Origin of the sequence: Rhodovulum iodosum (assembly GCF_041020385.1) — a bacterium.
GTDB lineage: Bacteria > Pseudomonadota > Alphaproteobacteria > Rhodobacterales > Rhodobacteraceae > Rhodovulum > Rhodovulum iodosum.
The window spans coordinates 57,392-277,264 of record NZ_JBEHHI010000001.1 but is presented as its reverse complement, the minus strand read 5'-3'; the positions used below and the strand labels follow the sequence as shown (position 1 = coordinate 277,264).

Here is a 219,873-nt window from a genome sequence, read left to right as displayed (position 1 = left end):
CCAGCCATGGTGCATCCGCCCGGTTGAATAGGCATCCAGGAACGCTGCCTCGGCGGCCGCCTGACCGATCAGGCGCGGCGTCTCGCGCGGGTGCGGGGCGCCTGCGACGCGGTCGGGTTCGGGCACATCGTCGGTCATGCCAGTTCGGCCTCGGCAAGGCGGGCGATCTCGGCGGCCACGGCGGCGGGCGCGCGGTCGGCCTCGACCACCCGGCAGCGGTCGGGAAACTCGGCAGCGAGGTCGAGAAAGCCCGCGCGCATCCGCGCCTGCATCCCCTCGCCGAAATCCTCGAACCGCTCTTCGGCGCCGCCGCGGCCCTTGGCGCGCGCCAGCCCGGTGCCGGGGGGCATGTCCAGCACGAAGGTCAGGTCGGGTTCGCGCCCGATCATCAGGGCGTGCAGCGCGTCCACCACCCGGCGCAGATCGCCCCGCGTAATGCCCTGATAGACCCGCGTGGAATCGGCGAACCGGTCGCAGACCACAACCTTGCCGGCCGCCAGCGCCGGGCGGATGGTCTTTTCCAGATGGTCGCGCCGCGCGGCGGTAAAGAGCAAGATCTCGGTCTCGGCCGACCAGCGGTCGGGGTCGCCCTCCAGCACCAGCCGGCGGATTTCCTCGGCGCCCGGGCTGCCGCCGGGCTCGCGCGTCAGCACGACCTCGCGGCCCGCCCCTGTCAGGCGCTCGGCCAGGGCCCGCGCCTGGGTGGATTTGCCCGACCCGTCGATGCCTTCGAAGGTGATGAAACGCCCGGTTTCGCCCATGCCCTCAGAGGCCCCGGGCCAGCCCGATGGCGCGGTCGAACAGCACCTGGGCCGCGGTGCGCAGATGGGGCACGAACCCGCCGCGCGCGACGTCCTCGGCGGCGACCAGCGGCAGGCGCTTTTCCTGCATGTCGGGCAGGCGGAACACGATCTCGCCCAGTTGGTCGCCCTTGACCACCGGCGCCTCCACCGGGCTGTCATAGACAAGCTCGGCCTCGATCGTGTCGCGCAACAGCGCGGGCACCAGAAGCTCGATCTCGTTGGCCACCTGCAAGGGGACGCTGAGCTTGGCCCCCATCCAGACATCGGCCCTGGCGACCTCGGTGCCGGCCTCCACCACGGTTTTCTGTATGAACTGGCGGAAGCCCCAATTGATCAGGCGCTCGGCCTCCTGGGCCCGCTCGGTTGCCGAGGAGAGCCCGCTGATGACGACCACCAGGCGGCGGTTGCCCTGCATTGCAGAGCCAACCAGTCCATAGCCCGCCTCTTGCGTGTGGCCGGTCTTCAGCCCGTCCGCCCCGATCCCGAGATCGAGCAGCGGGTTGCGGTTGAACCGATTCTGCGGCGCGCGCCCGTCGAACGGGAATTCACGCTGGCCGAAATAGCCGTAATACTCTGGAAATTCGGTGATCAGCCGGCTGGCCAACAGTGCCAGGTCATGCATGCTCATCCGGTGGTTGGGGCTGGGCCAGCCCGACGCGTTGGAAAAGGTCGACTGCTCCATCCCCAGTGCCTCGGCGCGCTGGTTCATCAGCCGTGCAAAGGCGTCCTCGGTGCCGGCCAGCCCCTCGGCCACCACCACGCAGGCATCGTTGCCCGATTGCACGATGATGCCCCGGATCAAATCCTCGACCGTGGGCCGGTCGGTCTCGTTGAGGAACATGGTCGAGCCGCCCATCGCCTTGGCGCGGCTGGAGACGGAAAACCGTGTGTCGAGCGTTACGCGCCCGTCGCGCAGCGCCTCGAACAGCATGTTCAGCGTCATCAGCTTGGACATCGAGGCCGGCGGCAGGGGCACGTCGGCGTTTTTCGACAACAGCACGGTATCGGTGGTCAGGTCGACCACGTAGGCGGCATTGGCACGGGTTTCGAACATGGCGCGGGCGGGCGCGGCGAGACCCAGCGCCAGAACCAGCACGGCAAAAAGGGAAAACAGGCGGCGGTGCATCGCGTTTTTCTCCGGCGGTCAGTTGGTCACGAGATAGGCGTCGGAAAAGCCCCTCTCGTTGACCTTTTTCAACAACTCGCCCCGTTCGGCGGCATTCGCAGCGGGGCCGACCAGCACGCGCCAGAACGTGTTGCCACGGCTTTCCTGGGTGCGGATGGTCGGCACGATCCCGGCCTCGCGCAGCACCTCGCCGACCTGTTCGGCGTTATCCTCGACGCTGTAAAGGCCGATCTGGATATAGGGACGGTTCAGGCGCGAGGCCTGCACCGGGGGCGGCCCGGGGCGCGCGTCGGCCTCGCCGGCGTCGGCCCGGTCGATTGCCGCGGCTGCGACGGGGGCCAGCGCGGTGCTGTCGATCTGCTCGGGCGCGTCGGGCGCGGTGCCGGCCGTTTCGGTTTCGGGCCGTGGCTCCGGTCGCGCGTCGGGCGTGGCGTCGGGCTCGGTGTCGGGCTCGGCCTCCGGATCGGGCAGTTCTTCGCGGCGCAGCGCGGTCACGCTCAATTCGGTCGGCTGGCCGGCCAGCATTCCAAGCGCCGAGGCAGCGTCGGACGAGACCATCAGCTTTGGCCCCGGTGTCTCGATCTCGCGCCGGAACAGGGCGCCGATAACGAACTTTCCGTTGCTTTCGTTGCGGATAAGCACCCGCTCGGGGTCGGTCACGCCGGGATAGGCCACCCAGACGCCGCCGAGCGACGGACGCCCGTCCCAAAGCCCCGGTTCGTTGGCCTGAAAAACCTCGGGCGCCTCGACATCGCGTTCGACCAGACGCGTGGTGGCTGCGGATGCTGCGGTGTCGTCCCCGGCCGAGGCCCCGAGAAAGCCCGGCGCCTCGAAATCCTCGCAGGCGGAAAGCGCAAGCGCTGCCAAAAGGCCCAGCGCCGTTAGTCTACTCGCCCGTGTAAGCATCCCTTGCCCCCATGGTGCCGCGCGAACTCCGCCGCGCTTGTGCTCCGCGCCGCGATGCGGCGTCACTGCCGATGTTGCCCCGCGCCGCGCCGGCGGACGCGTGGCGATCATAGCGACAGGCCCGGCGCAAGGAAAGTGGACAGGCCGCCCCGCGGCAAGATTCGGCTTGCCCCCGCTTTCAGAATCGCGCCCGCTGGTCTAAGCGTGCCAGTCGGCCGGAGGAGTGGCAGAGTGGTCGATTGCACCGGTCTTGAAAACCGGCGTGCGTGAAAGCGTACCGTGGGTTCGAATCCCACCTCCTCCGCCAGCCATTTAAGTCATTTCTATCAATTCAAGAAAGACCGGATTTGCCGCTGAGAGTTCCGTGGTTTGCCGTGCTTTCGCTCCTGCAGAGACGATATACTAGACGCTGTGGTGGGGGGCGGCATGTGTCTCTGCCCGGCCCATCACGGGGTTCGGTTTTGCCGGAAAAAGGCTCTGTCAAGGGAACCTGGCTTGAGGCGGGACAGGGCGATCGGTAGCATCCTGAGATGACGACACCGAGCCCTTTCAAGTGATTCAAAACGAGCCCTGAGACCATCCGCCTGGCGGTGATGTTGTACGTCCGGTTGCGGCTGTCGCTTTGTAACGTCGAAGACATGCTGCATGGGCGCGGCATCGGCATGTGCCACGAGACGGTGCGCTTGTGGTGGCACCGGTTCGGGGCGCCCTACACGCCTCTGTCTCGAACCACATCAACCAGGATCGCAGCCTCTACAGCCGACCGGATTTCAAGCTGAACCGAACCGCCGCCCTTGCCGAGTGGCGCGGTCATTTCGCTGAACAATGGGCAGCCATCCTGCCCTTGCAGAGACTGGTTCGGCTTTGTCTGGCAGCAGCGTTGAGACTGCTGCGGTCTCTGCGCTGCCGCTCAACACTCAATCCCAACCGGAAGATTCGGGATCCCTCCGGCCCTGATCGCGGGGGAGGTCACACCGGCTCAGTCTCTGACGCGCCCGAAGGTCGACAGCCTGTTGATTTCGTCCAGCCTCTCCAGATTGACCACGGTGGAGAGCATGAGACGGTCTTGGCTCCAGTCTCCCGGTCGCTGAATTGCCACCGCCGTCAGCAGGATCGCCGCGATCAGCGGCAGCACGGCGGCCGCGAACACCAGCCTGGGCTGCGCCAGCCTCTGCCTGTCCAGGAGCGAGTTGATGCGGCGTTCGAGAAAGCTTTGCTTGCCGAGGCCGATCACCGAGCGGTCCGCCGTGACAAGTGTGACCTTCGGCACTGCAATCACGAAGGCCCGGTCGCGCCGCAAGGTCTTTTGGCACACCGACAGCAACGTCTCGCAATAGGTTCTTATGCCGATCCGACCGCGCGTCAGAACCTCGCTGTCGCAGTTCAATTCACGCAGGTTCTCCACCTGCCTTTTCCAGGCGTGGTAGGCGGGATTGAGAAAGAAGAGCGGCTTGAGCGCCTCGAGCAGGATTTCCCATTCCAGGTCGCCTTGCCGGAGGTGCTGGAATTCGTGGGCCAGCGAGACCCTCATCTCATCGCTCCGGCCCAGCATGTGCGAGGGCAGGACCACGTAATAGGTCCGCAGGCCGCGTGTCGAAAACGGAACCAGCGTTCGGTCGGAAAGGCGGATGCGCACCCGTCCGAAAGACCGCCAGGCATAGCTGTCCGCAACGATCCGGTGCAGGCAGAACATCGAACAGACCAGCCGGAGACCCCCGATCACGGTGCCTGCAAGGAAAGCGGCGATCGCCGCCCAGGCGACCCAGCCGGCGCCGCTGAGAACGTTCAGCGTGAACGTGTCGCGCATCAGGATCAGGTTCTCGAACTCGGTGGCCTTCATGCCGATCCCGCCGTTCAGATAATGCGAGACGATCATGTCCGACAGGTTCAGCTGCACCCCGCCCGCGATGCCGGAGCGCTGCAGAGTCGTGTAGAGCAGCACGACGAACGGCGCGAAGGCGACGGTCAGGAAAACGCTGTTGAGCAGTCTCAGCTGAGTTCCGTAGGCGTGTTTCAGACCCAAACGGCCCAGCAGGATACGCGTGACGAGCCAAAGCGCATAGGCCACGCAAACGAGGATATTGGCGTCGATGAAAGCATCGAGAAGTGCATCACCCGGTATCATTTTTCAACCTCCGATCCACGAGTGCCCGGATCTGCCCCAATGCTTCCTCGGTCAGGTCCTCGTCGTTCATCAGCGTCGCCACAAGCGAGGCGGGCGTGTCGTCGAAGAGCTTGGCCGACAGGTCTTTCAGTGAGCGGTATTGATACGCGTCTTTTGCCAACGTGGGCTTGTAGATGTGTCTCTTGCCGGATTTGCGGCTGGTGACGAACTCTTTCTGTTCGAGGATGCGCAGGATCGTCGCGCCCGACGTGTAGGCCAGGTTCCGGTCTTCCGGCAGTCGCGCCAGTACGTCCCGCACGGTCCCCTCCCCCAAAGCCCAAAGCTCGTTCATGAACTCCAGTTCGACTTCGGTCAGCAGCTCGCGTTTCTTCTTCTTCATTGCTGTCCCATCCCGGGCAATCGCTCACTCGGTACAGGTGTCGAGTAAAGCGCATGTGTTTCGTTTTCCAAAGCGGACTCTCAGACTTTCCTGAACACGAAGATGCCCCAGGCGACAGCGATCGCCAGCGGCCACCAGAGCGGCTGGCCCACGAGGCCGAGCCAGGCGAGGAAAATATAGGCGGTTCCAAGCAGAGAGATGAAAAGGCGGTCGCCCAGTGTCGTGGTCAGGCCAAGGATGCCCTTGCGTTCCAGCCCGTCGCGGTATCGGACGCCTTCGAGGATGCCGATCACCGCGATGGCACCGAAGAGACCGCAGAAAAGCGCGAAGGTCGCGGGCGTCCATGCCATCCAGAAGGACGGCCAAAGCGGGTCCGTCCACGAAAAACCCTTGTCCTCTTGTTGTTTGGCGACGTTGCCCCAGCCCTGTGCAAGCGCCGCATTCGTATGCAGCAGCGCGAAGATCAGGATCAGCGGCCGCATCACACCCTCCCCAGGGCAAAACCCTTGGCGATGTAGTTGCGGACGAAATAGATCACGATGGCCCCCGGAATGATCGTCAATGTGCCTGCCGCCGCAAGCAGCCCCAACTCGTAGCCGGCCGAAGACGCCGTGCGCGTCATCGTCGCCGCGATCGGCTTGGCTTCAACCGCGGTCAGCGTCTGGGCCAGCAAAAGCTCCACCCACGAGAACATGAAGCAGAAGAAGGCCGCCACACCGACGCCTGCCTTGATCGTCGGCAGGAAGATGGTGACGAAGAAGCGCGGGAAGGAATAGCCATCGACATAGGCCGTCTCGTCCAGTTCCTTCGGCACCCCGCCCATGAACCCTTCGAGGATCCAGACCGCGAGGGGGATGTTGAACAGGCAATGCGCCAGGGCGACGGCAAGATGCGTGTCGAAAAGCCCGATCGAGGAATAAAGCTGAAAGAACGGCAGCGCAAAGACCGCCGCGGGGGCCATCCGGTTGGTCAGCAGCCAGAAAAAGAGCTGCTTGTCGCCAAGGAACCGGTAGCGCGAAAAGGCATAGGCCGCGGGCAGGGCGACGCTGACCGAGATGACCATGTTGAGCGAGACGTAGATGATCGAGTTGATATAGCCCCAGTACCATGTCGGGTCGGTGAAGATGACGCGGTAGTTCTCCAGCGTGAAGGTCTGGGGGAACAGGCTGAAGCCCGACAGTATCTCGCCCGTGGTCTTGAAGCTCATCGCCACCAGCCAATAGATCGGCAACATCAGGAAGGCGATGTAGAGGATCGGAACGAGGGATCGTTTTCTCATTTCGCGTCATCCTTCGTCATCAGTGTGTAGAACAGCCACGAGACCAGAAGCGTGATTGCGAAGTAGATCAGGCTCATGGCCGCCGCCGGGCCAAGGTCGAACTGGCCTAGGGCGATCTTCACGAGGTCGATGGACAACAGTGTCGTCGAGTTGCCCGGGCCGCCGCCGGTCAACACGAAGGGTTCGGTGTAGATGTTGAAGCTGTCCATGAACCGCAAGAGCACGGCGATGGTCAGGACCGTCTTCATCTTGGGTAGCTGGATGTAGCGGAAGACCTTCCAGGGGCTGGCGCCGTCGATCTTGGCGGCCTGGTAATAGGCATCCGGGATCGAGACCAGGCCGGCATAGCTGAGCAGGACGACCAGCGAGGTCCAGTGCCAGACATCCATGACGACGATCGTCACCCATGCGGAAAACGGCTGCTGCGTCATGTCGTAGTTGATGCCGAGGACATCGTTCATGAAATAGCCGAGAAGCCCGATATTCGGCAGGGTGAAGATGTTCCACATCGAGCCGACCACGTTCCAGGGGATCAGCATCGGCAGCGCCATTGTGACAAGGCAGATGGGCACCCAAAAGCCTTTTCGCGGCATCGACAGGGCTACGACAATGCCCAGCGGAACCTCGATGATGAGGATCAGGAACGTGAACAGGAACTGCCGGCCAAGCGCGGCATGAAACCGGTCCGACCGCAGGATTTGCTCGAACCAGTCCAGCCCCTGCCAGAAGAAGACGTTGTTGCCGAAGGTTTCCTGCACCGAGTAGTTGACCACCGTGATGATCGGGACAAGCGCGTTGAAGGCGACCAGCAACAGGACCGGCAGGACGAAGAACCAGGCGCGTTGGTTTTCGGTTCTCATTGCATGGCCTCCGTCGTGATCCAGCCGTCGCGGTAAAGCCGGGTCTGGTCGGGCCGGAAGGCCAGGTGCACCTGGGCGCCCTGTTCCACTTCCGCATGCCCGATGACCGCCTTGACCGGCGTGTCGCCCACCATCGCTTCGATCACCGCGTGCCGGCCCACGTCCGAGACCTTGCTGACCCGCGCGGGCAGGCCGGTTTCGGACAGCGACACGAATTCGGGGCGCACGCCCAGTTCGGTCCGGCCGCCTTCGCCCTTTACGGCACCTTCGACGGCGACCGGCTGACCCTCGAAAGTGACACGGCCGTCTGTCACCGTCGCGGGCAGAATGTTCATTCCCGGCGAGCCGATGAAATGGCCGACGAAGGTGTGCTGCGGGCGATCGAAGAGTTCGACCGGCGTTCCGATCTGCACGATTTCACCGTCCTGCATGACAACCACCTGATCGGCGAAGGTCAGCGCCTCGGTCTGGTCGTGAGTGACGTAGATCATCGTCGCCTTCACCCTCTGGTGGAGCTCTTTCAGTTTCGAACGAAGCTTCCATTTCAGGTGCGGGTCGATCACGGTCAGCGGCTCGTCGAACATCACGACGTTCACGTCATCGCGGACAAGGCCCCTGCCCATCGAGATTTTCTGCTTGTTGTCGGGCGAAAGATGCGCGGCGCGGGTGTCCAGCATATCTTCCACTTCCAGCATGGTCGCGATCTCGGCCACGCGCTGGGCGATCTTGGCGCTTTCCACCCTGCGATTGCGCAAGGGAAACTCAAGGTTCTCGCGCACCGTCATCGTGTCGTAGATCACTGGGAACTGGAACACCTGGGCGATGTTGCGCTGGGCGGGTGGCAGGTCGGTCACGTCCTGGCCATCGAACAGGATCCGGCCCTCGGACGGGGTGAGCAGCCCGGAAATGATGTTGAGCAAGGTCGACTTGCCGCAGCCCGACGGGCCGAGCAGCGCATAGGCCCCCCCATCCTGCCAGTCGAGATCGATCTCTTTCAGCGCGTAGTCCGACGGGCCGGCCGGGGCCGGCAGGTACGAATGGCGAAGGTTCGAGAGGGTGATCTTGGCCATCAGGCGACGAGCCTCCCGTCGGGTGTGAAATAGAACGCCTGGCTTGCGTCCATGTAAAAGCGATGATCTTCGCCCACCCGATAGGGGTGAACGCCATGCGAGAGCGAGACCCAACTCTCATCGCCCATCTGGAAATGCGCGCTGGATTCAGAGCCCGAAAGCTCCGTCACCTGCACGATGCCGTTCAATGCCACGTCGCCCGGATCGGATTGTATCGGCACCACGTGATGCGGCCGTATAGCGATCGTATATTCGCCGTCGGGCAGGGATGCCGCCGCCCCCTGCATCGTCCATGTGACGCCGGTCCGAAGCCGTGCCTCGGAGCCTGTCTTGACGATCCCGGCGGCATTGATGGGCGGGTCGGAGAAGACGCGCGCCGCGGTCAGCGTGGCAGGTTTTCGGTAGATCTCGGCCGTGCGCCCGAATTGCGTGACGACGCCGCCATCCATCAGCGCAGTGTAGCCGCCGAGGAGAAGCGCTTCTTCCGGTTCGGAGGTGGCATAGACGACCACCGCCCCGCGCCCGGCAAAAAGCTCGGGCAGTTGCTCGCGCAGTTCCTCGCGCAGTTTGTAATCGAGGTTGGCGAGCGGTTCGTCGAGAAAGACCGCGCGGCTTTCCTTGGCGATTGCGCGGGCCAGGGCACAGCGCTGCTGCTGCCCGCCCGAAAGCTCCTGCGGGCGCCGTTTAAGCATCGGGCCGAGTTGCAGGATATCGGCGGCCTCCTGCACACGGTCTTCGATCTCGGACTTCGCCATGCCTGCGACCCTAAGCGGGGAGGCGATGTTATCGAAGACGCTCATGTGCGGGTAGTTCACGAAGAACTGGTGGACCAGGCTGATGTTCCGCCTCTGCGTCGACAGCTTCGAGACGTCCTGGCCTTCCATCAGGATCTGACCGGAGGCCAGCGGGTCGAGACCGGCCATCAGCTTGATAAGGGAAGTCTTTCCGGCACCTGTCTGGCCAAGAAGGACATTGAAATGCCCCGTCTCCATCACCAGCGACGTGGGCTTGATGTATGTGATGCCGCGCACCACCTTGCTGGCGTCTCTCAATTCGAGCGTCATGCCGTTACCCCGCAGCCCGGGCCCACGCCCGGCATCCCCGATGCTGCCGGGCGTGGGCCCGGCCTACGGTCGTTCGAAGCCCGGCCCCGGGCAGATGCCGGGGCCGGGTGTTCGCCTACTGGTTCCAGCGCGCGACCAGGTCGTCGTAGTTGACGGTCTCGCCCTGCGGCTTCTCGTTCTCGAGCTTCGCTTTCGCGCCACCCTTGCCCAGCCATTCCGAGGGGTCCTTTTCCTCGTTCAGGCGCGGGCCGCAGCCGCCGTAGACGTTCTGCGCCTCGTCGGCGGCCTGCATGCGGGCCATGGTGATGTCCATCTCTTGGGCGAGACGGTCCATCGCTTCCTGCGGCGTGAAGGCGCCCGAGTTCACGTCACCGATCTGCTGCCACCAGATCTGGGCCAGCTTCGGATAGTCCGGCACGTTGATGCCCGTGGGCGACCACGCCACGCGGTCGGGCGAGCGGTAGAACTCGACGAGACCGCCAAGCTTCGGCGCGCGCTCGGTGAAGCTCTCGTGGTTGACCGAGCTGTCGCGGATGAAGGTCAGACCCACGTGGGATTTCTTCACGTCGACCGTCTTGGACGTGACGAACTGCGCGTAAAGCCACGCGGCCTGCGCCCTGTCGGACGGTGTGGACTTGAGGAAGGTCCACGACCCGACGTCCTGGTAGCCGACTTTCTGGCCTTCTTCCCAGTACGGGCCGTGGGGCGAGGGGGCCATCCGCCAGAGCGGGTTGCCATCTTCATCGACCGTGTTGTTGCCTTCCGACTGCGGTTTCACCATGTCCGCGGTGAAAGCCGTGTACCAGAAGATCTGCTGCGCCACGTTGCCCTGTGCCAGAGCGGGCAGCGACTGGTAAAAGTCGTAAGACGCCGCGCCCGGAGGGGCGTAGTTTCTCAGCCACTCGTCCCACTTGCGGATCGCATAGACCGCCGCGGGGCCGTTGGCGGCGCCACCGCGCGAGACCGAGGCCCCGACCGGGTTGCACGAACCGGCCTCCATCCGGATGCCCCATTCGTCGATCGGAACGCCGTTGGGCTCGCCCGGGGATCCGGCACCGGCCATCGAAAGCCAGGCATCCGTCATTCGCCAGCCGAGGTCGGGCGCGCGCTTGCCGTAATCCATGTGGCCGTAGATCCGGACGCCGTCGATTTCCTGCACGTCGTTCGAGAAGAACTCGGCGATGTCCTCGTAGGCCGACCAATTGACCGGAACGCCAAGCTCGTAGCCGTATTTCTCTTCGAACTGTGCCTTCAGCTCGGGATCGTCGAACCAGTCCTTGCGGAACCAGTAGAGGTTGGCGAACTGCTGGTCGGGCAACTGGTAGAGGTTGCCGTCGGGGCCCGTGGTGAACTGAAGCCCCATGAAATCGTCGAGATCGAGCGTGGGCGAAGTCGTCTCTGACCACTCGCCGGCCATCTGCTCGGTCAGGTTATAGGCCTGCTGCAGGCGGGAATGGGTGCCGATCAGGTCGCTGTCGTTGACGTAGCCGTCATAGAGGTTCCGGTTCGTCTGCATTTGCGTCTGGACGGCCTGAACGACCTGGCCTTCGCCGAGGATCTGGTGGTTGACCTTGATGCCGGTGATTTCCTCGAACGCCTCGGTCAGCACCTCGGACTCGTAGCCGTGCGTCGGGATGCCCTCGGACAGCACGTTGATTTCCATGCCCGCGAACGGTTCGGCGGCCTCGATGAACCACTCCATCTCGGCCATCTGCTCTTCTTTCGTAAGCGTCGATGGCTGGAATTCCTGGTCAATCCATTTCTGGGCCGCCGCTGCATCGGCAAAAGCGCTCCCAGACCCCGCGATGACGGCCATGGCCGCAGTCGCGGAGAGCAGATACTTCCGCATCTTATCTCCTCCCAAAGATATATTTGAGCTGATCATCGCCAGCTTCCAAAGGGGTATGCCTTGCTGCGACCATCTGTCAACTAATTTGTTAGTAGTTCGTTCATGACCGTGCTGGCCGGCAATCGAGTTCGCCAATCACACAGGCGCGGCTCTGGTTCCGCCAGCCCGCAGCATTGGCCGTCCCGGTGGCTGCTCGCCTTCGCCCGCGCCGCCGGCCCACCCTCTGGCGGGGCACGGGCGACGGGGTTGCAGGGGCAGGCGTGTCAGATCGTCAGGTCGAGCCTGGGTTTCCAGAAGGGCCGGAAAAGCTCGATCTTGGGGCAGCGGTTCATGACGACCTTCAACCCGGCCTTCTCGGCGAGTTCGGCGGCCTTGTCGTCGTAAACGCCGATCTGCCCCCAGAGCACCTTGGCCCCTATTTCGATGGCCTCTTCGGCGATGCCGTAGAGCTCTTCCTTTGGGCGGAAGACCTCGACCATGTCGACGGGGCGCTCGATGTCTTTCAGGGACCGATAGACCTTGAGGCCGCGGATTTCCCGGACTTCGGGGTTCGGGTTGACGGGCAGGATTTCGTAGCCGGTTTCATGCAGAACACGCAGAACGCCATAGCTGAACTTGGTCTTGTCCGCGCTCGCCCCGACCATCGCGATCGTCCTGGTGTTTTTGAGAATGTCGGCGAGGTAATCCGGCGGATAGTCGTAGATGCGATCGATATGGGCCTCGGGCATGTCTCATGACTCCCTTGGTGTGGCAATGTCAGGCTTCAGCTCATGTGGCTCAAGCGGGTCGAGGAACGGGTTGCGGTAAAGCCGGTCGTGGCTTTCTACCCCGATTTCGAGCGTGATATCCGTCAAGGGCCGCGCCACGCAGAGGATCACATATCCCCGGTCGATCTGCCGGTTGTTCAGCGCGACCTGACGGCGCTGATCGACCTCGCCCGAGGTCAATTTGGCCGCGCAGGTGATGCAGCCGCCGTATTTGCAGCCGTAGGGCAGGTCCACGCCCTGCTCGCGCAGGCTGTCGAGCAGGGGGCGTCTCGCATCGACGCTATGGGTCGCGCCGCCGCGATTGGCCAGGGTGACCGTGCGTGTCGTCATACCCAGATATCGCTTGTGCAGTCGCCGCCCGGATAGCGGGTTTCGTGGCAGCGTGACGGGCCATTCGGCTCTTTGCCGAAGTCGACGACGAAATCGGGATCGATCTCCATCCCGCCCGTCTCGGTATCGCAGTTGACCATCAGCATGCAGCCGCCATTGGTGCGGATTTCCGGGTAGAACTGGTTGTCCCAGGTGCTGAAAAGGCTTGTTGTGACGTAAAGACGTTTCCCGTCGAGGCTGAGTTGGATCATCTGCGGCCCGCCGGTCACCTTGACGCCGTTGACCTGCGGCGCCCGGCCAAGCAGCCCGCCCATCCAGACCTGTCCGGTCAGAACCGGGTTGTGCGGGTCTTCGATGTTGTATTGCCGGATGTCGCCGTGCAGCCAGTTGCAGAAATAGAGAAACCGGTCGTCCATGCTGAGCAGGATGACCGAGATGACCCCGGGCACCGGTATCGGCCATTCCGGGTGCGGCTCGTTCTCGACGTCGACGATCTTTTCCCATTTCCAGTCGTCGCCGTCCTTCCACCAGTGGATGATGTTGGCCGATAGTGCCGCCCCGCAAAAGCCGTGGGTCGAGTCCGGGTCGTGATGAAATCGCACTTCCAGCGGGATCAGGCCGTCCTCGCCCAGGTAAAAGGTCTGCTTGGGCTCTTTCTTTTCGAAGTCCCACAGGTGGATGCGGCGCCCGTATTTCAGGTGGCCGACCTCTTCGAGGTCGAAGCCCGGCATGAACGTGTTCGGCGCGGCCCATTCGGACGAGGCCATCACGTTGTGGCGCGGCTGATACCAGAAGTCATAGCCGAACGGGATATCGCCCATCGTGGTTTCCCACCGACCCATGATGTCGAAGTTCTTGTCCAGATGAAGGTAGCCGCCCGGCGCCTCGCCCTTGGCGTCACCAAGCATCGAGATGATGATCTCGCTGCCCAGGCAATGCACCGTGTGCGGCGCGCTGAGGTTCGTCTTGGCCTTGATCTCGGTCCCCTCGACGACCTTGTGCAGGACCGGCGCTCGCGGGTCGATGGTATCGACGATATGCAGGTTCGACGAGCGCACGCCCGGCACGATCAGGTAGCGCCGGCTCATCGAGGCATCGTCGTGACAGGACGAGCAGGCATTCCAGCCCATGTGGTGCAACTCGTCCCCGATCCCGGGCATCTCCAGCCGGTGAATCACCTGTGAATAGGTCTCGCTCTCCGGGTCGGCGTCGATGGTACAAAGGTAATCCGGCTTCTGGATGCCGGTCCCGGTGTAGATCGCAATTGTATAGAGCAGCTTTTCTCGCGGGGCTTTCATCGCCTCGGACGGCGACGCATACCCGGGTCCGCAACATTCCATCCGTTGTCCTCCCTGCCGGCAGGGCATCGCTGCGAACAGCGATGTCCCCGGGGCATCGTACCTTATTTGGGCCTGACTAAGATACGGGCGGAATCAAGTTGATGTCGTCGAACGGGGCAGGGGAGCGGCATGACGTTCGGCGACGAGAAGTCCGAACCGCTTTCCCGGCGTCGGAGGTTGGCCCGGCCGGCCCGACAGCCGCGTCACCGGACTTCTCCAAATGCTGTCGAACGCGCCTGCCAGCACCCCAAGTGACGGGCCCGCCTTACTGCTTACGATCGAGGCGAGGGGTCGTTTTCGGGGCCTCGTTCGGCCAGATCGTGTCAATCGTGGCGTCGCTGACGCCCGCATCCCGCAGTTGGGCGATGCTCAGCAAGGCGCTGATCCCGGCCTTGGGCTGTTGCGACAGCCAACTGGCGGAAAACACGCCGGCGCGTGCGAACGCGTTTGAAACCGACCTGCGGTCGAAGGTGGTATACCCGCGGCCCGCACTTTGATCACTGTTCAGCAGGCCAATAAGGTGCGCTTCGACTTTGTCGATGAACGCGCCGAGCGACGTGCGCTCTGGCCTCTCGCACCAGCAATTCGGGTCTCCATCGAATCCTGCCGCGTCGATGAGGGGGCCGTCTTTCGTCAGGTCGTGGCCAAGGCCCAGCAAGAACGCCCTTTGTATGTCTACCAGAGAAATCTTGCCGGGCATGGCCAGCCCGAAGCGGGTCCAGGCCTCCGTTTCAGCGGGTTCTTCCGGTTTAAGGCGTTCTTCAGGTTTCGGGGGCTCCTGGGACGGGCCGCTCTGCGCAGGCGCCAGTGTCACCAAAGCCGAGGATACGGCCTCGAAACCATGGGCCGCAACCAGGTTCTCGACCGCACGGTTCAGGGGCAATTCATTGGGGGTCGCGTCCTCGGCACCGGGCACCGAGGAAAGAAACCGTGCCACGCTCGATTTCGAAACACCGATTGCGTTGGCTATGGCACGGACGGACTTGCCCTCACTACGCAGCGCAAGCGCCTTTTGGGCAAGCTCGTTGTCGGCGAAGACGGGCGGACGGCCAAGTCTGGAAAGGCTCTGATTCATCATGTGGGATTCAATACCGGCAGTCCATAAATGGCAAGCGACAGTCCCCAAAAAAGGCACGAAACGTCCCAAAAAGAAAGTGAACTGTTGCCGCGCCCACTGTGATCCGTCTGTTGGGACCTGTCAAAAGAACTCGGGCCGCGGCCAGGCAGGGCGGCGGGTAGCGTTCGGAAAAGCGGCGTCTGCAACCCGTTTCGCCATTTCAGGACCGGCCCGAGATCGTCGGCCGTGATGATGGATGTTTGTGTCCCGCGGCTCCTGCGGCAGGCCGAGGACGTCTGGAAAGAGCGGGCGACGCTCCGGTTTCCGCAAATGCGAAACCTGCAGAGATTCGCCTCGCGGTCCCGCGTCCGTTTCAAACCACGTAGACCAGGGCCGCGGCTTTACCATCGGGTCAACCTGCACGACCAACCGCGCCGCCCCCGCCGGGCGGCGTGGTCTCGGTCCGGCACAAGGGTCAGTGCCGTTGTCCCGGCGCAAGCGCGCATGCAGACATGTGCCAGCACCCGAATGAGCGGTCTTGGGAACATGCAAGCGTAGGGCGGGCGCCACGCCTGCGCCCTATGACAGGCAAGGCCGGCCGCAAGCGACGGGCCGTTTGCATGCGTCGCGCAATGCGGTAAACCATCGACATGACCCGCAGCCCTGCCCGTTTCCTGCTTGCCGCCGCTCTGCCGATCCTTGCGGCCTGCGCCCCTGCCCATGACGGGCCGCCGCGGGCCGTGACCACGTATTACGGTGCCCGCGTGGTGCCCGATGCCGACACGCCCGGCCAATTCCGCGTCTTCGGCCTGCCCGGCTACGGGCCGGGAGAGTTCTGGTGCGCCGCCGGCGAATACGCGCAGGACGAGCTGGGCCTCGGCCCGGGCGACCGGGTGTATCTCGCCGCGCCGCGCGGTCGGGCGGGGGAGGGGGTTCTCTATACCGTCGCGCCCTCGCCAACGCTGGCCGGCTACGAGCGGCCGGCGGGGCGGTACGGGTTCAGCCTGACCGAGCCCGGCTACAACCTGCGCACGGCCCATGCCCGGCTGCGCTGCCGGCAGATCATGCCGCTCAATTTCGAGGCCGACGCGCCCTGAGTGGCGAAAATCGGCCTTTCCTGCCAGACCTGTGACAATTCGTGCCGCCGACAGCCGGTCCGATTTTGACGTATGTCAAGCCAGCTTGACACAGAGTTGGGTATCCACCTGTCATGACATCCCACATCACCCCCCCGCGTCCCTCGCGCGGCGTCGGTGCGCTGCCTTTCACGCCGCCGCTTCCGCTGTTTCTGCTGCAACCGGTCCTGAACCGGATCGTCCGCAAGATCGCCGCCGAGAATCCCGACATGTTCGCCCGTCTGGGCCCGCACCGGCACGAGCACTTTCTGATCGACCCGACGAACATGCCGTTCATGCTGTATCTGCGCCCCGACCCGGACGCGCTGGATTTCCGGGCGATCAACCGCTGCACGACGCCGCCGCCGCATGTGGCGCGGATCTCGGGCAGCTTTCTCGACCTGCTCACGCTGATGGATGCCGAGCAGGACGGCGACGCGCTGTTTTTCTCGCGCGACCTGATCGTCACCGGCGATACCGAGGCGGTGGTCTGCCTTCGAAACGCGCTCGACGATGTCGACGAACCGATCGCCGAAAGCGTGGCCGACATGTTCGGCCCGCCGGGGCGCGCGGCGCTCAACGCGCTGCGCCGCGCCGCCGAGAACGCCACCAAACGAAAAGAGGCCCAGTCATGATCAAACCCGAACTGATCTGTCCGGCCGGCACCCCCGCCGCGCTGCGCAGCGCCGTCGATGCAGGTGCCGATGCCGTCTATTGCGGGTTTCAGAACGAAACCAACGCGCGCAATTTCGTCGGGTTGAACTTCACCGATGCCGAGCTTGAGAAATCCATCCAATACGCCCATGACGGCGGCACCAAGGTCTTGATCACGCTCAACACCTTCCCGCCCGCGGGCAAGTTCGATCTTTGGCGGCAGGCCGCAGATACCGCCGCGCGGCTGGGCGCCGATGCCTGCATCGTGGCCGATATCGCGGTGGCCGAATACATCCAGCGCAAGCATCCCGACATGCGCATTCACCTGTCGGTGCAGGCCGCGGCCTCGTCGCCCGAGGCGATCGAGTATTACGTGCGCGAGTTCGGGGTAAAGCGCGTGGTGCTGCCGCGGATCATGACCGTGGGCGAGATCAAGGGCCTGGTCGAGGAGATCCCCTGCGAGGTCGAGACCTTCATCTTCGGCAACCACGGGCTGATGGTCGAGGGGCGCTGCTCGCTGACCAACTATGTCACGGGGCAGTCGACCAACATGGATGGCGCCTGTTCGCCGGCGGCCTGCGTGAAATACGAACGCGCCGATGATGGCAGCATGTCCACCAAGCTGGGCGGCTACATGATCGACCGGTTCGGCCCGAACGAAACGGCCGGCTATCCCACGATCTGCAAGGGCCGCTACCGGGCCGACCCGCGCGAGGACGGCTATTACGCCTTTGAAGAGCCGATCAGCCTGAACGCCTCGACCATGCTGCCCGAGCTGATCAATGCCGGCGTGCATGCCTTCAAGATCGAGGGTCGCCAACGCTCGCGCGCCTATGTCAAAAAGGTCGTGGGCGCCTTTCGCGAGGCGGTCGACGCGATCATGGCCGGGCAAGAGCCCAAGCTCGCCGATCTGGTGGCCCTTACCGAGGGCCAGAAACAGACCGAAGGCGCGCTGAAAACCAAGAAATGGAGGTAAGCGGGATGAGTGTTGAACTGACCCTGGGTCCCAATCTCTTTCACTGGTCGGCCGAGAAAAAACGCGACTTCTACTATCGCATCGCCGACGAAAGCCCCGTATCCACCGTCTATCTGGGCGAGGTGATCTGCTCGAAGCGGACGCCGTTCTTCGAAGACGACATGGAGGCCGTCGCCGAACGGCTGGAGCGCGCCGGCAAGAAGGTCGTGTTCTGCTCGCTGTCGGAGGTGGTCATCAAGCGCGAGCGCAACCTGCTGCGCGACTGGTCCCAGCAAGAGGGGCGCGACCTGGAACTGAACAATACCGCCGCTCTGCTTTACCTCAAGGGCAAGCCGCACCGGGTCGGCGCGCTGCTGAACGTCTACAACGAAGAGACGATGGCCTATCTCGCCCGCCAGGGCGCGACCCATTTCGCGCTGTTGCCCGAACTGCCGCGCAACGTCATCGCCGTGCTGGGCGAACGGGCGAAAGAGCTGGGCGTGGGGCTGGAGGCGCAGGTGTTCGGCCGCGCGTCGCTGGCGCTGTCGGCGCGCTGCTATCACGCAAGGGCGCATGAGCGCACCAAGGACAACTGCCAGTTCGTCTGCGAGAACGACACCGACGGGATGACGCTGAGAACGATGGACGATCGGCCCTTCCTGACGATCAACGGCATCCAGACGCTGACCTACGGCTATCTCGACCTGCTGGCCGACATGGCCGACATGGCTGCGCTGGGCGTCACCCATTTCCGCGTCATGCCCCATACCTGCGACATGGTCGCGGTCACGCGCATCTTCGACGACGTGCTGAAGGGCCGGATGGAAGTGGCCGAGGGCGAGGCGCGGCTGCGCGACCTCGGTATCGACGCGCCGTTCATCAACGGGTTCTACCGCGGCAAGGCGGGCGATAACTGGGTCGACGGCACCGAGGCGATGTCGGCCTGAGCGCGCCGCGCAACGGCAAGGCCGTGCCTGAAGAGGGCCGTTGCCCGAATGATGCCGGTCCGCTTTGTTGCCGGTGAGGACATCGACCATAGGCGGACCGGAAACCGGGCCGGCGCCTTTTTTGGCCCGCGGCCGGGCCGGAGGCCATGGCGGGCGGCAGCGTCGTGCCGTCAAGCGGCGCCAAGGTCGCCGGGGCTTCGGCCGACATACAACGTACCCAGCGTTTCCCGCGGACGCGCCGCTCGATAGCGTGGCGGCGCGGGCCTGACAGCGGGCGGCTGGGGCCAGCGCCCGCGTAGACCCCCCGCGCAGCCTTCAGCGCAAATGCTCTCCGAAGAACGCGATCGTCCGGTCCCAGGCGAGATTGGCGGCCTCTTCATCGTAGCGCGGGGTCGAATCGTTGTGAAACCCGTGGTTCACGCCCGGGTAGATATGCGCGGTGTAGGTCTTGCCGTGCTCTTGCAGCGCCGCTTCGTAGGCGGGCCAGCCGGCATTGATCCGTTCGTCCAGCTCGGCATAGTGCAACAGCAGCGGCGCCTCGATGCGCGGCACGTCTTCGGCGCTGGCCTGGCGCCCGTAGAACGGCACCGAGGCGCCGAGTTCGGGATAGGCCACGGCCAGCGCGTTGCAGACCCCGCCACCATAGCAAAAGCCGACGCAGCCGACCCTGCCGGTGCTGTCGTCGCGCGCCTTGAGATGCTCGAACCCGGCGAAGAAATCGTTCATCAGCTTGACCGGGTCGACCGATTTTTGCAGCGCGCGGCCCTCGTCGTCGTTGCCGGGGTAGCCACCCACGCTGGTCAGACCGTCGGGCGCCAGCGCCATGTAGCCGGCCTTTGCGACCCGCCGCGCCACGTCCTCGATATAGGGGTTGAGGCCGCGGTTCTCGTGCACCACCAGCACGGCGGGCAGCGGGCCCTCGGCATTGGCGGGCTTCACCAGATAGCCGCGCACCTCGCCATGGCCCTCGGGCGAGGGGTAGGTGATGTATTCCGGCACGATCTCGGGGTCGTTGAACGACACCTGCTGGGCCAGCGCGTAATCGGGTTTCATCATGTTCAGAAGCGCCGCGGCGGTCAGCCCGCCCACGGCGTATTTCGCCGCGCGGTCGAGAAACTCGCGCTTGGTGATGCGTCCGTGCGCGTAATAGTCGTAAAGTTCCAGAAGCTCTTGGTCGAAATCCTTTGCGGTCAGTCGTGTCATGGCGCCCTCCCTGGCCGCACGGGCGCATTGCCCGCGCTTGCTCGGTAAAATAGCGTGGCCTGAGCCAAGGAAAATACCGATGCAGACCTGTTTCACCATCGCCACCTCGGGCCCCGGCCTCTACGAGTTCACCCGTGACGTGCTGGCCTGGACGGCGGGGCAGGGCGACGGGCTGCTCACGCTCTTCGTGCGCCACACCTCCTGCTCTTTGCTGATCCAGGAAAACGCCGACCCCGACGTCAAGCGCGACCTCGACGCCTGGCTCGCCCGGCTGGTGCCGCCGGCAAGCGACCCGTCGATGGCCTGGCTGCGCCACACGGCCGAGGGCCCCGACGACATGCCGGCCCATATCAAGGCCGCGCTGTTGCCGGTGTCGCTGTCGATTCCCGTGGCGGGCGGGCGGCCCGTTCTGGGTACATGGCAGGGGCTTTACCTCTACGAACACCGCACCGCGCCGCACCGGCGCGAGGTCGCCGCGCACCTGGCCTGACCGCAAGATATAGCGGGCCATTTCGCCTCTACCCAAATTCTGGCGGCTCCCCTATAGTGCCTGTGGAAAACAGCCCCAGCCCACCGAGGGAGAGGTCATGCGCTGCCCCTTTTGCGGAAATGTCGACACGCAGGTAAAGGATTCGCGGCCCGCCGAGGACCATGTCGCGATCCGGCGGCGGCGCTTTTGCCCGGCCTGCGGCGGCCGCTTTACCACCTATGAGCGTGTGCAACTGCGCGACCTCGTGGTGATCAAGTCGAACGGCCGGCGCGAGGATTTCGACCGCGACAAGCTGGAACGCTCGATCCGCATCGCGCTGCAGAAACGCCCCGTCGATCCCGAGCGGATCGACCAGATGATTTCCGGCATCGTCCGGCGGCTGGAAAGCATGGGCGAGACCGACATCCCCTCCAAGGTGATCGGCGAGATCGTGATGGAGGCGCTGGCGCGGATCGACACCGTGGCCTATGTGCGCTTCGCCAGCGTCTACAAGAATTTCCAGGAAGCCGGCGATTTCGACAAGTTCGTCAGCGAGCTGCGCCCGCAGGGCCCGCCGGAGGAGTGAGCGGGGCCGGTGACGCGCGCTTCATGGCGCTTGCGCTGGGCCTGGGCGCGCGCGGTCAGGGCGCGGTCTGGCCGAACCCCGCCGTCGGCTGCGTCATCGTCAACGCGGGCCGTGTCGTGGGGCGCGGCTGGACGGCGCCGGGCGGCCGACCTCATGCCGAGCCGCAGGCGCTGGCCCGCGCGGGGGCGGCGGCGCGCGGCGCCACCGCCTATGTCAGCCTCGAACCCTGCGCCCATCACGGCGCCACGCCGCCCTGCGCCGAGGCGCTGATCGCGGCCGGCGTGGCCCGCGTCGTGACCGCGCTGGAAGACCCCGACGCCCGCGTGGCCGGGCGCGGCCACGCGATGCTGCGCGCGGCCGGGGTGGCGGTGACCACCGGCGTTCTGGCGGCCGAGGCCGCGCGCGCGCACCGGGGGTTCTTGCTGGCCCGCACCGAGGGGCGCCCGGCGCTGACGCTCAAGCTCGCCTCCTCCTTCGACGGGCGCATCGCCACCGCCACCGGCGACAGCCAGTGGATCACCGGCCCCGAGGCCCGGCGCATGGTCCATGCGCTGCGCGCGCGCCATGACGCGGTGATGGTGGGGGGCGGCACCGCCCGAGCCGACGACCCGATGCTGACCGTGCGCGGGCTGGGCGTGGCGCGCCAGCCGCTGCGCGTGGTCTGTTCGCGCCGGCTGGATCTGCCGCTGGGCGGACAGCTCGCGCAAAGCGCCGCCGCGCCGCCGCTCTGGCTCTGCCACGGCCCCGACGCCGCCACCGGCCGGCGCGAGGCCTGGGCCGCGGCGGGCGCTCGGCTGATCGAGGTCAGGCCCGGCCCCGATCGCCAGCTCGATCCCCGCGCGATCCTCGCCGCGCTCGGGGCGGCCGGGCTGACGCGCGTCTTCTGCGAGGGCGGCGGGGCATTTGCCGCCTCGCTGCTGAACGCCGGTTTGGTGGACGAGCTGGTGGGCTTCACCGCCGGTCTGGCACTGGGGGCCGAGGGCCGCCCCAGCCTCGGCGCGATGGGAATCGACGCGCTGTCCGAGGCGCCGCGCTTTCGCCTGATCGAGACGCGCGATGCGGGCGGTGACGTGCTGCACCGCTGGGAGCGCGCCGGACCATAAGCGCGCGTTGCCAACTTCTTCTGGCCGAAAATATCCCCGCCGGAGGCACCGGCCCGCGAGGGCCGGCCGCGTCACCGCCACAGATGCGCACGGCTCGCCAGCAGCCCCTGCAGCTTCGACAAGACCCGGTTGCCCGGCCCGGGGCCGGGCACCTCTCCGGCCGCCAGGCGGTCTGCCACCACTTCGGCCGGGCAGGGGCGGCCCGTGACCGGATCGCGGTAGCGCGGATAGGCGATCAGCACCGCATGGGCCAGCGCCAGGATGTCGGGCCGGGCGGCGCGGCGGGCGGGCACCGGCCCCAGATCGGCCGTCAGCCCCCAGCCCGCGTAGAACGGCGTGCCAAGGCAGGTGACCGGCACGCCCCGCAGCAGCGCCTCGAAGCCCAGCGTCGAGGTCAGCGTCCAGACCGCATCGACCCGCGCCAGCAGCGCCGCGGGATCGGCCCCGGCAAGCACCGTGTCGGCATGGGTCCGCGCCTCGGCCTCGGTCAGCGCGCCGGGGCGCAGCCCGGCCTCGACATCCGGGTGCGGCTTGTAAAGCAGCACCGCGTCGGGGTTCTCGGCCCGGCACCGCTCCAGCAGGGCGCGGTTGGTCCGCTCCGCCCCGCAGCCCAGCCGGATCGAGGCATCGTCCTCGACCTGGCCGGGCACCAGGATGCGCCGGCCCTCGGGCAGTTCGGGCAGCGGCGCCGAAGCGGGGGTGTATTTGCTGAGCCCGGCCCGGATCACGGTCGCGATCAGTCGCTCGGCCCGGCGGCGCTCGGTCTCGGGCAGGCTGCATGCCTCGGCCACCAGCCGTTCCAGCCGGCTTTCGCGGGTCGGGTCGTAGTAGATGCCCAGATCGTCGCAGACCAGCGACAGCGGCGGCACCAGCGCCGCGCCGAGGCCGGCCGAGCGCAATATGCCGTCCTCGACGCGCACCGTGTCCGGGCGCGCCCCGCCGCCCTTGCCGGCCCAGACCATCGCGCGGCGGCCCTCGGCTTGGGCGCGGGCCTCGGCGGTGGCCAGGTCGGGGGCAAAGCGCACCGGGCGCTCCTGGCCGAACACCCGTTGTATGGTGGGCCGTTTCCAAAGCCGCATCCCGGCCGCGACCCAGCCTCGCCGGTCGTCGCGCCAGGCGCGGGTTTCGGCCTCCAGCGTGGCCAGCGCGTCTTCCAGCGTGCAGAGCCGGTCCCGATAGGGGTCGTACCATGTCGGCGCCAGGATCATCGCCGCGGCGAAGAGCTGGGCGCGTGTCAGTCGGCGCGTGCGGCGGGGTACCGGCGCCTCGTCCTGGGTCAGCCCCCAGCCAGAATAGAACGGCTGGCCGAAGACGCGGGGACGATGGCCTGCGAGGATCGCCTCGAACCCCATCTGCGACGACACCGTGTAGACCGCGACGGCGCCCTCCAGCAGCGCCCAGGGCGAGACCGGGTCGCTCAGGTGCGTGACCCTGGGGTCGGTGTCGCCGCGTTGGTAATACCCCGCCCGCGCGCCCGCGGCGGTTTCGGGATGGGCCTTCACGATGATCGGCGCGCCGGGGTTCTCGATCTGCGCGACGGCCAGCATCTCGCGGAAGGTCGCCCGGTTGGCGCCGCTGGCGCGCACCGCCGCGTCGCCCGCCGTCTGGTCGATCACCAGCACGTAGCCGGGCGCCGGCGCCGGCAGGTCTGGGTCGAACCCGGTATATTTGCTCAGATGGCCGCGCCGCATCCGGACGATGGCGTCACGAGCGCGGTTCAATAGGGCCGTGTCGTCGAGCGGATGCTCGGCCAGCAGCGTTTCCAGGGCCGAGGGGCGGGCCGGGTCGAAATGCACGCCGCCGGTGTCGAGCATCAGGCCCAGCGGCGCCCCGCCGCCGCGCCGCCCCGGCCGGACCGAGCGCAGGAACGCATCCTCGACACAGAGCAACCCGGCGCCGCGTCGCGCCGCCACTGCGCGGCCGCGGGCGGCGACCGGCGTGGCGCCCCAGACGGCCACCCAGTCGTCGGGACCGGGCAGGCCCAGCCGCAGGCGGTAGCCGGCCAGGGCCAGGATCCGCCGCAGCCGCGGCTGGGCCAACATGCCCCCGTTATAAAAGAAGAGACGCCGGGACGCGGGCGCCCCGGCGGTCAGGTGACTTGGGGGGGCGGGCCGGTCCACCGCGCCGCTTAATTCGCGAGGTTGCTGACGGAACTCGCCGAGGCGGCGGTGCCGGTGAGCACCCGGAGGCTTTTCTGCCACTGCACGTAGGGCGCTTCGGTAACGTAAACCGTGTCATCGTCGCGGATGGCAAAGTCGCGCGCCATGAACATGCCGTTGGTCTCGGTCAGATCGAGCACGTAGACCATGCGCTGCGCGCCAACCAGGTCGGACCGGCCGAGCACCACATTGGCGATCTCGCCCGGTTCGTTGCGGAACACGAAAACGCCGGTCGGGTCGGCGAGGTTCGAGTTCAGGCCGCCCACCTGGGCGATCGCCTCGATAGCCGACAATGTCTGGGTCTCGAACGGGACGCGGCTTTGCGCGCCGGTGGCGCCCAGCGCGGTGAAGGCGCGGGTATCCTGTTCCACCAGGATACGGTCGCCGCCCCTCAGCGCGATGTCCATCTCGGGGCTGTCGTAGAGGTCCTGAAACCAGATATGGCCGCGGTGAGGGCCGCGGACCACGGTGATCTGGGCCACTTCCGGGGGGATCGAGACGCCGCCGGCCGCGGCCAGCATCCCCGACAGCGTGCGCGTCGGCCGTTCGATCGGGTAGACGCCTTGCCCGCCCACGCCGCCCACCACCGACACGGTGGCGCCGTCGCCGGCCAGCCGGCGCACCACGACCTGCGGGTCGGGCGTCTGCGCGTCGAGCTTTTCGGTTATGATCTGGCGCAGCCGCTCGGGGGTGTTTCCCGCGGCGCGGATACGCCCGGCATAGGGAATGAAGATGAAACCCGCACCGTCGACCTGCACCTCGTCAAGCACGCTTCCATTGGTGCCCTCGGTGGTCAGAAGCCCGTCATCGACGTTTTCGTAGATCGTCAGGCCCAGCGTGTCGCCCGGCCGGATCGTGTCAGAGCCCAGCAGCCCGGCATTGCGAAAGGCGGTCGTGAAACCCAGCACCGGCGTGACGGCGGTGGCGCGGGTCACGCGGTCGTTGACCGATACCACGAAGGCGTCGCCCTGCTTTTGCACCGACCCTTCGAAGATTTCGCGCTTGTTGGGGCCGGACCGCGGCAATCCGCAGGCCGCAACCATCGAAACCAGGGCCAGAAGGGCCACGGCCCTCGCCCCACGGGATGCCATCATGTTCACTGCTCGAGCTCCTCGAGATTTTTATTCTGCCTGCCTGTATTTTTACGCGGATGGTAACCAAAAAACTGCCTGCTGGCCAGCGCGGCGAATCACGCGCCGCATTCGACCGCGTATAACTGTTGCCGGTGCGCCGCGCCCGGTGCGTCGAGCGCGGCATAGGGTCCGGCCTCGGCCAGCATCAGGTCGACGACCCGGCGCATTGCCTGCCGCCGCCCGTCGGTGGAGTAGAACCCGCCCGGGATCTGCGAGCTTTCCAGCAGGAAGCGCCGGAAATCGGCATAGGCGGCCCGGTCGGGGCGGCGGGGCGCGGCGAAAAAGGCGTCAAGCGGCTGGTCGGAGACGAATTCGGGCTTGCTGTAGACCGCGCGTCCGAACGCCCTGAGCGGCAGGCCGCGCCACAGCACCTGTTGGCCGGCCGTGGAATTGACCGTCACTGCGCTGGTCGCCTGGTCGAGAAGCGTGGCGAGCTTGCCGCCGCGCACGAAATGCACCCGGTCCGCCAAACCGTGCGCGCGGGCCAGCCGCGCGACCTCGGCCCGGACCGGGCTGCGCCCGTCTTCCAGGGGGTGGGCCTTGAGGACCAGATGGTGATGCGGCGGCGCACCGGCGGCAAACCCCTCCATGCACAGCGCGAGGAAATCAGCCATCGAGGAAAACGGGCTGTGGCAGCGAAAGCTGGCATCGTGTTCGAGCTGCAACAGCACCAGATGATAGGGAAATCCGCTGCGGGTGATGCGGGCCGTGGCGGCCAGGCGCCCGACCGCGTGGGCCGGCATCAGCAGCAGCCGCCTGAGGTGAAGCCGGAACTCGCGCCCGATGCTGACGCCGCGGTGAGGCCGGAACCGGCGGTAGCGCCGGGTCGGCAGCATGACCAACCCGTGATAGAGCGCGCCGTAGAACATGTGCGCGCGCATATCGCCCCAATGGGCCGGGGCGGCGATGGCGGGCCCGCCGGGGGCGTAGAGCGCGGCGCGCATCTCGTCCACGCTCAGTTCCATCAGGCGGGAATGGCCGTTCGCGCCGTCGCGTTCATAGGTGACCCAGTAGGGGCGCAGGTAACCCTCTTCGAAGACATGGACCCTCAGGCCGCGCGCGCGGGCGATGGCAATGGCCGCGGCGTGGACGGGCCGCGTGTCGCCGTAAAGCACAAGGTCGGTGATGGCGCGCGCATCCATGATCTCCGCGCAGGTCGCGGGCCAGTCCTGGACGGTGCCGGTAAAGGGGATGTAGCGCCGGCGGTCGCCCCAAAGCACCTGGTCGCCGAGGTTGAAACCCACGCGCCAGGCCTCGGCGCCAGCGCGGCCCAGCATGCGTGCGAGCCGGCCGAAGAAGGGGCCGTGGGGGCCTTGCAGGAACAAGAACCGGCGCGGGGCGTGCGGACGGGGCAGGGCGGGTCCTCCGTAAGGGTGTGCCGGCCAGTGTGTATCAGCACGGCACGGTTGTGATGTGAAAAATTCGCGGCATTTTCACACCGCTGCGGCGGGTTGGCGGGCTGGGGCGGCTTGCCGGTCGCCGGGGCAGGGGCTAGACGGAACACCAAAAGGAGGCTGCCCCATGTTCACCGGCATCATCACCGACATCGGCACAATCCGCGGGCTGGAGCAGCGCGGCGACACGGTTGCCACCATTGCCACCGCCTACCCGCCCGACCGCATCGATATCGGCGCCTCCATCGCCTGTGACGGCGTGTGCCTGACGGTGATCGACCGCGGCACCGACGATCAGGGTGCATGGTTCCAGGTGTCGATGTCGGGCGAGACGCTGTCCAAGACCAACCTGGGCAGCTGGGCGCCGGGGGCGCGGATCAACTTGGAACGCGCGCTGAAGGTGGGCGACGAGCTGGGCGGGCATATCGTGTCGGGCCATGTGGACGGCCTGGCCGAGATCGTGGGAATGGAAGACGAGGGCGACAGCACCCGCATCCAGTTCCGCGCGCCCGAGGCGCTGGCGAAATTCATCGCGCCCAAGGGCTCGGTCGCGCTGAACGGCACGTCACTGACGGTCAACGAGGTGCAGGGCGCCGTGTTCGGGGTGAATTTCATTCCTCACACCAAGGAGTCGACCACCTGGGGCCTGGCCAAGACCGGCGACAGGGTGAACCTCGAAATCGACACGCTGGCGCGCTATGTGGCGCGGCTGGCCGAGGCTGGCTGAGCCGCCCCTTCACCGCGCAGTCTGCCATATCGATGCGCTGATGCCCGGCATTCCCGCTCCGGCACCGCGGCATCCCGCGCCGTATCGGGCTCTGGCAACCGTCGGGCTTATGGTCTATCTGCCTCGCGACGACGACGACGCGCAAAGGCACAGCATGACCCCCGACAGCCCCGATCCCGAAACCTGGCGCGACGCGATGTCCTCGATCGAGGACATCCTCGAGGATGCGCGCAACGGGCGGATGTTCATCCTCGTCGACCACGAGGACCGCGAGAACGAGGGCGATCTTGTGATCCCGGCACAGATGGCCACGCCCGAGGCGATCAACTTCATGGCGATGCATGGGCGCGGGCTGATCTGCCTGTCGCTGACCGGAGAGCGGGTCGATGCGCTGGGCCTGCCGCTGATGGCCTCGCAGAACTCGTCGCGCCACGAGACGGCATTTACCATCTCGATCGAGGCGCGCGAGGGTGTGACCACGGGCATTTCCGCCCATGACCGGGCGCGCACCGTCGCGGTGGCAATCGATGCCAGCAAGGGCGCGACCGACATCGCCACGCCGGGCCACATCTTTCCGCTGCGCGCCCGCGACGGCGGCGTACTGGTCCGTGCGGGCCATACCGAGGCGGCGGTCGACGTGGCGCGGCTGGCAGGCCTCAACCCCTCGGGCGTGATCTGCGAGATCATGAACGAGGACGGCACCATGGCGCGGCTGCCCGACCTGGTGGCCTTTGCCCAGCGCCACGGGCTGAAGATCGGCACGATCTCCGATCTGATCGGCTATCGCCGGCGCCACGACAACCTGGTCAACGAAAGCGCCGTGCGCGCCGTGACCTCGGCCTATGGCGGCGACTGGATGATGCGCATCTTTACCGACGAGACCCAGGGCGCCGAGCATGTGGTGCTGACCAAGGGCGACATTACCACGCCCGAGCCGGTGCTGGTGCGGATGCACGCGCTCGACCCGTTGCAGGACGTTCTCGGCCTCGGGCCGCACCCGGCGGGCGAGATCGGCCGCGCGATGGAGATCATCGCCGAGGAGGGCCGCGGCGTCGTCGTGCTGTTGCGCGACACGACGATGAAGCTGACCTCCGACGGTGCCGTCTCGCCCCAGACGCTGCGCCAATACGGGCTTGGCGCGCAGATTCTGGCGGTGCTGGGCTTGCACCGGCTTGTCCTGCTCACCAACTCCCCCTTGCCCAAGGTGATCGGGCTTGAGGCCTACGGGCTGAGCATTGAGGGCACCTGCAAGATCGACGGAAAGGGCTGATCCATGGCCGACCAGGACCCTCACCACATCCTGCCGCTGCCGGCATTCGACAAGCCGGTGAAGCTGTTGATCGCGGTCGCACCGTTCTACCGCGACATCGCCGACAATCTGATCGCCGGGGCGCGGGCGACGCTGGACGAGGCCGGCGCGGCCCACGACCTGGTCGAGGTGCCCGGCGCGCTGGAGCTGCCCTCGGCGATTTCACTGGCCCACCGGATGTCGAATTTCGACGGCTATGTCGCGCTGGGCTGCGTGATCCGCGGCGAGACCAGCCATTACGAGACCGTGTGCAACGACAGCTCGCGCGGGCTGATGCTGCTGGGGCTTCAGGGTGCGCTGATCGGCAACGGCATCCTGACGGTGGAAACCCACGAACAGGCCATGCGCCGCGCCGATCCAGAGGACATGAACAAGGGCGGCGGCGCGGCGGCGGCCGCGCTGCACCTGATCGCGCTGGGCCGCAAATGGGGCGGTGCGACCAAGGGTGTCGGCTTTCGACCCTCGGAAAACCTCCAGATCGCCGAAGGGACCGACCGCGCATGACCACCGCCCGCAAGACCGACAAGCGCCAGATGCGCTCGGCAGCGCGGCTTTATGCCGTGCAGGCGCTGTTTCAGATGGAGCAATCGGGCCAGGGCGTGGACGCGGTCGGGCGCGAATTCGAGGACTGGCGCTTTGGCGTGGGCTACGAGGACGGCGAGGAACTGGCCGAGGGCGATGTCGACCTCTTTCGCGCCACGCTGGAAGGCGCGGTCACCCGGCAGGCGAAGATCGACCAGATGACCGACCGGGCGCTGGTGGCGAAATGGCCGATCGCCCGGATCGACCCGACCCTCAGGGCGCTGTTTCGCGCCGCCGGCGCCGAACTGGTGGCGGGCGAGGCACCGCCCAAGGTGGTGATCACCGAATACGTGGACGTCGCCAAGGCATTCTTCCCCGAGGGGCGCGAGGCGAAATTCGTCAACGCCGTGTTGGACCACATGGCGCGCGAGGCCAGGCCCGAGGCGTTCTAGGCGGCCCGCCCGCCTGCCTGCGGCGCGGCACGCGTCTCGCCCGTGTCGATCGGTGCCGTCAACGTGCCCTCGGGCGCCTTGCCGGGATGGCCGGCGGCAGCGGCGCAGACGTGTCGAGCGTGGATGAGCCGGGACGCCGCCGGGGGCGGCGCGCGATTCTTTCCTTGGATTTCGTCCAGGAATGACTAAGTTTCAGGGTAAGGTAACGGAGGCACCCATGCCCAAGCTTGTCAGACTTTATATCCTGCAATCGCTGATCGGTTTCGCCCTGGCTGGGGTGTTTACCGCGCTGCTTCTTTATTTCAACGTCGCCAATCTGTGGCACCTCGTGACCCACGTTTCGATGGGCTGGCTTGCCGCGCTGCTTTTGTTCACGCTGAACGGCATCGTTTTTTCCGGCGTCCAGTTCGGCATCGCTGTCATGCGCATGGCCGAGGACCGCGACGACGACACCGGCGGCCGCCGGGCGCCCGAACCGGTGCTGTCCGAGGTGCTGGTGCCTGTGCCTGTGCGCAACGACCGGCGCCCGCCGCGCTGAAGCTGACGCATCTTTGAAAGCCAACGGGCGGCCAAGCGGCCGCCCGTTTTTGTGTCTGGCGTGTGGAGCAGCGGGACCGCCGACAACCGTTGAGGCAACTAATTCCCGAGGACCTGTTCATACAGGTGGGCACCAGGTAACCGGGCCAGGACCCGGACAGAGCCAGCTCCCTCGGATTTGCTTAAGGCCACCGGAATTCGACCTCGTCACGAGAAGGGCAGAACCCGCCACCCGCCAGAGATAGGGGCTTTGCCCGCCCGCGGCAAGACTTGTCATATGTTCACGTAACGTTCATGCTGTGGCCATGTCCGAGACCGACAGGTTTCTGCCCGGCCAGTTGCTGGCGCGCGGTGTCTGCCGCCACCTGCGCAGCCTCGATTTCGCTTGCGTAGAAGAGTTGGTGCCGGCGCCGGGGCTGCGCGTCGACGTGATGGCGCTGGGCCCCAAGGACGAGATCTGGGTGGTGGAGTGCAAGTCGGGCCTGGCCGATTTCCGCGCCGACCAGAAGTGGCAAGGCTACCTCGACTGGTGCGACCGGTTCTTCTGGGCGGTGGACGGCGATTTCCCGACCGAGATCCTGCCCGCCGAGACCGGGCTGATGGTGGCCGACGGCTATGATGCCGAGATCCTGCGTATGGGCGCGCAGGCGCGGCTGGCGCCCGCCCGGCGCAAGGTGATGATGCGCAAATTCGCCCGCCACGCCGCGCTGCGGCTGCAGGCGCTGCGCGACCCGGGGATCAGTCCTTTTTCGGCGCCGTAGGGGCCATCTTGCGGGCGCGCGCGGCGGCGGCGCGGATTTCCTCGGCGATCTCTTCGGCCTCGTCCGGGTCGAAATCGAGCGGAAGCTCGACCCCGTCGCCCTCGATATAGAGGCGGACCATGCCCAGACTGGTCGGCCCGATCTGGAGATTGGCGGCTATATCGCTTTGCTTGTCGATGCCCATGGCTGGTCTTCCTTGCGCTTGGGGCATTTGCGATAGCGCGCCGTCCGGTCCGGGGCAAGGGCCGGCGGCGCTGCGCCATTGGGTATTTTCGCCAAGAAGAAGCCGCGGGGTTGACGGAAGACCGGCGCGGGCGGCTTTTAAGGCTATGGAGGAGATCGGATTCCGCGACCTCGGCATCGGCGACATGGGCTGGCTGATCCAGCGCCATGCCGAGCTTTATGCACAGGCGGAGGGGTTCGATGCCAGCTTCGAGCCGCTGGTGGCGCAAATCCTGCTGGACCACGTGGCGGGCCGCGACCCGGCGTGCGAGCGGGCCTGGATCGCCCATGCCGGCGAGCGGCGGCTGGGCTCGATCTTTTGCGTCAAGGGCGCGGCGCCGGGGGAGGCGAAGCTGAGGCTGTTTTTCGTGGAGCCCGAGGCCCGGGGGCGGGGGCTGGGCGCGCGCCTGTTGCGGCTTTGCCTCGATTATGCGCGCGCGCGCGGCTATGCCCGGATGACGCTCTGGACCCATGAAAGCCATCGGGCCGCTTGCGCGCTTTATGCCGGTTACGGGTTCCGGATGGTGAGCACGACGCCGGTGCGGAATTTCGGCTGCGATCTTGTCGAGCAGGGCTGGGAGATCGACCTTGCGCGCTGAAACCGGGCTTGCAATCGGGCCTTGCTGGCGCTAAATCGCCCGAACAGTGCCGCCTTAGCTCAGTTGGTTAGAGCGCTGGATTGTGGATCCAGAGGTCCCCCGTTCAAGCCGGGGAGGCGGTACCATCCCTTCACATCCCTCTCACGTTTGCGCCGGGCCCCTTGCCAGCGGGGCCGTTTCGCGCTGGAAGTTGTCGTGAGCAACCGGGAGGATTGCGATGCTGGACGCTGCGATGCGCAAGGTGATCGACCCGCCGCTGGCCCGTGCCGGCCGGCTGCTGGCAGGGCGCGGCGTCGGGGCCGATGCGGTGACGCTGGCGGGCCTGGCGCTGGGGCTGGTCGCGGCGTTGACGATCGCGCTGGGGGCGCCGGGGCTGGCGCTGGTGCCGCTGCTGGCGAGCCGGCTGGCCGACGGTCTGGACGGGGCGGTGGCGCGGGCGAGCGCCAAGACGGATTTCGGCGGATTTCTCGATATCACCAGCGATTTCCTGGTCTACGGCGCGGTGCCGCTGGGGTTTGTGCTGTTGGACCCCGCGGCGAACGGGGCGGCGGGGGCGTTTCTGCTGACCAGTTTCTATTTCAACGGGGCAACCTTTCTGGCCTTTGCCATCCTGGCCGAGCGGCGCAAGATGGAGACGCGGGCGCGGGGGGTGAAGTCGCTCTACTTCACCGGGGGGCTGCTGGAGGGGACCGAGACCATCGCGTTTTTCGTGGCGCTTTGCCTCTGGCCCGGCTGGTTCGCGCCGCTGGCCTGGGCCTTCGGCACGCTGTGCTTTGTTACCGCGGGGGCGCGGGTGCTGTTGGCGCGGCGGGTGTTTCCGGCCGTGCGCTAGGGTGTGTCGCCTGCGGTGATCTCGACCGTCTGGGTCAGCGCGCCGGTTTCGGCGTCATAGATCAAAATGCGCTGGTCTTCGGTCACCACCGCGTACCAGCCCGGCCCGTAAGTGACCGCGCTGGCCCGGGTGCCCTCGGGCAGGGCGACGGTGTCGGGCAGGGCGGTCGGCGCACCCCCCGGCATACGGATGACAAAGAGCACGACGATCACTAGAAACCCGGCAATCATCGTCACCATCAGTACGGTGACGAGCACGCGCAAGATTTTCAGATTCGGGGGCAGGTCCTCCGTCTGCGGAGTTTCGTCCATGTCCACGCCTCGCCGGTTCACGGTCACCATCGGGCCCAATCCGCCCGCGCGTCTTGATAAGGCGCTGGCGCGCGATGTGCCAGAGGCGGCGGGGCTGTCGCGCTCACGCCTGGCCAAGGCGATCGCGTCGGGCGAGGTGCGGCGCGGGGGCGCGGTGCTGCGCGATGCCAAGGCCAAGGTGGCCGAGGGCGAGGTGATCGAGATCGCGCTGGCCGCGCCGGCCGAGGTCGCGGCGCTGGCCGAAAACATTCCGCTGGCGGTGGTCTACGAGGATGCGGCGCTTATCGTGATCGACAAGCCGGCGGGCATGGTGGTGCATCCCGCGCCCGGGGCGGGCTCGGGGACGCTGGTCAACGCGCTGCTGGCCCATTGCGGCGAGAGCCTGTCGGGGATCGGCGGGGAAAAGCGGCCGGGCATCGTGCACCGGATCGACAAGGACACGAGCGGATTGCTGGTCGTCGCCAAGACCGACCGCGCACATGCGGGGCTGGCCGCGCAATTCGCGGCGCATTCGGTGGAGCGCGAATACATGGCCTTCGTACATGGTCTGCCCGACGCGGCCGACGCACGGCTGAGGGGCGTGCCGGGGCTGAGCGTTGAGGCGGGCGGCGTCTTTCGCATCGCCACGCAGATCGGGCGGCACCGCACCGACCGGCAGCGCCAGGCGGTGCTGGCCGCGGGCGGGCGCCATGCCGTGACCCGGTTTCGGGTGGAGGAAGCGTTCGGCCGGCCCGGCGCGGCGGCACGGATTGCCTGTTGGCTGGAGACCGGGCGCACCCATCAGATACGCGTGCACATGGCCCATGCGGGGCACGGACTGATCGGGGACCCGGTTTATGGCGGGCGGCGGCGCCTGCCGGCGCGCGCCCTGGGCGAGGCCGCGGTCGAGGCCGCGGCGAAATTCCCCCGTCAGGCGCTTCACGCGGCGACTTTGGGCTTCGTTCACCCTGAAGACGGGAAAAGGTTGATTTTCTCCAGTGCCTTGCCCTTGGATATGCAGGTGTTGCAGGCGGCGCTCGGGGGTGAAACAGAGGCGCAAAGCTCTGTGATCGAGTGACATATTCGGCCGATTTCGACGGAAATCCGCACAGGCTTCGTGCAATGATGTGAATCGGCGTAACTTGAACTGAGCGGTTCAGTTTCTAGATTCAGACCCAACTACAGGGAGTTCAAAGGGACAGACATGAGCACATATGCCAACCTTCCCGCCCCGTCCCCGGAGCAGGGGCTGAACAGGTACCTGCAGGAGATCCGCAAGTTTCCCCTGCTGGAGCCCGAACAGGAATACATGCTGGCCAAGCGCTGGGTGGACCATCAGGACACCGAGGCGGCGCACCAGCTGGTCACGTCGCACCTGCGGCTCGCGGCCAAGATCGCCATGGGCTATCGCGGCTACGGCCTGCCGCAGGCCGAGGTGATTTCCGAGGCGAATGTCGGCCTGATGCAGGCGGTCAAGCGGTTCGACCCCGAAAAGGGGTTCCGCCTGGCGACCTATGCGATGTGGTGGATCCGCGCCAGCATCCAGGAATACATCCTGCGCTCTTGGAGCCTGGTCAAGCTTGGCACCACCTCGGCGCAGAAGAAGCTGTTTTTCAACCTCCGCAAGGCCAAAAGCCGGATCGGCGCGCTGGAAGACGGCGACCTGCGGCCCGAGAACGTGAAACGGATCGCCCATGACCTCAACGTGACCGAGGAGGAAGTGATCTCGATGAACCGGCGGCTGTCGGGGGGCGATGCCTCGCTGAACGCCACCATCGGCAGCGACGACGACGGCGCGACCCAGTGGCTGGACTGGCTGGAGGACGAGGGCGCCGACCAGGCCAACGATTATGCCGAAAAGGACGAGCTGGACAGCCGGCGCGAATTGCTGGTCAAGGCGATGGACGTTCTGAACGACCGCGAGAAGGACATCCTGATGCAGCGCCGGCTGAAAGAGACCCCGGTCACGCTGGAAGAGCTGTCGGGCGTCTACGACGTCAGCCGCGAACGCATCCGCCAGATCGAGGTGCGCGCCTTTGAAAAGCTGCAGAAGCGGATGACCGAGCTGGCCCGCGACAAGGGGATGCTGCCGGCGGCATAGGGGCGCGGAACCGGCGCCGAGACCCAACGGGCAGATGACGCGAAATCGGACCGGTTCGCCTGGATCCCTTTGTGACCATTTGGTTTCGCTGCGCTGCGCGTGGCGACCAAGTGGTGGGCACGCCCCGCCGCAACGGTCTTTCGGACCAATGGCGCGACACTGGCGATCCCAAGATTTTTTAGCCGGAAGACCCCGCTGCCTGCTTCTTCTGGCCCCAAATATCCCGGGGGGAGTCCGAAGGACGGGGGGCAGCGCCCCCCTTGCCCGGTCGCATCGCTCGCTCTGCTTCGTCCGGCACATGGCCAGCAAGAAGGGCTGTGAGTGCCACCAGCGGAGCGGCCGATCGAGTGCGCTGCGGGCTCAGGCCTTGTCGGCCAGCGCCTTGCACCAGGCTTCCATTTCCTTGGTGGCCACTTCCATCGGCGGCTCCATGAAGGAGATGTGGAAATAGCTGCCCATGTCGGCCACGCCGATCGAGCGCGGGCGAACCGACAGCACATGGGGGTTGGGCAACGCCACGCCGAAGCAGAAGACGATGTTGCGCGCGTCCTCGATGCCCTCGGCGATGGTGCCGTCGATCGACTTGGTGTGGCTGAAATGGTCGAAGGTGGCGATGTAGGCGACCTTGGGGTGGGCGTCGATCTTTCCCTTCAGCTTGGCCAGGATGTCGTCGACCGTTGCGCAGCTTGTCTCCGATTTCGGGATGTCGATGTCGAAGAAGGGATATTTTTCCATAAGGAGGGAATGTTTCATGGCGCGATCTCGAATCTTTTCTGTGAGGGGACTGAGGCGAGGAACCCCATTGGGGAATAGATGCATGTTGGATGCAGGAAAAGCGATGGGATAGCTTGGTGCATCACGCGGATGTGAGGCCGTGGCGCGGCCCATGACGGGCCGGGACAGCCCGACGACGCTCCGAGACCATTAGGGGCATTGGGTGTCGCCTCGCTTTGGCAAGGCGTCGCGCCGGCGGCGCTAGCCTGGCGCGACTGTCACTCGGATCAATTGCGCGGTACTGGCGGCCCGCGGGCGTATTTTCGCCAAGAAGAAGCAGACAGGTCTTACTTCTGGCTCCAAATATCCCGGGGAAGGCCGAAGGACGGCGGGCAGCGCCCCCCTTGCCGGGTTGCCATCCCGAGGTTTGCTTCGCCCCCGGAAAACAGGCAGTTGGAGGATTTTGCGACTGCGGTCGGGCTCTAGCGCCGCCAGAGCCGCAGAAGGCCGATCCCCGACACCCCCAAAATCAGCGCAGTGGCATAGCCCCAGATATCCCAGACCAGCAGCAACAGCGTGAAGACCACCACATAGGCCATCACCAGAAACGGCTTGGTGTAGTTCTCGACTGGCCTGACCGGGCGCTCGCGCATGGCATGCCTCGCGTTTTCGCAGACATGCTAGCGCAGCCCCGGCCGGGCTGTCAGTCAAAATCCCGTCGGCCTCAGCCGGTCAGGCGGAAATAGGAGGCCTCGAAATTGTCCTCCATGCCGCTGCCGCAAAAGCCCATGGTCATGTTGGAGGTGCCCGAGATGGTGCCGCCCGAGATGAAGGATGCGCCTTCGATCCCGTTGGCCTCTGCCGAGAACTCGATATCGTCCATGGCCAGCATCTGGCCGCCATAGACGCGCATCTGCGAGGGGAACGAGATGCCGCCGAGGGTCACGAGCTGCGCGCCGCCGTCGGGGGCGCAGTTGTCGTCGCGGCCGATCTGAACCTGCGCCGGCGCGCTGATCGAATCGACGGTGGTGTTGCTGGTGGCGATGATCGCGTTGTCGAGGATGGTGCCCTGGCCCAGCTCGACCGGGCAGTTGGTGTCGATCACGATCTCGTTGAGGAAGCTGCCATTGGCGACCTTCAGCTTGTGCGGGCCGCTGCAGGTATAGGTGTGGATGCGGCCTGGGGTGAAATCGGCGTCGCTGACGTTGCGCGAGGGCAGTTCGATGGGCACCGACGAGACGATATAGTCGGGCATGTAGCCCGAGCTCGGGTCATCGAGCCCCTCCATGATTTCGGCGAGCCGGTCGAGAATGCGCAGCCGGTAGGCCCCGTCGCGCAGCGCCTCGGCAAGGCCATCGTTCGATTCGAATCCCGATTCCGGCAGCACCAGATCGGACCGGTCGGGCATCGACACGATGGTGTTCTCGGCGAAGTAGTTGCTCTGGTTCACCTCGACATGGGTGTTCGAGTGGATGCAGAAGCCGTTGGTGTAGGCGTTGTTCGACTGCACATCGACGATCTCTTCGGCGACGAAGCCTTCGCGCAGGCAGGTCGGCATGTAGGTCTGAAAGATCGAATCGCGCCGCACGTCCCAGGAATCGAGCCCGGCCAGGCCCAACAGAAAGGTGCCGACCGAGTTGTTCCGCTGGCTGCTGCGCTCGGCCAGCACGCGCACGGCCTGCTTGGAATAGGGGCTGGGGGTAAAGACGCGGGTGGCTTCGTCCCAAGTGCCGAACTCGATGTCGTCAACCGTCAGGATCGTGCCGTACTGCTCTGGCGGCAGGGCGACCTCGAAGACCTCGAGGGCGCGTTGCTTGGCGACGTCCTCGCTTTGCAATTCGCGGGTGTAGATGGCGGCATGGGCCGCCGAGTCGGCGGCGATCGCCAGGTGGGTGCGCACGGCATAGGCATTGCCGACATCCACGGCGAGGCCGCCAAAGATCAGCATACCCAGCAAGGCGGTCAGCCCGTAGGCCAGCATCCCGCCCTCTTCGTCGCGGACAAATCGCTCGGGTCCGCGAAGCGTGGCTTTCTTCGCGTTCATTGACCTATCCTCAATACTCGATCAGGTGCTCGGACTGGACGGTCACGTCCAGGTTCGTGAAGGCGTTGAACCAGTTGGTCGCCACGAGGTCGGAGGCCGGCACCGACACGCGCGAGATCACCGCGCCCGACACGATGGCGGATTCGGCGCGGGCGTTGGGGGCAAAGCCGGCGACACCGCTTTCGATAAAGGCGGTCACCTCTTCGGTGGTGCGCAGCCGCCCGATCGACATGTTGCGGTTGGCGTCCTGCACGGTGCGCAGCACCATCGTCTGGCCGTTGAAGATCATCGACACGTCGACGACCAGCACGAAGGCGGCCAAAAAGATCGGCATCCACATCAGCGACTCGATCGTCGCGTTGCCACGGTCTTCGCGCGCGAAGCGGGCGAGCCACCGCGGAGCCGGCATGGACTTGGGAGACAGATGTTTCAGAAACATGGTTTTGCCTCGGATTGATGCGAATTGGAGCAAATCCGGGCCAACATCCAGCCAACTGGCGGCAGAATTATGGCGGGAATTGGGAATTGACGGAAAAAGGCGGAGTTTGCGGCTGCAACAGGGCCGGATTGCGGTGGCCGACCTACAGCCCCTTGGCGCGATAGCTGGCGGCGACGCGGTCGATGGCGACCACGTATGCCGCCATTCTCAGATCGCCCACATCGCTGCGCGCATGCCAGACTTCGCGCATCGACTGATAGGCGGCGCGCATCGTGTCATCGAGGCCCGAGCGAACCAGCTCCAGCTCGTCGGCACCGCGCAGGTAGCGTTCCTTGAAATCGGGCGACAGGCTCCAGCTATTGCCCAGCATCTGCGACAGCCTTTCCATCTCGTTCACCACCAACTGGTGGCGGGCCTCTTCCTGCCGGCGCTGCATCCGGCCGAATCGGATATGGCTGAGGTTCTTGACCCACTCGAAATAAGAGACGGTCACGCCGCCGGCATTGGCGAAAAGGTCGGGAATGATGACGGTGCCCCGGTCGCGCAGGATCTCGTCGGCCGCGGCGGTGATCGGGCCGTTCGCGGCCTCGATGATCAGCGGCGCCTTGATGCGGGCGGCGTTCTCGCGGCTGATGACACCCTCCAGCGCCGCGGGGATCAGGATGTCGCAATCCTCTTCCAGCAGGGCCGCGCCGTTGCCCACGTATTGACCTTCGGGGCAGCCCTGCACGCCGCTCATGGCGCCGATCCAGTCGCGCACGGCGTCCACGTTCAGCCCGTCGGCGTTGTAAAGCCCGCCGTCGCGCTCGATGATGCCGACGATCCTGGCGCCGTCCTCGCCCGACAGGAACCTGGCCGCGTGGTAGCCCACGTTGCCCAGCCCCTGCACGATCACCCGCTTTCCGTCGAGCGTGCCGTCAAGCCCGGCATGGGCCAGGTCTGCGGGGTGGCGGAAGAACTCGCGCAGGGCGTATTGCACGCCGCGCCCGGTGGCCTCGATACGGCCGGCGATGCCGCCGGCATGGGGCGGCTTGCCGGTGACGCAGGCGCGCGCGTTGATGTCGGTGGTGTGCATCCGCTGGTACTGGTCGGCGATCCAGGCCATCTCGCGGGCGCCGGTGCCCATGTCGGGGGCGGGCACGTTCTGGCTGGGGTGGATCAGGTCGCGCTTGACCAGCTCGTAGGCGAAGCGGCGGGTGATCTGTTCCAGCTCGTGCTCGTCCCACTCGCGCGGGTCGATGCACAGCCCGCCCTTCGAGCCGCCGAAGGGCGCCTCGACCAGCGCGCATTTGTAGGTCATCAGCGCGGCCAGCGCCTCGACCTCGTCCTGGTCCACGGCCAAGGCGTAGCGAATGCCGCCCTTGACCGGCTCCATGTGCTCGGAATGGACGGCGCGGTAGCCGGTGAAGGTCTCGATCTTGCCGCGCAGGCGTACCCCGAAGCGCACGGTGTAGGTGGCGTTGCACACGCGGATCTTTTCTTCCAGCCCGGGCGGCAGATCCATCAGGGCGACCGCGCGGCTGAACATCAGATCGACCGAGTCGCGAAAGCTCGGCTCGGCGCCGTCGGCCATCTCTTCCTCCCTGCCGTAACCGCGGTTGCGGGGCGAATCGATCTTGCCGAAAGCCTACGCCGGATGCCCTTTCAAGACACCCCCGATCCGTGACCATCGGACGCGGGGGGCTGAGTTGTCTCAGCGCGACCGACAATGCGGCGCGATCTCAGGAATTGGCCCGAATCAAAGCGCTGTAAGCGAAAACTCTCCCTGCCGACGCCCTATTCGGGTCATATATGAAGAGGAAATTCGGAATTGGGGGCGGAATGTATGCGGCGGGCCGGTGACACGGTTTGTCGACCCAAAGTTGTTTTGAGAAAGGATTGGGACGATGCGGAGCGAATGCGCGAGAGACGCCGGAATGGCCTCGAGGTTGCGCGGTTTCGGCCGCAACGAGGACGGGTCGCTGATCATCTTTTCGCTGATCATGTTCATCATGATGCTTGTGTTCGCCGGCATGGCGATCGACATCATGCGGTTCGAGACCCAGCGCACCACCCTTCAAAACACCGTCGACCGGGCCGTGCTGGCCGCCGCCGACCTCGACAACTCTGCGGATGCCACCGAAGTGGTTCTCGACTATTTCGACAAGGCGGGCCTGGGCGAATATCTCGACGCGGACGATGTGACCGTGCTGAACTCCGTGGCTGCCGGCAGCCTCAGCTACCGCCGCGTCTCGGCGCTGGCGCGGGCCAATGTCGACACGATGTTCCTGAACATGACCGGGATCGACTCGATCGAGGCCGCCGCCTTCGGCGCCGCCGAAGAGGGCATCACCAACCTCGAGGTGTCTCTCATTCTCGACGTGTCGGGCTCGATGGGCAATTCGTCCTCTACCGGGCGCAGCAAGATCTACGAGTTGCGCGAGGCGGCCAAGGATTTCGTCTACTTCATCCAGTGCCACCCCGACCGTTCCCGCGGCACCTACGACGCGAGCAGCGGCGAGGAAGAATGCTCGGTCGATCCGGGCAAGGTGTCGGTTTCGCTGATCCCGTATTCCGAGCAGGTCGTGGGCAGCGAGCGGCTGCTGGATGCGCTCAACGTCTCGACAGAGCATAACTATTCGCACTGCCTGATCTTCCGCGGCGACGATTTCACCGAGCTGGCCATGTCCGACATCACGCCGCTCGACCGCGCGGGTCATTTCGACCGCTATTCGTCGAACCGCAGCCGCGTGCAGGATAACGACCCCGACCTGATCTGCCAGACCGATGACGATTGGCGCACCGTGCGGCCCTTCGTCGAGGACCACGAAGAGGCGATCGGCTATATCGACCAGCTCAGCGCCGGCGGCTGGACGTCGATCGACCTCGCCGCGAAATGGGGCACGCTGCTGCTGGATCCCTCGGTCCAAAGCGCAGTCGACGAGCTGACCGCGTCGATCGACGACGAGGGAAGCCCGGTCACGCCCCTGATCGATCCGGCCTTCCGCGGCCGCCCCTACGACTATGGCACCGAGAACGGCATGAAGGTGCTGGTGCTTATGACCGACGGTCAGAACACCAAGCTGCACCTGCTCAAGGACGCCTACCGCGACGGCCCCTCGGGCGTGTACGAAAACACCAGCACCGACGAGATCTACTCGGTCTACCATCCCGGCCGCGATGCCGACGGCGACCCGGCATACGTTTACGTCGACGATGACGGCGACAATATCAACTACAACGGCTCGACATGGCACGAGACGCCCTTTGGCGACGGCACGGACATCACCGAGACGCGGGTCTGCGTCAGATGGTACAACCCGTGGTGGAGCTGGCGCCGGTACTGCTCCGAATACGAGACCACCGTCGAGACGGTCGAGCAGCCCGGCGATGCGCGCGAGCTGTCCTTCCCCGAGCTTTTCGCCCGCTTCCCGACCGAATGGTACGACCGTTACTCGTGGCATGACACGCCCTGGACGGTGGACCAATACGAAACCAAGGACGCCCAGCTTCGCAATATCTGCGACGAGGCCAAGGACGAAGACGTGGTGATCTATTCCATCGGCTTCGAGACCGACGGCATCGACGCCGCCGAGGCCGTGCTGTCCTACTGCGCTACGACGCCCAACCACTTCTTCAGCGCCGACGGCACCAACCTGGCCGAGGTGTTCGGCACCATCGCCACCTCGATCAACCAGCTGAGGCTGACGCAATGACACGGCCTGGCAAATTTCGGCCCCTGTCGCGCCTGTTCCGATGGTTCGGGCGCGACGACGGCAACGCCACGATCGAGTTCGTGATCCTGTTTCCGGTGTTTATCACGCTGATGCTGTCCTGCTTCGAGTCGGCGCTCTTGATGACCCGCCAGGTGATGCTGGAGCGTGCGCTGGATATGGCCGTGCGTGGCCTGCGCCTGGGGCGCTGGCCGAATATCGAGCATGACGAGTTCAAGCAGATCGTCTGCGACCGCGCCGGCATCATCCCGCAGTGCAACGAGGTACTGATGGTCGAACTGCGCGCGATCCCCAAGACCACCTGGGATCTGCCCAGCCCCGCCGCCACCTGCGTGAACCGCGACGAGCCGATCCAGCCGATGACGAGCTTTCTTCAGGGGCCGGAAAACGAGCTGATGCTGGTGCGCGCCTGCGTCAAGGCCGATCCGTTCTTTCCGGGCACGGGGCTGGGCCTGCAGCTGTCGCAGACCGACGATGGCGGCTACGCGCTGATCTCGACCTCGACCTTCGTCAACGAACCCGCCGCAGGGAGCTGAGAAATGCCCAGGCACATGCTGTCCCGTTTTTCCCGCGACACCAAGGGCTCGGTCACTGTCGAGGCGGTGATCATCCTGCCGCTGCTGGTCTGGTGGTTCGTGGCGAGCTACGCCTATTTCGACGCGTTCAACGAGCGGAACGTGAACCTCAAGGCGGCCTACGCGCTCAGCGATCTTCTCAGCCGCGAGATGGGCACGGTGGATGCGGACTATATGGAAGGGCTCGACGACGTCTTTCAATACATGACCGGCTCGTCCGACGGCGACAGCTATATCCGCGTCTCGCTGCTGAGATGCAGCGCGAACTGCGGCGCCGACGACACCGGCCGGGTGCTCTTTGCCGACTGGTCCTACGCCACCGGCGCGATCGAGGGCTATTCGACCGATACCAATGACAGCGACAACCTCGAATCGCGCGTCGGCGACCAGATTCCGATCATGCCGGCGGGCGACCGCGTGATCGTGGTCGAAACCTTCATGGACTACGAGTCGCCCTTTACGGGCGGCCTGTCCGACCGGGTCTACGACAATTTCATTGTCACGCGGCCCCGATTCGTGCCCAAGCTCGACTGGGACGATGGCGGCACCAGCTAGGGCGCGCGGCGTTCTGACAGGGCCAGCATCAGGATTTCGGACATCGCCTTGCCCTGTCCCGCCGCGGTGACGCCGCCGACGCCCACGTGCCGGCCCAGCCGCCACCAGACGCCCGGCGCCCAGGCCCGCGTGCCGGGGGTCTTGAGGCGCAGAACGAAGCCATTCGAAGGCTTCATTGCGAACATGCCCCGTTCCACCGCCTCGATATCGTCGAGCAGGGCCAGAACCCGGCCCTCGCTGTCGAAGAGGCCCTCATCGGTCAGCCGCAGATCGCGCGCGGTGGCGCGGTGCATCGCCACGCTCAGCCACAGCGCGCCGCCGCCCACCGCCAGCAGGAAGAGCTGGAGGCCGATGGCCGCCGACGGCGTGGAAAAGGCGACGTAAAGCGCGACGCCCGCCAACGCCAAGAGCATGGCCAGCCCGAAATAGCGCCGCGGGGCGGCCACGTTGAGCCGCGCCAGAACTTCCGACAAGGCGGGTCTCCTTCTGCCAGTCGCCCGCTTGACGGGCGCACGGACAATGCCCAAGCCGGGGCCCGGACGCAAGCCGCGCCGTGGCTCAGCCCCGCGCCGCGGCCAGCGCGGCGGGCAGCTCCTCGGCCAGCACCGCCAGCGCCTGCGCATCGCCCACCGAGACGCGGACACACCGGTCGAGAGGGGCCACGCCCGGCATGCGCACGAACACGTCGCGCGCGGTCAGCTCTTCCAGCACCCGGCGGGCCAGCGCGCCGTCGCCTCCGCAGTCGATGGTGACGAAATTGGTGGCCGAGGGCAGGGGGGTTAGCCCGTTGGCGCGGGCGATGCGGGCGATCTCCTGCCGCCCGCGCGCGACCTCGCCCTGCACATGGGCCAGCCATTCCTTGTCGCCCCACGCGGCCAGCGCCCCTGCCTGGCTGACGCGGCACATGCCGAAATGGTTGCGGATCTTGTGAAACGCCTCGATCAGCGGCGCCGCGCCGATGGCATAGCCCACCCGCGCGCCCGCCAGCCCCTGCGCCTTGGAAAAGGTGCGCATCCGGATGACCCGCGGGTCGGCGGGGTCGAGCGGCGGCGCGGTGCCCTCGGGCGCGAACTCGATATAGGCCTCGTCCAGCATCAACAGCGTGCCCGGCGGCACTGCATCGATCATCGCCTGCACGCGGCCTGCATCGTGCCATGTGCCCATCGGGTTGTCGGGGTTCGACAGGTAGACGATCTTGGCACCGGTCTCCGCCGCTTTCGCGATCAGAGCCTCGGGGTCCTCGTGGTCGCCCGCAAACGGCACCTTGTGCAGCACCCCGCCGAAGCCGGCCACGTGGTAGTTGAAGGTCGGATAGGCCCCCTCGGAGGTGACCACCGCATCGCCCGGCGCGACCAGGAGACGCACGAGATAACCCAGCAACCCGTCGATCCCTTCGCCGACCATGATCGTTTCGGGCGGCACGCCCAAATCGGCGGCCAGCACCGCGCGCAGGTCGTGGTTTTGCGCGTCGCCGTATTTCCACGCCTCGGCAGCGGCCTGCTGCATGGCGGCGATTGCCTTGGGCGAGGGGCCGAACAGGCTTTCATTGGCGCCAAGGCGGGCACGGAAAGGCCGCCCGCGGGCGCGTTCCTGGGTTTCCGGCCCCACGAAGGGCACCGAGGCGGGCAGGCTTTGGGCGAGGGGGGTCAGGCGCGGTCCGGTCATGGACGGAGCAAAACGCAAAAGCCCGGCCCCGGCAAGGGCGGGGCTTGCGGGCGCCGCCGCGCGCGATAGGGTCGGGCGACACCGCGAAAGGGGGCGAGATGCACACACCGAGCTATCTGACCACCGACACCGGCCGCAAGCTGGCCTATCACAAGACCGTCGGCGCCGGTCCCGGCGTGGTGTTTCTCGGCGGGTTCGCTTCCGACATGGAGGGAACCAAGGCACTGCACCTCGAGGGCTGGTCGCGGGCCGAAGGCCGGGCCTTTCTGCGCTTCGACTATTCGGGGCATGGCCAGTCCTCGGGCGGCTTCACCGAGGGCTGCATCGGCGACTGGGCGGCGGACGCGCAGGCCGCGCTGACGCAGCTGACCGAGGGGCCGCAGGTGCTGGTGGGCTCGTCCATGGGGGGCTGGATCGCGCTATTGCTGGCCCGCGCCATGCCGGAAAAGGTGGCGGGGCTCGTCGGTATCGCCGCGGCCCCCGATTTTACCGAGGATTCGATGTGGGCCGGGTTCGATGCGGACCAGCGCGCGGCGCTGGAGGCCGAGGGCCATGTCGCGCTGCCCTCGGACTACTCCGACGCGCCCTACATCATCACGCGGCGCCTGATCGAGGATGGGCGCGGGCACCTGGTGCTGCGCGCGCCGCTGCCGCTGCAAATGCCCGTGCGGCTCTTGCAGGGCACGGCCGATGCAGATGTCGATGTGTCGGTGGCGCTGCGCCTGCTCGATCATGCCGAGGGCGAGGATATCCGGCTGACCCTGGTCAAGGGCGCGGATCACCGGTTCTCGGCGCCGGAAAACCTGGACCTGGTCACGCAAACGCTTGCCTCAATAGTGCCGGCAACGGCCTGAGCGGCGCGGTGCAGGTTTGTCTCTTTTCGCACTGGCGCCAATGTGCGCGCCGCCTGCGTCATTTTAAAACAACGCCTTGCGATGCATCCTTCATGCTACGCCGGGGCGCTGCTTGCACGAATCGAATGTTCAGCGGATCGGGGCGCAATCGCCGCGCGGCCGTTGTAAAAATACGCGATCCGGCGCCGTCCGCCCGGCGCTGCGGCCGGGCGCGGGCGATCAGACGCTCCTCAGTCGCGGGGTGCGGCGCGGCCGGCCGGCATTGGCGTCGATGAAATCGAGCACGAGCGGGCGGATGTTGTTGCGCCAGCTCCGGCCGGCGAAGATGCCGTAGTGGCCCGCGCCGGGCTCGACATGGCTGGCTTTCTTTTCATCCGGCAGACCGGTCAGCAGGTCGAGCGCGGCGACGCACTGGCCGGGGGCCGAAATGTCGTCATCGGCGCCCTCTACGGTCTTGACCGCGACATCGGTAATCGCGGCGATATCCACCTTGTTGCCGTCCACGACAAAGGCGTTCTGCGCGATCTCGCGATTCTTGAATACCCGCTCGACGGTCGAGAGGTAGAACTCGGCCGTCATGTCCATCACCGCGAGATATTCGTCGTAAAAGCGGTTGTGCCTGTCGTGGTCGCCCGCCTCGCCCTTGGCGGCCTTGAGGATCTGCTCGGTAAAGGCCTGGCTGTGGCGCTCGCTGTTCATCGACATGAAAGAGGCGAGCTGCAAAAGCCCCGGATAGACCAGCCGGCCGACGCCCGCGTATTTGAACCCCACCCGCTGGATCACGAACTGTTCCAGCTGGCCCATGGTCACGCGCCGGCCGAAATCGGTCACGTCGGTGGCCGCGGCGTCGGGGTCGATGGGCCCGCCGATCAGCGTCAGCGACCGGGGCTGGGCCGAGGGGTCCTCTTCGGCCAGGTAGGCGGTTGCGGCCAGCGCCAGCGGCGCGGGCTGGCAGACCGCGATGACATGGGTATCGGGGCCCAGGTGGCGCAGGAAATCGACGAGGTAGAGCGTGTAATCCTCGACGTCGAACTTGCCGGCCGATACGGGGATGTCGCGCGCGTTGTGCCAGTCGGTGATGAACACCTCGCAATCGGGCAACAGGCTTGCCACGGTCGAGCGCAGAAGCGTGGCGTAGTGGCCCGACATCGGCGCCACCAGCAGCACGCGCCGTGCCTTTTCCGGCCGGCCATGCACCTTGAACTGGATCAGGTCTCCGAAGGGCCGTTTGACCAGATGCTCCACCGACACGATGTGATCACGGCCATCGGCGCCCACCACCGTCTGGATGTTCCAATCGGGCTTGGCCACCATCCGCGAAAAGGTGCGCTCGGTGATCTCGCCCCAGGCGGCAATGATCTGGAAAAAGGGGTTGGGCACAAGCCCGGTGATGGGATATGAGCCCAGCGCGAGGGCAGATGCGCCCAGCCACTGATTGGTGTTGCGGGCGCTTTCCATGAGATCATAGGTCGCCATGTACTTCATTCGCCACTCCTTTTTCACGCAGCGGGGCTGCGGCCCGGCGCTTTCGCCACTATACTCGAGAACATGGCGACTTCATGCTGCGCATGCGAAACTAGGGGGGATTTTCGGCCGTGACAACTGAGGAAGATGTGCCGGGCACCAATCTGGAACGCCTGAACGAGAATTTGTCCAAGATCGAAGAGCTATCCGAGAGGCTGGTCAACGCGCTTTCGAAGAAGCGCCAGATCGACCCCAACCTGCAGGGGCCTGGGCAGGATTTGTTCATGAAGGCGGCCGCCGCCTACGTCGCCGAAATGATGCAGAACCCCTCCAAGCTGATCGAACATCAGGTCTCTTACTGGGGCAAGGCGCTGAAGCACTACGTCGAGGCACAGCAGGCGCTGGCCAGCGGCAAGCTGCAGGCCCCGCCCGACAACACGCCGTCGGACCGGCGGTTTTCCAGCCCGCTTTGGCAGACCCATCCTTATTTCAATTATATCAAGCAACAATACATTATGAGCGCCGAGGCGGTCACCAAGGCGGCCGCCGAAATCGAGGGGCTGGAGCCGGCCGAACGCAGGCGCGTGGAATATTTCACGCGCCAGATCGTCGATATGTTTTCGCCGACCAATTTCCTGGGCACCAACCCCGAGGCGCTGTCGCGCGCGGTCGAGACCGATGGCCAGTCGCTGGTGCGCGGGCTGGAGAACCTGGTGCGCGACATCGAGGCCAACGAAGGCGAGATCCTGGTATCGCTCGCCGACAAGAAAGCCTTTCGCGTGGGCGAGAATCTGGCGACCAGCGAGGGTGCGGTGATCTACCGCAACCGGATGTTCGAACTGATCCAGTATGCGCCCACCACCGAGACCGTGCATGCCCAGCCGCTGATCATCTTCCCGCCCTGGATCAACAAGTTCTACATTCTCGACCTGAAAGAGAAGAATTCGCTGATCAAGTGGATCGTCGACCAGGGCTTCACGCTATTCGTGGTCTCCTGGGTCAACCCCGGCCCCGATTATGCCGATGTGGGCATGGATACCTATATCGAAGAGGGCTACTTCGAGGCGATCCGCGAGGTGAAGGCGATCACCGGGCAGGACAAGGTCAACGTGGTGGGCTATTGCATCGCCGGCACCACGCTGGCGCTGGCGCTGGGCCTGATGGCCAAGCGGGGCGATTCCTCGGTGCGATCGGCCACCTTCTTCACCACGCTCACCGATTTTTCCGACCAGGGCGAAGTCGGGGTGTTTCTCAACGACGATTTCATCGACGGGATCGAGCGCGAGGTCAAGCAGGAGGGCTATCTCAGCAGCTTCTTCATGTCGCGCACGTTTTCCTTCCTGCGCTCGAACGATCTGATCTATGGCCCCGCGATCCGCAGCTACATGATGGGCGAGTCGCCGCCGGCCTTCGACCTGCTCTTCTGGAACGGCGATTCGACCAACCTGCCGGCGCGCATGGTGGTGGAATACCTGCGCGGGCTTTGCCAGGAGGACCGTCTCGCGCGCGGCTGTTTCGAGATCTGCGGTGACACCCCCACGCTGAAGGACATCAAGATCCCGCTCTGCGCGGTCGCCTGCGAGAGCGACCATATCGCCGCCTGGCGGTCGAGCTTTAACGGGATCAAGCAGATGGGCAGCCGGGACAAGACCTTCATCCTGTCGGAATCGGGCCATATCGCGGGCATCGTGAACCCGCCCTGGAAGAAGAAATACGGCCATTACACGTCGGACGGCCCGCTGGACGAGCCCGGCGCGTGGAAAGAGGGCGCGACCTATAACGAGGGCTCGTGGTGGCCGCGCTGGGGCGCGTGGCTGAAACGGCGCTCGGGCAAGCAGGTGCCGGCGCGCGTTCCGGGCGATGCGGGACATCGGGTGCTGGCCCCCGCGCCGGGCACGTACGTTCTGCCTTCCGATCAAAGCTGACCGCCTCCAGCGCAAATTTTTATGCTGCGACGCAGCAAAAGGGGTTGAAATGCTGCGCTGCAGCATGTATTTCTCTTGCGTAATGAACAACGCGCGACGACACAGAGCGGTCGCGCCAGTCAGGAGAAATGAAAATGGCCAACCCGCAAGATTTCACCAAGATGATGCAAGACATGATGTCCTCGCTCCCGATGGACATGCACGCCATGCAGGACGCCTTCAAAACCTCGGCGGCCCTGGGTGAGAAGATGTCGAAAGTGGCGCTCGAAGCCGCTGAGAAGTCGACCGAGATCTCCTCGAAGTGGACCAAGGAAACCATCACCAAGATGGGCGCCCTGACCACCGTCAAGGAAGAGCCGACCGACTATTCCAAGGCGATGACCGACTTCGCCTCGGCCAGTGCCGAGATGACCGCCGAGAACATGGCCGCCTTCGCCGAGGTCGCCAAGAAGGTCCAGATGGAAACCGTCGAGCTGATGCTGGCCGCCGGCAAGGACTTCTCGGAAGACGCGACCGCCGCGATGAAGAAGGCCACCGACGAGGCCACCGCTGTTGCCAAGAAAGCCAGCGCCGCGGCGAAGTAAGCGACCCGATGAAATACTGCCGGCGTCCTCCCCGCCGGCGGGATTTCTGGGGCGGGCATCTTTTGCCCGCCCTTTCTTTTTGCGTCCGCAGCGCCTAAGCTCTGCTGCGCTGCAATATGCATGCTTATGCCGAGGGAGGCCCGCCCTGTGTCCGACGATCGACCGCCGCTGCTGATCAAGCGCTATGCCAGCCGCCGGCTTTATAACACCGAGACCAGCGACTACGTCACGCTCGAGGATATCGCGCGGTTCATCCGCGACGGGCGCGAGGTGCAGATCATCGACCTGAAAAGCGGCGACGACCTCACGCGCCAGTACCTGTTGCAGATCATCGCCGAGCACGAGAGCAAGGGCGAAAGCGTGCTGCCGATCGCGGTTCTGACCGACCTGGTGCGCAGCTACACGACCTCGGCCAATTCCATCGTTCCGCAATTCCTGGCCGCCAGCTTCGAGATGCTCCGCGACGGGCAGTCGAAGATGATGCAGAACATGGGCAAGATGAACCCGATGGCGGCGGTGCCGGGCTTCGAGGCGATGCAGGCCCAGCAAGAAGCGTTCCTCAAGGCGATGACCGGGGGCTGGGCACCTAGCTCGACTCCCGAGAAAGAGTCCGAAGAGGATCTCGCGGAGATCAAGCAGCAGCTTGCCGAGTTGCAGGACAAGCTTTCCAAAATTAACGAATAGGACGCCGCCCGGCTGGCGAGGCGCTCAGGCGACCTCGGCGAAGACCCGTTCGAGCGACGCCTCCAGCTTTTCGAACATCTCGTCCATCTGGGCTTCGGTCATGATGAAGGGCGGGCAAAGCACGATCGACTGGCCCAGCGGGCGGCAGATCAGACCGTGATCGGTACAGGCATTGGCGACGCGCTCGCTGACCGACAGCTCGGCGGGGAAGGGGGTCTTGGTCGCCTTGTCCGCCACGGCCTCAAGCGCGCCCATCAGCCCGCGTCCCCGCCATTCGCCGATATTGCGGTGCTCGGCCAGCCGCGCGAGCCCGGCCTCGAATTGCGGCGTCAGGGCGCGGACATTGTCGAGCAGCCCCTCGTTAAGGATCACGTCGATGGCTTTCAGCGCGATGGCGCAGCCCACCGGGTGGCCCGAGGCGGTAAAGCCGTGGGGGAATTCCTCGACCGCCTCCGAGGCCGCCTGCATCCGGTCGGCCAGGTCGGGCCCCAGGATCACCGCGCCCATCGGGAAGTAGCCCGCCGTCAGCGCCTTGGAGGCGACGATGGCGTCGGGCGTGAAATCGTAGCTCTCGCAGCCCCAGACCTCGCCGGTGCGCCCGAATCCGCAGATCACCTCGTCCGAGATCAGCGGGATGCCGTGGCGTTTCAGGATCGGCCCGATGGCCTGGAAATAGCCCTCCGGCGGCGGGATCACGCCGCCCGCGCCGATCACCGGCTCGGCGAAGAAGCCGGCGATGGTCTCGGCGCCTTCGCGTGCGATCACCTCTTCCAGTTCGTCCGCCAGCCGCGCGGTAAACGCCGCCTCGCTTTCGCCGGGTCCGCCCTCGCGCCAGTAATGCGGGCAGGTGAGATGCAGGAAGCCTGGCAGCGGCAGGCCGAAAAGCGCGTTGTAGGGCTTGCCGGTCATCGAGGCCGCAGCGACCGTCACCCCGTGATAGCCGTTCACCCGCGTCAGGATCTTGCGCCGCTCGGGGGCGCCCTCGGCGCGGCCCAGGAACCACAGCATCTTGACCAGCGTGTCGTTCGCCTCGGACCCGGAATTGGTGTAGAAGACGCGGCCGCGCGGAAACGGCGAGACCTCGACCAGTTTTTCGCTGAGCATCACGGTCTGGTCTGACATCCGCCCGAAAAAGGAATGATAGCCCGGAAAACGGTCGTATTGCGCCTTTGCGGCTTGGGCGAGGCCGGCGTGGTCGAACCCCGCGACCATGTTCCAAAGCCCCGAATTGGCGTCGAGATAGCGCCGGCCCTCGCTGTCGATCACGTAAGGCCCCTCGCCGCGGGTCAGAACCACGGTGCCGCGCTCGCGCACCGAGGGCAGGTCGGTGAAGCCGAAGAAACTGCTGGCTTCGGCGCGGGCGGGCCAACTCGTCGGGGCGGTGTCGGGCATCGCCGGTCCTTTCGCAATCGCGCGCGGGCCATGCCGGAGACGCGGTTTTGTGGGGGGCCAGCACAAAGAGGCGCGGCTGGTCGCTTGCGGCGGAGTGTGGCCGAGCGCGGCCTGCCCCGTCAATGCGATGCGGCGCCCACGGTCAGGTCGTCCAGAAGGTCGTGGCGTATCGGCTGCCCTTCTTTTCCCGCCCCTTCCAATGCTCGAACCGCTGGAAGGCCGGGCGCGCGTCGATCACATCCGCGTGGACCGGGTTCTCATAGACGATCCGCAGCCGGCGCGGATGCGCGGTGAGGCTTTCTTCGAGGTTTTCCAGCACCTGTTGCAGCGTTGCGGGTCCGAAGGCGTGAAATATGTAAACGACATTGGCCGTTTCGGGGCTGTATTCCTCGGCCGGCGCGTTGTGGAACCGGATGCGGTCGTCGCGGCGGCGGTAGCCGTCGAGGTTTTTCAGCGTGTCGCGGAACAGCGTCTCGTTGATCTCGACCCCCACGGCTTCGGCGGCACCGGACCAATGGGCGGCGAACACCGCCCGCCCGAGGCCGCTGCCGAGGTCGAGGAACCGGCAGGACTCATCCAGTTCTAGCCGCTTGAAAATCTCGAAGATCCGCCTGTAGCCGGTCGGGTTGTAATGGACCCGCCGGGTGGGGGACTCGCGGTCGCCCTCGCCGGGCATGTACCCGAACGTCCCGACCCCCAGCCGCTGGTCCCAGAATTCGTCGTAGGGGTGCATCACGCGGGTCTTCAGCCCGGTTCCCTTGAGTTTATCGATCCAAAGCATGGGGTGTCTTCAATACGCGCTGCGAAATGGCGGACCCGCGATGACCGCGCGTCCCATCGCAAGGTTAGGGCCGATTGCCCTCTGGCGCCAATCCCGAATGCGGGAGCGCGGGCACGCGCCGTGCGAAAGCCTGCGGTTTCCGTTGCCCCGGGGGGCTCAAGGCCGTAGCGTCGGTGCGGTCCCACATCGAAGGGCTTTATTGCCATGGTCCAGTCTGCCGGCCGTATCAGCCTTTGGGGGATCGAGGCGTTTCTCGCCGCCGCCGAGGAAGGCACGGTATCGGCCGCGGCCCGGCGGCTTCAGGCCAGCCCCTCGGCGATCAGCCAGCAGATCAGCGCGCTCGAGGCCGCCCTCGGCGCCACGCTGATGGACCGCGCCACCCGCCCGGTGATGCTGACGCCCGCGGGCGAGATGTTTCGCCAGCGCGCACGGGTGATCCTGACCGAGGCCCATCAGGCCCGCGCCGAGCTGGCCGCCGAGGACATGGCCGGGCTCACCCGGTTTCGCCTGGGCATGATCGAGGATTTCGAGGCCGACGTGACGCCGCGCCTGTTGGCGGGGATGGCCGAAGACCTGCGGCAATGCCAGTTCCAGCTTGTCACCGGGCCCAGCCACAGGCTGTTCGATCTGCTCGACACCCGCGCGCTCGACATGGTCGTGGCCGCCGACATGGGCGCCACGGCCGACTGGATGGAGGTGCATCCGCTGCTCAGCGAGCCCTTCGTCGCGGCGGTGCCGCGGGGCGCGGTCGACCCCGGGGGCGACGTGCTGGCCCAACTCAAGACGCTGCCGCTGATCCAGTACACCCTGCGCCACCTGATGGGCCGGCAAATCGCCGAGCACCTGGCGCGCCAGAACCTCACCCTTGCCCACCGGTTCGAGCTCGACAGCTATCCCGCGATCATGGCGATGGTGGCCGGTGGCGCCGGCTGGACCATCCTGACACCGCTGGGCTATCTGCACGCCCAGCGTTTCGGCGACGAGGTCGCGCTGATGCCGCTGCCCTTTGAGCCGTTGTCGCGCACGATCTCGCTCAGCGCGCGGCGGGGCGTGTTGCGCGACATGCCCGAGCGGGTGGCCGACCGGCTGCGCGGGCTGGTGCGCGCGGTCGTTGTCGATCCGTCGCTGGCGAGGCTGCCCTGGCTGGAAGGGCGGCTGAAGGTGCACGAACGGCCCTGAGGGTTTGCTGCGCCGCCGCGCGCCATCTGTTCGCACGTGCCGCGATGTGTTAGCCTTGAGTTCAATTGAACGTTCTGGGGGGGCGTCATGCGAAAGCTCATTCATTCTACCATTCTGGCCGGCGCGACCGTTCTTGGCCTTGGCGTTCCGGCCTCGGCCGTCACCATTTCCGTCATCGACTGGTCGACCAACCTGACGGGCAACACGGCGGATGTTTTCGCCGAGGGCTATGGCGCCCATATGCCCGGCGGCGCCAGTTGGAGCGGCCCCGACCCGCAGGTCGATGTGCCGCCCTCGACCGTGCCGCGCAGCTATCGGTCGCCCTTTGCCAATACCGGGATCGCCGACAGCAGGGATTTCTTCGCGGTCGGTGGCGTCAACGGCTCGAACGGCGCGCCGTCGCCCCAGACGCTGACCCTGGCCGGCAGCGGTGTCGGCTCCATCAGGCTGCTCTGGGGCTCGATCGACGTTTTCAATGAGATCATCTTCAACGGCACCGAGTCGGTGACCGGCGACGACGTGATGGAGGTCATCAACGCCGATCTCGAAGATCCCATCACGCCGGTCGGCGCGGGAACCTACAACACCGTCGCGCTGATCGAGTTCTCTCTGGACGAGGCCATCACCAGCCTGACCTTCCTGTCCGAGCGGGACCTGGACGTGCCCGGCGGACCCGACATGCCGGCGATGGAATTCGCCCTTGCCCCGGTGCCGCTGCCCGCCGCCGGGCTGATGCTGTTGGCCGGGCTCGGCGCGCTCGCCGCGTTGCGCCGAACGCGCAGCTGACACGGGCAAGAGCGATCGTGATGGCGGCGGCCCGAGGGGTCGCCGTTTGTCTTTCCGCCGCATCCGCGCAGGGGCCGGTTCGGGCTTGTACCGGTCTTCCGCGCTCGGATCTTTCCCGCCGTCCCGCGCCGCGCCTTACGCCACGGTTGCCGGATAGGCCCGAACTTGGCACGATGCGTTGTATGTCTTTGGTGCCATTCGTAAAGGTCCGTTCGGCCATGAGGTTTCAGGCAAGAATTCTCCGTATTTTCCGGCTCTTCCTTTTCGCGCTATGCGTCGGCTCTGCAGCTCCGTCGGTTGCGCAAGATCGTACGCCCTATCGGCTGAGCGTATCCGACGTGGTCGAGGTGCAGATCGTCGAGTTCAATGCCGAAGAGACGGTCAACCGCACATGGACGGCGCTGTCGCGCGAATACGTCATCGACACCGACGGCAATATCAGCATTGCCTTGCTGGGCTTCATCCCGGCGGCGGGCCGGACGCTGCCCGAGCTGACCGATGACGTGGCCCGCGCGCTGCAGGATCGCATCGGCCTGATCGAGGCGCCGGGCCTGTCGGTCAGCATCGTGCGCCACGGCCCGGTCTTCGTGCTGGGCGATGTCGCCGCGCCCGGCGCCTACGCCCTGACACCGGGCGCCCCGGCGGTACAGGCGCTCAGCCTCGCCGGCGGTCTGCTTGGCACGACCGATGCGCGCTACACGCTGACGCGCGACCATATCTCGTCGGCCTCGACCATCGCGTCGGCCCGTGACGAGCGTGCACGGCTGATCGCCCGCGAAGCGCGGCTGGCCGCCGAGTCGCAGGATGCCGAGGCGATGGCGCCGGTCGGTGCGCTCGACCACCCCGACGGACCCGAGGCCGAGGCCGCCATCCTCGCGGACGAGCGGCGTGCCTTCGAACTCGCGCAATCGCAGTTCCGCGAGGAAATGGCCGCCTTCGACCGGCTGGAAGAGCTGTTGAACGCCGAGGTCGCGGCCATCGAACGCAAGATCGCCACCCAGCGCGAGCGGATCGCCAGCGTCGATGCTGCGGCCGAGCGGCTCAACCGTCTCGACGAGCGCGGATTGGTGCGCTCCGACCAGATGCTGGCGATCCAGGCGACCCAGGCCAGCCTGGAAAACGGCCTGATCGACCTCGAACAGGCGCTGTTCGAAACCCGCACACGTATCGCCGAGGTCGAGCGCGACCGCCGCCAGACCCTCGCCGAACGGGAACGCCGGGCCATCGTGGCGCTGTCAGAGGTGCGCCAGCGGCTGCCGGTGCTTGAGGTCGCAATCGAAGAGGCCCGCGACAAGCGGCGCCTCGCCGGGCGCGAACTGGGCCAGTTGACCGGGCCGGAGCGTGAGGTGACGGTAACCTACCGGCTGATGCGCCGCAACGCGGATGGAGAGCTTATCGAGCGCGAGGCCGACGCGACAACCGAGATGATGCCGTCGGACGTTCTGACCGTCACGGTCGAGACCGACTAGCCCCCGCCGGGTCGGGGCCCTGCGTGCCTCAGCCCAGCCGTTTCGCCACGATCTCGTTCACCGCCTTGGGGTTGGCCTTGCCGCCGGTGGCCTTCATCACCTGGCCCACGAACCATCCGGCAAGCTTGGGGTTCTGCTTGGCCTTTTCCACCTGCGCGGGGTTTGCGGCGATGATCTCGTCGACCACCTTTTCGATTTCGCCGGTATCGGTCACCTGCTTCATACCGCGCGCCTCGACGATCTCGGCCGGGTCGCCGCCCTCGGTATAGACGATCTCGAACAGGTCCTTGGCGATCTTGCCGGAAATGTCGCCCTTGGCGATCAGATCGATGATGCCGCCCAGCTGCGCGGGGCTCACCGGGCTCTCGGTGATATCGTGCTCTTCCTTCTTGAGCCGGCCGAACAGTTCGTTGATCACCCAGTTGGCGGCCATCTTGCCGTCGCGGCCCGCGGCCACGGCCTCGAAATAGGCCGCCGAGTCGACATCGGCGGTCAGCACGCCCGCATCGTATTCGGTCAGCCCGAACTCGGTGACGAAACGTGCCTTCTTCTCATCGGGCAGTTCAGGCAGGCTGGCGGCGATGTCGTCCACCCATGCCTGTTCGATCTCCAGCGGCAAGAGGTCGGGGCAGGGGAAGTAGCGGTAATCATGCGCCTCTTCCTTCGAGCGCATCGACCGCGTTTCGCCCTTGTCCGGATCGTAGAGGCGGGTTTCCTGCACGACCTTTCCGCCATCCTCGACGATCGCGATCTGGCGCCGCGCCTCGTGCTCGATCGCGGCCTGGATAAAGCGCATCGAGTTCATGTTCTTGATCTCGCAGCGCGTGCCGAGATGCGAGAAATCGCCGGTCTCGCGGTATGTCTCGTAGGCGCCCGGCTTGCAGATGCTGACATTCACGTCCGCGCGCAGGTTGCCGTTCTGCATGTTGCCGTCGCAGGTGCCGAGATAACGCATGATCTGGCGCAGTTTGCCGACATAGGCCGCCGCCTCTTCGGGGCCGCGGATGTCGGGGCGGCTGACGATTTCCATCAGTGCCACGCCGGTGCGGTTGAGATCGACGAAGGACATATGCGGGTCCATGTCGTGGATCGACTTGCCGGCGTCCTGCTCGATATGGATGCGCTCGATCCGCACACGCCGCGCCACGCCCGGGCCCATGTCGACCAGCACCTCGCCCTCGCCCACGATCGGATGATAAAGCTGGCTGATCTGGTAGCCCTGCGGCAGGTCGGGGTAGAAATAATTCTTGCGGTCGAAGGCCGAGACCAGGTTGATCGCGGCCTTCAGCCCCAGCCCGGTGCGCACCGCCTGGGCCACGCAAAACTCGTTGATCACCGGCAACATGCCCGGCATCGCCGCATCGACGAAGGACACGTTGGAATTGGGCTCGGCGCCGAAGACGGTGGAGGCCCCGGAAAACAGCTTGGCCTTGCTGGCCACCTGGGCATGTACCTCCAGCCCGATCACAAGTTCCCAATCGGCCTTGGCGCCGGCGATCACCTTGGGTTTCGGGGTCTCAAAGGCAAGGTCGAGCATGGGGCAAACTCCGGTCCGGAACGAAGGGCGTTCTAGGCCAAGCCCGGCAGGGGGGCAAGGGCCGCGCGGCTTTCCGCCGACGCGCGCATCCCCGTGTTGCCCGCCGCGCCCGTTACCGACAGACTGCCCGCGAAAATCGAGGCTGCGCCGGAGAGACAGATGCGGGCGATGGTTCTGGCAGGGCTGGTGGCCCTCTTGGCGGGCTGTTCGGGCGGCAAAGATGCCGTGATGCGGGCCGATACCGCCGGTTTTTCCACCAGCAACGTGCGCCCGCCGATGCGCTGGGATCACCGCCCCGAGGCCGCGCGCTGGACCGAGGCCTCGCTCGCCGCGCTGCAGGGCCCCGGCGCGCCGCTCGTCGATCTGGTGCCCGCCGATATCACCGCGTGGTGCCCGGCCTACCCCGAGGCCGGTCCGGCCCAGCGCCGCGCCTTCTGGGCGGGCCTCTTCTCCGCGCTCGCCAAGCACGAAAGCACCTGGAATCCGGGTGCCGTGGGCGGCGGCGGGCGCTGGTTCGGACTGGTGCAGATCGCGCCTGCCACCGCGCGCGGCTATGGCTGCCAGGCGCGCTCGGGCGAAGACCTCAAGAACGGCACCCTCAACCTGTCCTGCGCCATCCGTATCGCCGCCCACACGGTGCCGCGCGACGGGGTGGTGGCGAAGGGTGGGCGCGGCATTGCCGCCGATTGGGGGCCGTTCCACAGCGCTGCCAAACGCACCGACATTGCCACCTGGACAGCCCAGCAAAGCTATTGCCGCCCGCGCTGACCCGCCCCGGTTCTTCTGGCTGAAAATATCCCCGCCGGAGGCCGGCCGCGCGCCCGCGCGCGGCAAAAAAAGGCGTCGCGCGTCAGCGCGTCCTTGTAACAGCCGGCCCGGGTCCGCTCAGGACATGCCCGCCAACGAACGTGCCCAGCTCGGCCGGCGCGTGCTCGCCACCAGGCTGACATCGGGGGCGTAGCGCCCGCCCAGCGCCAGCGTCGCCTGGCGCAGCATCTCGATGCCGTCTTCCGATTTCGAGGGCAGCGCGGCGGGCGAGATCGGTGCGCCCACGGTCATGCGGTAGGGCTGGCTGCCTTTGTTCAGGGTTTCGTGGAACAGCGTGATGTCGCGCAGCGTCGGGTGGATCAGGTCGAAGAAATAGAACAGCACCGAGTTGCGCGCGCGGATATTCACCGGGATCACCGGCAGGTCGAACTTGCGCGCGATCATCGCCGCCGAGGCCATCCAGGGCCGTTCGTGCAGCCGCAGCCCGCGCCGCTTGGCCAACCGCCCCGAGGGGAAGATCACACCCAGCCGCCCGGCGTCGATCGCCTTGCGGGTATAGGCCATGGTCTCGCGGGTCTTGCCGTGGCTGCGCTTGTCCTCGCGCCATTCGACGGGGGCGATCATCGCGTCCATCTGCGGCATCACGCGCAGGATGTCGCGGTTGGCGTAGAAAAAGAGATCGGGGCGCAGCTGGCCCAGAAGGCTCCACATCATGATGCCGTCGGCGATGCCGGTGGGGTGGTTGGACACAACCAGCGCCGGGCCCGAGCGGGGGATGTTGTCCAGCCCCGTCACCTCGACATCCTGCGCCAGCAGGCGGGCCATTTCGTCCATGATGGTGGAGGCGGGGTGGTCTTTCAGCACCTCGCCCAGCGCAATGGTGCGTGGATAGCCCAGCAAACCGGTCAAAACCCGGCGCGAGATATCGCTGACCGGGTTCTGGGCGAAAAGCCAGGGCGCACGCTCTTCGATGAGGGGGTCGATTCGATCCTGCATGCGCCTTGTCACCATTTCTTCATGACGATTCATTGACAGGAGACCCGATTCGCAGCGCTCTGGTCAAAGCAAATACCGTTTCATGCGGATCTTCGCCACTCTAACTCCCGCTGCCCAGGATGCGTCCGACCATCTCGCCCATGTCGCGGCTGAGCCCCGGCTTGGCGGCGATTCGCTCCAGCGCCGCGCGCATCCGGGCCTGCCGGCTGGCGTCGTACCGGCCCAGCGTTTCAAAGGCCGTCGACATCCGCGCCGCGGTCTGCGGGTTCACGTCGTCGAGCCGGATCAGCCAGTCCGCTACCAGCTCGTAAGACGCGCCCGAGGGGTCGTGAAAGCCCGCCGCGTTGGCTGAAAGCCCGCCGATCACCGCGCGAAAGCGGTTGGGCGTTTTCCAGTCGAAATCGGGGTGTTCGGTCAGCGCGCGCGCGGTGGCCGCGGCCCGCTGGGGCGGGGCGAGGCTCGTTTGCAAGGCAAACCACTTGTCCATCACCAGTCGGTCGGCCGACCAGCGGGCATAGAACGCTTCGATCTCCTCCTCGCCGCGCCCGATCTCCAGCAGCGTCGACAGCGCGCCGATGGTTTCGGTCATGTTGCCGGCCTCGGCATAGAGCCGCCGGGCCTCGTCGCCCGTGTCGAGCCGGGACAGATAGCCAAGCGCGGTCAGCCTGAGCGCCCGCCGCCCGGCATCCGACGCGCTGGGGGTGTAGGGGCCGGGGCAGGCCATCTCGCGGTAAAGCGCCGGCCATTGCTCGGCCAGGTGCCGGGCCACCGCCGCCTTCAGCTTTTCGCGCGCGGCGTGGATCTCCCAGGGGTCGGGCGTGATGCCCGAATTCGCCAGCGCCTGGGCCAGGTCGTCTTCGCTGGGCAGGCGCAGGGCAAGCGCCCGGAAGGCCGGGTCGAGCGTGTCGTCGCGCGCGACTGCGGCCAGCGCGTCCAGATAGGCAGGCCCCGGCGCCGCGTCCTCGGTCGTCATCTTCGCCAGCACCTCGCGGGCGAGCTGTCGGCCGGCCTCCCACTTGTTGAAGGCGTCGGTGTCGTGGGCCAGCAGAAAGGCGCGTTCCTCGGCGCTGGTTTCGCGCTCCAGGATCACCGGGGCGGAAAAACCGCGCAACAGCGAAGGCACGGGTTTGGCCGCCAGCCCTTCGAAGCTGAAGCTCTGTTTCGCCTCGGTCATCTCCAGCAGCGTGGTCGGCACCACCTCGTCGCCATTCGGGTTGAGCAGGCCCACGGCCACTGGGATCACCTGCGGCGCCTTCTCGGGCTGGCCAGGCGTGGGCGGCGTATGCTGTTCCAGGTGCAGGGTATAGCGGCCGTCCGCGTAGTCCTCGGCCACCTTCAGCCGGGGGGTTCCGGCCTGGGAATACCAGCGCCGGAACTGGGTCAGGTCGCGCCCGGTGACATCCTCGAAGACCTTCAGCCAGTCCTCGATGGTCGCCGCGTCCCCGTCGTGCCGGTCGAAATAGAGGTCAAGCGCCTTTCGATACCCCTCCGGCCCCACCAGCCGGCGCAGCATCCCGATCACCTCGGCGCCCTTCTCGTAGACGGTCGCGGTGTAGAAATTGTTGATCTCGACATAGCTTTCGGGCCGGACCGGATGGGCCAGCGGCCCGTTATCCTCGCGGAACTGGCGGGCGCGCAGTTGCAGCACGTCCTCGATGCGTTTTACCGCGTGGCTGCGCATGTCGCCCGAAAACTGCTGGTCGCGGAACACGGTCAGCCCCTCTTTCAGGCAGAGCTGGAACCAGTCGCGGCAGGTGATGCGGTTGCCCGTCCAGTTGTGGAAATACTCGTGCGCCACGATCCCCTCGATCAGGTCGAAGTCGCGGTCGGTCGCGGTCTCGGGGCTGGCAAGAACGTATTTGGAGTTGAAAATGTTCAACCCCTTGTTCTCCATCGCGCCCATGTTGAAGTCGTCGACGGCCACGATGTTGAAGACGTCCAGATCGTACTCTCGGCCATACGCGCTTTCGTCCCACCGCATCGACCGTTTCAGGGCGTCGAGCGCATAGCCCGCGCGCCCCTCGTCACCCGGACGAACCCAGACGTTGAGTTCGACCGGCCGCCCGGAGGCCGTGGTGAACCCTTCCGATACCGCGCGCAGATCGCCGGCCACCAGGGCGAACAGGTAGGCCGGTTTCGGCCAGGGGTCGTGCCATTCCGCCCAGCCCGCACCGCTGTCAGCCGGGTTGCCGTTCGACAGCAGCGCCGGCGCGTCGCCCTCGATGCGCACGGTGAAGGGGGCCATCACGTCGGGCCGGTCGGGGTAATAGCTGATCTTGCGAAACCCCTCGGCCTCGCATTGGGTGCAATACATGCCGTTGGAGATATAAAGCCCCTCCAGCGCGGTATTGGCCTCGGGCGAGATGTCCACCTCGGCCTCCCAGGTGAAGGGCGCGTCTGGCACGGCGCAGGTCAGGCCCTGGGGGGTGATTTTCGGCGTCACGTCCTGCCCGTCGATCCGTGCCGAGACCAGCGTCAACTCTTCGCCGTGCAGGAAAAAAGTCCGGTCCTGTGCCGCCGGGTTCGGGCGAAACGCGATGCGTGCGCTGACCCTTGTGGCCTTGGGGTCAAGGCGGAATGTCAGGTGCACGTCATCGACCAGATAGGCGGGCGGCGCGTATTCCTGCAGGTGGACCGGCTGGGGGGCGGCGTCTTTCATCGGCGGACTCCTCTGCTCGCCCGACAGGTCTATCTGATCCGTGGCGGGCTGCAACCGGCCCGCCCTTGCCGAAGATGCCGTTCCCTGTATGTTCCCGCCCATGGACGTCACGATCCTCTGGTTCAAGCGCGATCTGCGCATCCACGACAACCCCGCGCTGGCGTTGGCCGCGGCGGGCGAGGGCGCGGTTCTGCCGCTTTACATCGTCGAGCCCGGCCTCTGGGCGCAGCCCGACGCCTCGGCCCGGCAGTGGCGCTTCGTGGCGGAATGCCTGGAGGGGCTGTCGGGCGCGCTGGCCCGTCTCGGCGCGCCCTTGCTGGTGGAGATGGGCGAGGCGGTCGAGGTGTTGGCGGCGCTGTGCGCCCGGCACGGCGCGCGGCGTATCGTCAGCCACGAGGAAACCGGCAATGGCTGGACCTATGCCCGTGACCGGGCGGTGGCGGCCTGGGCCGGCGCCAACGGGATCGACTGGGTGGAACTGCCCCAGGGCGGCGTTGTGCGCCGCCTGGCCAGCCGGGATGGCTGGGCGCGGACGCGCGACGCCTTCGTGCGCGCGCCCGTCGCGGCGCCGCCCGAGGGGCTGCGCGGGCTGCCGGGTCTCGCCGCCTGCGCGCTGCCCTCGGCGCTGGACCTCGGCCTTGGCTTCGACCCCTGCCCGGGGCGGCAACGGGGCGGACGGGACGCGGCGCAGGAGCGGCTGGACAGCTTCCTCACCCTGCGCGGGCGGGACTATCGCCGCGCCATGTCCTCGCCGCTGTCGGGCGCGGCGGCCTGTTCGCGGCTCTCGCCGCACCTGGCCTTCGGCACGCTGTCGTCCCGCGAGGTGGAGCAGGCGACGGCACGTCGCCGGGCCGAGGTGGGGACAGGCGGCGGCGACGGCTGGCCGGGCAGCCTGAAGAGCTTTTCCGCGCGGTTGGCCTGGCGCGACCATTTCATGCAAAAGCTGGAAAGCGAGCCGGCGCTGGAACAGCGCTGCCTGCACCGCGCCTACGAAGGGCTGCGGCCGCGCACGCCCGACGCCGGCCGGCTGGCGGCGTGGCAGGCCGGCGAGACGGGCCTGCCCTTCGTCGATGCCTGCATGCGCGCGCTGGTCCATACCGGCTGGCTCAATTTCCGGATGCGCTCGATGCTGGTGGCGGTCGCCTCGTATCATTTTTGGCTCGACTGGCGGGCCACCGGCGCCCATCTGGCCCGTCAGTTCACCGATTACGAGCCCGGCATCCACTGGAGCCAGTGCCAGATGCAGTCGGGCACCACGGGCATGAACACCATCCGCATCTACAACCCGCTGAAACAGGGCCACGACCAGGATCCGACGGGCGAATTCACCCGCCGCTGGGTGCCCGAACTGGCCGAGGTGCCCGATGCCTGCCTGCAAGAGCCCTGGCGCTGGTCCGGGGCGGGGCGGCTGCTCGGGCGGGGCTATCCCGCGCCCATCGTCGATGTGGCCAAGGCGGCGAAGGCCGCGCGCGAGGCCGTCTGGGCGGTGCGCGGCCGCGCGGGCTTTGCCGAAGAGGCCGCGCGGGTGGTGGCGAAACATGCGTCGCGCAGGGACAGGGCGGGGCGCTTCGTCAACGACCGGGCGCCCCGGAGGCGCGCGGCCAAATCGCCGCCCGCGCAGCTGAGCCTCGATCTCTGATGGCCCGCATGCGCCGCAAGTGCGACCTGCCCACGAAGGTGTGCGCCGCCTGCGGCCGCCCCTTCGCCTGGCGGCGCAAATGGGCGGCGGACTGGGACGCGGTGTGCTATTGTTCCGACCGCTGCCGGGCCACGGCCCGGCGCCCGAAAAAGCGGCAGGGGCCCGATACGTGAGCCATTGCAGAGGGGTCGTGCGCCCGTTGGGCCTTCATTCCGCCGCATCGTCGCTATATCGTAAAGAGAAATCAGCATGAGGACCCCATGACGCGCCCCAAGGTCGGTATCATCGGCAACCAGTACCTGATCAACGACCAGTACCCCGCCCATGCGGGCGGCACGATGAATGCCGAGGCCGTGGCCGAAGTGTCCGGCGCCCTGCCGCTCTTGATCCCGGCCGATCCGCGCTTCGTCTCGGTGCAGGACCTGTTGGAAAGCTTCGACGGGTTCCTGTTCACCGGGGGGCGGCCCAACGTCCACCCCGAGGAGTACGGCGAACAGGCGACCGACGCCCACGGTGCCTTCGACCGGGCACGCGACGCGATCGCGCTGCCGCTGATCCGGGCGCTGGTCGACCGCGGCCAGCCGTTCTTCGGCATCTGCCGGGGGTTCCAGGAGGTGAACGTGGCGATGGGCGGTTCGCTCTACCCCGAGATCCGCGAGCTTCCGGGGCGGATGAACCACCGCATGCCCCCCGACGGCACGCTGGAGGAAAAATTCGCGCTGCGCCACACCGTGCGCTTTACCGAGGGCGGGCCGTTTCACCGTCTCTTCGGCGCGAGCGAGGTGATGACCAACACGCTGCACGGGCAGGGGATCAAGACGCCGGGCCCGCGGATCGTGATCGACGGCCTGGCCCCGGACGGCACGCCCGAGGCGCTTTACGTAAAGGATGCACCGGGCTTTACCCTCTCGGTGCAGTGGCACCCCGAATACAACGCCGCCTGCGACCCGGTTTCGCGCCCGCTGTTCGAGGCGTTCGGCAAAGCGGTGCGCGCCTGGGCGGCGGGCGCGCGGACCGTGGCGCTGAAAACCGCCTGACGGGGTGCCCGGCGGGGGCCGGGTTTGGGTATTTTCGCCAAGAAGAAACGGGCGCGGTTCAGGCCGCCATCAGCGCGCGCGCCTCGAACCGGCGCAGGCTGGGCCGGACGGCGGGGCCGTAGGTGCCGATATCGCTGCGCAGGTCGGGGAAGAGCGCCAGGAGCTCTTGCCGGGCGGCCGGGGCGATCGCATCGAGCCCGAGCTGGCCGGGATGGAAGCTTTCGCTGCGCGCGCCGTTGGCGAAAACGATCTGGTGGCGGTCGAACAGCAGGTGGACATAGGTGACCTCGCCGCCCGGTTCGGGGCAGACGGCGTGATAGTCGACCAGGTGCTTGGCGGGCACCAGCACCTGGTGGCTGTTGAAGAGAAGCTGCGCCTGGTAGCCCTCGAAGAGCATCCGGTGCTGGGGCGAGACCATCAGGTCGGCATGGTTGTCCATCAGCCCCCTGGCGATGCGGATCGGCGCGAGCTTGCCCTCGGCGGCCACGGTGCGCGCGCCCACCCAGCGGATCGGCTGGGGGCCGGCATCGGCGGTGATCACCAGATCGCCCGGCCGCAGGGTTTCCACCGGGCGCTCGCCCCGCGGGGTGAGGATGCCGGTTCCGGCGGTGAAGCAGATGATCGACTCGATTTCCGAGAAATTGACCAATGTGCCGTCGGTCAGCGTGGCGCTGCCCGACAGCCCCCCCGCCGCGTCGTCGGTATTGGTGTAGGTGACGCTGCCCAGCACCAACAGGCCCTGGAAGTCGAGCGTGTCGCCCAGCGTTTCGTCGTCCTCGCCGCCGACGATGTCGATGGTGCCGGCGCCGGCCTCGCCGTAATCGGCGATGAGGAACATGTCGTCGCCGCCGCCGCCGGTGGCGCTGTCGCCCTGGCCCAGGGTGATCGTGTCGTCGCCCGCGCCGCCGCTCAGCGTGTCGGCCCCGGCGCCGCCGTCGAGCGTGTCGTCGCCCGCGCCGCCGTCGATCAGGTCGTCTCCCGACCCGCCGGTAATCGTGTCGGCCCCGCCGCCTGCGGTGATGTCGAGCCCGACAGTGTCGAGGCTGGCATCGACCGTGTCGTCCTGGTCGGTCAGGATCAGCGCCTCGATTTCCGAGAAGGTGACGCTGTTGGTGCCGTCCGACAGGCTGCCGGCCTCGTCGCCCGTGTAGGCGCCCGTCAGCCCCGTGCCCAGCGCCGAGGCGTCGAGCGTGTCCGCGTCATCGCCCGTCTCGCCGCCCTGTACCGTGTCGGTGCCAAAGCCGTCGGAGACGGTGAAGGTGTCGGCGCCGGCCCCGCCGTAAAGCGTGTCGTCGCCCGCGCCGCCGTCGATGGTGTCGTCGTCGCCGGCGATCGGCACGGTGTCGAACTCGACATCCGTCACCCAGACGCCGGCCGCGCCGGTACCGACGTTTTCGTAATAGACCTCGATGCGCGCCACCGGCCCGGCGATCTCGACCAGCACCGAGCCGCCCACCGCGTCGGTGGCGTCCGCGTTGTCGTCGGCGGTGACGGTGTTGCCCGACAGCGTGTCGGTGCCGCCCAGCGTGAGCGTGACCGGCACCACGTTGCCCTCGGCGTCGTAGGCGTTGACGGTGACGGCATCGCGGTGGTCGTTGGGCTGCCAGTCGACGTCGTTGACGCGGAAGCGGACGTTTTCCACCTCGTCGGCCAGGCCCGAGCCGGTATCGGCCGAGAAGTCGAGGTTGAGCGTGGCGATGCCGCCCGAACCGGTGCCGCTGCCGCTGGCGATCAGGATACTGGAATTGGTGCCGAAACTCTCGCCCGCGCCGACATACATGTTGGCGCTGTCGATCTCGACGAAATCGAGCGACGGCTCGGGGGTGAAGGACACGTCGACCCGGATGTCGCCGGTATCGGCGGTGAAGCCGCCGCTGACATCGCTGCCGTCGGCGCCGTATGCGGTCCAGTTAAGCGTTTCGGTGGTCGATGTCGCGGCGGGCCCGTCGCCGTAGATGGTGTCGGCCCCGGCACCGCCCGAGAGCGTGTCCTGCCCCTCGCCGCCGAAAATCGTGTCGTCGCCTTCGCCGGCTGAAACGGTGTCGTCGCCGCCGCGCCCGTCGATGATGTCGTCAAAGCCCGCACCGCCGCCAGACCCGTCATCGACCTGGTCGCCCTCGGGGTCGCCGGCATAGCTGGCGTCGATCGTGTCAGCGGCCGCGGAGCCGTCGACCACCCGGTCGTATTCGGCGGCCTCGGCGGCGAAATCGGTGTAGTCGAAGCTGGCATCGCCGCCTGCGGCGTCGGGGTTCGAGTTGAAGCTGACCACCTCGTAGGTGCGGCCCTGCACCAACGCCTGTTCCGACAGAAGGTAATCGCCCGCCGCCGCGCCGCCCTCGACATCGAACTGGACGATCTGGAACACCTCGCCGCTGACCGTGTCGCGCACGGACCAGACAAGCTCGGCATCGACTGTGGTGCCTGTGGAGGTGTTGCCGCCCAGGGTGACGTTGGCGGTGGCGGTCTCGCCACCGTTGGAATCGTCGTCGAGCGTGAGGCCCTCGATACCGCTTTCGTTGTCGGTGACGGTGGCGCTGCCATCGAAGGTTGAAGGGCGGGTCCATGTGAAGGTGCCGCCACTGCCGGTGGGGATCAGCGCGGCCGGATTGACCGCATAGAATTCAAGATCGTACGTCGCCACCGCTCACCTGTTCCACACGGGTCCCGACACGTGCGAGACCGGGCACGGGTGCCGGCGCGCATCGCCGGCGTGCCGTGCTTTCCGTCTCCTGCGACCAATTGACTACATGCCAACTGCGGCCAGAGATGGGGGGCAAAGCGGTGACACTGGGGCAAATTCGCGGTCTGCGGCGGCCTGATCCGGCCGCTCAACAGGTCGGGTCGCGGTCGGCAGTCAATTGAAATTCCATGCGGAAATTCATCAGCGCCACGCCCCTGCGGATGACGGTCTGCCGGGCGGTCTCACGCCAGCCGCGCCGCAGGAAGAAGCTGCGCGCGAGGTGGCTGGCCTCGGTCGTCAGAAGGCTCAGCCCGGCGGCGCGCGCACGGGATTCCAGCGCGCCGCACAGCGCGTCGGACACGCCCCGGCCCATGAAGCGCGGGGCGACATAGGCGAAGTCGATATGCCCGTCCGCGCCCATGGTCATGAAACCCGCAATCCGGCCGCGGCGTTCGGCGATCAGCGTCAGGCCCGACAGGAGCTGTGCCTCCCAGTCCGGCGGGGCGTCTGCCGTGGGCGCCCAGGCAGCGCGCTCTTCGGCGGAGTAAAACGCGGCGGCGCCCTGGTGCACGGCGGCATGAAACACGGCATGGCAGGCCGGCCCGTCGCCGGGCCGGGCCGCGCGCAGGCGAACGCCGATCAGGTGACCGCGGCGCGCTGGCGATAGGCTGGATCGTCCCATAGCCGCCCCTCCATCACCTCTTGCAGGATACCCGCGGCATGGCGGATGTCGTCCTCGCCGATGTAAAGCGGCGCGATGCCGAAGCGCATGATGTCGGGCGCCCGGAAATCGCCGATCACGCCGCGGGCGATCAGCGCCTGCATCGCGGCAAAGCCCTCGGCAAAGCGGAACGACACCTGGCTGCCGCGATCGCGATGGACGCGGGGCGTGACCAGCGCCAGCGCCGGGCAGCGCGCCTCGACCTCGGCGATGAAGAGGTCGCCCAACGCCAGTGACCGGGCGCGCAGGGCGGCCATGTCGACCCCGTCCCAGATGTCGAGCGCGGCCTCCAGCGCGGCCATCTGTATCACCGGTGGCGTACCCACCCGCATCCGGTCGATTCCCCGGCCGGCGCGGTAGGCGGGCTCGAAATCGAAGGGCGCGGCATGGCCCAGCCAGCCCGAAAGCGCCGGGCGCGCGGTCTCGGCGTGGCGGGGCGCGACATAGATGAAGGCCGGCGCGCCGGGGCCCGCGTTGAGATACTTGTAGGTGCAGCCTGCGGCGAAATCGGCACCGGTGGCCGCGACGTCCACGGGCAGGGCGCCCGCGGAATGGGCCAGATCCCAGATCGTCAGCGCGCCGGCCGCGTGGGCCGCGCGGGTCAGCCGGGCCATGTCGTGGCGCCGCCCGGTGCGATAGTCGACCTCTGTCAGCATCACCACGGCGACCTCGCCGTCGATGTGATCCTCGACCGTTTCGGGGGCGACGCATTTCAGCTCATGGCCCCGGCCCAATGTCGAAATCAGTCCTTCGGCCATGTAAAGATCGGTCGGAAAGTTGCCGGTATCGCTGAGAACTACCCGCCTGTCGGGCCGCATCTCCAGCGCAGCGGCCAGCGCCTGATAGACCTTGACCGACAGCGTATCGCCCACCACCACCGTGCCCGGTGCCGCGCCGATCAACCGGCCGATCCGGTCGCCCAGGGCGCGCGGCTGGGCCATCCACCCGGCGCGGTTCCAGCCGGTGATGACCATCTCGCCCCATTCCCGTGTCACGGTGCGCGCGACGCGCGCGGCCGCGGCGCGCGGCAGGGGGCCCAACGAATTGCCGTCGAGGTAGATCACTCCCTCGGGCAGGTCGAAGAGCGGGCGTGTGGCGGCGAAATCGGTCATCGGCACATCCTCTGTCCTGCATGGAGTGCCCTTGGCCCGCGCGATCCGCAAGCCCCTGCTGCGATCTCGCCCCTTGCCAAGCGGCGGAGTGCCGCCGATACAGGCGCCCAAGCCGGAGGAGAGACATGCAACGCATTCTGCGCGCCGCGTTCGCGGCCCTTGCCCTTGCCGCCCATCCCGCCCAGGCCCAGGACGACCCGGTCGCCGAGGCGGTGCAGGATTACATGGCTTTCGCACCCTGCGAGGCCGGCCTCGCCCTGCCCGCGCAGCGGGGCGCCGAGATGCTGGCCCGGGCTACATTCGCCGCCCGCCTGTCGGGGCGCGGGCACGTGCCGGTGCTAAAGAACGGGTTTAGCGGCCGGCAGGCGCGAGGGGCCGCGTGAAGGGGCCGCTTCAGACGCTCGTCCACTACCTAGAACTGCCGCCGGTCTGGCTGGCGGTGTTCGCGGCACTTGCGTGGGGGCAGGCGCAGATTTGGCCGATGCAGGTGCTGGGGCTGGCGGGCGACGTGATCGGAACGGCGCTGGTCGCCGCGGGGCTGGGCGTGTCCGGCTTTGCCGCGCTGCAATTTCTTCTGAGCCGCACGTCGCTGATCCCGCGCGAGACGCCGGGCAAGCTGATGACGGGCGGTCTCTATCGCTTTTCGCGTAATCCGATCTATCTGGCCGATGCGGCGATCCTTGTGGGTCTCATCCTGATCTGGGACGCGTTGCCGAGCCTGATCCTGGTGCCGGTCTTCGTGAAGCTGATCGAATGGCGCTTCATACGGGTGGAAGAGGCCTTCATCGCCGAACGTTTCGGCGCCGAGTACGAGGCCTATCGCGCCCGGGTGCGGCGCTGGATTTGACAATGCCGCACCTGCGGCGAGGAAACCGGGAAGATCGGGTTGTGAAACAATATTACGCGGTGGTACTACACAGCGGCCTGAACCGGCGTATCAGTCGTCCGTCGAACGACGCGCGCGCTATAGGGGGAGTAAGTACGTGAAGATCGGGACTCCGAAAGAGATTTTTCCGGGGGAGGCGCGCGTCGCCATGACCCCCGACAGCGCCCTCCAGCTGCAGAAGCTGGGGTATGATTGCGCGATCCAGGCCGGCGCCGGCGCGGCCGCCGGCTTTGCCGATGACGCCTACAGGAAGGCCGGGGTCGAGGTGGTCGACAGTGCCGAGGCGTTGTGGTCCGGCGCCGACATCGTGGCCAAGGTCCGCGAACCCTCCGAAGACGAGGCCAAGCGGCTGAAAAAGGGCCAGACGCTGATCAGCTTTTTCTGGCCGGCGCAGAACGAGGCGATGCTGGAGCTGTGCAAGGCGCAGGGCGCCAACGTGCTGGCCATCGACATGGTGCCGCGCATCTCGCGCGCGCAGAAGATGGACGCGCTGAGCTCCATGGCCAATATCGCCGGCTATCGCGCGGTGATCGAGGCGGGCAACAATTTCGGCCGCTTCTTCACCGGGCAGGTGACCGCCGCCGGCAAGGTGCCGCCCGCCAAGGTGCTGGTCGTGGGCGCCGGCGTGGCCGGGCTTGCCGCCATCGGCACCTCGACCTCGCTGGGCGCGATCACCTACGCCTTCGACGTGCGCCCCGAAGTGGCCGAACAGATCGAATCGATGGGCGCCGAATTCGTCTATCTGGATTTCGAGGAAGAGACCGCCGACGGCTCCGAGACGGGCGGCTACGCCAAACCCTCGAGCCCCGAGTTCCGCGAAAAGCAGCTGGAAAAGTTCCGCGAACTCGCGCCGGACATGGACATCGTGATCACCACCGCGCTGATCCCCGGCCGCCCCGCACCCAAACTGTGGACCGAGGACATGGTCGCAGCGATGAAGCCCGGCTCGGTCGTGATCGACCTCGCGGCCGAAAAGGGCGGCAACTGCGATCTGACCAAGCCCGATGAAAAGGTCGTGTCGGACAACGGCGTGACGATCGTCGGCTACACCGACTTCCCCAGCCGGATGGCCACGCAATCCTCCACGCTCTATTCCACGAACGTCCGCCACATGATGACCGATCTGACGCCCGAGAAGGACGGCAAGATCGTGCACAACATGGAAGACGACGTGATCCGCGGCGCGACGGTCACCTACGAGGGCGAGATCACCTTCCCGCCGCCGCCGCCCAAGGTGAAGGCCATCGCAGCCGCGCCGGCCAAGGAAAAACCCAAGGAGCTGACGCCGGAAGAGCGCAAGGCGCAGGAAATCGCCGCGTTCCGCAAACAGACGCTGACGCAGGTCGGGCTTCTGGCCGTGGGCGGCCTGTCGCTTCTGGGCGTCGGCCTGGTGGCGCCGGCCAGTTTCATGCAGCACTTCATCGTGTTCGTGCTGGCGGTCTTCGTCGGCTTCCAGGTGATCTGGAACGTCAGCCACAGCCTGCACACGCCGCTGATGGCGATCACCAACGCGATCTCGTCGATCATCATCCTGGGTGCCCTGATGCAGATCGGGTCGGGGTCGATCCTGGTGATCGTGCTGGCCGCCGCCGCGGTCTTCATGGCCTCGATCAACATCTTCGGCGGCTTCCTCGTGACACGGCGCATGCTCGCCATGTTCCAGAAATCGTAAAGAGGGGTGGAGACAATGGATTTCGGCTTTACCACAGCGGCCTACGTGGTCGCGGCTGTTCTCTTCATCCTCGCTCTCGGCGGGCTCAGCGGGCAGGAGAAAGCCAAGCGTGCGATCTGGTACGGCATCGTGGGCATGGCGCTGGCGGTGATCGCCACCCTGATCGGGCCGGGGCTGGGGCTGTGGCCGCTGTCGCTGGTGCTGATCGCGGGCGGCGCGGCCATCGGCTACCAGCTGGCCACGCGGGTGCAGATGACCCAGATGCCCGAGCTTGTGGCGATCATGCATTCGCTGGTCGGCCTGGCCGCGGTCTTCGTCGGCTTCAACGCCGATTTCGAACTGGCCCGCGTGATGGCGATGGACGATGCGGCGCGCGAAAGCCTAAAGGGCTTTGCCGCGATCCTCGCCCACAAGACGCCGGTCGAGGTCGGCATCCTGCGGGTCGAGCTGGTGCTGGGCATCTGGATCGGGGCGGTGACCTTCACCGGCTCGGTGATCGCCTACGGCAAGCTCGCGGGCAAGGTGAACAGCGCGGCGAAAAAGCTGCCCGGCGGGCACATTCTGAACGCGACGGCAGCGGCGTTGTCGTTGGCTCTGGCGGTCTGGTACTTCCAGGGCGGCGGCTTCATCGCGCTCTTCCTGCTGACGCTCTGCGCGCTTTTCATCGGGTATCACCTGATCATGGGCATCGGCGGCGCCGACATGCCGGTGGTGGTCTCGATGCTGAACTCGTACTCGGGCTGGGCCGCCGCGGCGATCGGCTTTTCGCTGGGCAATGACCTGCTCATCGTGGTCGGTGCGCTCGTGGGCTCGTCCGGTGCGATCCTCAGCTACATCATGTGCAAGGCGATGAACCGGCATTTCGTCAGCGTGATCCTGGGCGGCTTCGGCGGCACCGGGGGGCCGGCGGCCGATGTCGAGGGCGAGATGGTCTCCGCCGATGCGGAAACCGTGGCCGACGCGCTGGAAGAGGCCGACAGCGTCATCATCGTGCCGGGCTACGGCATGGCGGTGGCGCAGGCGCAGAACTCGGTCTCGGTGCTGACCGAGCATCTGCGCAAGGAAGGCAAGAGCGTGCGCTTTGCCATCCACCCGGTCGCCGGTCGCCTGCCGGGGCACATGAACGTGCTGCTGGCCGAGGCCAAGGTGCCCTATGACATCGTTCTGGAAATGGACGAGATCAACGACGACTTCCCCGACACCGACGTCGTCATCGTCATCGGCTCGAACGACATCGTGAACCCCGCCGCGCAGGACGACCCCAACAGCCCCATCGCCGGCATGCCGGTGCTGGAGGTGTGGAAGGCCAAGCAGGTCTTCGTGTGCAAGCGCGGCCAGGGGACGGGCTATTCGGGCATCGAGAACCCGCTGTTCTTCAAGGACAACACGCGGATGTTCTACGGCGACGCGAAGGCGAGCCTCGACAAGCTGCTGGCGCTGATCCGCTAAGGCCCGCCCGATACCGAAAAGACGCGCCGCCGGTCGCCCCGGCGGCGCGCCTGTTTTGGCGCCCCTCCGCCCCGCCCCGAGCGGCCACTGGACCTCGGCCCGCGCATGGTCCATATGGAAACGAAGCTGAGCGGAGGGCGCCATGGGCATCGTCGACACCATCAAGAAATACGCCACCTGGTGGAACGGCCAGACGGTGGGCACGCGGATCTTCACGTCGCGCCATGGCGTGCAGGTCGGCGAGGACGAGCAGGGCAATGTCTTTTACCAGAACCGCGACGGCAAGCGCCGCTGGGTCATCTACAATGGCGAGGTCGAGGCCAGCCGCGTCTCGCCCGCCTGGCACGGCTGGCTGCACCACACCTTCGACGCCCCGCCGACCGAACAGCCCTTGCCCCGCAAGAGCTGGGAAAAACCCCACGTGCCGAACCTGACCGGCACACCCGAAGCCTATGCGCCCCCGGGTTCGATCCGCCGGCCGCACCCGGTCGAACGGCGCGATTACGAGGCCTGGCAGCCCGAATAAGGTCCGCACATGTCGGAGAACACCACTACCGAGGTCCTGGTCGGGGGCGCCGTTCTGGCGCTTGCGCTGGGCTTTCTCGTCTACGCGTCGAACGCCACAGGCATGCAGAAGAGCAGCGCGGGCAGCTACGAGCTGACCGCGAGCTTCCGGTCGGTCGAGGGCATATCGGTGGGCACGGATGTGCGGCTCGCCGGGGTCAAGATCGGCACGATCACCGATCTGGAACTCAACTCCGCCACCTTCCGCGCCGATGCGCGCTTTACCGTCCGCGAGGGGATCGAGCTGCCCGACGACAGCGCCATCCTGATCTCGTCCGAGGGGCTTCTGGGCGGCAACTACGTTGAAATCCTGCCCGGTGGCTCGCCGTTCAATTTCGAACCCGGCGACGAGATCGAGGATACACAGGGCTCGGTCTCGCTGATCTCGCTGCTGATGAAATTCGTCTCGGGCAGCAGCGAGGGGGACGCGCCGTGATCCGCGCGGGGCTGGCGGCGCTGGCGCTTGCGCTGGCCGGCGGCACGGCGGCGGCGCAGGAGGTGGCCCGCGCGCCGGGCGCGATGCTGCGCGGGCTGGACAAGCTGACCGGCACGCTGACCGACATGCAGCTTTCCACCGGGCAATCGGCCGAGTTGGGCTATCTCACCGTCACGCTGGGCGAATGCCGCTACCCGGTTTCCAACCCCGCCTCGGACGCCTTCGCCTATGTCACGGTGATCGACGACCGCGACGACCGCCCGGTCTTTTCGGGCTGGATGCTGGCCTCCAGCCCGGCGCTGAACGCCCTCGATCACCCGCGCTACGATGTCTGGGTGCTGCGCTGCAACAATTCCTGAGGGGTTGGCACTGCCCCCGGCGCGTTGAAATCGGCGCGCCGCTTCAGGGCGTCCGCGAGGCGGGCGTGATAGGCGTCTCGGCTGATCTCGACCGCGCCCAGGCTTTGCAGGTGGGGCGTCAGGAACTGGGTGTCGAACAGCGTGAACCCCGCCAGCCGCAGCCGGTCGACCAGATAGGCCAGCGCGATCTTCGACGCGTCCCTGCGGCGCGAGAACATGCTTTCCCCGAAGAACGCGGCGCCCAGCGTCACCCCGTAGACACCGCCCACCATCCGCGGCCCGTCCCAGACCTCCATCGAATGGGCATGGCCCATGGAGTGCAGCCGCGTGTAGAGGCGAAAGATCGTGCCGTTGATCCAGGTCTCTTCCCGCGCCGCGCAGCCGGCCACGGTGCCGGCGAAATCGGCGTTGACCCGCATCGTGTAATCGCCCCGGCGGATGCTGCGCCGCAGGCTGCGCGAGATGTGGAACGCGTCCAGCGGGAACACCCCGCGGCGTTCCGGGTGGACCCAGAACAGGGCGTCGTCGTCGCGCGCTTCGGCCATCGGAAAGATGCCGGCGGCATAGGCGTCGAGCAACAGGTCTGGTGTCAGCGCGTCGCGTTCCATCGCTTTCGTCCGGGCGGGCCGGGGCGGCGGCGCGTCAACCGTTCAGCGCGTCTTCCAGCCAGCGTTCCAGCCAGTGAATGTTGTAATTGCCGCTCAGGATGTCGGGCTCTTCCAGCAGCGCCCGGAACAGTGGCACGGTGGTGTCCACCCCGTCGACGATCAGCTCGCCCAGGGCGCGGTTGAGCCGGGCCAGCGCCTCGCCCCGGTCGCGCCCATGGACGATCAGCTTGCCGATCAGGCTGTCGTAATAGGGCGGGATCGTATAGCCCTCATAAAGTGCCGAATCCATCCGCACGCCGAGCCCCCCTGGGGCGTGATAGGCGGTGATGGTGCCGGGGCAGGGGGTGAACTGGGGCACCCGCTCGGCATTGATCCGCACTTCGATGGCGTGGCCGTTCAACACCAGCTCTTCCTGGGTGAAGGACAGCTGATGGCCCTCGGCCACCCGGATCTGCTCGCGCACGAGGTCGACGCCGAAGATCGCCTCGGTCACCGGGTGCTCGACCTGCAGCCGCGTGTTCATCTCGATGAAGTAGAACTCGCCATCCTCGAAAAGGAATTCGATCGTGCCGGCGCCGACATAGTTGATGCGCGCGACCGCGTCGGCGCAGACTTGGCCGATGCGGGCGCGGGTTTCGGCGTCGATCACCGGGCCGGGGGCCTCTTCCAGCACCTTCTGGTGGCGGCGCTGAAGCGAACAGTCGCGCTCGCCCAGATGCACCGCGCGGCCCTTGCCGTCGCCGAAGACCTGGATCTCGATATGCCGCGGGCGGCCGAGATATTTCTCGATATAGACCTCGTCGTTGCCGAAGGCGGCCTTGGCCTCGCCGCGCGCCGTCTGGAAGGCGTGGTCCAGATCGTCGGCGGTTTTCGCCAGCTTCATGCCGCGCCCGCCGCCGCCGGCGGTGGCCTTGATGATGACCGGATAGCCGATATCGGCGGCTACCTTCCGCGCGGTCTGGAGGTCGGGCACGCCGCCGTCCGAGCCGGGCACGCAAGGCACGCCCAGCGCCTTCATCGTCTCCTTGGCGGTGATCTTGTCGCCCATCATGCGGATATGCTCGGCGGTCGGGCCGATGAAGGTCAGGCCGTGATCCTCGACGATCTGCACGAAGCGGGCGTTTTCCGACAGGAACCCGTAGCCGGGGTGGATCGCCTGGGCGCCGGTCACCTCGCAGGCCGAGATGATGGCCGGGATCGACAGGTAGCTCTGCGTTCCGGGGGGCGGGCCGATGCAGACGCTTTCGTCGGCCATGCGCACGTGCATCGCGTCGACATCCGCGGTGGAATGCACCGCGACCGAGCGAATGCCCATCTCGCGGCAGGCACGGACGACGCGCAGCGCGATTTCTCCGCGGTTCGCGATAAGGATTTTGTCGAACATCGCGTGCGCCCTATTCGATGATCATCAGGGGCGCGCCGTATTCCACCGGGGCGCCGTCCTCGACCAGGATACGCTTGACAGTGCCGGCCCGCGGCGCGGGGATGTGGTTCATCGTCTTCATCGCCTCGACGATCAGCAGCGTCTGGCCCTCGGTCACGGTGCTGCCCACCGAAACGAAGGCTTCGGATCCGGGCTCTGGCTGCAGATAGGCGGTGCCGACCATGGGCGAGGTCACCGCGCCGGGGTGCTGGGCGGGATCCTCGACCGGGGCGGCGGGCGCCGGCGCGGCGGGGGTCGGCGCCGCTGCCGGCAGGGGCGCGGCGACCGGCGCGGCCGCGACCGGTGCGGCCCGCGACACCCGCACATCCAGGCTGTCATCTTCGCCGTACTCGCGCTTGACCGACAACTCGGTGAGCTCGTTCACGTTCAGCAGTTCGGCCAGGGCCTGGATGAAGGCAACGTCGTCATCGCGGGAATTCTTGCTCATGCCGTCCTCTCGGTCTGCGGGGCCGCCGTCGGCTGCGGCGAAGTCCCGACCTTATACGTCAGCGCAAAAGGGGAGAAAAGCGGCCATTGCGCGCGGTGCGTGGGGTGGGCAGGCAGCGGGCATCGCTGTGTGCGCGGCTGCGGCGAATCTGCCTAATGCGTCGGAAAAGCGGCAATAACGCGGTATTTTCGAGATGCGGCGAATCAGGTACCGTTGCACGACATTTGGTTAAAGCTGGAGATGCTCTGAAATGAAGAAAATTTCCCTTTCGGTGCTGATTGCACCAATCGCTTTCGCTGCGGTGCCGGCACTTGCGGTGCCGGTCGTGGATGTCGTCGAGGCTCCCACCGGGTTTTTCGCTCCGGGCGAAGCTGAAACATTTGACAGCCCTTATTACCGCAACGCGGATCAGGACTGGGGCTGGACCCATGGTCCGATCGCCGCCGGGTTCACCTCGGCATCGCTGCTGATCAGCGCCTTCGATGTCGACTTCGAAAGCACGTCTTTCCCGCCGGGTGAGCGGGATGAGATCTTCGTCAGGAATGACGGCGTGTTGGAATCGCTTGGCTTCCTCGTGGGCGAAAACGATACCTACGCGTTCACCGAGTTTACCCTCGGCGCCGACCTGTTCGACGACATCGCGGCGGGCCTCGAGGTGTTCATGGACATCGACACCGGCAATGACGGCTGGTTGGTGACCCTCGGCAAGTCGGTCATCACCACCGATGGAGCCAGCCCGCCGCCGCCCACCCCGGGCGAGGTTCCGGTGCCGGCCGCGCTGCCACTTCTGGCCTCTGGCTTCGCGCTGATGTCCGGTCTTGGTTTCGCGCGTCGCCGTCGTAAGGCTTGATTGGCACTCAGTGCCCGGTGCAACAGGTTTGCGGCATCGCCCTTGCGGGTGGTGCCGCGTTCTTTTGGGGCGGCCCATGGGGACCGCGCCATGACGCGGAGCGGAAACGTTTATGGGTTTGATTAAGCCTGCTTCCTATGGCAGCGTTTCGTGAAACGCCCAAGCCAGGGAGCTCAGGCCTTGACCAACACCCAGTTGACGCCCGGCGTCGCGCCCGCGCGTCTGCGTGACGAGGACTACCAGGACAATTTCGCCGACAAGGCGCCGCCGCTCGACACCCACGCCGCGGCGGTGGCGGCCGACCGCTGCTATTTCTGCCACGATGCGCCCTGCATCACGGCTTGTCCCACGGCGATCGACATCCCGCTTTTCATCCGTGAAATCGCCACGGGCGCGCCCGTGGCGGCAGCCCGGACGATTTTCACCCAGAACGTTCTGGGCGGCATGTGCGCCCGGGTCTGCCCGACCGAGATGCTGTGTGAAGAGGCCTGTGTGCGCGAGGTGGCCGAGGGCCGGCCGGTCGAGATCGGGCGGCTGCAACGCTATGCCACCGACACGCTGATGATGCGCGGCGACCATCCGTTCACCCGCGCGCCCGAAACCGGCCGGCGGGTCGCCGTGGTGGGTGCGGGGCCGGCCGGGCTGGCCTGTGCCCATCGCCTGGCGATGAAGGGTCACGAGGTACGGCTTTTCGACGCAAGGCCAAAGCCCGGCGGGCTTAACGAATACGGCATCGCCGCCTACAAGACGGTCAACGATTTCGCCCAGGCCGAGGTCGCCTGGCTGATGGGGATCGGCGGCATCACGGTGGAAAACGGCAAGGCGCTGGGCCGCGACATCTCGCTCGACGCGCTGCGCGAGGGGTATGACGCGGTGTTCCTGGCCATTGGCCTCGGCGGGGTCAACGCGCTGCGGACCGAGGGCGAGGAAAAATCCCACGTCCAGGACGCGGTCGATTTCATCGCCCATCTGCGCCAGGCCGAGGATCTGTCGAAGATCCCCGTCGGCCGCGACGTGGTGGTGATCGGCGGCGGCATGACCGCGGTGGACGCGGCGGTGCAGTCAAAGCTGCTGGGCGCCGAGACGGTGACCATGGTCTACCGCCGCGGCCGCGCCAACATGAGCGCGAGCGGGCGCGAACAGCAGCACGCGGCCTCGAAAGGGGTGCGCATCATCACCGGCGCGGCGCCGTTGCGCATCTTCGGCGAGGGCGCGGTCGAGGCGGTGGAATTCGCCTATACCAACGAAACCGAGGCGGGGCTGGAACTGACCGACAAGACGTTCAAGCTGAAGGCCGACCAGGTGTTCAAGGCCATCGGCCAGGTGCTGGACGGCGCGCCGCAGGGGCTGACGCTCTCGGGCCGCAAGATCGCGGTCACCGGCCCGGGCCGGACCAGTCTCGACGGCGTCTGGGCCGGCGGCGACTGCGCGGCGGGTGGCGATGACCTGACGGTGACGGCGGTGGCCGAGGGGCGCGATGCAGCCGAGGATATCGATGCAATGTTGACGGGCACGGAGGAGAGGGCGCATGGCTGATCTGAGCTGCGATTTCGTCGGGATCAAGTCCCCCAACCCGTTCTGGCTGGCCTCGGCGCCCCCGACCGACAAGGAATACAACGTTCGCCGCGCATTCGAGGCCGGCTGGGGCGGCGTGGTGTGGAAGACGCTGGGCGAGGACGGCCCGCCGGTGGTCAATGTCAACGGCCCGCGCTATGGCGCGATCTGGGGCGCCGACCGGCGGCTCCTGGGGCTCAACAACATCGAATTGATCACCGACCGCCCGCTGGAGGTGAACCTGCGCGAGATCAAGACGGTCAAGCGCGACTACCCCGACCGGGCGATGGTGGTCAGCCTGATGGTGCCCTGCGAGGAAGAGGCGTGGAAGGCGATCCTCGCGCGGGTGGAGGAAACCGGCGCCGACGGGGTCGAGCTGAATTTCGGCTGTCCGCACGGGATGAGCGAGCGCGGTATGGGCTCGGCCGTGGGGCAGGTGCCCGACTATGTCGAGATGGTCACCCGCTGGTGCAAGGCCAACACGCGGATGCCGGTGATCGTCAAGCTGACGCCCAACATCACCGATATCCGGCTGGCCAGCCGCGCGGCCCACAAGGGCGGCGCCGACGCGGTGAGCCTGATCAACACGATCAACTCGATCACCGGGGTCGATCTGGACCAGATGGCGCCCGAGCCGACGATCGACGGCAAGGGCACGCATGGCGGCTATTGCGGCCCGGCGGTCAAACCCATCGCGCTGAACATGGTGGCCGAGATCGCCCGCGACCCCGAAACCGCGGGCCTGCCGATTTCCGGCATCGGCGGCGTGACGACGTGGAAGGATGCGGCCGAGTTCATGGCGCTGGGCGCGGGCAACGTGCAGGTCTGCACCGCGGTGATGACCTATGGCTTCAAGATCGTGCAGGAGATGATCTCGGGGCTCTCGCAATGGATGGACGACAAGGGCCATGCCCAGGTCTCCGACCTTGTCGGGCGCGCGGTGCCCAATGTCACCGACTGGCAATATCTCAACCTCAACTACGTCACCAAGGCGCGCATCGACCAGGCGGCCTGCATCAAGTGCGGGCGCTGCTTTGCGGCCTGCGAGGATACCAGCCACCAGGCGATCACCATGTCGCCCGAGCGCGTGTTCGAGGTGCAGGACGACGAATGCGTGGCCTGCAACCTGTGCGTCAACGTCTGCCCTGTCGAAGACTGCATCACGATGGAGCGCCTGGCCGCCGGCCAGACCGACCCGCGCACCGGCCAGACGGTCAGCGACGATTACGCCAACTGGACGACCCACCCCAACAACCCGGGAACCTGCGCGGCAGAATAGGCGCGATAATCGGCGCGAGGGTGAGCTTTGCACGGCAAGACGCTGAGGCCCTTTGTTTTTACGGCGCTGAATTTCGCGGCGCTCGCGCGCCGTTCCGATGCAGCGCCTTGTCCGCCTGGCGCCGGGCCGGAGGGTATCGGTTGACTGGGCCTTGCCCTCTGCTAGCGTGACCGCGTCCGAAGGGACATTTCTCCTGTTGCTGCGCGCCGCAGTGGCCGCGCTAAAACCCTTGGAGTGCTGCCATGGCGCTTGATCGCAATCCCGTTCCCAATGACCTCTCGGCCTTCTGGATGCCGTTCACCGCGAACCGCCAGTTCAAGAAGGCGCCGCGCATGTTCGTGGGGGCCTCGGGCATGTACTACAAGACCGCCGACGGGCGCGAGGTGCTGGACGGCACCGCCGGTCTGTGGTGCTGCAACGCGGGCCATTGCCGCCCGAAGATCACCGAAGCCATCCAGAAACAGGCGGCCGAGCTCGATTATGCGCCGGCCTTCCAGATGGGCCATCCCAAAGCGTTCGAACTGGCCAGCGCGGTGCGCGACATGGCGCCGGAGGGGATGGAGCATGTCTTTTTCACCAATTCCGGGTCCGAGTCGGTTGAAACCGCTTTGAAGATCGCCATCGCCTATCACCGCGCCCGCGGCGAGGGCAGCCGCACCCGCCTGATCGGGCGCGAGCGGGGCTATCACGGGGTCAATTTCGGCGGCATCTCGGTGGGCGGCATCGTCAATAACCGCAAGATGTTCGGCACGCTGCTGGCCGGCGTCGACCACCTGCCGCACACGCACCTGCCCGAAAACGCCTTTACCCGCGGCCAGCCCGAACATGGCGCGCACCTGGCCGAAGATCTGGAGCGCATCGTCGCGCTGCACGGGGCCGAGACCGTCGCGGCGGTGATCGTGGAACCCATGGCCGGCTCGACCGGCGTCCTGATGCCGCCGAAGGGCTATCTGGAGCGGCTGCGCGAGATCTGCACGAAGCACGGGATCCTCTTGATCTTCGACGAGGTGATCACCGGGTTCGGGCGGCTGGGCTCGGCCTTTGCGGCGGACCATTTCGACGTGATGCCCGACATGATGACCACCGCAAAGGGGCTGACAAACGGGGTGATCCCGATGGGCGCGGTGCTGACCACGCCGGCGATCCACGACGCCTTCATGCAGGGACCCGAGCACCTGATCGAGCTGTTTCACGGCTACACCTATTCGGGAAATCCCATCGCGTCGGCGGCCGGTCTGGCGACGCTGGAAACCTACCGCGAAGAAGGGCTGTTCGAGAACGCCGCATCGCTGGCGCCCTACTGGGAAGACGCGCTGCACAGCCTCAAGGACCTGCCCCACGTCATCGACATCCGCAACATGGGCCTGATCGGCGCGGTCGAGCTGGAGCCCATCGCGGGCGAGCCCACCAAGCGCGCGTTCACCGCCTTCCTGAACGCCTATGACAAGAACCTGCTGATCCGCACCACCGGGGATATCATCGCGCTGAGCCCGCCCTTGATGATCGACAAGGCGCAGATCGACGAGCTGTTCGGAAAGCTGTCGGACGTTCTTAAGGCCCTGGATTAACTTCCCTACGCAAGGCACAGATAACCAAAGGAGAAGGCCATGCCCGCCCCAGGAGAAAACCTGAAGATCAATGGCGAGCGGCTGTGGGACAGCCTGATGGAGATGGCCAAGATCGGCCCGGGCATCGCAGGCGGCAACAACCGCCAGACCCTGACCGACGACGACGCCACAGGCCGCGCGCTGTTCCAGAAATGGTGCGAAGACGCGGGATGCACCATGGGCCTGGACGAGATGGGCACCATGTTCGCCCGGCGCGAGGGCACCGACCCCGACGCCCTGCCGGTCTATGTCGGCAGCCATCTCGACACCCAGCCCACGGGGGGCAAGTATGACGGGGTGCTGGGCGTGCTCGGCGGGCTGGAAATCGTGCGCAGCCTCAACGACCTCGGGATCAAGACCAAACACCCCATCGTGGTCACCAACTGGACCAACGAGGAGGGCACGCGCTTTGCCCCCGCGATGCTGGCCTCGGGCGTTTTCGCGGGCAAGCACGCGCTCGACTGGGCCTATGACCGCGAGGATGCCGAGGGAAAGCGCTTTGGCGACGAGCTGGAGCGCATCGGCTGGAAGGGCGACGAGAAGGTCGGCGACCGCAAGATGCACGCCTTTTTCGAGCTGCATATCGAACAGGGCCCGATCCTGGAGGTCGAGGGCAAGGATATCGGCGTCGTCACGCACGGCCAGGGCCTGCGCTGGGTCGAATGCACGGTCACGGGCAAGGAAAGCCACACGGGCTCGACCCCGATGCACATGCGCAAGAACGCGGGCCGCGGGCTGGCGCTCATCACCGAGCTCGTCCACGAGATCGCGATGAAGAACCAGCCCAATGCGGTGGGCGCCATCGGCCATATCGACGTCTACCCCAACTCGCGCAACATCATCCCCGGCAAGACGGTCTTCACCGTCGACATGCGCACCCACCTCCTGGACAAGCTGAACGGCATGGTGGACGAGTTCATGGCGCGCGCGCCGAAGCTGTGCGAAGGCATCGGCGTCACGTTCGAAAGCCAGATCGTCGGCCAGTTCGACCCGCCGGCCTTCGACAAGGACTGCGTCAAGGCGATCCGCGACGCGGCCGAGCGGTTGGGCTATTCCCACATGGATATCGTCTCGGGCGCCGGGCACGACGCCTGCTGGATCAACGACGTGGCGCCCACGGCCATGGTGATGTGCCCCTGCGTGGACGGCCTCAGCCACAACGAGGCCGAGGAAATCTCACCGGAATGGGCCAACGCCGGGGCGAACGTGCTGTTCCACGCGGTGGTGGAAACGGCGGAGATCGTGGAGTGACGAAGGCCGGGGGGCCAGCCCCCCGGACCCCCCGGGATATTTTTGGCCAGAAGAAGATGAGGGGCCGGTGCAGAGCCCCGCAGGGAGCGTAAACATGACCACAGTGATCAAGAACGGCACAATCGTCACCGCCGATCTGACCTACAAGGCCGATGTCGCCATCGACGGCGGCAAGATCGTCGAGATCGGACCCGACCTGAAGGGTGACGAAACCCTGGACGCCACCGGCTGCTACGTGATGCCCGGGGGCATCGACCCGCATACCCACCTGGAGATGCCCTTCATGGGCACCTATTCCAGCGACGATTTCGAGAGCGGCACGCGCGCGGCGCTCTCGGGCGGCACCACGATGGTGGTCGATTTCGCGCTGCCCGCGCCGGGGCAGGGGCTGCTCGACGCGCTGCAGATGTGGGACAACAAGTCGACCCGCGCCCATTGCGACTATTCTTTCCACATGGCGATCACCTGGTGGGAGGAGCAGGTGTTCAACGAGATGGAAACGGTCGTGCGCGACCGCGGCATCACCACGTTCAAGCATTTCATGGCCTACAAGGGCGCGCTGATGGTCAACGACGACGAGATGTACGCGTCGTTCAAGCGCTGTGCCGAGCTGGGGGCGATTCCGCTGGTCCATGCCGAGAATGGCGATGTGGTGGCCGAGCTTCAGCGCAAGCTGATGGAAGAGGGCAATACCGGCCCCGAGGCGCATGCCTATTCGCGGCCCCCCGAGGTCGAGGGCGAGGCCACCAACCGCGCGATCATGATCGCCGACATGGCCGGCGTGCCGCTTTACGTGGTGCATACCTCTTGCGAGGAGAGCCACGAGGCGATCCGCCGGGCGCGGATGCTGGGCAAGCGGGTCTGGGGCGAGCCGCTGATCCAGCACCTGACGCTGGACGAAAGTGAATATTTCGACAAGGACTGGGACCACGCGGCGCGCCGCGTGATGTCGCCGCCCTTCCGCAACCAGCGCCACCAGGACAGCCTCTGGGCGGGGCTTCAATCGGGCTCGCTCTCGGTCGTGGCCACCGACCATTGCGCGTTCACCACCGACCAGAAGCGCTATGGCGTGGGCGATTTCACCAAGATCCCCAACGGCACCGGGGGGCTGGAGGACCGGCTGCCGATGCTGTGGACCTATGGGGTGGGCACCGGGCGGCTGACACCCAACGAGTTCGTCGCCGTCACCTCGACCAACATCGCAAAGATCCTGAACTGCTATCCGAAAAAGGGTGCGGTGCTGGTCGGTGCCGATGCCGACCTGGTGGTCTGGGACCCCGAGAAGGAAAAGACCATCGCGGCCGCCAACCAGCAATCGGCCATCGATTACAACGTCTTCGAGGGCAAGCACGTCAAGGGCCTGCCGCGGTTCACGCTGACGCGCGGGCGCGTGGCCGTGCATGACGGCGAGGTGCGCGGCGAGGAAGGCCACGGCCAGTTCGTCAAGCGCGACCCGAACGGTGCGGTCAACCGGGCGCTGTCGAGCTGGAAGGAACTGACCGCGCCGCGCCCGGTGGAGCGGACGGGCATCCCGGCGAGCGGCGTGTGAGGCTGCGCGCATCGTGAAAACCCCTGTCATCAAGGCGGATCACCTCGACCTGGTGTTCGAGACGAATGACGGCCCCGTCCACGCGCTGAGCGACGTGTCGCTGGAAGTGGTGCGCGGGGATTTCGTCAGCTTCATCGGCCCGTCGGGCTGCGGCAAGACCACCTTCCTGCGCTGCGTGGCGGCGCTGGAGCACCCCACGGGCGGCAGCCTGACCGTGAACGGGATGACGCCCGACAACGCCCGGCAGGAGCGCGCCTATGGCTACGTCTTCCAGGCCGCGGGGCTTTATCCGTGGCGGACCATCGCAGGCAATATCCGGCTGCCGCTCGAGATCATGGGGTTCGCCCGGGCCGAGCAGGCGAAGCGGGTCGAGAAGGTGCTGGAGCTGGTCGATCTCGCCGGGTTCGGCAAGAAGTACCCGTGGCAGCTGTCGGGCGGGATGCAGCAGCGGGCCTCGATCGCGCGTGCGCTGGCCTTCGACGCCGACATATTGTTGATGGACGAGCCCTTCGGCGCGCTGGACGAGATCGTGCGCGACCACCTGAACGAGCAGTTGCTGGAGCTGTGGGCGCGAACCAAAAAGACCTGTCTCTTCGTCACCCATTCGATCCCCGAGGCGGTGTATCTCTCGACCCGGATCGTGGTGATGTCGCCGCGGCCGGGCCGCATCGCGGACGTGATCGAAAGCCCGCTGCCGAAGGAACGCCCGCTCGATATCCGCGACACGCCGGAGTTTCTGGAGGTCGCTCACCGGGTGCGCGAGGGGCTGAGGGCGGGGCATGCCTATGAGGAGTGACCGCGACACCCGGAAAGGGGCGGGCGATGCGTAGCGTCCTGCCCATCCTGACCGTCGTGATGGTCATCGTGGCGCTCTGGTATGCCGGTGCCGTGGCGATGAACAAGCGCTGGACGCTGGACCAGGCGGCGCGCGCGGACCAGGAGCTGACCGTCGCCGAGATCGTTGCCGACACGCTGCAGCAGGAGCGGCCCAAGCTGCCCGCGCCGCACCAGGTGGGCGCCGAGCTGTGGAAGACCACGGGCGCGATGGTGCTGAAGGGGCGCGCCTTTTCCAAGCGCAGCCTGATCTATCATGGCTGGATAACGCTCTCGGCGACATTGATGGGCTTTGCCATCGGCGCGGGGCTGGGCATCCTGCTGGCGGTGGGGATCGTGCATAACCGGGCGATGGACATGAGCGTGATGCCCTGGGCCATCGCCAGCCAGACCATCCCGATCCTGGCGATCGCGCCGATGATCATCGTGGTGCTGAACTCGGTGGGGGTGACGGGGCTGTTGCCCAAGGCGGTCATCTCGGCCTATCTCAGCTTCTTTCCCGTCGTGGTGGGCATGGTCAAGGGCCTCCGAAGCCCCGACGCGATGCAGCTGGACCTGCTCAAGACCTATTCGGCCAGCCCCGGCCAGACTTTCCGCAAGCTGCGCTGGCCCTCGGCGACGCCGTATCTGTTTACCTCGCTCAAGATCGCCATGGCGGCCAGCCTGGTGGGCGCCATCGTCGGCGAGTTGCCCACCGGCGCGGTGCGGGGCCTGGGCGCGCGGCTGCTGGCGGGCAGCTATTACGGCCAGACGGTGCAGATCTGGAGTGCGCTTTTCGGCGCGGCGATCCTGGCGGCGCTGCTGGTGGGGCTGATCGGGATCGCACAGCGGCTGACGCTCAAGCGGATGGGGTTGGCGCGGTGAGCGCGGCGGTTGGGATAGGTGGCGTGCTGGCGGGTGCGTGCCCGCCGCGCTTGGCGCTGGCACCGAAGGCGCGCCCGATTGCGGCCGCTGGGGTAGTTTTCAGTCGGCACAATGGGGGGGCGGCATGATCTGGCTGGTCGGTGCACTTCTCTTCTGGGCAGCGGCGTGGATGCTGAACGTCTGGATCGCGCGGCAGCCCTGGCGGCAGAGCATGGCGGCGCGGCTGGCGGTGCCGGCGATTTTCGGGCTGACCGTGCTGGTGGTCTGGGAGGGGCTGGTGCGCGGGCTGTCGGTGCCCGGCGTGATCCTGCCGCCGCCGACGGCCATCGGTGCGCGCATCGCGGCGAGCGTGCCGATACTCTGGACCGATTTCGTGCAGACCTTCCTGAAGGGCGCGCTGACGGGGTATGTTATCGGCTGCGCCGCGGGGGTGGCGACGGCCATCGCGGTGGACCGCTCGCCCTTCCTGCAGCGGGGGCTGTTGCCGGTGGGCAATTTCGTGGCGGCGCTGCCGATCATCGGCACCGCGCCGATCCTGGTGATGTGGTTCGGCTTCGACTGGCAGTCGAAGGCGGCCGTGGTGGTGGCGATGGTGTTCTTTCCCATGCTGGTGAACACCGTGCAGGGGCTGGCCGCGGCGGGCGCGATGCAGAAGGACCTGATGAAGACCTATTCCGCCAGCTACGTCCAGACCTTGATGAAGCTGCGCCTGCCCGCGGCGATGCCGTTCATTTTCAACGGGCTGAAAATCTCGACGACGCTGGCCCTGATCGGGGCTATCGTTGCCGAATTCTTCGGCAGCCCGATCAAGGGCATGGGGTTTCGCATCTCGACCGAGGTCGGGCGGCTTGCGCTCGACATGGTCTGGGCGGAAATTGCCGTAGCGGCGCTGGCGGGCTCGGCCTTTTACGGGCTGGTCGCCGTCATCGAGCGGGGGGTCACCTTCTGGCACCCCTCGCAGCGGGGCTGAGGCGCCAGAAAGAAAACGACTGATGACAACAAGGAGGTACACCATGAAAGCCAAATTCATCACCACGCTGGCCGCGGTTTCGCTGGGGGCGGGTGCGGCGCAGGCCGCCGACGATCTGACCCTGCAGCTCAAGTGGGTCACCCAGGCCCAGTTCGCGGGCTATTACGTGGCGCTCGAACAGGGGTTCTACGAGGAAGAGGACCTCGACGTCACGATCAAGCCCGGCGGGCCCGACATCGCCCCCACCCAGGTGATCGCCGGCGGCGGTGCCGACGTGACGGTGGAATGGATGCCCGCCGCGCTGGCCGCGCGGGAAAAGGGCCTGCCGCTTGTCAACATCGCCCAGCCCTTCAAGAGCTCGGGCATGATGCTGACCTGCCTGAAAGAGACCGGCATCACCGGCCCCGATGACTTTCCCGGCCGCACGCTGGGTGTCTGGTTCTTCGGAAACGAGTACCCGTTCCTGAGCTGGATGAGCCAGCTGGGCATTCCGACCGACGGCTCGGACGGGGGTGTGACCGTGCTCAAGCAGGGGTTCAACGTCGACCCGCTCTTGCAAAAGCAGGCCGACTGCATCTCGACCATGACCTACAACGAGTATTGGCAGGTGATCGACGCCGGCATCTCGGCCGACGAGCTGATCACCTTCAAATACGAGGATCAGGGCGTGGCGACGCTGGAAGACGGGCTTTATGTGCTGGAGGAAAAGCTCAACGACCCGACCGAGGTGGACAAGCTGGTGCGTTTCGTCCGGGCCTCGATGAAGGGCTGGAAATGGGCCGAGGAAAACCCCGAGGACGCGGCGATGATCGTGCTCGAGTATGACGAGACCGGCGCGCAGACCGAAAAGCACCAGATCCGCATGATGGGCGAGGTGGCCAAGCTGACCGCCGGCTCGAACGGGGCGCTGGACCCGGCCGATTACGAGCGCACTGTCGACTCGCTGCTGTCGGGCGGCTCGGATCCGGTGATCACCAAGGCGCCCGAGGGCGCGTGGACCCACGCGATCACCGACGAGGCGCTGCAGTAAACGCCCCGCATCGCGGACAGGCCGCCCCGCGGGAGACCCGCGGGGCGGTTTTCTTATTGCAGGTATCGGTGCAGAGAGCCGGGTGCGCACCGGGCCATAGCCTGTGGGCAGCGGCACGTCTGGGCGAAGGGCGGTGCGGCCCTATTCCCGTACGCCCCGCTTGATCCGCTCACGCGCGAGTGCTTTCTTTCCGCATCGACGGGCCGCAGACCCTACGGGAGGACAGAGGATGAACCTGGCGCTTTGGCTGGCGCGCACGGCGTCCATTCGCGGTGCTGCGCCCGCGCTTTTTCACGGCACCGATTGCGCGGCCGATTACGCCGCCTTCGATGCCGCCGCCGCGCGGCTGGGCGGGGCGCTGACGGCGCGGGGCGTGGCGCCGGGCGACCGGGTGGCGATCTTCATGGCCAACGTGCCCGATTACCTGATCGTGCAATACGGCGCCTGGTATGCCGGGGCCGCGGTGGTGCCGATCAACGCCAAGCTTCACGGGCGCGAGGCGGCCTGGATCGTCGAAAACGCCGGTGCCGGGCTGGCCTTCGCCACGCCCGGCCATGCCGCGGCGCTGCGCGAGGCCGGCGCCCAATGCGAGATCGTCGAGGTGCCGTCGGGTGCCTATGCCGCCCTGCAACAGGCCGCCCCGCTCGCCGCGCCGCACCCGCGCGGCCCCGAAGACCTGGCCTGGCTCTTCTACACCTCGGGCACCACCGGCAAGCCCAAGGGCGTGGTGATGACCCACCGCATGCTGATGGCAATGTCGCTGAGCTATTTCGCCGATGCCGACGAGGTGCGCCAGGACGATGCCGCGCTTTACGCCGCGCCGCTCAGCCACGGGGCGGGGCTTTATAACATGATGCATGTGCTGAAGGGGGCGCGGCATGTCTTTCCGCCCTCGGGCGGCTTCGACCCGGCCGAGATCTTCAGCCTGGCGCGGCATCACGGCAGCATCCACATGTTTGCCGCGCCGACCATGGTCAAGCGAATGACGCGCCACGCGAAAGAGACCGGCGAGACCGGCGAGGGGCTGAGGACCGTCGTCTATGCCGGCGGGCCGATGTACCTGGCCGACATCATCGAGGCGGTCGACCATTTCGGGCCGGTCTTCGTGCAGATCTACGGGCAGGGCGAATGCCCGATGTCGATCACCGCGCTGTCGCGCCATGACGTGGCCGACCGCGGCCACCCGCGTTGGCGCGACCGCCTGTCCTCGGTGGGGCGGGCGCAATCCGTGGTGGAGGTCAGGATCGGCGATGCCGAGGGCCGCCCGTTGCCGGCGGGAGAGGCCGGCGAGATCATGGTGCGGGGCGAGTCTGTGATGCCGGGCTACTGGCAGGCTCCGGCGGCGACGGCCAAGACGCTGGTGAACGGCTGGCTGATGACGGGCGACATGGGCCATATGGATGCCGACGGCTATGTCACCTTGGTCGACCGCTCGAAAGACATGATCATCTCGGGCGGGTCCAACGTCTATCCCCGCGAGGTGGAGGAGGTGCTGCTGAGCCACCCCGACGTGGAAGAGGCCGCCGTGGTGGGCCGGCCCCACCCGGACTGGGGCGAAGAGGTGGTGGCCTTCGTCGTGCCGCGCGCGGGCAGGGGGCTGGACCCCACGGCGCTGGACGCGCTGTGCCTGGACAGCATCGCCCGGTTCAAACGGCCTAAGGCCTACCTGGCCATCGCTGAACTGCCGAAGAACAATTACGGCAAGGTGTTGAAAACCGACTTGCGCGCCCAGCTGGCCGAAGGCCGGGATTGATCCCGATCAAGTCGGGCACAACCTGAACGGCATAGTTTCGTTTTGCGAGCGCGGGTGTGCCCGCCGCAAAGGGAGACCGAAGATGCGCAAATTCAGGCATTGGGGTTTGGCCCCGCTGGTGCTGGCGGCCTTCGTCGCGGCCTGTGCCGACGAGATCGAGGAAGAGATCGGCGAATGCGAGCCCGGCCTTGGCGATATCAGCCAATGCGCCGACGTCACGCCGCCCGCGATCTGAGGCGGAAACGGGCGGCCCGCCGGGGCCGCCCGCAGATCGGCCGTCAGGCCTTGTTCATGCGGTTGTCGATCAGGTCGTCGACCACCGAGGGGTCGGCGAGCGTCGAGGTGTCGCCCAGGCTGCCGTAATCGTTCTCGGCGATCTTGCGCAGGATACGGCGCATGATCTTGCCCGAGCGCGTCTTGGGCAGGCCCGGCGCCCACTGGATCAGGTCGGGCTTGGCGATCGGGCCGATCTCGGTGCGGACCCACTTTTCCAGCTCCTTCTTCAGCTCGGCGGTGGGTTCGACGTCGTTCATCAGCGTGACATAGGCGTAGATGCCCTGGCCCTTGATCTCGTGCGGGTAGCCGACCACGGCGGCCTCGGCCACGGCGGCATGCGCGACCAGCGCGCTTTCCACCTCGGCGGTGCCCATCCGGTGGCCCGAGACGTTGATCACGTCGTCGACCCGGCCTGTGACCCAGTAATAGCCGTCCTTGTCGCGGCGGCAGCCGTCGCCGGAGAAGTAGTAGCCCTTGTACTGCGAGAAATAGGTGTCCTGGAAGCGGTCGTGGTCGCCCCAGACGGTGCGCATCTGGCCCGGCCAGCTGTCTTTCAGGCACAGCACGCCCTCGGCCTCGGTCTCGGTGATCTCCTTGCCGCTTTCGGGCTCGAGGATGACCGGCTGCACGCCGAAGAACGGCTTGGTGGCCGAGCCGGGCTTGGCCGGGGTCGCGCCGGGCAGGGGGGTGATCAGGTGGCCGCCGGTCTCGGTCTGCCACCAGGTGTCGACGATGGGGCATTTGCCCTTGCCGACGTGGTCGTTGTACCAGTTCCACGCCTCGGGGTTGATCGGCTCGCCCACGGTGCCGAGCACCTTGAGGCTGGAGAGGTCGTACTTGTCCACCCATTCCGGGCCCTGGCCCATCAGCGCGCGGATCGCGGTCGGCGCGGTGTAGAACTGGTTGACCTTCAGATCCTGGCAGACCTGCCAGAAGCGGCCCGCATCGGGGTAGGTCGGCACGCCCTCGAACATCACCGTGGTCGCCCCGTTGGCGAGCGGCCCGTAGACGATGTAGCTATGGCCGGTGACCCAGCCCACATCGGCGGTGCACCAGAAGATGTCGCCCTCGTGATAGTCGAAGGTGTATTCCATCGTCATCGCGGCAAAGACGAGGTAACCGCCCGAGGAATGCACCACGCCCTTGGGCTTGCCGGTGCTTCCGCTGGTGTAAAGGATGAAGAGCGGATGCTCGGCGGCCAGTTCGCGCGGCGGGCAGTCGGGGCTGGCATGCTCCATCAGCGCCAGCACGTCCACGTCGCGCCCGTCGATCCAGGTGGTCTGGTCGCCGGTGTGTTTCACCACCATGCAGCGCACCTTGTCGGAACAGTGCAGCAGCGCGGCGTCGGTGTTCGACTTGAGGTTGGTCTTGCGCCCGCCGCGCGGCGCGGTGTCGGCGGTGATCACGACCTTGGCGCCGCAATCGTTGATGCGGTTGGCCAGACCGTCCGAGGAGAAGCCCGCGAAGACGATCGAATGGATCGCGCCGATCCGCGCGCAGGCCAGCATCGCATAGGCCGCCTCGGGGATCATCGGCAGGTAGAGCACCACCCGGTCGCCGCGCATCACGCCCTGGCTTAGCAGGACGTTGGCCATGCGATTGACCTTTTCGTGCAGCTCTCGATAGGTGATGTGCTTGACCGGGTCGCCCGGCTCGTCGGGGACGAAGATGATCGCGGTCTGGTCGCCGCGCTTGGCCAGGTGCCGGTCGATGCAGTTGGCCGCCACGTTGAGGGTGCCGTCGCGGAACCAGTGGATCTCGACCTCGCCCATCTTGAAGTTGGTGTTCTTGACTTCGGTGTAGGGCTTGATCCAGTCGATCCGACGCCCATGCTCGCGCCAGAAGCCTTCCGGGTCTTCGATCGAGGCCTTGTACATGTCCTCGTACTTTGCCGCGTCGATATGGGCGGCCTTTGCGAAGTCGTCGCTCGGCGGGTAAATCTGGTCAGTCATCTCCGTGATCCCTTTGACTGGGTGGACCTATTCGTGAAAACGCCCCGCCGGGGCGGGGCGTGCCCGGCTCAGATGGCCAGGTACTCGGCGCGCAAGGCTTCGTCTTTCAAAACCTCCGAAGCGGTGCCGTCATAGACGATCTGCCCCGTGTCGAGGATCACCGCTCGGTCGGCGAGTTCGAGCGCGCGAATGGCGTTCTGTTCGACGATGATGGTCGTGATGCCTTGTTCCTTGATGTGCACGAGCGTCTTTTCGATCTCGTCCACGATCACCGGGGCCAGCCCCTCGTAGGGCTCGTCCAGCAGCAGCACCTTGATGTCGCGGGCGAGTGCGCGCGCGATGGCCAGCATCTGCTGCTCGCCGCCCGACAGTGTCACGCCCTCTTGCTTGCGCCGCTCGCCCAGGCGCGGGAAGAGGGTGTAAAGGCGCTCGATCGTCCAGCCCACGGGCTCCACGATCTGCGCCAGCTGCAGGTTCTCCTCGACCGTCAGGCCGGGGATGATGCGCCGGTCCTCGGGCACCAGCGACATGCCGGCGACGCTGGCCTCGTGCGAGCTCATCGTGTGCAGGTGCTGGTGGTCGAGCCAGATCTCGCCATGGGTGACGCTGGGGCTGCCCAGCCGCGCGATGGCGCGCAGCGTGGATGTCTTGCCGGCGCCGTTGCGGCCCAGAAGCGCGAGGATCTCGCCCTCGTGTACGTTGAAGCTGACGCCCTGCACGATGTAGCTCTCGCCGTAATAGGCGTGCAGGTCGTAGACCGACAAGAAGGCCGGCGCGGTTGCCGCCTGGTTGGCGTTCTTGTTGAAGTCGGGTTTGACGTTCATGTCCGCTCCTCCTTAACCGTGGGATTGGCCGAGATAGGCTTCCTGCACCTTGGGATGCCCCTTGATCTTCTCCGGCACGTCCTCGACCAGCGGTGTTCCCTGGGCCAGCACGGTGATGCGGTCGGCGAGGCTGAACACGACGTGCATGTCGTGCTCGATGATGGCCATGGTAATGGCGCGTTTCTTGTTGATCTCCTTCAAGAGGGCGATCGTGTTGTTGGTGTCGGCGCGCGCCATGCCGGCGGTCGGCTCGTCGAGCAGCAACAGCTTGGGCTCCTGCACCAGGCACATTGCCATTTCGAGACGCCGCTTGTCGCCGCGCGACAGCGACGCGGCGTGCATGTCCTTTTTGTCGGCCATGCTCACGTCGTCCAGCATGTGCATGGCCTTGTCCACCATGTCCTTCTCGGCGGCCACGGTTTCGAATGCATGCATCCGGAACGACCCGTCGCGCTTGGCAAAGCAGGGGATCAGCACGTTCTCCAGCACCGTCAGATCGCCGAAGATCTCGGGCGTCTGGAACACGCGGGAAATGCCCATCTGGTTGATCTCGTGCGGCTTGCGCCCCAGCACCGACTGGCCGTCGAACATGACCGACCCGGTGTCGGGGATCAGCTTGCCCACCAAACAGTTCAGCAGGGTCGACTTGCCCGCACCGTTCGGCCCGATGATCGCATGGACCGTGTTCTCGACGACCGAGAGGTTCACATCGCCTAGTGCCTGAAGCCCGCCGAAGCGCTTGTTGACGCCTTTGACTTCGAGAATACCCATCTCTCAGCCCTCCTTATTCGGCCACGTGCGGCGCGGGTTTCGGGTGATGCTCGTGGTCCGGTCCGCCGGGCTTGGTCGCCTTCTTGCGGCGGAACAGACGGCTGATGCGCTGCATCCCCTCGACAAGGCCGCCAGGCAGGAAGATGACCACCATCATGAACAGGATGCCGAGCGTCAGGTGCCAGCCCTTGCCCACGAAGGGATGGACCAGCGCGACCAGGAAGTCTTCCATCCCGTCGGGCATGAACGCGAACCAGCTATGCAGGACGTTGTCGTTGATCTTCGAGAAGATGTTCTCGAAATACTTGATGAAGCCTGCGCCCAGAACCGGGCCCATCAGCGTGCCGGCCCCGCCGAGGATCGTCATCAGAACGACCTCGCCCGACGCGGTCCACTGCATCCGCTCGGCCCCGGCCAATGGGTCCATCGCCGCCAGCAGGCCGCCGGCAAGCCCGGCATACATGCCCGAGATCACGAACGCCGCCAGAGTGTAGGGGCGCGGGTTCAGGCCGGTGTAGTTGAGCCGGGTCTGGTTGGTCTTGATCGCACGCAGCATCATGCCGAAGGGCGAGCGGAAGATCCGCATCGAGAGGTAGAAGGCGAGGATCGCGATGATGGCGCAGAAGTAATAGCCGTTGTTGAAGGTGAACACCCAGCCGCCCACGGCGAACTCGCTCGACTCGCGCATCACGATGCCGAACAGGTGCGGGCTGGTCGGTGCGTTGGCGCCCGCCAGCATCTGCGGGTCGTTGCTGTAGACCTGCAGGCCGGTTTCGCCGTTGGTGATCGGCGTCAGCACCGAGTAGGCCAGGTTGTAGGACATCTGCGCGAAGGCCAGCGTGAGGATCGAGAAGTAGATCCCCGACCGGCGCAGCGAGATGAAGCCGATCAGCAGCGCGAAGAGCCCCGAGATGATGATCGACAGGATCAGCCCCGGCAGGATGTTGTAGCTGAGAAGCTTGTACATCCAGACCACCGTGTAGGACCCGACCCCCAGGAAGGCCGCGTGGCCGAACGAGAGATAGCCGGTCAGCCCGAACAGGATGTTGAAGCCGATCGCGAAGATGCCGAAGATGGCGAATTTCTGCATCAGGTCCGGGTAGCCCGCGTTGAACTGCGCCATCGCCGAGTTTTCCGGGAAGGGTTGCAGCAAGATCGGCGTCGCCAGCGTCAGGAACATGACGATCAGGAGGAACCGGGTGTCTTTTGCGCTCAGTCCAAACATAGGATTAGTCCTCCATCACGCCCTTGCGGCCCATCAGGCCACGGGGACGCGTCAGCAAGATAAGGATGGCGATGAGGTAGATGATCACCTGGTCGATGCCGGGGATCACGCTCTTGATCTCATTCATCGAGGCAAAGCTCTGCAGGATGCCCAGCAGGAAACCCGCCAGCACGGCGCCGGGCAGCGAGCCCATGCCGCCGACCACGACCACCACGAAGCTGAGCACGAGGAATTCCATGCCCATGTGATAGTTTGGCGACAGGATCGGCGTGTACATCACGCCCGCCAGGCCCGCCACGGCGGCGGCCAGCCCGAACATGATGGTAAAGCGGCGGTCGATGTTGATGCCCAGCAGGCCCACGGTTTCCCGGTCGGCCATGCCCGCGCGCACCACCATGCCGAAAGTGGTGAATTGCAGGAAGGCGAAGACCCCGCCGATGATGAGCGCGGCGAAGAGGAAATAGACCATCCGCCAGTAGGGGTAGATGATGACGTTCGGGTCAAAGCCCAGCAGCACGCCGAAGTCGAACGAGCCGGCAAACGCCTCGGGCGATGCGGACTGGATCGGGTTGGCGCCGAAGAAATACTTGATGATCTCCTGCAGCACGATGGCCAGGCCGAAGGTCACGAGGATCTGGTCGGCATGGGGGCGCTTGTAGAAGTGCTTGATCAGACCGCGCTCCATTGCGAAGCCGAGCGCGATCATCACCGGGATCGCCAGAAAGATCGCCAGCGGCACCGACCAGTCGATGATCGCGGCGCCGATCTCGGGGCCGAACCATTTTTCCACATAGGGCATCTGCACCACCAGCGGGTTGCCCAGGAAGTCGGTCTTGGAGGGGTCGACCTGATCGAATGACAGGCCCAGCAGCCGCTGCATGACCACGGCGCAGAACGCCCCGATCATGAACAGCGCGCCATGCGCGAAGTTGACGACACCGAGGGTGCCGAAGATCAGCGTAAGTCCCAGCGCGATCAGCGCATAGGCAGAGCCCTTGTCGAGCCCGTTCAGGATTTGCAGAAGAATGGCTTCCATTTTCCCACCCGATTTTTTTGAGGGGTCCGACGGCTTGGCGTGCCCGGGAACGCGCCGGTCGCGCCGTGCAGGCGCGACCGGCAATGGTTTTCAGCTCAACGGCTTAGGCGCCGTTGTTGCACTCGCCGAGAGAGGCCTCGCCGCCGCCAAACATCTCGTGGTCCGGGGCGTACTCGACCTGGGCGCGCGGGGTGACTTCGACCACTTCGAGGATGTCGAACTCGGTCGAGGGGTTGTCCTTGCCCTTCATGACCAGCACGTCCTTGAAGCACTGGTGGTCGTCGGCGCGGTAGAGCGTCGGACCGTTGCCCATGCCGTCGAACTCGAAGCCTTCCAGGGCTTCGGCCACGGCGCAGGGGGCGAACGAACCCGCACGGGTCACCGCGTCGGCATAGAGCAGGGTCTGCACGTAGCAGGTGTGCGCCGAGTTCGACGGCGGACGGCCGTACTTCTCGCCGAACGACTTGACGAAGGCCTTGGTGCCCGCGTCCTGCAACTGCCAGTTCCAGTTCATCGAGCCGTAGACGCCCTTGATGTTCTCGCCGGCACCTTCGGCCATCAGCTCGGAGTAGAGCGGCACGACGATCTCGAAGTTCTTGCCGTTCACCTGCTTGTCGCGCAGGCCGAACTGAACCGCCTGGGTGATCGAGTTGATCATGTCGCCGCCGTAGTGGTTCAGGATCAGCACGTCGGCGCCCGACTGCAGGACCGGCGTGATGTAGGACGAGAAGTCGCCGGCGCCGACCGGGGTCTTGACCTTGTTGACGGTTTCCCAGCCCAGCGCCTCGGTCGAGGCCTGGATCGACGCCTCCTGGGTGTAGCCCCAGGTGTAGTCGGCGGTCAGGTGGTAGGCGCGGCGGTCGGTGCCGTAGGCTTTCTCAAGCACCGGGCCCAGCGCGGCGCCGGACATGTAGGCGTTAAAGAAGTGACGGAAGCCGTTGGCCTTGCGGTCCTTGCCGGTGGTGTCGTTCGAGTGGGTCAGGCCGGCCATGAAGATGATGCCCGCCTCCTGGCAGAGGCCCTGCACCGCGATGGCAACGCCCGAGGACGAGCCGCCGTTGATCATGACCACGCCGTCCTTCTCGATCATCGACTTGGCGCTGGCGCGCGCGGCGTCCGACTTGGTCTGGGTGTCGCCGGTCACGAACTCGACCTTCTTGCCCATGATGCCGGTGCCGTCCAGCACCTTGGAGCTGAAGGTGTTCAGCATGCCGCCGTCGCCCATGCCGTTGATGTGCTCGACGGCCAGTTCCTGGGCGCGAAGCTCGTCGAGGCCTTCGTCGGCGTAGGGGCCGGTCTGCGGAACGTTGAAGCCCAGCGTCACGGTGCTGCCGGTGGGCTCGTTGGTGAACGCCGAAGCGGCCGACGTGAAGATCGTCGGCAGCGCGAGGCCGGCACCGGTCACGGCCCCGGTCTTGATCACGCCGCGGCGCGTCAGTTTCGAAATGGTCATGAACATCCTCCCAAGATGCTTGAATGTCGGCCCGCTGCGTCCTCTCGCGCGGGCCAGGTGCCTTTACAAAGCGCCGCCATTATCGCGGGAGAGGCGAAAATTTGGCAACAACTGCTTTGACTATAACGATTTTTTTGTAAATATTTACACAATCTGACCGGCGGTCTTGTAAACAACTTATCTCGCCGATGCAGAAAGTGCTTGGAAAAGAAGGGAGATTTCGCTTTGCCGCGCAGTGCGCTTACCGGCACGCGGATACGCGAGAGGCGGGCCTTTCTGGGGCTGCGCCAGGCCGAACTTGCCCGCCGGGTGGGTATTTCGCCCTCCTATCTCAACCTCATCGAACATAACCGCCGCAGAATCGGCGGCAAGCTGCTGGTCGAGATCGCGCGCGAGCTGGAGGTCGAGGCGAGCCAGCTCACCCAGGGCGCCGGCGCGGCGCTGATCGAGACGCTCCGGCTGGCCGCCGCCGACCACCAGGCCGCCGCCGAAGAGCTCGACCGGGTCGAGGAGTTCGCCGGCCGTTTTCCGGGCTGGGCGCAGCTGCTGGCCGACGGCCAGCGGCGCATCTCGGACATGGAGCGCACCGTCGAGATGCTGACCGACCGGATGACCCACGACCCGTTCCTGTCGGCGTCGCTGCACGAGGTCCTCTCGACCGTGACGGCGATCCGGTCGACGGCCGCGATTCTGGCCGAGACCGACGATATCGACCCCGACTGGCAGCGCCGGTTCCACCGCAATATCGGCGACGACAGCCAGCGGCTGGCCGAAGGGGCACAGGCGTTGGTGGCCTATCTCGACGACAGCAGCGACGATGCCCAGATCCGCAGTTCGCCGCAGGAAGAGGTCGAGGCCTGGCTCAGGGCGCAGGACTATCACGTCGCCGCGCTGGAACGCGGCCTGCCGCCGTCGCTGGACAGCATCATCGCCGCGGCCCCCGACCTGACCTCGGCGCCCGCGCGCGACATCGCGCGGGCCTACCTCACCCGCTACCGCCAGGATGCCGAGCACATGCCGCTGGCCGCCTTTGCCGAGGAGGTGCGCGCGGTGGGGGCCGAACCGGGGCATCTGGCGCGCCGCTTCGGGGTCGATGCCGCGGCGGTCTTTCGCCGGCTCGCGGCGCTGCCCTCGGACATGGCGCCGGGGCCGGTGGGGCTGGCCGTCTGCGACGGCTCGGGGACGCTGACATTCCGCAAGCCGGTCGAGGGGTTCGCGCTGCCGCGCTTCGGCGCGGCCTGTCCGCTCTGGCCGCTCTACCAGGCGCTGTCGCGGCCTATGGCGCCGCTGCGCGCCGTGGTCGAAACCGCCGGGCGCGTCTCGCAGCGCTTCGTCACCTATGCGCTGTGCCAGCCGTCGGGCGCGGCTGGGTTCGACGGCCCGCCGGTGCTGGAGGCCGCGATGCTGATCCTGCCGGACGACCCCGATGCGGCCCCCGGCGTGCCGGTGCAGCCGGTGGGCACCTCCTGCCGCATCTGCCCCCGGCGCGACTGCATCGCGCGGCGCGAACCCTCGATCCTGTCCGATGGTTTTTGACAGTGCTGGGGATTGCGACGATAGTCGTGTAAACAAGCGCGAAAAGGCGCATCGACCCGGGGGGAGACGGATGGGCAAGCATGTCCTTCTGATTGAGGATGAGCCGAATATCATCGAGGCGATCCGCTTTATCCTGGCCCGCGACGGCTGGCGCGTGGACACCCATTCCGACGGTCGCACCGCGCTGCAGGCCGTGCAGGCGCGCGCGCCCGACGTCGTGATCCTCGACGTCATGCTGCCGGGCCGATCGGGCTTTGACATTCTAAAGGATATCAGGGCCTTGCCCGGTCTTTCGGGGCTGCCCGTGCTGATGCTGACCGCCAAGGGACAGAGCAAGGACCGCGAAATGGCCGAGCGGCTGGGGGCCAGCCGCTTCATGACCAAACCGTTCTCGAATACCGAGGTGCTGGCCTCGGTGCGCGAGCTTGTCGAGCCGTGAGGGGGCCGCGCGCTCCACTCTTTTTGGCCCGTCAGGGCTATCGCCGGCGGCGCCTGGTCGACATGGCGCTGCTGCTGCCGCTCCTGGGCGTGGTGTTGTTCCAGCTGCCGCTGCTGGCCGGTGGCGCCGAAACCGGGCCACGAGCGTCCACGATCGCCTATCTGTTTGCCGCCTGGGCGCTCTTGATCGTCATGTCGGCGCTGCTGGCCCGGCGCCTGTGCCAGGCAGGCGACCCCTACGAAGAGGAGGCCGGCACCGGACCCGGTGACGGCGCGCCATGATCGCTTTCAACCTGCTGGTCGCGATCTGCCTCGTCTACGTGGTGTTTCTGTTTCTTGTCGCCTTCTGGGCCGAACGCCGGGCGATGGCGGGGCAGGGCGGCTGGCTGCGGTCGCCGCTGGTCTACACGCTGTCGCTGTCGGTCTACTGCACCGCCTGGACGTTTTACGGCGCGGTCGGCTACGCCGTGCGCTCGGGGCTGGAATTCGTCACGATCTACCTTGGCCCCACGCTGGTGCTGATCGGCTGGTGGTGGACGCTGAGAAAGCTGGTGCGCATCGGCAAGACCCAGCGCATCACCTCGATCGCCGACCTGATTTCGTCGCGCTACGGCAAGTCGAACGTGCTGGGGGTGATTGTCACGCTGATGGCGGTGGTGGGCACCACGCCGTACATCGCGCTGCAGCTTCAATCGGTGACGCTGTCCTTCGCGGTCTTCGCACCCAAGGACGTCGGGCAGTGGGCGATGGCCGACCTGAACGCCACCGCGCTGACCGTGGCCGCGGGGCTGGCCGTCTTTACGGTGCTCTTCGGCACCCGCAACCTCGACGCGAACGAGCGCCACCACGGCGTGGTCACCGCCATCGCCGTCGAGGCGGTGGTCAAACTGGTGGCGCTGCTGGCGGTCGGCGTCTTCGTCGTATGGGGGCTGGCGGGCGGGCCGGCGGACATGATGGCGCGGATCGAGGCATCGCCGATCACCGATACGCCGATCTCCACCGGACGCTGGATCGGGCTGACCTTTCTGTCGGCGGCGGCGATCCTGACCCTGCCGCGGATGTTCCAGGTGCTGGTCGTCGAAAACGCCGACGAGCGGCACCTGGCCACCGCGTCCTGGGCGTTTCCGCTGTATCTGCTGCTGATGAGCCTTTTCGTGGTGCCCATCGCCGTGGTGGGCCTGGCCGAGATGCCGGCGGGCACAAACCCCGACCTTTTCGTGCTGAGCCTGCCGTTGGCCCACAGCCGCGAGGGGTTGGCGACGCTGGCCTTTCTGGGCGGCTTTTCCTCGGCCACGTCGATGGTGATCGTGGCGGCCATCGCGCTGTCGACGATGGTGTCGAACCACATCGTGATGCCGCTCTTCCTGAGCTGGAAGACCCAGGGCGCGACCATGTCGGGCGACGTGCGCAAGCTGGTGCTGCGCGCGCGGCGGGTCTCGATCGCGGCCGTCCTGTTTCTGGGCTATCTCTATTTCCGTCTCTCCGGCGGGTCCGAGGCGCTGGCCGCGATCGGTCTGATCTCGTTCGCCGGCGTGGCGCAAGTGCTGCCGGCGCTGGTCGGCGGCATCTTCTGGCGCGGGGCGACGCGGCGCGGCGCGGTGGCGGGGCTGGTGACGGGCTTTGCCATCTGGGCCTACACGCTGTTTCTGCCCAGCTTCGGCGAAGGCGCGGTGATGGGCGCGCGGCTGATTGCAGAGGGGCCCTTTGGCCTGGGCTGGCTGCGTCCGCAGGCGCTGTTCGGCACCGGCGGGCTCGACCCGGTGGTGCATGCGGTGTTCTGGTCGATGGCGCTGAACGCGGGCGCCTTCATCGCCGTTTCGCTGTCGGGGTTCCCCTCGCCGATGGAGCGGTTGCAGGGCGCGCAATTCGTCAATGTGTTCGAGCATTCCAGCGCCGGGCGCGGCTGGAGCCAGGGCCGCGCCGAGGCCGAGGACCTGCTGTTGATGGCCCAGCGAATCCTCGGCGCCGAGCAGGCGCAGGGGCTGTTTCAGCGCACCGCCGCCGAGCAGGGCAAGCTGGGCTACCTGCCCGAGATCACGCCGGACTTCCTGCAGCGTCTGGAACGCGAACTGGCAGGCTCGGTCGGCGCGGCCACGGCCCATGCGATGGTGGGCCAGATCGTCGGGCGCTCGTCCGTCTCGGTCGAAGACCTGATGGCGGTGGCCGACGAGACCGCGCAGATGATGGAATATTCCAGCCAGCTCGAGGCCAAGTCCGAGGAACTGGCGCTCACCGCGCGGCAGCTGCGCGAGGCCAACGAAAAGCTGACCGAGCTTTCGATCCAGAAAGATGCCTTTCTGAGCCAGATCAGCCACGAGCTGCGCACGCCGATGACCTCGATCCGGTCGTTTTCCGAGATCCTGCTGGACGGCCAGGGGCTGGGCGACGAAGACCGGCGCCGCTATTGCCGGGTGATCCACGAAGAGGCGCTGCGGCTCACCCGTCTGCTGGACGACTTGCTGGACCTCAGCGTTCTGGAAAACGGCCAGGTGACGCTGAACCGGCAGGAGGGCGAACTGGCCGAGCTGATCGACCGGGCGGTGGCCGCGGCGGGGGTGACGGGGGCGCGTGCGCGCATCGCGATCCGCCGCGACCCCGCGCGCGAAAGGGTGAAGCTGGTCACCGATACCGACAGGCTGAGCCAGGTCTTCATCAACCTCATCGCCAACGCGCAGAAATACTGCGATGCCGAGGCCCCCGAGCTGCGCATCGAGGTGCAGGCCGGCGGCGGCAGCGTGGCGGTGGATTTCATCGACAACGGCAGCGGCATACCGCGCAAGAGCCAGAGCATCATCTTCGAGAAATTCGCGCGCCTCTCCGACCCGCGCTCGGCGGGTGGCGCGGGGCTGGGCCTGGCGATCTGCCGCGAGATCATGGCCAAGCTGGGCGGGTCGATCATCTACCTGCCCGGCGGCGGCGGCGCGGCCTTCCGGGTGACGCTGCCGCTCGCGCGCGCCGCCGAGGCCGCCTGAGCCGGGCCGCGTCAACGTTTTGACAACCCTCTGCCGGCTAGACCTCGGGAAACCGAAAACCAAGGGGCATGGCATGACGGGCGAGGCGCATCGCGCGCTGATCAGGCGAATGGCAGGCGGCGCGGGGCCGGTGCCGGGCGGCGACGCGCCGGCGCTGGCGCCTGCGCTGATCCGTGCCGCACAGGACGAGTTCGGCCTCGCGCTGCGTGTGACGGCGACCGAGACCATTGACCTGCCGATTGCCGATCTGGCCGAGGCGATCCCTTGCGAGGGGCTGATCCTGCGGCTGGCGGGCGCGGACGGCGTCACCGGCGCGGCGGCGTTTGACGGCGCCCTCGCCGCGGCGTTGCTGGAACAGCGGCTCACCGGGCAGCTTGGCGCCACGCCGCCCGCGCCGCGTCGGTTCACCCGGACCGACGCCGCGCTCCTGCACGACTTTGCGGCCCGCGCGTTGGCCGCCCTCGCATCCCCTGCACTGGCGCCGGCCGGCCGGATCGAGGCGGCGCGGCTGGTGCCGCTTGCCCTGACCGCACGGTGCTACCGGATGGATGTCTTCGACCTGTCGCTCGGCGGGGGGGCGCGCGAGGGGCGGTTTCGCCTTGCGCTGCCGCTGGCCGAAGCAGCCCCCGCGGCGGCGCGCGGCACTGCGCGCCCGGCCGCGGCGGCATGGGCGGCCGCGCTGCGGGCCAGCGTCGGCGCGGCGCATGCCCCCTGCAACGCGGTGATGGCGCGCGAGAGCATACCGCTTGGCCGGCTCCGCGCGCTGAAACCGGGCGACCTGCTGCCGCTGGCGGCGGACGCGCTGAACGGGGTGCGGCTGGAAGGGGCGGGCGGCGCGGTGCTGGCCACGGGGCGGCTGGGCCAGTCGCAGGGCCACCGCGCGGTGCGCATCGCCGCCGGCCCGCCCGGCGCGCCCCCCTTGCCCGCGCCGGGTGACTAGCCGCCGACGGGGGCGAGAGCGCCACTGGTTTTCGGAAATCCATAGCAAAAAAACCCGACCGAAGGTTTCTTTTTTCGGCCGCCTTATTGCTACGAGCTATCGTCCGCGCCGTGCTCTGCTCGGTCTCTCGATATCATTCGAATTGGCGGCAGGGCGGGCTATGGCTGATACGCATACGGGGCAGTGCTACTGCGGTGCCGTGGAAATAGAGGTGACGGGCGCGCCTGCGGGCATGGGCTATTGCCACTGCGAAAGCTGCCGCCATCATTCCGCCGGCCCGGTCAATGCCTTCACGCTTTGGGACCCGGGCGCGGTGCGTGTCACCAAGGGCGAAGAGCATATCCGGCAGTACAACAAGACCGTCAACAGCGACCGGAAATCGTGCGCGCTCTGCGGCGGCCACGTCATGGCAGGCCATCCCGGCCCCGGCCTTATCGACGTCTATGCCGCGGTGATCCCGAGCGCCGCATTCACGCCGGGCCTGCATGTCAACTATGCCGAGACCGTTCTGCCGATAAAGGATGGTTTGCCGACAATGGGGAACTTCCCGTCCGAGTTCGGCGGATCGGGCGAATTGGTGCCCGAATAGGTTCGGCGGCGGGCGCGGGCGCGTATCAGTCCGTCCCGGCCTCCTTCTGCCTGGCATAGGCGGTGAGCTGGTCCTCGATACCGGCAAAGCCAAAGCCGCCCTCGGCGAGGGCGGCGGCGATCGCCTCGGGTGTCATCGGCCCGACCATGGCAAAGGCCCACATCAGCGCCGATCGGGTGCCCGAGGTGCAATAGGCCAGGTGCGGCCCCGGCGTCTCGGCCAGGAGGCGCGCCTCTTGCGCGACCACCTCGCCGGTCAGCCCGAACGGCGGCATTTCCACCTTGTGAAAGCCCAGCCCGGCGGCGCGCGCGTGCTCTGCCAGCGCCTCGGCACGTAGCTCTATCGGGACCTCGTCTTCGGGGCGGTTGCACAGCACGGTGCGGATGCCTGCCTCGGCCAGCTCGGCCATGTCGGCGGGGCCGAGTTGCTCGGCGGTGGCGAAATCGGGGGTCAGCCAGCGATACTGGGCCATCGGCGCGCTCAGGCCGGCTCGGGCATCAGGCGGGCGCGCGGCGGCACGGCCGCCCACATGCCCGCCAGCATCGCCACCAGAAACAGCCAATGCCCCCACCCGCCATAGCTGAGCGAGGCCAGCGCCGGGCGCGGGCAGAGCCCCGCCAGCCCCCAGCCCATGCCGAAGAACATCGACCCAACAATCAGGTCGCGCCCCGGTTCGGGCAGGCGCGGGGCGGGAAACGCGCCGCCCGAAAGCGGGCGCCGGTCGCGGGCAACAGCCCAGGCGATCGCCATGGGGATGATCGCGCCGCCCATCACGAAGGCCAGCGTCGGGTCCCAGTCGCCGAACACGTCGAGCGAGCCCTGTACCTTGGCGGTGTCGGTCATGCCCGAGATGAACAGCCCGCCACCGAATAGCGCCCCGGCGACAAAGGCAGAAACGTTGCGGCGCATCAGATCACCCCCCAGACTTCACGAAACATCGCAACCGTAAGGCCGCCGGCGAGAATGTAAAACACCGTCGCACCGAAGCCCCTGAGCGACAGCCGCGAGATGCCGCAGACCCCGTGGCCCGAGGTGCACCCGTTGCCAAAGCGCATACCGTCCCCCACCAGCAGCCCGGCGGCGATGATGATCACGATGTTATGGGTGTTTGGGTGTCGACCGAGCGGTAGAGCGCGCAAAGCGGGCTCGGCGCCAGCACGCAGCCCGCGACAAAGGCGCCGCGTTGCCACAGCATGCGTATGCCCGACCCGTCGATCAGCCCGCCGAGGATGCCCGAGGCACCCATGATGCGCCCGTTCACCAGCAGGAAGACGGTGCCTGCCATGCCGATCAGGACGCCGCCGACAAAGCCCCGGACCCAATCGGTCTGAGTCATGTCCCAGAGCATGGTGGATTTGTCCCTTGTCCCAATTGGGGGCGGTTGCCGAAACGTCACCGGCCCGGATCCGGCCGGTGACCGAGCCGAGCTATGGGCCCGGTTGCGCGGTGCGGTCTCCCAATCGCCCCGCGCCGCCCCGCCCGCTCAGAGCTTGTTGACCGGCACCTTGAGATAGACGGTGCCGTTATCCTCGGCCGGCGGCATCTGGCCGGCGCGCATGTTGACCTGCAGCGAGGGCAGGATCAGCCGGGGCATGGCCAGCGTCGCGTCGCGCTCGGTGCGCATCTTGACGAACTCGTCCTTGTCGTTGCCGCCGCCGATATGGATGTTCCTGGCTTTCTGCTCTCCCACGGTGGTTTCCCAGGCATACTGGTCGCGGCCCGGCGCCTTGTAGTCGTGGCCGACGAAGATGCGGGTCTCGTCGGGCAACGCGAGGATCTTCTGCACCGACTCGTACAGCGTCTCGGCCGAGCCGCCGGGAAAGTCGCAGCGGGCGGTGCCGAAATCGGGCATGAACAGCGTGTCGCCCACGAAGGCCGCGTCGCCGATGACATAGGTCAGGCAGGCCGGGGTGTGGCCGGGCGTGTGCAGCACGTCGCCGCGCATCTGGCCGATATGAAAGCTGTCGCCCTGGCTGAACAGCCGGTCGAACTGGCTGCCGTCGCGCTGGAACTCGGTGCCTTCGTTGAACACCTTGCCGAAGGTGTCCTGCACGACCTTGATCTTTTCGCCGATACCGATCTTGCCGCCCAGGTGCTTTTGCAGGTAGGGCGCCGCCGACAGGTGGTCGGCATGGACATGGGTCTCCAGCAGCCACTCGACCTCGAACGCCTGATCCTTGACCCAGGCGATGATCTCGTCGGCCGAACTGGTATCGGTGTGCCCCGAGGCGTAGTCGAAATCCAGAACGCTGTCGATGATCGCGGCCTTTTTGCTCATCGGGTCGCGCACCACGTAAGAGACGGTATTGGTCGCCTCGTCGAAGAACGCTTTCACTTCGGGTGACATCGATCTCCCTCCTTTAGAAGCTCTGTAAACATATGCGATTGTTTTAATTTGTTGCAATGGCAACGTTGGCAAATTTGACGTGCATCAAGGAAGCCCACCGCCGCCCGTGCCACCGTCGCCGGAACAGTCTGGGAGGGGCGCATGAAAGCGCTGAAAGAACGCGAAAAGCAACTGGTCGATCGCCTGGGCGAACTCGACCACCGTCTCAAGGATATCGAGACCGAGCTTGATGCCCACCAGTCGCGCGATTGGTCCGAGTTGGCGGTCGAGCGCGAAGAGGACGAGGTACTCGAAGGGATCGGCAGCCAGGGGCTGGCCGAGATCGAGCAGATTCGCGCGGCGCTGCGCCGCATTGAAGATGAAAGCTATGGATTCTGTGTTCGTTGCGGCGAATCGATCGCTGAAGAGCGGTTGGATCTTTTGCCTGCGACGCCGTTTTGCCGCAGCTGTGCGACGTAAGCGAATAGTGACGTAGGCGGCAAAAAAATGCTGCAAACGCGTGAACTGACGGGATGTGATATGGTGAATGGCTACGAAAGACGGGCCCGCAGCGGCGGGCAACCGGAAGGGATGGTGAACGAAGCGGCCGCCCGGCAATTGCTTCGGGCGCAGATCGAGGCCGTCCTGCGGTCGGGGCTGGTGGCCCAACGGGTGCACCAGCGGCTGACGTCGGAGCGCGGCAGCGCGCACCGCCGCCCGGGCGACCCGTCGCCCTGGGCGCAGGGGGAGGATGCCCTCGACTGAGCCGCCGGCGGCCGGGCGCAATGCGGTAACAGGGAGGACCACATGGCCTTTGAACAGCTCAAGAGCGGCATCGCGCTGCTTCTCGAAGAGATCGAGAAGCGGCCCGAGGACCGGCACATCCTGCAGGAAGAACTGCGCGAAAAGATTTCAGAGTTGCGCGCGATGGGCCTGCCCGTGCCCGAGGATATCCTGCGCCTCGAAAAGGAACTCGAGGACGACGACTCCGACGACATGTACGACAACATGCCCGTCTAGCCCCGGGCGGGGCTGCTCGGGCATTGCCTTACCCCCCGTTCTCAAAGATTAATGCTTTGAGGCACGACGTGTTTCGGCGGTCGTGTGCGATGCAGGGGAACGGCAATGGGGCAGGCGGCCAGGTTCGAGCTATCCGACGGCGGGGTGGGGCGGATCGTGCTGTCCGCGCCCCCCTTCAACATGCTGACCGAGGCGATGCGCGCCGGGCTGGACGAGGCCTTGGCCAAGGCGCATGCCGCGCCAGGGCTGAAAGCACTGCTGATCGGCGGCGAGGGCAGGGGCTTTTCCGCCGGGGTCGAGCCCGCCACCCATGACGCGCCGCCGCATGGGCCCGCGCTGCACGATCTGTGCGCGAGGCTCGAAGCGCTCGATTGCCCGGTCATCGCACTGCTGCATGGCTCGGTCTCCGGCGCGGGGCTGGAGTTGGCGCTCGCGGCCCATTACCGCGTCGCCGCCGCCGGCACTCACATGGCGCTGCCGGACATCACCCTTGGCCTGCCGCCCTCGGCCGGTGCCACCCAGCGCCTGCCGCGGCTGATCGGGGCCGAACCTGCGCTCGAGATGATGCTGGTGGGCAAACCCGTCGCCGCGCCCGAGGCGGCCCGGCTGGGCCTCGTCGACCGTGTGTTTGAAAACGACCTGGGCGGCAGCGCGATGCGCTTTGCCGAAGAGCTGATCGCCGAGGGCCGACCACCGCGCCGGTTGAGCGAGGTCGCGCACCTGCCCGGCGATTCGGCCGCAGCCCTGCAGGCCCTCAAGCGCCGGCGCGCGCAGGTTTTGGCCAGCCCGATGCCGGCACCCGGCAAGATCGTCGATTGTGTCGAGGCCGCGCTTCTGCTGCCCTTCGAGGCAGGGCTCGCCTTCGAGCGCGCCGCCTACGAGGATTGCCGCAGCTCCGACGCCTCCAGGGCCCAGCGCCATGCATTTCTGGCCGAACGGCGCGCCGCGCGCCCGGCCCGCGCCGCCAGGCCGCGCCCGCTGCGCCATGTGGCCATTGCAGGGGCCGACGCCACCGGTGTGGCGTTGACCGCCGCCTGCCTCGATGCCGGGCTGGACGTGGCGCTTTACGAAGAGAACGATGCGGCCCTGGCCGGCGGGGTCGAACGGCTGGATGCACTCTATTCCGACGCCGTGTCCGCGGGGCGGCTCGACCATGCCGCCCGCGCCAAAAGCTGGGCGCGGCTCGCCGGGGCGACCCGGCTGGAGGCGCTCGGCGGGGCGGATATGCTGATCGAGACCGGGCTCAGGCGCGACCCGGCGTTTTATCGCCGGCTCGGCCGGGTGCTGCGCGCCGATGCCTGCCTCGCCTCGGCGACGGAAGCGCCCGATCTCGACCGGCTGGCCGCCGGCAGCGGCCGGCCGGCCGATGCCGTTGGGCTCCATCCCGCTCTGCCGATCTCGCCGATACGGCTGGTCGAGGTGGTGCCGGGCGCGCGCACCGGGCCCGAGGCCGTGGCCACGGCCTTTGCGCTGGCGCAAAAGCTGGGCGCGATCCCGCTGAGCAGCGGCATAGCCGAGGGTTTCGTCGCGCGCGCGGTGCTCAGCGCCGCGCTCGATGTCGCCGACGCGCTGTTGGAAGAGGGCGCCACCCCGTATCAGGTGGATTCCGCGCTCGTGGGCTACGGCTTTGCCCGCGGGCTCTACCGGCTGGTCGACACCGTCGGCCTCGACCATTTCTGGGAGGCCCGCCGCCGTCAGGATGCGACGCGGCCCGCGGGCGCGCGCTATGTCGAGATCGCCGACCGGCTGTGCGAGGCCGGGCGCCTGGGCGTGTCCACGGGGCGCGGCTATTACCTCTATCCCGAAGGCGCGGGCCCCGCCGAAGACCCGGACATGGCCGCGCGCCTGGCCGAAGAACGCGCCGCCAAGGGCATCCGGCCGCGCACCGTGCCCGAGGGCGAGATCGTGCAGAGGGTGCTGGCGGCCATGGCCAATACGGGTGCCAGGCTGGTCGAGGGCAAGATCGCCAGGCGCCCGTCCGACGTCGATGTCGCGGCGATCCACGGGTTCGGTTTTCCGCGCTGGCGGGGCGGGCCGATGGAGGCCGCCGATCTGGCCGGGCTGCTGCGCATGCGCAGCACGCTCAGGGTGCTGGCCGAGGACGACCCGGTGCTCTGGACACCCGCGCCGCTATTTGACGATTTGATCAAGAACGGCCGGCATTTCGCCGACCTCAACGGCTGAGGCGCCCTTCAGGCCAGGGCGATCCCGACGATCACCGCCATCAGCCCCAGCCCCGACAGCCCCATCGCGGCAAGGTTGTAGGCGACAAGCTGTTGCAGACGGGCGCGCAGCGCGTCCTCGGCCAGCCCGGCGCGGCGGGCCTTCATCGCCTGCAAGATGCACCAGACGAGGCCGACCAGCCCCAAAACGGAAATCGCCGCTCCCAGCCAGATCAGCCAGTCCATGCCCCGTGCCCCCATCCTTGCTTTACCGCCGCCCCGGGGCCTAGTCCAAGCGCCGCCCTCGCGCAAGGGCGGGGCTTGCGGCGGGCCGGGCCGGGCGCTACTCACCCCAGCGGAGATCCCCCGAAAAACGAGGCAGCACATGGAAGAAACCGACCAACAGGCCAGCTACCGCGTCACCGCCGACGAGCTGCGCCAGTTCATCGAACGGTTCGAGCGGCTGGAGGCCGAGAAAAAGGACATCGCCGAGCAGCAGAAAGAGGTGATGGCCGAGGCCAAGGCCCGCGGCTACGACACCAAGGTGATGCGCAAGGTGATCGCGCTGAGAAAGCGCGACAAGGACGACATCGCCGAGGAGGAGGCGGTGCTGGAGATGTACAAAGAGGCGCTGGGCATGGCCTGAGGCCGGCATCCCCATCGAATCGGCCATTTTTCGATTCCGCAAGTCAGGAATACCGTAGTTTTTCCGTTTCAAGGAGTGTGCGACAGTTCGCCCCATGCGAGTGGCGCCTTGCGCGGGCGGGGCGCCTATTTTCTTGAGTTATTGACTTGTGGGGGCAAGTGACATGGCAACGGTGACCTTGAGCGGCGGCTCGACGACGGAGCTATCGGGCAGCGGGGATCGCAATTACCTCAACTGGACGATCACGCTGAGCGGGACGACCTCGGGCGATACGGTGGTGTACTATCGCTTCCTGTCCGGCACGGCGGAGAAAGAGCGGGACGCCTACGCCTATTTCAGCGGAACAGAGGTCACCTTCGCGCCCGGCGAGACCTCGAAGACGATCCAATACCGGATCGACTCGGACAGCGTGGACGAGACCGACGAAAGCATCGTGCTGGAGGTCTACGGGGTCGAGAACGGGACATTGTCGGGCGGCGCGCCGGTGCTGCGCTCGACCGCGTGGATCCTCGACGATGACGGCAGTTCGCAGGATCTTGCGCTCTTCGTGTCGAACCCGGTTCTGGTCGAGCGTGACAGCGGCGAGCGGGACGCGGTGTTCGAGCTGTCGCTCTCCGAGCCCGCGCCGTCGAACTTCGAGGTGGCCTATACAACCGTCGATGGATCGGCCAAGGCCGGCGAGGACTATGACCAAACCGAAGGCACCGCAACCTTCGTCGCCGGGCAGAGCCGCGCCTTCGTCCGGGTGCCGGTCTCGGGCGACAACACGCTCGAAGGCACCGAGACCTTCAGCCTCGCCGTCGATGCCGGCGGCCCGGTGGATGCCGAGGCCAATGGCGAGGCGACCATCCTGGACGACGACGCGGGGGCCGCGCTGGGTGGCCAGCCGACCGTCTCGGTCGAGGGGAGCTGGGCCAGCGAACTCTCGGGCAGTGGCGACCGCAATTACCTGAACTGGACGATAACGCTGGATGAGCCCGGCTCGGGCGATACGGTGGTTTACTATCGTTTCCTGTCCGGCACGGCGGAGAAAGAGCGCGACGCCTACGCCTATTTCAGCGGCACTTCGGTCACCTTTGCACCTGGCGAGACCTCGAAGACGGTGCAATACCGGATCGATTCCGACAGCGTGGACGAGACCGACGAAAGCATCGTCCTTGAGGTCTACGATGCCGAGAACGCCGCGCTGGCGGGCGGTGCCCCGGTATTGCGCTCGACGGCGTGGATCCTCGACGATGACGGCAGCGCGCAGGACCTGGCGCTCTTCGTCTCCAGCCCGGTGCTGGTCGAGGGTGACGACGGCAGTCAAGAGGCGGTGTTCGAACTGTCGCTCTCCGAACCCGCCCCGTCGGAATTCGAGGTGAGCTATTCGACCGTCGACGGATCGGCCGTGGCCGGCGAGGATTACACCCAAACCGACGGCAGCTTGACCTTCGTCGAGGGCCAGAGCCGGGCCTATGTCCGGGTGCCGGTCTCGGGCGACGAGACCCTGGAAGGCACCGAGATGTTCACCCTCGCCGTCGATGCCGGCGGCCCGGTGGATGCCGAGGCCAATGGCGAGGCCACGATTTTGGACGACGACGCGGGGGCCGCGTTGGGTGGCCAGCCGACCGTCTCGGTCGAGGGGAGCTGGGCCAGCGAACTCTCGGGCAGTGGCGACCGCAATTACCTGAACTGGACGATAACTCTGGACGAGCCCGGCTCGGGCGATACGGTGGTCTACTATCGTTTCCTGTCCGGCACTGGCGAGGCGGAAAGCGACGCCTACGCCTATTTCAGCGGGACGGAGGTGACCTTCGAGCCGGGCGAGACCTCGAAGACGGTGCAATACCGGATCGACTCCGACAGCGTGGACGAGACCGACGAAAGCATCGTCCTTGAGGTCTACGATGCCGAGAACGCCGCGCTGGCGGGCGGCGCCCCGGTATTGCGCTCGACCGCGTGGATCCTCGACGATGACGGCAGCGCGCAGGACCTGGCGCTCTTCGTCTCCAGCCCGGTTCTGGACGAGGGCGACGGCGAGGATGCCGAGGCGGTGTTCGAAATCTCGCTTTCCGCCCCGGCTCCGTCCGCGTTCGAACTGAGCTATGCCACCATCGACGGCACGGCAGAGGCGGGTGAGGATTACACCCAGACCGACGGCACGATCAGCTTCGTCGAAGGCCAGCGGCTGGCCTATGTCCGGGTGCCGGTGACCGGCGACAACTCGGTGGAAGTGGCCGAGACATTCTCGCTGGTCGTGTCATCGGCCACGATCACCGTCGATCTTTCGCCGGCGGGCGAGGCGACCATCCTCGACGATGACCAGTACCGGCCCGAGGCCAACCGCGACACCTACGAGACCGACGAGGATGTCACGCTCTCCGTCGATGCCGCGGAAGGTGTGCTGTCCAACGATACCGACGAGGAAGGCGACGACCTGACCGCCGAACTGGTCAGCGACGTTTCCGACGGCCGGCTGGTGCTCAGCTCCGACGGCAGCTTTTCCTATACGCCCGATGACGGCTTCTTCGGCACCGACAGCTTTATCTACCGCGCCTTCGACGGCACCGACCCGAGCGACGACACGCGGGTCGATATCGATGTGATCGAGGATGCCGGCCCTGTGGGCCTCACGCTGATCGGCACGCCCGGCGACGACGAGCTGGAGGGCGGCGCGGGCGACGACACGATCCGCGGCCTCGGCGGGGCCGACACGCTGATCGGCAATGGCGGCGACGACACCATCGAGGGTGGCGACGGCACCGACACGATCAATGGCGGCGACGGCGACGACACGATCCTCGGCGGCGACACCTCGGCCGACCGGCGCGACGTGATCCTCGGGGGCGACGGCAACGATGACATCGACGCGGGCTACGGCAACGACCAGGTGTTCGGTGGCGGCGGCAACGACACCATCGCCGGCGGCTTCGGCGCCGACGACCTGCGCGGGCAGGCCGGCAACGACGTGATCACCGGCTCGGCGCTGTCCGACCTCGTCTTCGGCGGGGATGGCGACGATTTCGTCAACGGCGGGTTCGGCTTTGACCGGATCAACGGGGGCGCAGGGGCGGACAGCTTTTACCACCTCGGCATCGCCAACCACGGCTCGGACTGGGTGCAGGATTACAGCGCCGCCGAAGGCGACGTGCTGCTCTTCGGCGACGCCACGGCCTCGGCCGACGATTTCACGGTGCGGTTCACCCACACCTCGTCGCCCGAAACCGGGCGGTCGGGCGAGGACGATGTGCAGGAGGCGTTCGTCGTCTACCGGCCCGCGGGCCTGATCGTCTGGGCGCTGGTCGACGGCGGCGGCGAGGACAGCCTGAACATCGAGATCGGCGGCGAGGTGTTCGACCTGCTGTCATGAGGTCGGCGCGGCGCCCCGGCTGGTGCCGGCGCCCGTCGCGCGCAGCACATGCGTGCAGCGGGTGCGCTGCAACAGTTCGGCCAGCGCGACGCCCGGCGCGGTGAGTTCGGCAAACAGCACGCTGCCGGGCCCCAGCCGGTCGAGCAGGCGCAACAGCGCCGCCGGGTCGGTGGGGCGCGCGGTGGGATCGTCGGGCGTCGGGGCCGCGCCCGGCGGCAGGATAGCGCGCATCGGGCGCTCCAGTCGCGCGGCGGTGGCGCGCGCGGCGGCGGCGAGGTACGGGTCGTCCGCGGCGCTGCCAAGCAACACGATCTCGCGCACCCGCGCGCGCACCGGACCCGTGGGCACGACCATCAGGTCGCCGGGTGCCGCGCTGTCGGTCAGCAGCGCTGCCACGCGGCCGCGCCTTCGGGAAAACGACCAGGCCAGCGCGGCGGGCCCCGCCGCCGCCCGCAGCACCCGTTCGAACCGCGCCGCATCGCGCTCGAAGGCCGCGCGCATACGTGCCCCGCTGTCGGGTGCGACCGTCCGGCCGGCGAGGTCGACCAGGCTCGCCCCCGGCGCGGCGCCGATTGCCAGCAGCGTCTCGTCCTCGATCAACAGCCCCTGCAATTCTGCCCCGGACGCGGCGGCCAGCCCCGCGGCCAGCGCCAGCGTCGCCTCGGCATCGGCAAAGCTCGTGGTGCCGAGGATCACCCGCCGCGCGGTCATGGCTGCCCCTCCCGGTCGCCCGGCCTTTGCGTGAAACGCCTGCGCGCCTCTGCGAACCCGGCCAGCCGCGCCTCGACCCGGCCGTTCACGCTGTCGGGCGGGAAGGCGCCGTCCGCGCCGCGCGCCCCGGCCTCTATGCCGGTCAGCAGCGCGATGCCCTCGTCGATGCGGGCCATCGGGATGACGCGGAAGCTGTCTGCCGCCATCGCGTCCAGCACCCGTGCGCGCAGCACCAGGTGCTTGACGTTGGCCGCCGGGATCAGCACCCCCTGCCGCCCGCTCAGCCCGCGCGCGGCGCAGATGTCGAAGAACCCCTCAATCTTCTCGTTTACCCCGCCGATGGCCTGCACGTCGCCGAACTGGTTGACCGACCCGGTGACGGCAAAGCTCTGGTCGATGGGCAGCTCTGCCAGCGCCGACAGGAGCGCGAAAAGCTCTGCCGCCGAGGCGCTGTCGCCCTCGACCCCGCCATAGCTCTGCTCAAAGACGAGGCTGGCCCAGAGCGACATCGGCAGGTCGGGCGCGTATCGCCCGGCCAGGTAGCCCGAGAGGATCATCACCCCCTTGGAATGGATCGGTCCGCCCAGCTCGGCCTCGCGCTCGATATCCACCACCTTGCCCGTGCCCATCCGCACCCTTGCGCTGACGCGGGTGGGCCGGCCGAAACGCGTCTTGCCGATCTGCATGACCGACAGCGCGTTGATCTGGCCGACCCGCGCGCCCTCGGTGTCGATCAAGAGCGTGGCGCGGGTGATCGCCTCGTGGCTCAATTCGCGCAAACGGCCCGCGCGCCGGTCGGCGGCGTCGATGGCGGCCTCCACCGCCGCGGGCCCGATCGCGTCTTCGCCGGCTTGCCCGGCCCGGTGATCGGCCTCGCGCAGGATGTCGCCCAGCGCGGCGAGGTTGAGGGTAAACCGCTCCACGTCGTCCGACAGGCGCAGGCTTTCGGTCAGCAGCCGCGCCACCCCGTCGGCGGTCACCGGTCTCAGCCCGGCCTCGCGCGCCACCGTGCCCAGCAGACGGGCAAAGAGCATCGCGCTGTCTTCCGAGCGCGGCATCCGGTCGTCGAAATCGGCCTCCAGCTTGAAGAGCTGGGCAAAATCGCGGTCGAGCGCCACCAGCACGTAATAGAGCAGCCGGTCGCCCACCAGCACCACCCGCAGCTTCAGCGGGATCGGGTCCGGTTCCAGCGTTTCGGTCGAGATCAGGCTGAACCGCTCGCCCGCGGAATAGATCGTGATCTCGCCGCTCTTCAGGCAGCGTTTCAGCGCGTCCCATGCCAGCGGCTCGGTCAGCACATGGGCGGCGTCGAGGATCAGCACGCCGCCATTGGCGCGGTGCAGCGCGCCGGAGCGAATCATGGAGAAATTGGTCACCAGCGCGCCGCGTTCCGACTGGTACTCGATCCGGCCGATCAGGTTGGCGAGCGTCGGCAGCGCCTCTTGCACCACCGGGGCGCCCTCGGCCCCATCGCCGTGCGAGACAATCACGTTGACCGTGTAGCGCTGGAATTGAGGCTTGAGATAGTGCCGGGTGGTGGCCACCGGAAAGGCGCCCGCCTGTGGCCCGTCGGCGCGGATCAGGAACAGCTCTGCATTGTCGATCAGATCGCGGCGCATCGCGGCGAGGTAGGCGGCGACCTTTTCCTGACCTGAAAACCGCGCGGTGACCTCGGCCATCGCGTCGTCCACGCCCTGGCGGGCCATCGAGATGTTCAGCTCTTCCACCTCGCGGCGCTGGGCCTTCATGGCCTTGGGCACCTCCTTGAGGATCGTCTCCAGTTCGGCGCGCACCTGTGCGATGGCCGCGTCGATCGCGTCGCGTTCGTCCTTGGGCAGCTTTTCGTAATCTTCGGGCGGCATGACCTCGTTGCCCTGCCGGGCGGCCACGCCGAACCCCATGGGCGTGCGCACGATCGCCACGCCCTTTTCCCGCGCGGTGTCGGCCAGCGCGCTCATCGCCTTTTCGTGGCGCTCTTCGTAGATGTCCTCGATGGCGCGGCGACGGGTCTGGTAATCCTCGGATTCGAAGATCGCGGGGATGTCGCTGGCCAGGTCGTTGATCACCTTGCGCGCCGCGTCGCGCAGGGCCACGGCCTCGCCCGGCGGCAGCGACAGGGCGACCGGGCGGCGCGGGTCGTCGAAATTGGCGACATAGGCCCAGTCGCGCGGCACCGGGCGGGTCTTGGCGGTCTCGCGCATCAGGGCGCGCGCGGCCGAGTGCCGGCCGCTGCCCGGCGGGCCGAGAACGAAGAGGTTGAAATCGGCATGCGGAATCTCGGCGGCCAGCCGCATCGCCTCTAGCGCGCGGTCCTGGCCCGGCCAGTCTTTCAGCGGGTCCAGTTCGGCCGTGCTGGCGAAGCCGAAGCCGAAGGTCCGCGCGTCGTTCAGTGCTGCCGGGGTGAGCGGGGTGCCGGTTGCGGGATCGCCCATCTGCCTGCCCTCCTGCGAGGCGTGGGGGCCGTGCGGCACTCCCACCACCCCAGCGAACACGGCTTGACGCCGCGGCGCAAGGGGATTGGCGGTCTCGGACCCTTTGCCTGTCAGGATATCGGTTGCGCGCCGCGCGTCCCGCTTTGACCCGCGCCTTGCGTCAGCCTCACCAAAGCGTCCGCCCGCCGGGACGGGCTGGCGCCTTCGGTTTGAGTCCGGGCCAGGGGCGCAGGGTGAACACTCGCCTCGCACTGCCCGAGCGGCCTCGGCGACGGAAGCGAACCTGATCGCTCTCCCCCAACGAACCCAAAGGGCGCGCGAGCGCCGTTGGTGCGAGTGCGACTTGGTCAAACCCGCCGGATCAACGCCTTGTCAATTCCGGGTCGCAAACGCTGGCCGCCCGGCCCGCTCAGGCGGCCTCTTTCTCGGCCACCGCCTCTGCGAAGGCGGCGAAGAACTTGCCGGCCAGCTTGTGCGCCGTGCCGTGGATCAGGCGGCTGCCCAGTTGCGCGATCTTGCCGCCGACCTCGGCCTTGGCGGTGTAGCTCAGAAGCGTCTCGTCGCCCCGGTCCTCCAGCAGCACGTCCGCGCCGCCCTTGGCAAAGCCCGCCGCGCCGCCGCTGCCCTGGCCCGTCAGGCTGAACGCGCCCGGCGCGCCCGAGGGGTCGAGCGTGACCTCGCCGGCGAAGCGCGCCTTTACCGGGCCGACCTTGAGCACCACCTTGGCGGTCAGTTCGGAGTCGGAGACCTTTTCCAGCTCTTCGCAGCCGGGGATCGAGGCGCGCAGGATGTCGGGGTCGTTCAGCGCGGCGAAGACCACGTCGCGCGAGGCGGGGATCAGGATTTCGTCTTTCAGTTCCATGGGGGTCCTTTCTCAGCAGCAGGGGAATTTGATCCGGGCGACAGGCTGGGCCTGGGCGGCGGGCAGAGGTCGGGGGCCGAACAGCCGTTTCAATGCGGTCCACATGGTTCAGTCTCCTTGTGTGCCGCGTTGTCCCGCGCGGCGTGTGGCAACCATTTCCGCGAGGATCGACAGCGCGATCTCTTCGGGCGTGATCGCGCCGAGGTTCAGGCCGGCGGGCGCGTGCAGCGGCTCGAACGCGGCCTCTGGTACGCCCGTGGCGCAGAGCCTGTGCTTCAGCGAGGCGACCTTGGCCCGGCTGCCGACGAAGCCCAGGTAGGCCGCCGGGGCGGCGAGCGCGGCGCGCAGCGCCGCCTCGTCGCCCTTTCCCTGCGTGGCGACCACAACGTAGCGTTCGGCCGTCGGGGCGACTTCGAACGCGTAGCCCTCGACACGCCGGTCCGGTGCGGCGAAGGCCGGCTGGTCCTCGGCCGGCGCGCAGGCGGTGACGGCAAAGCCGAAGCGCGGCGCCAGCTCGGCCAGCGCCAGGGCCACGGGGCTGGTGCCGCAGATCACGCAATCGGGTGCGGGCATGACGGCCTCTATGAAAATGTCCATCGTGCCCTGGCTGGGGCACATGTTGCGGGCAAAGCGGATGCCGTCGCGGGTATCGCCGGGCGCCACCCCGTGTTCGGCCAGCGCCGTCTCGGGCTGTACCGAGATCAGCCGCGGCGCCCCGTCCTCGAGCGCCTCGCGCGCAGCCTTGAGCACCGCGCCCCGCGCGCAGCCGCCGCCGATCCAGCCGGCCTCCAGCGTGCCGTCGGGCAGGATCACCGCCTTGGCGCCGGCCTTGGCGGCAGTGGCCGCGACGGTGCGCACCACGGTGGCCAGCGCAAAGGGTTGCCCGGCCCGTTTCAGCGCGGCGATACGCGAAATCAGGTCGGTGTCGTGCGAGGAGGGCGCGGTCATCGTCATAGCCTTGCAAGCTCCGGTTCGAGGGCGGCCAGCGCGTCGAGCGTGCCTGCCGCGGCGAAATGGTCGAGATGGGGCAGGGCGGCGGCCATGCCGCGGGCGACCGGCGCGTAGCCCTGCCACCCCATGAGCGGGTTGAGCCAGACGATGCGGCAGCCGCGCCGCTTCAGCCGGGCAAGCTCGGCGGCCAGCCGGTCCGGCGGGTCGGTGTCGTAGCCGTCGGACAGCACGATCACGACCGAGCGCCCGCCGACGCGGGCGCGGGCGTAGAAACGATTGAAATCGGCCAGCGCGCCGCCGATCTTGGTGCCCCCGCCAAAGCCCTGGGCCATCAGCGTCAGCCGGTTCACCGCGCGCAGCGGGTCGGGGTCGCGCAGCGCGTCGGTGATGCGCACGAGCCGGGTGTGGAAAAGGTAGGCGTCGGCCTTGAGGTCAGCGCCGACCAGCCCCTTGAGAAAGGCAAGGAAGACCCGCGCGTAAACGGTCATCGAGCCCGAGACATCGAGCAGCGCCACGATATGGGCCGGCCGCTCGGGACGGGCGCGGCGGTATAGCCTGATCGGCTCGCCCCCGGTGGCGACCGCGCCGCGGGCGATCCGGCGCAGGTCCAGCCGGCGGCCGTGCGGGTCGGCGCGCCAGCGGCGCGAGCGGCGGTCGCGGATGGCGCGCGCAATCCGCTCGGCGGTGGCCTCGGCTTCGGCGATGTCCTCGGGCGAGACCATCTCGCGCAGGTCGGTGCGCTTGAGCTGCGCGATGCGCGCGGCGACCAGCCGGCCCTCGCCCTGCTGCTCTGCGGCCCCCTCGCCCCCCTCGGGCTGGTCGGGGGTGCCCTTGCCCTGGCCCGATGCCGACAGCGCCTCGGTGACGAAGGGTGTTCGCTGGTGCCGCGTCGGGGCGCTGTCGCCGCCCGCCGGTTGGGCCCGTTCGCGCCCGCGGTTCAGCCAATAAGCGGCGAAGAGGTCATCGAAACGGGCGGCCTCGTCGGCGTTGCCGGTGCAGACCGCGCGCAGGGCGTGGCGCACCTCGCCCGCGTCGGTCGGGTCGACCGTGGCCAGCGCCTCGAGCGCCGTGGCGGTTTCCTGCACCCCAAGCCGCAGCCCGTTCATCCGCAGATGCGCCATGAATCCCGCGACCCGCTCGGCCGGGCCCGCGGCGCGGGCGGGAAAGCGGGTGACGCCGGCCATCACGCGGCCTTCCCGGCCAGGCGCTGGGCCAGCTCGGTCGGTACCCGTGCGCGGTCGGCCTGGGTTTTCAGCAGCGTCACAAGCGTGGCCTGCAACGCGACGGGATCTTCGGTCAGATCGCTCATCCCCAGCCCGGCCACGGCAGCGGCGAAATCCAGCGTCTCGGCCACGCCCGGCGTCTTGTCGAGGTCCTCTTTGCGCAGCGCCTGCACAAAGCCCACGATCTGCCCGGACAGGTGCGGCTCGAGCCCGGGGTGGCGCTTTTGCAGGATCGCCAGTTCCATCGCCCGGTCGGGATAGCCCAGATGGGCGTAAAGGCAGCGCCGTCGCAGCGCGTCGGACAGATCGCGTGTGCCGTTCGCGGTCAGGATGACATGGGGCCGCGCGGTGGCGTGGACGGTGCCCAGTTCGGGGATCGAGATGGTGAAATCCGACAGGATTTCCAGAAGATAGGCCTCGAATTCCTCGTCGGCGCGGTCGATCTCGTCGATCAGCAGCACCGGCGGGCGGTCCTGCCGGATGGCCTGCAGCAGCGGACGCTCCAGCAGGTAGTCCTCGGAAAAGATGCGCGCCTCGATGTCGGCGCCGGCCTCGCCGCGCTCGCCGGCGGCGCGGATCGCCAGCAATTGCCGCTGGTAGTTCCATTCGTAGATGGCGTGGCCGGCATCCAGCCCCTCGTAGCATTGCAGCCGGATCAGCGTGGCGTTTTGCAGGTCGGCCAGCACCTTGGCGACCTCGGTCTTGCCCACGCCCGCCGCGCCCTCCAGCAGCAGCGGCCGGCCGAGGCGCAGAGACAGGTGAAGTGCCATCGCCAGGTCGTCGCCCGCGACATAGCCGTGTTCGGCCAGATCGTGTTGCAGATCGCGCCACGCCGCCATCGGTATCCTCCCGGTGTGGGCCCGCCCCCGCGGGGGCGGGCAGGGGCCTTATCCGTGCAGGCCGAGATCGCGCGCCGTCTTCCAGATGCGCCAGTGGTCGTGGGGCATGTGCGTCTGGGTCAGGCCGAAGGCGCGAAAGGCATCGTGCACCGCGTTGGAAAACGCCGGCACGCCGCCCACGTTGGGGCTTTCGCCCACGCCCTTGGCGCCGATCGGGTGATGCGGGCTGGGCGTCTCCGTGTGGTCGGTGGTGTAGTGCGGCGTCTCCCATGCCGTGGGCAGGAAGAAATCCATCAAGGTGCCGGTCTTGACGTTGCCGATGTCGTCATAGGCGATTTCCTGGCCCATCGCGATGGCCAGCGCCTCGGTCAGCCCGCCATGCACCTGCCCCTCGATGATCATCGGGTTGATCCGCGTGCCGCAATCGTCAAGCGCGTAGAACTGCCGGATCTCGTGCTCGCCGGTGTCCACGTCGATTTCCATCACGCAGATATAGGCGCCGAACGGGTAGGTCATGTTGGGCGGGTCGTAATAGCTGACCGCCTCCAGCCCCGGCTCGACCCCCGGGATCGCCTGGTTGTAAGAGGCATAGGCGATCTCGGCCATGGTCTTGAACCGCTCCGGCGCGCCCTTGACCACGAACCGGTCGATATCCCATTCCAGATCGTCGTCATGAACCTCCAGCAGGTAGGCCGCGATCATCTGCGCCTTGGCGCGGATTTTCCGCCCCGCCATCGCGGTGGCAGCCCCCGCCACCGGGGTCGAGCGCGACCCGTAGGTGCCCAGGCCATAGGGCGCGGTGTCGGTGTCGCCTTCCTCCACCGTGATCTTGTCGGCGGAAATGCCGATCTCGCTGGCGAGGATCTGCGCAAAGGTCGTCGCATGCCCCTGGCCCTGGCTGATCGTGCCCAGCCGCGCGATGGCGCTGCCGGTGGGGTGGATGCGGATCTCGCAGCTATCGAACATCCCCATCCCGAGGATGTCGCAATTCTTGACCGGACCCGCGCCCACGATCTCGGTGAAATGGGTCAGCCCGATACCCAACAGCTTGCGCGTCTCGCCGCGCTTGAACGCTTCGACCCGCTCGGCCTGCTCCTTGCGCAGGGCCTCGTAGCCGACGGCCTTCAGGGCCTTGTCCCAGGCAGTGTGGTAATCGCCCGAGTCGTATTCCCAGCCCAGCGCCGAGGTATAGGGGAACTGCTCTTTCCGGATGAAGTTCTTGGCGCGCAGTTCGGCCGCGTCCATGCCCAGCTTGATCGCCAGCACCTCGATCATCCGCTCGATGAAATAGGCCGCCTCGGTCACCCGGAACGAACAGCGATAGGCCACGCCGCCGGGTGCCTTGTTGGTGTAGATGCCATCGACCGCGCAATAGGCGGCGGGGATGTCGTAGCTGCCGGTGCAGATATGGAAAAAGCCTGCCGGAAACTTGGTGGGGTCGGCGCAGGCGTCGAACGCGCCGTGGTCGGCGGTGACATGGGCGTGCAGCCCGGTGATGCGGCCGTCCTTCGTCGCCCCGATCCGGCCCGTCATCCAGTAGTCGCGGGCAAAGGCGGTGGCCATCAGGTTTTCCATCCGGTCCTCGACCCATTTCACCGGCTTGCCGGTAACGATAGTGGCCACGATCGAACAGACATAGCCGGGGTAGACCCCCACCTTGTTGCCGAAACCGCCGCCGATATCGGGCGAAACGACGCGGATATTGTGCTCGTCGATCCCTGAGAGCAGCGAGGCCACCGTGCGCACCACATGCGGCGCCTGGAAGGTGCCGTAGAGGGTCAGCTTGCCGTTGACCTTGTCCATCGAGGCGACGCAGCCGCAGGTTTCCAGCGGGCAGGGGTGGGTCCGGTGGTAGTAGATGGTTTCCTCGGCCACCACCTCGGCGCCGTCGATGGCCGCGTTCGCGCCGGCCTCATCACCCGCTTCCCAGGTGAAGATGTGGTTGTGGTGGCGGCGGGGCCCGTGGGCGCCCTCGGTCACGCCCTCGAGGTCTTCGCGCAGCACGGGCGCGTCGGGGTCCTGCGCCTTGAACGGGTCGACGACCACGGGCAGGTCTTCGTAATCGACCTCGACCAGGTCTACCGCGTCGGCCGCGATATACCGGTCGGTCGCCACCACGAAGGCGACCTCCTGGCCCTGAAACAGCACCTTGCCGTCGGCCAGCACCATCTGCTTGTCGCCCGCAAGGGTGGGCATCCAGTGCAGGCCCAAAGGCTCCAGATCCTTCGCGGTCAGCACGGCGATCACGCCGGGCAGCGCCAGCGCGGCCTCGGCATTGATCGACTTGACGCGGGCATGCGCGTAAGGAGACCGCACGAAATCGCCGTGCAGCATGCCTGCCATCTTGATGTCGTCGACATAGTTGCCCTTGCCCTGGGTGAAGCGGGCATCCTCGACGCGCTTTCGGCTGCATCCCAGCCCCTTGAGGCCGGCCTTGCGCTCTTCGGTATCGGGAAGATCTTTCATTCCGCGGCCTCCTTCATGGCGTTCATCTGGTCGGCGGCCGCAAGGATCGCCTTGACGATGTTCTGGTATCCGGTGCAGCGGCAGAGGTTTCCGGACATGCCGAAACGCACCTCTTCCTCGGTCGGGCTCGGGTTGTCCTGCAGCAGCCGCCAGGCACGGGTGATCATCCCCGGCGTGCAGAAGCCGCATTGCAGCCCGTGATGTTCGCGGAACATCTCTTGCAGAACGTGCAGGCCGTCGGGCGCGCCCAGCCCCTCGACGGTGGTGATTTCGGCACCTTGCGCCTGGGCGGCGAACACGGTGCAGGCCTTGACCGACTTGCCGCCCATGTCGACGGTGCAGGCCCCGCAATGCGAGGTTTCACAGCCGATATGGGGGCCGGTGATTCCAAGCTGCTCGCGCAGCACATGGATCAGCAGTTCGCGCGGCTCGGCCAGCGTCTCGTGCGCCTCGCCGTTGACCGTCAGTTTCAGATGCATCTTGTCGGACATCGTGCCCTCCCTCAAGCGCGCGACCAGGCGCGCACGATGGCGCGGGCCAGGATCACGCCGGCGACGTGTTTCTTGAATTCGACGGGGCCGCGGTTGTCCTCCATGGGGTCGATATCGCCCAGCATGGCGGCAACCGCGGCCTGCACCGCCTCCTCCCCACAGGCGGTGCCTTCCAGCGCCGCGCCGGCGGCGGCACTGAAAACGGGGACGTCGGAAAGGTTGGTCATCGCGACCGAAGCGGCGCTCACGCGGCCGCCCTCGGCCACGATCTGCACCGCCGCGGCGGCGGTGGCGTAGTCGCCGATCTTGCGCTTCTGCTTTTCGTAGGCATAGCCGCCGCGGGGCCGGTCAAAGCTGACCGCGGTGAGGACTTCCTCTTCCTCGCGGGTGGTCACATAGGCGGCCTCGTAGAAATCGCGCGCGGCCACCTCGCGGGTGCCGTCGGGGCCCACCAGCGTGAACCGTGCGTCGAGGCACTGCATCAGCCCCGGCATGTCGTTGCCCGGGTCGCCATTGGCGATGTTGCCGCCAACGGTGCCGAGGTTGCGCACCTGCGGGTCGGCGATCTGCCGGGCCGCCTCGGCCATGATCGGCGCGGCCTCGGCCAGCCCGTCATGGTCGATGATCTCGGCCTGGGTGGTCATCGCGCCGATGCGGATCACGTCGCCGATCTCGATACCCTTGAGATCGCTCAGGCCCTGAAGGTCGATCAGGTGCGCAGGATCGGCCATCCTCAGCTTCATCATCGGGATCAGGCTGTGACCGCCGGCGACGACGCGCGCCTCGTCGCCATGTTCCTGCAGCAGCGCTATCACCGCGGCCAGATCGTCCGGCCGGTGATACTCGAACGTCGATGGGATCATGTCCCGCTCCTCCCTATGGTGCTGTGCCCGCTCTTTCGGCGGCGGGCGACTGCGTGGAGGAAAGCTAGCTGTCAGGCGGTGAGCTGCGACATATTGCTGCACGGTGTGCCGGGCGGATTTCACGAACTGCGAAATGGCTGCACGAACTGCGAATGGCGAGTTTTGCCGGGTAGCAAGGGGCCGCTGGGCGACGGCCCGCCGCGCGCGGGCAGGCGCCGCGGCCCGTGCTCACAGGCCCAGCCGGTCGCGCAGCGCCGCGACGCGCGCGCGGCTGACGGGCACCTTGTCGAGATGGGCGTGGCCATCGAACAGGCACAGGCCGTTATCCTTGCGCCGCTCGAAGGCGCTGACCTGCGCGGTGTTCACCAGATAGCTGCGATGGGTGCGAAAAAACCCGGCCTCGCCCAGCCGCCGCTCGGCCTCGCTGATCGACCAGGGGCAAAACACCCGCCCCTCGGGCGTGTAGGCGATGGTGTAATGCCCCTCGGCCCGGATCGCGGCAACCTGGCCCGCGGGCAGGAAATAGGTCACGCCCTCGCGTTCGTAGGGCAGGCGCGGCTCGGTTTCGGGGGCGGGTGGCGGCAGCGGGGCGTGCGGCGCCTCGGTCAGCGCCGGTGCCCCGGCAGGCTGCGGTGCGGAAAGAAAGCTCGCCCCCGACAACAGGAACGCCCCCGAGATCACGAAGGCGGCCAGCATCACCACCAGCGCCAGTTGCGCGTTGCCCAGTGCCGGGCTGGGCCCTGGCGCCCCGGCGGCGGCCATGAAATCGGTCCAGTACATCGCGGTGAAATGGACGATGGCGACCGAAAGCCCGAAAATCGCCGTGGCGCCCAGGATGTTGGCCGCGCTGCGCCGGCCATAGGCGGTGCGGATCGCCAGCATTCCCATCAGCACGGCCAGCCCCCCCGCTGCGGCAAAGCCCGCGGGGTGGTAGACGGCGCGGCAGCCCTCGATGCCCGCCAGCCCGGTGTAATGCATGATGACGATGCCCAGGCCCAGCACGAGGCCGGCCAGCGCCATGCGCAACCGCGTGCGGGGCCCGAAATGCATGAGGATAAGCGCCAGCCCCGCCAGCAGGATCGCGATCAGCACCGAGGCCACCGTGGGCAGCGCCCGGTAATAGACCGCCACGTCAAAGCGCATCGCCAGCATCGCCACGAAATGCATCGTCCAGATGCCGCCGCCCAGCGCGATGGCGGCCATGGCGATGCGCAGATGCCGCACGCCGTCGGACACCCCCGACAGCCCCCGCGTCAGCGCCAGCCCGGTAAAGGCGGCCATCATCGAGATGACGATCGAGGCCAGGATCAGCCTGTAATCGTAAACGTAAATCAGCATGTTTGCGCGGCGCCGCATGGCACGGCCCGGCGTCCTCCCTTGCCGGGTTTCCCGGCGTTTCGGGCAGTATCCTGCCCGGCCGGGCCGGGTGTCAATATCGCCGGAGGCTCCGGCGGTTCATACCGCGCGCGACAGCCGCCGCGCCACGGGTGCAATCAGGAAATGGGTGACCGGGATCAAGAGCAGCCCCAGGCCCAGCCCGATCACACCGTCGATCAGCGCGGTCACGCTCCATTCCATCGCCCCGTTGCCCCAGGGCAGGGCATCGGCGGCCACAACGGCGATGTGGTGGATCGTCTCGTAAGGCGCGTGCCAGCCCAGCTCGTGCGCGCCGTGGACCAGGATCGAGCCGCCGACCCAGATCATCGCGGCGGTGCCCACGATCACCAAAAGCCGCATGAAATGCGGCATCCCCCGCACGATCCAGCAGCCCAGCCGCCGGGTGAGCGCCAGCCGCCCGCCCGCGGCCATGGCCAGCCCCGCGTCGTCGGCCTTCACGATCAGCCCGACGGCGCCGTAGACGGCCACCGTGATCAGCACCCCGGCCACGGCCAGCGCCAGCGCCGTCGTCCAGAACGGCACGTCGGTCGGCAGGCCCGAGAGGATGATGGTCATGATCTCGGCCGAGAGGATGAAATCGGTCTTGATCGCGCCCTTGACCTTTTTCTCCTCCAGATGCGCGTCGGAGAGTTTTTCCTTGTAGAGGTCTTCCTCGTGGTGGTCGGCCGGGTTCAGCACGTGCCAGACCTTCTCGGCCCCTTCGAAGCACAGGTACGCCCCGCCCAGCATCAACAGCGGCGCGATGGCCCAGCTGGCGAAGGCCGACAACAGCAGCGCGACGGGCAAAAGGATCACCAGCTTGTTGAAGAGCGATCCCTTGGCGATGTTCCAGACGATGGGGATTTCCCGGTCGGCGGAAAAGCCGTGCACGTATTTCGGCGTCACGGCGGCGTCGTCGATCACCGCGCCGGCGGCCTTGGAGGACGCCTTGACCGCCTGGCCCACCACGTCGTCCACCGAGGCCGCGGCCACCTTGGCGATCGCCGCCACGTCGTCGAGAAGCGCGAGAAGGCCGCTCATGCCCGTTCCTTTTGATAGCTTGCCATGGGCCGAAGGATAGCGGATCGGGGCGCGGGGGCAACGGCGGGGTCGCCTCCGGCTGCGGGTCGGGCGCTGCACGGGCTGACACCCGGGCGGCACGTTTGTGCGGATGCGGTTTTCTCTACCCGCCGGTGTGGCTCATGTGCCGGCTGACCTGCCCGTCGGCGCGCTGGCGGGAATAGTCGAAATCGTGGCCCTTGGGTTTCAGCGCGATCGCCGCGCGCACCGCCTCTGCCAGCGGCGCGTCGGTCTCGGGATGTGCCCGCAGCGGCGCGCGCAAATCGGCGCGGTTTTCCTGCCCGAGGCACATGTAAAGCTCGCCCGTGCAGGTCAGCCGCACCCGGTTGCAGCTTTCGCAGAAATTGTGGCTGAGCGGCGTGATAAAGCCGATCTTCTGGCCGGTCTCGGTCAGCCGCACATAGCGCGCGGGCCCGCCGCTGCGTTCGGCGAGATCCATCAGGGTAAAGCGTTCGGCCAGCCGGTCGCGCACATCGGTAAGCGACCAGTATTGCCCCACGCGGTTTTCGTTGCCCAGATCTCCCATCGGCATGACCTCGATAAAGGTCAGGTCGATGTCGCGCGCCGCGCACCAGTCCACAAGGTCGAACAATTCGTCCTCGTTGAAGCCTTTCAGCGCGACCGCGTTGATCTTGACCCGCATGCCCGCGTTCTGGGCGGCGTCGATGCCGCGCATCACCTGGGCCAGGCGGCCCCAGCGGGTGACGCGGGCGAATTTCTCTTCGTCCAGCGTGTCGAGGCTGACATTGACCCGCCGCACCCCGGCCGCGAAAAGCGCGTCGGCGAATCTCTCCAGCTGCGAGCCGTTGGTGGTCAGCGTCAGCTCGTCCAGCGCGCCGGTCTCCAGGTGCCGGCCCATGGCGTTGAAGAACGTCATGATGTCGCGGCGCACCAGCGGCTCGCCCCCGGTGATGCGCAGCTTGCGCACCCCCAGCCCGATAAAGGCCGAACAGACCCGGTCGAGCTCTTCGAGGGTCAGCAGCTCCTTCTTGGGCAGGAATGTCATGTTCTCGGCCATGCAATACACGCAGCGGAAATCGCAGCGGTCGGTGACCGACACGCGCAGATAGGTGATCGCGCGGGCGAACGGATCGATCAGGGGCGCTTGGTTTGTCATGATCGAAAGGTAAGCGCGACGGGCTGTCGCAGCAAGGTCTTTGCGCCGCTTGACAGGCCGCGCCCGGCGCGCGTTCATGAACATGCGTTCAATTCAAGCCCGGGGGAGGAAGGCATGGAGGATCGCAGGCTTTTGCCCGATCAGCGCGACTGGGACGCCATGCGGGACAGCTTCCGTTGGGACGTCCCATCGCGGTTCAACATCGCGGCGGCCTGTTGCGACAGCTGGGCCGCTGAGGCGCCAAACCGTGTCGCGGTGATCGACGCCAGCGACGCTGACCGAGGCTGGACCTATGGCGAGATCAAGGACGCCTCAGACCGGCTGGCCACGGTCTTTGCGCGGGCGGGGCTCGGGCAGGGCGACCGGGTGGCGGTGCTGCTGCCCCAGGCGCCGGCGGTGCTGATCGCCCATTTCGCGGCGATGAAGCTGGGGGCGGTGGGCCTGCCGCTCTTTGCGCTGTTCGGGCCGGATGCGCTGGACTACCGCCTCGCCGACAGCGGGGCCAGGCTGGTCGTCACCGATGCCGAGGGCGCGGCGAAACTGGCCGGGCTGCGCGACGGGCTTGCGGCTCTTGCCGATGTATTCTCGGTCGATGGCGGCCCGGCGCGCGATCTCTGGGCCGAGATCGACGACGCGCCGCCGCTGGACACCCCGGTGGACACCTCTGCCGAAGACCCCGCGGTGCTGATCTACACCTCGGGCACCACCGGCCCGCCCAAGGGCGCGCTCCATGCCCACCGCTTTCTGCTCGGGCATCTGCCGTCGATCGAGCTGCACCACCGGGGCTTTCCGGAACCGGGCGATTGCGGCTGGACCCCGGCCGACTGGGCCTGGATCGGCGGGCTTATGGATATGGCCTTGCCCTGCCTTTACTACGGCGTGCCCGTGGTCGCCTGCCGGATGCGCAAGTTCGACGCCGCCGAGGCCTGGCGCCTGATCGACCGGCTGCGGGTGAAAAACCTCTTCCTGCCGCCCACGGCGCTGAAGCTGATGCGCGAGGTGCCGGTGCCGCCCGGCGTCAGCCTGCGCAGCGTCGGCTCGGGCGGCGAGAGCCTCGGGGCCGACCTGCTGGCCTGGGGGCGCGAGGCACTGGGGCTGGAGATCTGCGAATTCTACGGCCAGACCGAGTGCAACCTCATGCTCACCTGCGTGCCCGAGTTGATGGACGCGCCGCCGGGCAGCATGGGCCGCGCGGTGCCGGGCTTCGACGTAGGCCTGATCGGGGCCGACGGGGCGCCCGTGGCACCGGGCGAGGTCGGCGAGATCGCGGTGCGCCGCGGGGCGGCCTCGATGTTTCTCCAATACTGGGGCCTGCCCGACAAGACGGCAGAGAAATTCGCCGGCGACTGGATGCGCACGGGCGATCTGGGCACCTGCGACGCGGCGGGCCATTTCACCTATGTCTCGCGCGACGACGACATCATCACCTCGGCGGGGTACCGTATCGGGCCGACCGAGATCGAGAATTGCCTTGTGGGACACCCCGACGTGGTGATGGCCGCCGTGGTGGGCGAACCCGACCCGGTGCGCACGCAGGCGGTGGTGGCCCATGTCGTGCTGCGCGACGGCGCCGACCGCGCGGGGCTGGAACAGGCGCTGATACGCCGCGTGCGCGACAAGATCAGCCCCCATGTCGCGCCGCGCCGCATCCATTGGGCCGACAGCCTGCCGATGACGGCGACGGGCAAGATCATGCGCCGGGCGCTGCGGGACGGGTAGGGCGCTTTTGCGGTTGTGGCCCGCGGGCGAAGGCGCTTTACCTCGCCGCAGACCATCGAAAAGGGGGCGGCGATGCCGGACCTTGCGCAATTCCTGCCCTTTCTGGCGCTCTTGCTGGCCGTCGGGGCGCTCGCGGGCCTTCTGGCCGGCCTTCTCGGCGTGGGCGGCGGGATCATCATCGTCCTGGCGCTGTTCCACGCGTTCTCCGCGCTGGGCTATGACAGCCCCTACCTGATGCAGATCTGCCTGGCGACGTCGCTGGCCACGATCATCTTCACCTCGCTGCGCTCGGTCGCCAGCCACCATGCGAAGGGGGCCGTCGACTGGTCGATCCTGCGCAAATGGGCGCCGGGGATCGCGCTGGGGGCGCTGGTGGGCGTGCTGGCGGCCGCGTCGCTGCGGTCGGTGGTGTTGCAGGGCATCTTCGGCGGGCTCGGGCTGGTCCTGGGGCTCTACCTGGCCTTCGGGCGGCGCGACTGGCGGCTGGGCGCGGCGATGCCCGGCGGGGCGCTGCGTGCCATGATGTCGGCGGTGGTGGGGTTTCTCTCGGTGCTGATGGGCATCGGCGGGGGCGTGATGGGCGTGCCGCTGATGACGCTTTACGGCCTGCCGATCCACCGGGCGGTGGGCACGGCGGCGGGATTCGGTGCGCTGATTGCGGTGCCCTCGGTCGCGGGGTTCCTGATGATCGCCATCCCCGAGGCGATGCGCCCGCCGCTGACCTTCGGCGCGGTCAACCTGCCGGGATTCCTGGTGGTGGTGTCGATGACGATGATCACCGCGCCGCTGGGCGCCAGGCTGGCGCACCGGACAAACCCGGTGCTATTGCGCAAGATCTTCGCCATCTTCGTGGTCGTTGTCGCGGCGAACATGCTGCGAAAGGCGCTGGGGGTCTGAGCGCGCCTAGGGCCTTTGCCCGATCCGGTGTGCGCGCGCGGGCAGCTCGGCCATCACCTCCTGGCGCGCGGCGTCGCTCATTCGCGTCCAGAGGGTGATCTCGTCGATCGTGCGCAGACAGCCGGTGCACAGCCGCGAGGCCCGGTCGACGGTGCAGACCCGGTTGCAGGGGCTGGCGATGCCCGCGGCCGGGCGGGCCGGCGTTTCGTCACTCATGGCGTGGCTCCGATATTGCGCAGGCGGTCGAGCACGCCTTGCAGGATATAGGCGGCGGCCACGTGGTCAATCACTTCGGCGCGGCGGCGCCGCGAGGTGTCGGCCTCCAGCAGCGCGCGCTCGGCGGCCATGGTGGACAGCCGTTCGTCCCAGAAACCGATGGGCAGCTCGGTCAGCCGCGACAGGTTGCGCGCGAACGCGCGGGTCGACTGGCAGCGCGGCCCCTCGCTGCCGTCCATGTTGCGCGGCAGGCCCAGCACGATGCCGCCCGCCGCGCGGTGGCCGGCGATCTCCATCACGCGGGCCGCGTCGAGGGTGAATTTCTTGCGCCGTATGGTTTCCAGCGGAGAGGCCACCGACCACGACGTGTCCGAGACCGCCACGCCGATGGTCTTGTCGCCCAGGTCCAGCCCGATCAGCGCCCGTCCGCGGGGCAGGGCGGTGGCGAGTTCCTCGACCGTGTCGACGACGCTCACTCGGCCACGCCCGCGCGCACGGCCGCCTGCCGCACGGTTTCCAGCGCCTCCGGCTGCCCGGCAAAGACCTGCTGCGCCTCGGCCCAGATCGCGCCGGCCTGGTCGGTGTCGCCAAGCACGCCCAGCGCGTTGAGAAGCTGCGCCCATTCCTGCGGCCTGCCGCCTTGGCTGGCCAGCCGGTCGGAAAGCCGCGCGACCATGCCGCGGATCATCTCTTGCTGCTGTTCCGGCGTCATCTCCTGCGCCGCCTCGACATCCTCGGCGCTGGGGCCGCGCAGGGGCGGCGCGGCGTCCGGCTCGGGCGGCAGGGTGTAGCGCACGCCCGCCATCTGGGCGAGGTTCTCGATCTGCTCGCGGATCGGGCGGTACCACGGGTCGCCGGGGGCGGATTGCTGCAACAGCCCGCGCCAGGTGCGGAAGGCGAGGTCGGGCCGGTCGGTCTGAAGCCGCATCAGCCCCCAGTAATAAAGCGCGGTGCCGTTGGACTGGTCGCGCCCCAGCGCCTGCATCAGCACCGCCTCGGCCTCGGGCGAGACATAGCCGCCGGCGGCCAGCACCATCATGTCGGCTAAAGTGGCGTAGTCCTCGGCGGTGGCGCCGCCGTCTTTCAGCTCGATCGCCCTTTGCTGCGCGGTGTAGGCGGCGTTGAAATTGCCCAGTGCCGCCTCGTTGCGCGCCAGCAGGACCTGCCCGCGCACGTCGTTGGGCCGCTCAGCGACCGCGCTGCGCAGCTTTTCGACCAGCTCTACATGCTCGGGGTCGGGCTCGGACAGGCCGGGCAGTGGCGGGGCCTCGTCCTCGGCCCGGGCTTGCGAGGGTCGGTTTTCGCGCAGCGCGTCGGCGGCGGCGATGCGCTTGGCCATCGGCAGGTCGGGATAGCCCGGCGCGCCGATCCGCGAATAAAGCGCGAAGGCGCCCGCCGTCAGTACCGTCAGCGCCAGCACGCCCGCCACGATGCTGGCCCCCTGCGGTGCCCGGCCCGCGCTCTCTTGTGCCTTGAGCTTTCGGTCGGCCTCCAGCACCCGCCGCGACACCTCGGTGCGGATGCGGCTTGCCTCGTCCTCGGTGATGACGCCGCGGGCGAGGTCGCGTTCGACCTCCTGCAACTGCTCGCGGTAGACCTGCAGATCGTAGGCCGCGGCCGGTGCCGCACCAGCCCGCCCGCGCAACAGCGTGACGACCAGAATGAGCGCGATCATCCCACCCGCCCCGAGGGCGGCCAACCAGAACGTCATGGACAAGTCCTCTTCCCTTATCTGACGCTCATCTATTACGCATGGGGGCCGTCCGAAAGGGGCAATCCGGGTTGCCGGGTCTTGCACCCGGGGCGATGTCGCGTTCTTCTCACGGCATGCCGCTGCCCGTCGCGGTCCCTGGGCGCCGATGGCGCATGTAAGGGCCCGAAGGGCTTGCCGTTCAAGGCTTCACTAGGAGAGTCGCCCGTGGGGATGAGACGTTATTCCGCCTTCGCCGTGGCCCGCGAGGCCGCGCGCTACCACCAGGGTTGGGCGCGTGCGTGGGACTCGCCCGCGCCGAAGGCTCACTACGATGTGATCGTGATCGGCGCCGGTGGGCACGGGCTGGCCACCGCCTATTATCTGGGCAAGACCCACGGGGTGAAGAACGTGGCGGTAATCGAGAAGGGGTGGCTGGGCGGCGGCAACACCGGCCGCAACACCACCATCATCCGCTCGAACTACCTGCAGGACCCCTCCGCCGCGCTCTATGAAAAGGCGCGCAGCCTTTACGAGACGCTCAGCCAGGACCTGAACTACAACATCATGTTCAGCCCCCGTGGCGTGATCATGCTGGCCCAGACCGAGCACGAGGTGCGCGGCTGGAAACGCACTGCGCAGGCCAACGCGTTGCAGGGCATCCCGACCGAGTTCATCGGGCCCAGGCGCGTCAAGGAACTGGTGCCGATCATGAACATCCACGGCCCGCGCTACCCGGTGCTGGGCGGGCTCTGGCAGGCGCGCGGCGGCACCGCCCGGCACGACGCTGTGGCCTGGGGCCTGGCGCGGGCCTGTTCGGCGATGGGGATGGACATCATCCAGAATTGCGAGGTCACGGCGATCCGGTCGGAGGGCGGGCAGGTCAAGGGCATCGAGACCACCAAGGGCGCGATCTCTTGCGGCAAGCTCGCCATAGTGGTGGCGGGACATTCGGGCGTTCTGGCCGAGATGGCCGGGTTCCGCCTGCCGATCGAAAGCGTGGCGTTGCAGGCGCTGGTCAGCGAACCCATCAAGCCCTGCATGGACGTCGTCGTGATGGCCAACACCGTGCACGGCTACATGAGCCAGTCGGACAAGGGCGAGATGGTGATCGGCGGCGGCGCCGACGGGTTCAACAACTACACCCAGCGCGGCAGCTTTCAGCATGTCGAGGAAACCGTGCGCGCGCTGTGCGAGACCTTCCCGATCATCTCGCGGCTGAAAATGCTCCGGCAATGGGGCGGCATCGTCGACATGACCGGCGACCGCTCGCCGATCCTGTCGAAAACGCCGCTGGGCAACTGCTTCATCAATTGCGGCTGGGGCACCGGGGGCTTCAAGGCGATCCCGGGCTCGGGCTGGGCGATGGCGCAACTGGTGGCCAAGGGCGAGCCGGGGCCGCTGGCCGCGGCCTTCGGGCTGGAACGCTTCCGCGAGGGCCGCTTCATCGACGAAAGCGTGGCCGCGGGGGTGGCGCATTGATGCGGCGCGCCACGAGATCCGTAACCGAACGGGCCGCTGCCGTCGGCGCGTGGGCCGGGCGCCGGACGCGGGGGAATTTCGCCGTTGCCGTCGCGCGGGCCGTTTGCGAAACTCTCCGCGGCACAGGGCCTTACGCGATAGCGGCGCCTGTGCCCTATGACGTCGCGCCGCACCCCGTGGCACATCAGGTCGCCTTGACCCGCCCGGCCCATCGCCTAAGTTGGCGCGAGCCTATTCGGGAGAGTTGCACATGTCTGACGAGAACGAGGTTTACCTCCTTCCCAAGAGTTCGCCGATCTGGTTGGGGCTTGCCTTCGGGCTGTTGCTCCCGCTTCTGCTCGGGCTTGCTGCCGGCACGATCTATACCAAGAACACCGGCGGCAACGATGTGGCGGTCTACCCGCTGCCCGCAGACTAAGGGGACGCTCCGCAGCGCCCCCGCCCGTCTGACCCAATTCCAGACAAGGGGGGCGCAATGCTGTCTCTGAGATGCCCGTATTGCGGCGTCGAGGCCGAGGAAACCGAACTCGCCCCCGGGGGCGAGGCCCATCTGGTCCGGCAGGGGCCGGGATCCTCGGATGAGGATTTCGAGACCTACCTCTTCCTCCGCGAGAATCCCAAGGGCGTTCATTTCGAACGCTGGCGCCATGCCCATGGCTGTGGCAAGTGGTTCCACGCCGCGCGCTGCACCGTCACGCTTGAGGTATTCGGCACCTACTCCGCTCAGGTGAGCGCCCCGCCCGAGGACATCCTCGCGGCGATCGACGCGCGCCGGCCCGGCTGGCGCAGGGAGGGCCCGCGATGAGCCTGCGCCTCGAGACCGGCGGCCGCCTGATCGACCGCAGCCAGCCCCGCCGCTTCACCTTCGATGGCTACCCGTTCAAGGGCTATGCCGGCGACACGCTGGCCAGCGCCCTTCTGGCCAACGACAAGATGCTCATGGGACGGTCGTTCAAGTATCACCGCCCGCGCGGCCCCGTGACCTCGGGCGTCGAAGAGCCCAACGCGCTGATGGGCGTGGGGCAGGGCGGCCGGTTCGAGCCGAACCAGCGCGCCACGGTCACCGAACTTTACGAGGGGCTGACCGCGGACAGCCAGAACCACTGGCCCAGCCTGGAACTGGATGTCGGGGCGGTCAACGCGCGGCTCGCCCGGTTCCTGCCGGCGGGGTTTTACTACAAGACCTTCCTCGCCCCGCGCGCCTTTTGGAAACATGTCTACGAGCCTTTCATCCGCCAGTCGGCAGGGCTGGGCCGCGTCCCGGCCGAGCGCGATGCCGACCGCTACGAATATTTCTACGCGTTCGTGGATGTGCTGGTGGTGGGCGGCGGCGTGGCCGGGCTGCAGGCGGCACTGGCCGCCGGGCAGGCGGGGCTCAGGGTGCTGCTTATCGAGCAGATGCCGCATTGGGGCGGGCGCGCGCCGGTCGACGGGGTGAGCCTGGCGGGCAAGCCCGCCGGCGACTGGGTGGCCGAAACCCTTGCCAAGCTGGAGGCGATGGAAAACGTCACGCTGCGCAGCCGCTGCATGGGGGCGGGCGTCTACGACCACGGCTATGTGCTGGCCGACGAGCGGCTTTGTGACCATGCGCCCGGCGCGCCGGGTCCGCGCCACCGGGTCTGGCGTATCCGCGCGCGGCAGGTCGTCACCGCGACCGGCGCGCTGGAGCGTCCGCTCGCCTTTGCAGGCAATGACGTGCCCGGCGTGATGCTGGCCTCGGCGATGCGCGACTACGCGGTCAACTGGGCCGTGGCGTCCGGTGCGCGCACGGTGATCGTGACCAATAACGACGATGCCTACCGCACCGCGCTGGCGCTGGCCGATGCCGGGCTCGCGGTGCCCGCCATCCTCGATGCGCGGGCCGAGGCCGACGGCCCGCTGCCCCGCGCCGCGCGCGACCGCGGGCTCAGGGTCGAGACCGGCACCGGCGTTGCCAGGGTCAAGGGCGGCAAGCGCGTCACGGGCGTGGCCATTTGCGCCCAGAACGGCAAGGGCCAGGTGCTGGAGACCATCGCCTGCGACGCGGTGGCGATGTCGGGCGGCTGGTCGCCCGTTGTGCATCTGTGGTCCCATTGCGGGGGCAAGCTGAACTGGGACGCGGGACAGGCGATGTTCCGCCCCGACCCGGCCCGCGCGCCCATCGGGGCCGACGGCATCCCCATCGTCCGGGCCGCCGGCGCGGCCAATGGCGCGCTGGCCGCCGGGCCGTGCATGGAAGACGCCGCCGCGGCGGGCAAGGCGGCGGCAATGGCGCTGGGCGCCGAGGCCGAGATCGCGCCCGCCCCGGCCGAGGCCCCCGTCGAGTCGGCCCTGCTGCCGGTCTGGATGATGCCCGCCGGCGCAGGCCCCGAACTGCGCATGAAGATGTGGCTCGACTACCAGAACGACGTGAAGGTGTCGGACATCCAGCTCGCCGCCCGCGAGGGCTATGAAAGCGTCGAGCACGCCAAGCGCTACACCACGCTCGGCATGGCGACGGATCAGGGCAAGCTCAGCAATATCAATGGATTGGCTATTCTGGCCGATGCGCTGGGCGCGGATATTCCGGCGGTGGGTACCACCACCTTCCGCCCGCCCTACAGCCCGGTGCCGCTGGGCGCGCTGGCCGGCGAGGCGCAGGGCGATCTTTTTCAGCCGCTGCGCCGCACGCCGATCCAGGACTGGCACGAAGACAACGACGCCCGGTTCGAGCCCGTGGGCCATTGGCGCCGCCCCTATTGCTACCCGGCCAAGGGGGAGGGCATCGCCCGCGCGGTGCGCCGCGAGGTGACGAACACACGGCAGAATGTCGGCCTGCTCGACGCCTCGACGCTGGGCAAGATCCTCGTCTCGGGGCCTGACGCGCCCGAATTCCTCGACCGCATCTACACCAACATGATGTCGACCCTGAAACAGGGCCGCTGCCGCTATGGGCTGATGTGCAGCGAGAACGGCTTTCTCATGGACGACGGCGTGGTTGTGCGCCTCGATGAGCAGACCTTCCTTTGCCACACCACTTCGGGCGGGGCCGAGCATGTGCACCAGCACATGGAGGAATGGCTCCAGACCGAATGGTGGGACCTCAAGGCCTACACCGCCAACGTGACCGAGCACTACGCCCAGGTCGCCGTGGTCGGCCCCAAGGCGCGGCAATTGCTCGACCGTCTGGGCGGCATGGACCTTGCCAAGGAGGCACTGCCTTTCATGGGCTGGGCCGAGGGCGAAGTTGCCGGCATCCCGGCGCGGGTCTACCGCATTTCCTTTTCGGGCGAGCTCAGTTTCGAGGTGGCGGTGCCGGCAAACCGGGGCCGGCAGTTCTGGGATGCCTGTCTTGAAGCCGGGGCCGATCTGGGCGTTGCGCCCTACGGCACCGAGGCGCTGCATGTCATGCGGGCCGAGAAGGGCTTTATCATGATCGGCGACGAGACCGACGGCACCGTGATCCCGCAGGATCTCGGGCTCGACTGGGCGGTGTCGAAGAAAAAACCCGATTTCATCGGCAAGCGCGCGCAGGAGCGCAGCCACATGACCGACCCCGAGCGGTGGAAGCTGGTGGGGCTGGAAACGCTGGACGGCTCGGTCCTGCCCGATGGGGCCTATGCGCTGGACAAGGGGGTGAACGCCAATCGCCAGCGCAACACCCAAGGGCGCGTGACCTCGACCTATTTCTCGCCCACGCTGGGGCGGGGCATCGCCATGGGGCTGGTCCGCCATGGCCCCGACCGGTTGGGCGAGGTGATCGAATTCGGCGATGTGGGCGGCAAGGCCATCGCGGCCCGCATCGTCAGCCCGGTCTTCTACGACCCGGATGGGGAGAAGCAGAATGTCTGAGCCGCAAACGCCCCTCGGGCCCGCCCGGTTCGACGGCATCGCCCGTATCGAGGCGCTGCCCGCGCGCGGCATGATCACGCTGCGCGGCGATCTCGGGCAGAGCCCCCTGCGCGGGGCCGTGCACCGGGCATTGGGCGTCGAGCCCGGCGGCCCCGGCACCATTGTCGAGGCCGGGGGCGGCGGCGCGGTGGCCTGGATGGCGCCCGACGAGGTGCTGCTTTTCCTGCCCGGCGCCGAGGCCGCGCCGGTGCTGGCCGAAATGCGCGATGTGCTGGCCGATGCGCCGCACCTCCTGGCCGATGTATCGGACGCGCGTGCGCTTTTCCGCGTGTCGGGGCCCGGCGCGCGCGATGTGCTGGCCAAGCTCGCCCCGGTCGATTTCGCCCCCGATGTATTCCCGACCGGCAGCTTCCGCCGCACCCGGCTGGCCCAGGTGCCCGCCGCCATCTGGCTGGGCGGCGACGGGGCCTTCGGCGTCATGTGCTTCCGCTCGGTCGCGCGCTACGCGTTCGATCTGCTCGGCACCGCCGCCGCGCCCGGGGGCGAAGTGGGCTATTACTGACCGCCGCAGGCCGCGAGGGAACAACCCGCCCGCTGAAGGGTTGACCCATGAGACGTTTAGACACACGTATGCCGCATGCATACGCCGCAACAACAGAGGGGCACGAGATATGGCTTTTGAACTTCCCGATCTTCCCTACGCTCACGATGCGCTCGCCGACAACGGCATGTCGAAAGAGACGCTCGAATATCACCACGACCTGCACCACAAGGCCTATGTCGACAACGGCAACAAGCTGATCTCGGGCTCCGAGTGGGAGGGCAAGCCGGTCGAAGAGATCATCAAGGGTACCTATCAGGCTGGCGCGGTCGCCCAGAATGGCATCTTCAACAACGCCTCCCAGCACTGGAACCACTGCCAGTTCTGGGAAATGATGGGCCCCGGCAAGGGGGCGATGCCGTCCGAGCTGGAATCCCGCATCGCCGACGCCTTCGGCTCGGTCGACAAGTTCAAGGAAGATTTCGCCGCCGCGGGCGCGGGCCAGTTCGGCTCGGGCTGGTGCTGGCTGGTGGTCGACACCGACGGCACGCTGAAGGTGACCAAGACCGAGAACGGGGTGAACCCGCTCTGCTTCGGCCAGACCGCGCTTCTGGGCTGCGACGTGTGGGAGCATTCCTACTACATCGACTTCCGCAACAAGCGCCCGGCCTACCTGACCAACTTCCTCGACAACCTGGTCAACTGGGAAAACGTGGCCGAGCGCCTGTCCAAGGCCTGATCGCCCCGACCCTGACTGCGCAAGAGACGGCCGCCCGGCAGGGGCGGCCGTTTCGGTTTCGGCGGTCTCGATCTGCCTGTGGCGCCGGCCTTTCACGATCAGCGCGTAAAGCTCGGCCACGGGCAACACACCATTGGCCTTTTGCAGCCCGGTCCGGTCCGGCGCGCCCTGGTCCAGGAATTGCTCTGCGTGAAAGCCGCATGACTTGCCCTTGGGCCGATGGCGTTGCGCGCAACCGGTCGACCGCGCGCGCTCGGCGATGCGCATGCCCTGCGTCACGGCCAGTGCCGGCATCGCGGCGAGGGCCGCGCCCGCCGGAGTGTTCCTTAGGCTCCCTGCCAGTTCGACCCCTGGCAAGGACCGGGAACGGGCGAGGTTTACGCGACGACCTGGGCCAGGCCATGGCACATACCCGCCACGCCCCCGTGGCGCAGCCCTCGCGGATGGGGTAAGCCCGAGCGTCGGTGGCGGAGCGGGCGATGGACGAGGCGAAAAAAGGCGTTCTGGCGATGGTTGCGGCCTGCTGCATCTGGGGGCTGTCGTCGCTCTATTACAAGCTTCTGTCCCATGTGCCGCCGCTGGAGGTGCTCAGCCACCGCACGCTTTGGTCGCTGGTCTTTTTCTCGGCGGTCCTGCTGGTGCAGGGCCGGCTGGGGCTGGTGGGCGCGCTGTTTTCCCGGCCGCGGGCGCTGGGGCTGGTGGCGATGGCCGCGCTCTTCATCTCGACCAACTGGTTCTTTTTCATCTACTCGATCCAGATCGGCCGCGCCGTCGAGGCGAGCCTGGGGTATTACATCTTTCCGCTGGTGGCGGTGATGCTGGGCTTCGTCTTTCTGGGCGAGCGGCATTCGGCGGCGAAATGGGTGGCCGTGGTGCTGGCCGCGCTGGCCGTGGCCGGGCTGACATGGGGGCTGGGGGCGGCGCCCTGGGTGTCGCTGGTGCTGGCCGCCACCTTCGGGCTTTACGGGCTGATCAAGCGGGGCGTGGACGCCGGGCCGGTGGTGTCGGTCACCACCGAGGTGCTGCTCCTGGCGCCGCTCGCGCTGATCTGGCTCTGGGGTGTCCATGTGCAGGGCTGGACGGGGCTGACGGGCCGCAGTCTCGGCGCGTTCGGGGCCGATTGGGGCGACAGCCTGCTGCTGATGGCGTCGGGCCCGCTGACGGCGACGCCGCTGATCCTGTTCTCCTTTGCCTCCAAGCGGGTCAGCTTTGCCACGGTGGGGCTGGTGCAATACCTCAACCCGACGCTGCAATTCCTGGTGGCGACGCTGGCCTTTCGAGAGCCGTTCACGCCGTGGCACGCGATGGCCTTCGGGCTGATCTGGACGGCGCTGCTGCTCTATTCGGGCGAAAGCCTGCGTCAGGACAGGGCGGCGCGCAGGGCCTCGGTCAGCTCGGTCACCGAGGCGACGACCCGGACGTAATCGCGCAACGAGGGTTCGGCAAAGCCCTCGGCGATGAAATGGTCGATCAGCGCGGTCAGCGGCTGCCAGAAGCCGGCGGTATCGAGCAGGATGATGGGCTTTTCGTGCAGGCCCAGCTGGCGCCAGGTCAGCACCTCGAAAAATTCGTCCAGCGACCCGCCGCCGCCGGGCAGCACCACGATCGCGTCGGAATTCATGAACATGACCTTCTTGCGCTCGTGCATGTTCTCGGTGACGATGAAGGTCGACAGGTCCCGCTTGCCCACCTCGCGGTCGAAAAGGTGCACCGGGATCACCCCGAATGTCGTGCCGCCGGCGGCCTGCGCGCTGCGCGCGATACGCCCCATCAGCCCGACGTCGCCGGCCCCGTAGACCAGCCGCCAGCCCTCGGCCGCCAGCGCCCTTCCGGCCTCTTCGGCGGCGGCGGCGTAGCCGGGGTTGCGGCCATCGCGGGAGCCGCAGAAAACGCAGACGGATCGGGTAGGGGCGGGCATGGGACTCGGAGCCGTGGAATATGGACCCCTGATAGCGGGGTTGCTATGGTCTCGCAAGCGCGCCTGAAAGGCTTTGGCGCGCCGGGGGTTGGACCATGCAAAAGGACCGCGCGATAGGAGGGCGCCGCGCCGCAATCGCAATCGCGCTGCTGTTGTTCGCGGCGGGGGCCGTCGCATTGGCGGTCTGGCGCGGCGGCTTGATGCCGGGCGCTGAGCGGCCAATGGACACGTCCGCGCCGCAGACCGCCATGGGGCCCGGCCCCGAGACCGAGGGTGCGGCGCCGCCCGAGGCCGGCCCGGCCGGCCGCGACACCGCCGCGCAGACGCCCGCCCCCCGTACCGCCCCGCAAATGCCGCTGCCCGAGGTCGCGCCGGTCGCGACCCCGCCCGATCCGGCCGCCGACCCCGAGCCCGCGCCGCCGGGCTTTGACGTGGTCCGCGTGGCCGCCGACGGCAACGCGCTGGTCGCAGGCCGGGCCGCGCCCGGCTCGACCGTCACCGTGCTGGTGGCCACGCACGAGGTGGCGCGCGCCCAGACCGACCGGACTGGCCGCTTCGTCGCGCTGTTCGACCTTGCCCCCAGCGCCGAGCCGCGCGTGGTCGAGCTGGAGATGCAGCTTGCGGACGGGCGTCGCGTGCGGTCGTCCTCGCGCGTGATCCTGGCGCCGGCGGCCCCGGCGGCGACCGTCGCCACTGCCGGCGCCGACACGCCCGATGCCGCAGGCCCGGCGCCCGCTGCGGTTGCGCCGCCGGCAGGCCCCGAGGCCGACAGGCTCGCCGCCGCCGCCCCGCAGGAGACAGGCCCGGCGCCCGCGCCCGGCATGGCCCCCGACCCCGAGAGCGCGGGCCCGCCCGCCCAATCCCCCGCACCGGACGCCGCGCCCGACACCGCCGCCGCCCCCGCCCCCGGACCCGTGCCGCCCGCAACGCCGCCCGCGACCGCCCCCGGCGCCACGCCGCCTGCCCCGGGCGGCCCCGGCACAGCGCCGCAAACCGCCGGGGTCCCCGCGCCGGTGCCCGACCCCGTGCCTGAAGAGGCCACGCCCGCGGCGCCCGCGCGCGCGCCGGCGGTGCTGCTGGCCGAGGGCGGCGCGGTGCGCCTGTTGCAGCCCGCCAGCCCCGCAGACGCCCCCGATGCCCCGCCGGGCCTGATGATCGACGCGATTTCCTACGGGGCGGCGGGCGACCTGACCGTCTCGGGCCGGGGCGTCAAGGGCGAGACCGTGCGCCTGTACCTCGACAATACCCGCCTGGCCGAACGCACGGTCGGCGCGAACGGGCGCTGGCGGGTCAGCCTCTCGGGGGTCGCGCCCGGCCGCTACCGGCTGCGGGCCGACCAGGTCGGGGCCGGGGGCGAGGTGACCGCCCGCTTCGAGACGCCGTTCCAGCGCGAGGCGCCCGACGCGCTGGCCCGCGCGGCAGAGGCCCAGGGCGACGAGGATGTCTCGCTCATCACCGTCCAGCCGGGCAACACGCTTTGGGGCATTTCGCGCGGGCGTTATGGCGAGGGCATTCTCTACGTGCGCATTTTCGAGGCGAACCGCGACCAGATCCGCGACCCCGACCTGATCTATCCGGGGCAGGTCTTCGAACTGCCCGAAGCGGCCGATTAGGCCGCTGGCCTTTCCCGGCCCCGCGCCATAGTCTGGCGGGCGCCCGTCCGCCAGGAGCCCGTCGATGTCGCCTAGCCAGATTTCCCCCGATTTCGCCAAGTTGGACCGCCAGAAGGGCTGGCGGACGATCCGCCGGGTCGGGCCCTATCTGTGGCCCGAGGGGCAGGCCTGGGCCAAGCGGCGCGTCGTGCTGGCGCTGACGGCGCTGATCCTGGCCAAGCTGGTGTCGGTGGGCACGCCGTTTCTCTACAAGGCGGCGGTGGACATGCTGACCGGCGAGGGCGGCAGCGACGCGATGATGCTGGCCGTGGGCGCGGTCGGGCTGACCGTGGCCTATGGCATGGCCCGGCTGATGAACGTGGGCTTTCAGCAATTGCGCGACGCGCTTTTCGCCCGGGTCGCCCAGCGGGCGTTGCGCCGGCTGGCGCTGGAGACCTTCACCCATATCCACGCGCTGTCCTTGCGCTACCACATCACCCGCAAGACCGGGGGCCTCAGCCGGATCATCGAGCGCGGCGTGAAGGGGGTCGAGTTCCTGCTGCGCTTCATGCTGTTCAGCGTGGGGCCGCTGGTGCTGGAGCTCACCATGGTCGCGGTGATCTTCTTCGTCGTGTTCGACGTCTGGTACCTGGCGATCGTGGTTCTGACCATCGCGCTCTACGTCCAGTTCACCTTCAAGGTGACCGAGTGGCGGGTGCAGATCCGGCGCAAGATGAACGAGCAGGATACCGACGCCAACCAGAAGGCCATCGACAGCCTGCTGAACTTCGAGACGGTGAAGTATTTCGGCGCCGAGGCGCGCGAGGCCGAGCGTTACGACAGCGCTATGGCCGGCTACGAAGAGGCGGCGATCAAGACCTCGCTGTCGCTGGCCTTCCTCAATTTCGGCCAGTCCTTCCTGATCACCTCGGGGCTGGTGGGGGTGATGGTGCTGGCCGCCATGGGGGTGCAGGCGGGGCAGCTGACCGTGGGCGATTTCGTCATGGTCAACGCCTACATGATCCAGATCACCATGCCGCTGAACTTTCTGGGCACGGTCTACCGCGAAATCCGGCAAAGTCTGGTCGATATGGCCGAAATGTTCGATTTGTTAGAGCAACCGGCAGAAGTGACCGATAAACCCGGCGCGGATGTTCTGAAAGTGCAAGGCGGCGCGGTGGAGCTCCGCGACGTGCATTTCGGCTACGACCCGGAACGGCCGATCCTCAAGGGCGTGTCGCTGAGCGTGCCGCCGGGGCGCAAGGTGGCCATCGTGGGGCCCTCGGGGGCCGGCAAGTCGACCATCGGGCGGCTGTTGTTCCGGTTCTACGACGTGACCGGCGGGGCGCTGATGATCGACGGGCAGGACCTGCGCGACGTCACGCAGGACAGCCTGCACGCGCATATCGGCGTGGTGCCCCAGGACACGGTGCTGTTCAACGACACGATCTATTACAACATCGCCTATGGCCGCCCCGAGGCGCCCCGGTCCGAGATCGAGGCCGCGGCGAAGGCGGCCAAGATCCACGATTTCATCGAGTCCCTGCCCAATGGCTACGAGACGACGGTGGGCGAGCGGGGGCTCAAGCTGTCGGGCGGCGAGAAGCAGCGGGTGGGGATCGCCCGGACGCTGCTCAAGAACCCGCCGATCCTGCTGCTGGACGAGGCCACCTCGGCGCTGGACAGCGAGACCGAGGCGGGCATTCAGGCGCAACTCAAGGCGATGGGCGAGGGGCGCACGGTGATCGCCATCGCGCACCGGCTGTCGACCATCGTCGACGCCGACGAGATCGTGGTGCTGGAGGCGGGCCAGGTGGTCGAACGCGGCACCCACGAGGGGCTGGTGGCGCGCGGCGGGCGCTATGCCGCGATGTGGCAGCGCCAGCAGGCCGGCGAAGACAGCGACGAGGAAGCCGCCTGAGCCCTCGCCAGGGCCTCGGGCCGCGATGCCACGACCCTATCCATCGCGGACGGACAGCCGGCGCGCTATTCGGCGGCGCGCAGCGGCGGCTTGCCCCGCGGCGGGGCGTCCTTGTCCTCGGCTTCGGGGTCGCGGGCGTCCAGCACACGGCGCAGATCGTCGGCCGAGGGGCCCTCGGCCGCGTCGTCGTAGACCTGCGGCCAGTCGCCCAGCGGCCAGATGAGTTCGGGCGACTTGATCCGGCGCGCGGCGCGGTTGAGCGCGAGGTCGCGCGCGGGCACGCTTTCGCGGCCCATCGCCAGCGCCTGGAGCCGGCGCCACGACCCGTAGGCGCCCGCCTTGAACCAGACCCGCAGCGCCAGCAGCGCCGGGGTGAAGACCAGCGTCAGCACCGTGGCGATGCCCAGGCCGAAGACCACCGCGGTGGCGAGCTGTTTCCACCACAGCGCAGTCGGGCTGTCGATGGAATAGCCGCCGTTGAGGAAATCGAAGCTGAGGCCGAACATCATCGAGGAAAGGCCCGCCATGGTGGTGACGGTGGTCAACAGCACGGGCCTGATGCGCGCCTCGGCGGTGCGCGCGATGGCCTCGAGCGGGGGCATGTAGCGTTCGTATTCCTGGTAGGTGTCGATCAGCACGATGTTGTTGTTCACCACGATCCCGGCCAGCGCCACGATGCCGGTGCCGGTCATGATGATCGAGAAGGGCTGACCCATGACCATCATCCCGATCAGCACGCCGGTAACCGACAGCACCACGGCCAGCAGCACCATCGTCGCGTTGTAGAAGCTGTTGAATTGCGCCAGCAGGATGATGAACATCAAGGCCAGCGCCGCGCCGAAGGCCTTGGACAGGAACGCCTGCGATTCGGCCTGGTCTTCCTGGTCGCCGGTCCATTCCCAGTCGATGCCGGCCGGCAGCGGGCCGGATTCCAGCCATTCGGTGAGAGTGGCGATGCGGTCGTTGGCGTTGATCGGCGTGCCGTCGGGGTTGGTCAGCCCGTCGGCGACGCCGGCCTTTATGTCGAAATAGCGCTCGCCATCGACCCGGTTGATGCGGCCCAGCTTTTCCACCGGGGTCCGGGTGACGAAGTTCGACAGCGGCACCAGCCCCGCCTCGGTGCGCACCTTGAGCGTGTCCAGCGTCGACAGCAGCCGGTCCTTTTCGGGCAGGCGGACCCGGATATCGATCTCCTCGTCCGAGGAGGGCACGCGCATCGTGTCCAGCAGGATGCCGCGCGTCACCAGTTGCACCATCGCGCCCACCGCCGACACGTTGGCGCCGTAGCGCCCGGCCTGTTCCACGTCGACGTCGATCTGCCAGTCGATGCCGGGCAGGGGCAGCGTGTCCTCGACATCGGTCAGCCCCTCGGTCTCTTCGAACCGGGTGCGCACGATCTCGGTGGCTTGCGTCAGCGCCTCCCAGTTGTCGCCGCTGACCTGCAGGTGCACGGGCTTGGCCGAGGCCGGGCCGCGCGACTGGGCCAGGATTTCGGTCTTGATACCCGGGATCTTGGCGAGGCTGGCCTCGATCTCGTCGAGGACGCGGTCGCCGTCGAGGCTGGGGTCGCTCTCGCGGTCCTCCCAGGGGATGAGTTCGAGCTGCACCTGCCCGACCGTGTCGAGGGGCGGCGAGGCGCCGCCGGTATTGGTGTCGAGCCCGCCCTCGCCGGAGAAGGCAAAGACCGACTTGACCGCGCGGTGGCCCAGCGCCACCGCCTCGGCCTCGCGCACCAGCGCGTCCTTTTCCGCCAGCGAGAGGTTGCCGCGGGCGCGGACATAGATGATCGCCTGTTCGGGCTCGGATTCGACGAAGAATTCCACGCCCCTGTTGTTTTGCCCGTAGGCCATGAAGATCGAGACCACGAAGGCGATCACCGCGGCGATGGCAACCAGCGGCATCACCGGGTTGGCGGTGATGAAGCGGATCGCCCAGCCGAACAGCGTGCGCCGCCTGGCGGTCTCGATGGGGCGTTGGCGCCGGGGCAGCTTGGCCGCGTTGACCGCGATGGAACTCAGCATGAGCCCGGCCAGAAACAGCGCCGCGCCGGGCAGGATGGCCAGCGCCGCCGGGACCCGGGCCAGCCCCGGGGCCAGGTAGCCCGGGTTGATGAGCTGCATCGCGCCGAGAAACACGATGTAGAGCGCCACCGGCACCATCGCGGCGCGGACGATCCACGGCAGGTGGCGCACCATGTCGGTCGTCCGCCACAGGATGCGCGAAAAGCGCCCCGCCACACCGCCCACCACAGGCAGGTAGATCAGCGCGACGATCAGGCTGGCCGAGAGAACGAAGATCAGCGTGACCGGCAGCATCCCCATGAACTCGCCCGGCACGCCGGGCCAGAACAGCATGGGCAGAAACGCGCAGAGCGTGGTGGCGGTGGAGCTGACGATGGGCCAGAACATCCGCTTGGCGGCCTCGGTGAAGGCGTGCATCGGACCCACGCCTTCGGAAATGCGTTTGTCGGCGTATTCCACCACCACGATAGCGCCGTCGACCAGCATCCCCACGGCGAGGATCAGGCCGAACATGACGATGTTCGACACCGACACGTCCATCAGGCCCAGCAGCACGAAACACAAAAGGAAAGAGGTGGGAATGGCAAAGCCGACCAAGAGCGCCGAGCGGGTGCCGAGAAAGGCCAGAACGACGATCATCACCAGCGCGATGGCGGTCAGCACCGAGCCTTCGAGCTGGCGGACCATCGAGGCGACGGTGGTCGACTGGTCCAGCGAGGTCGACATCTCGACCGCGCGGCGAAGGTCCTCGGGCCACAGATCACGGGCAGTGTCCAACTCGTCGCGCACCAGCTGGGCGGTGTCGATGATGTTGAAGCCCTTGCGCTTGACGATTTGCAGTGCGACGGCGGGCTGGCCGTTGAACCGTGCGGTCGATTGGCGGTCTTCGAAGGTCAGGCGGATATCGGCAAGCTCTCCGAGCGTTACCACCCGGTCGCCGTTGGTCTTGACCGGCAGCGCGTAGACGTCGCGCGCGGCATCGAACGACGAGGGGATCTTGACCGAGAACGTGCCGGTGGGCGTTTCCACCTCGCCGGCGGCAATCAGCTGGTTGTTGTTTTGCACAACCGAGATCAGCTCTCCGGCGGTGACGTTGTAGGCCTCGAGCCTGAGCGGGTCGATCACCACCTCCAGCATCTCGTCGCGATGGCCGGCCAAGGCGACCTCGAGCACCGGCTCGAGCTTTTCGAGCCGGTCCTGCAAGTCCTTGGCGAGGCGCAGCAAGGTGCGCTCTGGCACCGGGCCCGACAGGGTGGCGACGATGATCGGAAATTCCGAGAAATTGATTTCGTTGATCGAGTATTTCTCGGCGCCGTCCGGGAAATTCGCCTCGGCGGTGTTCATCCGGTCGCGCACATCGGCGATGATCTTGGTCTTGTCCCAGCCGAATTCGAACTCCAGCGCGACGCCGGCATAGCCCTCGCGGGCGGTGGCGGTCATGGTCTTGAGCCCGTCGAGATCGGACAGCTCGGTTTCCATGGTCTTGATCAGCAGCTTCTCGGAATCCTCGGCCGAGATGCCCGGGAACGGGACCGACACGAAAAGCGCCGGGATCTCGATATCGGGCTCGCCTTCCTTGGGCAGGCTTACATAGGCGGTGGCGCCCGCGAGGATCGAGAGCACCACGAAGGCGATCACCATCCGCGCCCGGGCAGCGGCCCAGTCGATGAGGCCGGTCATTGCCCGGCCCCGCGATAGGCAGCATCCACCGGTACGTCGTCGGTCACGAATTCCTGGCCGACGACGATGACGTCGGCGGCCTCGGGCAGGCCGGTCACCCAGATCCCGTCGCGCGTGTCGCGCAGAACCTCGATCCGGGCAAAATGCGCGCGTCCGTCATCGCCCACCAGCCGCACGCCGATATGGCCGTCGTCGTTGAGCGTCAGCGCCGATTGCGGCAGCAGGTGCGCCGAGCGGCCGGGCGCGGCGATCACGATTTCCACCGTCTGGCCGTCGCGTATGGCAAGGTCGGGGTTTTCGATGGCGACCTCCACGCGAAAGGTGCGCGTGGCCTCGTCGGCCGAACGGCTGAGGAACGTGACCTTGCCGCTCACCTCGCGCCCGGTGGCGAGCCTCGCCCCGGCCGTGGCGCCAAGCTGCACCTTGTCGACCTCGGTCTCGGGGATGAAGCCCACCAGCTTTATCGGGTCGAGCTGGATCACCGTGGCGCAGTGCGATCCCTGCTGCAGCAATGCGCCCAGCTCGGCGGTGTCGGATTCCAAAAGGCCGTCGAAAGGCGCGTCGATGGTCAGCCGCTCGATGTCCTTGCGGGACGAGGCGACGGCGGACTCGGCGGTGCGGATCGCGGTCTGGGCGGATTCGAGCCCCGCCTCGGCCTGCACAAGCCCGGCCCGCGCGGTGGAGAGCGCCGAGGCCGCCGCGGCGAGCTGGGTTTCGGAGGCATAGCCTTTTTCCGACAGCTTCTCGGCGGCGTTGTAGTTGATCTCGGCCTCGTGCACCTGCGCCTCGGCCTGGGCGACGGCGGCGCGGGCCTGCGGCAGGCTGGTCTGCGCCTCGTCATAGGCCGCCTCGGCCTGGGCGAGCGTCGAGGCGCGTGTGCCCGGATCGAGCCGGCACAGCGTGTCGCCCGCGGCCACCTCGGCCCCCTTGCGCAGCGGTTCCGACAGCACCAGCCCCGAGGTTTCGGCGCGGACGTCGACTTCGCGCGCGGCCTCGGTCCGGCCGCGCACGCGCACGGTGCCGCGCACCGTCTGGGCCTGGCTCTTCATCGCCACAACGCCGATGCGGGGTTTTTCACTGGCGGCTTGCTGTGCGGCCTGCGCCGACTGCGCGCCTTGTGAGGTGTCGGCGGACGGCGGCTCGGCCCCGGCAAAGGCGCGCACCCGTTCGCGTTCCATCACCATCAGGTAAAGCGTGACGGAGACCAGAATGGCGGTCAGGATCGAAATCAGTCGCATGAACCGCGGGGCCTCATGTTCGCAGCGGGGCGCCTCTTCGGGCGGAAATGGGGCATTGCGCCGTGCCGTGCAAGCTTCGCCGGCCGTATTGGGGAAAAATTTATGAACCGACGAGTTCAGATTAGACTTTTCCACCGGTGTGCGCAAGCCGCGCCAGCGGTCGCGTGGCGCGGCTGCGACAGTGGGGCTTGGCAATATGGCGGGGTCTGCGTTAGATGGGGCGCAATCCGCTAGGTGAGGCCCGCATGAGCAATCCCGACAGCTTTATCGAGGAGGTGACCGAAGAGGTCCGCCGGGACCGGCTGTTCGCGCTGATCCGCCGCTATGGCTGGATCGCGGTTCTGCTGGTGCTGCTGCTGGTGGGCGGTGCCGCCTATAACGAGTGGCGCAAGTCCCGTGAGACGGCCGAGGCCCGCGCGCTGGGCGACGCGCTTTACACCGCGCTCGACAAGGGCGATGCCGAGGCGCGCATCGCCGCGCTCGACGCGGTCGAGGCACCGGGGCGGGCGGCTGCGCTCAAGGCGCTGCTGACCGCGGCCGAAGAGACCGCAGCGGGCGAACGCGCGGCCGCGGCCGAGCGCCTCGCGGCGCTGTCGGTCAATACCGAGGTGCCCGAGCTCTACCGACAGCTTGCCGCGATCAAGGAAGTGTCCCTGCGAGGCGATGCCCAGCCCGCCGAGACGCGGCGCTACGTGCTGGAGCCGCTGGCCGCGCCGGGCCAGCCCTTCCGCCTGCTGGCGATGGAACAACTGGCCCTGATCGATGTCGAGACCGGCGAGCGCGAGCAGGCCATCGCCCGTCTGAACGAGATCCTGCAGGCATCAGAATTGTCGGCGGGCTTGCGTCAGCGGGCAACGCAGTTGATGGTGGCGCTGGGCGGCACGCCCGACGGCGCCTGAACGGGCGCGGGCTGAGCAGGGGAGACGCCGAGTGAAACGAAGCGGGCTTGTCGCGGCGATGGCGGCGCTGGCGGTGCTGAGCGCCTGCGGCCAACGCGAAACGATCCTGCCGGGCGAGCGCCTGGGTGTGCGCGAGGCGCTGCCAGGCGTTGTCGCAGAGGACGCCACGGCGCCGCTCGACGCCGCCGCCCGCGATACCGCGATCGCCCTGCCGCCCGTCGAGGCGCGGGCCGACTGGCCGCAGGTCGGCGGCGGCCCCGAACACCGCGCGCGCCATTCCGCGCTGGGCGCCGGGCTGAGCGATGTATGGCGGGCCAGCATCGGCGCGGGCGACAGCCGGCGCTACCGTATCACCGCCGATCCGGTGGTCGCGGGGGGGCGTGTTTTCACGCTGGACGCCCGCAGCCGGGCGAGCGCCGTCTCGACCGCTGGCCAGGTGTTGTGGTCGCAGGACCTCACCCCCGTCTCCGAGCGTAACTCCGATGCCACCGGCGGCGGGCTGGCCTATGGCGACGGGCGGCTTTTCGCTACCACGGGGTTCGGCGCGCTGGTGGCGCTCGATCCGCAAACCGGGGCCGAGCTGTGGCGCCAACGCACCGACGCCGCGGTGACCGGCGCGCCGGCCTACCGCGACGGGCTGGTCTACGTGGTCAGCCGCGACAACCGCGCCTGGGCGATCAAGGCCGAAAACGGGCGCGTCCAATGGCAATTGCCCGGAACGCCCTCGCCCTCGGGCATGGTGGGCGGCGCGGCCCCCGCGGTGGGCGACCGGCTGGCGGTCTTCCCCTTCGCCTCGTCCGAACTGGTGGCGACGCTGAGGCAAAGCGGCGTGCGGGTCTGGTCGGCCGCGGTCTCGGGCCAGCGGCGGGGCCGGGTCTATGCCACGGTGACCGACATTACCGCCGACCCGGTGATCGATGGCGACACGATCTATACCGGCAACCAGAGCGGCCGGGCCGTGGCGCTGAAGGCCAGCTCGGGCGAACGCATCTGGACGGCCGAACACGGCGCCTACGGCGCGGTACTGCCGGTGGCCGGCGCCGTTTTCCTGATTTCCGATCAGGGCAAGCTGGTGCGCCTCGACGCGGGCAGCGGCGAGACCGTCTGGGATGTCGATCTGCCCTATTACACGCGCGAGAGGGTGCGCCGGCGCAAGGCGATCTTTGCCCATTACGGGCCCGTGCTGGCCGGCGGGCGGCTGATCGTGGCCTCCGATGACGGGCTGATCCGGTCGTTCAGCCCGAACAGCGGTGCGCTTTTGTCCACCGTCGAGATCCCGGGCGGGGCCAGCACGCGGCCGGTGGTGGCCGGCGGCACGCTCTACGTCGTCTCGGCCAAGGGCCAACTCCACGCTTTCCGCTAGGCGCGCGATGGTGTAGGGCAGGCGCCTTGAGCGACACCCGGAGCCTGAGATGAGTTTCACCCTGGCCATCGTCGGCCGGCCCAACGTGGGCAAGTCCACGCTGTTCAACCGCCTGGTCGGCAAGCGCCTGGCGCTGGTCGACGACCAGCCGGGCGTGACCCGCGACCTGCGCGAGGGGCAGGCGCGGCTGGGCGATCTGCGATTCACCGTGATCGACACCGCGGGCCTGGAAGAGGCCACCGACGAAAGCCTTCAGGGCCGGATGCGCAAGCTGACCGAGCGCGCCGTCGACATGGCCGATGCCTGCCTTTTCGTGATCGACGCGCGTGCCGGGGTCTTGCCCGCCGACGAGGTCTTTGCCGACATCCTGCGCCGCCGCTCGGCCCATGTGATCCTGGGGGCGAACAAGGCCGAGGGGACGGCGGCCGAGGCCGGCGTGCTGGAGGGATACGCGCTGGGCCTGGGCGAGCCGCTGCGCCTGTCGGCCGAGCATGGCGAGGGCATGGGCGAGCTGCACGCCATCCTCATGCCGCTGATCGAGGCGGCCGAGGCGCAGGCCGCCGAGGAAGAGGCGCCCCCGACCGATATCGACGTCGATGAAGAGGGCGAGACCGGCCTCTCGCACACGCCCACCGCCGCGCGCCCCCTTCAGGTGGCCGTGGTCGGCCGGCCCAACGCGGGCAAGTCGACATTGATAAACGCCATCCTCGGCGAGGACCGCCTCTTGACCGGCCCCGAGGCCGGCATCACCCGCGACGCGATCTCGCTGACGCTCGACTGGCAGGGCACGCCCACCCGGATTTTCGACACCGCCGGCATGCGCAAGAAGGCCAAGGTGCAGGACAAGGTGGAAAAGCTGTCGGTCGCCGACGGGCTGCGCGCAGTGAAATTCGCCGAGGTCGTCGTGATTTTGCTGGACGCGCAGATCCCGTTCGAGCAGCAGGACCTGCGCCTTGCCGACCTGGCCGAGCGCGAGGGGCGCGCGGTGGTGGTCGCCGTCAACAAGTGGGATCTGGAAACCGACCGGCAGGGAAAGCTGCGCGAGCTGAAAGAGGAATTCGCCCGCCTCCTGCCGCAGTTGCGCGGCGCGCCGCTGGTCACGGTCTCGGCCAAGACCGGCCGCGGGCTCGACCGGCTCCACGAGGCGGTTCTTCGGGCGCACGACGTTTGGAACCGCCGGGTGCCGACGGCCAAGCTCAACCGCTGGCTGGCCGGCATGGTCGAGATGCATCCGCCCCCGGCGCCCGGCGGCCGCCGCATCCGGCTGCGCTACATGACCCAGGTCAAGACGCGTCCGCCGGGTTTCGTGGTGATGTGCTCGGCCCCAGAAAAGCTGGCCGAAAGCTACCGGCGCTACCTGGTCGGCGGGCTGCGCGAGGATTTCGACATGCCGGGCACGCCGATCCGGCTGACCTTCCGCTCGCAGTCCGACAAGAACCCGTTCAAGGGGCGGAAGAAATCGACGCCCTCCCGGCTGCGAAAGCATTTGGGCAAGCCGCCGCTCGACGGATAGTGCCGGCCGTAGCCTTCTGTTTTCAGAAGTTTTTCGGGACTTCGCCGCGTGCAAGCGCGCTTTTCCGCCGATCCATGCCCGGCCGGCCCGCGCAGCCCGTGAAACACCTCTTGCAAAGCGCCGGCGCAATGATCAGATGCCGAGTTGGAGGCGACAGAGCCTTCGCTGCGGCGGCCCGAGGGGCCGCCCCTGGAGTGAGCAAAAAACAAATGAAAACGTTCGTTCCGACCCTTGCCGCGACGGTCCTTCTGGCCGCCGGCGCCGCCTTTGCCCAGACCGAGGTGGCCGATACCGACGGCGATGGCGTCTACTCGATGGAAGAGATCGCCGAGAGCTATCCTGACCTGACAGACGACATGTTCGCCGAGATCGACGCCAACGCCGATGGCGTGGTCGATGCCGAAGAACTGGCCGCGGCGATGGACGCGGGCCTTCTGGGCGACGCGTAAGCGCACGCCGGGCCGCCGGCCGGCCCATGCCATGACCAGGCCCCCGGGACGCCCCGGGGGCTTTTGCATTACTGCCTGGCGCTCAGGTCGCCGCGCGGAAGGCCAGCACCGCCATCAGCATCGCGCCGCCGAGCGCGGCGAAGGCCACCAGCGGCGCCGCGGTGGCGTTGGCCACGATCAGCCCCACCAGCGCCCATATCAGGGTGATGCCGTATTCGGGCGCCCGGTCCAGCGCGATCTGCACCGCCGCCCCGGTGACCAGCGCGCCAACAAGCGCGATCACCGCCCATGCGGTTTCGCCCGGCCCGATGCCGTAGCCCGCGCCCAAGAGCCCCACCGACACCCAGCCCGCCGCGGTCAGCCAGCCGGCATAGACGGCAACCGGGGCCTGGTAGGTCCAGCGGTCGACCAGCGGCGTGCGCAAGAGCGCCCAAATCGCGGTGGCGAGCATCCACCACAGCAGAATCGAGGCCCAGATCGGCGAGGTATAGGCCACCCCGATCCAGGCCGCGCCGGGGCCGAGCGACAGGATCAGCGGCAGGCGGGCGGGCTCCCACGCCGGTTCGGTGCCGCGGGCGAACATGCCGACCCCGGCCGAGATCAGCAGCCAGAGATAGATCAGCCCCCAGATCGCGAAGGCATAGCCGGCGGGCTGCACCGGCGGGTCGTCCTGGGGCACCGGAAATTGCGTGGCGTCGTACCCACCGAAGCCGCCCGTCAGCGCCGGGGACAGAACGAAGAAAACCGTGGCGCAGAAGACCAAGACCGCCTTGATCGGGTCCATCACAAAAGCTCCCCTTCGGCGGAAAGCCGGGTCTTGCCGCCAAGCCAGGGGGCCAGCGCCTGCGGAAGCGTGACCGATCCGTCCTCCTGCTGCCCGTTCTCCAGCACCGCGATCAGGCAGCGGCCCACGGCCAGCCCAGAGCCATTGAGCGTGTGCACGTAGTCCGGCTTGCCGCCGCCCTCGGGCCGAAAGCGGGCGTTCATCCGCCTTGCCTGGAAATCGCCGCAGAGGGAAACCGAGGAAATCTCGCGATAGCTGTCCTGCCCCGGCAGCCAGACCTCGATGTCATGGGTGCGCCGCGCGCCGAAGCCCATGTCGCCGGTGCACAGCACCACGGTGCGGTAGGGCAGGCCCAGCCGTTCGAGGATGCCCTCGGCGCATTTCGTCATGCGGTCCAGTTCATTGCGCCCCTCGTCGGGCGCGACGATCGACACCATCTCGACCTTTTCGAACTGGTGCTGGCGCAGCATGCCGGCGGTGTCGCGCCCCGCGCTGCCCGCCTCGGAGCGGAAGCACAGCGAATGGGCGGTCATCCGGCGGGGCAGGTCCGCCGCGTCGAGGATCGTCTCGGAGACCGTGTTGGTCAGCGTCACCTCGGAGGTCGGGATCAGCCACCAGCCCTCGCGGGTCTGGTAGCTGTCTTCGCCGAATTTCGGCAATTGCCCGGTGCCGAACATCATCTCTTCCCGCACCAGCACGGGGGCGTTGACCTCGGTCAGCCCGTTTTCCGTGGTGTGGGTATCGAGCATGAACTGCGCCAGCGCCCGGTGCAGCCGCGCGACCGCGCCCTTCAGCACCACGAAGCGAGAGCCGGCCAGTTTGGCGGCGGTTTCGAAATCCATGCCGGGCTGAACGCCGGCGAGGTCGTAATGCTCTTTCGGCGTGAAGGCGAAGTCGCAGGGGGTGCCCCAGCGGTGCATCTCGACATTGTCGTCTTCGTCTTCGCCCTCGGGCACATCGTCCAGCGGCAGGTTGGGCAGGCCCATCAGCAGATCGCGCAGGCGGGCGTCCTCGGCCTTGGCGGCGTCGTTGAGCGCCGCGATCTCGGCCTTCTTGTCGGCCACCAGCGCGCGCAGGCGGTCGAATTCGGCCTCGTCGCCCGCGGCCTTGGCCTTGCCGATTTCCTTGGAGGCCTTGTTCTGCTCGGCCTGTGCGGTCTCGGCGGCGAGGATCTTTTCCCGCCGCGCGGCGTCGATGGCGAGGATATCCGAGGCGACGGGCGCGGCCCCCCGGCGGGCCAGGGCGGCGTCGAAGGCGTCCGGGGCTTCTCGGATGGCGCGGATGTCGTGCATGGGGCGTTTCTCTCGCGTGGGGTTCGGTCTTGGGCCTCCTATGCCCCAGAGGGCGGGGGGATGTGAACCGGGAAAAGCAACAGGCCGGCAAAGTGGCCTGCGCGCCGCCGGACGATGTCGCGCCCGGGCGTCAGCCCGGACAGCGCCCGACCCGCCCCCCGACGGGTGCTGCCCTACTCTCTGGGGTGCGGCCGAATGGGCCCTCACTCCACCGTCTTGCAGCAGCGAAAGCCCAGGTGGTAATTCGCGTGGCTGCCCGTGCTCATCACACGGCTGCCGTGCCAGTAGGGCGCGCGCCAGCGGCACCAGTCCTGGTGGGCGTAGTAGCGGTCGAAGATGAACCAGCTTCCCTTCATCTCGGTCACGCCCAGCTCGGTGCTGCCGCGGCTGGCCATCTGGCCGGGGGCCATCGGCAGGTTCATGTGCTCGGCAGCGTTGCCGTGGATGTCGTAGATGCCAAGCGGGCTGACGCAGCCCGGAAAGCTGCCCGCGGGGTAGGTGTTCGAGCCGCAGCTGTTGAAGCCGCCGCCGCCGCAACTGCTGCTTTTCACGCTGTTCGCGGCGCAGACGCCCTTCTTGTAGGCCGGTCCATAGGCCCAGCTCTTGGTGGCCGCGTATTTGCGGTTGTGCCAGCTGCGCATCGCCGCGACCGAGCCGAGGTCGAAGCGGTAATCGGGCGGCTCCAGCGCGCCGGCGCAGGCGCCTTCCCATTCGTGGGCGTCGCAGATCCGCTTGCCCATCGCGGCGCAGATCTGGGCGGCCTCGCGGGCCTTGACCCAGACCACGGGGTAGGCACAGGGGATGTTGGGGAATTCGAACTGGTCGATACAGGCGGTGGCGTCCTCGGGCCGCTGGGTTGCCGGGTCGTAAAGCGGCACCATGAAACGGTCGCCACAGATGCGGGTGGCGCGCCGGTCCTCGTACGCCTCGGGGCCGCCGGGGATGCGCTGGCGGCACTCGGCCGGGGTCATCGGGTGGCGCGTGATCGCCGGGTTGCCCTGGCCGACAAAGCCCGAGCGCGCGAAGATCTCGCGCAGGCGGGCCATTTCCGCGGGCCTGGGCGCGTGGACCGCCTCGATCTGGCGAAACAGGCGCTCGTTTTGCTGTTTCAGGGTCTCGGCCGGGGCCGGCCCGGCGAGAAGGGCGGCGACGAGGGCAAGCGCGCGGATCATTCCACTCCCTCCTTCAGGGTCAGGTAAAACAGGTCCCGGTTGTCGGCATACCCCAGAAAGCGCGGGATCACCGTGCCGTCGCGTGCCTTCTTGTCGATCAGCGCCATGCCGGGGACCATGTGCTGAACATGCAGCTTGCCGCCCCGCGCCACGTAAAGCGCCAGGTAGGTGTGTTCGAGCGCGTTCATGTCCAGCAGCATCGCATAGTCACAGCCATAGGCCTGAAAGGTGCGCGCCATGGCCGAGGGCGTGGCGGTCGAGAAATAGGCGTAGATCAGGTAGCGCCGGCCTTCGTTTTCCTTCATGCAGGCGCCCGCGCGCAGCGTGCGCAGCTCGGCCTTGGCCGAACCCGACCAGTTGCCCGGCCCCCAGCGGGTGACCAGCGGCGCGGGCACGCTCTCCCCGGTTTCGGGGTCGGGCGCGACCAGCGGCACGCCGTTTTGCCGGGCAAAGCGGAGGCGCGGCAGCAGCGCGTTGTCGGCCTCTTCCCAGGTCTTCATGCCGATGGTGCCGTCATCCAGCACGTAAAGCGTCGCCAGATGCGGCTGGAGCTTGGAAAAGATCGTCCCCTGCTCGACGAACCCGTAATGCGTGCCGAAATTGAGGGTGATGTAATCGCCCCATTTGAACGCGCCGTGCTGGCGCTTGAACCCGCCGGTAAAGACCGCGACGGTGCGGTCCGCCAGCGCCGGGTTGACCATGCCCAGCCGCACCAGCGGCGCGGCAGACTTTACCCCGTCGGGCCCGGGCATCCCCCGCGGCCGGACCGAGGCGGGCGGGCGGGGCGACCAGCCGAGCCCGGGATGGTCGGTGCCCAGCGCAAAGCCGAGATCGAACCGGCCGAGGTCGAACCCCACGAGGTAGACATCGGCCCGCCCCTCGATGCCGTCGAGCGCGTTGGCCGTTCCCGGCCCCCGCAGCACCGACCGCGCGATCGACCGGGGCTGGATGGCGCTGGCAAAGACGCCGGGCAGGTCGCTGACGGGGTACCACAGCCCCATGGTCATGCGCGCCGTTTCGGCCCCGTCGAGGCCGATATCCATCAGCGTGGCGATCACCGGGCGGTCCTCGACCGCGGCGTCCATCGCCGCGCCGCCGGGGCCCAGCGCCAGCCGGCCCGCGCCCCTGGCCTCCAGCGCCGGGCCCGAGGCGAGTTCGCTGTCCTTGAAGAACGTCTGCCTCACGAAGCGCACGATGCTTTCGCCGCCGGCCACGTTTTCGCGCAGGAATTCGGCGGCGGCCTCCAGGCTGGTGCGTGCGCCGGTGACCTTGTTGCGCAGGTAGAGCTTGCCGTCGCAGAGCGGCGCGAAGGGTTGGTCGCTGGCCCGCGCCGCGGCCAGGTCGCGCCCGTCCTCGGCCCAGGGGGTGCAGCGGCTGGTGCCGGTTTCATCGGCGATCACCAGCGCGGGGGCCGGCGCGGGCTCCAGCGTGATCTTGCGCCGCGCCGGGGCCGGGTTTTCCAGATGATAGCTCTCTTGCCGCCCGCCCTCGGGGCCGATCTGCAACACGAACCATGCATTGATCCGTGGGTTGACCGACACGAGGCTCAGTGGCGTCTCGTCGTTCAGCGCGACGACGGCGGTGTCTCGAAAGGGCTGTAGCTCAAGGATGGTCTTGGCGCGCACGGCGTCATAGGCGTCGCGCTGGGCGGCCAGGACCTCTGGCGATTGCGCGGGCGCGGCGCTGGCCAGCCCGGCGGCGATGACCAGAACGGCACCGGCGGCCTTCAGATCAGAAAACAAGGTTCATCAGCCCGAGGGCCCCCCTTTTCCAGGGCACGCGGTGGGTGACGCCGGCGGCCCGGGCAATCCGGTCGCGATGGGCCACGTACCAGTCGTAATTGCGGATCAGCGCCTCGTCATTGGAATAGCGCGGCGCGAGGCCGAGGCGCGCCTTGATCTTGTCGATTCCGACATAACTGTCCTTTCCGGCGGTCTCGTAGATCCACGCGTAAAGCGGCGAGAGCTTCAGCGCCTCCAGCCCGCGCAGCGTCCATATGGCGGGGGCCGCGGGCAGGCCGATCACGCGACGGCCGTGCCCGGCCCGGTCGAGGACCGCCTGAAACCCCTCGCGGAGCGTTCCGAACCGTTCTGCGCCGACATTGAACACGTCGTTCACCGCTGCCCGATCTCCGGTTGCGCATGCCTCAATAGCCTCGCACAGGTCGGCGACGTCGAGCAACTGGTAGAGGTTGTCTCCGCGCCCGATAACCGGGAAATTGTGACCGCGATAGGCGAAATCGTAGAGCAGTTCGAACGCGCCCAGCCGCTCGGGCCCGACGAAGGATTTGGGGCGCAGGACCGGCACGCACTGGCCCTGGGCGCGGGCCTCGGCGCAGGCGGCCTCGGCGGCGATCTTGGCCGCGCCGTAGGGGCCCACGCCGATCAGCGGGTCGTCCTCGATCAGCGGGTGGTGGTCGGGCACGCCGTAGACGGCGGTGGACGAGATGTGGATCACGCGGTCCACCCCGGCGATGCGGGCGGCGGCCAGCAGGGCGCGGGTGCCCTCGACCTCGGTCGAGAAGATCTCGTCGCGCGGGCAGAGCGGCAGCGCGGCGGCGCAATGGACCACGATGTCGATATCGCCAAGCGCCCGGCGCAGCAGGGCGGCATCGCGGATGTCGCCGGTCATCGCCTCGATCCGGTCGGCCTCGGGATAGGAAAACGGCGCGCGGTCGAGGCTGCGCAGCGACGCGCCCCTGCCCAGGAAATGGCGGATCAGGTTGACCCCCAGAAACCCCGCGCCGCCGGTCACAAGGATGCGCATCCCGCGCCTCAGGCCGGCGCGCTGGGCGTGGCCGGGGCAAAGACGTAGCGGCGGTCGAGCTGGTATTTGACCACATAGCCCACGGCCAGCCCCAGCACCGCGCCCAGCTCTCGCATCGGGTCGGTTTTCCAGATCAGCCAGAATGCCGTCTCGGTGCCCCAGAAGATCAGCGTCGTGGCGACGCCCATCAGGGTGTAGAGCGTGAACTTGCGCGCATGCATCGCCGCGCCGCGCGACCGGTCGGCGAAGATCCAGCGTTTATCCAGCAGGTATTTCAGCACCAGCCCGGCCAGCGTGCCGGTGCCGATCGCCAGCGGCAGCGCCAGCGCGCCCTCCCACAGCGCCAGCACCCCGCGCTGCGCCGCAAGATTGGCGAGCGTGGCGAGCACGGCAAAGCCGGCATAGCGCAGGATCAGGTCTGTTCGGCTCATCGTTCGGTCAGGGCATCATGAAACTTGGGCCAACTCAAGCCGGAACCGGGGCATTGCCGGGGTCGCCGGCGCCGCGATAGGGCGCGCGAAAGGCGCGTGGCGAGCGCCCCGTGTGCCGCTTGAACAGGCGCGAGAAATAGGACGGGTCCTCGATGCCCAGCCGATAGCCGATCTCGGCCACGTCGAGCGCGGTATAGGCCAGCAGGCGCTTGGCCTCCTGCACCAGCAGCCCCTGCAGAAAGGCGCGCGGCGGCTGGCCCGTCACCTGCCGGCACAGCCGGGTGAGGTGGGTGGGCGATATGTCCAGCACCTGGGCGTAGTCGGCGACGCTCCAGCCCTCGGACAGGTTTTCCTGCGCCAGCGCCTCGAAGGCGGCGATGCGGGCACGGGCGGGGTCGGTCCCGCGCCGGGCGCTGTCGGCCGCGCGCCCGATCAGGCACAGCGCCTGAAGCGTCAGCGCGCGCAGCATCGGCGCGCGCGCCCAGCCCGTGCCCAGCCGCTCGGCATGGATCGCCGCCATCGCCGCGGCCAGCGCGGGCGTGGCGGCCACGAAGGCCGGCGCCTGGGCGAGCGCCGCGAGTTCGGGCGCGTCGCGGGTGAGGGCGGCGATCTCGGTCACCGGTACCGTCAGCACCAGCCCCTCGGTGCCCCGCGCGAAGCGAAAGCCATGCACCACCTGCCGCGGCACCGAGACCGCGCAGGGCAGCGACAGGGTGCGGGCCTGGCCGTCGACCTCCATCTCGGCCTCGCCCGATTGCAGCACAAAGACCTGGTGCAGATCCGGGTGCCGGTGCGGCGCGATGCGCCAGCCATGAACGCGCGCCCGCTCCCACACGCGTTCGCAATGGAGCAGGTCGGGAAAGGCGCCACGCTCGCCATAGAGCGCATAGGCGGGAATGGGGCCGGGGCCGGAAGCGCGGGTCATGGTCGAAAAGTACCAGTATCGGTGCCTTTCGTCCATTCGTGCCAAACTGGAGCAGTTCTAGTCTTCGCCTCGGGAGAACAGGGAGGAGACACGATGCGAACCCAGGTCTGCATCGTGGGGGGTGGCCCTTCGGGGCTGCTCCTGGCCCAGCTTTTGCACAAGCACGGCATCGACACGGTGATCCTCGAACGGCGCAGCCGCGCCTATGTGCTGGCGCGCATCCGCGCGGGCGTCCTGGAGCGGGGCCTTGTCGATTTGATGCACGAGGCCGGCGTGGCCGGGCGGCTGGAGCGCGAGGGGCTGGTCCACGAGGGCGCGGCAATTGCCGCGGGCGAGGCGCTGTTCCGCATAGATTTCAAGGCGCTGACCGGCCACACGGTCGTTGTATACGGCCAGACCGAAGTGACGCGCGACCTTTACGATGCACGCGACGCGACGGGCGGCGAGACCCGCTTCGAGGTCGAGGATGTGGCGATCTGCGATGCCGATACGGATGCGCCGTATGTCACATTTCGTCAGGAGGGCACGGATCACCGGATCGACTGCGATTTCGTTGCCGGCTGCGACGGGTTCCACGGGGTGTCGCGCCAGACGATCCCGGACAGGGTGCGGCAGGAATTCGAAAAGGTCTATCCGTTCGGCTGGCTCGGGGTGCTCTCGCAAACGCCGCCGGTGGAAGACGAGATCATCTACGCCAGGTCCGAGCGGGGCTTTGCGCTCTGCTCGATGCGCAACGCCGAGCTCAGCCGCTATTATGTGCAATGCCCGCTGAGCGACCGGGCAGAGGACTGGTCGGATGCGGCGTTCTGGGACGAGCTGAGGCGCCGCCTGCCGGCCCGGGTGGCCGAGCGCCTGGTCACCGGCCCCTCGATCGAAAAGAGCATCGCGCCGCTGCGCTCTTTCGTGTGCGAGCCGATGCGCTGGGGGCGGCTGTTTCTGTGCGGCGACGCGGCCCATATCGTGCCGCCGACCGGGGCCAAGGGGCTGAACACCGCCGCCTCGGACATTCATTACCTCTACGAGGCGATGGTGCGCTATTATCGCGACAACGACCGCGAGGCGCTGGACGGGTACTCCCGGCGGGCGCTGGCCCGGGTGTGGAAGACCCAGCGGTTTTCGTGGTGGATGACGACGCTCTTGCACAGCTTCCCCGAGCAGAGCGCGTTCGACCTGCGGTTGCAGGCAGCCGATCTGGCCTTCCTGCGAGACAGCGAGGCCGCGCAGCGCGCGTTGGCCGAAAACTACGTGGGGCTGCCCTACTGAGCGGGGCGAGAGGAGACGAGATGACCGACAGATATGCCCGCGGCATGGAGGTGCGCCGGGCGGTGCTGGGCGAGGCCCATGTCGATCGCGCCGAGGCCGCCAGGACCGAGCTGGACGACCCGTTCCAGACGCTCATCACCGAGGGCGCGTGGGGCACGGTCTGGGCGTCGGATGCCATCACGCGGCGCGAACGGTCCATGCTGACGCTGGCGCTGTTGGCCGCGACCGGGAATTTCGAGGAAATCCCGATGCACATTCGCGCCACCGCACGCACCGGGGCCAGCCCCCGCGACGTGGCCGAGGCGTTTCAGCACGTGGCAATCTATGCCGGCGTGCCGCGCGCCAACCGGGCGCTGAAGATCGCCAAGGACACCTTCGCCGAGATGGAGAGCGAGGCATGACCGCAACCCGCGACCTGGGCCCGCTGATCCCGCGCAACCGCGACGCCCATCCGCCAGCCTACGATCCCGACTACAAGACCAGCGTGTTCCGGTCGCCCCATCTGCCGCTGATCTCGATGGAGAGCACCCCGAGCGAGGAAACCGGCCCGCGCTTTGGCCATGCGCGCCTCGGGCCGCTCGACAACAACCTGATCCTGAACTGGACGAAGGGCGCGGCGCCCGCGGTGGGCGAACGCATCCTGATGCACGGGCGCGTGCTGGACGAAAACGCCCGCCCCGTGCCCGATACCCTGATCGAGATCTGGCAGGCCAACGCGGGCGGGCGATACCGGCATATCAAGGACACCTATTTCGCGCCGCTCGACCCCAATTTCGGCGGCTGCGGGCGCACGATCACCGACGAGAACGGGTGTTACGAGTTCCTCACGATCCGCCCCGGCGCCTATCCATGGCCCAACCGGGGCAACGAATGGCGGCCGATGCACGTTCACGTCTCGGTTTTCGGCCACAGCTTCGGCCAGCGGCTGATCACCCAGATGTATTTCGAGGGCGACCCGCTGATCGCCCGCTGCCCCATCGCCAACACGGTCAAGGACCGCGGCCAGCTCGACCGGCTGGTGGCGCCGCTCGACCTCGGCCGCGCGCGGCCGATGGATTTCCTGGCCTACAAGTTCGACATCGTTCTCAGGGGGCGCCGGCAGACCATGTTCGAGAACAAGCTGGAGGGGATGTGAGATGGTGCAGAAGCTGGACACGCTGACCGAGACGCCCTCGCAGACCGCGGGGCCTTACGTCCATATCGGCACGGCGCCGACCTATGCGGGGCTCGGCGGCATCTATGAGCACGAGATCGGGCAGACGACCTATCAGGACGGCGCCGAGGGCGAGGTGATCGAGATCACCGGCACCGTGACCGACGGCACCGGCTGGGTGCTGCGCGATGCGGTGATCGAGGTCTGGCAGGCCGACGCGTCGGGGCGCTTTGCCGGGCAGGAGGGGGCCGACCCAAAGGTGACGGGCTGGGCCCGCGTCTGCGCCGACCCCGAAAGCGGAGAGTGGCGCCTCGGCACGATCAAGCCGGGCCCGGTGCCGATGCGCGGCGGCGGGTGGCAGGCGCCGCATATCGTGCTCTGGATCGTGGCGCGGGGTATCAATACCGGGCTTCAGTCGCGGATCTATTTCGAGGACGAGGCGAACGGCGACGACCCGGTTCTGGCGCGCATCGAACAGCGCCCGAGGGTCGACACCCTGATCGCCAAGAAGACCGGCGACGGCCGCTACCGCTTTGACATTCGCCTGCAAGGTGCGGGCGAGACGGTATTTTTCGACATGTAGGCGGGCTTAGGGTTTGCCGCCGGGATCGGGCAATTCGACGATCGGGCAACTGGCGCCGCCGGAACAGCCGGGGCAGGCGGAACAGCCCCGCGCCGCCCCGCGCCGCCGCCGGATCAGCCCGCGCCCGAGAAAGCCCGCCGCGATGGCCACGGCAACCCCGATCAGTACGTATTCGTGGGCGGCGATGCCGGCCTCTGCGCCCAGGTCGATGGCGGGAATGGGCCTGTCGGTCATGATCCGTCCCCCGGAACCGGGCGCGGCGCTGGCAGATGCGCCCAGGGCTTTGGCAGGGCCACCACGATCAGCGCGCCCAATGTCAGAAGGTAGACGGCGGTCATCGTCTGCAATCCGCCCAGCCCCAGAACACGCCCGGCGGTGAAGACGGCGCTCGCCACGGCGAGGCCCAGAAGGGTGGGAAAGATGATCGAGAACGCCATCCACTTCACGCTGCCGGTCTGCACCTTGACCATCATCATGGTGGCCAGGCAGGGCGGGTAGAGCGCGAAAAACAGCAGCAGCGCGACCGCAGACAGCGCGGTATGCCCCTCGGCGGCCTGGGCAGCGCCCATGCGTTCTTCCAGCGTCCGGTTCTGCCCGTCATCCTGGTCGAACAGCACACCAAGCGTCGCCACCGAGTTTTCCCGCGCGGCGAAGGAGGCCAGGAGTGCGACGTTGATCTTCCAGTCGAAATCGGCGAATTGCGTCACCGGCTCCAACCCGCGGCCGACGGTCCCGAGAAAGCTCGACTCAAGCTTGTCCTTGCGCATCTCGCGCCGGATCGCGATGCGGGCATCAGCGAGCCGCGCCAGCGCGCCGGCCGCGTCCCCCGCGCCGGGCGCGTCTGTGGGCAGAAGGAAGGGCGCATAGGCGGGGTGGCGGGCGACCGCGCGCTCGGCCAGCGCGCGCGAAACGGCGGGGTCGCCTGCCTCGTCCTGGGTGGCGCGCAGCTCGGTGAAGGTGTTGACCAGATCGACCAGCGCGGCCTGATCGGGCACCGCTGCGCGCTGTGCGCTGCCCTCGAGCGTGTCGTAGAACCGGGCGATCGCGGCCTCGGCGCGGTCCTGGTAGGCCACCTGCCGTTCGGCCGGCACGCCGGGGAATTGCAGCAAGACGTAGATCACCACCGCGATGGCCACCACCACCGTGCCCACCTTCTTGATGTAAAGCCAGGTCCGGTCGACGGCCCGGCGCAACACACCCGAGAGCGTCGGCAGGTGATAGTTGGGCAGTTCCATCACGAAGGGCGCGGTCTCTTCGTGCCGCAGCACCGAGACGGTCAAGAGCTTGGCGATCAGCATCGCCGCGATCACCGTCAGGGTGGACAGGTAGAACAGCATCAGGCCCTTGGTTTCGGGGAAGTAGATGTTGATCAAGAGCGTGTAGAGCGGGATCTTGGCCATGCAGTTCATGAAAGGCACGGTCAGGATCGTGGCCATCCGCGCGCGGGCGTCGGGGATGCCCTTGGTCGCCGCGACGCCGGGCACGGCGCAACCGCCCGCGAAGACGCCCGCCAAGATGAAGGGCAGGGTCGATTGCCCGTGCAGGCCGAACCGGTGCAGCGCCCGGTCGAGGATGAAGGCGATCCGCGCCATATAGCCCGAATCCTCCAGAATCGCGATGAGCGCGAAGAGGATCAGGAAGATCGGCACGTAGTTGAGCAGCGTGTTGGCTGCATCCACCATCCACAGCCCCATGGCGCGCATTTGCGGGTCGTGCAGGAAACCCGCATCGGGCAGGACCGAGCCGGTGAAGTCGCGAAAGCCCGCAAGCAGCGGCCAAGTCACCTCGGTCAGCCGATAGCCCTGCACGATCGACAACTGGTAGATCGCCCAGATCACCGCCACCAGGAAGACCGGCGCGAGCCAGGGATGCAGCAAGAAGCGGTCGATCCGTTCTGACAGCGGCACATGGCCGGCGCGGGTTGCGGTGATGCAGGTGGCCACGATATCGGCCGCCAGCCCGTCGCGCGCCGCGCTGACCCGGTCGGCGGCGCTGATCTCGCCCGGCGCCGCGGCGCGCAGGCGGTGGGCGCGGTCGAGCAGCGGGTGGGGGTTGTCCAGCCGGTCCGACACCAGGCGCTTGGCCTCGGCATCGTCCTCCAACAGCTTGACCGCCATCCAGCGCGCCGAGATGTCCTTGAGCGCGGCCTCTTCGGCCAGTGCGGCCTGCATGTCCTGAACCGCCGGTTCGAGTGCGCCATAGTTCAGCGTGGCCGGGCGGGTATCGTGCGCCGCGGCGATGGCCGCGCGCAGCGCGTCGGCCCCCAGCCCCTTGCGCCCCACCACCGGCACCACCGGCACGCAGAGCCGGCGCTCCAGCGCGGCGATTTCGATCTCTAGCCCGTGGCTCTCGGCCACGTCCATCATGTTGAGCGCGACGACGACGGGAAAGCCCATCTCGAGCAACTGAAAGGTCAGCGGCAGACCGCGGCGCAGGTTCGACGCGTCCAGCACGTTGACCACCACGTCGGGGCGATCGTCCAGCAGGAAGGCGCGCGCGACGCGCTCTTCCAGCGAAAAGGCGGTCAGCGAGTAGCAGCCGGGCAGGTCGACCACTTCGACCGTTTGGCCGCCGTGCTCGTAGCGGCCCGATTTCTTGTCGACGGTCACGCCGGGATAGTTCGCAATATGCTGCGTCATGCCCGTGAGCATGTTGAACAGCGTCGATTTGCCGGCGTTCTGCTGACCCGCCAGGGCAACCAGGCGCGATACCGGCCCGGCTGTGTCAGACATTGTCGATCTCCACCTGGGCGGCCTCGCGGCGGCGCAGCACGATGAAGCTGTCGCCGACCCGCAGCTCTATCGGGTCGCGCAGGGGGGCCGAGCGGATCACCGTCACCTCTCGGCAGGGCTGAAGCCCGAGGTCGAGCAGGCGCTGGCGCACCGGGCCGCAGCCGCACAGCCGGCGGATGCGGCAGGTCTGGCCCGGCGCGGTATCGTTCAGGCTGGGCACCACGGGGCAGGCGGCACAGACCTCCTGGACCGCCTCGTGCCCGTGCCCGTTGGCGTGCCCGTGGCCATGACGCTTCTTGCCCCAGCCTTTATGCCCGAAAAACCCACGTCTCATCGCCTGATCCTGTTTCCTGTTCTGCGGTGCCCCTCCGCCTAGCCCCCCGCGTTCGGGGCAGAATGCGCGATTTCGGGTCGCCCGCCTTGATCCAGATCACCGTTCCGGAGGCCCTTTCGCCGGGCCGGTTTCCGGTGTCGGCTGCAGCCGCCTGGCATATGGCTTGGAGGACCTGCAAACAGAGGGTAGGCGTACCCAAGTATTTTCGTCAAGAATTGGCCCTGCGGCATTCCGCGCCCCGCACCGTGCCCGCACGGCCAAGCGCAAAATGCAAATGGGCCGGCCCGTCTGCATGACGGTGCCGGCCCAGGTCGTGCAGCGGCGCCGGGTGGTCTAACGCGGCGCCGATGTTCGGCTTACCGGTCTTCGACGTCCACGTAGTCGCGCTTGGTCTCGCCGGTATAAAGCTGCCGCGGCCGGCCGATCTTCATCGTCGGGTCCGAGATCATTTCCTTCCACTGGGAAATCCATCCGACCGTGCGCGACAGCGCGAAGATCGGCGTGAACATCGAGGTCGGAAAGCCCATCGCGTCAAGGATGATGCCCGAGTAGAAATCGACGTTGGGATAGAGCTTTTTCTGAACGAAAAAGTCGTCTTCCAGCGCGATCTTCTCCAGCTCCATCGCGACCTTCAGGGTCTCGTTGTCCTCGATTCCGAGAAGATCGAGCACCTCGTCGGCGGATTGTTTCATCACCTTGGCCCGCGGGTCGAAATTCTTGTAGACCCGGTGGCCGAAGCCCATCAGGCGGAACGGATCGTCCTTGTCCTTGGCGCGGTCGATGAATTCGGGGATGCGGTCGACCGACCCGATCTCGCGCAGCATCTCCAGGCAGGCCTGGTTGGCGCCGCCATGGGCGGGCCCCCAGAGACAGGCGATGCCGGCGGCGATGCAGGCGAAGGGGTTCGCGCCCGAGGAGGACGCCAGGCGCACCGTCGAGGTCGAGGCGTTCTGCTCGTGGTCGGCGTGCAGGGTAAAGATGCGGTCCATCGCGCGGGTCAGGATCGGGTCGACCTCGTATTCCTCGGCCGGCACGGCAAAACACATGCGCAGGAAGTTCGACGCATAGTCCAGGTCGTTGCGCGGATAAACGAAGGGCTGGCCGATGGTGTATTTATAGGCCATCGCCGCGATCGTCGGCATCTTGGCGATCAGCCGGATCGAGGCGACCTCGCGCTGCCAGGGGTCCGAGATGTCGGTGCTGTCGTGGTAGAAGGCCGACATCGCGCCCACCACGCCCACCATCACCGCCATCGGGTGCGCGTCGCGCCGGAACCCGGTGAAGAAGCGATGCATCTGCTCGTGCACCATGGTGTGGCGGGTGACGCGGCTTTCGAAATCTTCAAGCTGCGGGGCGGTCGGCAACTCGCCGTAAAGCAGCAGGTAGCAGACCTCGAGAAAGTGCGATTTCTCGGCAAGCTGGTCGATCGGGTAGCCGCGGTGCAACAGCTCGCCCTCGTCGCCGTCGATAAAGGTGATCGCGCTTTCGCAGGACGAGGTCGAGGTGAAGCCCGGATCGTGGGTGAACACGCCCATCTGCCCGTAAAGCTTGCGGATATCGATCACATCCGGCCCGGCGGTGGGGCTGTAAACCGGCAGCTCGATGGAGGTGTTGCCCAGGGTCAGCGTTGCGGTTTTCGTGCTGTCAGCCATGAAAGTCCCTCTTGTTGACGAGAGACCGGGCCGCGCTCCCGTACGCGGCGCCGGTCGGTGGCGTGCGGGGCTTTCGGCGACGGCCTTAGCCCTGGGCGTCAGCCAGCCGGGCGAGAGTCTCTTCCCGGCCGATGACGAGCATCATATCGAAAACGCTGGGCGATACGGTTCGCCCGGCGAGTGCGGCACGAAGCGGCTGCGCCAGCTTTCCCAGCTTCAGCCCATGGGCCTCTGCCACCTCTGCCACCGCCGCTTCGAGCGCGTCACGCGTCCAGCTAGCATTTTGCAGATGCGGCGTCAATTCACTCAGTATACCACGGGATACATCATCGAGTGCCTTGGCCGATTTCTCGTCCGGCACAATCGGGCGGCTAGAGAGTATGAAATTAGCTTTTTCAATAAGTTGTGGGTATGTCTTCACGCCGCCTTTCAATAGGGGCAGCGCCTTGGCCAGCCCGCCTTTCTGGGCCTCGGTCAGGGCTGGCGCCCCAGTGGCGGCAAGATAGGCGTCAAGCTCGTGCAGCAGCGCAGCATCCTCCATCGCCGCGAAATGCTGGCCCGAGAGGTTTTCCAGTTTCTTGAAGTCGAACCGGGCCGGCGATTTGCCGATGCCGTCGAAGCCGAACCAAGCCTTCGCCTGGTCGTCGCTGAAAAACTCGTCGTCGCCATGCGACCAGCCGAGCCGCGCCAGGTAATTGCGCATCCCGGCCGACGGGTAACCCATCGCCTGGTATTCCTCGACCCCGAGCGCGCCGTGGCGCTTTGAAAGCTTCTTGCCGTCGGGGCCGTGAATCAGCGGGATATGCGCCCAGATCGGCACCTCCCAGCCCATGGCGCGATAGATCTGCATCTGGCGCGCGGCATTGGCCAGGTGGTCGTCGCCCCGGATCACATGGGTCACGCCCATATCATGGTCATCGACGACGACGGCCAGCATGTAGGTCGGTGTGCCGTCGGACCGTAACAGAACCATGTCGTCCAGCTGGTCGTTGCCCCAGGTCACGTCGCCCTGCACCTGATCCCGGATCACGGTCGCCCCTTCGCGCGGCGCCTTGAGCCGCACCACGTAAGGCGCGTCCGGGTGGGTCGCGGGGTCTGCGTCGCGCCAGGGGCTCTGGTAGAGGGTCGAGCGGCCCTCGGCCTTGGCGGCCTCGCGGAAGGCGGCGATTTCCTCCTGCGTGGCAAAGCATTTATAGGCGTGGCCTGCCGCCAGCATCTCTTGCGCGACCTCGGCGTGACGGCCGGCGCGGGCGAACTGGCTGACCGGGTCGCCGTCCCAGTCGAGCCCCAGCCAGGCCAGCCCCTTGAGGATCGCCTCGGTCGCCTCGGGGGTCGAACGCGCCCGGTCGGTATCCTCGATCCTGAGCAGGAACTTGCCGCCGCGCCCGCGGGCGTAGAGCCAGTTGAACAGCGCCGTGCGCGCGCCGCCGATATGCAGATAGCCCGTGGGCGAGGGGGCGAAACGGGTGACGGGGGCCTCGGTCATCAGCCTTAACCTTTTGGAAACCATGCGGGGGATAACGTCGGCGCCTGTCTAGGCAATCGCCGGCGGGAGGACAAGCTTGCATCCGTTCCGCGCGCTTCAGGCCCAGCGGGGGCACCTCTTTCCCTGGGCGCCGGTGATGCTGGGCCTGGGCATCGGGGCCTATTTCGCGCTGGGGGCCGAGCCGCCCGTATGGGCGCTCTGGGCCGCCGCTTGGGGCGCGGCGGCATTGGGCCTGGGGGCCTGGCGCTGGGCCGCGGGCGCCGGGCCGGCCCTGGCCGGGCTGGCGCTGGTGCTGGCCGGGCTGGCCCTGGCGGGGGCGCGCGCGCATCTCGTGGCCGCCCCGGTGCTGGAGCACCGGTTTTACGGCGGCGTGGCGGGCCGCGTGGTCGCGCTCGACCGGTCGCTGTCGGACGCGCCACGGGTCACGTTGGACCGTGTCTGGCTGCAAGGGGTCGACCCCGCCCGCACGCCCGCGCGGGTACGCCTGTCGCTGCACGGCAGCCTGGGGCTGACCGCCCCGGTGCCCGGCACGCGCGTGATGGCCACGGCGCATCTTTCACCGCCCGCCGCCCCGGCCGAGCCCGGGGGGTTCGATTTTCGCCGCCATGCGTGGTTTCAGCGGCTGGGCGCGGTAGGCTACACCCGCGCGCCGATGCTGGCGCTGGCCCCGCCCGCAAAGGGCCCGGCACTTGTCGTCGCGCGCTGGCGCATGGCGCTGTCAGAGGCGCTGCGCGAGCGGATGCCGGGCGCGCGCGGGGCGGTTGCCGCGGCGATCCTGACCGGCGACCGCTCGGCCATCGCGCGCGAGACGCTGGACGATCTGCGCCACTCCAACCTTGCCCATCTGCTGGCGATCTCGGGGCTGCACATGGGGCTTTTGACCGGTTTCGTTTTCGCCGCGCTGCGCTACGGGCTGGCAATGATCCCGCCGCTGGCGTTGCGCGTGCCGGTCAAGCGGATCGCGGCGCTGGGGGCGCTGGCGGTCGGGGCCGGCTACCTGGCGCTGGCCGGCGGCAACGTGGCTACCCAGCGGGCCTTCGTGATGGTCGCCGTGGTGCTGGGCGCGGTGCTGGCCGACCGCCGCGCGCTGACGCTGCGCGCGGTGGCGCTGGCCGCGCTGATCGTGCTGGTACGCGCGCCGGAAAGCCTGACGCAGGCGGGGTTCCAGATGTCCTTTGCGGCCACCACGGCGCTGGTGGCGGTCTTCGCCGTGCTGCGCGACGCGCCCGGCGGGCGGTGGCACCCGCCGCGCTGGGCTCGCGCACCGATGGCGCTGGTGGTCTCTTCGGCGGTGGCCGGGGCGGCCACGGCGCCCTTCGGGGCGGCGCATTTCAACCAGATGGCGCAGTACGGGCTGTTGGCCAACCTCTTGTCGGTGCCGCTGATGGGCGCGGTGGTGATCCCCTCGGCGGTGCTGGCGGGGCTGTTGTCCCCGCTTGGGCTCGAGGCGCTGGGGCTTGTGCCCATGGGGCTGGGGCTGGGCTGGATCCTTGGGGTGGCCGACCGCGTGGCGGGCATGGACGGCGCTGTCTGGCCGGTCATGGCGCCGGGCCGTGCGGTGCTGCCGCTGATCAGCGGCGGGATGCTCTGGCTGATGCTCTGGCAGGGGCGGGCGCGCTGGGGCGGCCTGGTGCCGGTGGCCGCGGCTTTCGTGCTTTGGTCGGGGGCCGAGCGGCCGCCGCTGCTGGTCGCCGAAAGCGGACGGCTGATCGGCGTGATGACCGGGCAGGGGCGCGCGCTCAGCAATGGCCGGGGCAGTGGCTTCGTCGCACGCAGTTGGCTGGAGAACGACGGCGACCTCGCCACGCAAGAAGCAGCGGCGGCGCGCGCCGGCCTGCCGGGCGGCGCGGCGCGCATCGGGGGGCTGAACGTGATCCAGATTGCCGGCCGGGGCTGGCAAGAGCGGCTCGCGTCGTCCTGCCGGGACGGGGCCGTGCTGATCGTGGGGCGCGCGGCCGAGGCCCCGCCTGGCGCGGCCTGCACGGTGCTGGACAGCGCCGCGTTGGCGCAAAGCGGAGCGTTGGCGATCTATCCCGAGGGCGCTGGGCTGCGCACCGTGGCCGCCCGCGCGCAGGCCGGCGACCGTCTGTGGACACGCCCGGCTCAGTAGCTGCGGATCAGCCCCACCAGCCGGCCCTGCACGGTCACCTGGTCGCTGCGCAGGATGCGCGTCTCGTAGGCCGGGTTGGCGGCCTCCAGCGCGATCATGTCGCCCTTGCGGCGAAACCGCTTCAGCGTGGCCTCGTGCCCCTCGACCAGGGCCACGACGATCTCGCCGTTTTCGGCGGTGGCCTGTTCGCGGATCACGACCACGTCGCCGTCATTGATGCCCGCCTCGATCATCGAATCGCCCTTGACCTCGAGCGCGTAATGCCGGCCCTGACCCGACAGCATGCTGCCCGGCACGGCCACGTTGTGCGACACCTGGCTGATCGCCTCGATCGGGGTGCCCGCGGCGATGCGGCCCATCACCGGCAGTTCCATGGCGTGCACGGCTTCCACAGGCATGGCGCCCGGCGGCGGGGCGGCGGGGCCGTCGCCCTCGATCACCCTGGGGGCAAAGCCGCGGGCCTCCATCGCCTCGGGCAGCTTGACGATCTCGATGGCGCGGGCGCGGTGGGCCAGCCGGCGGATGAATCCGCGCTCTTCCAGTGCCGTGATCAACCGGTGGATGCCCGATTTCGACCGCAGGTCCAGCGCGTCCTTCATCTCGTCGAAGGACGGCGGCACGCCGTCTTTTTGCATGCGTTTATGGATGAATTCCAGCAGGTCGAGTTGTTTGCGCGTCAGCATGGGCGGCTCCGTCACGGCACACGTGTTCGCCCATGTTCTAGTCATGTTCCCGTTTTGTGTCAACCGTGGCGGTCAAAGGGGCAGATACTGAACGCGTTCGCCCGCCCGGCGCGGCCCGTCACCGGGGGGCCGGATGACGAGCGCGCGCGCCTCAGACAGGATCGACAAGAGCGCGCTGTCCTGGCTGTCGAACGGCACCAGCCCCGCCTCGGTCAGGCGCGCGCGCACGTAATGCTCCCGCGGTCCGTTGGCGGCGACATCGGCGGCCAGCACCCCCTCGCGCCGCGGCGCGGGTGCCTCGCCCAGGCCCAGCATCTTGCGGATCGCCGGGATCAAGAAGATATGGCCGCAGACCAGCGCCGAGACCGGGTTGCCCGGCAGCCCGATCATGGCGGCCGTGCCCAGGCGCCCGGCCATCAGCGGTTTTCCGGGCCGCATGGCGACCTTGTAGAACGCCTGCTCCATGCCCAGTTCGGCCGCGGCCTGGGCGACAAGGTCGTGATCGCCGACCGAGGCGCCGCCGATGGTGACCACGAGGTCGGCGCCCTCGGCGAGGCCGAACACGGTCTTCAGCGAGGCCATGGTATCGCGCGCGATCGGCAAGATGCGCGCCGTGCCCCCGGCGGCCTCGACCATCGCCTTCAGGCCAAAGGCGTTGGAGGCGATGATCTGGTCCGGCCCCGGGGCCTCGCCCGGCATCACCAACTCGTCACCGGTGGCGATCAGCGCGACCTCGGGTTTGCGGGTGACAGGCAGGGTTGGCAGGTTCATCGCGGCCATAAGCGCGAGGTCGGCGGCGCGCAGGCGCCGCGGCGCGGCCACGCTCTCTCCCACCTCGAAATCGGACCCCGCCGCGCGCACGTTGGACGGCGCATCGGCCGTGCCGCCCAGGGTGATCGTAGCGCCCTCGGCCTGCACGTTTTCCTGGATAACCACCCGGTCGGCGCCTTCGGGCAGGGGCGCGCCGGTGAAGATGCGCGCGGCCTGTCCGGGGCCGATGATGCCGGCAAAGCCGTGCCCGGCGGCGGCCGTCCCGACAACGCTGAGCCGCGCGCCCGGCGCCGCGTCGGCGGCGCGGACCGCGTAGCCGTCCATCGCGGAGGCGGCGAACGGGGGCTGGGTGCGCGTGGCCGTGACGGGGCGGGCCAGCACGCGCCCGGCGGCCTCGGCCAGCGCCACCTCCTCGGTGTCGAGCGGCGCGACGAGGGCGAAGACGCGCGCCAGCGCCTCTTCGACTGTAATCATTTCGGCGCCTCGTAACGGCCCGATTTTCCGCCGTCTTTCAGCACCAGGCGGATGCCGCCGATGGTCATGGATTTTTCCACCGCCTTGACCATGTCGTAAAGCGTCAGCGCCGTGGTGGAAACGGCGGTCAGCGCCTCCATTTCCACTCCGGTCTGGCCGGCGGTCTTGACCGTGGCCTCGATGCGGATGCCGGGCAGGGCGGGGTCGGCGGTCAACTCGACCGCCACCTTGGTGATCGGCAGCGGGTGGCAAAGCGGGATCAGATCGGCGGTCTTCTTGGCGCCCATGATGCCGGCCAGCCGCGCCACGCCCAGCACGTCGCCTTTCTTGGCGCGGCCCTCGGTGATCTGGGTCAGCGTCTCGGGCGCCATCTGCACATAGCCCTCGGCCACCGCGACGCGCGCGGTGGCGGGCTTGTCGGAGACGTCGACCATGTGGGCGTCGCCCTTGCCGTCGAAATGGGTGAGGTCGGCCATCACGCGGCCCCGGCGCCCAGCGGGTCGGCCAGGAGGGCGCGTGTCGCCCCGGCCACGTCCGCCTGCCTCATCAGGCTTTCGCCGATCAGGAAGGTCCGCACCCCGTGCCGGGCCATCTCGGCGAGGTCGCCGGGGGTGTAAAGCCCGCTTTCCGAAACCACGAGCCGCCCCTCGGGCACTCGCGGGGCCAGCGTGCGCGTCGTCTCAAGGGTGGTCTCGAAAGTCTTGAGATTGCGGTTGTTTATCCCGATCAAGCCCGATTTCAGATCAAGGGCGCGCTCCAGCTCTTCGCCGTCATGCACCTCGATCAGCGCGTCCATCCCCCAGCTTGCCGCGGCCTGCTCCAGCTCGGCCGCCTGCGCGTTTGAGACGGAGGCCATGATGATCAGGATGCAATCGGCCCCCAGCGCGCGGGCCTCGGCCACCTGGTAGGGGTCGTACATGAAATCCTTGCGCAAACAGGGCAGCGCCACGGCGTCATGCGCGGCGGTGAGAAACTCTTTCGCCCCCTGGAAGGACGGCGTGTCGGTCAGTACGCTGAGGCATGTGGCGCCGCCGGCCTGGTAGGCCCGCGCCAGCGCCGGCGGGTCGAAATCTTCGCGGATCAGGCCCTTGGACGGGCTCGCCTTCTTTATCTCGGCGATCAGGCCATAGCCTGTGGCCGAGGCATTGTGCAGCGCGTCGGCAAAGCCCCGCACAGGGGGCGCGGCCTTGGCCGCGGCCTCGACCTCCGACAGCGGCACCGCGGCCTTGTCGGCGGCGAGCTCGTCCAGCTTGTAGGCCTTGATCTTGTCGAGAATGGTGCCGGTCATGCCGCCTCCGATGTGATCTTGGCCAGCCCCTCGACCTTGGCCCTGGCCGCGCCGCTGTCGATGCTTTCCGAAGCGATTTCAACGCCTTCCGGCAGGGTCTTGGCGCGTCCCGCCACCACCAGCGCGGCGGCGGCGTTCAGCAGCACCGCGTCGCGGTAGGCCGAGGGCTCGCCATCCAGCAGCGCGCCGAAGGCCCGCGCGTTGTGTTCGGGCGTGCCGCCGAGGATCGCGTCGAACGGGTGCTCGGGCAAGCCGGCCTCTTCGGGGTGCAGCTCGCGCTCGCTGACCTCGCCCCCCTCCAGCATCGCCACGTAGGTAATGCCCGCGATGGAGATCTCGTCGGTCCCGTCGCTGCCATGGACCAGCCACGCCACCTCGGAGCCCAGCGCGCCCAGCGTCTCGGCCATCGGCCGGATCAGCGCGCGGGTGAACGCCCCCGTAAGCTGGCGCTTGACCCCGGCCGGGTTGGTCAGCGGGCCGAGGATGTTGAAGATCGTGCGCGTGCCCAGCTCGGTCCGGGTGGGCATGACATGGGCCATCGCCGGGTGGTGCATGGGCGCCATCATGAAGCCGATCCCGACCTCCTTGAGCGCGGTTTCCACCACCTCGGGGCCGACCATCACGTTGATGCCCATCTGGCCCAACGCGTCGGCCGCGCCCGACTTGGACGAGAGGTTGCGGTTTCCGTGCTTGGCCACCGGCACGCCGGCCCCGGCCACCACGAAGGCCGTGGCGGTCGAGATGTTCAGCGTGCCCTTGCCGTCGCCGCCGGTGCCGACGATGTCCATCGCGCCTGCGGGGGCGGCGACCTTGCGGCACTTCGCGCGCATCACCTTCGCCGCGGCGGCGAACTCGTCCACCGTCTCGCCCCGCGTCCTGAGCGCCATCAACAGGCCGCCCATCTGGCTCGGCGTCGCCTCGCCCTCGAACAGCGTCTCAAAGGCCGCCTCGGCCTCGTTGCGGGTCAGCGGGCGGTCGGCGGCGGCGCCGATCAGGGGTTTCAGCGCGTCGCTCATGCCGGCTCCTTCACCAGATCGAGGAAGTTCTTCAGCAGCTTGTGCCCGTGTTCCGAGGCGATGCTTTCGGGGTGGAACTGCACCCCGTGGATCGGCAGCGTCTTGTGGCGCAGCCCCATGATCGTGCCATCGGCGAGCCAGGCATTGGCCTCCAGGCAGTCCGGCAGGCTTTCGCGTTCGACGATCAGCGAATGGTAGCGCGTGGCCGCGAAGGGCGAGGGCAGGCCGGCGAAGACCCCCGTTCCGTCATGTTCGATGATGCCCATCTTGCCATGCACGATGTCGCCCGCGCGCACGACCCGGCCGCCGAACGCCTCGCCGATGGTCTGGTGCCCGAGGCAGACGCCCAACAGCGGCGTGCCGGTCTCGGCCGCGGCCCCGGTCAACGCCAGGCAGATCCCGGCCTGCGACGGATCGCACGGCCCGGGCGAGAGCACGATGGCCGAGGGGCGCAGCGCCATCGCCTCCTGCACGTTCAACGCATCGTTGCGGACCACCTTGGCATTGGTGCCCAACTCCCCCAGATAATGAACCAGGTTATAGGTGAAGCTGTCGTAATTATCGATCAGTAGCAGCATGACTTGCGCGCCTTTGCGCATTTGAGGGGTGAACCCGAACTCCGGTCGGGCTATACATGGACGGAGCGGCCTGCCGGGGTCAAGGGCAGGCGGTGCCGGGCGCAGAAGACGCCGCAGGGCAACGAACACATCAGGAGGCAACCGTGAGCAGGGGGTTTCTGAACGGAATAATCTGGGGTACCGGCGCGGTTGTGGCCGGGCTGATCGCGGTAACTCTGGCGTTGCCGCCCGCGGCGCCGCCGGGCGGCGGCGAATCCATGGTGCGCGACACGCAGCCGGCCCCCGTCGAAACCGCCGAGGCCGAGGCCGGCCGCGCCGCGCCTGACACGCCGCCGGCGGCGTCTGACACGCCCGCGGCAACACCCGTAGCCCCAGAGACCCAGACAACGCCCGCCGCGCGCGAGCCCGAGAGAACGGCCGACGTGCCGGAGCCCGAGACGGCAACGCCGGACGCCGATGCAGTTGCGCCGGAGCCCGAGACCGCCGCGCCCGAGCCCGAGACCGCCGCGCCAGAGGCCGAACCGGACACGCCCGCGGCCGCGCCTGCCAGTCCAGAGGCCGCGTCCGTCCCGGACGCGGCGCCGCCGGATGCGGACGTGCCGGGCACCACCGTCGAAACCGCGATCGACCTGCCGGCGGGGTCGGAATTCAACCGCCCGCCGCCGGACATGCCCGCGCAGGCACCCGCGGCCGAACCCGGGCCGGGAACGGGCGGAGATGCCCCCGGCATGGCCCGCCCCGTCGACGATGCGGCCCAGCCGCCGCGGCCCGACACCGCCCCGGCCAGCACCCCGCTTGCCGCCGCCGACAGCCCCGGCGCGCTGACCGCGCCCGACCTGCCCGGTGCCGCGCCCGCCGGCCCGGAGGGCGAAGAACCCGTTCTGCCCACCCCGGGCGCGCTTGGCCCCGGTGCTCCGTCCGCCGACACCGCCCCCGTCGTTGTCGACCGCACCGGCGGCCCGGCGCCCGCACCCGCCGCCGCGGCAGAAGACACCGCCGAGCAGGCGGCCGATGCCGAGCAGGCGGCCGAGGCAACGGGCGTCCGCATCAACCGCCTGCCCAGCATCACCGCCACGCCCGAGCCGGAGTCCGCCCCCGAAGAGGCCGATCCGGCAGCGGCGGCCGAGGCCATGGCCGAGGCGGGGGCACTGGCCCGCTTCGCCACGCCCGTCGAAGCGCCGGGCGCGCGGCCGCTCTTTTCCATCGTGATGATCGACGCGGGGGCCGAGGGGCTCGACCGGGCGTCGCTCACGACATTCGCCTTCCCGGTTACCTTCGCCGTCGATCCGACCCGCCCCGACGCGGCCGAGGCGATGGCAGCCTACCGCGCGGCGGGCTACGAGGTGGTGGCGCTGGCCACCGGCCTGCCGAAGGACGCAGAGCCCAAGGATGTCGAGGTGGCGATGACGCGCCACCTTTCGGTCTTGTCGGAAACCGTTGCGGTGATGGATCCGGCCGAGGCCGGCCTGCAGTCGAACCGGGCGGCGATGCGCCAGCTCGTCAGCCTGCTCAACGACACCGGCCATGGGCTGATCACCTACGATCGCGGCCTCAACAGCGCCCAACAGCTGGCGTCGCGGGCGGGGGTGCCTGCCACCACCGTCTATCGCAGCCTCGACGCCGAGCGCGAGGCCAGTCCCAAGATCCGCCGCTATCTCGACCGGGCCGTCTTTCAGGCCGCGCAGGACGGGGCCGTGGTGATGGTCGGCCACAGCTATGCCGAGACCGTCGCCGCGCTTTATTCCTGGGCGCAGGAGGACAAGGCGCGCGAGGTGGCGCTGGTGCCGATCTCGGCGATCCTTGCCGACCCCGACGACGCGGGCGGGCGGTAGGCGCCACCGGGGGCGCTGCCCCCGCCGCCCGATGCCGGGCGGCCCCCCCGGGATATTTGAGGCCAGAAGAAGGGCGGGGCGACGGTCGCGGCGGTATCTGCTGCGGGCTTTGCCCGGTCTCGGCCGGAAGGCTTGGGAGCGGCCAGCGCAGAGGGACGGGGCGAGGCCAGAGCGGGCGCGCGCTGTCGCGGGCGGCCGGTCAGTTGCCGGAGCGGTGGACGAAGAGGCCGGCCTCTTCGGCGGCCTTCCTGAGCGCGCGGGACTTGTTGACCGTCTCCTGCCATTCGGCCTCGGCGTTGCTGTCGTAGACGACGCCGCCGCCGGCCTGGATGTAGAGCGTCTGATCCTTGACCACGGCGGTGCGCAGCGCGATGCACATGTCCATGTCGCCATTGGCGGCGAAATAGCCCACGCCGCCGCCGTAGACGCCGCGCTTTTCCGGCTCCAGCTCGTCGATGATCTCCATCGCGCGGACCTTGGGGGCACCCGAGACGGTGCCGGCGGGCAGGCCGGCGAGCAGCGCCGAGAGTGCGTCGTGGTCGTCCGAGATCTCGCCCACCACGTTCGACACGATGTGCATGACGTGGGAATACCGCTCGATCACGAATTCCTCGGTCGGGCGCACGGTGCCGATCTTCGCCACGCGGCCCACGTCGTTGCGGCCCAGGTCGAGCAGCATCAGGTGCTCGGCGCGTTCCTTGGCGTCGGCCAGCAGGTCGGCCTCGAGCGCGCGGTCCTCTTCCGGGGTGGCGCCGCGGGGCCGCGTGCCGGCGATGGGCCGGATCGTCACCTCGCGCCCGCTGAGCCGCACGAGGATCTCGGGCGAGGCGCCCACCACCTGGAAGCCGCCGAAATTGAAGAAGAACATGAAGGGCGAGGGGTTGGTGCGCCTCAGCGAGCGGTAGAGCGCGAAGGGCGGCAGCGGGAAGGCCTGTGCCCAGCGCTGGGCGGGGACCACCTGGAAGATGTCGCCAGCGCGGATGTAGTCCTTGGCCTTTTCGACGGCGTCCAAGTAGCCCGCCTTGGTGAAATTCGACCGCGCCTCGCCGACCTCGGCGGCCTCGCCCATCTCGCGGCTGGCCGCGGGCACCGCGCGGTCGAGATCCCTGAGCGCGTCCATCACCCGTTCGGCGGCCTGCGCGTAGGCGGCGCGCGCCGAGAGCCCCGAGCCCGCCCAGGCGGGCGCCACCAGTGTCACCTCGCCCTTCACCCCGTCGAGCACCGCCACCACCGAGGGGCGCATCATCACTGCGTCGGGCAGGCCCAGCGGGTCGGGGTTGGCGTCGGGCAGGCGTTCGACCAGGCGGATCATGTCGTAGCCCAGATACCCGAAAAGGCCGGCGGCGATGGGCGGCAGGTCCTCGGGCATGTCGATGCGGCTTTCGGCGATCAGCGCGCGCAGGGTGTCGAGGGGGGCGCCGTCGAGATCCTCGAAGGCGGAAACGTCGAAGCGCGCCTGCCGGTTGATGCGGCTGGACGTGCCGCGGCATTCCCAGATCAGGTCGGGCTTCATGCCCACCACCGAAAAGCGACCGCGCACCTCGCCGCCGGTCACCGATTCCAGCATGAAGCTGTCCTTGCGCGCCTCGGCGAGTTTCAGCATCAGGCTGACCGGCGTGTCGAGGTCGGCGGCGAGCCGGGCATAGACCAGCTGCGATTTGCCGGCCGTGTATCCGGCCTCGAAATCCTCGAACGAGGGGGTCAGGTTTGCCATGTGCCGTGCCTTACCGGAAATTGGCGTGCACGGCGTTGATCGCCGCCTGGTCGAGCGTGAGCCCGGCCTCGTCGATCAGCGCCTGCCCGAAATAGCCGTAGAGATCTTGCGCCATGCCTTGCGCGGTCTGGCTCTGCAGGCTGCGCGCGAGCAGCGCGACGGCCGGGTCCTCGGGGTCGGGCGGGGCGATCTCTTCCAGCACCACCAGCACCGCGCCGGCGCCCGCGGGCACCGCAGCGGCCGCGCCGGGCCCGTCGAGCGCGAAAAGCGCCTCGGCCAGCGCCGGGGGCGTCACGGCGTTGCGCGTCAGCCCCTCGTGCCGGGTGACGGGCAGGCCGAGATCGTCGATGGTTTCCCCGGCCTCGAGGCGCGCGATCAGCGCCTCGGCGCGCGCGATCAGGCGGCTGGCGGTTTCCTCGGCGGCCCAGGCGGCCTCGACCTCGTCGCGGACTTCCTCGAACGGGCGCAGGCGGGGCGGCACCACCTCGTCGAGGCGCAGCGCGAAAACGCCGCCATCATCGAGCTCCACCAGTTCGGGGAAATCGTCGCGCGTGACCGCGGCGGCGGCCTCTCGAAACGCGGCATAGGCGGCGATGCCGGTATCGGTGCCGGGTGCGACGGCGATCTTGCCCAGCTCCATCTCGGTTTCACCGGCCAGGTCTTCCAGCGTGGCGCCGGCGGCGAGGCGGTCGTCGAAATCCCCTGACATGTCGGCGATCAGCCGGCGGGTGCGGTCGAACGCGGCGGCCTCGCGCAGCTCGTCGCGGGCCTCTTCGAAGGTGGTTTCCTGCGCGGCGAGCACCGCGTTGACGCGAAAGAGCGCGGGGCCCAGATCGGTCTGGACCGGGCCGGCGATGCCCGGTTCGGCCAGCGCGAAGACCGCGGGGCCGGCATCGCCCAGGTCGGCCTCGGTGACGTCTCCGAGGTCGATATCGCCCAGTTCCAGCCCGCGCGCCTCGACCAGCGTTTCGAAATCGGTCTCGCCGGCGGCGATCCGGTCGGCGGCGGACTGCGCCTCGGCGGCGCTCTCGAATACCAGACGCTCGACGAGGCGCCGCTCGGGCAGGACATATGCGTCGCGCCGCTCTTCGTAGAGCGCGCGCAGCAGGTCCTCGTCGACCTCGACCGAGTCGATCAGCATGTCCGGCGTGATCCAGGCATAGGTGAGCCGCCGGGTCTCGGGCGCGGTGAAATCAGCCTCGTTCTCGGTATGATAGGCGCGCAGCGTGGCGTCGCCGGGGCTGGGCAGGGGCGTGGCCAGGTCGTCGGGGCCAAGAGCGATCTCGGCATAGCTGCGCCGCTCTGCGACATAGCCCAGCAGCGTGTCGATGAACGACGCGGGGGCGACGGTGCCGCCGGCCACTGCGCCCTGTACCAGCCCACGGGCGCTGTCGGCGCGCAGCCGCTCTTCGAACTGGGTTTCGCTCATGCCGTTGCGTTCCAGCGCAAACCTGTAGGCTTCGCGGTCGAATTCGCCGTCGGGCCCCTGGAACGCGTCGATCGCGATGATTTCCTCTCGCAGCCGTTCGTCGCCGATCGACACGCCGAGCTTGTTCGCCTCGTCGTCGAAGGCGGTGTCGGCGATCACGCGGGCGCGCACGCGCGCCACGATGCCGCGTGACTCCAACTCGGAGAAGGTGCTTGCGCCGCCGTCGGCCGTGGCCTGGGCGCGCAGTTCCTGTTGCAGGGCGCGGGCATAGGTGTCGACGTTGATCTCGGTGTCGCCGACCTTGCCGATCGACTGCACCGATCCGCCGAAATTACCCACGCCAAAGCCCGCGAGCCCGAGGATCAACAGGGCGAGAATGATCCAGACGATGAAACTGCCGGTTTTCTTGCCGAGGCTCTTGGCCATGAGGGCGCCCTTCTTCTGACGGTATCGGGAGGCAGGTGTAGAAGGTCAGGGTAAAGGCTGCAAGCGGGATGGCCGGAAGCCGGGGCCGGGGGCTGATTCGCACCCATCGGCGCCGGGGCGAAACAATCGGCGCGGAGAGGCGGCATTGGCCGCCGGGCGCTCGGTGCGCCTGAGGGGTGCGACACCGTCAATCGTGGCCGCGGTAGGGCTCGACATATTGCAGCGCCATGTCCCAGGGGAAAAAGATCCACGTGTCCTGGCTGACCTCGGTGATGTAGCTGTCGACCATCGGCTTGCCCTTGGGCTTGGCGTAGACGGTGGCGACGTGGGCCTTGGGCATCAGCGCGCGCACCACTTCCAGCGTGCGGCCGGTATCGACCAGATCGTCGACGATCAGGATGCCGGTGCCGTCGCCCACCACCTCCATGTCGGGAAACTTGATGACCTTGGGCGCGCTCTGGGTCTGGTGGTTGTAGGATTTCACCGAGATCGTATCGACGGTGCGGATGTCGAGCTCGCGCGCGACGATCATCGCCGGCGCCATGCCGCCGCGGGTGATCGCCACCACCGCGCGCCAGCCGCCGTCGTCCGGGCCGCGGCCGTCGAGCCGCCAGGCCAGCGCGCGCGCGTCGCGGTGAAGCTGGTCCCAGCTTACGTGAAAGCCTTTTTCATGGGGCAGTTGGTCGGGGGACATGACGGTTCCTCCGGTCAGCGGTCGAGGATGAGACGCAGGCCGAGCGCACCCAGCAGCAGCGCCGCCGCGCGGTCTATGGCGGGCTTGGCCCAGAGATAGCCGGCCCGCGCCGCCGGGGTGGCGAGCGCTGCGGCAAAGGCCGCGTAGACGACCAGCTCGACAACGAAATGGTTGGCCACCACCAGCCCCTTCTGGGCCAGCGTCAGGCCGGGCGGAAAGATCACCACCAGAACCGAGGCCGCGAACAGCACCGATTTGGGGTTGGCGAGGTTCACCAGCACGCCGCCCAGAAAGGCCCGGCGCCCGGGGTGGGCGCTGTCGGCCGCGGGCGCGCGCGCGTCGCGCCAGAGACCCCAGGCGATGAAAATCAGGTAAAGCGCGCCGGCGGCTTTCAGAATCGCGTAGGCCCATGGAAAGAGGGCAAGGGCCGCGTCGAGGCCCAGCAGCGCCGCGCCGGTCCAGCCGGCAGCGATCAGCCCCAGCCCGGCCCCGGTGGCCGCCCCGGCGGCAAACCCGCCCGCCACGGCCATCCGCAGCGCGTATAGCAGCGCCGGGCCGGGCACGGCCATGGCCGCCAGAAGCGTCAGGTTGAAGGCGATGAGGTGGGCGGGCTCCAAGGCGTCATTTCCGCCCGGTGACCGCGTCGATGTCGGGCGCGTCCACGGCCTTCATGCCGACGCTGTGATAGCCCGCGTCGACATGGTGCACCTCGCCGGTGACGCCGCTGGCGAGATCGGACAGCAGGTAGAGCGCGGACTTGCCGACCTCGTCCTGGTTCACGTTGCGGCGCAGCGGCGAGTTCAGCTCGTTCCACTTCATGATGTAGCGGAAATCGCCGATTCCGCTGGCCGCCAGCGTCTTGATCGGCCCCGCCGAGATCGCGTTGACGCGGATGCCGTCCTTGCCCAGGTCCTCGGCCAGGTATTTCACCGACGCTTCCAGCGCCGCCTTGGCAACGCCCATCACGTTGTAATGGGGCATGACCTTTTCGGCGCCGTAATAGGTCAGCGTCAGCGCCGAGCCGCCCTCGGCCATCATCCGTGCCGCGCGCTGGACCACGGCGGTGAAGGAATAGACCGAGATATCCATCGTCATGCGAAAGTTGTCGCGGGTGGTGTCGACGTAGCGGCCGCGCAGCTGTTCCTTGTCGGAAAAGCCGATCGCGTGAACGATGAAATCCAGCCGGTCCCAGCTTTGGGCCAGCGTGTCGAACAGACGGTCGAGCGAGTCCTCCTCGGCCACGTCGCATTCCACAAGAAGGTCGCTGCCAAGCTGGCCGGCCAGCGGCTGAACCCGCTTTTTCAGCGCCTCGCCCTGGTAGGAAAAGGCCAGTTCCGCCCCGTGGTCGGCACAATTCCGCGCAATGCCCCAGGCGATCGACTTGTCGTTCGCCAGCCCCATGATCAGGCCGCGCTTGCCGGCCATCAGTTTCGTTGACATAGGCTGCCCCTCGACCACCTTCTTGTAAGTGAGCGTGGTTTAGGGCAATTGGCGAGCCCCATCAAGTGCGACGCAGCGCGGCCAAAGGCCCTTGCAAGAGGCGGGACATGAGCGACAGAACGGGCATTTTCGCGGGCGACGACCCTTTCGCGCTGGCGCGCGACTGGCTGGCCGAGGCCGAGCGCCACGAGATCAACGACCCCAGCGCCATCGCGCTGGCCACGGTCGACGGCGCGGGGTTGCCCAATGTGCGCATGGTGCTCCTGAAGGAGATCGAGGAAGACGCCTTCGTTTTCTACACCAACTACGAAAGCGCCAAGGGACTGGAAATTACCCGGTCTGGAAAGGTCGCCTTCGTGCTACACTGGAAATCGCTGCGGCGTCAGGTGCGTGTGCGCGGGCTGACCGAACGGGAAGACGGGGCCAAGGCCGATGCCTATTACGCCTCGCGCTCGCTCAAGAGCCGGCTGGGGGCCTGGGCCTCGCGCCAGTCGCAGCCGTTGGCCTCGCGCGGGCAACTGATGGCAGAGGTGGCGCGCGTGACGGCGCAACGAGGCGTGTCGCCGGATCGTCCGCCGTTTTGGGGGGGCATCCGCATAAGGCCGCTGGAGATCGAGTTCTGGGCCGATGGGCAGTTCCGTCTGCATGATCGGTTCCGCTGGCGGCGCGGCGACCTTGCCGATCCTTGGCAGGTCGACAGGCTCAACCCGTGAGCCAATTCCGGCGCGCGGCTGTCGTGTTGTTTAGGTCAGCGATTTTGACTTGCATTGGTACTCGGGCCGGACGAAACAGGACCGGGGTGGGGGCGTAGAAAGCGCAGCGGGAATATGGGCGAAAGCGAGGAGAATTCCGGCCGCCGAGTGCGCGGCCGTGTTAAATGGTTCGATCCGGGCAAGGGCTTCGGGTTCGTGATCGCCGATGAGGGCGGCCCGGATATATTGTTGCATGCCAACGTGCTGCGCAATTACGGCCAAAGCTCGGTGGCCGAAGGGGCCGGCATCGAGGTCGAGGTGCAGACGACGAGCCGTGGCCAGCAGGCGGTGCACGTGCTCAGCATCGAGCCGCCGGAGACCGGCGACGGCCCACCTTTGGAAGACCTGTTCGACACCGACCCGGCCGAGCTGGAGGCGCAGCCGCTGGAGCCCGCCCGGGTGAAGTGGTTCGACAAGTCCAAGGGGTTCGGGTTTGCCAACGTGTTCGGCCGGCCCGAGGATGTGTTCATCCATGTCGAGGTGCTGCGCCGGTCGGGCCTGTCCGATCTCCAGCCGGGCGAGGCGATTTGCCTGCGCGCGGTCGAGGGGCGGCGCGGGCGCATGGCGGCGATGGTCTGCTCGTGGGAAAGTGCCCTGCCGCCGTCGGATGGCGGGCGGTAGGATTGGCGATGTGGGGGGTGCGTCTGGTCCTTGCGTTGACGGTGGCGGTTTCGCTGTCGGGCGCGGCGCGCGCGCAATGCGCCGACACGCGGGTCGATCTGCGCGGCGAGTGGGGGCAGGCGCGCTTTAGCGTCGAACTGGCCGACGATGCCGCCGAGCGCAGCCGCGGGCTGATGTTCCGCGAGCGTCTGCCGCAGGGCGCGGGGATGCTGTTCGTCTACGACCGGCCGGGCCGGGCCGTGTTCTGGATGAAAAACACGCTGATTCCGCTCGACATGATCTTCCTCGGGCCGCGGGGCCGGGTGCTGAAGGTGCACGAAAACGCGGTTCCCGGCGATCTGACCGGCATCGACGGCGGGCCGGGGGTCAAGGCGGTGCTGGAGATCAACGGCGGGCTTGCGCGGGCCATCGGCATCGCGCCGGGCAGCGAAATGCGCCACCCCGCCTTCGGCAACGCGGCCGCGTGGAGCTGCGCGCCTTAGCCCTTTCCTTCGCACCGCCCCGTCGCTATTGAGAACGGCAGGTCCGGGGCGTAGCGCAGCCTGGTAGCGCGTCGGTTTTGGGTACCGAAGGTCGTGAGTTCGAATCTCGCCGCCCCGACCACGCGCTGCGCGCCCCGCCAAATCGCCCGAGCGCCAGCTTCGCCAGCCCGGCCAGCGGCGCGAAATCACCGGTCAGATCCTTCTCTCCGCCGGCCGCGCCGGCATGCCGGCCTATGGCGCGTACAACCTCTCCCTTGTCCCCGCCCATAATCGGGGGCCGAGGCAAGGAAACTGGGCGTGCGGCTGGCGGCGGTGACGACGACCGTTAGCGGAAGGCCGGTGCGATCCGGCCTGGGCCTGGCATCGCCGGCCACCTGCTGCAAAGACCCCGTCACGACAGGGTCGGGGCGGTGACACCGCTGGAAAAGCGGCGACACGCCCGCCGACGAACTCCTCCCCCTGGCGTTGCAAAGATCCCGCACCGGCGCGTGCCGCGGCCCGGCCGCCGCCCCTTGGCTCGCGCTCGGTCCGCGGGGTTCAGCCAATCTGCAAAAAAGCGATGCTAACCCCATATGTTGTGGCGGGAAATAGGTCCGCTTACTACAGGAGACCGGCGCGCCGCCCGCCCGCCTGAGTCGGCCTGCCCGGGGGCGAGGCGCAATTGACCCCGCCAGGTCAATGGAAAAATCCAGGTCTGGAGCAGCATTTTTCCGTTGACCAAGTAGGGCGACCTACGTCAACTTGTGCTGGCCGACGGTCATGACACTACATTTAGTGTTCTGGCGGTGGGGACCGGCCTTCGACACCAGGTTGCGGATCATTCCGCGCCGAAACGTGCACGCCATGCGGCGCAGCACGCCGAGGCGGTCTTTGCCCCAGCGATCAAGGCGATAACGGGTCCGGCGCAACGCATCGCCAGCGATGGTCCGAAAAACCACGACGTCACGGAACGGGGCAGACGAAACATGAAGATCGAACGCAAATTCACCACAGCGGAAACCGGCGCCTACGGCGCGCTGGAGTTTACCACCACGGCTTCGGAAATCCGCAACCCGGACGGGACCGTCGTGTTCCGCCTCGACGCCGTCGAGGTGCCCGCGGGCTGGAGCCAGGTTGCCAGCGACGTCATCGCGCAGAAATATTTCCGCAAGGCGGGCGTCCCGGCGCGGCTGAAAAAGGTGCGCGAAAAGGGCGTACCCCAGTTCCTGTGGCGCTCGGTCGCCGACGAGGCAGCGCTTGCCGAACTGCCCGAAGACGCGCGGTACGGCGGCGAAACCTCGGCCTGCCAGGTGTTCGACCGTCTGGCCGGGGCCTGGGCCTACTGGGGCTGGAAGGGCGGCTATTTCTCGACCGAGGACGACGCGCGCACCTATTACGACGAGATGCGCTACATGCTGGCCACCCAGCGCGCCGCGCCGAATTCGCCCCAGTGGTTCAATACCGGGCTGCACTGGGCCTATGGCATCGACGGCCCCGGCCAGGGCCATTTCTACGTCGATTACAAGACCGGCAAGCTGACCAGGTCGGGCTCGGCCTACGAGCACCCGCAGCCCCACGCCTGTTTCATCCAGTCGGTCAAGGACGACCTGGTGTCGGATGGCGGCATCATGGACCTGTGGGTCCGCGAGGCGCGGCTCTTCAAATACGGTTCGGGCACCGGCACCAATTTCTCGTCGCTGCGCGCCGAGGGGGAAAAGCTGTCGGGCGGCGGCAAGTCGAGCGGTTTGATGGGCTTTCTGCGCATCGGCGACCGGGCGGCGGGCGCCATCAAGTCGGGCGGCACCACGCGCCGCGCCGCCAAGATGGTGATCTGCGACATGGATCACCCCGACATCGAGGAATTCATCAACTGGAAGGTCATCGAAGAGCAAAAGGTGGCCAGCCTCGTCGCCGGCTCGAAGACCCACGAACAGCATCTCAACGCCATCTTCGACGCGATCCGCGCCTGGGACGGGCGTGCAGAGGACGCCTATGACCCCAAGGTCAACGACACCCTCAAATCGGTGATCCGCGCCGCGAAAAAGGCGATGATCCCCGAGGGCTATGTCAAGCGCGTGCTCGACTACGCGCGCCAGGGCTATGACAGCATCGAGTTCCCGACCTACGACACCGACTGGGACAGCGAGGCCTATTCCTCGGTCGCCGGGCAGAACTCGAACAACTCGGTGCGCGTGACCGATGCCTTCCTCCAGGCCGTCAAGGACGATGCCGACTGGGAGCTGGTGCGCCGCACCGACGGCAAGGTCGCCAAGACCGTCAAGGCCCGCGATCTGTGGGAGCAGGTGGGCCATGCCGCGTGGTCCTGCGCCGATCCGGGCATCCAGTTCCACGACACGATCAACGCCTGGCACACCTGCCCGGCGGATGGTGCGATCCGCGCGTCGAACCCGTGCTCGGAATACATGTTCCTCGACGATACGGCCTGCAACCTGGCCTCGATGAACCTGCTGACCTTCTACGAGGATGGGCAGTTCCAGGCCGAGGATTACATGCACGCCACGCGGCTGTGGACGCTGACGCTGGAGATCAGCGTGATGATGGCGCAGTTCCCGTCGCGCGAAATCGCCCGGCTGTCCTACGATTTCCGCACGCTGGGCCTGGGCTATGCCAATCTCGGCGGTCTGTTGATGAACATGGGGCTGGGCTACGACTCGGTCGAGGGCCGGGCGCTGTGCGGCGCGCTGAGCGCGATCCTGACCGGCGTGGCCTACGCCACCTCGGCCGAGATCGCCGCCGAACTGGGCGCGTTTCCGGGGCACGCGCGCAACGCCGAGCATATGCTGCGGGTGATCCGCAACCACCGCACCGCGGCGCACGGGGCCAGCGCGGGCTACGAGGCGCTGGCGGTCAAGCCGGTGCCGCTCGACCATGCCGGCTGCCCCGACGCGCGGCTCGCCGATCTTGCCAAGGGCGCATGGGACGAGGCGCTGGCGCTGGGTGAAAAGCACGGCTTCCGCAACGCGCAGGTCTCGGTCATCGCGCCCACGGGCACGATCGGGCTGGTGATGGATTGCGACACCACCGGGATCGAGCCCGACTTCGCGCTGGTCAAGTTCAAGAAGCTGGCCGGCGGGGGCTATTTCAAGATCATCAACCGCTCGGTGCCCGCCGGGCTGGAAAAGCTGGGCTACGGCCCGGCGCAGATCGAGGAAATCATCGCCTACGCGGTGGGCCACGGCAGCCTGGGCAATTGCGCCGGCATCAACCATACCTCGCTGGTGGGCCATGGCTTCGGCCCGGCGGAGCTGGACAAGATCGAGGCGGCGTTGCCGTCGGCCTTCGATATCCGCTTCGTCTTCAACCAGTGGACCCTGGGCGAGGCGTTCTGCACCGACGTCCTCGGCATCCCGCAGGAAAAGCTCAACGACCCGACCTTCGACATGCTGCGCCACCTGGGCTTCAGCAGGGCCGAGATCGACGCCGCCAACGACCACGTCTGCGGGACGATGACGCTGGAAGGCGCGCCGCACCTGGACCCGGCGCATTACCATGTCTTCGACTGCGCCAATCCTTGCGGCAAGACCGGCAAGCGGTTCCTCAGCGTGGACTCCCACATCCACATGATGGCCGCGGCGCAGAGCTTCATCTCGGGCGCGATCTCCAAGACGATCAACATGCCCAACGATGCCAGCATCGAGGATTGCCAGAACGCCTACGAACTGTCGTGGTCGCTGGGGGTCAAGGCCAACGCGCTTTACCGCGACGGCTCCAAGCTCAGCCAGCCGCTGGCCGCATCGCTGGTCGAGGACGACGAAGAGGCCGAAGAGGTTCTGGCCTCGGGCAGCCCCACCGAAAAGGCACAGGTGCTGGCCGAGAAGATCGTCGAGAAGGTCCTGGTGAAAGAGGTGGTCCGCAGCCACCGCGAAAAGCTGCCCGAGCGGCGCAAGGGCTACACGCAAAAGGCCATCGTCGGCGGCCACAAGGTCTACCTGCGCACCGGCGAGTACCGCGACGGCACGCTGGGCGAGATCTTCATCGACATGCACAAGGAAGGCGCGGGCTTCCGGGCGATGATGAACAACTTCGCCATCGCGGTGTCGGTCGGCCTGCAATACGGTGTGCCGCTTGAGGAATTCGTCGAGGCCTTCACCTTCACCCGGTTCGAACCGGCGGGCATGGTGCAGGGCAACGAGACGATCAAGAACGCCACCTCGATCCTCGACTACATCTTCCGCGAACTCGCGGTCAGCTATCTCGACCGGACCGACCTTGCCCATGTCAAGCCCGAGGGCGCGGCGTTCGACGAGTTGGGCCGGGGCGACGAGGAAGGCAAGCCGAACGTCACGCCGGTGTCGGAAAGCGCGGCCTCGAAATCGCTGGCGGTGCTGAAGCAGATCAGCTCGACCGGGTATCTCAGGAAGCGCGTGCCGCAGGAACTGGTGGTGCTTCAGGGCGGCATGGGCGCGACCGCGCTGGACGGAGCCGCCGACCCGGTGACGGCGCTGTCCACGCTGGTGCCGGAGGCCGGTGCGGCCACCGCGCTGGCCTCGGGCACGGTGTCGATGGACCCGCGCGCCAAGGCCAAGATGCAAGGCTACGAGGGCGACCCCTGCGGCGAATGCGGCAACTACACGCTGGTCCGCAATGGCACCTGCATGAAATGCAACACCTGCGGGGCGACGAGCGGATGCAGCTAAGTGAGTATTTCCTCTACGACATGAGAGAAGTTATGCGGGCGCTTCCCGCTGATGGAGACGTGAGGCAAAAATTCCGGTCCTTCAGTCTAGAACCTCGGGTGGGTGGGCGTGCGCGATCAGTCAAGGCATTCGCTGAAGATCTGGGTTTTGCCGTTGAGGAATGCGATCTGCCCCGAGGTATGAATGGGCGATTGGTGCGCGATACCTGGAGCGACACTGGATTTCGCATAGAAGTGAGTTCGCGGCTGTCGGTCGAGGCTAAGCGTTTCGCCGTCTTGCATGAAATGGCCCACTATTTCCTACACACCGATCGGAATGACCCACTAGCTTGGACTGAGCATTTCGACCCTTCGGGCAGCACATTCTATGTCGATAAAAAGGCAGAAAGAGAAGCAAACAACTTCGCTGAAGCGGTTCTCTTTGGAGGTGCGCAGCTTACGGCTGCTTACACCCTCCTTGGAGGTGACCTAAAAAAGATAGCCAAGTATTTTGGGGTCACAGAGCAGGTGACAAGGATCGCTCTTTCGAAGTTGCAGAGAAACGCAGGCCCTACAGTGTAAGAGTTTTGACGGTTTTCCGGGGCGGGTGCGCTCGCCCCTGACGTGGATCGCGCCGCAGGCAGAAACCGGGCGGTACAGAAAATGAGCACGATCCGCGAAACTGGGGGCGCCTTCGGGCGCCCCTTTCCTTTTTATGCGTGCGATTTGCGGGGCCAGGTCGAGGTTACGCCTCGCGCCCCATGGCGCAGAGGCGGTCGCGATAGGCGGCCGCCTCCTCGGCGCCGGCCTCCAGCGCAAAGACATAGGCATGGGTCAGGAAAAAGCCCTTGGCCGCGGCGTCCGCCGTGCCCTCGGCCGCCTCGGCGTAAAGCCGCGCCAAGGCCCGCCCGTCGCCCGCCGCGTGGGCCGCCAGAAGTCGGGCGTCGAGCGCCCCGCTCATGGCGCCGCCGCGGCCCCGCGCGCCGCCATCAGCCGCCCGGCCGCCCAGGCGTGAAAACAATGCGTCGGCCCGTCCATCGCCGGGGAAAACCGCCCGCCGTCGAACATCGGCGCGTGGCGGCCCTTCTGCATGCCCTCGACCACGAAGATGTCCTCTTCGAAGACGGTCTTCCACTGCGCCGCGTTCTGCGCCCTGAGCGCGGGGTCGGTGTCGGGCGTGGCGTAGTAGAGGTGCACATGCTCGGCGGTGCGGCCGGGGCCCATGGGCTCCAGCACGATGGCGAAGGCATGGTCCCGATGCACGCCGAGCAGCACGTTGGGGTAAAACGCCACGTATTCCGCTGCCGTGTCCCATGCGGCGGGCAGGCCGGGAAAGTCGGGGAAAACCGCGCCGTCGTCGCCGCGGATCTGCCGGTAGACGCGGGTGCCTTGCCCCGAATAAAGCTCCGGCGCCTCGATATTGTAATGGTCTTCCAGCCTGGAATAGCTGTTCAGCCCCGGATGCACCCAGGGAAGGTGGTAGCTTTCGCAATAATTCTCGACCGCCAGCTTCCAGTTGGCCGCCACCTCCAGCGTGAAACGGCTGTCGGCGCCGCCGTGGTAGAGCGGCGCGTCGAAATCGGCCCAGCGCGCGATGAGGTCGCGGTGCGCCTCGTCAAAGGGCGGCGCGTCGCCCGAAAGGTTGACGAAGACCACGTCGCGCCAGACGTGGCTGCGGATCTCGACCAGGCCAAGGCTGTCGCGGTCGATGCCGGGATGGACGTTCATGCCCGGCCCGCCCACATGGGGCGTGGCCACCAGCCGGCCGTCGGTGGCATAGCACCAGCTGTGATAGGGACAGCGGATCGCCCCCTCGATGCGGCCGGGGCGATCGACCAGCACCATGCCCCGGTGACGGCAGGTGTTCTGAAAGACCCTGAGCGCGCCGTCCCGCCCGCGCAGCATCAAAAGCGGCATGCCGAGGAAATCGACCGGCCGCGCATCACCGGGCAGCGGCAGCTCGCCCGCCGCGCCAAGGCCCGCCCAGCCCGCGCCGATCAGCGCGCGGGCCTCCTCCTGGTAGAGGGCTGGATCGATGTAATGGGCGTTGGCCAGCCCGTGCGCGGTCTCGACCGGGCGGCGGACGGCGGAAAGGTCGGTGGGGTCCATGGCGCGCCTCCTCGTATCCCTGGGATGGGGTATTCTAGAGGCGATGACGCAGGGTCACTTGGCCGATTGCGGCCTGGGCCTGTCCCGGTGCGACATTCCGTGCCCCGCGCGACCGGGTTCACCTTGGGGCTCTGCGATCGCAAATGCCCTGACACGGCCCGCGGACCGGCCCCTGAAGCGCGCCTGGCGTCGTTTCAGAACTCCTGCGGCGGGCAGACCCCTTCGTCGCCGTCGGTCACCGCGGCGGCGGATATTTCGCCGGCATCGTTCAGGCATACCACCGTCCCGGCCGGATAGCCCTGCGCCGGCTCTTGCAGCCGCCGCGCCCCGGCCGCCGCGCCTCGCATGACCAGCTGTCCGGCCCCGGCGGCCGTATTGACAGCCGTCTTGCCGACGAAGACCACAGCATCGGTGGTGTTGTCGGCGATCTTCCGGGTGGAACATCCAGACAAGACCACGGCCGAGGCCATGAAGGCGCCCATATACCCAAGCGTTTGTCCGTGCAGTTTTCTGTCGCCCCCGTCTCGGTTTGGGCCAGCCGGCACCCTGTCGCTTCGGGCACGTCGGGTGCGACCCAGGCGGGCCGAGCCGGACGGCAAGGCGAATCCGCGTGACGGGTGCAGCCGGCGGCCTCAGAGGTAGAGCGCGGCGACCGAGGCCCCGGGCGCCAGGTCCAGCTCTGCCCGGAGCCGCACACGGGCGCGGGCCAGGCGTGAGGCGACGGTGCCGCGCTTGAGCCCGGTCAGGCGGACGAGCTCGGCCTCGCCGGCGCCGGTCTCGACCACCAGCCGCATCAGGGCGGCCTGCTGGGGCGGCAGCCGGTCGATCGCGGCCAGCGCGTCGGCGCAGGCCAGGCGGGCGGGCAGCGTGGGAGGTGCAGCGGGCGCATCGCCGGGGGAAAGCGCGGCGTCGGGCGGCGCCGCTCTGCGCGCCGCCCGGCGCAGGGCGGTCATCGCGTAGTTTTCCAGCGCGCCGATCTCGACGCCGTCGGCCAGCCGCGACCATACGCGGGCCAGTGCCTCTTGCGCCATGTCCTCGGCGGTCTCGGGGGCGGCGCCCAGCCGCCTGGCGCGGCGCAACAGGCGCGGGCGCAGCGCGATCAGCGCGGCGGCGGTGGCAGGCGGGATCGGGGGCAGGGCGGGCATGACGGCAGGCTGCACGCAAGGACCGGCCCCGCCAAGCCGGGGGATTTCCGCCGAAACCGCGCGGGCGCCCTTTTCCGGCGAGCATCCGCCGCGGCGGCCGGGCCGCGTCGGCGGCCCACCGCGCGCCGGCATGCGCCGCGGCGGCGGGGCGGAGCGGACGGCCCCCGGCGCGCTCTATCTCCTGCGAAGGCCGCGTGCTGCGGCTTTCGTCATGACAGTTCAACAAGGAGAGAAACAATGCAGAAATTCACCATCCTCGCGACCGCCTTTGCCCTCGGTACCGGCGCGGCCTTTGCCGCCGACAGCCTCGATGCCGATGGCGACGGCGCGGTCAGCTTCGAAGAAATGCTGGCCGTCTACCCGGCGACGACAGAGGAAGATTTCTCCAAGCTCGACGCCGATGCCGACGGGACGCTCTCGGCTGACGAGGTGGCCGCCGCCGAAGAGGCGGGCATGATCCCCGCCCAGGGCTGAGCCCTTGCCAAGGTCCGGCCGGGAAACCGGCCGGACGCACGGCCCCGTGCGCGCCGCAGCTGTGGCCGCGCCCGCGCCCGGCTTGCCCCGCGCGGGTTGCCGGGCGTTGCACGGGGCCGGCCCGGACCAAGGCCCGATTGTCGCCACGTTTCAAAGGTACGGTTCCGCCGGGAACCGCCGCAGCAACCGGCGCGCGGGACGGGGAGATCGGCACCGCATGGCACGGCAACAGGTCACAGGCCCGTCAAGCCTGACGATCGGAACGGGTGACGACAGCGTCACCGGCCAATATTTCGCGTCCAAGCTGCCGGCGACGTGGAGCGTTTCGGTACTGAACGGCGGCGGGCTGGACGCGGCCGATTACACCGTCACGATCTCGTCCTCGGGCGTCCTGACGATCACCTTGTTGCCAGGCGCAACGGTGCCGCCGGGCGGCGCGTCTATGTTGCTGTCGGTCCAGGCGTCGTCGGGCTCGGGCGGGGGCAACAACGACAGCCTGCTGGTCACCGTCACCCTCGCCGAGAATACCGTGCCCTGCTTCGTCGCGGGCACCCTGATCGACACGGCCGAGGGGCCCCGCCCGGTCGAAACGCTGCGGATCGGGGACCGGATCGCCACGCTCGACGGCGGCCATCAGCGGCTGCGCTGGATCGGCAGCCGCGTGTTGACGCCGGATCAGCTTGGGCATCGCCCCGACCTGCGCCCCGTCGATATCTCGAAAGACGCGTTCGGGCCGGGCCGGCCCGCGCAGGACCTGTCGCTGTCGCCGCAACACAGGGTCTATGTCGAGACCGGCCGGGCCGAGCTTTGGTTCGCGGATAGCGGCGTTCTGGTCCATGCGCTGCACCTTGTGAATGGCACCACGGTCAACCGGTGCGCCGATGGCGGCGCGGTGCGCTATGTTCACATCGCCTTCGACCGGCACGAGATCATCTTTGCCAACGGGCTGGCCACCGAGTCGCTGTTCCCCGGCGATGTCGCGCTTGGCGCGCTCGGGCGTCCCGACGTGGAAGAACTGTTCGCCATCTTCCCCGAACTGCGCAAGGGCCGTGCCCGCACGCCGCTCCATAGCCGGTGCCTGAAGCGCCACGAGGCCGCGGTGCTGGCCGCGGCCCTCTAGGGGCGCCGGGCGGGCCTCAGCCGGCGCCGCCGCGGGCGAGCGCCGCGATGCCGGTCCGGGCAATCTCGACCAGGCCCAGCGGCTGCATCAATTCGGCGAAGGCATCGACCTTCTGGGGCGTGCCGGTGATTTCGAAGATGAAGCTTTCAAGCGTCGAATCGACCACGTTCGCGCGGAAGATATCGGCCAGCCGCAGCGCCTCGACGCGCTTGTCGCCGGTGCCCGACACCTTGAAGAGCGCGAGCTCGCGCTCGACCGAAGGGCCCTCGACGGTCAGGTCATGCACCTCGTGCACCGGCACGATGCGCCCCAGCTGGGCCTTGATCTGGTCGATCACGGCGGGCGTGCCGGTGGTGACGATGGTGATGCGGCTGGTGTGGCCCTCGTGGTCGACCTCGGCCACGGTCAGGCTGTCGATATTGTAGCCGCGCCCGGAGAACAGGCCGATCACCCGGGCCAGCACGCCGGCCTCGTTGTCGACGAGCACCGCCAGCGTGTGACGCTCGACCGCCTCGATATTGGGGTCGCGCAGATCGTAGGCCGAGTGGCGCGAGGTGCCTTTCTGGATGTTCAGTGGGGGCATGGGTCTTCCTTTCCGGTTCGGCGCGCCGGGCCGCCTTGGGCGGGGCGCGGCAGTGGCAGGACATGGGGCGGGCGGAGCGCGGCCAGCAGGGCCAGCACCGCCAGCGGGGTGAGAAGGGTGGCCAGGGCGGGCGCGATCTCGGGCCAGAGCACCCGTGCCCAGATCATCGCGCCGGGCCCGATCCAGAGCGCGAGAAACAGCGCGCGCCCGCCGGGTCCGGGGCCGATCTGGCCCGAGCGCACGAGAAACAGCGCGGCCAGCGCCAGAAGGGCCGTGTCGTAATACCAAAGATAGGGCGAGGCCAGCGGTATCGCCGCCAGCAACAGCGCGGCCTTGCGGTCGGCCCCCGCGTGCGGGGCGCGCCAGAGCGCGAAGACCGCCGCGGCCAGCGCGAGCACCACAAGCCCCTGCAGCCCGAGCGCGGTGTCGGGCGAGAGGCCGGCACGGACCGCCAGCGCGGGCAGGCCGGCCATCAGGTCGAGACCGGCCAGGCTGTCCAGCACGAGGGCACCGTGGGCGGCGTAGATCTCGGCCATGCGGGGCCAGTAGGCCAGCCCGAACAGCAGGCTCGCGCCGCCATGCAGTGCCAGCGCAGTAAGCGCAGCGGCGAAGATCGTGGCCCAGGCGCCAACGGCCACCAGCGCCACGGGGATCAACAGCCCCAGCGTCGGTTTCAGCGTCAACAGCCCGATCAGCACCCCCGCGGCGATGCGGCGCCCGCCGCCCAGGCAGGCCAGCGCCGCGGCCAGCCCTGCCGCCCAGATCAGCGTGAATTGGCCCAGCAACAGCGCGGGCAGAAACGCCGGGGCCAGCATCAGATCGCCCCACAGCCGGCCGGCCGACAGGCGCAGAGCCAGGGCCAGTGCGCCGAGCGAGACCAGGCAGAACGCGACCCAGGCCAGCCCCGCCGACACGGCACCGAGCGGCGCGAAAAGCAACAGCGTGCCCGGCGGGTGCAGGAACGGAAACCACCCCCGGTCGACATTCAGGCTGGCCGCGGCCAGCGCCTGCTGGTCGAAGACCGCCAGCGCGTCGCCGGCCAGCGCCAGCTTGGCCGCGCCCCAGAAGATGCAGAAATCGGTGCCCGCGTTGACGCAGCCGCCGCTCAGCGGATGGTCCGGGCCCGCCGCCAGACGTGCGGCCAGCGCCAGCGTCGGCAGCGCGGCGAGCAGCACCACGCCCAGCCGCCGCGCCTCGGCAAAGGCGGCCAGGCGCGCCTCGGCGGCGGCGCGGGCGGGGTGGGGATCAGTCGGACTCGTCAAGCGTCACAGGCCGCTGCGGCGAGCGGTTCACGGACAGATGGAAGATGTCGGGGCGCGCGTAATGCCCGGTGACGTCGAACTTGCGCCGTGCGGCGGCGGCCGCCGCCGGGTCGATCTCGGCCCAGAGCAGGCCCTTTTCGCGGTGCATCGGGCCGGCGACGGGGCCGCCGAAGGGCTTCATCACCACGGCGTCGCCATCGTTGATCCATTCCTCGGGGTCGGGGAACAGGACCGCGCGATAGAGGGTGTCCTCGGGGATGTCGGATGCCTCGAGCGGCGTCGAACAGCCGATCACCCAACAGCCGCCCTCGCGGGCGATGTGGCGCATCGTCGCCAGCCAGCCCTCGCCTGCGTCCCAGGTGGGCGAGACCAGGATTTCCAGCTGCTGGCCGTAAAGCGCGTAGCGTGCCAGCGGCATGTAATTCTCCCAGCACAGCAGCACGCCGATCCGGCCCGCCGCGGTGTCGACCACCCTCAGCCCGCGCCCGTCGCCGAAGCCCCAGACCATACGCTCGGGGTTTGTCGGCATCAGCTTGCGATGCACGTTGGCGATGGTGCCGTCGGCGTCGATCACGACGGCGCTGTTGAAGATCGTGCTGCCGCTGAGCGCCGCGTCGCATTCCTGCACGCCGGCGACGACGACGACGCCGCGCTCGCGCGCCACCTCGCGCAGCGGCGCCAGGCCGTCCCTCGACAGATCGACGGAATTGGCCAAAAGCCGCGCGAACAGCGCGTCGGTCTTACCCATGTCGGCGCCGGGCGTGAGGCGCCAGACGAAGGTCGGGTAGCCGGGAAACCACGCCTCGGGAAACACCACGAGGCCGGCACCGCCCTCGGCGGCCTCCTCGACCAGCGCGACGGCGCGTGCCAAGGAGGCCTCGAGGTCGAGATAGACGGGTGGCTGCTGAACGATTGCGGTGCGGACCATGATGGTTCTCCCTGCTGACATAAGGTCAGCGCAAGGGTGTGACGTGACGTCCCCTTTTAGACCTTACACCAAAACCGCCCCTCCCGCCTGGATCGCGCCTTCGCCGCTGTCCTCGCCCAAGAGCATCTTGTTGTGCGGCTCGCCCGAAGGGATCATCGGAAAGCAGTTCTCGTGCTTTTCGACGAGGCAGTCGAACAGAACCGGCCCGTCATAATCCAGCATCTCCTGGATCGCGTCGTCCAGGTCGGCGGGATCGTCGCACTTGATGCCCTTCCAGCCGAAGGATTCGGCCAGCTTGACGAAGTCGGGCAACGCCTCGGACCAGCTGTGCGAGTGGCGCCCGCCATGCAGCAGCGTCTGCCATTGCCGCACCATGCCCAGCCGCTCGTTGTTGAGGATGAACTGCTTGACCGGCAGCCGGTACTGGGACGCGGTGCCCATCTCCTGCATGTTCATCAGCCACGAGCCTTCGCCGGCCACGTTGATCACCAGCGCGTCGGGATGCGCGACCTGCACCCCGATCGAGGCGGGAAAGCCGTAGCCCATCGTGCCCAGCCCCCCCGAGGTCATCCAGTGGTTGGGCGCGTCGAACCCGAGGTACTGCGCGGCCCACATCTGGTGCTGGCCCACCTCGGTGCAGATGAAGCGGTCGGCGCGATGCTTGGTCAGCGCTTCGAGGCGCTGCACCGCGTATTGTGGCTTGATGACCTTGTCGGAGCCCTTGTACTTGAGGCACTCCACGGTCTTCCACGCCTCGATCTGGGCCCACCACTTCATCAGGCCCTCCTTGTTGGTCTTGCGTCCGCGCGATTTCCAGATCCGCAGCGCATCCTCCAGCACATGGGCCACGTCGCCGACGATGGGAATCTCGGCGCGGATCGTCTTGTTGATGGACGAGGGGTCGATGTCGATATGCGCCTTGACCGAGTTCGGGCTGAAATCGGCAACGCGCCCGGTGATGCGGTCGTCGAAGCGGGCGCCGATATTGATCATCAGGTCGCAATCGTGCATCGCCAGGTTGGCCTCGTAGAGCCCGTGCATCCCCAGCATGCCCAGCCAGTGCTCGCCCGAGGCGGGGTAGGCGCCCAGCCCCATCAGCGTGGACGTGATCGGAAAGCCCGTGGCGTCGACCAGTTCGCGCAAGAGCTGCGTGGCCGCATCGCCCGAGTTGATCACCCCGCCGCCGGTGTAGAAGATCGGCCGCTCGGCGCTTTCCATCGCCTCGACAAGGCGCTCGATCATCTCGCGGTCGCCCTTGACCTTGGGCTTGTAGTGCTTGGTCGTGGCCTCGCGCGGCTCGATATAGGTGCCGGTGGCGAACTGAACGTCCTTGGGGATGTCGATCAGCACCGGGCCGGGGCGCCCGCTGGTGGCGACGTGAAACCCCTGGTGGATCGTCTCGGCCAGCCTGTCGGTTTCCTTGACCAGCCAGTTATGCTTGGTGCAGGGGCGGGTTATGCCCACCGTGTCGGCCTCCTGAAAGGCATCGTTGCCGACCATGAAGGTGGGCACCTGGCCGGTCAGCACGACCAGAGGGATCGAATCCATCAGCGCGTCGGTGATGCCGGTGACGGCATTCGTCGCGCCCGGACCTGAGGTGACCAGCACGACGCCGGGCTTGCCGGTCGAGCGGGCATAGCCCTCGGCGGCGTGGACCGCGCCCTGTTCGTGGCGCACGAGGATGTGGCGGATGTCGTTTTGCTGGAAGATCTCGTCATAGATCGGAAGCACGGCGCCGCCGGGATAGCCGAAGATTACGTCCACGCCCTGATCCTTGAGCGCCTGAACCACCATTTTTGCGCCGGTCATGGCCTGTGTCATGTCTGTCTCCGTTCCTGGCATCTGCGCGCATAAAAAAGCCCCCGGGTCTCGGGGGCGCATGGGGATGTGATCTGGCTACCGTTACCGGCCCATGCGCCTTCGTCCTTCTACTACGAGAACGATCCTCATCTTCCATCGGCTCCTCTTATCGCGCGGGCGACATTAGGAGGGTGCCCCGGCGGGGTCAACCGCAAATAGCCGGTCTTTTCGTGCGCCGCGGCGTCACATCCTTTATTAATGTTGCCGAAGTACTGCAGTTTCCGCACATCTCGGAAAATCGGGGCGGGTTCTCGGGTCACGGGCCGGATCAGGCCAGCGCCGCCGCGCGGCGCCGGTCGCGGGGGCCGTTTGGGGTCAAACCTCCTCTTTGGCTGTTCGGCGCATCCCGTTAACCTGCGCGCATTGCAGCGATCCGCCCATCGCGCAGGGCGGCTAACGAAACGGGAGGAGCCCTACATGGATCGTCGTTCTTTTCTGACAACCTCCGCGGTGGGCGGCACCGCTGCGGCGGCGGCCTGCGGCCTGGCCGCGCCGGCCTATGCCCAAGGCAAGCGGACGCTGACGCTGGTCACCACCTGGGGCCGGGGCCTTGCGGGCGTGCATGACGCGGCGCAACGCTGCGCCGACACGATCACCGCGATGACAGACGGCCAGCTGACGGTCGATCTCAGGGCCGCGGGCGAACTGGTCGGTGCCTTCGAGGTGTTCGACGCGGTGACCGCGGGCCATGCCGACATGTATCACGGCGCCGACTTCTATTTCGTCAGCCAGCATCCGGGCTACCAGTACTTCACCGGCGTGCCCTTCGGCATGACCGCGCAGGAGCTGGCCAACTGGTACTACCACGACGAGGGCCACGCGCTGCATGACGAGCTGGGCCAGATCTTTGGCCTCAAGACGTTCCTGGCCGGCAATACCGGCGCCCAGGCGGGCGGCTGGTTCGCAAAGGAAATCAACACGCCGGAGGATTTCCAGGGGCTCAAGTTCCGGATGCCCGGCATGGGCGGCCAGGCGCTGGGCAAGATGGGCGCGAGCGTGCAGAACCTGCCCGGCGCCGAAGTATACCGGGCGCTGGCCTCGGGCGCCATCGACGGCGCCGAATGGATCGGCCCCTGGGCCGACGAGAAGGCCGGCTTTTTCGAGATCACCAAGATCTATTACACCGCCGGTTTCCATGAACCGGGCGCGGGCCTGAGCCTGGCTACCAATCGCGACGTGTTCGACGAACTGCCCCCCGCCCACCGCAAGGTCATCGAAATCGCCGCCGGCGAGACGCACCAATGGAACCTCGCGCAGTTCCTGATGAACAACGGCGCGGCGCTGCAGCGTCTGCAGGCCAATGGCGTCAAGGTGCTGAACTTCCCCGACGTGGTCTGGGACGCGATGGGGGCCGCGGCCAAGGCGACGCTGGACGAGTACATGGATGACGACCTGTTCGTGCGCATACGGACCAGCATGGAAAGGTCGATGCGCGCCTCCTCGGACTGGATCGACGCGTCGGAAGGCCAGTACCGCCGGCAGCGCGACCGCATCCTCGGCTAGGATGCGGGCGGAGGTGCGGACATTGCTTGCCGGACCGACGTCGCCGGTCCGACACGCCTTCGATCGTCGGCGCCCCGCACATGCGCTTGGTCTTTGCCGGCAAGTCGCAGGAGGTGTGCCGCACGGTGATCGGCGTATTCCGGTGCCGACCGCGCTGCTGCGGGCCGGGCGCCCGGCCGTGCCGGGGGCCTCCGGCGGGGATATTTCAGGCCAGAAGAAGCCGGGAAGCGGGGCGCTCAGACCGGCGAGCGGGTGTCGGGCAGCGAGATGCGGGCCACCTGTTCGGCGATCGGGTCGACCGAGAGCGGGTGGGTTTCGCCGCTATGCGACTCGGGGTCGCCGAGATCCTGCCAGCGGCCGTTCTTGAAGATCTCGAGCGCGGAGAAATTGGCCTTGTAGCCCATCTTGGGGCTGCCGGGCACCCAGTAGCCGAGATAGACGTAGGGCAGCCCCGCCTCGCGGGCGATGTCGACATGGTCGAGGATGACATGGGTGCCGAGGCTCGCGCGGGCGCGCTCGGGCTCGTAGAAGGAATAGACCATCGACAGCCCGTCATCGAGCAGGTCCGTCAGGCAGACCGCCGCAAGCTTGCGATGCCGGCTGCCGGGTGCGGGCGGCGCGGTATATTCGACCACGCGTGAGCGAACCGGGGTTTCCTCGATCATCGCGGCGAATTCGAAGATGTCCATGTCGGCCATGCCGCCCTTGGCGTGGCGGTCGTCGAGGTAGCGGCGGAAGAGGCTGTACTGTTCCTCTGTGGCCCAGGGCGAGTTTGCCTGCCGCTTGAGGTCGGCGTTGCGCCGTGCGGCCTTGCGCTGGCTGCGCGAGGGGCGGAAATCGGCCACCCGGATGCGCGCCGAAAGGCACGCGGTGCAATCGGCGCAGGCCGGGCGGTAAAGCACGTTTTGCGACCGGCGGAAGCCCTGTTTCGACAGCGCGTCGTTCAGCCTCTCAGCGTACTCCCCCTGAAGCGCCGTAAAGAGCTTACGCTCCATCCGGTCGGCCAGATAGGGGCAGGGCTGCGGGGCCGTTACATAGAACTGCGGCGCAAGCGGAAGCGAATGGCGCATGAGCGGGTCTGCAAATCCTCGTTCACGATACGCTAGCACCGCATCCGGCGCGCGCCAAGGGGGCGTGTCATCCCGGCGCGGGACGGTTGATGACCGCGCTGCCCAGCATGATGTCGTTCAGGCCCTGGGCGCGGGGGCCCGTCAGCATGGCCGCGACCGAAACGATCTGCGGGATCACGAAGGCGATGCTGATCGAGTAGATGAGCGTATGCAAAAACGCGAGCGTGGCGTCGGCGCGTTCGCCGCGGCCGTTCCTGAGCTCCAGCGCCATCAGCCACATGCCCGGCGTGGCCGAAAGGCGGGCGAGGCTGACCGCGCGGTAGGCCAGCCCGATGGCGATATAGAACAGCGGGAAGAAAAAGAGCGCGGTGAAGGCGGTGAACGGCAACGCCAGGATCACGAGCGCGAAGATCGCCACGCTGTCGATCGCCCAGGCGACGAGGCGCTTGGCGGGGACGTCGGCGTAGAACTCGCCGTGCAGGTCGGGGTCGGGCAGGGCCCAGAGCGGCTGTTGCATTTTACAAGATGTAGGCAAGAGAGGGGCGGATCGAAAGGGGCGCCCGCGCTGGGGCGCCCCGGAGGGCGGGCAGGTCAGGCGCCGGCGGGGTTGGCCGCGGCGGCGTCGGCGGATTCGCGGGCCTTGCGGGCGCGGTCTTCCATGAACTGGTCGAACTCGGCCTTGTCCTTGGCCTGGCGCAGCCGGTCGAGGAAATCCTCGAACGCCTGTTGTTCGTCCTCCAGCCGGCGCAGGGTCTCGGCCTTGTAGGCGTCGAAGGCGGTATTGCCGGTGGTTTTCATCCGGTTGGCCCGGATGCAGACATTGTAGGTGGAATCGGATTTGCGGCGGCCGGTGAACATGCGATTGCTCCAGATCATGTAGAAGAGGATGGCCAGGCCAATGGGCCAGAACAGGATGAAGCCCAGGACCATGGCGACGATCCAGGCGCCCTTGCCGCGCTGGTCGAGCCAGCTTTCGGCGCGGGAGGGCCAGGTGGCGACGGAACTCATCGGTGTCTCCTTTGCGGTTGGCGTGGTTTCGATGTGAATGCCTTTCACATTACGGGAAATGGGGGTGGCGCGCGGTGCCTTCAAGGGCTGATGTGAAAAGATTTTACATTATCGCCGTCAGAGGGCGAAATCGGCCTGCCGCGCGCCGGTGAGACCGGGCAGCAGGTGCGGATCGAGGGGGAAGACGTGGCGCGGCGTGCCGGCCGCGGCCCAGACCGTGTCGAAGTCGAGCAGCCGCGGGTCGAGAAAGGCGCGGATCGGAGACAGGTGGCCGACGGGCGCGACCCCGCCGATGGCAAAGCCGGTCTGCGCGCGGATCAGCGCGGCGTCGGCCTTGCCCAGCGTTTCGCCCGCCAGCGCCGAGGCCTTGTCGGCGCAGACCCGGTTGCCGCCGGCGGTGAGAAACAGGATGGCCTCGCCCGTGCGCTCGCCCCGAAAGATGATCGACTTGGCGATCTGGTCGAGCGCGCAGCCGACCGCGCTGGCGGCCTCTTCGGCGGTGCGGGTCTGGCCCAGTTCGCGGATGTCGGGCGTGATCCCGGCCTCTTGCAGGGCGCGGCGGACACGGGTCAGGCTTTTGCTCATGGGGCATCTCCCGGTTCTCTGGCCGGCGGTTTAGGGGCTCGCGAGGGCGGGTGCAACGCGGGCGCTGCAGGCGCGGTGGCACCGGCCCGTCGAGCGGTGGCCGAACCCGGTCTCGCCCCCCGCAAACCGCGCCGCCCCGATACGGCCGCGCCGCGCCATTGGCCGGGCTGCACGCTCAGCGCCCGTTGACCGCAGGGCGCGGCCGCTGCATCACTGCTCCATGACCTTCGCCGCCCACCTGACCCGCGCCCCGATCCCCTACGAGCCCGACCGCGCCGCCGAGGCCGCCGAGCGGTTCGCGGGCCAGCCGCCAGAGGTTCGCGCGCTGCTGGAGGGCACGGCTGGGTGCAGCCCCTACCTGTGGGGGCTGATGACCCGTGAGGACGGCTGGATGGAAGAGGCGCTGGCGGGCGCGCCCGACACGGCCTTCGACGCGCTGCTGGCCGAGGTCGGCGACTTGCCGCTCGACGCGCTCAAGCCGGGGCTCCGGCAGGCCAAGCGGCGCGCGGCGCTATTGATCGCGCTGGCCGATCTGGGGGGCGTCTGGCCGCTGGAGCGGGCGACGGCGGCTCTGACGGAATTCGCCGATCTCTGCGTCGATACGGCGCTGAAGCGGCTGGTGGCCGCCGAGATCGGCCGCGGCAAGATCCCCGGCCTGACCGAGGACGATGCCGCCACCGCGGGCGGCATGGTGGCGCTGGCAATGGGCAAGCAGGGCGCGCACGAGCTGAACTATTCCTCGGATATCGACCTGATCTGCCTTTTCGACCAGGACCGCTTCGACGCGGCCGATTTCCACGAGGCCCGCGCGGCCTTCGTCAAGATCACGCGGCGGATGACGGCGCTGCTGTCGGAGCTTACCGGCGAGGGTTACGTCTTTCGCACCGATCTGCGGCTGCGCCCCGATGCCTCGGTCACGCCGGTCTGCGTCGCCATGGAGGCCGCCGAGCGGTATTACGAAAGCCTCGGGCGGACATGGGAACGGGCGGCCCATATCAAGGCGCGGCCCTGTGCGGGCGACATCGCGGCGGGCGAGGCGTACCTGGAACGGCTGCGCCCGTTCGTCTGGCGCAAGCATCTGGATTTCGCCGCCATCCAGGACGCCCACGACATGCGGCTCAAGATCCGCAGCCACAAGGGGCTGCACGGCGCCATCGCGCTGGAAGGCCACGACATGAAGCTCGGCGCCGGCGGCATCCGCGAGATCGAGTTCTTCACCCAGACGCGGCAGCTGATCGCCGGTGGGCGCGACCCCGATCTGCGGGTGCGCGGCACGGTCGAGGGGCTGGCCCGGCTGGCCGGCAAGGACTGGGTGCCGGCCGACGTTGCCCGGACGCTGACCGCCGATTACCGCGAGCACCGCGAGATCGAGCATCGCCTGCAAATGGTCAATGACGCGCAGACCCATGCGCTGCCCGGCACGGCGCATGGGATGGATCGCATCGCGCGGTTCATGGGCGAGGGCGATACCGCCGCCTGGCGCGCCCGTCTGACCGAGCGGCTGGGGCGGGTGGCCGCGCTCACCGAGGGGTTTTTTGCCCCCGGCACCCCGCGAAAGGACGAGGCGCCAGAGCTGCCCGACAGCGCCGCCTGCATCGTCGAGCGCTGGGCGGGCTATCCCTGCCTGCGCTCGGCCCGCGCGCGTGAGATCTTCGGCCGGCTCCGGGCCGACCTGCTGCGCCGCCTGACCGCCGCGCCGCGCCCGGCCGAGGCCTTCGCCGCCTTCGACGGGTTTCTCGCCGGGCTGCCGGCGGGGGTTCAGCTTTTCTCGCTCTTCGAGGCCAATCCGCATCTGATCGACCTGATCATCGACATCGCCACGCTGTCGCCGGAACTGGCGCAATACCTGTCGCGCAATGCCGGCGTGCTGGACGCGGTGATCGGCGGCGATTTCTTCGCGCCCTGGCCGGGCAAGGCGCGGCTTTCCGAGGAACTGACGGCGCGCCTGGCCGCGATCGACGATTACGAGCGCCAGCTCGACGCGGCGCGGCGCTGGGCCAAGGAGTGGCATTTCCGCATCGGCGTGCATTTCCTGCGCGGCCTGATCCCGGCCGAGGTCGCCGGGGCGGAATACGCCGATCTGGCCGAGGCGGTGCTCTCGGCGCTCTGGGGGCCGGTGGTCGCGCAGTTCTCGGCCAAGCACGGGGCCCCGCCGGGCAAGGGGGCGGTGATGCTGGGCATGGGCTCGCTGGGGGCGGGGCGGCTGACCGCCACCTCGGACCTGGACCTGATCGTGATCTACGATGCCGACGGGGTCGAGGCCTCGGACGGGCGCCGCCCGCTGGCGGCGCGGGCCTATTACGCGAGGCTCACCCAGGCACTGGTGACCGCGCTGACCGCCGCGATGGCCGAGGGCAAGCTTTACGAGGTCGACATGCGCCTGCGCCCCTCGGGCAGGCAGGGGCCGGTCGCCACCTCGCTGCAAAGCTTTCGCGCCTATCAGCGCGACGAGGCCTGGACATGGGAACACCTGGCGCTGACCCGCGCGCGGCCCGTGGCCGGCGAGGCGGCGCTGGGCGACGAGGTCGAGGCGTTGCGCCGCGCGCTGCTGTGCGAAAAGGCCGACGCCGCGCGCGTGGTCGAGGGCGTGGTCGACATGCGCGCCCGGCTGGCCGAGGCCAAGCCCGCCAAGGACACCTGGGACGGCAAGCAGGGGCCGGGCCGGGGCCAGGATATCGAGCTGATCGCCTCGGCCGCGGCGCTGGTCGCGGCGAGCCCGGCAACCCAGGTGGCCGGGCAGATCGAGGCCGGGCAGGCGGCCGGCTGGCTGAGTGCGGACGAGGGCGAAACGCTCTGCGCCGGCTACGCGCTGACCCGCAAGGTGCAGGCGGCGGCGCGCCTGATCAGCCCCGGCCCCCTCAACCCCGACGAATTGGGCGAGGCGGGGCTTGCGTTCCTGTTGCGCGGCACCGGCGCGCAAAGCGCGGCAGAGCTGCAAGAGCGGCTGACCGAGGCGCGCGCGGCGGCGGCCAGGGTGATCGAGGCGATTCTGGCGCGGGGCGCAACGGGGGGCGGCGATGCGGCTTGAGATGGCCGACCCCAAGGGGCTGATCCGCGAATCCTACCGGATAGAAGGCATCGGGGCCGAGGAGTGCCGGTCGATCTTTCTCGACTGGGCGCTGTCGCTGCCCGCCGGAACCGCCACCGACCGCGCGCTGAAACGGCTGATCGCGGAATATTCCCCCGTCGCGCCGGACCATCCGATGACCGGGGTCCTGCGTGAAGGGCTGGCCTCGGCGCCCACGCCGCGGCGCCGGGGCGGGGCGGGGGGGCGGCGCAGCTGAGCCGGCCGGTCGGCGCGCAGCCTCAGGCCACGTATTCCGCGGGCTTGCCCGGCAGCGCCGCGGCCGCGCGGGCAAGTTCGGTGATCGCCGCCCAGTCGCCCCGGCGCACCAGCTCGGCCGGCGCCACCCAAGAGCCGCCCACGCAAAGCGTGTTGGACAGCGCCAGATAGCTGCCCGCGTTGGCCGGCGTGACGCCGCCGGTGGGGCAAAAGCGGATATGGGGCAGGGGGCCGGCCAGCGATTTCAGCGCGGCGACCCCGCCAATGGCCTCGGCGGGAAAGAATTTCTGCATCGTATAGCCGCGTTCGGCCAGCGCCATCGCCTCGCTCGCCGTGGCCGCGCCGGGCAAGAGCGGCATTTCCTCGTCGGCGGCGGCCTGCACCAGCGTCGCGGTGGCCCCGGGTGAGACGCCGAATTGCGCGCCGGCGGCCTTTGCCGCGGCCACGTCCTTGGGCGTGATCAGGGTGCCCGCGCCGACCGTGCCGCCCCCGACCCTGGACATCTCGTGGATCGCTTCCAGCGCGGCCGGCGTGCGCAGCGTCACCTCCAGCACCGGCAGGCCTCCGGCGACCAGCGCCTTGGCCAGCGGTCTGGCCTGCGCGGCGTCCTCGATCACCAGCACGGGTATGACGGGCGCCCGGCGGCAAAGCGCCTCGGTAATGCGGCTGGCCTCAAAGGGGGTCATGCGTCTTGTCCTTTCTTCGCGCGGCGCGGCGTGCCGCCGGTTCAATACCGTCTACACGACGACGCCCGCGCCTTCGGTCGCCGGGCGAACATGGGCGCGGAACGCGGCGAACAGATCGCGCCCCAGCCCGGTTTCGTTGGCAGACAGGTCGGGGCTGGCCGGCGCCCGGTCCAGCGCGCCCGCGCTGACCACGTCAAGCGTGCCGGCCCCGGCGTCGAGCCGTATCATATCACCATCCGCGAGCCGGGCCAGCGGCCCACCCTCGGCGGCCTCGGGGCTGACATGGATCGCGGCGGGCACCTTGCCGCTGGCCCCCGACATCCGCCCGTCGGTCACCAGCGCCACCTTCAGGCCGCGGTCCTGCAGCACCGACAGCGTCGGGGTCAGCCCGTGCAGCTCGGGCATGCCGTTGGCCCTGGGCCCCTGGAAGCGCACGACGATCACCGTGTCCTCGGTGAACTCGCCGGCCTTGAAGGCGGCCTTTACCGCGTCCTGGTCGTCGAAGATGCGGGCCCTGGCCTCGATCGCGTGGCGTTCGGGCGCCACGGCGGAGGTCTTGATGATCCCGCGGCCGAGATTGCCGTCCAGCGCCCTCAGCCCCCCGCTGGGCTGGAACGCCGCGCCCGCGGGCCGCAGGATCTTTTCGTTGGTGCTGGCCCCGGCGCCGGCCTGCCATGTCAGCGCGCCGTCCACGAGCTTGGGCTCTTCGGTATAGCGGGCCAGCCCCGGGCCCGCCACGGTCTCTGTGTCGGGGTGCAAGAGCCCCGCATCCAGCAACTCGCCGATCAGGAAGCCGAGGCCGCCGGCGGCGTGGAAATGGTTCACGTCGGCCAGCCCGTTGGGATAGACCCGCGCCATCAGCGGCGTGACCGCCGAGAGCCGGGCGAAATCCTCGATATCCAGCCGGATGCCCGCGGCCCGCGCCATTGCCGGCAGGTGAATCACCAGGTTCGTCGAGCCGCCGGTGGCCATCAGCCCGACGATGCCGTTGACGAAGGCGCGTTCGTCCAGGATGCGCCCCGCGGGGCGGTAATCGTTGCCCAGCGCGGTGATCTCCAACGCCCGCGCCGCGCCGGCCTCGGTCAGCGCGTCACGCAGGTCGGTGCCGGGGTTGACGAAGCTCGCGCCCGGCAGGTGCAGCCCCATCAGCTCCATCAGCATCTGGTTGGAATTCGCGGTGCCGTAAAAGGTGCAGGTGCCCGGCCCGTGGTACGAGGCCATCTCGGCGGCCATCAGTTCGTCCCGCCCGATCTCGCCGGCGGCGAAGCGCTGGCGCACCTTGGCCTTTTCGTCGTTGGGCAACCCGCTGGTCATCGGCCCCGCAGGCAGGAACACCGCCGGCACATGGCCAAAGCTCGCCGCGGCGATCACCAGCCCCGGAACGATCTTGTCGCATACACCCAGGAATACCGCCGCGTCGAAGGTGTTGTGCGACAGCGCAACGCCCGCGGCCATGGCGATCACGTCGCGGGAAAACAGCGACAGCTCCATCCCGGTCTGCCCTTGCGTGACCCCGTCGCACATCGCCGGTACGCCGCCGGCCACCTGCGCGGTGCCGCCCGCCCGGGCCGCGGCGCCGCGGATGAGGTCCGGAAACCTCTCGAACGGCTGGTGCGCCGAGAGCATGTCGTTATAGGCGGTGACGATCCCGAGATTGGGCGCGCGGCCCTCGGCCAGCGCCTCTTTCGCGTCGCCCATGGCGGCATAGGCATGGGCCTGGTTGCCGCAGGTCAGATGCGCGCGTGCCGGCCCGTCCTCCGCCGCGCGGGCGATCCGGTCGAGATAGGCCGCGCGCGTATCGCGCGAGCGCTCGACGATCGCTTCGGTGACGGCCAGGAGTTCGGGGTGAAGCGCCATGAGCGGAATCCTCTGCGTTGCGGCAACACCTTTCCTTATAGGCAGTTAGCGCTAACAAGGCAAACCGCGGTTGCCGCATTCGGCGGTAAATCGCTCTTTTCCGCAGGGGGCGAAACGTCTAGGAAAACAGCCATGAGCCAGCCCTCCGACCGCCCCATCGTCCGTCTGCGCCCCAAGGCCGAGGCGCGTGCCTTGCGGCACGGTTTTCCGTGGGTCTATGCCGACGAATTGGTGACCGACCGGCGCACCAAGGCGCTGGCCCCCGGCACCGTCGCGCGGCTGGAGGATGCAGAGCGGCGGCCGCTGGGCACCGTCGCCGTCAACCCGGCCTCCAAGATCATCGCGCGGATGCTCGACCGCGATGCCGAGGCGGGGATCGGCGTGGACTGGCTGAAGGTCAAGATCGACCGGGCGCTCAGCCTCCGCGCCCGCCTCTACGAGACGCCGTTTTACCGGCTGGTCCATGCCGAGGCCGACGGGCTGCCCGGCGTGGTGATCGACCGCTTCGGGCCGGCGGCGGTGATCCAGCCCAACGCCGCCTGGGCCGAGCTGCAATTCGACGCGCTGGCCGCGGCGCTGGTCGAGGTGACCGGCGTGGAAACGGTGATCAAGAACGGCACCGGCCGCGCCCGCGCCCTCGAAGGGCTGGCCGAGGAAACCCGCCTGGTGCAGGGCGCGCTGGACGGGCCGGTGCCGGTGCCGATGAACGGGGCCACCTACATGGCCGACCTCATGGGCGGGCAGAAGACGGGGCTTTTCTATGACCAGCGGCCGAACCAGGCTTTCGCGGCCCGGCTGGCGCCGGCGGGCCGGGTGCTGGACGTGTTTTCCCATGTCGGGGGCTTTGCGCTGGCCGCGCTGGCTGGCGGCGCGGCCCATGCGCTGGCCGTCGACAGCTCGGCCCCGGCGCTGGAGCTGGCCCAGGCGGGCGCCGCGGCCAGCGGCGTGGCCGGGCGGTTCGACACGCGCAAGGCCGACGCCTTCGCGGCGATGGAAACGCTGGCGGCCGAGGGGGCGCTGTTCGATCTGGTGGTCTGCGATCCGCCGGCCTTCGCCCCCAACAAGGCCGCCCTCGAGGCCGGGCTCAGGGCCTACGAGCGGGTGGCGCGGCTGGCGGCGCATCTGGTGGCGCCGGGCGGATATCTGGTGGTCTGCTCGTGTTCCCACGCCGCCGACCTGACACGCTTTCGCGCGGCCTCGGCGCGCGGTATCGGCCGGGCCGGGCGGCGCGGGCAGATCCTTTTCACCGGCTTTGCCGGGCCCGACCACCCGGTTTTGCCGCAACTGGCCGAGTCGGGGTATCTCAAGGCCGTGGCCTTCCGGCTGAGCCCATGAAGCTCTTGCTCGACGCCTGCGTGATCTACCCCACGGTGCTGCGCGAAATCCTGCTGGGCGTGGCGGCCAGGGGCCTCTATACCCCGCTCTGGTCGGCCCGCATCCTTGAGGAATGGGCCCGCGCCGCGCGCAAGATCGGCCCGACGGGCGAGGTGCAGGCGCGCGCCGAGATCGCGCTGGTCCGCGCCGCGTGGCCCATTGCCGAGGTTGCCCCGCGTGAGGGGCTGGAGGCGCGGCTCTGGCTGCCCGACGCGGACGACACCCATGTGCTGGCCGCTGCCATCGCCGGGGGCGCCGATGCGATCGTCACCTTCAACGCCCGCGATTTCCCGCGTCACCTGCTGGAGCAAGAGGGGGTCAGGCGGTTCGCGCCGGACGAAGTGCTGATGGAGCTTTGGCTGGCCGCGCCTCAGCCGGTCGAAGAGGCGGTCAGGGCCGTTCATGCCGAGGCGCGGCGGCTCTCGGGCGAGGAACTGGCGCTCAGAGCGCTGTTGAAACGGGCCCGGCTGCCGAGGCTGGGCAAGGCACTGGGGGACGGATGAGGACTTTTGCCGTGGTTCTTATGCTGGCATTGCTGGCGGCCGGTTGCGCAGCCCCGCCGCAGTCCCAGGCGCCGGCGGGTGCGTCCCAGAACGTGGCGGCCCTGTCCCAAGCCATCCTTGCGCTTGGCCCGGGCATCGATCCCGAAGAGGCGGACCGCGCCGCGCGCGTCGCCTATTCGGAAACCCGCGTCCTGGCCGAAGCCTATCAAATCACCGATCCGCCGCTGATCCACAACACCAAGGTCAATCTGGGCCTGCGCCCGCGGGGCCTGTGCTATCACTGGGCCATGGACATGGAGGCACGCCTGGCGCAGGAGGACTTCCGAACGCTTGCGCTGCACCGGGCCATTGCCAATGCCGATGTTGCCTTCCGCATCGACCACAGCACCGTGATCGTCAGCCGCCGGGGCGACCCTTACGACGCGGGGATCGTCTTGGACCCGTGGCGGCTGGGCGGGGTTCTGTTCTGGGCGCCGGTGCGGGAGGATTCGCGCTATGTCTGGCATCCCCGCGCGGCGGTACTGGCCGAAAAAAGCGCCCGGCTGTCGCGGCGGCAGGCCCTGGCCGCGCGCTGAACGCGGACGGCGCGGCCAGCGTCGCGTGCGCCAGCGATCGCTGCGCGCGCGCAATGGCGGCTTCGCTCCACGCCACCTGTGCCGTGATCCGAGCTTCCCGCGGTGGGATGAGCGCCAGGGTGTTTTCCAGTTCCGCGACCGTGCGGCGGGCCAGAAGCGTGGCGCGCTCGGCCTCGTCGGCACGCGATTGGGGGACTGTGCCCTGTTCGGCCAGGGTCCGTGTGCGTGTCAGATCGGCCTCGGCCAGCGCCAGTCGGGCGCGTTCGAGGTCTAGTATGCGGCCCGTGTTGGCCGCCTCGGCAGTCAGTTGTGCGGCTTCGGCGGCAAGCGCTGCGAGATCGGCCCGTGACTGCGTGAGTGCCAGCTCGTAGTCGGTCGGGTCTATCCGCAACACCTCGGTCTCTGCCGGGATCAGGCGGCCCGGCTCCAGGTCGGGATGGCGCCAGATCACCTCGCCCTGCACCTCGGCCACGGCGACCCACGTCTCGGCCGCTCGCAGGTTGCCCCAGGCGGATGCGGTCGGGCGGATGTCCTCCTCCGCGACCGTCAGCACCCGGACGGGCAGCGCGGGCGCTTCCCCTTCGACCTGCGCGGGGCCGTGCTCCGAGGCGATCATCCAGACAGCCGCGGCGATGCCGAAAGCGATGGGCGGCAGCGCGAGGAGGGGGGCCAGACGCACGGGATCAGCCCTGCGCCCGGCGCATCCGCACCAGCGCGAAGATCATCGCCAGCGCGCCGCCTGCTGCATGGGCCCGCACGAGCAGGTCGAAACCCGCCTCCGGCCCATCGGTGACTTGGTCCCAGGCAGCCGACACCGCATCCTTGAGGATGTATTTCTGAGCGATCAGCGCGAAGACGGGCCAGTGCAGCGCGATCTGCAGTCGGGAATAGCCGGTGGGGGCGGTGGGCATGGCAGGGGTCCTTTCGGTCTGGGCGCGCGACTCGGGATAGGGGTTGCGGCTGTCATCAGTATAGGTTAGTGAGTTATCACTAACAAGGGGTGTTGCATGTCAGGTCGTCAGAGCGCGGAAGAGCGAAAGGCGCAGATCGTGGCCGAGGTGCTGCGACTGGCCGACGAGATCGGACCCGACCGGCTGAGCACCACGCATGTCGCGCGCGCCGTCGGCCTCAGCCAGCCCGCGATCTTTCGGCATTTCCCCACCAAGGGCGCGCTCTGGCTGGCGGTGGCCGAGGATATCGCGAACCGGTTGCAGAGTTCTTGGGCCGAAGCCGAGGCCGGGGCCACCGGGCCGCACGCGCGCCTGAAGGCGCTGATCGTTGCGCAGCTGTCAGCCATATCCGAAACGCCCGCCCTGCCGTCGATCCTGTTGTCGCGCGAGTTGCAGGTGGACAATCAAGCCCTGCGTGACGTGTTTCGCGGGCTCCTCGGCGCGTTTCAGGGCCGCCTTGTTGCCGTGATCCGGGATCTTCAGGCTGCGGGCGACCTGCGCCGCGACGTCAGCCCGGAGGATGTCGCCATCCTGCTGACCTCGCTGGTGCAGGGCGTTGCCATCCGCTGGACGCTCGGCGCGCGGGGCTTTTCGCTGGTGCCCGAGGGGTTGCGACTGCTCGACGTGCAGTTGGCGCTGCTGAAGGCGCAGGAGGGCGTTTTCGATGAAGAAGCAACGTAACGTGCTACGCATCGCAGGGGGTGTTGCGACAGCCTTCGGCCTTTTGACGGTTGTTTCAGGCGGGGCCACGCTTCTTGGCGGGCTCGAGATGGGTGCGGTCGTCCTGTTCGTCTTGTGGTTCAACACGCTGGCCGGATTCGCCTATGTCGTCGCGGGCCTTGGCCTTTGGCAGGGGCGGCGATGGGCCTGGCCCCTGTCGCTTGCGATCTTCGCGGCAACGCTGCTGGTCTCCACGGCGTTCGGTTTGCATGTGGCGCAGGGTGGGGCCTTCGAGATGCGCACCGTTTTCGCCATGGCCCTTCGCAGCGCGGTATGGGCTGGCATCGCGCTGGTGGCGCGTCAGGCGCTTTCCGGGCGGTAGACGCAATCGGCCAGGGTGCTGCGGTTGAGATCGGCCACGAAGGCCGCTTCGGCATGGGCCAGTCGCGCCTTCAACCGGCATCGCGGTGTCAGGGTGCAGGCACTCTCCCCGGCGGCAAAGCATTCCACCAGCGCCTGATCGGCCTCGAGCACCGTTACCACATCGCCTAGCCGGATATCCTCGGGCGCCCGCGCCAGCATCGCGCCGCCCCCGCCGCCGCGCCGGGTTTCCAGAAGACCTGACGCGGCCAGCGCCGAGATCACCTTGGCCAGATGATTGCGCGAGACGCGGAATTCGGCGGCAAGGTCGGCGGCCGTGAAAGCGCGATCCGGCGTGCCCGCCATGCGCATCAGCACGCGCAAGCCATAGTCGGTGAAGGAAGTGAGGCGCATGGTCGCGATCCTGGTTTAGTATTTACAATGCGTATTACTGTGCTCTAATCGGCAAATCAAATGCCAATTCGTCCTTTTCCGACGAATCAACACAGAAGGGACGTGCCATGCAGGACGATGCCACCCCTGCCACACCCGAGGAAACGGGGGCCCTTATCGACCATATCCTGACCAATTATCATGCGATGCACAGGGCCGACCTGGCTTCTCTGGTGCCCTTGGCCGAGCGTGTCGAACAGGTCCACGCCGATGATCCGGAGGCCCCGGGGGGTCTTGCCCGTGCCCTGACCACGCTGGCGCACGAGATGGAGGATCACATGGCCAAGGAAGAGATGATCCTTTTCCCGGCAATGCGCGCAGGCGGCGGTGCGGGCATCGAGCATCCGATCGCAGCGATGCGCGCTGACCATGACGATCACGCCGAGAGCATCGCGCTGATCCGCAAGCTGACGGGCGACCTGACACCACCAGAGCACGCCTGCGGGTCTTGGCGGTCGCTTTACGGGGGCACGGCAACGCTGCTCAACGAGCTGGCCGATCACATCGCGCTGGAAAACGACGTGCTCTTTCCCCGGTTTGAGCCCGCAGCATGATAAAGAGCGGGACATATGCCTCGCCGCCTTGCATGGCCACCGAGGTCGATCCTGCGTATTTCGACCCTCTGAGCGTTGATCCCCAACAGGCGCGCGATGTGGCGCGCTGGCGCCGGGCGGAACGGACACGGCTGGCCGGGCTGAGGGAGGGCCTGGGCCAGGCCGGGCGGGCGCAGGTCTCGGACAGGATCGCGGGGCATCTGGGGAGGGTGCTGACAGAACGCGGGGTGAGGCGCGGATGCGTCCTGTCCGGCTATTGGCCGATCAAGGGGGAACCCGACCTGCGCCCTGCCTTGGCCGATCTGCATCGCGCGGGCGTGACCATCGCCTTGCCGGTGGTAGAGACCCGCGCGGCTCCACTGGTGTTCCGCCAGTGGACACCCGAAACCAGACTGGTGCGGGGCGACTGGAACATTCCCGTTCCCCCGCCCGATGCCAATGCGCTAACGCCCGACATCGCGCTCGCCCCCTGCCTCGGTTGGGATGAGGCATGTTTCCGCCTGGGCTTGGGTGGGGGCTATTTCGATCGGACGCTGGCCGCGCTGGCGCCGCGGCCACTGACCATCGGCATCGCACTTGATGTTGCACATCTGCCGACGATCTTTCCGCAACCCCATGACATCCCGCTCGACCTGATCCTGACCGAGGACGGTGTGGCGGCCACAAGGACAGACAAATGACCTCGACCGCCGAGCAGATGCGCGCCTGGACCGGCCCCGCGATCCTGACCTTCGGGTTTCGCCCGTTCTTTTTCGGTGCGGCGGTCTGGGCCGTGCTGGCCATGGTCCTCTGGGTGCCGATGTTGTCGGGGCACCTGATGCTGCCCATCGCCTTCGACACCGTATCATGGCACGCGCATGAATTCCTGTTCGGCTACCTGGGCGCCGTTGTCGCCGGGTTCCTGCTGACCGCGGTGCCGAACTGGACCGGGCGCCTGCCGATCGTCGGCTGGCGGCTGGCGGCTCTGGCGGGACTGTGGCTGTCAGGGCGCGTGGCGGTTGCGGCCTCGGGCGGTCTGCCTGCCGAGCTGGTAGCCGTGGTCGATCTGGCCTTTCCGGTTGTCTTCGCGATAGCGATCGGGCGCGAGATCGTGGCGGGCAAGAACTGGCGCAACCTGATCGTGCTGGCGATGCTGGGGGCCTTCATTCTTGGCAACGCGCTGTTCCACTGGGAGGCGGCAGAGGGCGACTACGCGGCCCAAGGCTACGGCCTGCGGCTGGGTCTCGGTGCGGGCATCATGATGATTGCCGTGATCGGCGGTCGTGTGGTGCCGTCCTTCACCCGCAACTGGCTGGTGAAACGGCGCAGCACGGTCATGCCCGTGCCCCCCATGCAGTCCTTCGACAAGGCGGCGCTGCTGGTCCTTCTGATGGCGCTTGTGCTGTGGGTTGCGCTGCCGCTCGGCGCGCTGACCGGGGTGGCGCTTGCGCTGGCAGGCGTGTTGCACGCCCTGCGATTGGGGCGTTGGGCCGGGCACCGGACATTTGCAGAGCCGCTGGTGACGGTGCTGCACGCTGGCTATGCCTTCGTGCCGCTGGGGGCCCTGGCGCTCGCGGCGGAGAACCTGCTGCCGGGGTCGTTCGGGATAGCGGGCGCGCAGCATTTCTGGATGGCCGGCGCAATCGGCTTGATGACGCTGGCGGTGATGACGCGCGCGACGCTGGGCCATACCGGTCAGGACCTGACCGCGGGGGCGGGGACGGTCGCGATCTACCTGGCCCTGGTCCTGTCCGTGCTTGCGCGGGTCGCGGGCGGCGTATGGCCCGAATTCTCCGGCCCATTGAACACCGTGGCGGGGCTGTTCTGGATCGCGGCCTTCGGCGGCTTTGCCGTCGTCTACGGTGCGCTTTTGCTGCGCCTGCCCGCGGCCAAGCGTATCTGAGGCGCGCGCCCATGGGATGGCTCGAGTTCGTTGTGGCCTATGTAGTGTTCTTCCTGTCGCATTCCCTGCCGGTGCGACCGCCACTGCGGCCCTGGCTTCAGGCGCGCCTCGGACCTTTCGGCTTTACCTTGGCCTATTCCACCATGTCAGTTGGGGTGCTGGCCTGGCTGATCTTGGCGGCAGGCCGCGCGCCGTATGTGGCCCTATGGGACTGGGCGCCATGGCAGGTCCATGTGCCGCTGATTGTCATGGGACCGGTTTGCCTGATCCTTGCGCTGTCCATCGGGCGGCCCAATCCGTTCTCCTTCGGGGGCGCGCGCAACGACCTGTTCGACCCGGCACGGCCCGGCATCGTTCGGTGGTCGCGTCACCCGCTGCTTCTGGCGCTGGCGCTTTGGGCGGCGGCCCATGTCGTGCCGAACGGGGATCTGGCCCATGTGATCCTGTTCGGCACCTTCGCCGCCTTCGCGGTGCTGGGAGGCCGACTGATCGACCGGCGCAAGCGCCGTGAAATGGGGGCAGAGTGGCAGCGCCTGCGCGTGGCTGTGGAAGACGCGCCGCTCCTGTCTTCGCGTGGGTCAAAAGGCACCCTTGCGCGGCTCGTGGCCGGTATTGTTCTCTACGCGACGCTCCTCTGGCTGCATCCTGTTCTCATAGGCGTCAGTCCGCTTCCTTGACTGTTATTCCTTGATGTCTTCGACCCAGGTCTTCGCGGCGACGGCCCGTGGCAGGCCAAGCGGGCCGATGGCCAGGATCGCGACCTGTGTCATCGCCGCAGGTTCGATCCCCTCCGGTCTGGCGCGCCGGGTGTGGGAGTGCACCGCGCCTTCGGATCCAGCGCCAATGGCGAGCGCCAGCTTGACGAGGCGCCTTTCTCGGGGCGTCAGCGGGCCACAGTCGGCGGCCGCCTTGCCCAAGGCAGCATAGGCTTTCCAGACATCGGGATATTCCTCGGCGAGATCTCCGGCGGCGCCAGGCATCGATTTTGTCCTCTGTCTGTCCCTCAGGTCAAAAAGTCATCAATCAGTGGGTTGGGTTTTGCGAAGTGTTCGAGGTCCGCCTGATTGTCGATGGTGATGCGGGTGCCGGTCACGGTAACACCATAGGGTTGCAGGCCCTTGAAGGCGCGGCTGAGGTTTTCGGGGGTCATGCCCAGCACAGAGGCCAGGCGCCGCTTCTCGAAATCAAGCTCGAACGCAGCCCCGCCGCCGGCGTACCTTTGTTGCCTGAGCAAGTAATTCGCGAGCCGCTCCAGCGAGGTTCTAAGCTTGAGATCCTTCTGCGCCTTGATGACAGAGCGATAGCACTGCGCCAGCTCCGTGACGATCGCACGGGCAAAGCTGCCGTCGGCGTCGAAAATCGCGCGAACGTCCTGACTGGGGATCAGCGCGATCCGGCTTTTCTCCAGCGTGCGTGCAGACATCAGGTAGGGCGCATCCTTGATGGTCGCGGCAAGAATGAAGGTCGAGATGGGGCGGACAGTCGCCATACTGGTGTCCCGCCCATTCCAGGCCGAAAACAGATCGACCGAGCCCGAAATAACAATGTGAAGAAAGTCGCTCGGCTCTCCTTCGGTGATCAATTCAATCT

Annotated in this window: 212 protein-coding genes, 3 tRNA genes, 1 other RNA gene and 2 pseudogenes (2 of these 218 only partly in view); 106 read left to right on the top strand and 112 right to left on the bottom strand. The window is 67.9% G+C overall.

What is annotated here, in order from left to right; all coding sequences use genetic code 11:
- The 4 genes in view from Ga0609869_RS01335 to Ga0609869_RS01320 are tightly spaced (at most 18 nt apart) and all read right to left on the bottom strand, a layout consistent with a single transcriptional unit that may run on beyond the window.
- Positions 1-138 carry the 5' portion of a DNA polymerase III subunit delta' gene (locus Ga0609869_RS01335; protein WP_125404354.1) on the bottom strand. Its footprint begins 999 nt before the window's first position, so only the first 138 of its 1,137 coding nucleotides appear in the window; its start codon is at positions 136-138; its stop codon lies off the left edge, out of view.
- Positions 135-761, bottom strand: coding sequence for a dTMP kinase (gene tmk, locus Ga0609869_RS01330; RefSeq protein WP_125404353.1), 627 nt, complete (start codon positions 759-761; stop codon positions 135-137). Before tmk ends, Ga0609869_RS01335 begins: the two co-directional genes overlap by 4 nt.
- Before the next feature lie 4 nt (positions 762-765).
- Complete coding sequence (locus tag Ga0609869_RS01325; protein ID WP_125404352.1) at positions 766-1,929, bottom strand: D-alanyl-D-alanine carboxypeptidase family protein; 1,164 nt, start codon at positions 1,927-1,929, stop codon at positions 766-768.
- A gap of 18 nt (positions 1,930-1,947) precedes the next feature.
- Positions 1,948-2,835, bottom strand: coding sequence for an SPOR domain-containing protein (locus Ga0609869_RS01320; RefSeq protein ID WP_125404351.1), 888 nt, complete (start codon positions 2,833-2,835; stop codon positions 1,948-1,950).
- Between the two features lie 217 nt (positions 2,836-3,052).
- On the opposite strand from Ga0609869_RS01320, the gene Ga0609869_RS01315 reads away from it, so the two are divergent.
- Both Ga0609869_RS01315 and Ga0609869_RS01310 read left to right on the top strand, forming a co-directional pair.
- Positions 3,053-3,142: transfer RNA gene (locus tag Ga0609869_RS01315), tRNA-Ser, on the top strand.
- A gap of 271 nt (positions 3,143-3,413) precedes the next feature.
- A pseudogene (locus tag Ga0609869_RS01310) lies at positions 3,414-3,539 on the top strand (IS6 family transposase); the annotation flags it as partial.
- A 275-nt stretch (positions 3,540-3,814) separates the two neighbouring features.
- Here Ga0609869_RS01310 and Ga0609869_RS01305 read toward each other — a convergent pair.
- The 12 genes from Ga0609869_RS01305 to Ga0609869_RS01250 form a co-directional block, all read right to left on the bottom strand.
- Positions 3,815-4,960, bottom strand: a complete 1,146-nt coding sequence (locus tag Ga0609869_RS01305; protein WP_125404350.1) for a M56 family metallopeptidase — start codon at positions 4,958-4,960, stop codon at positions 3,815-3,817.
- Positions 4,947-5,339 (bottom strand): BlaI/MecI/CopY family transcriptional regulator, encoded by a 393-nt coding sequence (locus tag Ga0609869_RS01300; RefSeq protein ID WP_125404349.1) that lies wholly within the window; start codon positions 5,337-5,339, stop codon positions 4,947-4,949. Before Ga0609869_RS01300 ends, Ga0609869_RS01305 begins: the two co-directional genes overlap by 14 nt.
- 80 nt (positions 5,340-5,419) lie before the next feature.
- Complete coding sequence (locus tag Ga0609869_RS01295; protein WP_125404348.1) at positions 5,420-5,821, bottom strand: DUF2160 domain-containing protein; 402 nt, start codon at positions 5,819-5,821, stop codon at positions 5,420-5,422.
- On the bottom strand, positions 5,821-6,618 hold the full coding sequence (locus Ga0609869_RS01290; RefSeq protein ID WP_125404347.1) for a carbohydrate ABC transporter permease: 798 nt from the start codon (positions 6,616-6,618) through the stop codon (positions 5,821-5,823). Before Ga0609869_RS01290 ends, Ga0609869_RS01295 begins: the two co-directional genes overlap by 1 nt.
- On the bottom strand, positions 6,615-7,478 hold the full coding sequence (locus Ga0609869_RS01285; RefSeq protein WP_125404346.1) for a carbohydrate ABC transporter permease: 864 nt from the start codon (positions 7,476-7,478) through the stop codon (positions 6,615-6,617). Before Ga0609869_RS01285 ends, Ga0609869_RS01290 begins: the two co-directional genes overlap by 4 nt.
- On the bottom strand, positions 7,475-8,548 hold the full coding sequence (locus Ga0609869_RS01280; RefSeq protein WP_125404345.1) for an ABC transporter ATP-binding protein: 1,074 nt from the start codon (positions 8,546-8,548) through the stop codon (positions 7,475-7,477). The genes Ga0609869_RS01285 and Ga0609869_RS01280 overlap by 4 nt, the downstream gene beginning before the upstream one ends.
- Positions 8,548-9,612: an ABC transporter ATP-binding protein gene (locus Ga0609869_RS01275; RefSeq protein ID WP_125404344.1), complete on the bottom strand. Its 1,065-nt coding sequence runs from the start codon at positions 9,610-9,612 to the stop codon at positions 8,548-8,550. Before Ga0609869_RS01275 ends, Ga0609869_RS01280 begins: the two co-directional genes overlap by 1 nt.
- Positions 9,613-9,727: 115 nt before the next feature.
- Entirely contained in the window at positions 9,728-11,461 is a 1,734-nt protein-coding gene (locus tag Ga0609869_RS01270; protein WP_125404343.1) for an ABC transporter substrate-binding protein, read from the bottom strand.
- Positions 11,462-11,724: 263 nt separating this feature from the next.
- The gene (locus Ga0609869_RS01265; protein ID WP_125404342.1) at positions 11,725-12,189 is read right to left on the bottom strand and encodes a CoA-binding protein; all 465 of its coding nucleotides are present in this window, start codon (positions 12,187-12,189) and stop codon (positions 11,725-11,727) included.
- Positions 12,190-12,192: 3 nt separating this feature from the next.
- Positions 12,193-12,558: a 2Fe-2S iron-sulfur cluster-binding protein gene (locus Ga0609869_RS01260; RefSeq protein WP_125404341.1), complete on the bottom strand. Its 366-nt coding sequence runs from the start codon at positions 12,556-12,558 to the stop codon at positions 12,193-12,195.
- A complete protein-coding gene (locus Ga0609869_RS01255; protein ID WP_125404340.1) occupies positions 12,555-13,898 on the bottom strand; it encodes a selenium-binding family protein in 1,344 nt (447 codons plus the stop codon). The genes Ga0609869_RS01260 and Ga0609869_RS01255 overlap by 4 nt, the downstream gene beginning before the upstream one ends.
- A gap of 265 nt (positions 13,899-14,163) precedes the next feature.
- Positions 14,164-14,976, bottom strand: coding sequence for a hypothetical protein (locus Ga0609869_RS01250; protein WP_125404339.1), 813 nt, complete (start codon positions 14,974-14,976; stop codon positions 14,164-14,166).
- A 629-nt stretch (positions 14,977-15,605) separates the two neighbouring features.
- Between Ga0609869_RS01250 and Ga0609869_RS01245 the strand changes: the two genes are divergently transcribed.
- From Ga0609869_RS01245 to ubiV, 4 genes are all read left to right on the top strand, one after another.
- On the top strand, positions 15,606-16,052 hold the full coding sequence (locus tag Ga0609869_RS01245) for a hypothetical protein (RefSeq protein ID WP_125404338.1): 447 nt from the start codon (positions 15,606-15,608) through the stop codon (positions 16,050-16,052).
- A 113-nt stretch (positions 16,053-16,165) separates the two neighbouring features.
- The gene (gene ubiT / locus Ga0609869_RS01240; RefSeq protein ID WP_125404337.1) at positions 16,166-16,705 is read left to right on the top strand and encodes a ubiquinone anaerobic biosynthesis accessory factor UbiT; all 540 of its coding nucleotides are present in this window, start codon (positions 16,166-16,168) and stop codon (positions 16,703-16,705) included.
- Positions 16,702-17,700 carry a ubiquinone anaerobic biosynthesis protein UbiU gene (gene ubiU, locus Ga0609869_RS01235; RefSeq protein ID WP_125404336.1) on the top strand — a complete coding sequence of 333 codons (999 nt, stop codon included), beginning with the start codon at positions 16,702-16,704 and terminating at the stop codon, positions 17,698-17,700. Before ubiT ends, ubiU begins: the two co-directional genes overlap by 4 nt.
- A gap of 5 nt (positions 17,701-17,705) precedes the next feature.
- The gene (gene ubiV / locus Ga0609869_RS01230; protein ID WP_245972201.1) at positions 17,706-18,626 is read left to right on the top strand and encodes a ubiquinone anaerobic biosynthesis protein UbiV; all 921 of its coding nucleotides are present in this window, start codon (positions 17,706-17,708) and stop codon (positions 18,624-18,626) included.
- Between the two features lie 315 nt (positions 18,627-18,941).
- On the opposite strand, the gene yghX is transcribed toward ubiV, so the two are convergent.
- On the bottom strand, positions 18,942-19,829 hold the full coding sequence (yghX, locus tag Ga0609869_RS01225) for a YghX family hydrolase (protein WP_125404334.1): 888 nt from the start codon (positions 19,827-19,829) through the stop codon (positions 18,942-18,944).
- 79 nt (positions 19,830-19,908) lie between these two features.
- Here yghX and Ga0609869_RS01220 point away from each other — a divergent pair, with 79 nt between their 5' ends.
- The 3 genes from Ga0609869_RS01220 to ribD all read left to right on the top strand — a co-directional run bounded on the left by Ga0609869_RS01220 (position 19,909) and on the right by ribD (position 21,987).
- Positions 19,909-20,319 carry a secondary thiamine-phosphate synthase enzyme YjbQ gene (locus Ga0609869_RS01220; protein WP_125404333.1) on the top strand — a complete coding sequence of 137 codons (411 nt, stop codon included), beginning with the start codon at positions 19,909-19,911 and terminating at the stop codon, positions 20,317-20,319.
- Between the two features lie 97 nt (positions 20,320-20,416).
- Positions 20,417-20,884, top strand: coding sequence for a transcriptional regulator NrdR (gene nrdR, locus Ga0609869_RS01215; protein ID WP_125404332.1), 468 nt, complete (start codon positions 20,417-20,419; stop codon positions 20,882-20,884).
- On the top strand, positions 20,881-21,987 hold the full coding sequence (ribD, locus tag Ga0609869_RS01210; protein ID WP_245972200.1) for a bifunctional diaminohydroxyphosphoribosylaminopyrimidine deaminase/5-amino-6-(5-phosphoribosylamino)uracil reductase RibD: 1,107 nt from the start codon (positions 20,881-20,883) through the stop codon (positions 21,985-21,987). The genes nrdR and ribD overlap by 4 nt, the downstream gene beginning before the upstream one ends.
- 71 nt (positions 21,988-22,058) lie before the next feature.
- Here the strand turns inward: ribD and Ga0609869_RS01205 are convergent, their stop codons facing one another.
- The 3 genes from Ga0609869_RS01205 to Ga0609869_RS01195 form a co-directional block, all read right to left on the bottom strand.
- Positions 22,059-24,029 (bottom strand): capsule polysaccharide biogenesis protein, encoded by a 1,971-nt coding sequence (locus Ga0609869_RS01205; RefSeq protein WP_125404331.1) that lies wholly within the window; start codon positions 24,027-24,029, stop codon positions 22,059-22,061.
- 86 nt (positions 24,030-24,115) lie between these two features.
- A complete protein-coding gene (locus tag Ga0609869_RS01200) occupies positions 24,116-25,240 on the bottom strand; it encodes a polysaccharide biosynthesis/export family protein (RefSeq protein ID WP_125404330.1) in 1,125 nt (374 codons plus the stop codon).
- A 95-nt stretch (positions 25,241-25,335) separates the two neighbouring features.
- Positions 25,336-26,556, bottom strand: a complete 1,221-nt coding sequence (locus Ga0609869_RS01195) for a capsule polysaccharide biogenesis protein (protein ID WP_125404329.1) — start codon at positions 26,554-26,556, stop codon at positions 25,336-25,338.
- A 244-nt stretch (positions 26,557-26,800) separates the two neighbouring features.
- Here Ga0609869_RS01195 and Ga0609869_RS01190 point away from each other — a divergent pair, with 244 nt between their 5' ends.
- The 5 genes from Ga0609869_RS01190 (at position 26,801) to Ga0609869_RS01170 (ending at position 30,221) form a co-directional block, all read left to right on the top strand.
- Positions 26,801-27,400, top strand: a complete 600-nt coding sequence (locus Ga0609869_RS01190; protein WP_125404328.1) for a riboflavin synthase — start codon at positions 26,801-26,803, stop codon at positions 27,398-27,400.
- Between the two features lie 154 nt (positions 27,401-27,554).
- Positions 27,555-28,670, top strand: coding sequence for a 3,4-dihydroxy-2-butanone-4-phosphate synthase (gene ribB / locus Ga0609869_RS01185; RefSeq protein ID WP_125404467.1), 1,116 nt, complete (start codon positions 27,555-27,557; stop codon positions 28,668-28,670).
- A gap of 3 nt (positions 28,671-28,673) precedes the next feature.
- Complete coding sequence (locus Ga0609869_RS01180) at positions 28,674-29,213, top strand: 6,7-dimethyl-8-ribityllumazine synthase (RefSeq protein ID WP_125404327.1); 540 nt, start codon at positions 28,674-28,676, stop codon at positions 29,211-29,213.
- A complete protein-coding gene (gene nusB, locus Ga0609869_RS01175; RefSeq protein WP_125404326.1) occupies positions 29,210-29,683 on the top strand; it encodes a transcription antitermination factor NusB in 474 nt (157 codons plus the stop codon). Before Ga0609869_RS01180 ends, nusB begins: the two co-directional genes overlap by 4 nt.
- Before the next feature lie 217 nt (positions 29,684-29,900).
- Positions 29,901-30,221: a hypothetical protein gene (locus tag Ga0609869_RS01170; protein ID WP_125404325.1), complete on the top strand. Its 321-nt coding sequence runs from the start codon at positions 29,901-29,903 to the stop codon at positions 30,219-30,221.
- A 69-nt stretch (positions 30,222-30,290) separates the two neighbouring features.
- On the opposite strand, the gene ssrS is transcribed toward Ga0609869_RS01170, so the two are convergent.
- Positions 30,291-30,448, bottom strand: a non-coding RNA gene (gene ssrS, locus Ga0609869_RS18345) — 6S RNA.
- Between the two features lie 77 nt (positions 30,449-30,525).
- Between ssrS and Ga0609869_RS01165 the strand changes: the two genes are divergently transcribed.
- Positions 30,526-30,981 (top strand): MmcB family DNA repair protein, encoded by a 456-nt coding sequence (locus Ga0609869_RS01165; RefSeq protein ID WP_125404324.1) that lies wholly within the window; start codon positions 30,526-30,528, stop codon positions 30,979-30,981.
- On the opposite strand, the gene Ga0609869_RS01160 is transcribed toward Ga0609869_RS01165, so the two are convergent.
- Positions 30,959-31,165 carry a DUF6324 family protein gene (locus Ga0609869_RS01160; RefSeq protein ID WP_125404323.1) on the bottom strand — a complete coding sequence of 69 codons (207 nt, stop codon included), beginning with the start codon at positions 31,163-31,165 and terminating at the stop codon, positions 30,959-30,961. The two genes, Ga0609869_RS01165 and Ga0609869_RS01160, sit on opposite strands and share 23 nt — an antisense overlap.
- A gap of 145 nt (positions 31,166-31,310) precedes the next feature.
- Between Ga0609869_RS01160 and Ga0609869_RS01155 the strand changes: the two genes are divergently transcribed.
- The 3 genes from Ga0609869_RS01155 to Ga0609869_RS01145 all read left to right on the top strand — a co-directional run bounded on the left by Ga0609869_RS01155 (position 31,311) and on the right by Ga0609869_RS01145 (position 32,634).
- Positions 31,311-31,802 (top strand): GNAT family N-acetyltransferase, encoded by a 492-nt coding sequence (locus Ga0609869_RS01155; RefSeq protein ID WP_125404322.1) that lies wholly within the window; start codon positions 31,311-31,313, stop codon positions 31,800-31,802.
- A gap of 48 nt (positions 31,803-31,850) precedes the next feature.
- Positions 31,851-31,927, top strand: a tRNA-His gene (locus tag Ga0609869_RS01150).
- Between the two features lie 92 nt (positions 31,928-32,019).
- Positions 32,020-32,634 (top strand): CDP-alcohol phosphatidyltransferase family protein, encoded by a 615-nt coding sequence (locus tag Ga0609869_RS01145; RefSeq protein WP_125404321.1) that lies wholly within the window; start codon positions 32,020-32,022, stop codon positions 32,632-32,634.
- Here Ga0609869_RS01145 and Ga0609869_RS01140 read toward each other — a convergent pair.
- A complete protein-coding gene (locus Ga0609869_RS01140; protein WP_125404320.1) occupies positions 32,631-32,945 on the bottom strand; it encodes a DUF6476 family protein in 315 nt (104 codons plus the stop codon). The genes Ga0609869_RS01145 and Ga0609869_RS01140 overlap by 4 nt on opposite strands.
- Between Ga0609869_RS01140 and Ga0609869_RS01135 the strand changes: the two genes are divergently transcribed.
- Positions 32,944-34,002, top strand: coding sequence for an RluA family pseudouridine synthase (locus tag Ga0609869_RS01135; RefSeq protein ID WP_125404319.1), 1,059 nt, complete (start codon positions 32,944-32,946; stop codon positions 34,000-34,002). The genes Ga0609869_RS01140 and Ga0609869_RS01135 overlap by 2 nt on opposite strands.
- A 126-nt stretch (positions 34,003-34,128) precedes the next feature.
- Positions 34,129-35,025 carry an RNA polymerase sigma factor RpoH gene (gene rpoH / locus Ga0609869_RS01130; RefSeq protein WP_125404318.1) on the top strand — a complete coding sequence of 299 codons (897 nt, stop codon included), beginning with the start codon at positions 34,129-34,131 and terminating at the stop codon, positions 35,023-35,025.
- Positions 35,026-35,385: 360 nt separating this feature from the next.
- Here rpoH and Ga0609869_RS01125 read toward each other — a convergent pair whose 3' ends face one another.
- From Ga0609869_RS01125 to Ga0609869_RS01105, 5 genes are all read right to left on the bottom strand, one after another.
- Positions 35,386-35,778 (bottom strand): DUF6858 family protein, encoded by a 393-nt coding sequence (locus Ga0609869_RS01125; protein ID WP_125404317.1) that lies wholly within the window; start codon positions 35,776-35,778, stop codon positions 35,386-35,388.
- A 443-nt stretch (positions 35,779-36,221) separates the two neighbouring features.
- The gene (locus Ga0609869_RS01120) at positions 36,222-36,392 is read right to left on the bottom strand and encodes a hypothetical protein (RefSeq protein WP_170168792.1); all 171 of its coding nucleotides are present in this window, start codon (positions 36,390-36,392) and stop codon (positions 36,222-36,224) included.
- 71 nt (positions 36,393-36,463) lie between these two features.
- On the bottom strand, positions 36,464-37,783 hold the full coding sequence (locus Ga0609869_RS01115; RefSeq protein WP_125404316.1) for a pilus assembly protein TadG-related protein: 1,320 nt from the start codon (positions 37,781-37,783) through the stop codon (positions 36,464-36,466).
- 10 nt (positions 37,784-37,793) lie between these two features.
- Positions 37,794-38,222: a TadE/TadG family type IV pilus assembly protein gene (locus Ga0609869_RS01110; RefSeq protein ID WP_125404315.1), complete on the bottom strand. Its 429-nt coding sequence runs from the start codon at positions 38,220-38,222 to the stop codon at positions 37,794-37,796.
- A gap of 142 nt (positions 38,223-38,364) precedes the next feature.
- Positions 38,365-39,795, bottom strand: coding sequence for a Glu/Leu/Phe/Val family dehydrogenase (locus Ga0609869_RS01105; protein ID WP_125404314.1), 1,431 nt, complete (start codon positions 39,793-39,795; stop codon positions 38,365-38,367).
- 343 nt (positions 39,796-40,138) lie between these two features.
- Between Ga0609869_RS01105 and Ga0609869_RS01100 the strand changes: the two genes are divergently transcribed.
- The 3 genes from Ga0609869_RS01100 to Ga0609869_RS01090 are packed head-to-tail and all read left to right on the top strand — an operon-like array spanning position 40,139 to position 43,065.
- Positions 40,139-41,917 (top strand): TadE/TadG family type IV pilus assembly protein, encoded by a 1,779-nt coding sequence (locus Ga0609869_RS01100; protein WP_170168790.1) that lies wholly within the window; start codon positions 40,139-40,141, stop codon positions 41,915-41,917.
- On the top strand, positions 41,914-42,471 hold the full coding sequence (locus tag Ga0609869_RS01095; RefSeq protein ID WP_125404312.1) for a TadE/TadG family type IV pilus assembly protein: 558 nt from the start codon (positions 41,914-41,916) through the stop codon (positions 42,469-42,471). Before Ga0609869_RS01100 ends, Ga0609869_RS01095 begins: the two co-directional genes overlap by 4 nt.
- 15 nt (positions 42,472-42,486) lie before the next feature.
- Positions 42,487-43,065: a TadE/TadG family type IV pilus assembly protein gene (locus tag Ga0609869_RS01090; protein WP_369022826.1), complete on the top strand. Its 579-nt coding sequence runs from the start codon at positions 42,487-42,489 to the stop codon at positions 43,063-43,065.
- Here Ga0609869_RS01090 and Ga0609869_RS01085 read toward each other — a convergent pair.
- Complete coding sequence (locus tag Ga0609869_RS01085) at positions 43,062-43,538, bottom strand: hypothetical protein (protein WP_125404310.1); 477 nt, start codon at positions 43,536-43,538, stop codon at positions 43,062-43,064. The two genes, Ga0609869_RS01090 and Ga0609869_RS01085, sit on opposite strands and share 4 nt — an antisense overlap.
- Positions 43,539-43,623: 85 nt before the next feature.
- Positions 43,624-44,730 (bottom strand): pyridoxal phosphate-dependent aminotransferase, encoded by a 1,107-nt coding sequence (locus Ga0609869_RS01080; protein WP_125404309.1) that lies wholly within the window; start codon positions 44,728-44,730, stop codon positions 43,624-43,626.
- A gap of 98 nt (positions 44,731-44,828) precedes the next feature.
- On the opposite strand from Ga0609869_RS01080, the gene Ga0609869_RS01075 reads away from it, so the two are divergent.
- Positions 44,829-45,584 carry an alpha/beta fold hydrolase gene (locus tag Ga0609869_RS01075; protein WP_125404308.1) on the top strand — a complete coding sequence of 252 codons (756 nt, stop codon included), beginning with the start codon at positions 44,829-44,831 and terminating at the stop codon, positions 45,582-45,584.
- A 219-nt stretch (positions 45,585-45,803) separates the two neighbouring features.
- Here Ga0609869_RS01075 and phaZ read toward each other — a convergent pair whose 3' ends face one another.
- A complete protein-coding gene (phaZ, locus tag Ga0609869_RS01070; protein ID WP_125404307.1) occupies positions 45,804-47,069 on the bottom strand; it encodes a polyhydroxyalkanoate depolymerase in 1,266 nt (421 codons plus the stop codon).
- Between the two features lie 110 nt (positions 47,070-47,179).
- On the opposite strand from phaZ, the gene phaC reads away from it, so the two are divergent.
- The 3 genes from phaC (at position 47,180) to phaR (ending at position 50,241) form a co-directional block, all read left to right on the top strand.
- On the top strand, positions 47,180-48,973 hold the full coding sequence (phaC, locus tag Ga0609869_RS01065; protein ID WP_125404306.1) for a class I poly(R)-hydroxyalkanoic acid synthase: 1,794 nt from the start codon (positions 47,180-47,182) through the stop codon (positions 48,971-48,973).
- 134 nt (positions 48,974-49,107) lie between these two features.
- Complete coding sequence (locus Ga0609869_RS01060; RefSeq protein ID WP_125404305.1) at positions 49,108-49,557, top strand: phasin family protein; 450 nt, start codon at positions 49,108-49,110, stop codon at positions 49,555-49,557.
- Between the two features lie 147 nt (positions 49,558-49,704).
- Entirely contained in the window at positions 49,705-50,241 is a 537-nt protein-coding gene (phaR, locus tag Ga0609869_RS01055; RefSeq protein ID WP_125404304.1) for a polyhydroxyalkanoate synthesis repressor PhaR, read from the top strand.
- A 24-nt stretch (positions 50,242-50,265) separates the two neighbouring features.
- On the opposite strand, the gene Ga0609869_RS01050 is transcribed toward phaR, so the two are convergent.
- Positions 50,266-51,633: an aminotransferase gene (locus Ga0609869_RS01050; RefSeq protein ID WP_125404303.1), complete on the bottom strand. Its 1,368-nt coding sequence runs from the start codon at positions 51,631-51,633 to the stop codon at positions 50,266-50,268.
- A gap of 142 nt (positions 51,634-51,775) precedes the next feature.
- Positions 51,776-52,414, bottom strand: coding sequence for a class I SAM-dependent methyltransferase (locus Ga0609869_RS01045; protein WP_125404302.1), 639 nt, complete (start codon positions 52,412-52,414; stop codon positions 51,776-51,778).
- Between the two features lie 204 nt (positions 52,415-52,618).
- Between Ga0609869_RS01045 and Ga0609869_RS01040 the strand changes: the two genes are divergently transcribed.
- The 3 genes from Ga0609869_RS01040 (at position 52,619) to Ga0609869_RS01030 (ending at position 55,848) form a co-directional block, all read left to right on the top strand.
- Positions 52,619-53,593, top strand: a complete 975-nt coding sequence (locus tag Ga0609869_RS01040; protein WP_125404301.1) for a LysR family transcriptional regulator — start codon at positions 52,619-52,621, stop codon at positions 53,591-53,593.
- A gap of 87 nt (positions 53,594-53,680) precedes the next feature.
- Positions 53,681-54,379 carry a VPLPA-CTERM sorting domain-containing protein gene (locus Ga0609869_RS01035; protein ID WP_245972198.1) on the top strand — a complete coding sequence of 233 codons (699 nt, stop codon included), beginning with the start codon at positions 53,681-53,683 and terminating at the stop codon, positions 54,377-54,379.
- Positions 54,380-54,399: 20 nt separating this feature from the next.
- On the top strand, positions 54,400-55,848 hold the full coding sequence (locus Ga0609869_RS01030; protein WP_125404300.1) for a polysaccharide biosynthesis/export family protein: 1,449 nt from the start codon (positions 54,400-54,402) through the stop codon (positions 55,846-55,848).
- Positions 55,849-55,876: 28 nt separating this feature from the next.
- On the opposite strand, the gene gatB is transcribed toward Ga0609869_RS01030, so the two are convergent.
- Positions 55,877-57,385: an Asp-tRNA(Asn)/Glu-tRNA(Gln) amidotransferase subunit GatB gene (gatB, locus tag Ga0609869_RS01025; protein ID WP_125404299.1), complete on the bottom strand. Its 1,509-nt coding sequence runs from the start codon at positions 57,383-57,385 to the stop codon at positions 55,877-55,879.
- 159 nt (positions 57,386-57,544) lie between these two features.
- Between gatB and Ga0609869_RS01020 the strand changes: the two genes are divergently transcribed.
- Positions 57,545-58,153 (top strand): transglycosylase SLT domain-containing protein, encoded by a 609-nt coding sequence (locus Ga0609869_RS01020; protein WP_125404298.1) that lies wholly within the window; start codon positions 57,545-57,547, stop codon positions 58,151-58,153.
- A gap of 117 nt (positions 58,154-58,270) precedes the next feature.
- Here Ga0609869_RS01020 and Ga0609869_RS01015 read toward each other — a convergent pair whose 3' ends face one another.
- Together Ga0609869_RS01015 and pepN are read right to left on the bottom strand one after the other, a co-directional pair.
- A complete protein-coding gene (locus tag Ga0609869_RS01015) occupies positions 58,271-59,149 on the bottom strand; it encodes a lysophospholipid acyltransferase family protein (protein WP_125404297.1) in 879 nt (292 codons plus the stop codon).
- Between the two features lie 100 nt (positions 59,150-59,249).
- Positions 59,250-61,808 (bottom strand): aminopeptidase N, encoded by a 2,559-nt coding sequence (gene pepN, locus Ga0609869_RS01010; protein ID WP_125404296.1) that lies wholly within the window; start codon positions 61,806-61,808, stop codon positions 59,250-59,252.
- A 100-nt stretch (positions 61,809-61,908) separates the two neighbouring features.
- Between pepN and Ga0609869_RS01005 the strand changes: the two genes are divergently transcribed.
- The 3 genes from Ga0609869_RS01005 to Ga0609869_RS00995 all read left to right on the top strand — a co-directional run bounded on the left by Ga0609869_RS01005 (position 61,909) and on the right by Ga0609869_RS00995 (position 64,484).
- Positions 61,909-63,447, top strand: a complete 1,539-nt coding sequence (locus Ga0609869_RS01005) for an FAD-binding domain-containing protein (RefSeq protein ID WP_125404295.1) — start codon at positions 61,909-61,911, stop codon at positions 63,445-63,447.
- Positions 63,447-63,620, top strand: a complete 174-nt coding sequence (locus tag Ga0609869_RS01000; protein WP_125404294.1) for a DUF2256 domain-containing protein — start codon at positions 63,447-63,449, stop codon at positions 63,618-63,620. The genes Ga0609869_RS01005 and Ga0609869_RS01000 overlap by 1 nt, the downstream gene beginning before the upstream one ends.
- 87 nt (positions 63,621-63,707) lie before the next feature.
- Entirely contained in the window at positions 63,708-64,484 is a 777-nt protein-coding gene (locus Ga0609869_RS00995) for a gamma-glutamyl-gamma-aminobutyrate hydrolase family protein (protein WP_125404293.1), read from the top strand.
- A 58-nt stretch (positions 64,485-64,542) separates the two neighbouring features.
- Here the strand turns inward: Ga0609869_RS00995 and Ga0609869_RS00990 are convergent, their stop codons facing one another.
- From Ga0609869_RS00990 to kynU, 3 genes are all read right to left on the bottom strand, one after another.
- On the bottom strand, positions 64,543-67,125 hold the full coding sequence (locus Ga0609869_RS00990) for a Hint domain-containing protein (RefSeq protein WP_125404292.1): 2,583 nt from the start codon (positions 67,123-67,125) through the stop codon (positions 64,543-64,545).
- 187 nt (positions 67,126-67,312) lie between these two features.
- Complete coding sequence (locus Ga0609869_RS00985; protein WP_125404291.1) at positions 67,313-67,846, bottom strand: GNAT family N-acetyltransferase; 534 nt, start codon at positions 67,844-67,846, stop codon at positions 67,313-67,315.
- On the bottom strand, positions 67,804-68,997 hold the full coding sequence (gene kynU / locus Ga0609869_RS00980; protein WP_125404290.1) for a kynureninase: 1,194 nt from the start codon (positions 68,995-68,997) through the stop codon (positions 67,804-67,806). The genes Ga0609869_RS00985 and kynU overlap by 43 nt, the downstream gene beginning before the upstream one ends.
- Positions 68,998-69,122: 125 nt before the next feature.
- Here kynU and Ga0609869_RS00975 point away from each other — a divergent pair, with 125 nt between their 5' ends.
- The 7 genes from Ga0609869_RS00975 to Ga0609869_RS00945 all read left to right on the top strand — a co-directional run bounded on the left by Ga0609869_RS00975 (position 69,123) and on the right by Ga0609869_RS00945 (position 74,363).
- On the top strand, positions 69,123-69,380 hold the full coding sequence (locus Ga0609869_RS00975; protein WP_125404289.1) for a hypothetical protein: 258 nt from the start codon (positions 69,123-69,125) through the stop codon (positions 69,378-69,380).
- Entirely contained in the window at positions 69,377-69,844 is a 468-nt protein-coding gene (locus tag Ga0609869_RS00970) for a methyltransferase family protein (protein ID WP_125404288.1), read from the top strand. Before Ga0609869_RS00975 ends, Ga0609869_RS00970 begins: the two co-directional genes overlap by 4 nt.
- A 136-nt stretch (positions 69,845-69,980) precedes the next feature.
- Positions 69,981-71,555, top strand: a complete 1,575-nt coding sequence (locus Ga0609869_RS00965) for a Re/Si-specific NAD(P)(+) transhydrogenase subunit alpha (protein ID WP_125404287.1) — start codon at positions 69,981-69,983, stop codon at positions 71,553-71,555.
- A gap of 15 nt (positions 71,556-71,570) precedes the next feature.
- Positions 71,571-73,004, top strand: a complete 1,434-nt coding sequence (locus Ga0609869_RS00960) for an NAD(P)(+) transhydrogenase (Re/Si-specific) subunit beta (protein ID WP_125404286.1) — start codon at positions 71,571-71,573, stop codon at positions 73,002-73,004.
- A 142-nt stretch (positions 73,005-73,146) separates the two neighbouring features.
- On the top strand, positions 73,147-73,530 hold the full coding sequence (locus Ga0609869_RS00955; protein ID WP_125404285.1) for an NADH:ubiquinone oxidoreductase subunit NDUFA12: 384 nt from the start codon (positions 73,147-73,149) through the stop codon (positions 73,528-73,530).
- Between the two features lie 9 nt (positions 73,531-73,539).
- The gene (mlaD, locus tag Ga0609869_RS00950; protein ID WP_125404284.1) at positions 73,540-74,004 is read left to right on the top strand and encodes an outer membrane lipid asymmetry maintenance protein MlaD; all 465 of its coding nucleotides are present in this window, start codon (positions 73,540-73,542) and stop codon (positions 74,002-74,004) included.
- Positions 74,001-74,363 (top strand): DUF2155 domain-containing protein, encoded by a 363-nt coding sequence (locus Ga0609869_RS00945; protein WP_245972196.1) that lies wholly within the window; start codon positions 74,001-74,003, stop codon positions 74,361-74,363. Before mlaD ends, Ga0609869_RS00945 begins: the two co-directional genes overlap by 4 nt.
- Here Ga0609869_RS00945 and aat read toward each other — a convergent pair.
- Genes aat through accB form a run of 3 tightly spaced genes read right to left on the bottom strand, consistent with a single transcriptional unit; the run spans position 74,327 to position 76,842 of the window.
- A complete protein-coding gene (gene aat, locus Ga0609869_RS00940; RefSeq protein WP_125404283.1) occupies positions 74,327-74,971 on the bottom strand; it encodes a leucyl/phenylalanyl-tRNA--protein transferase in 645 nt (214 codons plus the stop codon). The two genes, Ga0609869_RS00945 and aat, sit on opposite strands and share 37 nt — an antisense overlap.
- A gap of 34 nt (positions 74,972-75,005) precedes the next feature.
- Complete coding sequence (accC, locus tag Ga0609869_RS00935; protein ID WP_125404282.1) at positions 75,006-76,355, bottom strand: acetyl-CoA carboxylase biotin carboxylase subunit; 1,350 nt, start codon at positions 76,353-76,355, stop codon at positions 75,006-75,008.
- A gap of 10 nt (positions 76,356-76,365) precedes the next feature.
- The gene (gene accB, locus Ga0609869_RS00930; RefSeq protein WP_125404281.1) at positions 76,366-76,842 is read right to left on the bottom strand and encodes an acetyl-CoA carboxylase biotin carboxyl carrier protein; all 477 of its coding nucleotides are present in this window, start codon (positions 76,840-76,842) and stop codon (positions 76,366-76,368) included.
- 250 nt (positions 76,843-77,092) lie between these two features.
- Here accB and Ga0609869_RS00925 point away from each other — a divergent pair, with 250 nt between their 5' ends.
- From Ga0609869_RS00925 to Ga0609869_RS00870, 12 genes are all read left to right on the top strand, one after another.
- Positions 77,093-77,692 (top strand): hypothetical protein, encoded by a 600-nt coding sequence (locus Ga0609869_RS00925; protein WP_125404280.1) that lies wholly within the window; start codon positions 77,093-77,095, stop codon positions 77,690-77,692.
- A gap of 180 nt (positions 77,693-77,872) precedes the next feature.
- Entirely contained in the window at positions 77,873-79,228 is a 1,356-nt protein-coding gene (locus Ga0609869_RS00920; protein WP_125404279.1) for an NAD(P)-dependent oxidoreductase, read from the top strand.
- Positions 79,221-80,525: an NAD-dependent dihydropyrimidine dehydrogenase subunit PreA gene (gene preA, locus Ga0609869_RS00915; protein ID WP_125404278.1), complete on the top strand. Its 1,305-nt coding sequence runs from the start codon at positions 79,221-79,223 to the stop codon at positions 80,523-80,525. Before Ga0609869_RS00920 ends, preA begins: the two co-directional genes overlap by 8 nt.
- A gap of 242 nt (positions 80,526-80,767) precedes the next feature.
- The gene (aptA, locus tag Ga0609869_RS00910; RefSeq protein WP_125404277.1) at positions 80,768-82,093 is read left to right on the top strand and encodes an omega-aminotransferase AptA; all 1,326 of its coding nucleotides are present in this window, start codon (positions 80,768-80,770) and stop codon (positions 82,091-82,093) included.
- 39 nt (positions 82,094-82,132) lie between these two features.
- A complete protein-coding gene (locus Ga0609869_RS00905) occupies positions 82,133-83,383 on the top strand; it encodes a Zn-dependent hydrolase (RefSeq protein ID WP_125404276.1) in 1,251 nt (416 codons plus the stop codon).
- A gap of 94 nt (positions 83,384-83,477) precedes the next feature.
- Positions 83,478-84,932, top strand: a complete 1,455-nt coding sequence (gene hydA / locus Ga0609869_RS00900; protein ID WP_125404275.1) for a dihydropyrimidinase — start codon at positions 83,478-83,480, stop codon at positions 84,930-84,932.
- 13 nt (positions 84,933-84,945) lie between these two features.
- On the top strand, positions 84,946-85,728 hold the full coding sequence (locus Ga0609869_RS00895; protein WP_245972189.1) for an ABC transporter ATP-binding protein: 783 nt from the start codon (positions 84,946-84,948) through the stop codon (positions 85,726-85,728).
- A gap of 26 nt (positions 85,729-85,754) precedes the next feature.
- A complete protein-coding gene (locus Ga0609869_RS00890) occupies positions 85,755-86,630 on the top strand; it encodes an ABC transporter permease (protein WP_125404273.1) in 876 nt (291 codons plus the stop codon).
- A 124-nt stretch (positions 86,631-86,754) separates the two neighbouring features.
- A complete protein-coding gene (locus Ga0609869_RS00885; RefSeq protein ID WP_125404272.1) occupies positions 86,755-87,600 on the top strand; it encodes an ABC transporter permease in 846 nt (281 codons plus the stop codon).
- A 43-nt stretch (positions 87,601-87,643) separates the two neighbouring features.
- A complete protein-coding gene (locus tag Ga0609869_RS00880) occupies positions 87,644-88,630 on the top strand; it encodes an ABC transporter substrate-binding protein (RefSeq protein ID WP_125404271.1) in 987 nt (328 codons plus the stop codon).
- Between the two features lie 229 nt (positions 88,631-88,859).
- Complete coding sequence (locus Ga0609869_RS00875) at positions 88,860-90,383, top strand: AMP-binding protein (protein WP_125404270.1); 1,524 nt, start codon at positions 88,860-88,862, stop codon at positions 90,381-90,383.
- An 82-nt stretch (positions 90,384-90,465) separates the two neighbouring features.
- Positions 90,466-90,618, top strand: a complete 153-nt coding sequence (locus Ga0609869_RS00870) for a hypothetical protein (protein ID WP_170168788.1) — start codon at positions 90,466-90,468, stop codon at positions 90,616-90,618.
- 43 nt (positions 90,619-90,661) lie between these two features.
- Here Ga0609869_RS00870 and acs read toward each other — a convergent pair whose 3' ends face one another.
- From acs to Ga0609869_RS00840, 6 genes are all read right to left on the bottom strand, one after another.
- Positions 90,662-92,611 carry an acetate--CoA ligase gene (acs, locus tag Ga0609869_RS00865; protein WP_125404269.1) on the bottom strand — a complete coding sequence of 650 codons (1,950 nt, stop codon included), beginning with the start codon at positions 92,609-92,611 and terminating at the stop codon, positions 90,662-90,664.
- Between the two features lie 68 nt (positions 92,612-92,679).
- Positions 92,680-93,435 carry an ABC transporter ATP-binding protein gene (locus Ga0609869_RS00860; RefSeq protein ID WP_125404268.1) on the bottom strand — a complete coding sequence of 252 codons (756 nt, stop codon included), beginning with the start codon at positions 93,433-93,435 and terminating at the stop codon, positions 92,680-92,682.
- A 12-nt stretch (positions 93,436-93,447) separates the two neighbouring features.
- Positions 93,448-94,206: an ABC transporter ATP-binding protein gene (locus tag Ga0609869_RS00855; protein ID WP_125404267.1), complete on the bottom strand. Its 759-nt coding sequence runs from the start codon at positions 94,204-94,206 to the stop codon at positions 93,448-93,450.
- A gap of 13 nt (positions 94,207-94,219) precedes the next feature.
- Positions 94,220-95,431, bottom strand: a complete 1,212-nt coding sequence (locus Ga0609869_RS00850; protein ID WP_125404266.1) for a branched-chain amino acid ABC transporter permease — start codon at positions 95,429-95,431, stop codon at positions 94,220-94,222.
- 4 nt (positions 95,432-95,435) lie between these two features.
- The gene (locus tag Ga0609869_RS00845; protein ID WP_125404265.1) at positions 95,436-96,467 is read right to left on the bottom strand and encodes a branched-chain amino acid ABC transporter permease; all 1,032 of its coding nucleotides are present in this window, start codon (positions 96,465-96,467) and stop codon (positions 95,436-95,438) included.
- Between the two features lie 103 nt (positions 96,468-96,570).
- Positions 96,571-97,920 (bottom strand): substrate-binding protein, encoded by a 1,350-nt coding sequence (locus Ga0609869_RS00840; RefSeq protein WP_125404264.1) that lies wholly within the window; start codon positions 97,918-97,920, stop codon positions 96,571-96,573.
- A 225-nt stretch (positions 97,921-98,145) separates the two neighbouring features.
- On the opposite strand from Ga0609869_RS00840, the gene Ga0609869_RS00835 reads away from it, so the two are divergent.
- The 6 genes from Ga0609869_RS00835 (at position 98,146) to Ga0609869_RS00810 (ending at position 104,395) form a co-directional block, all read left to right on the top strand.
- Complete coding sequence (locus tag Ga0609869_RS00835; protein ID WP_125404463.1) at positions 98,146-99,456, top strand: XRE family transcriptional regulator; 1,311 nt, start codon at positions 98,146-98,148, stop codon at positions 99,454-99,456.
- 70 nt (positions 99,457-99,526) lie between these two features.
- Positions 99,527-99,895, top strand: a complete 369-nt coding sequence (locus Ga0609869_RS00830; RefSeq protein ID WP_125404263.1) for a response regulator transcription factor — start codon at positions 99,527-99,529, stop codon at positions 99,893-99,895.
- Positions 99,896-99,918: 23 nt separating this feature from the next.
- On the top strand, positions 99,919-100,176 hold the full coding sequence (locus Ga0609869_RS00825; protein WP_245972188.1) for a hypothetical protein: 258 nt from the start codon (positions 99,919-99,921) through the stop codon (positions 100,174-100,176).
- Complete coding sequence (locus Ga0609869_RS00820) at positions 100,173-102,866, top strand: ATP-binding protein (protein WP_125404261.1); 2,694 nt, start codon at positions 100,173-100,175, stop codon at positions 102,864-102,866. The genes Ga0609869_RS00825 and Ga0609869_RS00820 overlap by 4 nt, the downstream gene beginning before the upstream one ends.
- Before the next feature lie 73 nt (positions 102,867-102,939).
- Positions 102,940-103,806, top strand: a complete 867-nt coding sequence (locus Ga0609869_RS00815) for a FliM/FliN family flagellar motor C-terminal domain-containing protein (protein ID WP_125404260.1) — start codon at positions 102,940-102,942, stop codon at positions 103,804-103,806.
- 160 nt (positions 103,807-103,966) lie between these two features.
- The gene (locus Ga0609869_RS00810) at positions 103,967-104,395 is read left to right on the top strand and encodes a GFA family protein (RefSeq protein WP_125404259.1); all 429 of its coding nucleotides are present in this window, start codon (positions 103,967-103,969) and stop codon (positions 104,393-104,395) included.
- Positions 104,396-104,420: 25 nt separating this feature from the next.
- On the opposite strand, the gene Ga0609869_RS00805 is transcribed toward Ga0609869_RS00810, so the two are convergent.
- From Ga0609869_RS00805 to Ga0609869_RS00785, 4 genes and pseudogenes are all read right to left on the bottom strand, one after another.
- Positions 104,421-104,867 (bottom strand): protein tyrosine phosphatase family protein, encoded by a 447-nt coding sequence (locus Ga0609869_RS00805; protein ID WP_125404258.1) that lies wholly within the window; start codon positions 104,865-104,867, stop codon positions 104,421-104,423.
- Between the two features lie 8 nt (positions 104,868-104,875).
- Positions 104,876-105,304 carry a DUF6691 family protein gene (locus Ga0609869_RS00800; protein ID WP_125404257.1) on the bottom strand — a complete coding sequence of 143 codons (429 nt, stop codon included), beginning with the start codon at positions 105,302-105,304 and terminating at the stop codon, positions 104,876-104,878.
- Positions 105,304-105,731 (bottom strand): annotated as a pseudogene (locus Ga0609869_RS18340) (YeeE/YedE family protein). Before Ga0609869_RS18340 ends, Ga0609869_RS00800 begins: the two are co-directional and overlap by 1 nt.
- 147 nt (positions 105,732-105,878) lie before the next feature.
- On the bottom strand, positions 105,879-106,742 hold the full coding sequence (locus tag Ga0609869_RS00785) for an MBL fold metallo-hydrolase (RefSeq protein WP_125404256.1): 864 nt from the start codon (positions 106,740-106,742) through the stop codon (positions 105,879-105,881).
- A gap of 141 nt (positions 106,743-106,883) precedes the next feature.
- Between Ga0609869_RS00785 and Ga0609869_RS00780 the strand changes: the two genes are divergently transcribed.
- The 4 genes from Ga0609869_RS00780 to Ga0609869_RS00765 all read left to right on the top strand — a co-directional run bounded on the left by Ga0609869_RS00780 (position 106,884) and on the right by Ga0609869_RS00765 (position 109,925).
- Positions 106,884-107,201, top strand: coding sequence for a TraR/DksA family transcriptional regulator (locus tag Ga0609869_RS00780; protein ID WP_125404255.1), 318 nt, complete (start codon positions 106,884-106,886; stop codon positions 107,199-107,201).
- Between the two features lie 111 nt (positions 107,202-107,312).
- Positions 107,313-107,486 (top strand): hypothetical protein, encoded by a 174-nt coding sequence (locus Ga0609869_RS00775; RefSeq protein WP_170168787.1) that lies wholly within the window; start codon positions 107,313-107,315, stop codon positions 107,484-107,486.
- A gap of 42 nt (positions 107,487-107,528) precedes the next feature.
- A complete protein-coding gene (locus Ga0609869_RS00770) occupies positions 107,529-107,741 on the top strand; it encodes a hypothetical protein (RefSeq protein WP_125404254.1) in 213 nt (70 codons plus the stop codon).
- Between the two features lie 105 nt (positions 107,742-107,846).
- Positions 107,847-109,925: an enoyl-CoA hydratase-related protein gene (locus Ga0609869_RS00765; protein ID WP_125404253.1), complete on the top strand. Its 2,079-nt coding sequence runs from the start codon at positions 107,847-107,849 to the stop codon at positions 109,923-109,925.
- Positions 109,926-109,933: 8 nt separating this feature from the next.
- Here Ga0609869_RS00765 and Ga0609869_RS00760 read toward each other — a convergent pair whose 3' ends face one another.
- On the bottom strand, positions 109,934-110,149 hold the full coding sequence (locus Ga0609869_RS00760) for a hypothetical protein (protein ID WP_125404252.1): 216 nt from the start codon (positions 110,147-110,149) through the stop codon (positions 109,934-109,936).
- Between the two features lie 139 nt (positions 110,150-110,288).
- On the opposite strand from Ga0609869_RS00760, the gene Ga0609869_RS00755 reads away from it, so the two are divergent.
- Both Ga0609869_RS00755 and Ga0609869_RS00750 read left to right on the top strand, forming a co-directional pair.
- Positions 110,289-110,549 (top strand): DUF2312 domain-containing protein, encoded by a 261-nt coding sequence (locus tag Ga0609869_RS00755; RefSeq protein WP_125404251.1) that lies wholly within the window; start codon positions 110,289-110,291, stop codon positions 110,547-110,549.
- Positions 110,550-110,712: 163 nt separating this feature from the next.
- Positions 110,713-113,901 (top strand): Calx-beta domain-containing protein, encoded by a 3,189-nt coding sequence (locus tag Ga0609869_RS00750; protein WP_369022825.1) that lies wholly within the window; start codon positions 110,713-110,715, stop codon positions 113,899-113,901.
- Here the strand turns inward: Ga0609869_RS00750 and Ga0609869_RS00745 are convergent.
- The 12 genes from Ga0609869_RS00745 to moaA all read right to left on the bottom strand — a co-directional run bounded on the left by Ga0609869_RS00745 (position 113,896) and on the right by moaA (position 128,313).
- Complete coding sequence (locus Ga0609869_RS00745) at positions 113,896-114,612, bottom strand: hypothetical protein (protein WP_125404071.1); 717 nt, start codon at positions 114,610-114,612, stop codon at positions 113,896-113,898. The two genes, Ga0609869_RS00750 and Ga0609869_RS00745, sit on opposite strands and share 6 nt — an antisense overlap.
- Positions 114,609-117,044, bottom strand: coding sequence for a Lon protease family protein (locus tag Ga0609869_RS00740; protein WP_125404070.1), 2,436 nt, complete (start codon positions 117,042-117,044; stop codon positions 114,609-114,611). Before Ga0609869_RS00740 ends, Ga0609869_RS00745 begins: the two co-directional genes overlap by 4 nt.
- A gap of 409 nt (positions 117,045-117,453) precedes the next feature.
- Positions 117,454-117,906 (bottom strand): SRPBCC family protein, encoded by a 453-nt coding sequence (locus Ga0609869_RS00735; RefSeq protein WP_125404069.1) that lies wholly within the window; start codon positions 117,904-117,906, stop codon positions 117,454-117,456.
- A gap of 108 nt (positions 117,907-118,014) precedes the next feature.
- A complete protein-coding gene (locus tag Ga0609869_RS00730; RefSeq protein ID WP_211336793.1) occupies positions 118,015-118,854 on the bottom strand; it encodes an XdhC family protein in 840 nt (279 codons plus the stop codon).
- Between the two features lie 2 nt (positions 118,855-118,856).
- Positions 118,857-120,041, bottom strand: coding sequence for a vWA domain-containing protein (locus Ga0609869_RS00725; RefSeq protein ID WP_125404067.1), 1,185 nt, complete (start codon positions 120,039-120,041; stop codon positions 118,857-118,859).
- Positions 120,041-120,919 carry an AAA family ATPase gene (locus Ga0609869_RS00720; protein WP_125404066.1) on the bottom strand — a complete coding sequence of 293 codons (879 nt, stop codon included), beginning with the start codon at positions 120,917-120,919 and terminating at the stop codon, positions 120,041-120,043. The genes Ga0609869_RS00725 and Ga0609869_RS00720 overlap by 1 nt, the downstream gene beginning before the upstream one ends.
- Before the next feature lie 48 nt (positions 120,920-120,967).
- A complete protein-coding gene (locus Ga0609869_RS00715; RefSeq protein WP_125404065.1) occupies positions 120,968-123,385 on the bottom strand; it encodes an aerobic carbon-monoxide dehydrogenase large subunit in 2,418 nt (805 codons plus the stop codon).
- Positions 123,382-123,876: a (2Fe-2S)-binding protein gene (locus tag Ga0609869_RS00710; protein ID WP_125404064.1), complete on the bottom strand. Its 495-nt coding sequence runs from the start codon at positions 123,874-123,876 to the stop codon at positions 123,382-123,384. The genes Ga0609869_RS00715 and Ga0609869_RS00710 overlap by 4 nt, the downstream gene beginning before the upstream one ends.
- 11 nt (positions 123,877-123,887) lie before the next feature.
- Positions 123,888-124,739, bottom strand: coding sequence for an FAD binding domain-containing protein (locus tag Ga0609869_RS00705; protein WP_125404063.1), 852 nt, complete (start codon positions 124,737-124,739; stop codon positions 123,888-123,890).
- 228 nt (positions 124,740-124,967) lie between these two features.
- Positions 124,968-126,077 carry an MHYT domain-containing protein gene (locus tag Ga0609869_RS00700; RefSeq protein WP_125404062.1) on the bottom strand — a complete coding sequence of 370 codons (1,110 nt, stop codon included), beginning with the start codon at positions 126,075-126,077 and terminating at the stop codon, positions 124,968-124,970.
- A gap of 117 nt (positions 126,078-126,194) precedes the next feature.
- A complete protein-coding gene (locus Ga0609869_RS00695) occupies positions 126,195-127,157 on the bottom strand; it encodes a DUF808 domain-containing protein (RefSeq protein WP_125404061.1) in 963 nt (320 codons plus the stop codon).
- Between the two features lie 142 nt (positions 127,158-127,299).
- The gene (gene moaA / locus Ga0609869_RS00690) at positions 127,300-128,313 is read right to left on the bottom strand and encodes a GTP 3',8-cyclase MoaA (RefSeq protein WP_125404060.1); all 1,014 of its coding nucleotides are present in this window, start codon (positions 128,311-128,313) and stop codon (positions 127,300-127,302) included.
- Between the two features lie 114 nt (positions 128,314-128,427).
- Here moaA and Ga0609869_RS00685 point away from each other — a divergent pair, with 114 nt between their 5' ends.
- Positions 128,428-130,032 (top strand): AMP-binding protein, encoded by a 1,605-nt coding sequence (locus Ga0609869_RS00685; protein WP_245972174.1) that lies wholly within the window; start codon positions 128,428-128,430, stop codon positions 130,030-130,032.
- 72 nt (positions 130,033-130,104) lie between these two features.
- Positions 130,105-130,929, top strand: coding sequence for a sulfite exporter TauE/SafE family protein (locus tag Ga0609869_RS00680; RefSeq protein ID WP_125404059.1), 825 nt, complete (start codon positions 130,105-130,107; stop codon positions 130,927-130,929).
- Positions 130,930-130,935: 6 nt separating this feature from the next.
- Here the strand turns inward: Ga0609869_RS00680 and Ga0609869_RS00675 are convergent, their stop codons facing one another.
- The 3 genes from Ga0609869_RS00675 to ccmI are packed head-to-tail and all read right to left on the bottom strand — an operon-like array spanning position 130,936 to position 132,856.
- Positions 130,936-131,145, bottom strand: coding sequence for a DUF1289 domain-containing protein (locus Ga0609869_RS00675; protein WP_125404058.1), 210 nt, complete (start codon positions 131,143-131,145; stop codon positions 130,936-130,938).
- Entirely contained in the window at positions 131,142-131,621 is a 480-nt protein-coding gene (gene ruvX, locus Ga0609869_RS00670) for a Holliday junction resolvase RuvX (protein WP_125404057.1), read from the bottom strand. Before ruvX ends, Ga0609869_RS00675 begins: the two co-directional genes overlap by 4 nt.
- Positions 131,618-132,856, bottom strand: coding sequence for a c-type cytochrome biogenesis protein CcmI (ccmI, locus tag Ga0609869_RS00665; RefSeq protein WP_125404056.1), 1,239 nt, complete (start codon positions 132,854-132,856; stop codon positions 131,618-131,620). Before ccmI ends, ruvX begins: the two co-directional genes overlap by 4 nt.
- Positions 132,857-133,069: 213 nt before the next feature.
- On the opposite strand from ccmI, the gene Ga0609869_RS00660 reads away from it, so the two are divergent.
- The 7 genes from Ga0609869_RS00660 to rarD all read left to right on the top strand — a co-directional run bounded on the left by Ga0609869_RS00660 (position 133,070) and on the right by rarD (position 140,831).
- Entirely contained in the window at positions 133,070-134,317 is a 1,248-nt protein-coding gene (locus Ga0609869_RS00660) for a sarcosine oxidase subunit beta family protein (RefSeq protein ID WP_125404055.1), read from the top strand.
- Between the two features lie 250 nt (positions 134,318-134,567).
- Positions 134,568-134,735: a hypothetical protein gene (locus Ga0609869_RS00655; protein WP_170168780.1), complete on the top strand. Its 168-nt coding sequence runs from the start codon at positions 134,568-134,570 to the stop codon at positions 134,733-134,735.
- Between the two features lie 57 nt (positions 134,736-134,792).
- A complete protein-coding gene (locus tag Ga0609869_RS00650; RefSeq protein WP_125404054.1) occupies positions 134,793-135,122 on the top strand; it encodes a sarcosine oxidase subunit delta in 330 nt (109 codons plus the stop codon).
- The gene (locus tag Ga0609869_RS00645) at positions 135,119-138,127 is read left to right on the top strand and encodes a sarcosine oxidase subunit alpha family protein (protein ID WP_125404053.1); all 3,009 of its coding nucleotides are present in this window, start codon (positions 135,119-135,121) and stop codon (positions 138,125-138,127) included. Before Ga0609869_RS00650 ends, Ga0609869_RS00645 begins: the two co-directional genes overlap by 4 nt.
- Positions 138,120-138,689, top strand: coding sequence for a sarcosine oxidase subunit gamma (locus Ga0609869_RS00640; RefSeq protein WP_125404052.1), 570 nt, complete (start codon positions 138,120-138,122; stop codon positions 138,687-138,689). Before Ga0609869_RS00645 ends, Ga0609869_RS00640 begins: the two co-directional genes overlap by 8 nt.
- A 109-nt stretch (positions 138,690-138,798) precedes the next feature.
- Entirely contained in the window at positions 138,799-139,407 is a 609-nt protein-coding gene (locus Ga0609869_RS00635; RefSeq protein ID WP_125404051.1) for a superoxide dismutase, read from the top strand.
- A 479-nt stretch (positions 139,408-139,886) separates the two neighbouring features.
- Positions 139,887-140,831 carry an EamA family transporter RarD gene (gene rarD / locus Ga0609869_RS00630; RefSeq protein WP_125404050.1) on the top strand — a complete coding sequence of 315 codons (945 nt, stop codon included), beginning with the start codon at positions 139,887-139,889 and terminating at the stop codon, positions 140,829-140,831.
- Here the strand turns inward: rarD and Ga0609869_RS00625 are convergent.
- The gene (locus Ga0609869_RS00625) at positions 140,768-141,325 is read right to left on the bottom strand and encodes an LOG family protein (protein ID WP_125404049.1); all 558 of its coding nucleotides are present in this window, start codon (positions 141,323-141,325) and stop codon (positions 140,768-140,770) included. The two genes, rarD and Ga0609869_RS00625, sit on opposite strands and share 64 nt — an antisense overlap.
- A gap of 221 nt (positions 141,326-141,546) precedes the next feature.
- Between Ga0609869_RS00625 and Ga0609869_RS00620 the strand changes: the two genes are divergently transcribed.
- Both Ga0609869_RS00620 and Ga0609869_RS00615 read left to right on the top strand, forming a co-directional pair.
- Positions 141,547-142,938, top strand: coding sequence for a LysM peptidoglycan-binding domain-containing protein (locus Ga0609869_RS00620; protein ID WP_125404048.1), 1,392 nt, complete (start codon positions 141,547-141,549; stop codon positions 142,936-142,938).
- Positions 142,939-143,002: 64 nt separating this feature from the next.
- On the top strand, positions 143,003-144,838 hold the full coding sequence (locus Ga0609869_RS00615) for an ABCB family ABC transporter ATP-binding protein/permease (protein ID WP_125404047.1): 1,836 nt from the start codon (positions 143,003-143,005) through the stop codon (positions 144,836-144,838).
- A 65-nt stretch (positions 144,839-144,903) separates the two neighbouring features.
- On the opposite strand, the gene Ga0609869_RS00610 is transcribed toward Ga0609869_RS00615, so the two are convergent.
- Positions 144,904-148,539 carry an efflux RND transporter permease subunit gene (locus tag Ga0609869_RS00610; protein ID WP_125404046.1) on the bottom strand — a complete coding sequence of 1,212 codons (3,636 nt, stop codon included), beginning with the start codon at positions 148,537-148,539 and terminating at the stop codon, positions 144,904-144,906.
- A complete protein-coding gene (locus tag Ga0609869_RS00605; protein ID WP_125404045.1) occupies positions 148,536-149,777 on the bottom strand; it encodes an efflux RND transporter periplasmic adaptor subunit in 1,242 nt (413 codons plus the stop codon). The genes Ga0609869_RS00610 and Ga0609869_RS00605 overlap by 4 nt, the downstream gene beginning before the upstream one ends.
- 245 nt (positions 149,778-150,022) lie before the next feature.
- Between Ga0609869_RS00605 and Ga0609869_RS00600 the strand changes: the two genes are divergently transcribed.
- From Ga0609869_RS00600 to Ga0609869_RS00585, 4 genes are all read left to right on the top strand, one after another.
- Entirely contained in the window at positions 150,023-150,676 is a 654-nt protein-coding gene (locus tag Ga0609869_RS00600) for a hypothetical protein (protein ID WP_125404044.1), read from the top strand.
- Between the two features lie 31 nt (positions 150,677-150,707).
- Positions 150,708-152,039 carry an outer membrane protein assembly factor BamB family protein gene (locus tag Ga0609869_RS00595; protein WP_245972172.1) on the top strand — a complete coding sequence of 444 codons (1,332 nt, stop codon included), beginning with the start codon at positions 150,708-150,710 and terminating at the stop codon, positions 152,037-152,039.
- 49 nt (positions 152,040-152,088) lie between these two features.
- Positions 152,089-153,552 (top strand): ribosome biogenesis GTPase Der, encoded by a 1,464-nt coding sequence (gene der / locus Ga0609869_RS00590; RefSeq protein ID WP_125404043.1) that lies wholly within the window; start codon positions 152,089-152,091, stop codon positions 153,550-153,552.
- Between the two features lie 209 nt (positions 153,553-153,761).
- On the top strand, positions 153,762-154,001 hold the full coding sequence (locus tag Ga0609869_RS00585) for an EF-hand domain-containing protein (protein WP_125404042.1): 240 nt from the start codon (positions 153,762-153,764) through the stop codon (positions 153,999-154,001).
- Between the two features lie 82 nt (positions 154,002-154,083).
- Here Ga0609869_RS00585 and Ga0609869_RS00580 read toward each other — a convergent pair whose 3' ends face one another.
- The 7 genes from Ga0609869_RS00580 to Ga0609869_RS00550 form a co-directional block, all read right to left on the bottom strand.
- A complete protein-coding gene (locus tag Ga0609869_RS00580) occupies positions 154,084-154,785 on the bottom strand; it encodes a TspO-related membrane protein (protein WP_211336792.1) in 702 nt (233 codons plus the stop codon).
- Complete coding sequence (gene serS, locus Ga0609869_RS00575; RefSeq protein WP_125404040.1) at positions 154,785-156,077, bottom strand: serine--tRNA ligase; 1,293 nt, start codon at positions 156,075-156,077, stop codon at positions 154,785-154,787. The genes Ga0609869_RS00580 and serS overlap by 1 nt, the downstream gene beginning before the upstream one ends.
- Positions 156,078-156,280: 203 nt before the next feature.
- Positions 156,281-157,249 carry an SUMF1/EgtB/PvdO family nonheme iron enzyme gene (locus Ga0609869_RS00570; protein ID WP_125404039.1) on the bottom strand — a complete coding sequence of 323 codons (969 nt, stop codon included), beginning with the start codon at positions 157,247-157,249 and terminating at the stop codon, positions 156,281-156,283.
- Positions 157,246-158,991, bottom strand: a complete 1,746-nt coding sequence (locus Ga0609869_RS00565; RefSeq protein ID WP_125404038.1) for a hypothetical protein — start codon at positions 158,989-158,991, stop codon at positions 157,246-157,248. Before Ga0609869_RS00565 ends, Ga0609869_RS00570 begins: the two co-directional genes overlap by 4 nt.
- A complete protein-coding gene (locus Ga0609869_RS00560; protein ID WP_125404037.1) occupies positions 158,981-160,015 on the bottom strand; it encodes an NAD-dependent epimerase/dehydratase family protein in 1,035 nt (344 codons plus the stop codon). Before Ga0609869_RS00560 ends, Ga0609869_RS00565 begins: the two co-directional genes overlap by 11 nt.
- Positions 160,016-160,023: 8 nt before the next feature.
- Positions 160,024-160,446, bottom strand: coding sequence for a GtrA family protein (locus tag Ga0609869_RS00555; protein WP_125404036.1), 423 nt, complete (start codon positions 160,444-160,446; stop codon positions 160,024-160,026).
- Positions 160,447-160,480: 34 nt separating this feature from the next.
- Positions 160,481-161,371: a helix-turn-helix domain-containing protein gene (locus tag Ga0609869_RS00550; RefSeq protein ID WP_170168779.1), complete on the bottom strand. Its 891-nt coding sequence runs from the start codon at positions 161,369-161,371 to the stop codon at positions 160,481-160,483.
- 93 nt (positions 161,372-161,464) lie between these two features.
- Between Ga0609869_RS00550 and pobA the strand changes: the two genes are divergently transcribed.
- From pobA to pcaG, 4 genes are read left to right on the top strand one after another with little or no spacing between them, the layout of a single operon-like run.
- Positions 161,465-162,634 (top strand): 4-hydroxybenzoate 3-monooxygenase, encoded by a 1,170-nt coding sequence (gene pobA, locus Ga0609869_RS00545; protein WP_125404034.1) that lies wholly within the window; start codon positions 161,465-161,467, stop codon positions 162,632-162,634.
- Between the two features lie 20 nt (positions 162,635-162,654).
- Positions 162,655-163,035 (top strand): 4-carboxymuconolactone decarboxylase, encoded by a 381-nt coding sequence (gene pcaC / locus Ga0609869_RS00540; RefSeq protein ID WP_125404033.1) that lies wholly within the window; start codon positions 162,655-162,657, stop codon positions 163,033-163,035.
- The gene (gene pcaH, locus Ga0609869_RS00535; protein WP_125404032.1) at positions 163,032-163,769 is read left to right on the top strand and encodes a protocatechuate 3,4-dioxygenase subunit beta; all 738 of its coding nucleotides are present in this window, start codon (positions 163,032-163,034) and stop codon (positions 163,767-163,769) included. Before pcaC ends, pcaH begins: the two co-directional genes overlap by 4 nt.
- 1 nt (position 163,770) lies before the next feature.
- A complete protein-coding gene (pcaG, locus tag Ga0609869_RS00530; RefSeq protein ID WP_125404031.1) occupies positions 163,771-164,370 on the top strand; it encodes a protocatechuate 3,4-dioxygenase subunit alpha in 600 nt (199 codons plus the stop codon).
- Positions 164,371-164,376: 6 nt separating this feature from the next.
- Here the strand turns inward: pcaG and Ga0609869_RS00525 are convergent, their stop codons facing one another.
- The 5 genes from Ga0609869_RS00525 to gltX form a co-directional block, all read right to left on the bottom strand.
- Entirely contained in the window at positions 164,377-164,604 is a 228-nt protein-coding gene (locus Ga0609869_RS00525; RefSeq protein WP_125404030.1) for a FeoB-associated Cys-rich membrane protein, read from the bottom strand.
- Complete coding sequence (gene feoB, locus Ga0609869_RS00520; RefSeq protein WP_125404029.1) at positions 164,601-167,102, bottom strand: ferrous iron transport protein B; 2,502 nt, start codon at positions 167,100-167,102, stop codon at positions 164,601-164,603. The genes Ga0609869_RS00525 and feoB overlap by 4 nt, the downstream gene beginning before the upstream one ends.
- Positions 167,095-167,436, bottom strand: coding sequence for a FeoA family protein (locus Ga0609869_RS00515; protein ID WP_125404028.1), 342 nt, complete (start codon positions 167,434-167,436; stop codon positions 167,095-167,097). Before Ga0609869_RS00515 ends, feoB begins: the two co-directional genes overlap by 8 nt.
- Before the next feature lie 356 nt (positions 167,437-167,792).
- Positions 167,793-169,088, bottom strand: a complete 1,296-nt coding sequence (gene gltA / locus Ga0609869_RS00510) for a citrate synthase (RefSeq protein WP_125404027.1) — start codon at positions 169,086-169,088, stop codon at positions 167,793-167,795.
- Positions 169,089-169,173: 85 nt separating this feature from the next.
- The gene (gltX, locus tag Ga0609869_RS00505) at positions 169,174-170,574 is read right to left on the bottom strand and encodes a glutamate--tRNA ligase (protein ID WP_125404026.1); all 1,401 of its coding nucleotides are present in this window, start codon (positions 170,572-170,574) and stop codon (positions 169,174-169,176) included.
- Positions 170,575-170,650: 76 nt separating this feature from the next.
- On the opposite strand from gltX, the gene Ga0609869_RS00500 reads away from it, so the two are divergent.
- Positions 170,651-172,684 carry a ComEC/Rec2 family competence protein gene (locus tag Ga0609869_RS00500; RefSeq protein ID WP_342772207.1) on the top strand — a complete coding sequence of 678 codons (2,034 nt, stop codon included), beginning with the start codon at positions 170,651-170,653 and terminating at the stop codon, positions 172,682-172,684.
- Here Ga0609869_RS00500 and lexA read toward each other — a convergent pair.
- The 6 genes from lexA to Ga0609869_RS00470 form a co-directional block, all read right to left on the bottom strand.
- A complete protein-coding gene (lexA, locus tag Ga0609869_RS00495) occupies positions 172,678-173,367 on the bottom strand; it encodes a transcriptional repressor LexA (RefSeq protein WP_125404025.1) in 690 nt (229 codons plus the stop codon). The genes Ga0609869_RS00500 and lexA overlap by 7 nt on opposite strands.
- A gap of 72 nt (positions 173,368-173,439) precedes the next feature.
- Positions 173,440-174,612: a molybdopterin molybdotransferase MoeA gene (locus Ga0609869_RS00490; RefSeq protein ID WP_125404024.1), complete on the bottom strand. Its 1,173-nt coding sequence runs from the start codon at positions 174,610-174,612 to the stop codon at positions 173,440-173,442.
- Positions 174,609-175,088 (bottom strand): cyclic pyranopterin monophosphate synthase MoaC, encoded by a 480-nt coding sequence (gene moaC / locus Ga0609869_RS00485; RefSeq protein ID WP_125404023.1) that lies wholly within the window; start codon positions 175,086-175,088, stop codon positions 174,609-174,611. Before moaC ends, Ga0609869_RS00490 begins: the two co-directional genes overlap by 4 nt.
- Positions 175,088-175,900, bottom strand: coding sequence for an indole-3-glycerol phosphate synthase TrpC (trpC, locus tag Ga0609869_RS00480; protein ID WP_125404022.1), 813 nt, complete (start codon positions 175,898-175,900; stop codon positions 175,088-175,090). Before trpC ends, moaC begins: the two co-directional genes overlap by 1 nt.
- Positions 175,897-176,916 (bottom strand): anthranilate phosphoribosyltransferase, encoded by a 1,020-nt coding sequence (gene trpD / locus Ga0609869_RS00475; RefSeq protein WP_125404021.1) that lies wholly within the window; start codon positions 176,914-176,916, stop codon positions 175,897-175,899. The genes trpC and trpD overlap by 4 nt, the downstream gene beginning before the upstream one ends.
- Positions 176,913-177,494: an anthranilate synthase component II gene (locus Ga0609869_RS00470; protein WP_125404020.1), complete on the bottom strand. Its 582-nt coding sequence runs from the start codon at positions 177,492-177,494 to the stop codon at positions 176,913-176,915. Before Ga0609869_RS00470 ends, trpD begins: the two co-directional genes overlap by 4 nt.
- Positions 177,495-177,637: 143 nt before the next feature.
- Between Ga0609869_RS00470 and Ga0609869_RS00465 the strand changes: the two genes are divergently transcribed.
- Positions 177,638-179,326, top strand: coding sequence for a divergent polysaccharide deacetylase family protein (locus tag Ga0609869_RS00465; protein WP_125404019.1), 1,689 nt, complete (start codon positions 177,638-177,640; stop codon positions 179,324-179,326).
- A gap of 199 nt (positions 179,327-179,525) precedes the next feature.
- On the opposite strand, the gene trpE is transcribed toward Ga0609869_RS00465, so the two are convergent.
- From trpE to fabI, 5 genes are all read right to left on the bottom strand, one after another.
- On the bottom strand, positions 179,526-181,040 hold the full coding sequence (trpE, locus tag Ga0609869_RS00460; protein WP_125404018.1) for an anthranilate synthase component I: 1,515 nt from the start codon (positions 181,038-181,040) through the stop codon (positions 179,526-179,528).
- A 10-nt stretch (positions 181,041-181,050) separates the two neighbouring features.
- Complete coding sequence (locus tag Ga0609869_RS00455) at positions 181,051-182,895, bottom strand: peptidyl-prolyl cis-trans isomerase (RefSeq protein ID WP_125404017.1); 1,845 nt, start codon at positions 182,893-182,895, stop codon at positions 181,051-181,053.
- A 187-nt stretch (positions 182,896-183,082) separates the two neighbouring features.
- Complete coding sequence (gpt, locus tag Ga0609869_RS00450) at positions 183,083-183,589, bottom strand: xanthine phosphoribosyltransferase (RefSeq protein WP_125404016.1); 507 nt, start codon at positions 183,587-183,589, stop codon at positions 183,083-183,085.
- Between the two features lie 14 nt (positions 183,590-183,603).
- Positions 183,604-184,206, bottom strand: a complete 603-nt coding sequence (locus tag Ga0609869_RS00445) for a LysE family translocator (protein WP_245972170.1) — start codon at positions 184,204-184,206, stop codon at positions 183,604-183,606.
- Positions 184,207-184,210: 4 nt separating this feature from the next.
- A complete protein-coding gene (gene fabI, locus Ga0609869_RS00440) occupies positions 184,211-185,029 on the bottom strand; it encodes an enoyl-ACP reductase FabI (protein WP_125404015.1) in 819 nt (272 codons plus the stop codon).
- Between the two features lie 107 nt (positions 185,030-185,136).
- Here fabI and pdxH point away from each other — a divergent pair, with 107 nt between their 5' ends.
- The 6 genes from pdxH (at position 185,137) to Ga0609869_RS00410 (ending at position 192,081) form a co-directional block, all read left to right on the top strand.
- The gene (gene pdxH, locus Ga0609869_RS00435) at positions 185,137-185,742 is read left to right on the top strand and encodes a pyridoxamine 5'-phosphate oxidase (RefSeq protein ID WP_125404014.1); all 606 of its coding nucleotides are present in this window, start codon (positions 185,137-185,139) and stop codon (positions 185,740-185,742) included.
- 114 nt (positions 185,743-185,856) lie between these two features.
- Positions 185,857-186,402, top strand: coding sequence for a cold-shock protein (locus tag Ga0609869_RS00430; protein WP_125404013.1), 546 nt, complete (start codon positions 185,857-185,859; stop codon positions 186,400-186,402).
- A gap of 8 nt (positions 186,403-186,410) precedes the next feature.
- A complete protein-coding gene (locus tag Ga0609869_RS00425; protein ID WP_125404012.1) occupies positions 186,411-186,884 on the top strand; it encodes a DUF192 domain-containing protein in 474 nt (157 codons plus the stop codon).
- Positions 186,885-186,928: 44 nt separating this feature from the next.
- A tRNA-Pro gene (locus Ga0609869_RS00420) sits at positions 186,929-187,005 on the top strand.
- Between the two features lie 844 nt (positions 187,006-187,849).
- Positions 187,850-191,521 (top strand): vitamin B12-dependent ribonucleotide reductase, encoded by a 3,672-nt coding sequence (locus Ga0609869_RS00415; protein ID WP_125404011.1) that lies wholly within the window; start codon positions 187,850-187,852, stop codon positions 191,519-191,521.
- Positions 191,512-192,081: an ImmA/IrrE family metallo-endopeptidase gene (locus tag Ga0609869_RS00410; protein WP_170168778.1), complete on the top strand. Its 570-nt coding sequence runs from the start codon at positions 191,512-191,514 to the stop codon at positions 192,079-192,081. The genes Ga0609869_RS00415 and Ga0609869_RS00410 overlap by 10 nt, the downstream gene beginning before the upstream one ends.
- A gap of 163 nt (positions 192,082-192,244) precedes the next feature.
- Here the strand turns inward: Ga0609869_RS00410 and Ga0609869_RS00405 are convergent, their stop codons facing one another.
- The 4 genes from Ga0609869_RS00405 to Ga0609869_RS00390 all read right to left on the bottom strand — a co-directional run bounded on the left by Ga0609869_RS00405 (position 192,245) and on the right by Ga0609869_RS00390 (position 194,753).
- The gene (locus tag Ga0609869_RS00405; RefSeq protein ID WP_125404009.1) at positions 192,245-192,460 is read right to left on the bottom strand and encodes a hypothetical protein; all 216 of its coding nucleotides are present in this window, start codon (positions 192,458-192,460) and stop codon (positions 192,245-192,247) included.
- Complete coding sequence (locus tag Ga0609869_RS00400; protein ID WP_125404008.1) at positions 192,457-193,608, bottom strand: aromatic ring-hydroxylating oxygenase subunit alpha; 1,152 nt, start codon at positions 193,606-193,608, stop codon at positions 192,457-192,459. Before Ga0609869_RS00400 ends, Ga0609869_RS00405 begins: the two co-directional genes overlap by 4 nt.
- A gap of 194 nt (positions 193,609-193,802) precedes the next feature.
- Positions 193,803-194,090: a hypothetical protein gene (locus Ga0609869_RS00395; RefSeq protein ID WP_125404007.1), complete on the bottom strand. Its 288-nt coding sequence runs from the start codon at positions 194,088-194,090 to the stop codon at positions 193,803-193,805.
- A gap of 150 nt (positions 194,091-194,240) precedes the next feature.
- The gene (locus tag Ga0609869_RS00390; RefSeq protein ID WP_170168777.1) at positions 194,241-194,753 is read right to left on the bottom strand and encodes a sigma factor; all 513 of its coding nucleotides are present in this window, start codon (positions 194,751-194,753) and stop codon (positions 194,241-194,243) included.
- A 237-nt stretch (positions 194,754-194,990) separates the two neighbouring features.
- Between Ga0609869_RS00390 and Ga0609869_RS00385 the strand changes: the two genes are divergently transcribed.
- Positions 194,991-195,227, top strand: a complete 237-nt coding sequence (locus Ga0609869_RS00385) for a hypothetical protein (protein ID WP_125404005.1) — start codon at positions 194,991-194,993, stop codon at positions 195,225-195,227.
- A gap of 217 nt (positions 195,228-195,444) precedes the next feature.
- Positions 195,445-196,347 (top strand): Hint domain-containing protein, encoded by a 903-nt coding sequence (locus tag Ga0609869_RS00380; RefSeq protein ID WP_125404004.1) that lies wholly within the window; start codon positions 195,445-195,447, stop codon positions 196,345-196,347.
- A 16-nt stretch (positions 196,348-196,363) separates the two neighbouring features.
- Here the strand turns inward: Ga0609869_RS00380 and ilvN are convergent, their stop codons facing one another.
- From ilvN to Ga0609869_RS00360, 4 genes are all read right to left on the bottom strand, one after another.
- Positions 196,364-196,930, bottom strand: coding sequence for an acetolactate synthase small subunit (gene ilvN / locus Ga0609869_RS00375; RefSeq protein WP_125404003.1), 567 nt, complete (start codon positions 196,928-196,930; stop codon positions 196,364-196,366).
- The gene (locus Ga0609869_RS00370; protein WP_125404002.1) at positions 196,918-198,192 is read right to left on the bottom strand and encodes a glycosyltransferase family 87 protein; all 1,275 of its coding nucleotides are present in this window, start codon (positions 198,190-198,192) and stop codon (positions 196,918-196,920) included. Before Ga0609869_RS00370 ends, ilvN begins: the two co-directional genes overlap by 13 nt.
- Complete coding sequence (locus Ga0609869_RS00365; protein ID WP_125404001.1) at positions 198,176-199,120, bottom strand: carbon-nitrogen hydrolase family protein; 945 nt, start codon at positions 199,118-199,120, stop codon at positions 198,176-198,178. The genes Ga0609869_RS00370 and Ga0609869_RS00365 overlap by 17 nt, the downstream gene beginning before the upstream one ends.
- A 63-nt stretch (positions 199,121-199,183) precedes the next feature.
- On the bottom strand, positions 199,184-200,941 hold the full coding sequence (locus tag Ga0609869_RS00360) for an acetolactate synthase 3 large subunit (RefSeq protein ID WP_125404000.1): 1,758 nt from the start codon (positions 200,939-200,941) through the stop codon (positions 199,184-199,186).
- Between the two features lie 456 nt (positions 200,942-201,397).
- Between Ga0609869_RS00360 and Ga0609869_RS00355 the strand changes: the two genes are divergently transcribed.
- The gene (locus tag Ga0609869_RS00355; RefSeq protein ID WP_125403999.1) at positions 201,398-202,483 is read left to right on the top strand and encodes a TRAP transporter substrate-binding protein; all 1,086 of its coding nucleotides are present in this window, start codon (positions 201,398-201,400) and stop codon (positions 202,481-202,483) included.
- Between the two features lie 236 nt (positions 202,484-202,719).
- Here the strand turns inward: Ga0609869_RS00355 and Ga0609869_RS00350 are convergent, their stop codons facing one another.
- The 4 genes from Ga0609869_RS00350 to Ga0609869_RS00335 form a co-directional block, all read right to left on the bottom strand.
- Complete coding sequence (locus tag Ga0609869_RS00350; protein ID WP_125403998.1) at positions 202,720-203,553, bottom strand: arginyltransferase; 834 nt, start codon at positions 203,551-203,553, stop codon at positions 202,720-202,722.
- A gap of 67 nt (positions 203,554-203,620) precedes the next feature.
- Complete coding sequence (locus tag Ga0609869_RS00345; protein ID WP_125403997.1) at positions 203,621-204,070, bottom strand: RDD family protein; 450 nt, start codon at positions 204,068-204,070, stop codon at positions 203,621-203,623.
- Positions 204,071-204,144: 74 nt separating this feature from the next.
- Positions 204,145-204,561: a DUF2852 domain-containing protein gene (locus tag Ga0609869_RS00340; RefSeq protein ID WP_125403996.1), complete on the bottom strand. Its 417-nt coding sequence runs from the start codon at positions 204,559-204,561 to the stop codon at positions 204,145-204,147.
- Positions 204,562-204,678: 117 nt separating this feature from the next.
- On the bottom strand, positions 204,679-205,146 hold the full coding sequence (locus tag Ga0609869_RS00335) for a YbaK/EbsC family protein (RefSeq protein ID WP_125403995.1): 468 nt from the start codon (positions 205,144-205,146) through the stop codon (positions 204,679-204,681).
- A 220-nt stretch (positions 205,147-205,366) separates the two neighbouring features.
- On the opposite strand from Ga0609869_RS00335, the gene Ga0609869_RS00330 reads away from it, so the two are divergent.
- Positions 205,367-208,174 (top strand): [protein-PII] uridylyltransferase family protein, encoded by a 2,808-nt coding sequence (locus Ga0609869_RS00330; protein ID WP_125403994.1) that lies wholly within the window; start codon positions 205,367-205,369, stop codon positions 208,172-208,174.
- On the top strand, positions 208,164-208,430 hold the full coding sequence (locus tag Ga0609869_RS00325; protein WP_125403993.1) for a hypothetical protein: 267 nt from the start codon (positions 208,164-208,166) through the stop codon (positions 208,428-208,430). The genes Ga0609869_RS00330 and Ga0609869_RS00325 overlap by 11 nt, the downstream gene beginning before the upstream one ends.
- Before the next feature lie 22 nt (positions 208,431-208,452).
- On the opposite strand, the gene eda is transcribed toward Ga0609869_RS00325, so the two are convergent.
- Positions 208,453-209,115, bottom strand: coding sequence for a bifunctional 4-hydroxy-2-oxoglutarate aldolase/2-dehydro-3-deoxy-phosphogluconate aldolase (gene eda / locus Ga0609869_RS00320; RefSeq protein ID WP_125403992.1), 663 nt, complete (start codon positions 209,113-209,115; stop codon positions 208,453-208,455).
- A gap of 51 nt (positions 209,116-209,166) precedes the next feature.
- Positions 209,167-210,972 carry a phosphogluconate dehydratase gene (gene edd / locus Ga0609869_RS00315; RefSeq protein WP_125403991.1) on the bottom strand — a complete coding sequence of 602 codons (1,806 nt, stop codon included), beginning with the start codon at positions 210,970-210,972 and terminating at the stop codon, positions 209,167-209,169.
- A gap of 132 nt (positions 210,973-211,104) precedes the next feature.
- On the opposite strand from edd, the gene Ga0609869_RS00310 reads away from it, so the two are divergent.
- From Ga0609869_RS00310 to Ga0609869_RS00300, 3 genes are read left to right on the top strand one after another with little or no spacing between them, the layout of a single operon-like run.
- Positions 211,105-212,307, top strand: coding sequence for an RSP_2647 family RNA methyltransferase (locus Ga0609869_RS00310; RefSeq protein WP_125403990.1), 1,203 nt, complete (start codon positions 211,105-211,107; stop codon positions 212,305-212,307).
- A complete protein-coding gene (locus tag Ga0609869_RS00305) occupies positions 212,304-212,849 on the top strand; it encodes an RSP_2648 family PIN domain-containing protein (protein WP_125403989.1) in 546 nt (181 codons plus the stop codon). The genes Ga0609869_RS00310 and Ga0609869_RS00305 overlap by 4 nt, the downstream gene beginning before the upstream one ends.
- Positions 212,850-212,869: 20 nt before the next feature.
- Positions 212,870-213,424 (top strand): hypothetical protein, encoded by a 555-nt coding sequence (locus Ga0609869_RS00300; RefSeq protein ID WP_245972177.1) that lies wholly within the window; start codon positions 212,870-212,872, stop codon positions 213,422-213,424.
- A 683-nt stretch (positions 213,425-214,107) separates the two neighbouring features.
- Here the strand turns inward: Ga0609869_RS00300 and Ga0609869_RS00295 are convergent.
- Positions 214,108-214,335: a hypothetical protein gene (locus Ga0609869_RS00295; protein WP_125403987.1), complete on the bottom strand. Its 228-nt coding sequence runs from the start codon at positions 214,333-214,335 to the stop codon at positions 214,108-214,110.
- Between the two features lie 96 nt (positions 214,336-214,431).
- Here Ga0609869_RS00295 and Ga0609869_RS00290 point away from each other — a divergent pair, with 96 nt between their 5' ends.
- Both Ga0609869_RS00290 and Ga0609869_RS00285 read left to right on the top strand, forming a co-directional pair.
- Positions 214,432-215,055, top strand: a complete 624-nt coding sequence (locus Ga0609869_RS00290; protein WP_125403986.1) for a TetR/AcrR family transcriptional regulator — start codon at positions 214,432-214,434, stop codon at positions 215,053-215,055.
- Entirely contained in the window at positions 215,039-215,416 is a 378-nt protein-coding gene (locus Ga0609869_RS00285; RefSeq protein WP_125403985.1) for a hypothetical protein, read from the top strand. Before Ga0609869_RS00290 ends, Ga0609869_RS00285 begins: the two co-directional genes overlap by 17 nt.
- Here Ga0609869_RS00285 and Ga0609869_RS00280 read toward each other — a convergent pair.
- A complete protein-coding gene (locus Ga0609869_RS00280) occupies positions 215,395-215,808 on the bottom strand; it encodes an RrF2 family transcriptional regulator (RefSeq protein ID WP_125403984.1) in 414 nt (137 codons plus the stop codon). The two genes, Ga0609869_RS00285 and Ga0609869_RS00280, sit on opposite strands and share 22 nt — an antisense overlap.
- Before the next feature lie 107 nt (positions 215,809-215,915).
- Between Ga0609869_RS00280 and Ga0609869_RS00275 the strand changes: the two genes are divergently transcribed.
- The 4 genes from Ga0609869_RS00275 to Ga0609869_RS00260 are packed head-to-tail and all read left to right on the top strand — an operon-like array spanning position 215,916 to position 218,960.
- Complete coding sequence (locus Ga0609869_RS00275) at positions 215,916-216,401, top strand: hemerythrin domain-containing protein (RefSeq protein WP_125403983.1); 486 nt, start codon at positions 215,916-215,918, stop codon at positions 216,399-216,401.
- A 32-nt stretch (positions 216,402-216,433) separates the two neighbouring features.
- Positions 216,434-217,081 carry a 5-formyltetrahydrofolate cyclo-ligase gene (locus Ga0609869_RS00270; RefSeq protein ID WP_125403982.1) on the top strand — a complete coding sequence of 216 codons (648 nt, stop codon included), beginning with the start codon at positions 216,434-216,436 and terminating at the stop codon, positions 217,079-217,081.
- Positions 217,078-218,283: an NnrS family protein gene (locus Ga0609869_RS00265; protein ID WP_125403981.1), complete on the top strand. Its 1,206-nt coding sequence runs from the start codon at positions 217,078-217,080 to the stop codon at positions 218,281-218,283. The genes Ga0609869_RS00270 and Ga0609869_RS00265 overlap by 4 nt, the downstream gene beginning before the upstream one ends.
- An 11-nt stretch (positions 218,284-218,294) precedes the next feature.
- Positions 218,295-218,960 (top strand): NnrU family protein, encoded by a 666-nt coding sequence (locus tag Ga0609869_RS00260; RefSeq protein WP_125403980.1) that lies wholly within the window; start codon positions 218,295-218,297, stop codon positions 218,958-218,960.
- Positions 218,961-218,963: 3 nt separating this feature from the next.
- Here Ga0609869_RS00260 and Ga0609869_RS00255 read toward each other — a convergent pair whose 3' ends face one another.
- Together Ga0609869_RS00255 and Ga0609869_RS00250 are read right to left on the bottom strand one after the other, a co-directional pair.
- Positions 218,964-219,263 carry a carboxymuconolactone decarboxylase family protein gene (locus Ga0609869_RS00255; protein WP_125403979.1) on the bottom strand — a complete coding sequence of 100 codons (300 nt, stop codon included), beginning with the start codon at positions 219,261-219,263 and terminating at the stop codon, positions 218,964-218,966.
- A gap of 23 nt (positions 219,264-219,286) precedes the next feature.
- Positions 219,287-219,873: the 3' portion of a cyclic nucleotide-binding domain-containing protein gene (locus Ga0609869_RS00250; RefSeq protein WP_125404075.1), read on the bottom strand. The gene runs 112 nt beyond the window's last position; the window shows 587 of its 699 coding nt (coding positions 113-699); its start codon lies off the right edge, out of view — the gene reads right to left on this strand; it ends in the stop codon at positions 219,287-219,289.

Excerpts from the sequence above, each read along its gene's own strand:
- Ga0609869_RS00620 (WP_125404048.1), top strand. The coding sequence starts at position 141,547 with ATGGACACGTCCGCGCCGCAGACCGCCATGGGGCCCGGCCCCGAGACC.
- pdxH (WP_125404014.1), top strand. The coding sequence starts at position 185,137 with ATGAGCGACAGAACGGGCATTTTCGCGGGCGACGACCCTTTCGCGCTG.
- Ga0609869_RS00550 (WP_170168779.1), bottom strand. The coding sequence starts at position 161,371 with ATGACCCGCGCTTCCGGCCCCGGCCCCATTCCCGCCTATGCGCTCTAT.
- Ga0609869_RS01190 (WP_125404328.1), top strand. The coding sequence starts at position 26,801 with ATGTTCACCGGCATCATCACCGACATCGGCACAATCCGCGGGCTGGAG.
- Ga0609869_RS00750 (WP_369022825.1), top strand. The coding sequence starts at position 110,713 with ATGGCAACGGTGACCTTGAGCGGCGGCTCGACGACGGAGCTATCGGGC.
- Ga0609869_RS00350 (WP_125403998.1), bottom strand. The coding sequence starts at position 203,553 with ATGCGCCATTCGCTTCCGCTTGCGCCGCAGTTCTATGTAACGGCCCCG.
- Ga0609869_RS00730 (WP_211336793.1), bottom strand. The coding sequence starts at position 118,854 with ATGACCGCGCCCTCCTCGCACGACACCGACCTGATTTCGCGTATCGCC.
- Ga0609869_RS00260 (WP_125403980.1), top strand. The coding sequence starts at position 218,295 with ATGGGATGGCTCGAGTTCGTTGTGGCCTATGTAGTGTTCTTCCTGTCG.
- Ga0609869_RS00710 (WP_125404064.1), bottom strand. The coding sequence starts at position 123,876 with ATGTCCGACAAGATGCATCTGAAACTGACGGTCAACGGCGAGGCGCAC.
- ccmI (WP_125404056.1), bottom strand. The coding sequence starts at position 132,856 with ATGACGTTCTGGTTGGCCGCCCTCGGGGCGGGTGGGATGATCGCGCTC.
- Ga0609869_RS01035 (WP_245972198.1), top strand. The coding sequence starts at position 53,681 with ATGCGAAAGCTCATTCATTCTACCATTCTGGCCGGCGCGACCGTTCTT.
- Ga0609869_RS00975 (WP_125404289.1), top strand. The coding sequence starts at position 69,123 with ATGCAACGCATTCTGCGCGCCGCGTTCGCGGCCCTTGCCCTTGCCGCC.
- Ga0609869_RS01100 (WP_170168790.1), top strand. The coding sequence starts at position 40,139 with ATGGCCTCGAGGTTGCGCGGTTTCGGCCGCAACGAGGACGGGTCGCTG.
- Ga0609869_RS00995 (WP_125404293.1), top strand. The coding sequence starts at position 63,708 with ATGACGCGCCCCAAGGTCGGTATCATCGGCAACCAGTACCTGATCAAC.
- pobA (WP_125404034.1), top strand. The coding sequence starts at position 161,465 with ATGCGAACCCAGGTCTGCATCGTGGGGGGTGGCCCTTCGGGGCTGCTC.
- Ga0609869_RS00265 (WP_125403981.1), top strand. The coding sequence starts at position 217,078 with ATGACCTCGACCGCCGAGCAGATGCGCGCCTGGACCGGCCCCGCGATC.
- Ga0609869_RS00720 (WP_125404066.1), bottom strand. The coding sequence starts at position 120,919 with ATGGCGGCGTGGCGCGATCTGCAACACGATCTGGCCGAACACGGCTAT.
- Ga0609869_RS01275 (WP_125404344.1), bottom strand. The coding sequence starts at position 9,612 with ATGACGCTCGAATTGAGAGACGCCAGCAAGGTGGTGCGCGGCATCACA.
- Ga0609869_RS00800 (WP_125404257.1), bottom strand. The coding sequence starts at position 105,304 with ATGCGCCGCAACGTTTCTGCCTTTGTCGCCGGGGCGCTATTCGGTGGC.
- Ga0609869_RS01030 (WP_125404300.1), top strand. The coding sequence starts at position 54,400 with ATGGCGGCGGCCCGAGGGGTCGCCGTTTGTCTTTCCGCCGCATCCGCG.
- Ga0609869_RS00390 (WP_170168777.1), bottom strand. The coding sequence starts at position 194,753 with ATGCCCGCCCTGCCCCCGATCCCGCCTGCCACCGCCGCCGCGCTGATC.
- Ga0609869_RS00455 (WP_125404017.1), bottom strand. The coding sequence starts at position 182,895 with ATGGCCAAGAGCCTCGGCAAGAAAACCGGCAGTTTCATCGTCTGGATC.
- Ga0609869_RS00340 (WP_125403996.1), bottom strand. The coding sequence starts at position 204,561 with ATGAGTTCCGTCGCCACCTGGCCCTCCCGCGCCGAAAGCTGGCTCGAC.
- Ga0609869_RS01015 (WP_125404297.1), bottom strand. The coding sequence starts at position 59,149 with ATGCAGGATCGAATCGACCCCCTCATCGAAGAGCGTGCGCCCTGGCTT.
- lexA (WP_125404025.1), bottom strand. The coding sequence starts at position 173,367 with ATGCTGACGCGCAAACAACTCGACCTGCTGGAATTCATCCATAAACGC.
- Ga0609869_RS01000 (WP_125404294.1), top strand. The coding sequence starts at position 63,447 with ATGGCCCGCATGCGCCGCAAGTGCGACCTGCCCACGAAGGTGTGCGCC.
- Ga0609869_RS01290 (WP_125404347.1), bottom strand. The coding sequence starts at position 6,618 with ATGAGAAAACGATCCCTCGTTCCGATCCTCTACATCGCCTTCCTGATG.
- Ga0609869_RS00555 (WP_125404036.1), bottom strand. The coding sequence starts at position 160,446 with ATGAGCCGAACAGACCTGATCCTGCGCTATGCCGGCTTTGCCGTGCTC.
- eda (WP_125403992.1), bottom strand. The coding sequence starts at position 209,115 with ATGACCCCCTTTGAGGCCAGCCGCATTACCGAGGCGCTTTGCCGCCGG.
- Ga0609869_RS00335 (WP_125403995.1), bottom strand. The coding sequence starts at position 205,146 with ATGAGCAAAAGCCTGACCCGTGTCCGCCGCGCCCTGCAAGAGGCCGGG.
- Ga0609869_RS00845 (WP_125404265.1), bottom strand. The coding sequence starts at position 96,467 with ATGGAAGCCATTCTTCTGCAAATCCTGAACGGGCTCGACAAGGGCTCT.
- Ga0609869_RS00515 (WP_125404028.1), bottom strand. The coding sequence starts at position 167,436 with ATGAGACGTGGGTTTTTCGGGCATAAAGGCTGGGGCAAGAAGCGTCAT.
- ubiV (WP_245972201.1), top strand. The coding sequence starts at position 17,706 with ATGAGTGTTGAACTGACCCTGGGTCCCAATCTCTTTCACTGGTCGGCC.
- phaZ (WP_125404307.1), bottom strand. The coding sequence starts at position 47,069 with ATGAAGTACATGGCGACCTATGATCTCATGGAAAGCGCCCGCAACACC.
- Ga0609869_RS01075 (WP_125404308.1), top strand. The coding sequence starts at position 44,829 with ATGCACACACCGAGCTATCTGACCACCGACACCGGCCGCAAGCTGGCC.
- Ga0609869_RS01080 (WP_125404309.1), bottom strand. The coding sequence starts at position 44,730 with ATGACCGGACCGCGCCTGACCCCCCTCGCCCAAAGCCTGCCCGCCTCG.
- Ga0609869_RS01140 (WP_125404320.1), bottom strand. The coding sequence starts at position 32,945 with ATGGACGAAACTCCGCAGACGGAGGACCTGCCCCCGAATCTGAAAATC.
- Ga0609869_RS00655 (WP_170168780.1), top strand. The coding sequence starts at position 134,568 with ATGTCTGACGAGAACGAGGTTTACCTCCTTCCCAAGAGTTCGCCGATC.
- kynU (WP_125404290.1), bottom strand. The coding sequence starts at position 68,997 with ATGACCGATTTCGCCGCCACACGCCCGCTCTTCGACCTGCCCGAGGGA.
- Ga0609869_RS01060 (WP_125404305.1), top strand. The coding sequence starts at position 49,108 with ATGGCCAACCCGCAAGATTTCACCAAGATGATGCAAGACATGATGTCC.
- Ga0609869_RS00325 (WP_125403993.1), top strand. The coding sequence starts at position 208,164 with ATGCGGCTTGAGATGGCCGACCCCAAGGGGCTGATCCGCGAATCCTAC.
- Ga0609869_RS00735 (WP_125404069.1), bottom strand. The coding sequence starts at position 117,906 with ATGGAACTGAAAGACGAAATCCTGATCCCCGCCTCGCGCGACGTGGTC.
- Ga0609869_RS01265 (WP_125404342.1), bottom strand. The coding sequence starts at position 12,189 with ATGCCCGAGGCCCATATCGATCGCATCTACGACTATCCGCCGGATTAC.
- Ga0609869_RS00490 (WP_125404024.1), bottom strand. The coding sequence starts at position 174,612 with ATGATTACAGTCGAAGAGGCGCTGGCGCGCGTCTTCGCCCTCGTCGCG.
- Ga0609869_RS00815 (WP_125404260.1), top strand. The coding sequence starts at position 102,940 with ATGACGGGCGAGGCGCATCGCGCGCTGATCAGGCGAATGGCAGGCGGC.
- Ga0609869_RS00765 (WP_125404253.1), top strand. The coding sequence starts at position 107,847 with ATGGGGCAGGCGGCCAGGTTCGAGCTATCCGACGGCGGGGTGGGGCGG.
- Ga0609869_RS01255 (WP_125404340.1), bottom strand. The coding sequence starts at position 13,898 with ATGGAATGTTGCGGACCCGGGTATGCGTCGCCGTCCGAGGCGATGAAA.
- Ga0609869_RS00705 (WP_125404063.1), bottom strand. The coding sequence starts at position 124,739 with ATGATCCCATCGACGTTCGAGTATCACCGGCCGGACGATCTGGCCGCG.
- Ga0609869_RS00410 (WP_170168778.1), top strand. The coding sequence starts at position 191,512 with ATGCAGCTAAGTGAGTATTTCCTCTACGACATGAGAGAAGTTATGCGG.
- Ga0609869_RS00875 (WP_125404270.1), top strand. The coding sequence starts at position 88,860 with ATGAACCTGGCGCTTTGGCTGGCGCGCACGGCGTCCATTCGCGGTGCT.
- Ga0609869_RS00885 (WP_125404272.1), top strand. The coding sequence starts at position 86,755 with ATGATCTGGCTGGTCGGTGCACTTCTCTTCTGGGCAGCGGCGTGGATG.
- Ga0609869_RS01115 (WP_125404316.1), bottom strand. The coding sequence starts at position 37,783 with ATGAACGCGAAGAAAGCCACGCTTCGCGGACCCGAGCGATTTGTCCGC.
- Ga0609869_RS00840 (WP_125404264.1), bottom strand. The coding sequence starts at position 97,920 with ATGACCATTTCGAAACTGACGCGCCGCGGCGTGATCAAGACCGGGGCC.
- Ga0609869_RS00365 (WP_125404001.1), bottom strand. The coding sequence starts at position 199,120 with ATGGTCCGCACCGCAATCGTTCAGCAGCCACCCGTCTATCTCGACCTC.
- Ga0609869_RS00860 (WP_125404268.1), bottom strand. The coding sequence starts at position 93,435 with ATGAACGTCAAACCCGACTTCAACAAGAACGCCAACCAGGCGGCAACC.
- Ga0609869_RS00955 (WP_125404285.1), top strand. The coding sequence starts at position 73,147 with ATGGGCATCGTCGACACCATCAAGAAATACGCCACCTGGTGGAACGGC.
- Ga0609869_RS00580 (WP_211336792.1), bottom strand. The coding sequence starts at position 154,785 with ATGGACCCGATCAAGGCGGTCTTGGTCTTCTGCGCCACGGTTTTCTTC.
- Ga0609869_RS00305 (WP_125403989.1), top strand. The coding sequence starts at position 212,304 with ATGAAGCTCTTGCTCGACGCCTGCGTGATCTACCCCACGGTGCTGCGC.
- Ga0609869_RS00960 (WP_125404286.1), top strand. The coding sequence starts at position 71,571 with ATGGATTTCGGCTTTACCACAGCGGCCTACGTGGTCGCGGCTGTTCTC.
- acs (WP_125404269.1), bottom strand. The coding sequence starts at position 92,611 with ATGACTGACCAGATTTACCCGCCGAGCGACGACTTCGCAAAGGCCGCC.
- Ga0609869_RS00310 (WP_125403990.1), top strand. The coding sequence starts at position 211,105 with ATGAGCCAGCCCTCCGACCGCCCCATCGTCCGTCTGCGCCCCAAGGCC.
- accB (WP_125404281.1), bottom strand. The coding sequence starts at position 76,842 with ATGAGCAAGAATTCCCGCGATGACGACGTTGCCTTCATCCAGGCCCTG.
- Ga0609869_RS00740 (WP_125404070.1), bottom strand. The coding sequence starts at position 117,044 with ATGGGCGATCCCGCAACCGGCACCCCGCTCACCCCGGCAGCACTGAAC.
- Ga0609869_RS01305 (WP_125404350.1), bottom strand. The coding sequence starts at position 4,960 with ATGATACCGGGTGATGCACTTCTCGATGCTTTCATCGACGCCAATATC.
- Ga0609869_RS00680 (WP_125404059.1), top strand. The coding sequence starts at position 130,105 with ATGCCGGACCTTGCGCAATTCCTGCCCTTTCTGGCGCTCTTGCTGGCC.
- Ga0609869_RS00415 (WP_125404011.1), top strand. The coding sequence starts at position 187,850 with ATGAAGATCGAACGCAAATTCACCACAGCGGAAACCGGCGCCTACGGC.
- Ga0609869_RS00725 (WP_125404067.1), bottom strand. The coding sequence starts at position 120,041 with ATGGCCGGCGTCACCCGCTTTCCCGCCCGCGCCGCGGGCCCGGCCGAG.
- Ga0609869_RS00650 (WP_125404054.1), top strand. The coding sequence starts at position 134,793 with ATGCTGTCTCTGAGATGCCCGTATTGCGGCGTCGAGGCCGAGGAAACC.
- Ga0609869_RS00775 (WP_170168787.1), top strand. The coding sequence starts at position 107,313 with ATGGTGAACGAAGCGGCCGCCCGGCAATTGCTTCGGGCGCAGATCGAG.
- rarD (WP_125404050.1), top strand. The coding sequence starts at position 139,887 with ATGGACGAGGCGAAAAAAGGCGTTCTGGCGATGGTTGCGGCCTGCTGC.
- Ga0609869_RS01280 (WP_125404345.1), bottom strand. The coding sequence starts at position 8,548 with ATGGCCAAGATCACCCTCTCGAACCTTCGCCATTCGTACCTGCCGGCC.
- pcaG (WP_125404031.1), top strand. The coding sequence starts at position 163,771 with ATGGTGCAGAAGCTGGACACGCTGACCGAGACGCCCTCGCAGACCGCG.
- Ga0609869_RS00380 (WP_125404004.1), top strand. The coding sequence starts at position 195,445 with ATGGCACGGCAACAGGTCACAGGCCCGTCAAGCCTGACGATCGGAACG.
- Ga0609869_RS00270 (WP_125403982.1), top strand. The coding sequence starts at position 216,434 with ATGGCCACCGAGGTCGATCCTGCGTATTTCGACCCTCTGAGCGTTGAT.
- Ga0609869_RS00780 (WP_125404255.1), top strand. The coding sequence starts at position 106,884 with ATGAAAGCGCTGAAAGAACGCGAAAAGCAACTGGTCGATCGCCTGGGC.
- Ga0609869_RS00400 (WP_125404008.1), bottom strand. The coding sequence starts at position 193,608 with ATGGACCCCACCGACCTTTCCGCCGTCCGCCGCCCGGTCGAGACCGCG.
- Ga0609869_RS00430 (WP_125404013.1), top strand. The coding sequence starts at position 185,857 with ATGGGCGAAAGCGAGGAGAATTCCGGCCGCCGAGTGCGCGGCCGTGTT.
- pcaH (WP_125404032.1), top strand. The coding sequence starts at position 163,032 with ATGACCGCAACCCGCGACCTGGGCCCGCTGATCCCGCGCAACCGCGAC.
- accC (WP_125404282.1), bottom strand. The coding sequence starts at position 76,355 with ATGTTCGACAAAATCCTTATCGCGAACCGCGGAGAAATCGCGCTGCGC.
- Ga0609869_RS00880 (WP_125404271.1), top strand. The coding sequence starts at position 87,644 with ATGAAAGCCAAATTCATCACCACGCTGGCCGCGGTTTCGCTGGGGGCG.
- Ga0609869_RS01045 (WP_125404302.1), bottom strand. The coding sequence starts at position 52,414 with ATGCTTTGGATCGATAAACTCAAGGGAACCGGGCTGAAGACCCGCGTG.
- Ga0609869_RS00925 (WP_125404280.1), top strand. The coding sequence starts at position 77,093 with ATGAAGAAAATTTCCCTTTCGGTGCTGATTGCACCAATCGCTTTCGCT.
- Ga0609869_RS01005 (WP_125404295.1), top strand. The coding sequence starts at position 61,909 with ATGGACGTCACGATCCTCTGGTTCAAGCGCGATCTGCGCATCCACGAC.
- Ga0609869_RS00770 (WP_125404254.1), top strand. The coding sequence starts at position 107,529 with ATGGCCTTTGAACAGCTCAAGAGCGGCATCGCGCTGCTTCTCGAAGAG.
- Ga0609869_RS00570 (WP_125404039.1), bottom strand. The coding sequence starts at position 157,249 with ATGATCCGCGCGCTTGCCCTCGTCGCCGCCCTTCTCGCCGGGCCGGCC.
- tmk (WP_125404353.1), bottom strand. The coding sequence starts at position 761 with ATGGGCGAAACCGGGCGTTTCATCACCTTCGAAGGCATCGACGGGTCG.
- Ga0609869_RS01250 (WP_125404339.1), bottom strand. The coding sequence starts at position 14,976 with ATGATGAATCAGAGCCTTTCCAGACTTGGCCGTCCGCCCGTCTTCGCC.
- pepN (WP_125404296.1), bottom strand. The coding sequence starts at position 61,808 with ATGAAAGACGCCGCCCCCCAGCCGGTCCACCTGCAGGAATACGCGCCG.
- Ga0609869_RS00600 (WP_125404044.1), top strand. The coding sequence starts at position 150,023 with ATGAGCAATCCCGACAGCTTTATCGAGGAGGTGACCGAAGAGGTCCGC.
- nrdR (WP_125404332.1), top strand. The coding sequence starts at position 20,417 with ATGCGCTGCCCCTTTTGCGGAAATGTCGACACGCAGGTAAAGGATTCG.
- ilvN (WP_125404003.1), bottom strand. The coding sequence starts at position 196,930 with ATGCCCCCACTGAACATCCAGAAAGGCACCTCGCGCCACTCGGCCTAC.
- Ga0609869_RS00470 (WP_125404020.1), bottom strand. The coding sequence starts at position 177,494 with ATGCTGCTACTGATCGATAATTACGACAGCTTCACCTATAACCTGGTT.
- aptA (WP_125404277.1), top strand. The coding sequence starts at position 80,768 with ATGGCGCTTGATCGCAATCCCGTTCCCAATGACCTCTCGGCCTTCTGG.
- Ga0609869_RS00585 (WP_125404042.1), top strand. The coding sequence starts at position 153,762 with ATGAAAACGTTCGTTCCGACCCTTGCCGCGACGGTCCTTCTGGCCGCC.
- Ga0609869_RS01040 (WP_125404301.1), top strand. The coding sequence starts at position 52,619 with ATGGTCCAGTCTGCCGGCCGTATCAGCCTTTGGGGGATCGAGGCGTTT.
- Ga0609869_RS00755 (WP_125404251.1), top strand. The coding sequence starts at position 110,289 with ATGGAAGAAACCGACCAACAGGCCAGCTACCGCGTCACCGCCGACGAG.
- Ga0609869_RS00425 (WP_125404012.1), top strand. The coding sequence starts at position 186,411 with ATGTGGGGGGTGCGTCTGGTCCTTGCGTTGACGGTGGCGGTTTCGCTG.
- Ga0609869_RS01320 (WP_125404351.1), bottom strand. The coding sequence starts at position 2,835 with ATGCTTACACGGGCGAGTAGACTAACGGCGCTGGGCCTTTTGGCAGCG.
- hydA (WP_125404275.1), top strand. The coding sequence starts at position 83,478 with ATGACCACAGTGATCAAGAACGGCACAATCGTCACCGCCGATCTGACC.
- edd (WP_125403991.1), bottom strand. The coding sequence starts at position 210,972 with ATGGCGCTTCACCCCGAACTCCTGGCCGTCACCGAAGCGATCGTCGAG.
- trpD (WP_125404021.1), bottom strand. The coding sequence starts at position 176,916 with ATGAGCGACGCGCTGAAACCCCTGATCGGCGCCGCCGCCGACCGCCCG.
- Ga0609869_RS01120 (WP_170168792.1), bottom strand. The coding sequence starts at position 36,392 with ATGCGCGAGCGCCCGGTCAGGCCAGTCGAGAACTACACCAAGCCGTTT.
- Ga0609869_RS00300 (WP_245972177.1), top strand. The coding sequence starts at position 212,870 with ATGCTGGCATTGCTGGCGGCCGGTTGCGCAGCCCCGCCGCAGTCCCAG.
- Ga0609869_RS01285 (WP_125404346.1), bottom strand. The coding sequence starts at position 7,478 with ATGAGAACCGAAAACCAACGCGCCTGGTTCTTCGTCCTGCCGGTCCTG.
- Ga0609869_RS01200 (WP_125404330.1), bottom strand. The coding sequence starts at position 25,240 with ATGATGGCATCCCGTGGGGCGAGGGCCGTGGCCCTTCTGGCCCTGGTT.
- Ga0609869_RS00395 (WP_125404007.1), bottom strand. The coding sequence starts at position 194,090 with ATGGGCGCCTTCATGGCCTCGGCCGTGGTCTTGTCTGGATGTTCCACC.
- Ga0609869_RS01125 (WP_125404317.1), bottom strand. The coding sequence starts at position 35,778 with ATGAAACATTCCCTCCTTATGGAAAAATATCCCTTCTTCGACATCGAC.
- Ga0609869_RS00525 (WP_125404030.1), bottom strand. The coding sequence starts at position 164,604 with ATGACCGACAGGCCCATTCCCGCCATCGACCTGGGCGCAGAGGCCGGC.
- Ga0609869_RS00285 (WP_125403985.1), top strand. The coding sequence starts at position 215,039 with ATGAAGAAGCAACGTAACGTGCTACGCATCGCAGGGGGTGTTGCGACA.
- Ga0609869_RS00830 (WP_125404263.1), top strand. The coding sequence starts at position 99,527 with ATGGGCAAGCATGTCCTTCTGATTGAGGATGAGCCGAATATCATCGAG.
- Ga0609869_RS00290 (WP_125403986.1), top strand. The coding sequence starts at position 214,432 with ATGTCAGGTCGTCAGAGCGCGGAAGAGCGAAAGGCGCAGATCGTGGCC.
- Ga0609869_RS00385 (WP_125404005.1), top strand. The coding sequence starts at position 194,991 with ATGCAGAAATTCACCATCCTCGCGACCGCCTTTGCCCTCGGTACCGGC.
- nusB (WP_125404326.1), top strand. The coding sequence starts at position 29,210 with ATGACCACCGCCCGCAAGACCGACAAGCGCCAGATGCGCTCGGCAGCG.
- Ga0609869_RS01195 (WP_125404329.1), bottom strand. The coding sequence starts at position 26,556 with ATGCTGGGCCGCGCTGGCGCCGAGGCCTGGCGCGTGGGTTTCAACCTC.
- Ga0609869_RS01050 (WP_125404303.1), bottom strand. The coding sequence starts at position 51,633 with ATGCCCGACACCGCCCCGACGAGTTGGCCCGCCCGCGCCGAAGCCAGC.
- aat (WP_125404283.1), bottom strand. The coding sequence starts at position 74,971 with ATGGAACGCGACGCGCTGACACCAGACCTGTTGCTCGACGCCTATGCC.
- Ga0609869_RS00610 (WP_125404046.1), bottom strand. The coding sequence starts at position 148,539 with ATGACCGGCCTCATCGACTGGGCCGCTGCCCGGGCGCGGATGGTGATC.
- Ga0609869_RS00660 (WP_125404055.1), top strand. The coding sequence starts at position 133,070 with ATGAGACGTTATTCCGCCTTCGCCGTGGCCCGCGAGGCCGCGCGCTAC.
- Ga0609869_RS00605 (WP_125404045.1), bottom strand. The coding sequence starts at position 149,777 with ATGCGACTGATTTCGATCCTGACCGCCATTCTGGTCTCCGTCACGCTT.
- Ga0609869_RS00255 (WP_125403979.1), bottom strand. The coding sequence starts at position 219,263 with ATGCCTGGCGCCGCCGGAGATCTCGCCGAGGAATATCCCGATGTCTGG.
- Ga0609869_RS00905 (WP_125404276.1), top strand. The coding sequence starts at position 82,133 with ATGCCCGCCCCAGGAGAAAACCTGAAGATCAATGGCGAGCGGCTGTGG.
- moaA (WP_125404060.1), bottom strand. The coding sequence starts at position 128,313 with ATGACAAACCAAGCGCCCCTGATCGATCCGTTCGCCCGCGCGATCACC.
- Ga0609869_RS00685 (WP_245972174.1), top strand. The coding sequence starts at position 128,428 with ATGGAGGATCGCAGGCTTTTGCCCGATCAGCGCGACTGGGACGCCATG.
- Ga0609869_RS01300 (WP_125404349.1), bottom strand. The coding sequence starts at position 5,339 with ATGAAGAAGAAGAAACGCGAGCTGCTGACCGAAGTCGAACTGGAGTTC.
- Ga0609869_RS01155 (WP_125404322.1), top strand. The coding sequence starts at position 31,311 with ATGGAGGAGATCGGATTCCGCGACCTCGGCATCGGCGACATGGGCTGG.
- Ga0609869_RS00355 (WP_125403999.1), top strand. The coding sequence starts at position 201,398 with ATGGATCGTCGTTCTTTTCTGACAACCTCCGCGGTGGGCGGCACCGCT.
- Ga0609869_RS01105 (WP_125404314.1), bottom strand. The coding sequence starts at position 39,795 with ATGGCCGACGGCGCCGAGCCGAGCTTTCGCGACTCGGTCGATCTGATG.
- Ga0609869_RS00360 (WP_125404000.1), bottom strand. The coding sequence starts at position 200,941 with ATGACACAGGCCATGACCGGCGCAAAAATGGTGGTTCAGGCGCTCAAG.
- Ga0609869_RS00785 (WP_125404256.1), bottom strand. The coding sequence starts at position 106,742 with ATGTCACCCGAAGTGAAAGCGTTCTTCGACGAGGCGACCAATACCGTC.
- Ga0609869_RS00640 (WP_125404052.1), top strand. The coding sequence starts at position 138,120 with ATGTCTGAGCCGCAAACGCCCCTCGGGCCCGCCCGGTTCGACGGCATC.
- Ga0609869_RS00675 (WP_125404058.1), bottom strand. The coding sequence starts at position 131,145 with ATGAGTGACGAAACGCCGGCCCGCCCGGCCGCGGGCATCGCCAGCCCC.
- Ga0609869_RS00745 (WP_125404071.1), bottom strand. The coding sequence starts at position 114,612 with ATGACCGCGCGGCGGGTGATCCTCGGCACCACGAGCTTTGCCGATGCC.
- Ga0609869_RS00295 (WP_125403987.1), bottom strand. The coding sequence starts at position 214,335 with ATGCCCACCGCCCCCACCGGCTATTCCCGACTGCAGATCGCGCTGCAC.
- Ga0609869_RS00615 (WP_125404047.1), top strand. The coding sequence starts at position 143,003 with ATGTCGCCTAGCCAGATTTCCCCCGATTTCGCCAAGTTGGACCGCCAG.
- Ga0609869_RS00560 (WP_125404037.1), bottom strand. The coding sequence starts at position 160,015 with ATGCGCATCCTTGTGACCGGCGGCGCGGGGTTTCTGGGGGTCAACCTG.
- mlaD (WP_125404284.1), top strand. The coding sequence starts at position 73,540 with ATGTCGGAGAACACCACTACCGAGGTCCTGGTCGGGGGCGCCGTTCTG.
- yghX (WP_125404334.1), bottom strand. The coding sequence starts at position 19,829 with ATGACACGACTGACCGCAAAGGATTTCGACCAAGAGCTTCTGGAACTT.
- Ga0609869_RS00805 (WP_125404258.1), bottom strand. The coding sequence starts at position 104,867 with ATGGCCCAGTATCGCTGGCTGACCCCCGATTTCGCCACCGCCGAGCAA.
- Ga0609869_RS00760 (WP_125404252.1), bottom strand. The coding sequence starts at position 110,149 with ATGGACTGGCTGATCTGGCTGGGAGCGGCGATTTCCGTTTTGGGGCTG.
- trpE (WP_125404018.1), bottom strand. The coding sequence starts at position 181,040 with ATGGCAAACCTGACCCCCTCGTTCGAGGATTTCGAGGCCGGATACACG.
- gltA (WP_125404027.1), bottom strand. The coding sequence starts at position 169,088 with ATGGCTGACAGCACGAAAACCGCAACGCTGACCCTGGGCAACACCTCC.
- Ga0609869_RS00330 (WP_125403994.1), top strand. The coding sequence starts at position 205,367 with ATGACCTTCGCCGCCCACCTGACCCGCGCCCCGATCCCCTACGAGCCC.
- ribB (WP_125404467.1), top strand. The coding sequence starts at position 27,555 with ATGACCCCCGACAGCCCCGATCCCGAAACCTGGCGCGACGCGATGTCC.
- trpC (WP_125404022.1), bottom strand. The coding sequence starts at position 175,900 with ATGACCGGCACCATTCTCGACAAGATCAAGGCCTACAAGCTGGACGAG.
- rpoH (WP_125404318.1), top strand. The coding sequence starts at position 34,129 with ATGAGCACATATGCCAACCTTCCCGCCCCGTCCCCGGAGCAGGGGCTG.
- ubiT (WP_125404337.1), top strand. The coding sequence starts at position 16,166 with ATGACATCCCACATCACCCCCCCGCGTCCCTCGCGCGGCGTCGGTGCG.
- der (WP_125404043.1), top strand. The coding sequence starts at position 152,089 with ATGAGTTTCACCCTGGCCATCGTCGGCCGGCCCAACGTGGGCAAGTCC.
- Ga0609869_RS01135 (WP_125404319.1), top strand. The coding sequence starts at position 32,944 with ATGTCCACGCCTCGCCGGTTCACGGTCACCATCGGGCCCAATCCGCCC.
- Ga0609869_RS01220 (WP_125404333.1), top strand. The coding sequence starts at position 19,909 with ATGCAGACCTGTTTCACCATCGCCACCTCGGGCCCCGGCCTCTACGAG.
- Ga0609869_RS00810 (WP_125404259.1), top strand. The coding sequence starts at position 103,967 with ATGGCTGATACGCATACGGGGCAGTGCTACTGCGGTGCCGTGGAAATA.
- pcaC (WP_125404033.1), top strand. The coding sequence starts at position 162,655 with ATGACCGACAGATATGCCCGCGGCATGGAGGTGCGCCGGGCGGTGCTG.
- Ga0609869_RS01205 (WP_125404331.1), bottom strand. The coding sequence starts at position 24,029 with ATGTTGGCCCAGCCGCGGCTGCGGCGGATCCTGGCCCTGGCCGGCTAC.
- feoB (WP_125404029.1), bottom strand. The coding sequence starts at position 167,102 with ATGTCTGACACAGCCGGGCCGGTATCGCGCCTGGTTGCCCTGGCGGGT.
- Ga0609869_RS00645 (WP_125404053.1), top strand. The coding sequence starts at position 135,119 with ATGAGCCTGCGCCTCGAGACCGGCGGCCGCCTGATCGACCGCAGCCAG.
- gpt (WP_125404016.1), bottom strand. The coding sequence starts at position 183,589 with ATGTCCCCCGACCAACTGCCCCATGAAAAAGGCTTTCACGTAAGCTGG.
- Ga0609869_RS01245 (WP_125404338.1), top strand. The coding sequence starts at position 15,606 with ATGACCCGCAGCCCTGCCCGTTTCCTGCTTGCCGCCGCTCTGCCGATC.
- Ga0609869_RS01260 (WP_125404341.1), bottom strand. The coding sequence starts at position 12,558 with ATGACGACACGCACGGTCACCCTGGCCAATCGCGGCGGCGCGACCCAT.
- moaC (WP_125404023.1), bottom strand. The coding sequence starts at position 175,088 with ATGGCCGACCTCACCCATTTCGACGGCAAGGGCGACGCCCACATGGTC.
- Ga0609869_RS00625 (WP_125404049.1), bottom strand. The coding sequence starts at position 141,325 with ATGCCCGCCCCTACCCGATCCGTCTGCGTTTTCTGCGGCTCCCGCGAT.
- Ga0609869_RS01090 (WP_369022826.1), top strand. The coding sequence starts at position 42,487 with ATGCTGTCCCGTTTTTCCCGCGACACCAAGGGCTCGGTCACTGTCGAG.
- Ga0609869_RS00700 (WP_125404062.1), bottom strand. The coding sequence starts at position 126,077 with ATGCTGATTTACGTTTACGATTACAGGCTGATCCTGGCCTCGATCGTC.
- Ga0609869_RS00715 (WP_125404065.1), bottom strand. The coding sequence starts at position 123,385 with ATGAAAGATCTTCCCGATACCGAAGAGCGCAAGGCCGGCCTCAAGGGG.
- Ga0609869_RS01325 (WP_125404352.1), bottom strand. The coding sequence starts at position 1,929 with ATGCACCGCCGCCTGTTTTCCCTTTTTGCCGTGCTGGTTCTGGCGCTG.
- Ga0609869_RS00890 (WP_125404273.1), top strand. The coding sequence starts at position 85,755 with ATGCGTAGCGTCCTGCCCATCCTGACCGTCGTGATGGTCATCGTGGCG.
- Ga0609869_RS00855 (WP_125404267.1), bottom strand. The coding sequence starts at position 94,206 with ATGGGTATTCTCGAAGTCAAAGGCGTCAACAAGCGCTTCGGCGGGCTT.
- Ga0609869_RS00345 (WP_125403997.1), bottom strand. The coding sequence starts at position 204,070 with ATGCAACAGCCGCTCTGGGCCCTGCCCGACCCCGACCTGCACGGCGAG.
- Ga0609869_RS01095 (WP_125404312.1), top strand. The coding sequence starts at position 41,914 with ATGACACGGCCTGGCAAATTTCGGCCCCTGTCGCGCCTGTTCCGATGG.
- Ga0609869_RS01110 (WP_125404315.1), bottom strand. The coding sequence starts at position 38,222 with ATGTTTCTGAAACATCTGTCTCCCAAGTCCATGCCGGCTCCGCGGTGG.
- Ga0609869_RS01170 (WP_125404325.1), top strand. The coding sequence starts at position 29,901 with ATGCCCAAGCTTGTCAGACTTTATATCCTGCAATCGCTGATCGGTTTC.
- Ga0609869_RS01160 (WP_125404323.1), bottom strand. The coding sequence starts at position 31,165 with ATGGGCATCGACAAGCAAAGCGATATAGCCGCCAATCTCCAGATCGGG.
- Ga0609869_RS01165 (WP_125404324.1), top strand. The coding sequence starts at position 30,526 with ATGTCCGAGACCGACAGGTTTCTGCCCGGCCAGTTGCTGGCGCGCGGT.
- Ga0609869_RS00820 (WP_125404261.1), top strand. The coding sequence starts at position 100,173 with ATGATCGCTTTCAACCTGCTGGTCGCGATCTGCCTCGTCTACGTGGTG.
- Ga0609869_RS01020 (WP_125404298.1), top strand. The coding sequence starts at position 57,545 with ATGCGGGCGATGGTTCTGGCAGGGCTGGTGGCCCTCTTGGCGGGCTGT.
- Ga0609869_RS00695 (WP_125404061.1), bottom strand. The coding sequence starts at position 127,157 with ATGAGCGGCCTTCTCGCGCTTCTCGACGACGTGGCGGCGATCGCCAAG.
- Ga0609869_RS00985 (WP_125404291.1), bottom strand. The coding sequence starts at position 67,846 with ATGGGACGATCCAGCCTATCGCCAGCGCGCCGCGGTCACCTGATCGGC.
- ubiU (WP_125404336.1), top strand. The coding sequence starts at position 16,702 with ATGATCAAACCCGAACTGATCTGTCCGGCCGGCACCCCCGCCGCGCTG.
- Ga0609869_RS00275 (WP_125403983.1), top strand. The coding sequence starts at position 215,916 with ATGCAGGACGATGCCACCCCTGCCACACCCGAGGAAACGGGGGCCCTT.
- Ga0609869_RS01270 (WP_125404343.1), bottom strand. The coding sequence starts at position 11,461 with ATGCGGAAGTATCTGCTCTCCGCGACTGCGGCCATGGCCGTCATCGCG.
- Ga0609869_RS01295 (WP_125404348.1), bottom strand. The coding sequence starts at position 5,821 with ATGCGGCCGCTGATCCTGATCTTCGCGCTGCTGCATACGAATGCGGCG.
- gatB (WP_125404299.1), bottom strand. The coding sequence starts at position 57,385 with ATGCTCGACCTTGCCTTTGAGACCCCGAAACCCAAGGTGATCGCCGGC.
- Ga0609869_RS00870 (WP_170168788.1), top strand. The coding sequence starts at position 90,466 with ATGCGCAAATTCAGGCATTGGGGTTTGGCCCCGCTGGTGCTGGCGGCC.
- serS (WP_125404040.1), bottom strand. The coding sequence starts at position 156,077 with ATGCACGACATCCGCGCCATCCGAGAAGCCCCGGACGCCTTCGACGCC.
- Ga0609869_RS00405 (WP_125404009.1), bottom strand. The coding sequence starts at position 192,460 with ATGAGCGGGGCGCTCGACGCCCGACTTCTGGCGGCCCACGCGGCGGGC.
- Ga0609869_RS00280 (WP_125403984.1), bottom strand. The coding sequence starts at position 215,808 with ATGCGCCTCACTTCCTTCACCGACTATGGCTTGCGCGTGCTGATGCGC.
- Ga0609869_RS00850 (WP_125404266.1), bottom strand. The coding sequence starts at position 95,431 with ATGTTTGGACTGAGCGCAAAAGACACCCGGTTCCTCCTGATCGTCATG.
- preA (WP_125404278.1), top strand. The coding sequence starts at position 79,221 with ATGGCTGATCTGAGCTGCGATTTCGTCGGGATCAAGTCCCCCAACCCG.
- Ga0609869_RS01145 (WP_125404321.1), top strand. The coding sequence starts at position 32,020 with ATGCTGGACGCTGCGATGCGCAAGGTGATCGACCCGCCGCTGGCCCGT.
- Ga0609869_RS01180 (WP_125404327.1), top strand. The coding sequence starts at position 28,674 with ATGGCCGACCAGGACCCTCACCACATCCTGCCGCTGCCGGCATTCGAC.
- Ga0609869_RS00635 (WP_125404051.1), top strand. The coding sequence starts at position 138,799 with ATGGCTTTTGAACTTCCCGATCTTCCCTACGCTCACGATGCGCTCGCC.
- fabI (WP_125404015.1), bottom strand. The coding sequence starts at position 185,029 with ATGTCAACGAAACTGATGGCCGGCAAGCGCGGCCTGATCATGGGGCTG.
- gltX (WP_125404026.1), bottom strand. The coding sequence starts at position 170,574 with ATGACCGAGGCCCCCGTCACCCGTTTCGCCCCCTCGCCCACGGGCTAT.